General features: G+C 36.4%; 209 protein-coding genes, 2 tRNA genes, 1 pseudogene and 1 riboswitch (2 of these 213 only partly in view). Of the genes and pseudogenes, 106 read left to right on the top strand and 106 right to left on the bottom strand.

Annotated elements, in window-relative coordinates:
• Positions 1 to 1,606, top strand: the 3' portion of a protein-coding gene (locus tag CQ022_RS02390) for a BamA/TamA family outer membrane protein (RefSeq protein ID WP_105682528.1). Its footprint begins 1,004 nt before the window's first position; the window shows 1,606 of its 2,610 coding nt (coding positions 1,005-2,610); its start codon lies beyond the left edge, outside the window; the stop codon is at positions 1,604 to 1,606.
• Here the strand turns inward: CQ022_RS02390 and CQ022_RS02385 are convergent.
• Together CQ022_RS02385 and CQ022_RS02380 are read right to left on the bottom strand one after the other, a co-directional pair.
• Positions 1,603 to 2,160, bottom strand: coding sequence for a vancomycin high temperature exclusion protein (locus tag CQ022_RS02385; RefSeq protein WP_408915355.1), 558 nt, complete (start codon positions 2,158 to 2,160; stop codon positions 1,603 to 1,605). The genes CQ022_RS02390 and CQ022_RS02385 overlap by 4 nt on opposite strands.
• Positions 2,161 to 2,216: 56 nt before the next feature.
• Positions 2,217 to 3,341: a ferredoxin--NADP reductase gene (locus CQ022_RS02380; protein WP_105682530.1), complete on the bottom strand. Its 1,125-nt coding sequence runs from the start codon at positions 3,339 to 3,341 to the stop codon at positions 2,217 to 2,219.
• Between the two features lie 33 nt (positions 3,342 to 3,374).
• On the opposite strand from CQ022_RS02380, the gene CQ022_RS02375 reads away from it, so the two are divergent.
• The 14 genes from CQ022_RS02375 to CQ022_RS02315 all read left to right on the top strand — a co-directional run bounded on the left by CQ022_RS02375 (position 3,375) and on the right by CQ022_RS02315 (position 14,920).
• Positions 3,375 to 3,935 carry a TlpA family protein disulfide reductase gene (locus tag CQ022_RS02375; protein ID WP_105682531.1) on the top strand — a complete coding sequence of 187 codons (561 nt, stop codon included), beginning with the start codon at positions 3,375 to 3,377 and terminating at the stop codon, positions 3,933 to 3,935.
• A 24-nt stretch (positions 3,936 to 3,959) separates the two neighbouring features.
• Positions 3,960 to 4,931, top strand: coding sequence for an iron ABC transporter permease (locus tag CQ022_RS02370; RefSeq protein ID WP_185126810.1), 972 nt, complete (start codon positions 3,960 to 3,962; stop codon positions 4,929 to 4,931).
• Positions 4,932 to 5,228: 297 nt separating this feature from the next.
• On the top strand, positions 5,229 to 5,606 hold the full coding sequence (locus tag CQ022_RS02365; protein WP_105682533.1) for a GxxExxY protein: 378 nt from the start codon (positions 5,229 to 5,231) through the stop codon (positions 5,604 to 5,606).
• 98 nt (positions 5,607 to 5,704) lie between these two features.
• Entirely contained in the window at positions 5,705 to 6,628 is a 924-nt protein-coding gene (locus tag CQ022_RS02360) for an ABC transporter ATP-binding protein (protein ID WP_105682534.1), read from the top strand.
• 165 nt (positions 6,629 to 6,793) lie between these two features.
• Positions 6,794 to 7,246, top strand: a complete 453-nt coding sequence (locus tag CQ022_RS02355; protein ID WP_105682793.1) for a MarR family winged helix-turn-helix transcriptional regulator — start codon at positions 6,794 to 6,796, stop codon at positions 7,244 to 7,246.
• A gap of 53 nt (positions 7,247 to 7,299) precedes the next feature.
• A complete protein-coding gene (locus CQ022_RS02350) occupies positions 7,300 to 9,693 on the top strand; it encodes a 3-hydroxyacyl-CoA dehydrogenase/enoyl-CoA hydratase family protein (RefSeq protein ID WP_105682535.1) in 2,394 nt (797 codons plus the stop codon).
• Between the two features lie 39 nt (positions 9,694 to 9,732).
• Positions 9,733 to 9,933: a four helix bundle protein gene (locus CQ022_RS23245; protein ID WP_262497575.1), complete on the top strand. Its 201-nt coding sequence runs from the start codon at positions 9,733 to 9,735 to the stop codon at positions 9,931 to 9,933.
• Positions 9,930 to 10,088 carry a four helix bundle protein gene (locus CQ022_RS23240; RefSeq protein WP_262497576.1) on the top strand — a complete coding sequence of 53 codons (159 nt, stop codon included), beginning with the start codon at positions 9,930 to 9,932 and terminating at the stop codon, positions 10,086 to 10,088. Before CQ022_RS23245 ends, CQ022_RS23240 begins: the two co-directional genes overlap by 4 nt.
• Positions 10,089 to 10,171: 83 nt before the next feature.
• Positions 10,172 to 11,350, top strand: a complete 1,179-nt coding sequence (locus tag CQ022_RS02340; protein WP_105682536.1) for a thiolase family protein — start codon at positions 10,172 to 10,174, stop codon at positions 11,348 to 11,350.
• Positions 11,351 to 11,382: 32 nt separating this feature from the next.
• A complete protein-coding gene (locus CQ022_RS02335; protein ID WP_105682537.1) occupies positions 11,383 to 11,739 on the top strand; it encodes a four helix bundle protein in 357 nt (118 codons plus the stop codon).
• Positions 11,740 to 11,789: 50 nt separating this feature from the next.
• Positions 11,790 to 13,568 carry an acyl-CoA dehydrogenase family protein gene (locus CQ022_RS02330; RefSeq protein WP_105682538.1) on the top strand — a complete coding sequence of 593 codons (1,779 nt, stop codon included), beginning with the start codon at positions 11,790 to 11,792 and terminating at the stop codon, positions 13,566 to 13,568.
• Positions 13,569 to 13,714: 146 nt separating this feature from the next.
• Positions 13,715 to 14,029, top strand: coding sequence for a hypothetical protein (locus CQ022_RS02325; RefSeq protein WP_105682539.1), 315 nt, complete (start codon positions 13,715 to 13,717; stop codon positions 14,027 to 14,029).
• Between the two features lie 28 nt (positions 14,030 to 14,057).
• The gene (locus CQ022_RS02320) at positions 14,058 to 14,393 is read left to right on the top strand and encodes a YegP family protein (protein ID WP_105682540.1); all 336 of its coding nucleotides are present in this window, start codon (positions 14,058 to 14,060) and stop codon (positions 14,391 to 14,393) included.
• Between the two features lie 80 nt (positions 14,394 to 14,473).
• Positions 14,474 to 14,920 carry a phosphohydrolase gene (locus CQ022_RS02315; protein ID WP_034694511.1) on the top strand — a complete coding sequence of 149 codons (447 nt, stop codon included), beginning with the start codon at positions 14,474 to 14,476 and terminating at the stop codon, positions 14,918 to 14,920.
• Here the strand turns inward: CQ022_RS02315 and CQ022_RS02310 are convergent.
• Positions 14,917 to 15,633 (bottom strand): DUF2490 domain-containing protein, encoded by a 717-nt coding sequence (locus tag CQ022_RS02310; RefSeq protein WP_034694295.1) that lies wholly within the window; start codon positions 15,631 to 15,633, stop codon positions 14,917 to 14,919. The genes CQ022_RS02315 and CQ022_RS02310 overlap by 4 nt on opposite strands.
• 71 nt (positions 15,634 to 15,704) lie before the next feature.
• The gene (locus CQ022_RS02305; protein WP_105682794.1) at positions 15,705 to 17,516 is read right to left on the bottom strand and encodes a TonB-dependent receptor plug domain-containing protein; all 1,812 of its coding nucleotides are present in this window, start codon (positions 17,514 to 17,516) and stop codon (positions 15,705 to 15,707) included.
• A gap of 453 nt (positions 17,517 to 17,969) precedes the next feature.
• On the opposite strand from CQ022_RS02305, the gene CQ022_RS02300 reads away from it, so the two are divergent.
• The 3 genes from CQ022_RS02300 to CQ022_RS02290 all read left to right on the top strand — a co-directional run bounded on the left by CQ022_RS02300 (position 17,970) and on the right by CQ022_RS02290 (position 22,669).
• Positions 17,970 to 19,013 carry a hypothetical protein gene (locus CQ022_RS02300; RefSeq protein WP_105682541.1) on the top strand — a complete coding sequence of 348 codons (1,044 nt, stop codon included), beginning with the start codon at positions 17,970 to 17,972 and terminating at the stop codon, positions 19,011 to 19,013.
• A 7-nt stretch (positions 19,014 to 19,020) separates the two neighbouring features.
• Positions 19,021 to 21,813 carry an excinuclease ABC subunit UvrA gene (gene uvrA, locus CQ022_RS02295; RefSeq protein WP_105682542.1) on the top strand — a complete coding sequence of 931 codons (2,793 nt, stop codon included), beginning with the start codon at positions 19,021 to 19,023 and terminating at the stop codon, positions 21,811 to 21,813.
• 88 nt (positions 21,814 to 21,901) lie between these two features.
• Positions 21,902 to 22,669, top strand: a complete 768-nt coding sequence (locus CQ022_RS02290) for a methyltransferase domain-containing protein (protein WP_105682543.1) — start codon at positions 21,902 to 21,904, stop codon at positions 22,667 to 22,669.
• 160 nt (positions 22,670 to 22,829) lie between these two features.
• Here CQ022_RS02290 and CQ022_RS02285 read toward each other — a convergent pair whose 3' ends face one another.
• Positions 22,830 to 23,468, bottom strand: a complete 639-nt coding sequence (locus CQ022_RS02285) for an NAD(P)-dependent oxidoreductase (RefSeq protein WP_105682544.1) — start codon at positions 23,466 to 23,468, stop codon at positions 22,830 to 22,832.
• 345 nt (positions 23,469 to 23,813) lie between these two features.
• On the opposite strand from CQ022_RS02285, the gene CQ022_RS02280 reads away from it, so the two are divergent.
• The 8 genes from CQ022_RS02280 (at position 23,814) to CQ022_RS02245 (ending at position 30,364) form a co-directional block, all read left to right on the top strand.
• A complete protein-coding gene (locus CQ022_RS02280) occupies positions 23,814 to 24,923 on the top strand; it encodes an epoxide hydrolase family protein (protein ID WP_105682545.1) in 1,110 nt (369 codons plus the stop codon).
• A 9-nt stretch (positions 24,924 to 24,932) separates the two neighbouring features.
• The gene (locus CQ022_RS02275; protein ID WP_105682546.1) at positions 24,933 to 25,703 is read left to right on the top strand and encodes an alpha/beta hydrolase; all 771 of its coding nucleotides are present in this window, start codon (positions 24,933 to 24,935) and stop codon (positions 25,701 to 25,703) included.
• Between the two features lie 582 nt (positions 25,704 to 26,285).
• Positions 26,286 to 26,357: transfer RNA gene (locus CQ022_RS02270), tRNA-Arg, on the top strand.
• Between the two features lie 117 nt (positions 26,358 to 26,474).
• Positions 26,475 to 27,314: a helix-turn-helix transcriptional regulator gene (locus CQ022_RS02265; protein WP_105682547.1), complete on the top strand. Its 840-nt coding sequence runs from the start codon at positions 26,475 to 26,477 to the stop codon at positions 27,312 to 27,314.
• A gap of 91 nt (positions 27,315 to 27,405) precedes the next feature.
• Complete coding sequence (locus CQ022_RS02260) at positions 27,406 to 28,356, top strand: alpha/beta fold hydrolase (protein ID WP_105682548.1); 951 nt, start codon at positions 27,406 to 27,408, stop codon at positions 28,354 to 28,356.
• A 287-nt stretch (positions 28,357 to 28,643) separates the two neighbouring features.
• The gene (locus tag CQ022_RS02255; protein WP_105682549.1) at positions 28,644 to 29,585 is read left to right on the top strand and encodes a toll/interleukin-1 receptor domain-containing protein; all 942 of its coding nucleotides are present in this window, start codon (positions 28,644 to 28,646) and stop codon (positions 29,583 to 29,585) included.
• 42 nt (positions 29,586 to 29,627) lie between these two features.
• A complete protein-coding gene (locus CQ022_RS02250) occupies positions 29,628 to 29,864 on the top strand; it encodes a hypothetical protein (RefSeq protein ID WP_105682550.1) in 237 nt (78 codons plus the stop codon).
• Positions 29,865 to 29,911: 47 nt separating this feature from the next.
• The gene (locus tag CQ022_RS02245) at positions 29,912 to 30,364 is read left to right on the top strand and encodes a hypothetical protein (protein WP_105682551.1); all 453 of its coding nucleotides are present in this window, start codon (positions 29,912 to 29,914) and stop codon (positions 30,362 to 30,364) included.
• 27 nt (positions 30,365 to 30,391) lie between these two features.
• On the opposite strand, the gene CQ022_RS02240 is transcribed toward CQ022_RS02245, so the two are convergent.
• Positions 30,392 to 30,832: a lysozyme gene (locus tag CQ022_RS02240; RefSeq protein ID WP_105682552.1), complete on the bottom strand. Its 441-nt coding sequence runs from the start codon at positions 30,830 to 30,832 to the stop codon at positions 30,392 to 30,394.
• Between the two features lie 430 nt (positions 30,833 to 31,262).
• Here CQ022_RS02240 and CQ022_RS02230 point away from each other — a divergent pair, with 430 nt between their 5' ends.
• From CQ022_RS02230 to CQ022_RS02210, 5 genes are all read left to right on the top strand, one after another.
• Entirely contained in the window at positions 31,263 to 31,616 is a 354-nt protein-coding gene (locus tag CQ022_RS02230; RefSeq protein ID WP_105682554.1) for a hypothetical protein, read from the top strand.
• A 99-nt stretch (positions 31,617 to 31,715) separates the two neighbouring features.
• Positions 31,716 to 34,058, top strand: a complete 2,343-nt coding sequence (locus CQ022_RS02225) for a TonB-dependent siderophore receptor (RefSeq protein WP_105682555.1) — start codon at positions 31,716 to 31,718, stop codon at positions 34,056 to 34,058.
• A 3-nt stretch (positions 34,059 to 34,061) separates the two neighbouring features.
• Positions 34,062 to 35,507, top strand: a complete 1,446-nt coding sequence (locus CQ022_RS02220; protein ID WP_105682556.1) for an ABC transporter permease — start codon at positions 34,062 to 34,064, stop codon at positions 35,505 to 35,507.
• A complete protein-coding gene (locus CQ022_RS02215) occupies positions 35,508 to 36,854 on the top strand; it encodes a DUF3526 domain-containing protein (protein ID WP_105682557.1) in 1,347 nt (448 codons plus the stop codon).
• Positions 36,848 to 37,543 (top strand): ABC transporter ATP-binding protein, encoded by a 696-nt coding sequence (locus CQ022_RS02210; RefSeq protein WP_105682558.1) that lies wholly within the window; start codon positions 36,848 to 36,850, stop codon positions 37,541 to 37,543. The genes CQ022_RS02215 and CQ022_RS02210 overlap by 7 nt, the downstream gene beginning before the upstream one ends.
• Positions 37,544 to 37,617: 74 nt before the next feature.
• Here CQ022_RS02210 and CQ022_RS02205 read toward each other — a convergent pair whose 3' ends face one another.
• Entirely contained in the window at positions 37,618 to 38,913 is a 1,296-nt protein-coding gene (locus CQ022_RS02205) for a cryptochrome/photolyase family protein (protein ID WP_105682795.1), read from the bottom strand.
• A gap of 195 nt (positions 38,914 to 39,108) precedes the next feature.
• Here CQ022_RS02205 and CQ022_RS02200 point away from each other — a divergent pair, with 195 nt between their 5' ends.
• Positions 39,109 to 39,351: a hypothetical protein gene (locus CQ022_RS02200; protein ID WP_105682559.1), complete on the top strand. Its 243-nt coding sequence runs from the start codon at positions 39,109 to 39,111 to the stop codon at positions 39,349 to 39,351.
• A gap of 66 nt (positions 39,352 to 39,417) precedes the next feature.
• On the opposite strand, the gene CQ022_RS02195 is transcribed toward CQ022_RS02200, so the two are convergent.
• From CQ022_RS02195 to CQ022_RS02185, 3 genes are all read right to left on the bottom strand, one after another.
• Complete coding sequence (locus CQ022_RS02195; RefSeq protein WP_105682560.1) at positions 39,418 to 40,182, bottom strand: hypothetical protein; 765 nt, start codon at positions 40,180 to 40,182, stop codon at positions 39,418 to 39,420.
• Entirely contained in the window at positions 40,179 to 40,673 is a 495-nt protein-coding gene (locus CQ022_RS02190; RefSeq protein ID WP_105682561.1) for a MarR family winged helix-turn-helix transcriptional regulator, read from the bottom strand. The genes CQ022_RS02195 and CQ022_RS02190 overlap by 4 nt, the downstream gene beginning before the upstream one ends.
• 100 nt (positions 40,674 to 40,773) lie before the next feature.
• The gene (locus CQ022_RS02185; RefSeq protein ID WP_105682562.1) at positions 40,774 to 41,622 is read right to left on the bottom strand and encodes an AraC family transcriptional regulator; all 849 of its coding nucleotides are present in this window, start codon (positions 41,620 to 41,622) and stop codon (positions 40,774 to 40,776) included.
• A gap of 71 nt (positions 41,623 to 41,693) precedes the next feature.
• On the opposite strand from CQ022_RS02185, the gene CQ022_RS02180 reads away from it, so the two are divergent.
• Positions 41,694 to 43,070, top strand: a complete 1,377-nt coding sequence (locus CQ022_RS02180) for an MFS transporter (RefSeq protein ID WP_105682563.1) — start codon at positions 41,694 to 41,696, stop codon at positions 43,068 to 43,070.
• A gap of 38 nt (positions 43,071 to 43,108) precedes the next feature.
• Positions 43,109 to 43,498, top strand: coding sequence for a hypothetical protein (locus CQ022_RS02175; RefSeq protein WP_105682564.1), 390 nt, complete (start codon positions 43,109 to 43,111; stop codon positions 43,496 to 43,498).
• A 64-nt stretch (positions 43,499 to 43,562) separates the two neighbouring features.
• Here the strand turns inward: CQ022_RS02175 and CQ022_RS02170 are convergent, their stop codons facing one another.
• From CQ022_RS02170 to CQ022_RS02160, 3 genes are all read right to left on the bottom strand, one after another.
• Positions 43,563 to 44,213 carry an HD domain-containing protein gene (locus tag CQ022_RS02170; protein WP_105682565.1) on the bottom strand — a complete coding sequence of 217 codons (651 nt, stop codon included), beginning with the start codon at positions 44,211 to 44,213 and terminating at the stop codon, positions 43,563 to 43,565.
• 91 nt (positions 44,214 to 44,304) lie between these two features.
• On the bottom strand, positions 44,305 to 45,162 hold the full coding sequence (locus CQ022_RS02165) for a helix-turn-helix domain-containing protein (protein WP_105682566.1): 858 nt from the start codon (positions 45,160 to 45,162) through the stop codon (positions 44,305 to 44,307).
• A 123-nt stretch (positions 45,163 to 45,285) separates the two neighbouring features.
• Complete coding sequence (locus CQ022_RS02160) at positions 45,286 to 46,440, bottom strand: MFS transporter (protein ID WP_105682567.1); 1,155 nt, start codon at positions 46,438 to 46,440, stop codon at positions 45,286 to 45,288.
• 190 nt (positions 46,441 to 46,630) lie between these two features.
• Here CQ022_RS02160 and CQ022_RS02155 point away from each other — a divergent pair, with 190 nt between their 5' ends.
• On the top strand, positions 46,631 to 47,242 hold the full coding sequence (locus CQ022_RS02155; protein ID WP_105682568.1) for a GNAT family N-acetyltransferase: 612 nt from the start codon (positions 46,631 to 46,633) through the stop codon (positions 47,240 to 47,242).
• Between the two features lie 175 nt (positions 47,243 to 47,417).
• On the opposite strand, the gene CQ022_RS02150 is transcribed toward CQ022_RS02155, so the two are convergent.
• Both CQ022_RS02150 and CQ022_RS02145 read right to left on the bottom strand, forming a co-directional pair.
• Positions 47,418 to 48,332 carry a helix-turn-helix domain-containing protein gene (locus CQ022_RS02150; protein WP_105682569.1) on the bottom strand — a complete coding sequence of 305 codons (915 nt, stop codon included), beginning with the start codon at positions 48,330 to 48,332 and terminating at the stop codon, positions 47,418 to 47,420.
• 77 nt (positions 48,333 to 48,409) lie between these two features.
• On the bottom strand, positions 48,410 to 49,207 hold the full coding sequence (locus CQ022_RS02145) for an SDR family oxidoreductase (protein ID WP_105682570.1): 798 nt from the start codon (positions 49,205 to 49,207) through the stop codon (positions 48,410 to 48,412).
• A 134-nt stretch (positions 49,208 to 49,341) separates the two neighbouring features.
• On the opposite strand from CQ022_RS02145, the gene CQ022_RS02140 reads away from it, so the two are divergent.
• Complete coding sequence (locus CQ022_RS02140; RefSeq protein WP_105682571.1) at positions 49,342 to 52,683, top strand: DEAD/DEAH box helicase; 3,342 nt, start codon at positions 49,342 to 49,344, stop codon at positions 52,681 to 52,683.
• 122 nt (positions 52,684 to 52,805) lie between these two features.
• Here the strand turns inward: CQ022_RS02140 and CQ022_RS02135 are convergent, their stop codons facing one another.
• The 6 genes from CQ022_RS02135 to CQ022_RS02110 all read right to left on the bottom strand — a co-directional run bounded on the left by CQ022_RS02135 (position 52,806) and on the right by CQ022_RS02110 (position 58,096).
• Positions 52,806 to 54,116, bottom strand: a complete 1,311-nt coding sequence (locus CQ022_RS02135; RefSeq protein ID WP_105682572.1) for a T9SS type A sorting domain-containing protein — start codon at positions 54,114 to 54,116, stop codon at positions 52,806 to 52,808.
• 240 nt (positions 54,117 to 54,356) lie between these two features.
• The gene (locus CQ022_RS02130) at positions 54,357 to 55,532 is read right to left on the bottom strand and encodes an acetyl-CoA C-acyltransferase (RefSeq protein WP_105682573.1); all 1,176 of its coding nucleotides are present in this window, start codon (positions 55,530 to 55,532) and stop codon (positions 54,357 to 54,359) included.
• 150 nt (positions 55,533 to 55,682) lie between these two features.
• The gene (locus CQ022_RS02125; RefSeq protein WP_105682574.1) at positions 55,683 to 56,183 is read right to left on the bottom strand and encodes an endonuclease V; all 501 of its coding nucleotides are present in this window, start codon (positions 56,181 to 56,183) and stop codon (positions 55,683 to 55,685) included.
• A gap of 11 nt (positions 56,184 to 56,194) precedes the next feature.
• A complete protein-coding gene (locus CQ022_RS02120; RefSeq protein WP_105682575.1) occupies positions 56,195 to 56,557 on the bottom strand; it encodes a glyoxalase in 363 nt (120 codons plus the stop codon).
• On the bottom strand, positions 56,554 to 57,003 hold the full coding sequence (locus tag CQ022_RS02115) for a GNAT family N-acetyltransferase (RefSeq protein ID WP_228421668.1): 450 nt from the start codon (positions 57,001 to 57,003) through the stop codon (positions 56,554 to 56,556). The genes CQ022_RS02120 and CQ022_RS02115 overlap by 4 nt, the downstream gene beginning before the upstream one ends.
• Positions 57,004 to 57,055: 52 nt before the next feature.
• Positions 57,056 to 58,096: a M28 family metallopeptidase gene (locus CQ022_RS02110; protein WP_105682576.1), complete on the bottom strand. Its 1,041-nt coding sequence runs from the start codon at positions 58,094 to 58,096 to the stop codon at positions 57,056 to 57,058.
• A 160-nt stretch (positions 58,097 to 58,256) separates the two neighbouring features.
• Between CQ022_RS02110 and CQ022_RS02105 the strand changes: the two genes are divergently transcribed.
• The gene (locus tag CQ022_RS02105; protein WP_105682577.1) at positions 58,257 to 59,396 is read left to right on the top strand and encodes an aminotransferase class I/II-fold pyridoxal phosphate-dependent enzyme; all 1,140 of its coding nucleotides are present in this window, start codon (positions 58,257 to 58,259) and stop codon (positions 59,394 to 59,396) included.
• Between the two features lie 145 nt (positions 59,397 to 59,541).
• Here CQ022_RS02105 and CQ022_RS02100 read toward each other — a convergent pair whose 3' ends face one another.
• Positions 59,542 to 62,274: a sodium-translocating pyrophosphatase gene (locus tag CQ022_RS02100; protein WP_105682578.1), complete on the bottom strand. Its 2,733-nt coding sequence runs from the start codon at positions 62,272 to 62,274 to the stop codon at positions 59,542 to 59,544.
• A gap of 135 nt (positions 62,275 to 62,409) precedes the next feature.
• On the opposite strand from CQ022_RS02100, the gene CQ022_RS02095 reads away from it, so the two are divergent.
• On the top strand, positions 62,410 to 64,131 hold the full coding sequence (locus CQ022_RS02095) for an amidohydrolase (protein ID WP_105682579.1): 1,722 nt from the start codon (positions 62,410 to 62,412) through the stop codon (positions 64,129 to 64,131).
• A 98-nt stretch (positions 64,132 to 64,229) separates the two neighbouring features.
• Here CQ022_RS02095 and CQ022_RS02090 read toward each other — a convergent pair whose 3' ends face one another.
• The 11 genes from CQ022_RS02090 to CQ022_RS02040 all read right to left on the bottom strand — a co-directional run bounded on the left by CQ022_RS02090 (position 64,230) and on the right by CQ022_RS02040 (position 74,124).
• Positions 64,230 to 64,841 (bottom strand): inorganic pyrophosphatase, encoded by a 612-nt coding sequence (locus CQ022_RS02090; RefSeq protein WP_047495607.1) that lies wholly within the window; start codon positions 64,839 to 64,841, stop codon positions 64,230 to 64,232.
• A 17-nt stretch (positions 64,842 to 64,858) separates the two neighbouring features.
• The gene (locus tag CQ022_RS02085) at positions 64,859 to 65,371 is read right to left on the bottom strand and encodes a hypothetical protein (RefSeq protein ID WP_105682580.1); all 513 of its coding nucleotides are present in this window, start codon (positions 65,369 to 65,371) and stop codon (positions 64,859 to 64,861) included.
• A gap of 24 nt (positions 65,372 to 65,395) precedes the next feature.
• Positions 65,396 to 66,571 (bottom strand): hypothetical protein, encoded by a 1,176-nt coding sequence (locus CQ022_RS02080; RefSeq protein ID WP_105682581.1) that lies wholly within the window; start codon positions 66,569 to 66,571, stop codon positions 65,396 to 65,398.
• A 90-nt stretch (positions 66,572 to 66,661) separates the two neighbouring features.
• On the bottom strand, positions 66,662 to 67,594 hold the full coding sequence (locus tag CQ022_RS02075; protein ID WP_105682582.1) for a phytanoyl-CoA dioxygenase family protein: 933 nt from the start codon (positions 67,592 to 67,594) through the stop codon (positions 66,662 to 66,664).
• A 73-nt stretch (positions 67,595 to 67,667) separates the two neighbouring features.
• Entirely contained in the window at positions 67,668 to 68,582 is a 915-nt protein-coding gene (locus CQ022_RS02070; RefSeq protein WP_105682583.1) for a hypothetical protein, read from the bottom strand.
• The gene (gene radC / locus CQ022_RS02065; protein WP_105682584.1) at positions 68,579 to 69,256 is read right to left on the bottom strand and encodes a RadC family protein; all 678 of its coding nucleotides are present in this window, start codon (positions 69,254 to 69,256) and stop codon (positions 68,579 to 68,581) included. Before radC ends, CQ022_RS02070 begins: the two co-directional genes overlap by 4 nt.
• 22 nt (positions 69,257 to 69,278) lie before the next feature.
• Positions 69,279 to 69,857 carry a murein L,D-transpeptidase catalytic domain-containing protein gene (locus CQ022_RS02060; RefSeq protein WP_105682585.1) on the bottom strand — a complete coding sequence of 193 codons (579 nt, stop codon included), beginning with the start codon at positions 69,855 to 69,857 and terminating at the stop codon, positions 69,279 to 69,281.
• A 16-nt stretch (positions 69,858 to 69,873) separates the two neighbouring features.
• The gene (locus CQ022_RS02055; protein ID WP_105682586.1) at positions 69,874 to 70,542 is read right to left on the bottom strand and encodes an ABC transporter ATP-binding protein; all 669 of its coding nucleotides are present in this window, start codon (positions 70,540 to 70,542) and stop codon (positions 69,874 to 69,876) included.
• A 127-nt stretch (positions 70,543 to 70,669) separates the two neighbouring features.
• Positions 70,670 to 72,268, bottom strand: a complete 1,599-nt coding sequence (locus CQ022_RS02050; RefSeq protein ID WP_105682587.1) for a dihydrolipoamide acetyltransferase family protein — start codon at positions 72,266 to 72,268, stop codon at positions 70,670 to 70,672.
• 108 nt (positions 72,269 to 72,376) lie between these two features.
• Positions 72,377 to 73,378: a pyruvate dehydrogenase (acetyl-transferring) E1 component subunit alpha gene (gene pdhA / locus CQ022_RS02045; RefSeq protein WP_105682588.1), complete on the bottom strand. Its 1,002-nt coding sequence runs from the start codon at positions 73,376 to 73,378 to the stop codon at positions 72,377 to 72,379.
• A 317-nt stretch (positions 73,379 to 73,695) separates the two neighbouring features.
• Entirely contained in the window at positions 73,696 to 74,124 is a 429-nt protein-coding gene (locus CQ022_RS02040) for an NIPSNAP family protein (RefSeq protein WP_105682797.1), read from the bottom strand.
• Positions 74,125 to 74,324: 200 nt separating this feature from the next.
• Between CQ022_RS02040 and CQ022_RS02035 the strand changes: the two genes are divergently transcribed.
• From CQ022_RS02035 to CQ022_RS02025, 3 genes are read left to right on the top strand one after another with little or no spacing between them, the layout of a single operon-like run.
• On the top strand, positions 74,325 to 74,927 hold the full coding sequence (locus CQ022_RS02035) for a phosphatase PAP2 family protein (RefSeq protein WP_105682589.1): 603 nt from the start codon (positions 74,325 to 74,327) through the stop codon (positions 74,925 to 74,927).
• Between the two features lie 8 nt (positions 74,928 to 74,935).
• Entirely contained in the window at positions 74,936 to 75,427 is a 492-nt protein-coding gene (locus CQ022_RS02030) for a BlaI/MecI/CopY family transcriptional regulator (protein WP_105682590.1), read from the top strand.
• A 26-nt stretch (positions 75,428 to 75,453) separates the two neighbouring features.
• Positions 75,454 to 77,238 carry a DUF4153 domain-containing protein gene (locus CQ022_RS02025; RefSeq protein ID WP_105682591.1) on the top strand — a complete coding sequence of 595 codons (1,785 nt, stop codon included), beginning with the start codon at positions 75,454 to 75,456 and terminating at the stop codon, positions 77,236 to 77,238.
• 64 nt (positions 77,239 to 77,302) lie between these two features.
• On the opposite strand, the gene CQ022_RS02020 is transcribed toward CQ022_RS02025, so the two are convergent.
• Entirely contained in the window at positions 77,303 to 78,061 is a 759-nt protein-coding gene (locus CQ022_RS02020) for a PQQ-binding-like beta-propeller repeat protein (RefSeq protein ID WP_105682592.1), read from the bottom strand.
• A 139-nt stretch (positions 78,062 to 78,200) separates the two neighbouring features.
• Complete coding sequence (locus CQ022_RS02015) at positions 78,201 to 78,560, bottom strand: RNA recognition motif domain-containing protein (RefSeq protein ID WP_105682593.1); 360 nt, start codon at positions 78,558 to 78,560, stop codon at positions 78,201 to 78,203.
• 344 nt (positions 78,561 to 78,904) lie between these two features.
• Here CQ022_RS02015 and CQ022_RS02010 point away from each other — a divergent pair, with 344 nt between their 5' ends.
• The 9 genes and pseudogenes from CQ022_RS02010 (at position 78,905) to CQ022_RS01970 (ending at position 88,750) form a co-directional block, all read left to right on the top strand.
• Complete coding sequence (locus tag CQ022_RS02010; protein ID WP_105682594.1) at positions 78,905 to 79,318, top strand: DUF6157 family protein; 414 nt, start codon at positions 78,905 to 78,907, stop codon at positions 79,316 to 79,318.
• A 104-nt stretch (positions 79,319 to 79,422) separates the two neighbouring features.
• Positions 79,423 to 79,818: an acyl-CoA thioesterase gene (locus tag CQ022_RS02005; RefSeq protein WP_105682595.1), complete on the top strand. Its 396-nt coding sequence runs from the start codon at positions 79,423 to 79,425 to the stop codon at positions 79,816 to 79,818.
• On the top strand, positions 79,815 to 80,375 hold the full coding sequence (locus tag CQ022_RS02000) for a helix-turn-helix domain-containing protein (RefSeq protein WP_105682596.1): 561 nt from the start codon (positions 79,815 to 79,817) through the stop codon (positions 80,373 to 80,375). Before CQ022_RS02005 ends, CQ022_RS02000 begins: the two co-directional genes overlap by 4 nt.
• Before the next feature lie 181 nt (positions 80,376 to 80,556).
• Positions 80,557 to 83,421, top strand: coding sequence for a heavy metal translocating P-type ATPase (locus CQ022_RS01995; protein WP_105682597.1), 2,865 nt, complete (start codon positions 80,557 to 80,559; stop codon positions 83,419 to 83,421).
• 4 nt (positions 83,422 to 83,425) lie between these two features.
• Positions 83,426 to 84,154: pseudogene (locus CQ022_RS01990) on the top strand (DUF72 domain-containing protein).
• A 292-nt stretch (positions 84,155 to 84,446) separates the two neighbouring features.
• Positions 84,447 to 85,313 (top strand): polysaccharide deacetylase family protein, encoded by an 867-nt coding sequence (locus tag CQ022_RS01985; RefSeq protein ID WP_105682598.1) that lies wholly within the window; start codon positions 84,447 to 84,449, stop codon positions 85,311 to 85,313.
• 74 nt (positions 85,314 to 85,387) lie between these two features.
• Positions 85,388 to 86,047 (top strand): YggS family pyridoxal phosphate-dependent enzyme, encoded by a 660-nt coding sequence (locus tag CQ022_RS01980; protein WP_105682599.1) that lies wholly within the window; start codon positions 85,388 to 85,390, stop codon positions 86,045 to 86,047.
• Between the two features lie 56 nt (positions 86,048 to 86,103).
• Positions 86,104 to 87,288, top strand: a complete 1,185-nt coding sequence (locus tag CQ022_RS01975; RefSeq protein ID WP_105682600.1) for a sigma-54-dependent transcriptional regulator — start codon at positions 86,104 to 86,106, stop codon at positions 87,286 to 87,288.
• 100 nt (positions 87,289 to 87,388) lie between these two features.
• The gene (locus CQ022_RS01970; RefSeq protein WP_105682601.1) at positions 87,389 to 88,750 is read left to right on the top strand and encodes an MATE family efflux transporter; all 1,362 of its coding nucleotides are present in this window, start codon (positions 87,389 to 87,391) and stop codon (positions 88,748 to 88,750) included.
• Positions 88,751 to 88,834: 84 nt separating this feature from the next.
• Here CQ022_RS01970 and CQ022_RS01965 read toward each other — a convergent pair whose 3' ends face one another.
• Both CQ022_RS01965 and CQ022_RS01960 read right to left on the bottom strand, forming a co-directional pair.
• On the bottom strand, positions 88,835 to 89,338 hold the full coding sequence (locus tag CQ022_RS01965; RefSeq protein ID WP_105682602.1) for a GNAT family N-acetyltransferase: 504 nt from the start codon (positions 89,336 to 89,338) through the stop codon (positions 88,835 to 88,837).
• 491 nt (positions 89,339 to 89,829) lie between these two features.
• Positions 89,830 to 90,393 (bottom strand): Crp/Fnr family transcriptional regulator, encoded by a 564-nt coding sequence (locus CQ022_RS01960; RefSeq protein ID WP_105682603.1) that lies wholly within the window; start codon positions 90,391 to 90,393, stop codon positions 89,830 to 89,832.
• 76 nt (positions 90,394 to 90,469) lie between these two features.
• Here CQ022_RS01960 and CQ022_RS01955 point away from each other — a divergent pair, with 76 nt between their 5' ends.
• The gene (locus CQ022_RS01955) at positions 90,470 to 91,159 is read left to right on the top strand and encodes an HAD family hydrolase (RefSeq protein ID WP_105682604.1); all 690 of its coding nucleotides are present in this window, start codon (positions 90,470 to 90,472) and stop codon (positions 91,157 to 91,159) included.
• Between the two features lie 170 nt (positions 91,160 to 91,329).
• Here the strand turns inward: CQ022_RS01955 and CQ022_RS01950 are convergent, their stop codons facing one another.
• On the bottom strand, positions 91,330 to 93,732 hold the full coding sequence (locus CQ022_RS01950) for an alpha/beta hydrolase family protein (protein ID WP_105682605.1): 2,403 nt from the start codon (positions 93,730 to 93,732) through the stop codon (positions 91,330 to 91,332).
• A 117-nt stretch (positions 93,733 to 93,849) separates the two neighbouring features.
• On the opposite strand from CQ022_RS01950, the gene CQ022_RS22860 reads away from it, so the two are divergent.
• A complete protein-coding gene (locus CQ022_RS22860) occupies positions 93,850 to 93,999 on the top strand; it encodes a hypothetical protein (protein ID WP_165791652.1) in 150 nt (49 codons plus the stop codon).
• 65 nt (positions 94,000 to 94,064) lie between these two features.
• Here CQ022_RS22860 and CQ022_RS01945 read toward each other — a convergent pair whose 3' ends face one another.
• Together CQ022_RS01945 and era are read right to left on the bottom strand one after the other, a co-directional pair.
• A complete protein-coding gene (locus tag CQ022_RS01945; protein WP_105682606.1) occupies positions 94,065 to 94,493 on the bottom strand; it encodes a DoxX family protein in 429 nt (142 codons plus the stop codon).
• A gap of 66 nt (positions 94,494 to 94,559) precedes the next feature.
• Positions 94,560 to 95,435 carry a GTPase Era gene (gene era / locus CQ022_RS01940; RefSeq protein WP_047384549.1) on the bottom strand — a complete coding sequence of 292 codons (876 nt, stop codon included), beginning with the start codon at positions 95,433 to 95,435 and terminating at the stop codon, positions 94,560 to 94,562.
• 226 nt (positions 95,436 to 95,661) lie between these two features.
• Between era and CQ022_RS01935 the strand changes: the two genes are divergently transcribed.
• The 3 genes from CQ022_RS01935 (at position 95,662) to CQ022_RS01925 (ending at position 97,647) form a co-directional block, all read left to right on the top strand.
• On the top strand, positions 95,662 to 96,225 hold the full coding sequence (locus CQ022_RS01935; RefSeq protein WP_105682607.1) for a Crp/Fnr family transcriptional regulator: 564 nt from the start codon (positions 95,662 to 95,664) through the stop codon (positions 96,223 to 96,225).
• Between the two features lie 240 nt (positions 96,226 to 96,465).
• Positions 96,466 to 96,798 (top strand): DMT family transporter, encoded by a 333-nt coding sequence (locus tag CQ022_RS01930; RefSeq protein ID WP_045496196.1) that lies wholly within the window; start codon positions 96,466 to 96,468, stop codon positions 96,796 to 96,798.
• A gap of 138 nt (positions 96,799 to 96,936) precedes the next feature.
• On the top strand, positions 96,937 to 97,647 hold the full coding sequence (locus CQ022_RS01925) for a T9SS type A sorting domain-containing protein (protein WP_105682608.1): 711 nt from the start codon (positions 96,937 to 96,939) through the stop codon (positions 97,645 to 97,647).
• 54 nt (positions 97,648 to 97,701) lie between these two features.
• Here the strand turns inward: CQ022_RS01925 and CQ022_RS01920 are convergent, their stop codons facing one another.
• From CQ022_RS01920 to gpmI, 5 genes are all read right to left on the bottom strand, one after another.
• Positions 97,702 to 98,469, bottom strand: a complete 768-nt coding sequence (locus CQ022_RS01920) for a class I SAM-dependent methyltransferase (protein ID WP_105682609.1) — start codon at positions 98,467 to 98,469, stop codon at positions 97,702 to 97,704.
• Entirely contained in the window at positions 98,469 to 99,278 is an 810-nt protein-coding gene (gene map, locus CQ022_RS01915; RefSeq protein WP_105682610.1) for a type I methionyl aminopeptidase, read from the bottom strand. The genes CQ022_RS01920 and map overlap by 1 nt, the downstream gene beginning before the upstream one ends.
• Positions 99,279 to 99,363: 85 nt before the next feature.
• Entirely contained in the window at positions 99,364 to 99,795 is a 432-nt protein-coding gene (locus tag CQ022_RS01910; protein ID WP_105682611.1) for a BT0820 family HAD-type phosphatase, read from the bottom strand.
• A gap of 99 nt (positions 99,796 to 99,894) precedes the next feature.
• Positions 99,895 to 100,872, bottom strand: coding sequence for an acyl-ACP desaturase (locus tag CQ022_RS01905; protein ID WP_034696739.1), 978 nt, complete (start codon positions 100,870 to 100,872; stop codon positions 99,895 to 99,897).
• A gap of 150 nt (positions 100,873 to 101,022) precedes the next feature.
• Positions 101,023 to 102,564 (bottom strand): 2,3-bisphosphoglycerate-independent phosphoglycerate mutase, encoded by a 1,542-nt coding sequence (gpmI, locus tag CQ022_RS01900; RefSeq protein ID WP_105682612.1) that lies wholly within the window; start codon positions 102,562 to 102,564, stop codon positions 101,023 to 101,025.
• 192 nt (positions 102,565 to 102,756) lie between these two features.
• On the opposite strand from gpmI, the gene CQ022_RS01895 reads away from it, so the two are divergent.
• Positions 102,757 to 103,080, top strand: a complete 324-nt coding sequence (locus CQ022_RS01895) for a translation initiation factor (protein ID WP_103293686.1) — start codon at positions 102,757 to 102,759, stop codon at positions 103,078 to 103,080.
• A gap of 2 nt (positions 103,081 to 103,082) precedes the next feature.
• On the opposite strand, the gene CQ022_RS01890 is transcribed toward CQ022_RS01895, so the two are convergent.
• The 3 genes from CQ022_RS01890 to CQ022_RS01880 form a co-directional block, all read right to left on the bottom strand.
• Positions 103,083 to 103,982 carry a leucine-rich repeat domain-containing protein gene (locus CQ022_RS01890; RefSeq protein ID WP_105682798.1) on the bottom strand — a complete coding sequence of 300 codons (900 nt, stop codon included), beginning with the start codon at positions 103,980 to 103,982 and terminating at the stop codon, positions 103,083 to 103,085.
• A 57-nt stretch (positions 103,983 to 104,039) separates the two neighbouring features.
• Positions 104,040 to 106,193, bottom strand: a complete 2,154-nt coding sequence (locus tag CQ022_RS01885) for an alkaline phosphatase PhoX (protein WP_105682613.1) — start codon at positions 106,191 to 106,193, stop codon at positions 104,040 to 104,042.
• A gap of 394 nt (positions 106,194 to 106,587) precedes the next feature.
• The gene (locus tag CQ022_RS01880) at positions 106,588 to 108,417 is read right to left on the bottom strand and encodes a cytochrome-c peroxidase (protein ID WP_105682614.1); all 1,830 of its coding nucleotides are present in this window, start codon (positions 108,415 to 108,417) and stop codon (positions 106,588 to 106,590) included.
• A gap of 231 nt (positions 108,418 to 108,648) precedes the next feature.
• Here CQ022_RS01880 and CQ022_RS01875 point away from each other — a divergent pair, with 231 nt between their 5' ends.
• The gene (locus tag CQ022_RS01875) at positions 108,649 to 109,134 is read left to right on the top strand and encodes a hypothetical protein (RefSeq protein WP_105682615.1); all 486 of its coding nucleotides are present in this window, start codon (positions 108,649 to 108,651) and stop codon (positions 109,132 to 109,134) included.
• A 27-nt stretch (positions 109,135 to 109,161) separates the two neighbouring features.
• Entirely contained in the window at positions 109,162 to 110,016 is an 855-nt protein-coding gene (locus tag CQ022_RS01870; RefSeq protein WP_105682616.1) for a nucleoside phosphorylase, read from the top strand.
• A 321-nt stretch (positions 110,017 to 110,337) separates the two neighbouring features.
• On the opposite strand, the gene CQ022_RS01865 is transcribed toward CQ022_RS01870, so the two are convergent.
• On the bottom strand, positions 110,338 to 111,099 hold the full coding sequence (locus tag CQ022_RS01865) for an NAD-binding protein (protein ID WP_105682617.1): 762 nt from the start codon (positions 111,097 to 111,099) through the stop codon (positions 110,338 to 110,340).
• Complete coding sequence (locus CQ022_RS01860; protein ID WP_105682618.1) at positions 111,096 to 111,524, bottom strand: MarR family winged helix-turn-helix transcriptional regulator; 429 nt, start codon at positions 111,522 to 111,524, stop codon at positions 111,096 to 111,098. The genes CQ022_RS01865 and CQ022_RS01860 overlap by 4 nt, the downstream gene beginning before the upstream one ends.
• Positions 111,525 to 111,687: 163 nt before the next feature.
• Between CQ022_RS01860 and CQ022_RS01855 the strand changes: the two genes are divergently transcribed.
• Positions 111,688 to 111,954 carry a hypothetical protein gene (locus CQ022_RS01855; RefSeq protein ID WP_123864373.1) on the top strand — a complete coding sequence of 89 codons (267 nt, stop codon included), beginning with the start codon at positions 111,688 to 111,690 and terminating at the stop codon, positions 111,952 to 111,954.
• Positions 111,955 to 112,031: 77 nt separating this feature from the next.
• Here CQ022_RS01855 and CQ022_RS01850 read toward each other — a convergent pair whose 3' ends face one another.
• Together CQ022_RS01850 and CQ022_RS01845 are read right to left on the bottom strand one after the other, a co-directional pair.
• A complete protein-coding gene (locus CQ022_RS01850) occupies positions 112,032 to 113,309 on the bottom strand; it encodes a hypothetical protein (protein WP_165791653.1) in 1,278 nt (425 codons plus the stop codon).
• A gap of 252 nt (positions 113,310 to 113,561) precedes the next feature.
• Positions 113,562 to 114,122: a DNA-3-methyladenine glycosylase I gene (locus CQ022_RS01845; RefSeq protein WP_105682799.1), complete on the bottom strand. Its 561-nt coding sequence runs from the start codon at positions 114,120 to 114,122 to the stop codon at positions 113,562 to 113,564.
• Positions 114,123 to 114,261: 139 nt separating this feature from the next.
• Between CQ022_RS01845 and CQ022_RS01840 the strand changes: the two genes are divergently transcribed.
• Together CQ022_RS01840 and CQ022_RS01835 are read left to right on the top strand one after the other, a co-directional pair.
• Positions 114,262 to 114,561, top strand: a complete 300-nt coding sequence (locus CQ022_RS01840) for a hypothetical protein (RefSeq protein WP_047384507.1) — start codon at positions 114,262 to 114,264, stop codon at positions 114,559 to 114,561.
• Between the two features lie 120 nt (positions 114,562 to 114,681).
• Positions 114,682 to 115,491 (top strand): enoyl-ACP reductase, encoded by an 810-nt coding sequence (locus CQ022_RS01835; protein WP_034697597.1) that lies wholly within the window; start codon positions 114,682 to 114,684, stop codon positions 115,489 to 115,491.
• Positions 115,492 to 115,644: 153 nt separating this feature from the next.
• On the opposite strand, the gene CQ022_RS01830 is transcribed toward CQ022_RS01835, so the two are convergent.
• From CQ022_RS01830 to CQ022_RS01805, 6 genes are all read right to left on the bottom strand, one after another.
• Positions 115,645 to 117,084, bottom strand: coding sequence for a glycoside hydrolase family 30 protein (locus CQ022_RS01830; protein WP_105682621.1), 1,440 nt, complete (start codon positions 117,082 to 117,084; stop codon positions 115,645 to 115,647).
• 40 nt (positions 117,085 to 117,124) lie between these two features.
• Entirely contained in the window at positions 117,125 to 117,934 is an 810-nt protein-coding gene (locus tag CQ022_RS01825) for a family 16 glycosylhydrolase (protein ID WP_105682622.1), read from the bottom strand.
• Positions 117,935 to 118,016: 82 nt separating this feature from the next.
• On the bottom strand, positions 118,017 to 120,239 hold the full coding sequence (locus CQ022_RS01820; RefSeq protein ID WP_105682623.1) for a glycoside hydrolase family 3 N-terminal domain-containing protein: 2,223 nt from the start codon (positions 120,237 to 120,239) through the stop codon (positions 118,017 to 118,019).
• Positions 120,240 to 120,248: 9 nt separating this feature from the next.
• Complete coding sequence (locus tag CQ022_RS01815; RefSeq protein ID WP_105682624.1) at positions 120,249 to 121,673, bottom strand: glycoside hydrolase family 30 protein; 1,425 nt, start codon at positions 121,671 to 121,673, stop codon at positions 120,249 to 120,251.
• Between the two features lie 3 nt (positions 121,674 to 121,676).
• Positions 121,677 to 123,227: a RagB/SusD family nutrient uptake outer membrane protein gene (locus tag CQ022_RS01810; RefSeq protein WP_105682800.1), complete on the bottom strand. Its 1,551-nt coding sequence runs from the start codon at positions 123,225 to 123,227 to the stop codon at positions 121,677 to 121,679.
• Between the two features lie 11 nt (positions 123,228 to 123,238).
• Positions 123,239 to 126,160 (bottom strand): SusC/RagA family TonB-linked outer membrane protein, encoded by a 2,922-nt coding sequence (locus CQ022_RS01805; protein WP_105682625.1) that lies wholly within the window; start codon positions 126,158 to 126,160, stop codon positions 123,239 to 123,241.
• A gap of 176 nt (positions 126,161 to 126,336) precedes the next feature.
• Between CQ022_RS01805 and CQ022_RS01800 the strand changes: the two genes are divergently transcribed.
• From CQ022_RS01800 to CQ022_RS01765, 8 genes are all read left to right on the top strand, one after another.
• Positions 126,337 to 127,521, top strand: a complete 1,185-nt coding sequence (locus CQ022_RS01800; protein ID WP_105682626.1) for an MFS transporter — start codon at positions 126,337 to 126,339, stop codon at positions 127,519 to 127,521.
• A gap of 16 nt (positions 127,522 to 127,537) precedes the next feature.
• Positions 127,538 to 128,326, top strand: coding sequence for an NUDIX hydrolase (locus CQ022_RS01795; protein WP_105682627.1), 789 nt, complete (start codon positions 127,538 to 127,540; stop codon positions 128,324 to 128,326).
• Positions 128,327 to 128,454: 128 nt separating this feature from the next.
• The gene (locus tag CQ022_RS01790) at positions 128,455 to 129,633 is read left to right on the top strand and encodes an acyl-CoA dehydrogenase family protein (RefSeq protein ID WP_105682628.1); all 1,179 of its coding nucleotides are present in this window, start codon (positions 128,455 to 128,457) and stop codon (positions 129,631 to 129,633) included.
• Positions 129,634 to 129,792: 159 nt separating this feature from the next.
• Positions 129,793 to 131,754: a T9SS type A sorting domain-containing protein gene (locus CQ022_RS01785; RefSeq protein ID WP_105682629.1), complete on the top strand. Its 1,962-nt coding sequence runs from the start codon at positions 129,793 to 129,795 to the stop codon at positions 131,752 to 131,754.
• A 303-nt stretch (positions 131,755 to 132,057) separates the two neighbouring features.
• A complete protein-coding gene (locus CQ022_RS01780; protein WP_105682630.1) occupies positions 132,058 to 134,853 on the top strand; it encodes a TonB-dependent receptor plug domain-containing protein in 2,796 nt (931 codons plus the stop codon).
• Positions 134,854 to 134,874: 21 nt separating this feature from the next.
• The gene (locus tag CQ022_RS01775) at positions 134,875 to 136,095 is read left to right on the top strand and encodes a DUF4876 domain-containing protein (RefSeq protein ID WP_105682631.1); all 1,221 of its coding nucleotides are present in this window, start codon (positions 134,875 to 134,877) and stop codon (positions 136,093 to 136,095) included.
• A gap of 1 nt (position 136,096) precedes the next feature.
• The gene (locus CQ022_RS01770; protein WP_105682632.1) at positions 136,097 to 137,611 is read left to right on the top strand and encodes a DUF6850 family outer membrane beta-barrel protein; all 1,515 of its coding nucleotides are present in this window, start codon (positions 136,097 to 136,099) and stop codon (positions 137,609 to 137,611) included.
• Positions 137,612 to 137,618: 7 nt separating this feature from the next.
• Positions 137,619 to 138,758 carry a cytochrome-c peroxidase gene (locus CQ022_RS01765; RefSeq protein WP_105682633.1) on the top strand — a complete coding sequence of 380 codons (1,140 nt, stop codon included), beginning with the start codon at positions 137,619 to 137,621 and terminating at the stop codon, positions 138,756 to 138,758.
• A gap of 109 nt (positions 138,759 to 138,867) precedes the next feature.
• Here the strand turns inward: CQ022_RS01765 and CQ022_RS01760 are convergent, their stop codons facing one another.
• The 6 genes from CQ022_RS01760 to CQ022_RS01735 form a co-directional block, all read right to left on the bottom strand.
• Entirely contained in the window at positions 138,868 to 141,231 is a 2,364-nt protein-coding gene (locus CQ022_RS01760; protein WP_105682634.1) for a patatin-like phospholipase family protein, read from the bottom strand.
• 165 nt (positions 141,232 to 141,396) lie between these two features.
• Complete coding sequence (locus tag CQ022_RS01755; protein WP_105682635.1) at positions 141,397 to 144,084, bottom strand: PD-(D/E)XK nuclease family protein; 2,688 nt, start codon at positions 144,082 to 144,084, stop codon at positions 141,397 to 141,399.
• Positions 144,068 to 144,616, bottom strand: a complete 549-nt coding sequence (locus CQ022_RS01750; protein ID WP_105682636.1) for a DUF922 domain-containing protein — start codon at positions 144,614 to 144,616, stop codon at positions 144,068 to 144,070. The genes CQ022_RS01755 and CQ022_RS01750 overlap by 17 nt, the downstream gene beginning before the upstream one ends.
• Positions 144,616 to 145,020 (bottom strand): hypothetical protein, encoded by a 405-nt coding sequence (locus tag CQ022_RS01745; RefSeq protein WP_105682637.1) that lies wholly within the window; start codon positions 145,018 to 145,020, stop codon positions 144,616 to 144,618. The genes CQ022_RS01750 and CQ022_RS01745 overlap by 1 nt, the downstream gene beginning before the upstream one ends.
• Before the next feature lie 63 nt (positions 145,021 to 145,083).
• Positions 145,084 to 145,719, bottom strand: a complete 636-nt coding sequence (gene rsmG / locus CQ022_RS01740; protein ID WP_105682638.1) for a 16S rRNA (guanine(527)-N(7))-methyltransferase RsmG — start codon at positions 145,717 to 145,719, stop codon at positions 145,084 to 145,086.
• A 98-nt stretch (positions 145,720 to 145,817) separates the two neighbouring features.
• Entirely contained in the window at positions 145,818 to 147,155 is a 1,338-nt protein-coding gene (locus tag CQ022_RS01735; protein ID WP_105682639.1) for a M20/M25/M40 family metallo-hydrolase, read from the bottom strand.
• A 232-nt stretch (positions 147,156 to 147,387) separates the two neighbouring features.
• Here CQ022_RS01735 and CQ022_RS01730 point away from each other — a divergent pair, with 232 nt between their 5' ends.
• From CQ022_RS01730 to CQ022_RS01710, 5 genes are all read left to right on the top strand, one after another.
• Positions 147,388 to 148,581, top strand: a complete 1,194-nt coding sequence (locus CQ022_RS01730; protein WP_105682640.1) for a pyridoxal phosphate-dependent aminotransferase — start codon at positions 147,388 to 147,390, stop codon at positions 148,579 to 148,581.
• 33 nt (positions 148,582 to 148,614) lie between these two features.
• On the top strand, positions 148,615 to 151,554 hold the full coding sequence (locus CQ022_RS01725) for a M16 family metallopeptidase (RefSeq protein ID WP_105682641.1): 2,940 nt from the start codon (positions 148,615 to 148,617) through the stop codon (positions 151,552 to 151,554).
• A gap of 147 nt (positions 151,555 to 151,701) precedes the next feature.
• Positions 151,702 to 152,334 (top strand): peroxiredoxin, encoded by a 633-nt coding sequence (locus tag CQ022_RS01720; RefSeq protein ID WP_034698496.1) that lies wholly within the window; start codon positions 151,702 to 151,704, stop codon positions 152,332 to 152,334.
• 123 nt (positions 152,335 to 152,457) lie between these two features.
• The gene (locus CQ022_RS01715) at positions 152,458 to 152,766 is read left to right on the top strand and encodes a thioredoxin family protein (RefSeq protein ID WP_105682642.1); all 309 of its coding nucleotides are present in this window, start codon (positions 152,458 to 152,460) and stop codon (positions 152,764 to 152,766) included.
• A complete protein-coding gene (locus CQ022_RS01710) occupies positions 152,766 to 153,014 on the top strand; it encodes a DUF6952 family protein (RefSeq protein WP_002980002.1) in 249 nt (82 codons plus the stop codon). Before CQ022_RS01715 ends, CQ022_RS01710 begins: the two co-directional genes overlap by 1 nt.
• A 952-nt stretch (positions 153,015 to 153,966) precedes the next feature.
• Here the strand turns inward: CQ022_RS01710 and CQ022_RS01700 are convergent.
• Genes CQ022_RS01700 through CQ022_RS01690 form a run of 3 tightly spaced genes read right to left on the bottom strand, consistent with a single transcriptional unit; the run spans position 153,967 to position 156,208 of the window.
• A complete protein-coding gene (locus CQ022_RS01700; RefSeq protein ID WP_105682644.1) occupies positions 153,967 to 154,656 on the bottom strand; it encodes a Bax inhibitor-1 family protein in 690 nt (229 codons plus the stop codon).
• Between the two features lie 32 nt (positions 154,657 to 154,688).
• Positions 154,689 to 155,126 (bottom strand): peptidylprolyl isomerase, encoded by a 438-nt coding sequence (locus CQ022_RS01695; RefSeq protein ID WP_228421672.1) that lies wholly within the window; start codon positions 155,124 to 155,126, stop codon positions 154,689 to 154,691.
• 47 nt (positions 155,127 to 155,173) lie between these two features.
• Complete coding sequence (locus CQ022_RS01690; RefSeq protein ID WP_105682646.1) at positions 155,174 to 156,208, bottom strand: acyl-CoA reductase; 1,035 nt, start codon at positions 156,206 to 156,208, stop codon at positions 155,174 to 155,176.
• Between the two features lie 59 nt (positions 156,209 to 156,267).
• Here CQ022_RS01690 and CQ022_RS01685 point away from each other — a divergent pair, with 59 nt between their 5' ends.
• The 8 genes from CQ022_RS01685 to CQ022_RS01645 all read left to right on the top strand — a co-directional run bounded on the left by CQ022_RS01685 (position 156,268) and on the right by CQ022_RS01645 (position 165,630).
• Positions 156,268 to 156,618: a 4Fe-4S binding protein gene (locus CQ022_RS01685; protein ID WP_105682647.1), complete on the top strand. Its 351-nt coding sequence runs from the start codon at positions 156,268 to 156,270 to the stop codon at positions 156,616 to 156,618.
• A gap of 111 nt (positions 156,619 to 156,729) precedes the next feature.
• A complete protein-coding gene (serC, locus tag CQ022_RS01680; RefSeq protein WP_105682648.1) occupies positions 156,730 to 157,794 on the top strand; it encodes a 3-phosphoserine/phosphohydroxythreonine transaminase in 1,065 nt (354 codons plus the stop codon).
• Positions 157,795 to 157,918: 124 nt separating this feature from the next.
• Positions 157,919 to 158,884, top strand: a complete 966-nt coding sequence (locus CQ022_RS01675; protein WP_105682649.1) for a D-2-hydroxyacid dehydrogenase — start codon at positions 157,919 to 157,921, stop codon at positions 158,882 to 158,884.
• A gap of 2 nt (positions 158,885 to 158,886) precedes the next feature.
• Entirely contained in the window at positions 158,887 to 160,131 is a 1,245-nt protein-coding gene (locus CQ022_RS01670; RefSeq protein WP_105682650.1) for a DUF1015 domain-containing protein, read from the top strand.
• A gap of 54 nt (positions 160,132 to 160,185) precedes the next feature.
• Positions 160,186 to 161,589, top strand: coding sequence for a M28 family peptidase (locus tag CQ022_RS01665; RefSeq protein ID WP_105682651.1), 1,404 nt, complete (start codon positions 160,186 to 160,188; stop codon positions 161,587 to 161,589).
• A 2-nt stretch (positions 161,590 to 161,591) separates the two neighbouring features.
• Positions 161,592 to 162,950 (top strand): M28 family peptidase, encoded by a 1,359-nt coding sequence (locus CQ022_RS01660; protein WP_105682652.1) that lies wholly within the window; start codon positions 161,592 to 161,594, stop codon positions 162,948 to 162,950.
• A 2-nt stretch (positions 162,951 to 162,952) separates the two neighbouring features.
• Positions 162,953 to 164,311 (top strand): M20/M25/M40 family metallo-hydrolase, encoded by a 1,359-nt coding sequence (locus CQ022_RS01655; protein WP_105682653.1) that lies wholly within the window; start codon positions 162,953 to 162,955, stop codon positions 164,309 to 164,311.
• Positions 164,312 to 165,399: 1,088 nt separating this feature from the next.
• A complete protein-coding gene (locus CQ022_RS01645) occupies positions 165,400 to 165,630 on the top strand; it encodes a hypothetical protein (RefSeq protein WP_123864372.1) in 231 nt (76 codons plus the stop codon).
• A 180-nt stretch (positions 165,631 to 165,810) separates the two neighbouring features.
• Here the strand turns inward: CQ022_RS01645 and CQ022_RS01640 are convergent, their stop codons facing one another.
• From CQ022_RS01640 to CQ022_RS01620, 5 genes are all read right to left on the bottom strand, one after another.
• Entirely contained in the window at positions 165,811 to 166,032 is a 222-nt protein-coding gene (locus tag CQ022_RS01640) for a hypothetical protein (RefSeq protein WP_105682656.1), read from the bottom strand.
• A 149-nt stretch (positions 166,033 to 166,181) separates the two neighbouring features.
• The gene (locus CQ022_RS01635; RefSeq protein ID WP_105682657.1) at positions 166,182 to 166,757 is read right to left on the bottom strand and encodes a hypothetical protein; all 576 of its coding nucleotides are present in this window, start codon (positions 166,755 to 166,757) and stop codon (positions 166,182 to 166,184) included.
• A 166-nt stretch (positions 166,758 to 166,923) separates the two neighbouring features.
• Complete coding sequence (locus tag CQ022_RS01630) at positions 166,924 to 167,961, bottom strand: peptidylprolyl isomerase (protein ID WP_228421703.1); 1,038 nt, start codon at positions 167,959 to 167,961, stop codon at positions 166,924 to 166,926.
• Between the two features lie 81 nt (positions 167,962 to 168,042).
• Positions 168,043 to 168,555, bottom strand: a complete 513-nt coding sequence (locus CQ022_RS01625) for an FKBP-type peptidyl-prolyl cis-trans isomerase (protein ID WP_105682658.1) — start codon at positions 168,553 to 168,555, stop codon at positions 168,043 to 168,045.
• A 170-nt stretch (positions 168,556 to 168,725) separates the two neighbouring features.
• Positions 168,726 to 169,796, bottom strand: a complete 1,071-nt coding sequence (locus tag CQ022_RS01620; RefSeq protein WP_105682659.1) for a branched-chain amino acid aminotransferase — start codon at positions 169,794 to 169,796, stop codon at positions 168,726 to 168,728.
• A gap of 85 nt (positions 169,797 to 169,881) precedes the next feature.
• Between CQ022_RS01620 and mnmD the strand changes: the two genes are divergently transcribed.
• Together mnmD and CQ022_RS01610 are read left to right on the top strand one after the other, a co-directional pair.
• Entirely contained in the window at positions 169,882 to 170,556 is a 675-nt protein-coding gene (gene mnmD, locus CQ022_RS01615; RefSeq protein ID WP_105682660.1) for a tRNA (5-methylaminomethyl-2-thiouridine)(34)-methyltransferase MnmD, read from the top strand.
• A 209-nt stretch (positions 170,557 to 170,765) separates the two neighbouring features.
• Entirely contained in the window at positions 170,766 to 171,182 is a 417-nt protein-coding gene (locus CQ022_RS01610; protein ID WP_105682661.1) for an NUDIX domain-containing protein, read from the top strand.
• Positions 171,183 to 171,203: 21 nt separating this feature from the next.
• On the opposite strand, the gene CQ022_RS01605 is transcribed toward CQ022_RS01610, so the two are convergent.
• On the bottom strand, positions 171,204 to 171,908 hold the full coding sequence (locus CQ022_RS01605) for a DUF4294 domain-containing protein (protein ID WP_105682662.1): 705 nt from the start codon (positions 171,906 to 171,908) through the stop codon (positions 171,204 to 171,206).
• 51 nt (positions 171,909 to 171,959) lie between these two features.
• On the opposite strand from CQ022_RS01605, the gene CQ022_RS01600 reads away from it, so the two are divergent.
• Positions 171,960 to 173,033: a M42 family peptidase gene (locus CQ022_RS01600; RefSeq protein WP_105682663.1), complete on the top strand. Its 1,074-nt coding sequence runs from the start codon at positions 171,960 to 171,962 to the stop codon at positions 173,031 to 173,033.
• 118 nt (positions 173,034 to 173,151) lie between these two features.
• Positions 173,152 to 173,802: a ribulose-phosphate 3-epimerase gene (gene rpe / locus CQ022_RS01595; RefSeq protein WP_105682664.1), complete on the top strand. Its 651-nt coding sequence runs from the start codon at positions 173,152 to 173,154 to the stop codon at positions 173,800 to 173,802.
• Positions 173,803 to 174,019: 217 nt separating this feature from the next.
• On the opposite strand, the gene CQ022_RS01590 is transcribed toward rpe, so the two are convergent.
• From CQ022_RS01590 to CQ022_RS01580, 3 genes are read right to left on the bottom strand one after another with little or no spacing between them, the layout of a single operon-like run.
• Positions 174,020 to 174,505: a DUF1772 domain-containing protein gene (locus CQ022_RS01590; RefSeq protein ID WP_228421674.1), complete on the bottom strand. Its 486-nt coding sequence runs from the start codon at positions 174,503 to 174,505 to the stop codon at positions 174,020 to 174,022.
• Between the two features lie 35 nt (positions 174,506 to 174,540).
• Positions 174,541 to 175,638: a DUF692 family multinuclear iron-containing protein gene (locus tag CQ022_RS01585; protein ID WP_105682666.1), complete on the bottom strand. Its 1,098-nt coding sequence runs from the start codon at positions 175,636 to 175,638 to the stop codon at positions 174,541 to 174,543.
• 3 nt (positions 175,639 to 175,641) lie between these two features.
• Positions 175,642 to 175,863 carry a hypothetical protein gene (locus CQ022_RS01580; protein ID WP_105682667.1) on the bottom strand — a complete coding sequence of 74 codons (222 nt, stop codon included), beginning with the start codon at positions 175,861 to 175,863 and terminating at the stop codon, positions 175,642 to 175,644.
• Between the two features lie 191 nt (positions 175,864 to 176,054).
• Here CQ022_RS01580 and CQ022_RS01575 point away from each other — a divergent pair, with 191 nt between their 5' ends.
• A complete protein-coding gene (locus tag CQ022_RS01575; RefSeq protein ID WP_105682668.1) occupies positions 176,055 to 177,902 on the top strand; it encodes an alpha-L-fucosidase in 1,848 nt (615 codons plus the stop codon).
• A gap of 80 nt (positions 177,903 to 177,982) precedes the next feature.
• Here the strand turns inward: CQ022_RS01575 and CQ022_RS01570 are convergent, their stop codons facing one another.
• The 9 genes from CQ022_RS01570 to CQ022_RS01530 all read right to left on the bottom strand — a co-directional run bounded on the left by CQ022_RS01570 (position 177,983) and on the right by CQ022_RS01530 (position 186,869).
• Entirely contained in the window at positions 177,983 to 178,399 is a 417-nt protein-coding gene (locus tag CQ022_RS01570; protein ID WP_076355787.1) for a nucleoside-diphosphate kinase, read from the bottom strand.
• A gap of 587 nt (positions 178,400 to 178,986) precedes the next feature.
• Positions 178,987 to 179,913 (bottom strand): ribosome small subunit-dependent GTPase A, encoded by a 927-nt coding sequence (rsgA, locus tag CQ022_RS01565; protein WP_105682669.1) that lies wholly within the window; start codon positions 179,911 to 179,913, stop codon positions 178,987 to 178,989.
• A 165-nt stretch (positions 179,914 to 180,078) separates the two neighbouring features.
• Positions 180,079 to 181,158, bottom strand: coding sequence for a chorismate mutase (locus tag CQ022_RS01560; RefSeq protein WP_105682670.1), 1,080 nt, complete (start codon positions 181,156 to 181,158; stop codon positions 180,079 to 180,081).
• Positions 181,159 to 181,560: 402 nt separating this feature from the next.
• A complete protein-coding gene (locus CQ022_RS23120; RefSeq protein WP_228421678.1) occupies positions 181,561 to 182,136 on the bottom strand; it encodes a hypothetical protein in 576 nt (191 codons plus the stop codon).
• Positions 182,137 to 182,174: 38 nt separating this feature from the next.
• Positions 182,175 to 183,260, bottom strand: a complete 1,086-nt coding sequence (gene dnaX / locus CQ022_RS01550) for a DNA polymerase III subunit gamma/tau (protein ID WP_105682671.1) — start codon at positions 183,258 to 183,260, stop codon at positions 182,175 to 182,177.
• Positions 183,261 to 183,359: 99 nt separating this feature from the next.
• Positions 183,360 to 183,992: a TetR/AcrR family transcriptional regulator gene (locus tag CQ022_RS01545; RefSeq protein ID WP_047375406.1), complete on the bottom strand. Its 633-nt coding sequence runs from the start codon at positions 183,990 to 183,992 to the stop codon at positions 183,360 to 183,362.
• Between the two features lie 5 nt (positions 183,993 to 183,997).
• Positions 183,998 to 185,254, bottom strand: coding sequence for an aminotransferase class I/II-fold pyridoxal phosphate-dependent enzyme (locus CQ022_RS01540; RefSeq protein WP_105682672.1), 1,257 nt, complete (start codon positions 185,252 to 185,254; stop codon positions 183,998 to 184,000).
• Positions 185,255 to 185,682: 428 nt separating this feature from the next.
• Positions 185,683 to 186,036 (bottom strand): helix-turn-helix domain-containing protein, encoded by a 354-nt coding sequence (locus CQ022_RS01535; RefSeq protein WP_105682673.1) that lies wholly within the window; start codon positions 186,034 to 186,036, stop codon positions 185,683 to 185,685.
• Between the two features lie 95 nt (positions 186,037 to 186,131).
• Positions 186,132 to 186,869, bottom strand: a complete 738-nt coding sequence (locus CQ022_RS01530) for a LuxR C-terminal-related transcriptional regulator (RefSeq protein WP_105682674.1) — start codon at positions 186,867 to 186,869, stop codon at positions 186,132 to 186,134.
• 89 nt (positions 186,870 to 186,958) lie between these two features.
• Here CQ022_RS01530 and CQ022_RS01525 point away from each other — a divergent pair, with 89 nt between their 5' ends.
• The 3 genes from CQ022_RS01525 (at position 186,959) to CQ022_RS01510 (ending at position 191,953) form a co-directional block, all read left to right on the top strand.
• Entirely contained in the window at positions 186,959 to 187,606 is a 648-nt protein-coding gene (locus CQ022_RS01525; protein ID WP_105682675.1) for a DUF1349 domain-containing protein, read from the top strand.
• A 739-nt stretch (positions 187,607 to 188,345) separates the two neighbouring features.
• Positions 188,346 to 191,336: a sensor histidine kinase gene (locus CQ022_RS01515; RefSeq protein WP_105682676.1), complete on the top strand. Its 2,991-nt coding sequence runs from the start codon at positions 188,346 to 188,348 to the stop codon at positions 191,334 to 191,336.
• Positions 191,337 to 191,341: 5 nt separating this feature from the next.
• Positions 191,342 to 191,953 (top strand): response regulator, encoded by a 612-nt coding sequence (locus CQ022_RS01510; RefSeq protein WP_105682677.1) that lies wholly within the window; start codon positions 191,342 to 191,344, stop codon positions 191,951 to 191,953.
• A gap of 138 nt (positions 191,954 to 192,091) precedes the next feature.
• On the opposite strand, the gene CQ022_RS01505 is transcribed toward CQ022_RS01510, so the two are convergent.
• The gene (locus CQ022_RS01505; protein ID WP_105682678.1) at positions 192,092 to 192,937 is read right to left on the bottom strand and encodes a hypothetical protein; all 846 of its coding nucleotides are present in this window, start codon (positions 192,935 to 192,937) and stop codon (positions 192,092 to 192,094) included.
• Between the two features lie 267 nt (positions 192,938 to 193,204).
• Between CQ022_RS01505 and CQ022_RS01500 the strand changes: the two genes are divergently transcribed.
• The 3 genes from CQ022_RS01500 (at position 193,205) to CQ022_RS01490 (ending at position 196,089) form a co-directional block, all read left to right on the top strand.
• Positions 193,205 to 194,161, top strand: a complete 957-nt coding sequence (locus CQ022_RS01500) for a helix-turn-helix domain-containing protein (protein WP_105682679.1) — start codon at positions 193,205 to 193,207, stop codon at positions 194,159 to 194,161.
• A gap of 114 nt (positions 194,162 to 194,275) precedes the next feature.
• Entirely contained in the window at positions 194,276 to 195,478 is a 1,203-nt protein-coding gene (locus tag CQ022_RS01495) for an MFS transporter (RefSeq protein ID WP_105682680.1), read from the top strand.
• Positions 195,479 to 195,675: 197 nt separating this feature from the next.
• Positions 195,676 to 196,089, top strand: coding sequence for a hypothetical protein (locus CQ022_RS01490; protein ID WP_105682681.1), 414 nt, complete (start codon positions 195,676 to 195,678; stop codon positions 196,087 to 196,089).
• Positions 196,090 to 196,321: 232 nt separating this feature from the next.
• Here CQ022_RS01490 and CQ022_RS01485 read toward each other — a convergent pair whose 3' ends face one another.
• Complete coding sequence (locus CQ022_RS01485; protein ID WP_105682682.1) at positions 196,322 to 197,962, bottom strand: serine hydrolase domain-containing protein; 1,641 nt, start codon at positions 197,960 to 197,962, stop codon at positions 196,322 to 196,324.
• Between the two features lie 119 nt (positions 197,963 to 198,081).
• Positions 198,082 to 199,137 carry a helix-turn-helix domain-containing protein gene (locus CQ022_RS01480; protein ID WP_105682683.1) on the bottom strand — a complete coding sequence of 352 codons (1,056 nt, stop codon included), beginning with the start codon at positions 199,135 to 199,137 and terminating at the stop codon, positions 198,082 to 198,084.
• 192 nt (positions 199,138 to 199,329) lie between these two features.
• On the opposite strand from CQ022_RS01480, the gene CQ022_RS01475 reads away from it, so the two are divergent.
• The 5 genes from CQ022_RS01475 to CQ022_RS01455 all read left to right on the top strand — a co-directional run bounded on the left by CQ022_RS01475 (position 199,330) and on the right by CQ022_RS01455 (position 203,417).
• Positions 199,330 to 199,929 carry a Crp/Fnr family transcriptional regulator gene (locus tag CQ022_RS01475; RefSeq protein WP_105682684.1) on the top strand — a complete coding sequence of 200 codons (600 nt, stop codon included), beginning with the start codon at positions 199,330 to 199,332 and terminating at the stop codon, positions 199,927 to 199,929.
• A 65-nt stretch (positions 199,930 to 199,994) separates the two neighbouring features.
• On the top strand, positions 199,995 to 200,615 hold the full coding sequence (locus tag CQ022_RS01470; protein ID WP_105682685.1) for a hypothetical protein: 621 nt from the start codon (positions 199,995 to 199,997) through the stop codon (positions 200,613 to 200,615).
• Positions 200,616 to 200,627: 12 nt separating this feature from the next.
• Complete coding sequence (locus tag CQ022_RS01465; protein WP_105682686.1) at positions 200,628 to 201,029, top strand: DoxX family protein; 402 nt, start codon at positions 200,628 to 200,630, stop codon at positions 201,027 to 201,029.
• A 143-nt stretch (positions 201,030 to 201,172) separates the two neighbouring features.
• Positions 201,173 to 202,084, top strand: a complete 912-nt coding sequence (locus CQ022_RS01460) for a PhzF family isomerase (RefSeq protein ID WP_105682687.1) — start codon at positions 201,173 to 201,175, stop codon at positions 202,082 to 202,084.
• Between the two features lie 103 nt (positions 202,085 to 202,187).
• Positions 202,188 to 203,417 (top strand): RNA polymerase sigma factor, encoded by a 1,230-nt coding sequence (locus CQ022_RS01455; protein ID WP_105682688.1) that lies wholly within the window; start codon positions 202,188 to 202,190, stop codon positions 203,415 to 203,417.
• A 51-nt stretch (positions 203,418 to 203,468) separates the two neighbouring features.
• Here the strand turns inward: CQ022_RS01455 and CQ022_RS01450 are convergent, their stop codons facing one another.
• Positions 203,469 to 204,116, bottom strand: coding sequence for a DUF1062 domain-containing protein (locus CQ022_RS01450; protein ID WP_105682689.1), 648 nt, complete (start codon positions 204,114 to 204,116; stop codon positions 203,469 to 203,471).
• A 503-nt stretch (positions 204,117 to 204,619) separates the two neighbouring features.
• Between CQ022_RS01450 and CQ022_RS01445 the strand changes: the two genes are divergently transcribed.
• Both CQ022_RS01445 and CQ022_RS01440 read left to right on the top strand, forming a co-directional pair.
• Positions 204,620 to 206,035, top strand: a complete 1,416-nt coding sequence (locus CQ022_RS01445; protein WP_105682690.1) for an aldehyde dehydrogenase family protein — start codon at positions 204,620 to 204,622, stop codon at positions 206,033 to 206,035.
• 116 nt (positions 206,036 to 206,151) lie between these two features.
• Entirely contained in the window at positions 206,152 to 206,949 is a 798-nt protein-coding gene (locus CQ022_RS01440; protein WP_105682691.1) for a helix-turn-helix domain-containing protein, read from the top strand.
• A gap of 159 nt (positions 206,950 to 207,108) precedes the next feature.
• Here CQ022_RS01440 and metE read toward each other — a convergent pair whose 3' ends face one another.
• Entirely contained in the window at positions 207,109 to 209,412 is a 2,304-nt protein-coding gene (metE, locus tag CQ022_RS01435; protein ID WP_105682692.1) for a 5-methyltetrahydropteroyltriglutamate--homocysteine S-methyltransferase, read from the bottom strand.
• Positions 209,413 to 209,589: 177 nt separating this feature from the next.
• Positions 209,590 to 209,776, bottom strand: a riboswitch (cobalamin riboswitch).
• Positions 209,777 to 209,971: 195 nt separating this feature from the next.
• Between metE and CQ022_RS01430 the strand changes: the two genes are divergently transcribed.
• Positions 209,972 to 210,433 carry an Lrp/AsnC family transcriptional regulator gene (locus CQ022_RS01430; RefSeq protein ID WP_047422640.1) on the top strand — a complete coding sequence of 154 codons (462 nt, stop codon included), beginning with the start codon at positions 209,972 to 209,974 and terminating at the stop codon, positions 210,431 to 210,433.
• A gap of 18 nt (positions 210,434 to 210,451) precedes the next feature.
• Here CQ022_RS01430 and CQ022_RS01425 read toward each other — a convergent pair whose 3' ends face one another.
• The 6 genes from CQ022_RS01425 to CQ022_RS01400 all read right to left on the bottom strand — a co-directional run bounded on the left by CQ022_RS01425 (position 210,452) and on the right by CQ022_RS01400 (position 215,469).
• Positions 210,452 to 211,219 (bottom strand): LytR/AlgR family response regulator transcription factor, encoded by a 768-nt coding sequence (locus CQ022_RS01425; RefSeq protein WP_105682693.1) that lies wholly within the window; start codon positions 211,217 to 211,219, stop codon positions 210,452 to 210,454.
• A 3-nt stretch (positions 211,220 to 211,222) separates the two neighbouring features.
• Complete coding sequence (locus CQ022_RS01420; protein WP_105682694.1) at positions 211,223 to 212,245, bottom strand: sensor histidine kinase; 1,023 nt, start codon at positions 212,243 to 212,245, stop codon at positions 211,223 to 211,225.
• A gap of 66 nt (positions 212,246 to 212,311) precedes the next feature.
• Positions 212,312 to 213,052: a hypothetical protein gene (locus CQ022_RS01415; protein ID WP_105682695.1), complete on the bottom strand. Its 741-nt coding sequence runs from the start codon at positions 213,050 to 213,052 to the stop codon at positions 212,312 to 212,314.
• A gap of 209 nt (positions 213,053 to 213,261) precedes the next feature.
• Positions 213,262 to 213,804: a hypothetical protein gene (locus tag CQ022_RS01410; RefSeq protein WP_105682696.1), complete on the bottom strand. Its 543-nt coding sequence runs from the start codon at positions 213,802 to 213,804 to the stop codon at positions 213,262 to 213,264.
• Positions 213,805 to 214,232: 428 nt separating this feature from the next.
• Positions 214,233 to 214,604, bottom strand: a complete 372-nt coding sequence (locus tag CQ022_RS01405) for a VOC family protein (protein WP_228421680.1) — start codon at positions 214,602 to 214,604, stop codon at positions 214,233 to 214,235.
• A 4-nt stretch (positions 214,605 to 214,608) separates the two neighbouring features.
• Complete coding sequence (locus CQ022_RS01400; RefSeq protein WP_228421682.1) at positions 214,609 to 215,469, bottom strand: alpha/beta fold hydrolase; 861 nt, start codon at positions 215,467 to 215,469, stop codon at positions 214,609 to 214,611.
• 275 nt (positions 215,470 to 215,744) lie between these two features.
• On the opposite strand from CQ022_RS01400, the gene CQ022_RS22855 reads away from it, so the two are divergent.
• Both CQ022_RS22855 and CQ022_RS22850 read left to right on the top strand, forming a co-directional pair.
• Positions 215,745 to 215,888, top strand: a complete 144-nt coding sequence (locus CQ022_RS22855) for a bacteriocin-like protein (protein WP_002980068.1) — start codon at positions 215,745 to 215,747, stop codon at positions 215,886 to 215,888.
• A gap of 27 nt (positions 215,889 to 215,915) precedes the next feature.
• Positions 215,916 to 216,062, top strand: coding sequence for a bacteriocin-like protein (locus CQ022_RS22850; protein ID WP_165791654.1), 147 nt, complete (start codon positions 215,916 to 215,918; stop codon positions 216,060 to 216,062).
• A gap of 118 nt (positions 216,063 to 216,180) precedes the next feature.
• Here CQ022_RS22850 and CQ022_RS01395 read toward each other — a convergent pair.
• From CQ022_RS01395 to CQ022_RS01365, 7 genes are all read right to left on the bottom strand, one after another.
• Positions 216,181 to 216,265, bottom strand: a tRNA-Ser gene (locus tag CQ022_RS01395).
• Between the two features lie 216 nt (positions 216,266 to 216,481).
• A complete protein-coding gene (locus CQ022_RS01390) occupies positions 216,482 to 216,976 on the bottom strand; it encodes a hypothetical protein (protein ID WP_105682698.1) in 495 nt (164 codons plus the stop codon).
• 81 nt (positions 216,977 to 217,057) lie between these two features.
• Positions 217,058 to 217,726: a hypothetical protein gene (locus CQ022_RS01385; protein ID WP_105682699.1), complete on the bottom strand. Its 669-nt coding sequence runs from the start codon at positions 217,724 to 217,726 to the stop codon at positions 217,058 to 217,060.
• A 2-nt stretch (positions 217,727 to 217,728) separates the two neighbouring features.
• Positions 217,729 to 222,531, bottom strand: a complete 4,803-nt coding sequence (locus tag CQ022_RS01380) for an RHS repeat-associated core domain-containing protein (protein ID WP_228421684.1) — start codon at positions 222,529 to 222,531, stop codon at positions 217,729 to 217,731.
• Positions 222,532 to 222,549: 18 nt separating this feature from the next.
• Positions 222,550 to 223,806 carry a tetratricopeptide repeat protein gene (locus CQ022_RS01375; protein WP_105682700.1) on the bottom strand — a complete coding sequence of 419 codons (1,257 nt, stop codon included), beginning with the start codon at positions 223,804 to 223,806 and terminating at the stop codon, positions 222,550 to 222,552.
• Between the two features lie 6 nt (positions 223,807 to 223,812).
• A complete protein-coding gene (locus CQ022_RS01370) occupies positions 223,813 to 225,975 on the bottom strand; it encodes a type VI secretion system Vgr family protein (RefSeq protein ID WP_105682701.1) in 2,163 nt (720 codons plus the stop codon).
• A 542-nt stretch (positions 225,976 to 226,517) separates the two neighbouring features.
• A complete protein-coding gene (locus CQ022_RS01365) occupies positions 226,518 to 227,027 on the bottom strand; it encodes a DinB family protein (RefSeq protein ID WP_105682702.1) in 510 nt (169 codons plus the stop codon).
• 167 nt (positions 227,028 to 227,194) lie between these two features.
• Here CQ022_RS01365 and CQ022_RS01360 point away from each other — a divergent pair, with 167 nt between their 5' ends.
• The 3 genes from CQ022_RS01360 (at position 227,195) to CQ022_RS01350 (ending at position 229,163) form a co-directional block, all read left to right on the top strand.
• The gene (locus CQ022_RS01360) at positions 227,195 to 228,334 is read left to right on the top strand and encodes a tetratricopeptide repeat protein (RefSeq protein WP_123864371.1); all 1,140 of its coding nucleotides are present in this window, start codon (positions 227,195 to 227,197) and stop codon (positions 228,332 to 228,334) included.
• Positions 228,335 to 228,418: 84 nt separating this feature from the next.
• Positions 228,419 to 228,754 (top strand): nuclear transport factor 2 family protein, encoded by a 336-nt coding sequence (locus CQ022_RS01355; protein ID WP_105682704.1) that lies wholly within the window; start codon positions 228,419 to 228,421, stop codon positions 228,752 to 228,754.
• A gap of 64 nt (positions 228,755 to 228,818) precedes the next feature.
• Positions 228,819 to 229,163 carry a YciI family protein gene (locus tag CQ022_RS01350; RefSeq protein ID WP_079243897.1) on the top strand — a complete coding sequence of 115 codons (345 nt, stop codon included), beginning with the start codon at positions 228,819 to 228,821 and terminating at the stop codon, positions 229,161 to 229,163.
• A gap of 61 nt (positions 229,164 to 229,224) precedes the next feature.
• Here CQ022_RS01350 and CQ022_RS01345 read toward each other — a convergent pair whose 3' ends face one another.
• The 3 genes from CQ022_RS01345 to CQ022_RS01335 all read right to left on the bottom strand — a co-directional run.
• Entirely contained in the window at positions 229,225 to 229,788 is a 564-nt protein-coding gene (locus tag CQ022_RS01345; protein WP_105682705.1) for a DUF6624 domain-containing protein, read from the bottom strand.
• A 45-nt stretch (positions 229,789 to 229,833) separates the two neighbouring features.
• Entirely contained in the window at positions 229,834 to 230,394 is a 561-nt protein-coding gene (locus CQ022_RS01340; protein ID WP_105682706.1) for an AAA family ATPase, read from the bottom strand.
• Positions 230,395 to 230,458: 64 nt separating this feature from the next.
• On the bottom strand, positions 230,459 to 230,686 hold the end of the coding sequence (locus CQ022_RS01335) for an MsnO8 family LLM class oxidoreductase (protein ID WP_105682707.1). It continues 768 nt past the right edge of the window; only the last 228 of its 996 coding nucleotides appear in the window; its start codon lies off the right edge, out of view — the gene reads right to left on this strand; it ends in the stop codon at positions 230,459 to 230,461.

The raw sequence follows: 230,686 nt of genomic DNA, 5'->3' as shown, positions 1-230,686 counted from the left end.
TATTCCGGACAGTAAAAAGGTTTTCGACCAGACAAAACTGGATGTCACCAAGAGAAATCTTTTAGCGATGAACAACTTTAGCATCGTTAAAGCAAGAGACTCTCTGAGACAAGGAGGAATGACCTCTCCTAACGACAGTATTGTTGATGTTCTGTATGTATTGAAACCTCTTCCGAAATATGAGCTTAAAGTGGGAACTGATATTAATTATTCTCAGATTTTAAATCTGGGGATCTCTCCTTCTGTTGACCTTACCACCAGAAATGTCTTCAGAGGAGCAGAAAACCTTTCTACCAGCCTTTCAGGAACATTTGGTTCTATCAGAAGTACAAAAGATATCAGTAAAAGAGTTGCGGCATACGAAATATCAGCTCAGGCATCCCTGAACTTCCCTAGATTGTTGCTTCCTTTTAATTATTATAAATTTATTCCAAAACGATATACACCTACATCATCTATTCTGCTTGGAGCATCCATACAGAACAATATCGGTTTGGGAAGATTGATTTTTAACACGGGATTAAACTACCAGGCAAGTGTTAATGATCAGGTATATCATAAGCTTACCTTATTCAATACTCAGGTCAGTCTGACGAAAAATAAAGATGCTTACTACGATTATTTTGTAAATGACGGAAGGGTAAAAGATGAAGTCTTCGGAAATTATTTTATGTTTAGCCCTGAAACTGCACAAACCGGGCAAGATTATAAAGATGGAAAACTCAGCGTAGATGAGGTTTCCAAGAAAATTATCGAGAACGATGCTTACCGCGCGAGTCTTAACCAGCAAGGTACTGATCTTCTGACAGCATTCAGAGGGACATTGGTCAACAAAGACAGACAAACTCAGGATGTCCTTATTTCTTCCATGATCTACAACTTTGTATATAGTGAAATTGGAAAAAAAGAATATCCCAATGCATTTTATTTTAACGGAAAAGTAGAACTTGCAGGTAACATCTTAAGCTTATTCAATAAAAAAGATAATGACGGAGGTATTGTTACCGGTCCACAGAGAACTATTTTCGGGTTGCCTTATGCACAATTTGTAAAATTTGATATTGACACTAGAAAGTATTTCAAGTTTAACGGAAATCAGACGTTAGTACTTCGTCAGTTTATCGGAGTTGGAATTCCTTTTGGAAACTCTCAGGATATGCCCATCATCAAGTCTTATTTCAATGGAGGTTCCAATGATATCAGAGCCTGGGTAGCCTTTGGGGGATTAGGTCCTGCCGATTCTCAGGTGGATGAAAGAGTTCGTACCTATATGACGGACAATGTAAAACTTACCACCAATATTGAATATAGAATTCCTTTCAATAAAACTTACGAAGGAGCTTTATTTACCGATATCGGGAATACATGGAGTCTTCGTAACTATAATGACGGCTATGGAGATGAATTTAAATTCGGTAAGTTCTGGAAGCAGGTGGGTATCGGAAGTGGGTTCGGACTAAGGTTAAATATTGCCTATGTAACAGCAAGAATTGACCTTGCATACAAGATCTATGACCCGAATAAACCTGAAGGCGACCGATGGAGGTTCAAAAATATTCAACCTTTTAAACCTACGGTTAATATTGCCTTCGGATATCCTTTCTAATCCGGAGAAACACCTAAAATAAAATAGACTACAGCAATCACACGGGCGAGGATTTCCCTCGTCTGATTTCTGTAAAAACTCTCCGGTTTTGTGACATCCTGCGCATCAAATCCCAACGCATTCATATCATTATTTCTGGCAAAAAACAATGCCCTTAGATTGTGGTATCCCTGAGAAACAATAATGACATTTTTCTTTTTATAAACATCCTTACAACGGAGAATACTTTTATAGGTATTAAAACCTTTCGGATCTTCTACAATAATATCTTCCGGAACACCTTCCTGGTTAACCAGATAATTTTTCATGGCACCCGGCTCATTATACCCCTTACTTTTCTCTCCACTCACAATAATCTTTTTGATTTTCCCGTGATGATAAAGAAGTGCAGCGGCATCCATTCTTTTCGTGAAATAAGGATTCGATTTTCCGGATCTCATTTTTGGAGATGTGCCCAGAACGAGTGCTATTTCTCTTGGGGGAATTTTTGAGATTTTAGTATAGGTTCGCCCGTTGGTAAGCCCGAAAACCCACACATTACAGAAACATATCATTAGAATTCCCAATTCCAATGATATAAAACCCAAGTTAAATATGTTCCTAATAACTCTCAACTAAGATCAAAGTTAAGCTTTATTTTTTTACTTTTCACTATAGACATGCAAGCCAATATACGTCCCTGTTTTTCTTCTTTTTCGGTAAGATACTCATTTTCCAACAGTTCCACCTCTCCTTCCTCTAAAGAACATTCACAACTTCCACAGATTCCTGACTTACATGAATAAGGAACCGGAAATTTCTGAATAAGAAGCTGTTGAAGGATTTTATCCTTATTATCAGCAAGATGTGTCGTATATTTTTTTCCCAGCATGGTAAATTCCACTTCTATATTTTCAATCAGAGGAAATTCTTTTTCTACAGGATAAATATCATCATTAAATTCTTCAAAAAGTTCAAAATGGATATTCTTTTTCGGAATTCCGTGGTGATAGCATGCATTGGCCAATGTCTTGATCATTTCTCCTTTTCCACAGATCAATACTTCATCTACAGCATCCCAAATGGTAGATTCTTCATCTGTATCATCCAAATGAAGGATCTGATTGATGATAAGATGTAATTTTTTCTCGTCCAGCCTACCGTAGAAAAACTGATCTGCAGTTTTTTCCTGTGAGAAAAAATAAAATATCTGAAGTCTGTCACCACATGTTCTGGCAAGATTATCCAACTGCTCACGATAAACCAGATCTTCTGAACTTTTATTTCCAAAAAACAAAAACAATCTTGTTCTGGGTTCGTTGTGAAGAATATTTTTAAAGTGACTCAAAATAGGAGTAATTCCTATCCCCGCAGAAAAAGCTACAATAGTCCTGAATTCACTGGGTTTAGATACAATGGTAAATCTCCCTGCAGGTTCACTCACCCACAGTTCATCACCTGTATTATAGTTTTGAAATAACTGAGAGGTTGCTCCTTCAGCAGAATTTATTTTGATCCCCAGACAGATTTTACCTTCATAAGGGGCTGAAGTCATTGAATAATCATTAATAACCTCTTCCCCATGGGATTGAAATCGTATGCTGACGAACTGTCCTGCTTCAAACCTGAAATTTTCCTTTAAATTCTCAGGAATATCAAACTCCAGAGAAAAAGTATTTTTGGTCAGCTCTTCCTTTTTCGCTATTTTTAACGGATGAAACTGTATCAGTTTCCCTTTATAGATTTGTTGTTCCATAACTTCAATTCAAAAATAGATAAAAAATAATTTATGAAGAAGATAATTTTATCCACGTTACTTCTTACTGCATTGTACAGCTGTAAAAAAGAAGGTCAGAAAACTGAAAACACTGCAGCTGCAGACTCTGTTTCCGTATCTCAAAATACAGAAAATGAAGGAAGTACAGCCATTCCCAAAGAATTTTCTCCTGAAAATGTAAGCCAGCATTTAGCAAAAAACAATGATACTTTATATGTAACCAATTTTTTTGCCACCTGGTGCGGTCCATGTATGAGAGAGATTCCAAGTTTTAAAAGTAAAATGGAAGAATTAAAAGGAAAGCCTGTAAAGTTCACTTTTGTAAATCTTGATGAAAAGGCAGATTGGGAAGGTGCTGTTAAAAACTTTGCTACTGAACAAAAATTGGGAGGAAACATTATCTTACTGGATGGACAAAAATTGGATCAAAACTTTTTCCATAATAACTTCAAGCAATGGGACGGAGGTTCTATTCCTTTTACTTTCATGAGAAAAGGAGATAAAACCGATGAATATCTGGGAATGATGACAGAAGATGTATTGAATTCAAAAATCGATTCTTTCCTAAAATAAAATAGACTGAACTCTTTCTGAATCATGTCAAAAAGATTTAAAATCCTGTGTTTATTATTCGTGATTGCCATTATTGCAAGCGCTGTCATTAATCTGAACACAGGATTTTTACATTTAAGCTTCCAGGATTTCTTTCAAGACTCTGCTCATAATCAAATTGCAGAAATCCGTATCAACCGTGTTCTGGTTATGATGCTGGCCGGAATTTCAATTCCTACCTCAGGTTTTCTGATGCAGGAATATTTTCAAAATCCGCTGGCAGGACCTGATATATTAGGAATCACTTCGGTTGCCAGTTTATCGGTTGCCTTTTACATTTTCTTTTCCCATAACATTTTCCTTCCTGAATTTTTACAGAATAGTTTTCTCAGCTTATCAGCTATTGGAGGAAGCTTACTATTAATGTTGATACTGCTCTCAATGTCAAATAGGTTTCAGGACAAATCGTATCTTATTATTTTCGGATTTCTGGTTTCAGCTTTTGCCGGAGCAATTGTTTCTCTCCTTCAGTTTTATGCAGAAAACCAAAGTCTGAAAAACTATATTTTATGGTCTTTCGGAGCGAATAATATGGTAACGAGAAATCAGATTTATATACTGCTTATATTGGTTTCAATGGGAATGTTTATTTGTTTCAGGGCTATAAAACCACTTATTGGAAATTCTCTAGGCAATTCCTATGCACAAAGTTTAGGAGTAAATCTGAAACAGCTGAAACTCTTAATAATAGTAGCCTCTTCCCTACTTTCAGCTTCTGTTACGGCATTTTTAGGCCCTATTTTATTTATCGGAATTATTGTTCCTCACTTCTGCAGACTCGTTTATAATCCTTCAAAATTATGGCAGCAATGGATTCTTAATATGTTTTTGGGAATGCTAATTATGTTATTCTTCTCGGTCATTGCGGAGAAAACACAGATCCCTTTGAATGTGATAAGCTCTGTATTCGGTATTCCTGTGATTCTGATGATGCTTTTAAAGCAGAATAAGGTTTAGATTTTTTTGTTGGAAAACGCAAAGACGCAAAAAAAACTATTAAAATCTACATATTTTTAAGACGCAAGAAAATCAAAGATTTTCAGCAAGCGTCGAGTATATGATTCTATGGCTTTAAATATTCAGTATTCAATTTTATCTACGATAAAATCTTTGCGCCTTAATAAAATATAACGCTTTTAATAGTTTTTTTTGCGCCTTTGCGTTTACCCAATAGCATGTCTAAAAAAATTATTGCTCCTACATTCCTCTACTTACCTAACAATTCATATATTTAAGTTCAATAAGACATCACAAATGACAGAAAATGAACTATCAAAAACTGTTTTTGAAACAGGATTAAAAATTCATAAAAAGCTTGGAGCAGGTTTATTTGAACATGTATATGAAGAATGTATGTTCTATGAATTAACAAAAGCTGGATTTTCAGTAGAAAAACAAAAGTTCCTCCCAATTGTTTATGAAGATTTGAAAATAGACAATGCTTTTAAACTCGACCTGATGATTGAAAACAAAGTGATTTTAGAAATAAAAACCGTTGATTACATTAGCCCTACTCATAAAGCTCAGCTATTAACCTATTTAAAAATGTCAAACTGCAAATTAGGAATGCTTCTCAATTTTCAATCTGATGTTTTCAAAAACGGTGTCACAAGAATTGTAAACAACTTATAAAATAAACGGGATAAAAATTTGACAAAGTCAAATTCCTTGCGCCTTAAAACATTATTTTTGTAAAACAATTTGCGCCTTCGCGTATAACCAACAAAAGCATGCACCTACAGATCAAACAGGCTCATATCGGCCACAACACCACATTAATCTCCAATGCCAATGCAAATTTAAAGCTCGGTGATGTAGGTCTGCTGATTGGTAATAATGGTGTGGGAAAAACAACATTAATCAAATCTATTCTGCATCAGCTCCCGTTACTCAATGGAGAGATTTCTATTGGCGGAAAAAATATAAAGCATCTTTCTGTAAAAGAAGTAGCGGAAAATATTGCCATTGTTTTTTCAAAATCGGTTATTCCACAGCATTATACAGTTGAGGATCTTATTTCTCTGGGAAAATACATCTACTACCCTTTTTATTTTGAATTAAAAAAAGAAGACCGCGAAGAAGTTGCTCATATTATTGAGGAACTGGATTTAAATCAATACAGATATACCCTTCTGAAAAACCTGTCAGACGGAAATCTTCAAAAAGCATTTATCGGGCGGGCGATTACCCAGAATTCTCCTATCATTATTCTGGATGAACCGACTACCCATCTGGATGAGAAAAATAAAATCATTATCCTAAAAACCTTAAGAAAACTGGCTAAAGAACAGAACAAACTTATCCTGTTTTCTTCCCATGACTGGCGGCTGGCCAAAGAGTTTGCCGATAAAATATGGTATGTAAAGGAAAACCATTTGTATTCAGGGATTGTGGAGGATATTTTGCTTCAGCATGATGAACTCACCAACGCCTCATTATTTCAATTCAACGAGACTTTTATTCCGCCTTTTATCTCGGCACCGCAGTTTCACAAGGAAATACTGTATTCTCTGCTTCAAAAAAACTTCCAAAAAGACCTCTCTGACCTTAATTTCGAGTTTCAGAACACTTTTTGGGTAATTACTAAAGATTCCGCCATCTATCAATGTGAATCTTTTGAAGAAATCATCAATTTAATCCAAAACATTCATTAATACTACGTTTTAATTGATTATTTCATATACTATGCATGCATAGTATTATGCTAATCATACAATTTAATCCGTTTATTTCCAGGTTATTAACAAAATTTAACGTTAATAAATATTATGCATGCATAATATTTATTAAATTTGGGTAAAACCATTGGCGCAAAAATGATGGATAATAATAAGGAAAAAATAGAAAACGTAGATTTAATTTTAAAGCAGACCTGGTTGGCTGTTTCTAAAATGTACACAGAATTAGCCCAGGAACATGATTCCACAGCGGTGCAAGCCCTTACTCTTCTTAAAATTGATCCCAAAGAAGGAACCCGAAGTACCAACTTGGGTCCAAAGATGGCTATTGAGCCTACTTCATTAACCAGAATTATCAAACTTCTGGAAGATAACGGATATATCTATAAGGAAAAAACAACCACTGATAAAAGAGAGGTTATCATCAAACTTACGGATAAAGGACTCAACTCAAGAAACATGTCTAAGGAAGTTGTTGTGAATTTCAACAAAAAGGTAATGGAAAAAATTGCCCCTGAAAAGCTTGAAGCTTTCAAAGATGTAATGGGTGAAATCATGAAAATAGCAAACGAATTATTAAATAACAGAAAATAAATTATGATGAAACCTTCGGGTTCATATAATCTTATACAAATAAAAATTTACATATGAAAAGAAGAATCAAACATGTAACGGTTCTTGGTTCAGGGATTATGGGAAGCGGTATCGCTGCTCACTTCGCCAATATCGGCGTTGAAGTATCACTCTTGGATATTGTTCCTTTTGAACTTACTGAAGCTGAACAGAAAAAAGGTTTGACCAAAGATGACAAGGTAGTAAGAAACAGAATTGCTTCCGAAAACTTTGAAAAACTTAAAAAAGCAAGTCCTGCACTTCTTTATTCACCAAAGTTTGCAGACAGAATTACCATCGGAAACTTCGATGATGATTTGCCGAAAATAAAAAATACTGACTGGATCATTGAAGTAGTAGTAGAAAGACTTGATATCAAAAAGTCTGTATATGAAAAAATTGAACAGTTCAGAAAACCGGGAACATTAATTTCTTCTAATACATCCGGTATTCCTATTCATTTCCTTACAGAAGGAAGAAGCGAGGATTTCAAAAAATATTTTGCAGGAACTCACTTCTTTAATCCGGTAAGATATCTTCCTCTTCTTGAGATTATTCCAACAAATGATACTGCTCCGGAAATCATTGATTTCTATATGAATTACGGAGCTAAATTCTTAGGTAAAACAACAGTTTTAGCTAAAGATACTCCAGCTTTCATCGCCAACAGAATCGGGGTATTCTCTATGATGGATCTTCTTCACAATGTACAGAAACTAGGACTTACCGTTTCTGATGTTGATAAATTAACAGGTCCTGTGATCGGCCGTCCAAAATCAGCAACATTCAGAACAGCTGATGTTGTAGGTCTTGATACTCTGGTAATGGTAGCCAACGGCGTTCGTCAAAGCGGTGCTGAAGCAAATGATTTCAATGATGTATTTGCCCTTCCTCCTTATATCCAGAAAATGATGGATAATAAATGGCTGGGTTCAAAAACAGAACAAGGGTTCTATAAAAAAGTGAAAAATGCAGAAGGAAAATCTGAAATTCACGGATTAAACCTTGATACTTTGGAATATGAACTTCAAGGAAAATCATCATTCCCTACTCTGGAATTAACAAAAGCTATCGATAAACCAATTGACAGATTCAAAGTTCTGATCGGAGGTAAAGATAAAGCCGGCGAATTATACAGAAAATCTTTAGGAGCATTATTCGCTTATGTGTCTCATAAAGTTCCTGAAATTTCTGATGAAGTTTATAAAATTGACGATGCCATGAGAGCTGGTTTCGGATGGGAAAACGGACCATTTGAGATCTGGGATGCTGTAGGCGTTCAAAAAGGTATTGAACTGGCTAAAGACGCTGGATATGAAGTTTCAGACTGGGTGAAAAATGTAGAGACTTTCTATAAAGTTAATGACGAAGGACAAAGTATTTACGTGGATAAAAATTCAGGAGAATACAACAAAATCCCAGGTCAGGATGCATTCATCATCTTAGATAACATCAGAAAAAATAAAACACTTTGGAGTAATTCAGGGGCTGCTATTGAAGATTTAGGAGACGGTATCATCAACTTCGAGATCCGTTCAAAAATGAACTCTCTTGGAGGCGAAGTTCTTGATGGATTAAACAGAGCAATTGATTTAGCAGAAAAAGAATACGATGGATTGGTTGTAGGAAACCAGGGAGCTAATTTCTCTGTAGGTGCTAACCTTGCTATGATCCTTATGATGGCTATCGAGCAGGATTGGGATGATTTGAATATGGCCATCGCTTACTTCCAGAAATCAATGATGAGAGTACGTTACTCTTCTATTCCTGTTGTGGTAGCACCTCACGGAATGACTCTAGGTGGAGGATGCGAAATGACAATGCATGCAGACCGAGTGGTTGCTGCAGCAGAAACCTATATCGGACTTGTTGAAACAGGAGTTGGAGTAATTCCTGGTGGTGGTGGTACTAAAGAATTGACTTTAAGAACTTCCAGAGAATTCCACAACGATGATGTTAAAAATAACAGACTTCGTGATGCTTTCATGAATATCGCAATGGGTAAAGTAGCAACTTCAGCTTATGAAGCTTACGATATGGGAATCCTTGAAAAAGGAAAAGACATTGTTTCCGTAAGCAAAAACAGACAGATAGCAGAAGCTAAAAAAGTAGCAAAATTATTAGCAGAACAAGGATATACCCAACCTATCGAGCAGAAAGTAAAAGTTCTTGGTAAAGATGCATTAGGAATGTTCTACGTAGGAACAGACCAGATGCTAACCGGAAACTTCATCTCTGCACACGATAAGAAAATTGCTGATAAGCTAGCCAACGTAATGGTAGGTGGAAACTTATCTGAACCAACAGTGGTAACAGAACAATATCTGTTGAACCTTGAAAGAGAAACCTTCCTTCAACTTTGTGGTGAGAGAAAAACTCTTGAGAGAATCCAGTACATGCTACAGAACGGAAAACCATTAAGAAATTAATTTGTACAATGTCGGATGTAAAATGTAAAAAGTATTGGCATGCATAACTTTAGGGATTTAGAAGTCTGGAAGAAATCAATTCTGCTTTGTAAGCATTATTATGTAATTTCAAAAGATTTTCCTAAAGATGAGTTATTTGGGTTGACCTCACAAACTAGGAGGAGTTTATATTCTATCCCATCTAATATTGCTGAAGGAGCAGGAAGAGAGATACCAATCCTCAATTTTGTCAATTCTTGAACATTGCATTAGGTTCTTCATTTGAATTTGAAACTCAAATCATAATTGCTAATGATTTGGAATTTATACAGAAAAATGATTTTGATTTACTAATGACAGAAATCAGACATATTCAAAATATGATAATTAAATTAAAACAAAATTATTCAAAATAGAATCGTACAAGGTATTATGCAGTACTACTGAATAAAGTACAACTGACATTTTACATTATACATTTTACAAAAATTTACAAAAAATGAAAACAGCATACATAGTAAAAGGTTTCAGAACTGCCGTTGGAAAAGCTCCAAAAGGAAGTTTAAGATTTACAAGACCTGATGTCATGGCAGCTACCGTTATTGAAAAATTAATGGCTGAGCTTCCACAATTAGATAAAAACAGAATTGATGACCTTATCGTAGGAAATGCAATGCCGGAAGCTGAACAAGGGCTGAACGTTGCACGTCTGATCTCTTTGATGGGGTTGAATACAGATAAAGTTCCGGGAGTAACCGTAAACAGATACTGTGCTTCAGGAAGTGAGGCGATCGCGATTGCTTCTGCAAAAATTCAGGCTGGTATGGCAGATTGTATCATCGCTGGTGGTACTGAATCTATGTCATACATTCCAATGGGAGGTTACAAACCGGTTCCTGAAACAGATATCGCAAAAACCAACCCTGATTACTATTGGGGAATGGGTTACACTGCTGAAGAAGTAGCAAAACAATACAATATCACAAGAGAAGAACAGGATCAGTTTGCTTTTGAATCTCACATGAAGGCTTTAAAAGCTAATCAGGAAGGAAAATTTGCCAACCAGATTGTTCCGATTCCTGTAGAATATAACTTTCTGGATGAAAATCAGAAAATGCAGACTAAAAAGTTTGATTTTTCAATAGATGAAGGACCTAGAGCAGACACTTCTTTAGCTGGTTTAGCAAAATTAAGACCCGTATTTGCCAACGGAGGAAGCGTAACTGCCGGAAACTCTTCTCAAATGAGTGACGGAGCCGCCTTTGTAATGGTAATGAGTGAGGAAATGGTAAAAGAATTAGGATTGGAGCCTGAAGCAAGATTAGTGGCTTATGCTGCAGCCGGATTAGAACCAAGAATCATGGGTATGGGACCAATCTATGCTATTCCAAAAGCATTAAAACAAGCAGGATTAGAACTAAAAGATATCGACTTGATCGAGCTTAACGAAGCTTTCGCATCTCAATCAGTTGCTATTAAGAAAGAATTAGGATTAAATCCTGATATCTTAAACGTAAACGGAGGAGCTATTGCTCTTGGACATCCACTTGGATGTACCGGAACAAAACTTACGGTTCAGCTTCTTGACGAAATGAGAAAGCGCGGAAACAAATACGGGATGGTTTCCATGTGTGTTGGAACGGGGCAAGGCGCGGCTTCAATCTTTGAACTTCTTTAATTATAGATTTTAAATTATAAATTTTAGATGCAATGGGTTTCAAAGAAGACAATTTGATCCAAATAAAAACTTTTGATTTTGCCTTAAGAATAATAAAATTTTATACTGAGTGCAAGTCTCAAAACGAGTTTATTTTATCAAAACAAATTCTTCGTTCTGGGACTTCCATTGGAGCAAATGTAGAAGAAGCTATAGCAGCTCAATCAAAAAAAAATTTCATATCAAAGCTCTCTATTGCAAATAAAGAAGCGAGAGAAACAAGATATTGGCTGAAACTTTATGATTCTTCAAATCTCGTTCAAATTGAGATCAATTCATATTTAAAAGATATTGAAATGATCATTAATATTTTAACTAAAATCATTAAAACGTCATCTGAAAATTTATAACAACAAAATCTAATTTAAAATTTATAATCTAAAATTTAAAATAATAACAAATGAGCAATATACTTAAAGGTGGGGAATTCCTAATTAAACAAATTCCAGCTAATGAAATTTTCTCTTTGGAAGAACTTTCTGAAGAACAAAAAATGCTTCGTGATTCTGCTAAAGAATTTATTGACAGAGAAGTTATTCCACAACATGATCGTTTTGAGAAAAAGGATTATGCATTGACGGAAGAAACAATGCGTAAATTAGGAGAAATGGGACTGTTAGGAATTACAGTTCCTGAAGAATATGGAGGTTTGGGAATGGGATTTGTGAGCACGATGTTGGCTTGCGATTATGTTTCCGGAGGAAATGGATCATTAGCAACAGCTTATGGAGCACACACGGGAATCGGAACTCTTCCTACTTTGCTTTACGGAAGTGAAGAATTGAAAAAGAAATACCTTCCGGATTTGGCTACAGGAACAAAATTCGGAGCCTATTGTTTAACTGAGCCGGATGCAGGATCTGATGCCAATTCAGGGAAAACAAGAGCAAAATTGTCTGAAGACGGTAAACATTATATTATCAATGGACAAAAAATGTGGATTTCCAATGCAGGTTTTGCAGATACTTTCACATTATTTGCAAAAATTGATGATGATAAAAATATTACAGGTTTTGTAGTCAACCGTTCGGAATTAGAAAATCCGGAAAGTTTAACATTTGGTGAAGAAGAACATAAATTAGGGATTCGTTCCTCTTCTACTCGTCAGGTTTTCTTCAATGATATGAAAGTTCCTGTTGAAAATATGTTGGGTGAAAGAAACAACGGTTTTAAAATCGCTTTGAATGCATTAAATGTTGGTAGAATTAAATTAGCTGCTGCAAACCTTGACGGACAAAGAAGAATTTTAAACCATGCTATTCAATATTCAAATGAAAGAAAGCAATTTGGTGTTTCTATTTCTACTTTCGGAGCAATCAGAAAGAAAATTGCAGAAATGTCAACCGGAGTTTTTGTGAGTGAAGCTGGTTCTTACCGTTTAGCAAAAAATGTTGAAGATAAAATTGCAGAATTAGTTGCTGGCGGAATGGATCATCAACAAGCGGAATTAAAAGGGGTTGAAGAATTTGCAGTAGAAGCTTCTATCCTTAAAGTTTTCGTTTCTGACCTTACTCAAAATACAGCGGATGAAGGAATCCAGATTTATGGAGGAATGGGATTCTCAGAAGATACACCAATGGAATCTGCATGGAGAGATGCCAGAATTGGTAGAATCTATGAAGGTACCAATGAAATCAACAGATTATTAGCGGTAGGAATGCTTATTAAGAGAGCAATGAAAGGTGAATTAGATCTTTTATCTCCTGCAATGGCAATCAGCAAAGAATTGATGGGTATCCCTTCATTTGAAGTTCCTGACTATTCAGAATTCATGAGTGAAGAAAAAGCAATTATTGCTAATCTTAAGAAAGTATTCTTAATGGTTTCCGGAGCAGCACTACAGAAATTCATGATGGATATTGAGAAACAACAACATTTATTATTGAATGCTTCTGAAATCCTTAACCAGATCTATATGGCAGAATCTGCAATATTAAGAGCAGAGAAACATTTCACTCCTGAATCTGTGGAAGCAGCTATGGCTCAACTGAACCTTTACAAAGCTGTTGAGAAAATCATCACTGCGGCTAAAGAAGGAATCGTTTCTTTTGCTGAAGGAGATGAGCAGAGAATGATGCTTTCTGGATTAAGAAGATTCACAAAGTATACCAATCATCCGAATGTAGTAGCTCTTACTGAAAAAGTAGCAGCACACTATATCGAAAAAGGAGCTTATTAGTCTTTAATAACATAAATTTGATTTAGCGTCTCATTTTTGAGGCGCTTTTTTTTCACCTGTATTCCCAATATCCATCATTGAATTTCAAGGCATTATATAAAGTTATTCAAAAAAAATTATTATTTTTATTATAAATTAATAAACACATGAGAATTCTATTATTTCCCCTTCTTCTTATTTCAGTAGCTTTTTCAGCCCAAAAAAAAGATAACGTAATCCCTGTTCCCAAGATTGATACCACAAAAATCGTTTCTAAAGGGAAGTTTCCAGGATCTTTTGCTCTTAAATCAGATCATTCTCAGAAAGAACTTTACAAGATATTGACCGTTAAACCCAATGATACAATTCTTTACCTGGCTTTAAAAGAGTCCTCAAAGGATTATTCACAATATAAAATTTTAAACGCGATTACCCCCGATAAACTTCAGGTAGATCGGAAAAAGATAACGCCATCCAAATAAACACAACACAAACTAAAAAACTATTACCATGGGAAAATTTATTATCTCTAAAAGAACAAACGGAGACTTTCAGTTTAACCTCAAGGCGGGAAACGGACAGGTAATTTTAACCAGTCAGGGATACAGTACCAAGCCATCCTGCGAAAACGGAATCGGGACTGTAAAAACCAACTCACAGGAAGATGCCAAATTTGAAAGAAATACAGCCAATGATGGCCGATGTTATTTCAACCTTAAAGCCGGAAACGGACAGATCATAGGAACCAGCCAAATGTATGAATCTGACAACGGCATGGAAAATGGAATCGAATCTGTAAAAAACAATGCGCCACATGCTCATATAGAGGATGAAACCATCATCTAAAAATCATCTGAAATATTCTTGATAAAAATGCTTTATTTTTTAAGGCATTTTTTATTTTTGTAGTCTATTTTTCATTAGAAATGACAAAAGAAGAATTACTGAATAAAGCAATCAAAATTGCCGATAAGGCTCATAAAGGACAAACTGATAAATACCATGCTCCATACATCGCCCACGTGATGCGTGTGATGAACTATGGTAAAACATTGGATGAAAAAATCGTTGGGGTACTGCATGATGTAGTAGAAGATCATCCACTGGAGTTCAGCCTGGATTATTTAAGATCGGAAGGATTTCCAGAATATATTATTTTTGCCATCAGCTGTCTTACGAAGCTTGATCCGGAAGAAGATTACGATGAATTTATCAAAAGAACAGAAAGATCTCTCCTTTCTGTTGCCGTAAAACTGAATGACCTTCGTGATAATATGGATCTTAGAAGAGTAAACAGAGAGCTTACTCCCAAAGACATCAAAAGGTTCAATAAATATCTGAAAGCCTACCGTTATCTGATAGAGAAATATTAATCCGCACCCGGGAAATCGTAAGTTTTCGTGTGATGGTCTGTTCCGTCGATATTAATGTTTAACGCAAGGTAAACGAAATGTAAATTTTTATTTCCTTTTGCTTCGAATTCACGCTGCCACAGATATCCGCTCACAATTCCAAAATAATCATCGATCTGATAGCCGAAACCGCCGTAAACTCTGTTTCTGGCAAAAGTAGGCTTCATCGGAGAGACAAAGAAAACTTCGTCATAGGCATTGGCGAAAACAGTTCCTTTCTTGATGGTTTTCGCATTTAAAGGAACACTTACATTCAAACGGTATCTGTAACGCATTCTCTGGGAAGTCTGATCTGTTTTAGGCTCATAGAACCAACTCTTTTCAGCACGAAAACGGTTTTCGAACTTCACGATACCTTTTTTAATATCGATAACATCCTGAAGCCATACCCTGAATTCCTCTCTGCTTAAGCTATGCTCTTTATAGTTCACATATCTTCCCAATCCTACGAAAGGTTTGTGATTCTTGGTAAGATTATACCCTAATCCCCCTTTTATTTCATAATAATCAGGGTAGGTATAATCTTCGTTACCACGCATCTGCCCTTCTGCATAAAGGAAAAATTTAGGATGAAACTTATACGTCAGAGTCACTGCATTGAAGCTGGAAATATGTTCCTGTGCTTTAAAAAAAGAAATTCCAAGTAGTAAACCTAAGCCTATAAGACGTTTCATAAAAAATTTTTGCAAATGTATATTTTTTAACAATTTGTTAATATTAACTTTTATTCATTTCGAATTAACATTTACTTAATATTAATTGTATAAGAAAACCCAATGTGGAACCATCTTTGCGGCATTGCCACTCCAAATGCTTCCGTATATTTTGTATTGGTAATATTGTTAATCAACACATACACTGAGTAGTCTTTCTTAGCAAAGCTTAGCTTCTCATCTACAAGATTATAGGTTCCCAGATTTACCCTTTCATTGTAACGGTAAACAAGCTCATTGGTGAAATTTTTCAGGAATTTTACTTCTAATTTGGAAACAAACTGGTGTCTCAGATTATCCAGAATATATCTTGAAACAAGGCCATCTTTTTCTTCATATTTGCTGTCGAGATAAGTATATCCAACCGTGTATTTTAACCAATCTACAGGTCTATGGCTCCACTCTGCTTCAATCCCTCTGGTTTTAATATCTCCTACATTCTGGGCATACCATACTTTATCATTCAGGTCTTTTTTCACCCAGTCAATAGAATTGCTGGAATTTCTTAAAAACCCGCTGATTTTCGCTAAGATTTTACGATCCTGATACTGATATCCTACCTCCGATGAAACAGCATTTTCAGGTCGTAAATCAGGATTTCCCTGTTCCGTTTTACTGATGTAATAAAGATCGGTAAAAGTAGGAATACGGTGTACTTTTGCGATATTTCCGTAGATTTTATTATTGGTATTAAAGTTATACCCTACATCAAGCCCCGGATAGAAAAAATTACCTTCCTTAGAATAGTTAGCCCACGAAATTCCCGGACTGATGTTCAGTTTTTTATCCAGTAATGAAAAATGATGTTCAAAGAAAACCTGAGAGACAAAACGGTTTCTGTTTCCTAAATTACTGCTCGCAAGAAATTCCTTTCTCAATTCCACACCAATTCCGGTTGTTCCCAATCCCCATTGATAGCTGGAATTAACTTCTCCTCCTACATTATTTCCGATGTGCATATTTCTGTAAAAATCCGGATTCCATCTGTCATAAAGGTACATATCCTGTCCTCTTCTCCAATATACATTTGAATTAAGCTTTAGCTTTCCAAAAGTCTGCTGATGGGCTACACTTACTATAGAAGCCTGTGTTTCCTCATACTGTTTTGTGGCAGCACTGGAAGCATAAAAACCATTAGCTCCGAATTTCTTTTCTGAAAAACCAGCCTGTACTTTTACATCTCCGTTTTTGATATTCAGTTTTCCCTGATAAAATACATTTCTGATCTCATAATCAGTATTGAACATATACCCTTCTGAAGAAGCAGAATTGGCCTGAAGAGAGTTCGTAAACTTCTCATTTCCAATCTGTGCATTGAATCCAAGACCATAAGTACTGTAGTCTCCTCCATCCGCACTTATCTTCACTCTTTTTCCAGGAGTGGCTTTGGTAATGATATTGATAACACCGGCATAAGCATTCTGACCAAAACGTCTGGCTGCCGGCCCTTTTATAATTTCTATCCTTTCTACGTCATCCAGATCTACCGGAATATTCATATTATTATGCCCGGTCTGGGAATCATTCATCCTGATTCCATTCAGCATCAGTAAAACCTGTTCAAAAGAGCTTCCACGAAAACCGATATCACTTTGCACCCCATTGGCTCCTCTCCTTCTGATATCCATGCCCGGTACCAGCTGAAGAATTTCGTCTATACTTTTAGCAGGCGAATTTACAATGTCTTCTCTGGTGATAACACTGATGTTCTGATTAGCACTTTTATAAGGCGTAGAGATAAATTTCCCCTGAAATTCAATGCTTTCAATATCTGTTGACTTTTCCTGTGCATTTACCCAAAGTAAAGATCCCAGAAAAAAAGCACTTCCTATCTTTTTGATCATAATCGTTTCCGTAGTTTTTTTAACAGAGTCCAAAAGTAAGGGAGTTCACCAAGACAGGCAAATGATAGTTGTCATAAAAAAAGATGCAACATAATGCTGCATCTGTGTGAGGGAGTAATTCTATCTTTTTCTCATTAAATGTGTAACTAGATCTCTGAATAATTTTCTCATTTCTATATTACATATTTACGGGTACAATTTTAAATAATTTTACAACATAAAACAATACTTAAATAAAAAAACACAACATATTTTTAAAATTTATAAAAACCACTGTAAAATAAACAGTAAAATAAAAATAAGTCCACAAAATATATTCATTTCTATCATTTTTTGAATGGAATATTTTGATTTCATCTTTCTCATTTAACGTTTACAATAATAATTTTTAACAATAAGATAAGCGTAAAATTTTCACCAAAATTTCGTAATTTTGTGGGTCTTAATTTTACAATGAAAGTATTCTTTTTTTCAATATTTTTTATAGGCATTTTTGTAAATGCTCAGTTCACCTATCCGGATCCTAAAATATCTAGTCCTGAAGAAGATATAGAAGAAAAGGATGAGCTTATCAATTTGATTATTGGCAAACAAAAGATTAAAGAATTCCATAAAAAATCACTGGGAGCAGAAAATGAGACTAATATCGAAGTGAAGAAGTTCGATATTCAGGGAAATGTACTTTTTGCCAGCGATATAACAGAAATGCCACCTGGCAAACCAACAAGAAAAGATGAATTTCAAACAGTCTCAGAAGGGGGCAAAATTATTTCTTTTGAACAGTCATCTCTTGACTTTCCTACAAATAAAACTGAAATATTCTATGATGTAAAAAATAATATTTCAAAAATAACAGAGAAAAGAAAAGAAGGTGAATATATATATGAAAAAGGAAGATTAATAAGAGTAATTGAAAAAAATACAGGAGAAAAAACAATAAGCACTTATGAATATACCCCTACAGGAAAAGTGACTAGAATATCCAGTGAATATATTTCTTCCAAGGAAAAGCCATCAACAAGCTTTCATACTTTTGCATATGATATGAAGGGCAATATACTATCAAATTTGCTGAAAGATGAAGAATCCATTATAGAAAAAAAGTATTCTTATACGGATAATCTTCTTACAAAATATACCCTTACTTTTAATGGTAATAAAGCAAAAGATCAGCAATATGATTATGATGAAAATCGTAGGATAAAAAAAATGATAAAAGCATTATATAATCCAGATAAGAATACTTCTACAAGTACCAGCTCACTTGTTTTTAACTACAATTATAAAAATGGTTTATTGGCTGAGAGGAGCACATTATTTGATGGTAAAGAGCCCGCCTATGTTGAAACATTTTCCTATGATGACCAGAAAAGAATAGTTAGAGTCAACACTCAATCAGAAAATAAAGTTGTGGCCAATGTAAATATTAGCTACGGAAATAAAACAATCACGCTGACTGGTGATACCTACCAGGCAGAATATACTTTATATGAATAAACAAAATATGGCTAACATAACAGAAATAGATATAAAAAAACAGATTTTCGTTAAGAATGCACATCTTAACAATCTGAAACATATAGACGTCCTGATTCCGAAAAACAAACTGATTGTTATTACAGGAGTTTCAGGAAGCGGTAAATCCTCTTTGGCTTTTGATACTATTTATGCTGAAGGACAGAGAAGATATGTTGAAAGTTTAAGTTCTTATGCCCGTCAGTTTTTGGGGAAATTAGAAAAACCAAAGGTTGATGATATCAAAGGACTTGCCCCTTCCATTGCCATCCAGCAGAAAGTAATTTCTTCCAATCCGCGTTCTACTGTGGGAACTTCTACAGAGATCTACGATTATATGAAGCTTTTATTTGCCAGAATCGGGAAAACCTTTTCACCGGTTTCCGGAGAAGAAGTGAAAAAGGATTCGGTTTCTGATGTAGTAGACTTCATTAAAGCTTCTAAAAAAGATACTTCTTTTCTACTGACGGCTCCTTTGGAATATGATGCAGACAATTTTAAAGAAACGCTGAACGTTTTAAAACTGGCAGGTTTCACAAGACTGGAGATCAATGGAAATGTAGCGGGTATTGAAGATCTGGAAAGCTTTGGATTTGCTCCTGAAAAAGGAATGGCAATCAATCTTGTTATTGACCGTTTCTCATATGAAGAAGATGAAAGTTTTTTACAGAGGCTTGCCGATTCTATTCAAATGGCATTCTATGAAGGACGTGGCTATTGTTCATTAAAGAATACAGATACTGAAAAAGTAAAAGAATTCTCCAATAAATTTGAGCTGGACGGAATGGAGTTCCTTGAACCGAATGTTCATTTTTTCAGCTTTAATAATCCATACGGAGCATGTCCTGCATGTGAAGGATATGGAAAAGTAATCGGAATTGATGAAGACCTTGTGGTTCCCAACAAAACGCTGTCCATCTACGAAGATGCAGTCGTATGCTGGAGAGGAGAAACAATGAGCGAATGGAAAAAGGACTTCATCAAAAAAGCAGGTGACTTCCCTATCCACAAACCTTACCATCAGTTAACAAAAGAACAGAAAAACTTCCTTTGGAAAGGTGACGGAAAAAGTAATTTCCCATGCATTAATAATTTCTTCAAAATGCTTGAAGAAAACCTTTATAAAATCCAGTACAGAGTGATGCTTTCCCGTTACAGAGGGAAAACCCTTTGTCCTACCTGTGAAGGATTGAGACTTCGCGAAGAAACCAACTGGGTAAAAGTAGACGGACACAATATCCAGTCGATGATTGAACTTCCTTTGGATGAACTTTCTCCATTAATCAACGGATTAAAGCTTTCAGATCACGACAAGGAAGTGGCTAAAAGACTGATGTACGAAATCACCACCCGTCTGGAATTCTTATTAAAAGTAGGATTAGGATATTTAACATTAAACAGAACTTCCAATACCCTTTCGGGAGGAGAAAGTCAGAGAATCAATCTTGCTACAAGCTTAGGAAGTTCTCTGGTGGGTTCTATTTATATTCTGGATGAACCTTCTATCGGGCTTCACTCCAAAGATACGGAAAACCTGATTGAAGTACTGAAAAATCTTCGTGACCTTGGAAACACCGTAATTGTGGTAGAACATGATGAAGATGTAATGAGAGCCGCTGATTATATTATTGATATTGGTCCGGAAGCAGGCTATCTTGGTGGTGAACTGGTATTTGCCGGAGATTATAAAGATCTGAAAAAAGCTAACACACTTACCTCAGAATACCTTACCGGAAGACTGGAAATTGAGGTTCCGAAGAAGCGAAGAAAAGGCAAAGAATGGATTCACATTAAAGGTGCCCGCCAGAACAATCTTAAAAACATAGATATAGATGTTCCGCTTGAAAGTCTGGTGGTGATTTCCGGAGTTTCAGGAAGTGGAAAATCTACTTTAATGAAAGAAATTCTTACCAATGACATTCAGATTCAGTTAGGAATGGGTGGTAAAAAAGGAGATTACGATTCCGTAGAATTTCCCAAAAAGCTGATCAAAAATATTGAACTGATTGATCAGAACCCGATTGGAAAATCATCCCGCTCAAACCCGGTAACTTATCTGAAAGCCTATGATGACATCCGTGATCTTTTCGCAAAACAGAAAGTAGCAAAAATGATGGGATACAAGCCTAAACACTTCTCTTTCAACGTAGACGGAGGAAGATGTGATGAATGTAAAGGGGAAGGTGTCATCAATGTTTCCATGCAGTTTATGGCAGATATCGAGCTTGAATGTGAGGTTTGTAAAGGAACACGTTTCAAGAATGAAATCCTTGAAGTAAGATTCGATGAGAAAAACATCTCTGATATTCTTCATATGACCGTAGATGAAGCATTGGCATTCTTTAAAGACAATAATGAAGAGAAGATCGTAACAAAGCTGAGACCGCTGCAGGAAGTAGGTTTAGGTTATCTTCAGCTGGGACAAAGCTCTTCTACCCTTTCCGGCGGTGAGGCACAGCGTGTGAAGCTGGCTTCATTCCTAGTAAAAGGGGTAACAACAGATAAAACTTTATTTATCTTTGATGAACCTTCTACAGGACTTCACTTCCATGATATTCAGAAATTATTGAAATCATTGCAGGCATTGATTGACCTTGGACATTCAGTGATTGTTATTGAGCACCAGCCTGATATTATCAAATGTGCCGACTATATTATTGATATCGGTCCGGAAGCAGGAAAACATGGCGGAGAAGTTGTATTTGCAGGAACTCCTGAAGATCTGACAAAAAATAAAAAGTCACACACCGCAAAATATATCAAGGAAAAATTGGAACAATAAAATACAATCGGCTGTTTTTAAAAACAGCCGATTTTTTATTTAGATTCTCTATCTTTATTAAAGTTAACCCATTACAAAATTATTTTTTATGCCTTGGAATCCCGAATTATATGATCAATACAAAGATGTTCGTTACAAACCCTTTTATGATTTAGCAGCATTAATCAAGCCTGAAAACAATATAAAAGCGATTGACCTAGGCTGTGGTACCGGAGAGCAAACCTCTATTCTGACAGAAAAACTGGCAGGCTCTACATTTTTAGGAATTGATTCATCTGCAGAAATGCTTGAGAAATCGAAAAAATTTGAAAATGACAACCTGCACTTTAAGCTGCAGACCATTGAAGAAACAGCGCAGTCTGACCAAAAATGGGATCTTGTCTTCAGTAATGCCGCTTTACAGTGGGCAGATGATCACGAAACGTTATTTCCTAAAATCATTGGATTACTTTCACAGAATGGGCAGTTAGCTATTCAGATGCCTGTTCAGAAAGAAAATGTCCTGAATCAGATTCTTACGGAAATGGCAGACGAAGAACCTTATGCCTCACAACTCAATCATTTCAACCGTGATTCACCTGTACTTTCAATGGATGATTATGCCCAAATTTTGTTTGACAACGGAATTCAGGATATTGAAATATTCCAGAAAGTTTATCCGATTATTGCAGATGACCATGAAGCACTCTATGAATTTATTTCAGGAACCGCTCTGCTCCCTTATCTTGAGCGTTTGGAAAAAGAGCAAAAAGAAAATTTCATTTCCGAATTTAAATCACGCATCGCTCAAAGATTTACAAAATATCCGGCAATCTATGCATTTAAGCGTATTTTGATGTATGGCCGAAAAAAATAAAAACTCTTATAAGAATTAAAAGAAGCTGTCTCAAAAGTGTCATTCTGAATGAAATGAAGTATCCCATATCGTTGATTATTAACGGGATTCTTCCTTCGTCAGCATGACAAAAATCCACTAGCCGGATTATTGAGACAGCTTCTTCTTTAAATATTCTTTATCATTTCAGATTATACAAAAACGGACTCTTTTGTATGTATTCAGCATCATCAATCTGAGAAACCAGAAATTCCGCAAGATCCGCAGCACTGATACTTTCACCTTTGCAATCTGTAAAACTTGTTTCAGTGGTAAACCTTTCTTCGGTAAGATGAATCAGTGGCAGTCTTATCAAAGTCCAGTTCAGTGTACTTTCCACAAGAGATTCATACTCTTTTTGTTTGTCTTCCGTTGTTTCAGGATAATTCTGATACATCCATTCAGTAGCTATTTTAATGCTTTCATTTTTATGATCAAAAGGTGTATTTACACTTAATCCGGTAGTTACCATATAGCGCTTCATTCCAAAATGGTTCATCGCTCTGATGATATTTTTTGCAGCATCACTGAATATAGACTTCTCTCCTTTTGGCTGTCCTAAAGTGCTTATTACAAGATCGGTTCCTTCAAGCAATCTATGAACCGATGCTTCATCTCTCGCATCTCCTTTTACAACTTCAATGAATGGATTTTGAAAGGTAACGTTTTCAGGGTTTCTTACTAAAAGTTTAAGAGAATACCCTTTCTCAAGGAGGTTTTGCACCAGATATTTTCCGGATTTTCCTGTTCCGCCGATTACGGCAATTTTATAGGTTTTCATATTGATTTTCTTTAAATATTAAATATCAATAATCACTAGCCAATGCTGCGCTAATAACCATTGATAGGGCAAATAACATGTTGTCTTTGCTTTAGTTATGATATAATGAAGGTATTGGGTTCAGAAAATTGAACCTAAGATGTTCAGGTCAAAAAGTAGCCTGACTGATAGTAATATGTATTACGAGATTTTAATGAATTAAAGTTACACTTTTTTCACCATGTAAAAAATCAAAAAATTTATGATTTCGACAACACTTTTGAAAAGAGAAAGTTTTTAACTTTGATAACCTTCTTACTATCAGTATATTCCAAAAAAGCATTTACACCAATAAAATATATACATATGGAACCATTTACTGTTAACATTCCTGAATCGGTGATCACCGATCTTAAAAACCGTCTGCAAAATGCCCGCTGGCCCGGAGAACCCGAAGGTTCTGATTGGAATTATGGTACCAACGAAAAATACCTGAAAGAACTTACCCATTATTGGATCCATGATTACAACTGGAGAATGCACGAGCAGCAGTTGAATCAACATCCTCAGTACACCGCTGAAATAGATGGAATTCTGATTCATTTTCAATACATAAGAGGAAAAGGAGCTCATCCAAAACCCCTTATTCTTACCCATGGCTGGCCGGACAGCTATTATCGTTTTCATAAAATTATTCCATTGCTTACACAAGGTGAACAGAGTTTTGATCTTGTTATTCCTTCTATTCCCGGATTTGGTTTTTCTGATAAAACAGCTGTCAGCAGTGCCAGAGTAGCTGATCTTTGGAAAAAACTGATGACAGAAGTCCTTGGATATGAAAAATTTTGTGCTGCCGGAGGAGATATAGGTATGGGAGTTGTAAAAGCACTGACTTCAAAATATCCCGATGCACTGGAAGCTGTTCACCTTACCGATGTAGGATATCCTATGGGACAGGAAGATCCGGCAACGATGAGTGAAGATGAAAAAGCATTCGCACAGTTTGTACAACAATGGTGGTATAGTGAAGGAGCCTATGCCATGGTTCAGTCTACCAAACCCCAGTCTCTTGCGTATGGCCTGAATGACTCTCCTGTTGGACTTGCAGGCTGGATTATAAGTTTTACCAATGCAGGAGCGCCCCCGGAATTAATAGAAACAGCCTTTGGAGGAAAAGATGAAATGCTTACCAATATTATGATTTACTGGGTAACGCAAACCATAGGATCTTCTGCCAGAATGTACAAAGAAGATGCAGCAGCTTTATGGAGCGGAGCACACATTCATCAAAAAAGCAATGTTCCGGCCGGAGTACTCGTATTTCCCCGTGAAGCTCAGTTTCCCAAAGAATGGGCAGAACGTTTCGTAAATGTGACCAGTTTTAAAAAGATGAACGAAGGTGGTCATTTTGCCGCACTGGAATTACCTCATATATTTGCAGATGAATTAAGATCATTCTTTTATTCTGTTAAATAAAAACAATCCATGAAGTATTCCTTTTCTATTCTTTTTGCCGTTCCTCTTTTTATAACCAGCTGTACTGTACAAAAGAAAAATAATCAAAGTCATGATTACAAAGTGAAACTGGATACTTTGACCTTTTTGGATCAGAGCAGAAACCGCAAGATCCCTGTTGCTTTTTATTATCCAAAAACAGATAAGAAAATTCTCAACCCACAGGTTATTATTTTCAATCATGGATATGGTCTCAATAAAGGCGGAGATTACCTTGTGTACTCTTATTTAATGGAAAAACTGGCTTCAAAAGGCTATTTCACAGTAAGCATTCAACATGAACTGGCTACAGACAGCCTGCTCCCTACAGAAGGAAATTTACAAATGGTGAGAAGACCTTTCTGGCAAAATGGTTCGGATAACATTCTGTTTGTACTCAATGAACTTAAAAAGACAAAACCGGAACTTGATTATAAACATCTGACCTTAATAGGACATTCCAATGGCGGTGATATGGTAGCGCTATTCGGTAATCAGCATCCTAATCTGGTGTATAAACTGATCACAATGGATAACCGGAGAATGTTTCTTCCGAGAACTTCAGTTCCTAAAATTTATTCTTTACGCTCCAACGATTATCCGGCTGATGAAGGTGTGCTTCCCAATGAAACAGAACAAAAAAAATATTCTATAACAGTACAGCCCACTTCGATCAATCATGGTCATATGGACAATAAAGGCAGTGATGAAGAGAAAAAAATCTTAAATGATTTTGTTTTAAAATATCTTTCTGAACAATAGTTTCAAAGAATCCCACAAGTTATCCACAACAAATTGTGGATAACTTGTGAATTTTAACATTAAATTCATATTTCGTATTAAAATTATTACTACATTTACTATGTAATAAAAATCGAAGTGGAAACTTTATTTGCTTTTCTTACTACTATTGAAATTGCAATTAAATTTGAAATAAAAATTTAAGCACAGCATTGTCGGCTGTGCTTTTTATTGTTGTCTAATTAAAAAAATGAGATGTATTTATCTACTGGATCTGCCTCTAAAGGGCAGATTCTTTTATCCATATACCCTTTTTAAATAAAGCTTTCTGAAGATTATTCGACTCGGTTAATATCTGAAAAAAGTATGTATTCAGCTTAAACTTTTACGCAAAGGTTAATTATATAAAATTTATATTCTAAAAGGAGCAAAGATGTAATCAACTTCGTTGATTCTCAATAAGCAAACGTATAGCTTCATCAGCGATATTGTCGTTTTCTCGGCCTTCTTATTAATAAAGGAATTGAATCTTGTTTTTGCGTTTGAGGAAAATTTAAGAGAATGAAGTTTAGAGAAGTAAAGGCAGTGCTTCTTTTAAAAACAGGCCTTATAGTTCAATGGATAGAATAAAAGTTTCCTAAACTTTAGATTCAGGTTCGATCCCTGATGAGGCCACTTTACCTTAATCATTGAATGTTTGTTTTCAGATGATTGATGGAAGTTATCAAAATGGCTGTATTTGTTAATGACAATTAAATTCTAGTTTCTATTTTTGCTTACTAATTAAATACTATGGCTTTTAAGCATTTTTCAGACAAGATTGGGTTTATGCAGATCAACATGGGAGCTCATATTGATGAGACTCTTTCATTGCTTGAAGGATATATGAAAATCCTTTTTCTGAAAAGGGGAAATGTACTGATTGATTTCAGCAACTATCACATTACTTCTGATACGCTGTTTTTTGTTAATCACTCTCAGATTTTTGAATTGAAAGATGATGGAGAACTGGAAGGGATTTTACTCTATTACAGCCGGGATTTTTACTGTGTTGAGATCAATGATTCTGAGGTAGCCTGCCATGGTATTTTATATAACAATGTTTATGAAATTCCTTCTATTGAATTAAACGAAGAGGAATCGTTGTCTATACAGAGTATTTTCAATAATATTCAGTTTGAAAGTGAAAATGTGGATGCAGCCAATGAGGAAATGCTTCAGCTTCTGCTCAAGCAACTGATTATAAAAGGAACCCGAATCTGGAAAATAAAGCATAACCTTAATGATAACGGTAATAATCAGGAACTGGATTTTGTACGCAAATTCAGTCAGCTGGTTGAGCAAAATTTCAAAACTTCGCACCATATTTCTGACTACGCAGATTTTCTTTTTGTGACTCCTAAAAATCTGAATAAAAAAATCACTCAGTTCGGATACCTGTCACCCAAACAGATCGTCATGGAACGTATTATTCTTGAAGCTAAAAGGCTTTTAGCTCATTCTGTTCTAACGGTAAAAGAAATTGGCTATGAACTGGGCTACGAAGATGATGCTTACTTTGTCCGTATATTTACGAAACACTGCGGACAATCTCCTTTGCAATTCCGTAAACAATATATAGCATTACGATAAGGGGAAAAAGTGCAATTATAAGGGTTAAAATGTCTATAAAGATGCATTACTGGTAATGTAATTTTGCATTAGAAATAAAAACAGATTTCAAATGCAGCAAAAACCGGAGAAACATTTATCTACAAGAAAACGTAGTAAATCATTAGTATCCAAAACATTATTAGTATTTACATTTTTAATTTTATCCATCAAAATGAATGCACAAAGTACAATCACAACTTCAATAATGAGAGAAGAATACATAGAAGTTGAAAAGAACGTAAAATTACACATTACAGATTTAGGGAATGGTCCTGCAGTAATTTTAATCCATGGCCTTCCACTGAATGATGCCATGTTTGAATATCAGTATCAGGAATTGGCTGAAAAGGGATACAGAGTTATAGGAATTACCCTTCGAGGATTCGGAAAATCAAGCAAACCTTTCGGAAATTACAATTATGATGTATTTGCCGATGATATTGAGGAGGTTATTAAAAAGCTGAATCTGCAACAAGTTACCTTAGGTGGTTTTTCAATGGGAGGAGCAGTTGCCATCCATTATGTTGCAAAGTATGGAAACAAACATGTCAGCAAGCTTGCTTTGTTTGGAGCTGCTGCCCCAATATGGACGCAGAGAGAAGATTATCCTTACGGACTTCGTATAGAAGATCTTAATGGACTTATTGCTTTAAGCAAAACCAACAGACCTTTGCTTTTACAAAACATCGGTAAAATTTTTGGAGCCACTGAAACTTCAATTTCACCGGAATTAACCAATTGGCTGTTTGCTATCAATATGGAAGCTTCTCCTTATGCAACAACTCAGGGATTAATTGCTCTTCGGGATACAGATTTGAGAAACGAATTGAGTAAAATCCAAATTCCTACAGTTATTTTTCATGGAGTACAGGATAAAATTGCAGAGTTTGCTCTTGCAGAACAGATGCATAAGGGAATAAAAAATTCCAGATTAGTACGATTTGAAAATAGTGGCCACGGGCTCTTTATAGAAGAACTTCAGAAATTCAATACTGAATTGATCGCGTTTTTACAACAGTAATCAAATCCGGAATTGAATGAGAAAAGAACAGCCCTGCAAAATCAAGATTTTGCAGGGTTGTTTTATGATAACAAGACTCCTTTTACACAAAAGAAGAATTGGTAAGTCAATTTTCATATAAATAAAAAATCCTCCATATAGGAGGACATAAAAAAACTTGACTTGTATTTTTCGTTTATACAAACCCCGTAAATATACGGAGAGTATGTAGGCATAACCCTACGGGAAACCGTAATGGTTGATTTTGAATTGTTTGTATATTGGATGGCTAAAAAACTATATAATTTATGGAGGTTAGAAAAGACTTTATATCTGTAGAGCCAGAGGTGCATAAGGCATTTTTACTTTCAGATAGACTAAGAGAGATAGATAGTGATTGGGTTCATGATAAAGTAAATGAGGATATGAGTAGTATATACCAATATGACGCTGAATATTATTCCAAAATAGATTTGCTGTATTCTTATGGAAGATCTATGGCTAGGGGTTTATCTTATGATTTATTATCTATAAATAACGCTGCTGAATATGGAACATTGTATTCATGGATTCATACTATGGAAGAAAAATACAATGGTGATAAAGAATTTTATGAGAAGATTATAGATGACGCTTTATTTGCTGAATCAAAAACGAGACATTTCAACTGCGTTTCACAGATGATTCAAAGCTTGAAAGAACAAATTAAAATTTTAGATAGTGTATTAATTCTTATTGCAATACTTAAAACTAAAGATCTTTATCTTTTAGAAGAAAAAGTAATTAACAAAACGAATTCTCAGGTAACCGAAACAACAAATACAATTGAAACAATGGAATACGATGTTTTCATAAGCCATGCGTCAGAAGATAAAGAAAAATTTGTAGATGAATTCTGTAAAGATTTAGATAAAGAAAAAATACCTTATTGGTATGATAGCAAAGAAATAGATTGGGGTGATAGTCTTATTAGGAAAATAAATCAGGGACTTGCAACTTCAAAATTTGCCATAATAGTTTTATCAAAAAATTTCATTAAGAAGAAATGGACAAATGCAGAATTAGAAGCAGTGTTAAATATTGAGACAAATACAGGACAGGTAAGAGTGTTACCACTTATGCTAGGTGATTCAAATGAAATAACTGAAGTACTAAAGGAATATCCATTACTTGGAAGTAAAAAATATTTAAAGGCCATCGAAGGGAATGATTCCATAATTGAAAATCTTAAAAAATTGCTTAACAAATAATTAACTTTCCTTAAGAAATACTCAGACAAAAAAATAATTAGCATGGAAAAAAAAATAATTGCCTATTCTATAGAGTGTCGTAATGGACTCGATAACGATTATACATTATATGAAGACGGAAGTGTGCTTCGCGAATATGATAAACATACTTATGAAGGCGGATATAATTTAACTGCTAAATACAAAGCAGATGAACTAAGTCAAGATGTGAAAGAAAGACTCATTAAAGAAGTAAAAGAAGAGGACAAAGAAGTTGCAAAAAAATTACTCGGACTATAGTAATGTTATGGAAAACCATATTCGCTAAATGACTTGAAAATAAAAATATGTACGAAGAAATTTTAAAAAATAAAATCCAAATTGGAAATATATTAATTTATAAATATTGGCGACCTATTGGTGATGAAGAGAATAGATATGAAGAAAGACAGGTCACAATTTCGTCTGTTGAAGAAGACGGAGTCTGTATTGAGGAGTTTGAATTATATAATGATATTAACTCTGACACAATTATACCACTTTCTATGTTTAAACCAATTGTAGTCTCTATAGAACTATTAGGCGAAATTGGTATTGAGGAAGATAAAGAAACGCATAATGAACTTTTTAATGAGCAATGGCAGTTGTTTAAATACAAAAATTTAAAATTTGCCATTCAATTTGCCGCAGTTTACAAGTATAAAGAAGTATTTGATCCTAGCTTAGAGAGAAATAAGATTGTGGTATATGGAAACTTCTTAAGATATATTCATGAAATTCAGAATATACTAAACGATTAAGAAAATGCTCCAAATTTGGAGCATTTTCTATTTCGCAAAAAACAAATCAGCCTCCCCCTTTCTTCTCCTGATCAGCCCGTTTAAAACTTTCCCTCCAGCAGTAATATATCGTTTTGTAAACCAATCTTCAATTTCAGAATCCGCTGCTTTTTTATTAATCAAAAAAAACAAAGTGTCAGATCCTCCGGTATTGTAAGTGTGCGATACGAGAGCATCGAACTGATTCTGTGTTAAAGGTACTTTTACTTTTGAATTCACAATTTTTTCATAAGTTGGTAAGACTGCAGCAAATAATTCAGCGCCTTTTTCTTTTGTGATTTCAGGATCTTTCATGGTTACTTTATTTCCTCCCGGATAGTAAGTGTTACCATATCCTATTGTGGGAATTCCGGCAGAATCCAGATAAGGCTTAGCGCTGAAGCCTTCAAATGATACAATCAGATTGATTCCTTTTTGTGATGTTTTCATTTATTTCGTTTTTTTGTTCAGCAAAATTAAAATTGTAAATCCCAAAACAGTGAGGAAAAACACCTATTTTAATTCTGGTATTATAAATCTCTTTTTAAGTAAATTATAGCGAACATTTTGTTGAATTTGCTCATTATCGGAACTTATTGAGGCTGCAACTTATAAACTGAATATAAAAAACAAAAAAACCTCCCGAATCACCGGAAGGTATACTGTAATTTGTCAGAAATATGAAATTTTCAATGCCCAAATATAATAAGTGTTTATATGCTGAAGTATGATCTGAATCATATCGCTGACAAAAACCATCATTGAGATTGTCATGGATCTGCGTATCCTTAAAATCAATATTCATGTTAGGAAAATAGTTGCTGCTTTTCATTCATCATTCCATTTATATCAAATTAAATTGTACATTTGCTTTTCTATTATGCAAAAATTTCTCAGAGTCTTTTTTGTTTTCTCTTTACTTCTGATATTTGTTTCGAATGTCAGCGGGGTGAATACATGTCTTGATCATGCTCAACACGCCAAGAGTAAAGTGACTTATAAAAAAGGTTCAAAAGAAGAGAAAATTCCTACTTTTTCCCAGGACGACGAATGTCAGTGTGCCTTACATATGCACATGAATAATATTCTTCTCCCTGAACCTTTAGATATGGATTTTGCTATTGATACGACCAATGATAACGAAATGCCACAACCTAAAGCCATTTCGTATCGTTGTCTTCTTGACTTCTTCAGCTCCAGAGCTCCCCCATCCGCATTTTTCGCGGTAGCTTAATATACGCTGCCTTCATTTCCCGTATACAGATTCTATAAGTCTGTACTGTTATTCCGTGGATACCTGTGTCTTCACACAATTAAGGATATCCTTTTATTAATGGGCATTTTCATCGCCCGTACATCCCTTTTCATGACTACCAATAATTTTAATTATTCGGGAATAATTCATTGTATTTCCCAGAATTCTGTGAAACTTTTCAGCGTAAGTTTCCTCACCTCATCATCATTTTTGTATGCCCAGTCGCATTCTGAAGATTCTTTATCTACAGTGGTACAAACCGTTGAGATCATCGGAAGAAAGTCTAAAGATTATACTTCCGACTATTCTTTTGCCGCCACTAAGATTGCTATGAAAAATAAAGATCTGCCTTTAACGCTTAATACCGTTACCAAAGAACTGATCACCGACCGCCAGGCCTTCCAGCTTGGAGATGTTATGAGAAACGTGAACGGAGTTTCTCCTTCCAGCTATTATAACCAATATAACATTCGGGGAATCAGCCAAAATGAAGAAGGACAGATCATCAATGGAATGCGGACAAGGCAATATTACTTTTTGCAGCCGATGACTTCCAATATAGAACGTGTAGAAATTTTCAAAGGTCCGGCAAGTATTACCATGTCCAGTGTAGATCCTGGAGGAACCATCAATATGGTCACGAAAAAACCCCTGTCTAATCCTCGTCATGAGATCAGTTTATCAGGAGGCAGCTTTGATACTTACCGCGTTACAACAGATCTTACAGGCCCTTTGAATAAGAGTAAGACCTTATTATATCGTTTTAACGGAGCTTACCAGAATGCCCATTCATTCAGGGATCATGTCAAGAACAGCGGTATTCTACTCTCTCCTTCCATCACCTTTGTTCCCAATGAAAAAACATCTGTGAATGTAGAAATGATTTTCAATGATCTTTATGGAAATCTGGACAGAGGTCAGCCTATTTTCGGGGCAGTTGCTGGAAAAACAGATTTGTACAGTACTCCAAGAACATTAAACCTTGGAGCACCCGATGATTTCTTTAAAACCAGAGAACTTATTATAATGGGAAGTGTTGCCCATCATTTTAACCCATCCATCAGCTTCAACGCTTCTTATATGAAGCAATACTGGAGAGAAAACCTTCAGGAACACAGAACCACCAATTCTTTTGTTCCCGATATGAATAACAACCCAGTTTCCAGCCTTGCCATGATGCAGTTTGTACAAAGAAAACAAAATTGGGCAACAGACAATATTAATGCTTATTTTAATTTTAAATTCAAAACAGGTTCTGTTCAGCATCAGGCTTTAATTGGCTATGACAGTCAGATTTGGGAAAAGCGTAAAGGCGGGCAGCAGAATGCAGCAAGAGGTTTTCTTTTAAAGAATGGCTCTGTGGTTTCATCCTACAATCCTGCAAAAGCTTCAGAGTATCAAACTACTAATTACAACGGAACACTCATTCCTAAACCGAATGTCACTCCGTTTGATCTGAACCCGGGAGCTGAAAATTATCAGGGTACGGATTTCAATACCCTTAATGTAATTACGCCTCTGCCTTCTGCTCTTACCACTACTCATGCTGCTTATATCCAGCATCTTTTTACCTGGAAAAAGTTTAAAATATTATCAGGGATACGCCATGAATGGTTTCAGGACATCACTAATTTCAAAGAATCCAATGAGTCTTCATTTCAAAACAACAAACTTCTGTACAGGTTCGGTATTACCTACAGCATAACGGATAACATCAATCTGTATGGGACTTTCCTTACCGGATATCAACCTCAGTCCAATACGGTAACATTGATGCCTAATACCTCCAGTCTTACAGGGTCTGCAGCGAGATTCAAACCTTTAACCTCAGATCTTAAAGAACTGGGAATCAAAGCACAGCTTTTTGGCAGAATCTCTCTGAATCTTGCAGTGTATGAGATCAACCAAAGAAATCTTATCATCAATGCCAATAATCCTTCAGAACCTGATGAGCTTATACAGCGTGGTGCCGACCGAAGCCGCGGATTTGAAGCCGAGTTTTCCGGACATATTCTCCCTCAATGGCATATTTACGGAGGCTACAGCTATATTGATGCAAAAATATTGGATGATACCCATCTGGACCTTGTGGGAAAAAGAAAAGAAAATACTTCTAAAAATTCCGTCAATATCTGGACACGCTACAATTTTTCAAATATTGAACTGATAAAAGACTTTGGAATTGGTGCAGGAATGCTTTACCAGAGTTCTAAAGTTCCGTGGTTCACAAGAAGTTTTGAACTTCCCGAATATACTACGATAGATGCTGCATTGTATTACACTCCGGCAAAGTCTGTTCAGCTCGCTTTTAACCTGAATAATATCACCAACAAAGTTTACTGGATCGGAGCTCAGAACTACCTAAGGTTATTTCCGGGAACTCCAAGAAATTATTTACTAACCGCTACTTACAAATTTTAATATATGGCAATTTCAAACTTACAACTGGTGGTGAGAAAAACCTGGCAGGATTTGTTTAAAGGAAAACAAAGCCTCCTCACCATGATTACTGTTCTCCTATTCTGCCTGTTGAGCATCAGCATAGGATATGCAAAATACACTGATTCCTTTTCAAAAATAAAAGAATACCGGAAAGAAGTACGGGAAAGCTGGGAACACAGACCTGACAAGCATCCGCACCGTATGGCTCATTATGGCTATCTGGTTTTCAGAATTGGACATCCTTTGAATATTTTTGATAATGGATTGGACGATTATCTTGGGAATGTCATATTCCTGGAAGCCCATAAACAGAATACAGCGAACCTTTCAGAAGCCGGAAGTTCAGGAACTTTGGTCAGATTTGGAGCTTTCAGCAGTGCTTTTATTCTGCAGAGCATTGTTCCTTTGATTATCCTTTTCTTAGGATTTGGGTTGATTGTACAGGAACGTGAGAATGCCACATTAAAAATCATCAGCGTACAGGGAGCTTCAGGAAGAGATATTGTCTGGGGGAAAGTCATAGGACTGTGGCTTTTTTCTTTATGCTTCCTGATTCCGGTGATTCCTGTTGTTCTGGCAGCTACACTTCTCTCAGAAACTACTGATTCTGCTGATATTTTAATAAGGCTTGCATTGATATTGCCTGCTTATATGATCTATTATTTTTTTATCAGCGCTTTGACCATTATTGTTTCGGCGAACCATAAAAGTACTTCTTCAGCATTGATCAGCCTTATAGGTTTCTGGCTTCTTTTCATTATTGTTTTGCCTAAGGGAATTCAGTTTGCCGCCCAGAACCTTTATCCCGCACCTTCCCGTATTGCTTTTGAAACTACGCTGGAAAAGGATATTTTAAAATCAGGAGACAGCCACAATCCTGATGATCCGCATTTTAAGAAGATTAAAGATTCTTTATTGGAAAAGTATAAGGTAAAAACAACCAATGAGCTTCCTTTCAACTATGGTGGATTTGTGATGAAGGAAGGGGAAAAAATAAGTTCACAGATTTATATCAGACATCAAAAAGAATTGCAGACCATTTACAACAAACAACAAAACCTTACTGATATTTCAGGACTGATTAATCCGGCCATTGCTATTAAAAACTTTTCTATGATTGCTACAGGTACAGATTTCTTCTCCTATACCCAATTTCAAAAACAGGCAGAAGAATACCGCTATCAGATGGCTCAGCATTTAAATGACCTGCAAATTGAACATATCAGCAATGTAAAGCCTGAAAATGGAGGGCCACCCGCTGTAATCGACAAAGATAACTGGGAAAAATTCCCGGATTTTGAATATCAATATACTCCTGTTTTGTACAGTCTGAAAGAACAGCCAATTCCTGTTGCTGCATTGGTTCTATGGCTGGCTGTATGTGTTATTGCAATTGAAATAAGTGGAAGAAAATTAAAACTCATCTAAATGAATCGTTATTTATATACCCAATTTTACCGTAACAAGGCTTATATCATTGCATTGTTGTTTTTATTCATGGCTGGGATCATGGCTATTTATACCGGAAAGAAATTTCTGGATCGGAACGAAGATATCATTTCCAAAAGTGAAGCATTTCAAAAAGAAAGCATTCAACGGAATATAAAATTCCATAAAGATGATCTGGGACTGGTTCTTTACTACATCAAATTTAATCTAGTGAATGAAACTCCCAGACTTGCCGCTTTAAATATCGGAATGCGGGATTTAAACCCATCTATCCAAGGGGTAACCATCCGAAATCTGGAGGAACAACGCTACAATTCTGATTTTTATAATCCTGCCAATGCAGCCGTTGGAAATTTTGACTTTAGTTTTGTTGTTGTTTTCCTTTTTCCTCTGGTGATTGTGGCGTTTTGTTATAATCTGATTTCTGAGGAAGAAGAAAGAGGAACCTGGAAATTGCTTTCGGTACAAAGCGGAAATTTACAAAAGCTTCTGGATCATAAGATGCTTATCCGCCTTTTGGCCGTTACTGCGGTATATCTGGCATTAATGATCATCGCCTCAGTTTGGATAAAAATACCTTTGGATCTGTATTATATTGCTTTTCTTATCAGCGGATGGCTTTATCTTCTGTTCTGGTTTGCCTTATGCAGATGGGTTATTTCTTTCCGAAAATCATCAGCTCAGAATGCTTTAATCCTTCTGATTGTATGGGTGGGGATTAACTTTATTATTCCGATGAGCAGTAATATTCTGATACAAAAGATATACCCTGTTAACGAATCTCTTAAAGCGGTAATGGAACAGAGAGAAGGTTATCACAATAAATGGGATGAAGCTAAGCTCCCTACCATGGAAAAATTTTACAAAGCATATCCTCAATACAGAAATTTCACCGTAGAAGAAAATGACACGTTCACCTGGACATGGTATTACGCCATGCAGCATATGGGAGATCTTGAATCTGCAGCATCTTCTGAACAGTATACAGAAAAAATGCAAAAACGAAATCAGGCTGCAGTTTATTTAGGTTATTTCCTTCCCAATCTTCATACCCAGCTTGTAGAAAGCCATCTGGCAAAAACGGATATCGATAATAATCTGCAATATGCCTCTTCACTCAAAAAATTCCATGAGAAAAAACGATTGTACTTCTACCCTCTTATTTTTTCAGGACAGACGGCAGAACCTATCAACTGGGGACAGCAAACCATACAGGTATTCAAATTATCTGCACCTATCCAATGGATACAGATTCTTCTGCCATACCTCATCTTCATCACTCTATTCATTATCCTTTCACAATACAAATACAGAAAACTATGTTAAAAACGATCAACCTACATAAAAAATACAATGATTTTACAGCACTTCATTCTCTTAATCTGGAAGTAAAGAAAGGGGAAATCTTTGCGCTACTCGGGCAAAACGGAGCAGGTAAAAGTACAACCATCAATATTCTTCTTGGGCTTATTAAAGCCACTTCCGGAGATGCCTTCATTCATGATATTTCCGTAAAAGATCAGCCTCAGAAAATAAAAAAACATCTGGCATATATTCCTGAAACAGTGCTTTTATATCCTCATCTTACCGGATTGGAGAATCTCGATTTTTTCTCCAAAATTGCCGGATTTAATTATGAAAAAGAAGAGCTTTCCGCATTACTTATGCGTACAGGATTACAAGAGACAGCGCACCACAAAGCCCTGGGAGGATATTCAAAAGGGATGCGACAAAAAGTAGGTATTGCTATTGCCCTTGCCAAAGATGCAAAAGTACTTCTTCTGGATGAGCCTACCAGCGGACTGGATCCCATAGCAACAGCAGAGTTTACCGAAATTGTTCGTCAGCTGGGGAAAGAAGGCAGAACTATTTTAATGGCTACTCATGATATTTTCAATGCAGTAAGTGTAGCCACCAATATCGGAATTATGAAACAGGGAGAACTGGTGCAAAACCTGCCTTCCAAAGCTTTTACTGCTCAGGAATTACAGGAGCTGTATCTGAAAACGATTTAATTTTCATATTAAATATCAATTGGTTGATGCCCGGTGACGTTTTTGTTACCGGGCATTTTTTGATATTGTGCTATTTATGTCAATGCCTTTTTGTATTCAGATAAGGCTCTTTCACGAGCAAAGGGGTGTTCGACGATTGGGGAAGGATATGCTGAGGTATTCCATTCCGGAAGCCACTTTTTGATATACAATAAGTCTTTATCAAACTTTTCAACCTGAGCCGTCGGATTAAAAACTCTGAAATAAGGAGCAGCATCACAGCCGGAACCTGCTGCCCACTGCCAGTTTCCATTGTTTGCAGACAAATCATAATCATTAAGTTTTAAAGCAAAATAGGCTTCTCCCCAACGCCAGTCTATCAGCAAATGTTTACATAAGAAACTCGCCACAATCATTCGTACACGATTATGCATATAACCAGTCTGATTCAATTCTCTCATTCCGGCATCTACAATTGGGTAGCCTGTAGTTCCTTCACACCAATGTTTAAATTCTTCTTCGTTATTCCGCCAGTTAATATTATCATACTGCTTTTTAAAAGACTGATGAACCACCTGCGGAAAATGATATAAAATCTGCATAAAAAACTCACGCCAGACCAATTCTGAAAGCCATACAGCATTATGTTTCAGGGCAAAGGCCACACATTTCCTGATGCTGATGGTTCCAAAACGTAAAGCAATTCCCAATTGGGTTGTATGCTGTAAGGCCGGATAATCACGAAATTGATCATAATGATCTATAATTGAAGCATTCAGAACAGGATGGGTAAAGTTAATTTCCGTTTTTCTGAAACCAATCTCCTTTAGGGTAAGAATGTCTGTATATTCCTGTGGGAAAAGGTTTGTAAAGCTGGACTCTACAGGTTTATAATGTTCAGGAGTTAAGGTTTCCCTCCATTTCTTTGCAAAAGGAGTGTAAACAGTATAGGGTGAGCCATCTTTTTTAATAATCTGATCCTTATCAAAAATTACCTGATCTTTATAGGCTTTGAAGGGAATATTCTTTTCTTTGAAAAAATAATAGACTTCCTTATCTCGTTCAATGGCCTGAGGTTCATAATCTCTGTTGCAAAAAACACCTTCAATAGTATATTCTTCGCACAGTTTTCTGAATATTTCTATAGGTTTGCCATAGTAAGTATTCACTTTTGAATGGTATTTTTCCAATGAAATATTGATATCCGTCAAAGCCTGGTGAATATAATCCACCCTGCGGTCTTCCTTATCTTCCAGTTTTTCGAGAATATCAGTATCAAAGATAAATACAGGCATTACAGGAGTATCAGATTGGAGTGCATGGTGAAGTCCGATATTGTCTTCCAATCTCAAATCACGTCTGAACCAAAAGAGAGTGATTGTATTTTTCATAAAGTTCTTTTCAATTTCATTGATCATTTCTGTTTTAGAATTGCTTTCGTAAATACGGATAAATATACAGATTTTAACCTATAAATAATTTTAGTAATTGGTATTATTTGGCTTTATCATTATAATTTGTTTGATAATATGAATTAAAATTTTCCGACATTTGTCCGGATTTTAAATGAATAGAAACTTACAGTAATGGAAGAATTTGAAGTACCGGTAACTTATAAAGGTAAAGAACTGCTTTTCAACGGAAAGCTTGCAACATTTTCTTACGGATACAAATTATATGTGGATGTGGATGGCACTGAAGTCGTTATTGAACGTGATGATCACGGCGATTTGCGGGCTATTTTGCCGGATGCTACTGCGGAAAAGTCTATAGATAAAGGACTTATTGAAGCCATTATTGAAGTATTTAAAGAACTTCAGGTTTTATAATTCGTATTATGAATAAAAAAGAGACCTTTCAAAAGTCTCTTTTCATTCCAATATATTTTATTTTGTTTATTCAAACACAACATAATTCACCTTATCTACACCCGTATTTCCGGTTTTCTCATGATATGCATACAGGACGAGTTCATAATTTCCCGGAGAATTAATTAAATGACTTCCTTCAAACAGATTGGTTGATACCCAAGACATCTCTATATTCTTCACAAACTTTCCTTCTTTCTTAAGGATTCCTTTTACTTCAATTTCATTGGAATTCCATACTCCATCTTTATCAATGACACATCCGCACATCATGACAATATTAGCCTGAAACTGGAAAGGCTTATCTTTAATACTGTTCAATGCGATATACTGATGGGTTCTGGGTTTCAGAATATCAATAATATAGCCGGGAATTTCAAGGATTATTCCTTCTCCCAAAATATGTTTCCCAGGAATAAGCCATAGTTCTGTGTTTACAACAGCCTGAGCCTGTTTACTGTTCAGAGGGGAAATAACTTCTATATTCACAAATGTAGGTTCGTCAATATCCACAGCAGCCATAAAACCTCCCGTTTGTGCATCGACAATTGAGCTCTCTCTGGTCTTAGGGGTTTTCATAATCAGATCAGTATTCCCGGTGCTTCCGCTTGTATTTCCTTCTGCCAGAATTCTCTGATTAAGTTTATTTCTAATGATAACATGAGCTCCACCTAATGAAGTTCCGATAAATTTTGCATCTCTTGCCTTAGCTCTTATCATGATTTTTGTTTCTGTTGCAGAAATCATAAGATTGGAAAAAAGAAATGCTGTAATGAGAATGAATGCTTTCATGATTGAGTTGATTTTAAATATTCTTGTTTAAAACGATGATGAAAAGATTCGTTTTTCAGTTCCTGATCAATACGATCCAGATAAGTAAAAATGGCCAGATCTTCAGATAAAACCTTCAGGATTGCTTTTTCACAGCTGTCCCAGATCTGCTCCAGCTGAGGGAGCTTTTCAATGGCTTTGGGAGACAATGAAATGATCTGCTTCCGTTTATCCACACTGTCTTTTCTGATCATGAGATAACCATTTTCATTCATTTTTTTGACGATCACCACAACGGAAGGATGAGAATACCCTAGTGGTTCGGCAATATCAGTAATTGAAATTTCACCCTTCCTTTTCAGCAGCATAAACACCAGATACCAATTCGGTTCTACATCGATCCCAAATTCTTTATAAAATTTACGAACATCATGAGACATTCTGTCGCTGATTCTTTTCAACCGACTATCTAAAGCCTTATACCCTAGTTCTCTAATAAAGTCAAAATCCATCTGAATTTTTTTTTGATGTAAATATATAAAAATAAAGTCAACTATATAGTTAACTTTATTTTTTATCAATTTAATCTAAACTTATTAATCCTAAATTATTTTATTTGAATTTTTTCCTATACTCACCAGGCGTTACTCCTCTGTGTTTTTTAAAAAGTTTGGAAAGATGGCTTTCATCACTGAACTGAAGTTCATAAGCAATTTCACTTAGACGGACACTGCTGTATTTCAAATAGGTTTCCACCAGCTTTAGTCTGTAATCCAACAGATAATCCTGATAGGAGGTCCCTGTTTGTTGTTTGAAATATTCTCCGAAATAATTCCCGGAAATTCCAAAATGTTCAGCAATCTTCTGAATTCCTGTTTTCTCACGATCCTTTATATTCTGCTGAATATAAGCGATGATCTTCATGATGGAAAAAGCTTTCCGGTTTTCCTGGAGATCAGAAGTTTCACTCTGAATAATATTTCTTGCAATCAGATTGAGAAGGATGGACATACAGTTGCGGATAATAAGATAATCATCTGCTTTATTGTTAAATTCATTGACGATCTGCAGAATAAGAGTTTCTGCAAAATGTTCATCGTTTTTATTTCTGAAGACACATCCTGCCCTTGCGTGATAATTATTACTGATATACTGCAACTTATACAAATTCTCACAGCTTTCAATACGATCAGCTTCCAACCGGATTTTATCAATAAACTCAACCGGACACTGAATACTGATAAGCCGGGCAGCTTTGCTTTCAAAACGATACACTTCCTGCTCCGGAATAATGAAAAGCTTACCCTGAGAGAAATTAATATTCCGCTCATCATACATAAGCGTTCCTTCTCCTTTGACAATATAAACGAATGAAAGAAAAGTCTTTGTTCTGAACATCATCTCTTCTTCTTTCAGTTGTATCTCTCTTACTTCAATCCCTTCAAGATGCATTCCTTTCATTACACACTCAATTTTCCTCCAAAAGTACAATTTTAACAGGATACAAAGCGGGTAATTTTGCATAAAAAAATATGAACACATATCCGAAACGGTGGCAGGCACTCAATTTTCTGATCGCGGGTGCGTTTCTTTCACCCCTGGATTATTTTATTGTTAATATGGCATTACCTTCTATTAAAAAAGCTTTCAATGCCAGTGATCATGAGCTTCAAATGGTCATTGCCATTTATGGACTCACCTATGCTGCGCTTGTTGTTTGCGGCGGACGGCTGGGTGATATTTACGGACGTAAGAAGGTATTTATTTCGGGATTATATACTTTCCTTTTTTCATCCCTAGCCTGTGCTTTTTCTCCGGATGTTACATGGCTCATTATCTTCAGAATGTTCCAGGGCGTTGGGGCATCACTTTTGGCTCCTCAGGTATTAGCTTCCATAAAAGATCTTTTCAGCAGTCAGGAACAGCCTAAAGCTGTAAGTCTTTTCAGTTCTGTATTTGGTCTTGCATCAGTAGTTGGGCAATTGTTCGGTGGAGTTCTCTTAAGCATGCAATGGGGACATTTTTCGTGGGAAATGGTATTTCTTGTGAATGTACCCATTACTGTTATCTGTATTCTGGGAATTCATTTTACGATGGAAGACCGTAATAAAAAGGAACAGACAGGTATTGATTTTATAGGAGCTTTATTGTTGATTCTGGCATTGCTTATGCTCATCTGCCCTCTTATTTTCGGACAGAAATTCGAATGGGCATGGTGGATTTTCGGGGTTCTTCTTGCAGGAATTTTATTATTAATTTCATTTCTACGCTATGAGAAGAAACAATTGCAAAAAAACCGTCCGATACTTATAGATCCGGCATTGCTGCAACAGAAACCCTTTGCATTAAGCCTTCTGATTATTTTCTTTTATAATTTCACAGCAGGTTTATTTATCTGCTACCCTTATTATCTTCAGCAGTTTCTCCATCAAAACTCCATGCAGACAGGTCTGGCTATAGTTCCTTATGGACTTGCCTTTTTCCTGGGACCTTTGGTGACTTCAAAAATAAAACTGACAACCTACAAAATGATGTATACAGGATTAGGATTGTTGATGACAGGGTTTCTGATAAGTGCAGCAGCATTTTATGTTCAGCAAAAACCATCTTTTATTACCCATATTACCTTATTTATTGCAGGGTTTGGGCATGGTACTATTATGCCGGTCATGATGCGGACAGCCATTTCATTGGTTTCTAAAGAAAAAGCCGGACAGGCTTCGGGATTGATAAGCATAGGCATTCAGATTGGAAGTGTCACCGGAGGAGCTGTCATTGGAACATTATTTTTTAATCTGATAAAAATTCTGGGATTCAATGAAGCATTTGTAATCGCTGTAGGAATGATTGGTGTTTTTCAACTCACTGGAATATGGGCAGGAAGCAGATTAAGGAAAATCATTGATTAAAAAGACCATTTAAAATAAAAAATACTATACATTTAAATATGAACAATACAGAAAAAATCATTTGGGAAATAGAAGAATTCCATAAGAATATTGAAAAGTGGTTTCAGGGAAAATCAGAACATCAGGAAAGTCTTTACAAAGCGTTATTATCCGGATTTTCAACGGATTTCAAAATGATCAATGGAAACGGAGACCCTGTTACTTTATCCATATTTGGAGACTGGCTTTCCACCGTATTTGGAAAATTTCCGGAACGTACCATTCAGATTGAAAATATTGAAGTAAATCATTCCGGGCATCATGGCCTTGCCACTTATACTGAAACCCAGGTTACGGGCGAAATCACGACCAAAAGAGCGTCATCAGCCGTTTTTCTTTTGAATGAGGAAAAAGCACTTTGGCTCCACCTTATAGAGCATTGGGTATAAACAACATTGATATATTGAAAGTCAACAGCCCGGATATATATGATATTCGGGCTGGCTGACAAGTTTATTCAGACCAAGGAGAATGCAAAATACAGTCACAGAAATTTTTCCTTTCAAAATTCGGGATCATAAAGGCACAGACATCTGCTTTTATGTTTCCAAAAGTGGTTTCTGTTTTATGTTCAAAGCCTCCGAAAAAAGTGGGAATAATTTTCTTTTTAAAATCATTTCTCGGAAAAGCTTTTATAATCTCTTCACGATGTTCTGTACTCAGGTTTTCATAACCTTCTCCCATCACGTCCAGTCCTACTCCTGAATACATTAAGGCGACTTCATTCTCTTTATGTTCTGCAATACCGATAGTGGTGTGAAGAGCAATGGTATCCCAAACGAGCTGAAGTTTATCCTGAGCAATCCCATGTCCTTTCAAAAAGTCTCTTGCTGCATTGGCTCCATCTACCTCAAATCTCAGATCAGGACTGCTGTAATGAGAGACAAGCCCCAGATCATGAAATACTGAGGCTACATACAACAGCTCAGAATCATGAACTTTGTTTTCACGTTTTGCATTTAATGAGGAAAATAGAAAAACACGAAGAGAATGATTGTAGATAAATTCTGTTCCGTGTTCTAACAGAAGTTCTGTGGCTTCTGTTGCAATTTTACTGTCCGGGATCATGATTCCGGCTACTTCTTTCATACGATTTACTGACATATCTTTACATAATTTTATCCAAAGGTATCATGATTACCGATGCCTGAGAATATCAATAAATACCGATGACATGTCAAAATTTCGATCCCGTTTACATTCCAATATGAATGAAATGACTGCGATAGTTTGCCGGAGATATTTCTGTATTTTTTTTAAAGAAATGACTGAACTGTTCCGATGTACTGAAATTAAGCTGATAGGCAATGTCTTTTACAGAATGAGCGCTGAACTGAAGGAGTCTTTTGGCTTCCGCAATAATCTGTCCGTTGATGATTTCTTTTGCGCTTTTATGGCAACACCGCTTACACAGTTCACTAAGTCTTCTCGGTGTAATATTCAACAGTTCTGAATATTCACTGACTGCATGAAGACTGTGATACTGACTGCTCAGCAGATCCATAAACTTGCGGTAAATAATATAATCCTGGCTGTCAAAAGTTTCTTCCGATACGATTTTTACATTCGCCAGTTTTATCATAATGATTTTTAAATAGGCCGCCAGTACATCCATTTGATTGGTATAAGACTCCGTTTGGTATTCTGTCAGTAAATTTTTAAACAAGCTTACAAATTCATCTGTTTCAGCCTGATCCGGTATCAGTTTTTGATTTGCAGCGGCATTATTAAACAACACAGCCTTGCAATTGCTGGCACTGGAAGGTACTTTTTCCCAAAAACAGTCCCCAAAGGAAATATAATAACCACGGATATCCGTATTATTTTCAAACCTGCAGATCTGGCCTTTAGACAGTAAAAAAATTTCCTGATCTTCTATATCAAAAGAATGTTCGTCTACGGTCAGTATTCCTCTACCCTTTTCGATCATCAAAATATGGTGATAATTAAGTCTCACAAAACCTCTTGAGTACGGTATATCATTCTCCAGCCGTTTTACAGAAAAAGAATGATCAATAACAGATTCGGTTAAAATTTCTGAGACCATTTTCATGAAAGTAAATTTTAAATAAAGATAAACAGTATTTGAAATGCAACATTAGTCAATGACAACAAGCCGGAACATGTCAAAAAATGCTTAACAGATGTCAAAATTCCCTTGAAAAGAGAGTACGTATTACTTTCTGAAAACTTTCATCTGCCCGGCCATAATTGCCAGTAAAATCCCAAAACAGGCAAAAAGTCCGTAGGAATATCTGAGATCAAAGCTTTCTGCAATATATCCGATAAGAGGCGGGCCCATCAAAAATCCTAAAAATGAGATGCTGGATACAAAAGACAAAGCAATACTGGGAGCTACTGTACTCACTTTTCCCACCGTACTATAAACGGATGGCACACTCAGAGAACTTCCAAGGCCAATAATCATAAAAGCGATGATGCAGATCCATAATTCCGGGAAGAAAACACTTAGAAAAAGTCCTCCGCTCATCAGGATTCCACAACACTGCAAAACGATCTTTTTCCCATACTTTTCAATAATTCTGTTCCCGATGAAACGACCTAAAGTCATCATTAAAATAAAACTCGTATATCCCAGTATAACAAGATTCTCCGGTGCTTTAACTATCGTTTGAAAATACACTCCGCTCCAGTCGAACATTGCCCCTTCAATCGCCATACTCAGGAATCCTATAACTCCCAGTCCCAACAGTGTTGGATTCACAAATTTGAATATTGACCGGGTTTGCGGCTCTGCTTTATGGATAATATTAGTCAGATTTCCTTTGCTATAGAACCAAAGTATCCCAACAAGGATAAAAGTAAAAACAAAATGGTAAAAAGTTCCTACATGGAGATTGATCATTAATAAACCCACAACCGCTCCCGTAAGGCCTGCAAAACACCAAGCTCCGTGATACGAAGAAAGAAGTGTTCTTTTTGTTATAGATTCTATTTCAATAGCCTGTGTATTGATCGCTATATTGCACATATTTCCGGAAACGCCAAAGAAGAACAGAACAACGGCCAGTGTCCAGTAAGAAGGAGCTAACCCGATTAACAAAAGAAAAAAAGGATATAATAAAAAGCATCTTTTAATAATCCAGCTGCTTCCGTAGACACTGATCAGTTTTCCGGCTAAAACCATTGTAGAAAGCTGTCCTATTGGCATGAGAAGCAAAAGGGTTCCCAATTCCGCTTCATTGATCGAAAGAGCATTTTTTATGATGGGAATCCGGCTCGCCCAGGAAGAAAAAACAAGCCCGTGGGCAAAAAAAAGTAAGAAGCAGGCGGTCGGCATTTTTGCATTAAAAGATTCTCTCTCGTTCATTATAACAGGGTAATAAAATTCCTTTTGCAAAGTTAGACCCGGACATGCATTAAAATCTAGTTCATTTTTGTCATTTTTATGTTCCATTTTAACCAATAAGTAGAAAGCAGACTTCAATATGGTAGAAAATCACTGTGTTTTTGAACACTGATCTTCATTTTTCATTAATTTCGTTCTATAAAAATGAACCATGAAAGAAAAATGGATTTCCTATCCAACAATTTTAGAAGGAGAAACCGTTGAATTAATTCCTCTTGAAAAAGAACATCTTGAAGAATTATTTTCTGCTGCTTCAGATAAAGAACTCTGGGCACTGATTCCTACAGACTGTTCAGATAAAGATCTGTTTTATAAAAGCTATGAATTTGCCTTGTCAGAAAGGGAAACCGGAAATCAATATCCGTTTGTAATCCGTCATAAAGAAACCGGAAAACTGATCGGTTCCACCCGTTTTTTTGAAATATACCCTGCAGACAGAAAGCTGGAAATCGGATGGACATGGATTACCAAGGAATTCTGGGGAACAGCCATCAATCTTGAATGCAAATTACTGCTCCTCACCTTCTGCTTTGATATTTTGAAAACAAACAGAGTACAATTAAAAACGAAAGACAATAACTTCAGATCGAGAAAAGCCATCGAAAAAATCGGCGGTGTATTTGAAGGTATTTTACGCAAAGACAAGGTTCTCATTGACGGCAGTACAAGAAATGCTGCTTATTACAGTATTTTAGATGATGAATGGAATGTAGCAAAGCTTAAGATTGAAACCCTGATAAAAGAAAAACAGTCCACTTTATAAACAACAAAAGACAGTATACAATCAATTCCGGATGGGAAAAGATATTATACTGTCAACTTTGTTAAGGCTTAAACCTGAATTCAGTTTATTTTTTATAATTTTCTTTGAAACAAATTCTTCTTTCTTCCATGCTCACTGTAGTATATCTATTCCTTTAGAAAATCCCGATCTGTCTCTAATTAAAAGACTGTCTGTAACTCAGCGGTGTTTTATCGGTTTTCTTTTTAAACAGTTTATTGAATGACTGTGGGTGCTCAAATCCCAGAGCATAGGCAACTTCAGATACAGAGAACCCTGTAGTGGTAAGATATTCTTTCGCTTTTTCAATCAGTTTTTCATGAATATGCTGCTGGGCATTCAGTCCGGTAAGATTACGAAGCATATCACTCAGATAATGAGGAGACAGATGGAGTGTGGAAGCCAGAAATTCTACGGTAGGAAGGCCTTTATTTAAGGTCTCCTGTTGGTTAAAATAATTTTCAAGCACATGATCCAGTTTGGTCAGCAAATCATTATTGACTGTCTTTCTGGTAATAAACTGTCTCTTATAAAAACGGTTGCTGTAATTGAGAAGAACGTCAATATAAGAAACGATAACATCCTGACTGACTTCATCAATGGCTGTATTCAGCTCATTTTCAATATTATTTAGCAATCCTGTTACCGTAGTTTTTTCCTGATCAGACAAATGCAGTGCCTCATTGGTATCGTAAGAAAAGAAACCGAAATTCTTAATATTCTTTGCTAAAGGATAACTTCTGATGAAATCCGGATGCACCAGTAATGTATACCCGGAATATTCAGCATTTTCATCGGTAGAAAGAACCTGTCCTGGCGCTGTGAACATCATTCCTCCTTCATTGAAATCATAATATCCCTGTCCATAGCCCATTTTACCTGTTGTAGAATATTTATAAGAAATTTTATAAAAGTTCAGGATAAAACTTCTCTTCAGCATGCCCTTTTTGATACTCATTTTCGTATTATCCACAAGGCTTACCAATGGATGAAGCGGTTTAGGGAGCTGCAGCATACTGTGCAGTTCTGATATGGATGAAATTTTCAAAGGAACATTATCTTTCTTTTCCATGATATAAAATTATAAATTATTTGTTGGAAAAGACAGTATAAATGAGATTTACTTTATACTGCCTTTCAAAAACCTGATTAAATAAACTGTTTCCCAAACTGCTCTCTAAACACTTCATCACCTAACTCGAGGCGCTGTGCATAAATAGCCTTAGCATCTTCTCCAGCCACATATCGAAGCTGTTTTTTACCATCCGTAGCAGCCTCATACACTACTTCTGCAATCTGTTCCGGTGTAGAAGCAGCTTCCATCATTCCATCCATTTTAGAAAATAAAGACTGGGTCATCTCTTCATAAGCAGGACTGGATGCTGAATCCAATGAACGGCTTACAAAATCAGTCTTGATTCCTCCCGGAGACACCGTTTTAATATCAATTCCCAACATATTAAGCTCAAAAGCTAAGCTTTCACTCCACCCTTCAAGTGCCCATTTGGTAGCGTGATACGTAGAACCTAACGGGAAAGCAACCAGCCCTCCTATAGACGTTGTAGAAATGAACATTCCTTTTTTCTGTTCTCTGAAGTAAGGAATAAATGCCTGTGTAACGCGTATAACCCCTAATAAATTGGTGTCCAGCTGTTTTACGATCTGATCATCAGAAAGAGCCTCCAAAGGTCCTATAAGGCCATACCCTGCGTTATTGTAAACGACATCAATATCTCCAAGCTCAAGAGCCTGCTTCACGGTGGATTGTATCTGTGCCGGATTGGTAACATCCAGAGGAAGTACAGTTACATTCTCCAAAGCTTTAAGATCAGCCGCTGCTTCCGGGTTTCTCATCGTAGCGATTACTTTCCATCCTTTGTTTTGAAATAATTGGGCAGTTGCTTTTCCTAATCCTGTAGAAGCACCTGTTATAAAAATTGTTTTCATTTTTCTTGGTTTAAAATTACAGGACAAAGTTCAGCATTAGAAGAAACGCCGGAGTTGCCAAAATGCGGTAAGCTGTAGCCAAAACGGATGCTGAAATACATTTGTTTTTTGTAAGTTTGTCTTCATCAATTTTTATGGCAGAATATATTCTTGACAACATCAATATCAGTACACTTTCCGTATATGATCTGCTGAAACATACTTCAGACAGTTCGTTTATCGGAATCAGGGATTTCCGTGAGATCTACCCGGTTGCTATTGAAAACAATACAGGAATATTTACCAAGCAATCTTCGTTACAGGATTTTCCGGTGGTCAGTATCAGCAAAATAGGCAGTTCACTGCTTTGCACCTGTACGTGTGACCATCCAAAAGAACAGCTTTGTTCCCATCAGGCAGAGATTATCCACTGTATTATCGAGGATAAAAATTACCGCCTGTTTTTTGATGATATGCTCCGTAAAAAGATGTTTCTCCCTAAAGCCAAGGGATATGGTCTTGAAAATGAACCCGATCTGGATCATTATTTTCAGCTTGAATATACTGACGGGAAAATTGAAATACTCCCCAGAATCAAGGAAATGCTTCCCATAGATGATGTGATGCTTACCAGAGATCTTCTCCCACAGCTTCCTTCTAAACTGGATGAGCTGGCAGTACTTGAAACCGGAAAAAAACAGATATTGGTCATCGGGAAGCACCGTTATTACAATCATATGACCTTCTCACTGATGGAGGCAGAAATAACACAGGCGGGGAAAATCAAGAATCCCGTAACTCCTGTAGATGCCATGCAGCTGATATGGAAAGCAGAGAAACCTGTGGACATTAAATTTTTTACAGCCATTACCTCTTTCCAGAATAATTACAATGAAGATTATAATCCATCAGAACTGGAAGCTTTGAAGCTCATTGTACAAAACCCCCGGGAACTGGAAGTGTATTATCACGACCGGGAAATTGCAGAAACCATTTCGGCAAAGTCTCTTTCTCACACTGAATTAAATACTTTAGATGCGGAGATTCAATTATCTGTATTTAAGAAAGATCCATTTTTTGAAATAACCGGAGAATTGCTGTTCAACGACATTTCTGTTCCTTTCAAAAATATTGTTCTCCGAAATGAGTATTTTGTATATAACCGTAACACTTTCAGCTTTATAGATGATCCGGATATGCTCAGAATCATCCGGTTTTTCAAGGCTAATAATGAGGTTTTACTGGTTCATTCTTCGAAATATGATGCGTTTATGCAGAACATTCTCTCTACGATAGAAGAACGTATTCGTATTAATTACAGCTATATACAGCCTGCAACAAAAGTACAGCTTGAAGATAAAAATTATCAGACCGAAAGAGTCATTTATCTCCGGCAGCAGGAAAATTATATAGGAATTACTCCTGTCATGAAATACGGAAATGTAGAAGTTCCGGTGTATTCCAGGAAGCAGCTTTTTGATACAGATCAGAATGGAAATCCATTCAAAATAGAAAGAAATGAATCTACAGAAGCCCGCTTTACTTCTTTGGTTATGCAGCAGCATCCTGATTTTGAAGAACAGATGGACGGATATCAGTATTTTTATCTTCACAGAGATAAGTTTCTGGATAACAACTGGTTTCTCGATGCATTTGAGACCTGGAGAAATGAAGGAATAATCATACTAGGCTTTAACGAATTAAAAAACAATAAATTAAACGCCCACCGTGCTAAAATCAATATTCAGATTACCAGTGGGCTGGATTGGTTTAATGCCAAATTAAAAGTCGGATTTGGCCCGAAAGATGCTTCCCTGAAACAACTTCACCGTGCGATCCGAAACAAGAGTAAATTTGTTCAGCTGGATGATGGCAGCATGGGAATTCTTCCTGAAGAATGGATAGACAAAATATCCGCTTACTTTCATGCAGGAGAAATTGATGAAGAACTTTTAAAGATTCCGAAAATCAATTTTACGGAAGTTACCGCATTGTTTGAAAAAGAAGTCCTGAGTAAAGAGGTTCAGGAAGAACTTACTTCATATTCCACGAAATTTTCAAAAGTAAAAGACATTCCGGAAGTGGCTATTCCTGCTGAGCTGAATGCTGAACTGAGGGATTATCAGCATGACGGACTGAACTGGCTTAATTTTCTTGACGAGTTCAACTTCGGAGGATGTCTTGCAGACGATATGGGATTGGGAAAAACCATCCAGATCATTGCTTTCATCCTGTCGCAGAGGGAAAAACGAGGCCATACCACTCATCTGGTTGTAGTTCCTACTTCCCTGCTTTTCAACTGGCAGGAAGAAATGAGCAGATTTGCCCCTTCTATAAAAGTTCTGCTGCATTATGGAGCTGACAGACCAAAGACAACGGCTCATATGCCAGACTACGAAGTAGTTCTTACTACCTATGGAATGCTTCTTTCAGATATCCGGTTTCTGAAAAACTTCAATTTCAATTATATTTTTCTGGATGAATCACAGATTATTAAAAATCCGAATTCCGAAAGATACAAAGCAGCACGCCTGCTTCAGTCCAGAAATAGAATTGTACTGACCGGTACTCCTGTCGAAAACAGCACATTTGATCTTTATAGCCAGCTTTCTTTCGCCTGTCCGGGATTGTTGGGAAACAAACAATATTTTAAAGATATTTATGCAATTCCTATTGATAAATTCGAGTACAGCAAACGAGCGGTGGAACTTCAGCAAAAGATCAAACCTTTTATCCTCAGAAGAACGAAAAAGCAGGTTGCAAAAGAACTTCCTGAAAAGACAGAAACCGTAATTTACTGTGAAATGAATACAGAACAGCGCAAGATTTACGATGCCTATGAAAAGGAACTTCGTGAATTTATTGCAGCCAATGATGACGATGACCTGAACAAAAACAGCATGCACGTTCTTACAGGGCTTACAAGGCTCAGACAGATATGTAATTCTCCTGTTTTGATGAAGGAGGGATATTCCGGTGAAAATGCTGTTAAAATCGAAATTCTGATGGAGCAGATCCTTGGCAAATCCAAAGATCATAAAATCCTTGTTTTCTCTCAATTTGTCGGAATGCTGGATCTGATTAAGGCTGAACTGGAAAAGCACAACATTCAGTTTGAATATTTAACGGGACAAAGCAAGAACAGAGGGGAAAAAGTAGCGAATTTCCAGAACAATGAAAATATCCGTGTGTTTCTGATCAGCTTGAAGGCTGGTGGTGTAGGTCTCAACCTTACTCAGGCAGATTATATCTATCTTGTAGATCCCTGGTGGAATCCTGCTTCTGAAAACCAGGCTATTGATCGTAGTTATCGTATAGGACAAACTAAAAATGTAATTGCTGTAAGAATGATTTGTTCCAATACTGTAGAGGAAAAAATACTTACGCTTCAAAAAAAGAAAAAACAACTGGCTCAGAATCTCCTTGCGACTGACGGAAAGAAACTTCAGGGATTGTCTAAGCAGGACCTTATGGATTTACTGGAATCTGGTTCATAATACCGCTAAAAGCGACTCAAATACAGGAGTTCTATTGTTCCTAACATAAAAAAAACCGACAGGTCCTTGCCTGTCGATTAAAAAACAAAAATTGATATGGATATGATTTAGATATGATGTGTCTATTTCTTGATAATCTTTTCTGTGATGAGCTTTTGATTTTTTGTCTGAATTTTAATCAGATAAGTTCCCGGAACAAAACTGTCCATAGAAACCGTTAATGAATTCCCTTCCAGCAGTTTTTGTCCTGACAGATTGTAGATTTCGTATTTTTCCAGTCCTTCTTTCATCTTAATTGTCACTGAGTTTGTTGTAGGATTTGGATAAATTTTCACATTGGCTGAAGCCTCTTTAGAAACTTCTGATGTTGAAAGACTCTCAGGCTGAATATTTAAAGTATAATCCTCTGCCTGCCCAATAAACCAACCTGAAGGACACGGAAGATTCTTCAAAGCTCCCATCCATGAATTGGATTCATATGCTTTTACCAGTCTGAAACGGGTTTCTCCCAGTTGTGCTCCTACCGGAATGGTTATATTACCTGTTGTAACCCCAGATTGCTGACCAGAAACCGGATTGGAGTTATCCAAGTATCCAAGATTAAATTGTTCATCAGCATCAAACTGATTATTATGGTTAAAATCGATATAAGCATAAGCTGATACGGTATCTTGTCCATGCGTTCCTCCTGTAACTGTTATCGGATAGGTATTTCCACGATTAACATTGAAAACTGTTGCTGTGAAATTTTCAAGAACATCAGAATTCCCGTCGAACGCACTGTTTCTAACAACTCCGGCAAATTCTACTGTACTGATCTCACTTACGGTCAAACTTGTAATATTTTCAGTGCCACAATAGGGAGCCGGAAAATTGGCGGTCTGCCCTATAATATTAACAGAATAATCCTCTGTCTGTCCCGCTCTTAAACTGCTATCACATGCAGAACTGATAGAATTTGGAGCTGCAGGATTAGAATACGCCTGAACATTTGTATTTTTAAGAACCCTCATTCTTGTACTTCCGTTGGCTGCAGTGGCAGGAATCGTTATTGTATTGTTGATGGTAAACGCATTGGCTGGATTGGCTGCTTCAAGTCTTCCAATATAGAAACTTTCTCCGGCATCATCAAAATTACCATTCTGATTAAAGTCTATAAAAACAACTACATCACTTGGAAATGTGCTGGAAGGACCAGTCACAGAAATATTGTAATTACTTCCGGATTGTAAATCAGTAGACATTGAGGTAAAATTCTCATAAACCTGTGCGTTCCCGGACTGAACAGGAGATGAATTATTAATGTTCCCGAAAGTTACATGACTAATCATATTGCTGTCAGCTCCATACTGAAAGGTCGGCATACAATACTGTGCCTGTGCATTCATCAGTGAGGCAAGTACAATACCAGAAAGAGTAGTTATTTTTTTCATTTTCTTTGTTAAATTTCTTGGGACAAATTTATATTTATTTAGAATGAATAAAAATAACACAGCAATGATATTTATCAGTTTAATAAAAATAACCTACCAAGGCTCTGTCTGCATACATTTAATAATTTGATTTACTAATGGATAATCAATCTGTTACCCATACGAAAAGATCTTTCTCAATTTTACTTCAAGAAAGATCTTTTTTAATAATAAGGATAAAAATTTAGGATATTTACTGCTTTAGTCTATATTTTCAATAAGAATTGCGGAAGCACCTCCTCCACCATTACAGATGGCAGCAATCCCATATCTTCCTTTTTCCTGACGTAAAACATTCACCAAAGTGGTTACAATTCTTGCTCCTGAAGCCCCAATCGGATGCCCTAATGCAACTGCTCCTCCATATATGTTTACTTTGTTCAGATCATAGCCCAGGATTTTCTGATTGGATAAAATCACCGAGGAATAGGCTTCATTAATTTCGAAAAAGTCGATATCAGACAAACGAAGACCTGTTTGCTTTAGCAACTTTTCAATAGCTACAGAAGGCGAAGTGGTAAACCATTCCGGCGACTGAGCTGCGTCTGCATAGGCTACTATTCTTGCCAGTGGCTTCAGATTATGATGCGCTATAGCTTCGGAAGATCCTAATACTATGGCTGCAGCACCATCATTCAGATTACTGGAATTGGCAGCGGTAAGGGTTCCGTCTGCTTCAAATGCAGGCTTCAGAAGAGCTATTTTCTCAGGAATTAGTTTATCGATATCTTCGTCTTTATCAACGATTACGGCTCCTTTTTTACCTTCAATGGATATTGGGATCAATTCATTACTGAACTTGCCGTTTTTAGCCGCTTCCTGAGCTCTCTGATATGAAAACAGAGCATATTCATCCAGTTCCTGTCTGGTAAGACCATATTTTTTCACGCCTAATTCCGCTGCACTTCCCATGTGGAAATCATTGTATACATCCCACAGTCCATCTTTGATCAGCCCATCAATAAGGCTGGTATCTCCCAGTTTTGTTCCCTGACGGAGCTTTACATAATGCGGAACATTACTCATGCTTTCCATTCCTCCCGTCATTACAATATGGTCCAGACCAAGCTGGATCTGCTGAGCACCCATCATTACTGATTTCATTCCTGAAGCACAGACTTTATTAATTGTTGTCGCATCCTTATCTACAGGAATTCCGGCAAAAATAGCTGCCTGTCTCGCTGGGGACTGCCCCACTCCGGCACTGAGCACATTTCCCATATACACACTGTCTACATGTTCAGGAGCAAGTCCAATGTTTTCGTAGGCATCCCGAATAGCTATAGCTCCTAGCTGAGTTGCTGTAAATCCAGACAAACTTCCCATAAAACCACCTATAGAGGTACGTTTTGCTGATAATATAAATACTTCTTTCATTGATTTACTTTTTAATACCGATCGGTATATTTATGGTTAAAAAAATCCCTTTATTTTGAGCAAGGTAATTACAACAAAGATAATAAAATATACCGATTGGTATATTTAAAAATTAAAAAAAGTCTTACTTCTATGGTAAGACTTTTTTGTTTATGCTCTGCTCAGCTGATCCAGTTTTTTCAGCAGTGTAGGGATTCTGTAAGCACCATGCATCTGTTCTACTTTTATCTGAACATCATCAACGTCAATTCCTCTGGCAGTCACAAAAAGTGGTGTTTTACTTTCCCCACGGAATACACTTCTTCGCTGGGAATCCGGGGTTGTAAATTCATTTTTTGCAATTCCCACAACAGGGGTTTTATCGTCCAATACTTCATAAAGGTGTCCTCCTAAGCCAATTTTTCCCTCATTATCCAGTGTAACATATCCATCCACAATGATAATATCTTCTGGTTTTAATGTTATTTTCTTTAAAAGGCTTACAATGCAGGGTAATTCTCTTTTGTAAAAGGCTCCACTTTCATATTCTGAACTCACAGGGATCTGTTCTATAAAAATTTCCACTTCTTTTTCAGATGACCAGTCTTCAAATGCAATACACACCGTATTGGCATAATCTTCATAATAATAGGTATCGAATGCGTAAATCATATTTCTTTTCCTTAAAAAAACTCTCCGAAATGCCACAATATTCCTGAGGGATCGTGTACAAAACACTCTTTTCCCCAATCCATCGTTCTTACAGGAGTAAGTCTTACATTTTCATATTGATCCGGAAGTCCTAAAGACACCAATTCTTTCCAGAATTCATCAGTATCAGTTACTTCCATAAAGATCATTGTATTATCAACCCATTCTTTGGCATAATAATCCTGAAGATAAAAGCCAATTTCTTCACGTATAAACAGGGATAATTTCGGCTCCAAAACAACTTCTTCAAATCCCAGATCTCTGTAAAAGTTTCTGCTGACTTCAAAATTTTGTGCCCCGATAAAAGGTCTGATAGATTTCAGTTTTGGTGTCATATTTCTTTATTTTTCCAGTCTTTATGGGTCAATTCAAACTTAATCTCATCTTTGCCATGCTTTCCTGCTTCTTTCCAGCCAGATTTTCTATAGAAGTTTTCGGCTCTTGTTCCCGGTGAAGTACCCAGCCATACAAAATCTTTATTCTGTTCAAAATACCAGTCAAGCATGATATCATGAAGTTTTCTGCCAATTCCCTGATTTTCAAAATCCGGATGTACAAAGAGTGCCCATATATTATTCTCTTTAAGGTCTGCAATAGAAAAACCAACAACCTGATTTTTCATCTCACATACCCAGCCTTTTCCTCTTTGAAACAAAAATTCTTCACAGTCTTTATCAGTAACCAATCCCGGATCTGAGAGTATATTTTCTTTCACAGAATTTCTTACCTTCTGAATCTGTGGAATGTCTTCTGGTTTTGCTTCCCGGATCATTATCTTCATGGTAGTTTGTTAGTAAACGCAAAGGCGTTAGATATTTTTAATAATTTTCTGATTATTTTTTATCAACAACAATTCTTTCTTCTCTGTTCGCGATATCCCAGGCTGTTGTAAAAATAAGCTGAGTTCTTTTTTCCAATAGCTGATAATCAATCTTTTCAGGATCATCACCTGGTTTGTGATAATCTTCATGAATACCATCAAAGAAGAATGCTACAGGAATATTGTGTTTGGCGAAGTTATAGTGATCTGAACGGTAATACAATTGTTCAGGGTCATTCAAATCATCGTATTTATAATTCAGTTCCAGATTATTGGTTCTTTTGTTGGCTGCTTCATTAATGACTTTAAGCTGAGAACTTAGCATTTCAGAGCCAATCACATACACATATTGCTTTCCTCTGTTGGCAGGATCGTCACGTCCGATCATATCAATATTAAGATCAACAACCGTATTGGCTAATGGGAAAACAGGGTTTTCAGAATAATATTCTGAACCAAACAGTCCGTGTTCTTCACCTGTAACATGCAGAAACAGGATTGATCTTTTAGGTCCTTTTCCAGCTTTTTTTGCCTGCTGGAATGCTTTAGCGATTTCCATTACGGCTACCGTTCCGCTTCCGTCATCATCTGCCCCGTTGTAAACTACTCCATTTTTGGTTCCTACGTGATCATAATGTGCAGAAACCACCACAATCTCGTCTGGCTTTTCAGTTCCTTCAATAAAAGCTAAAATATTTTCAGAATCAGGAAGATTGCCTCCTCCTCTCTTTTTCATAAATTCAGACGGCACTTTCTGATAGTATGAGCCTAATGCTTTAGGCGCTGAAATACCCAGGGTTTTATAATAATTAATCATATACTCACCCGCTTTTTTCTGTCCTTTGCTTCCGGTATCACGTCCTTCCATATCATCTGCAGCAATGACATACAGGTTTTTCTTTAAATCCTCAGCATTGATCACTTTGTATGCATTATTAAATGCTTTGTTATGTTTTGTAGAAACAGGATGTGAAGCATTCCCGTCAGATATTTTTGCCGTTCCACAACTGGTTACTACAGCCATTGCAAATAACGGAATAAGTATTTTTTTCATAAAGAATAAATTTCTTAAAAATAACAAATTTTATTGAATCCTAACAGGATTAATCCATACGGCAAAATAATATGCAACTCATTACAATTTTAACAACACCTCAATTTTAAATAAAATCTGATATTAAAATTTTATTATATTTGATTAAAATACAAAATAGGTGGATAAAATTTACGGATTTACTCATTATTCCTTTTTCACAGAAATGTCCGAGCTGGCCATCAGGAACGGAAGTTTTGATCTTTCTCTGGGACTTCCCGATTTTGATATAGACGAGCGCCTTACAATATTTTTAAAAGAAGCTGCTGAAAAAGATACTCATCATTATGAGCCTCTTGCCGGCAATCCTCTGCTCATTGAAAGTATCATCCGTTTCAATATCAAACGGCCCCATAGTTTAAGCATTACGAATAAGGAAATCACGATTGTTCCTTGTGCAACTTTTGCTTTATATACCTCCCTTAAATCCATTCTGAATCAGAATGATGAAGTCATTATTATACAGCCTTCCTATTATACCTATGGACCTGCTGTTGTTATGAATGGTGGACTCCCTGTCTATTACGATCTTGATGGTGATTTTACGATCAACTGGGATCAGTTTAAAAGCTGTATTACTGAAAAAACCAGAGCAGTCATTGTGAACTCTCCTCAGAATCCAACCGGGAAGATTTGGAAAAAGGAAGACTGGAATCAACTGTATGAACTGATTAAAGACCGTAATATTTATTTAATTTCGGAAGAAATATATGACACTTATTGTTATGACGGGAATGAACATTACAGTTCTTTTATTCATCCTGAACTCAGGGAAAAGACGTTCTGTATTTTTTCTTTTGGGAAAATGTTTCATACTTCTGGGTGGAAAGTCAGTTATATGCTTGCTTCCGAAGCTTTAACGGCAAAATTTCAATGTCATCAGCAGTATATTTCTTACAGTGCCAATGCTCCGGCTCAATATGCAATAGCCAGATATCTTGATGTATTCGATTCAGCTGTTAATAAAAAACTCATGCAGAAAAAACGGGATACATTTAATGAACTGATCAAGGAAACTCCTCTTCAGGTTGAACAAATGGCGGAAGGAAGTGTTTTCCAGGTTGTTAATTTCAGGAATATTTCTAAAAGCATGACAGATGTAGAATTTTCAAAGTGGCTGACCATTGAGAAAAAGGTTTCCTGTCTTCCGCTTTCTGCTTTTTATAATTCAAGACAGGATTCGGATTATATAAGATTCAGCTTTGCTAAAAAAGACGAGTTGATTATTCAGGCGTTGGAGCATTTGAAGAGAAATCTTTAATATTTCCCACAGATTACACAGATTTTCGCTGATGATTGGGAATATTTTACTTACAAGATATTTATTTACTTTGTATACCAAGTTTATACAGCAAGCAAAAAAGCACCGCCAGAGCGATGCTTTTTATTATTTTAAAATTGATTTTTTAAAGAGCCAAAACCCTTACATCAATTCTTCTGTTTTTCGCTTTGCATTCATCAGTGTCATTAGCTTCACATACAGGATGCTGTGATCCATATCCTTCTGCTTCTATTCTGTCTGCCGAAATACCTAACTCAAGCAGTTTAAGCTTTGCTGTTTGTGCCCGTAAATTAGATAACTTGAGATTACTATCCTCATTACCACTGTTGTCTGTATACCCCCCTAATTTTATTTTCAGAGCCGGGTAAGCATTTAGAATTTCAGCTAAAGTATTCAGCTGGAGTACAGATTCTGCTTTCAGATCACTTGACCCTGTTTCAAAATAAAGGTTTTCAATGGTATACCATTTATTAGGGTCTAGTGCCGATTTATCTTTTTGTTTAACTACATGATACAACTGGTAAAGCTGGCTGCCGTCTCCAATGGCTATTGTCTTTCCTCCATCCAGTTTTATTTTCTGAATATTTCCTGTTTCGTAAACAAAGTCTCCGTTTTCATTAAGATGTCCTTTAATTTCTCCCGGAATAACCGTAATTATTTTAGCATCTCCATTTACAGCCGCTGCAGTGCCGGAAATTCCTGTAAGACTTTCAATTTTCGCTTTTCTGTTCGCCTCAATTTTATCTTTATGTAAAACGGCCAAAGTAGGTGCAATAACCAAAGAAACAATAGACATTAATTTGATCAGGATATTCATAGATGGTCCTGAAGTATCTTTAAATGGATCTCCTACAGTATCCCCTGTTACGGATGCCTTATGAGGTTCTGAACCTTTATAATAAGTCTGACCGTTGATATCTACCCCTTTTTCAAATGATTTTTTTGCATTATCCCACGCTCCACCTGCATTATTCTGGAACATCCCCATCAAAACACCGCAAACCGTAGCTCCAGCAAGGAATCCACCCAGCACTTCAGGCCCGAAAATAAATCCGATTAAAAGTGGAGAAATAATGGCAATAGCGCCCGGCAACATCATTTTTCTAATGGATGCATCCGTAGAAATAGCTACACATTTTTCATATTCAGGTTGTGCTTTTCCTTCCAGAATTCCCGGTATTTCACGGAACTGTCGTCTTACTTCTTCTACCATCGCCATTGCTGCCTGTCCTACCGCTGTAATTGCTAATGATGAAAAGATAAACGGAATCATTCCTCCTACAAATAATCCGGCAAGGACATCTGCTCTGTAAATATCAATCCCGTCAATTCCCGCTATCCCAACAAAAGCTGCAAATAAGGCCAATGCTGTCAATGCTGCTGAAGCAATGGCAAATCCTTTTCCTGTAGCCGCCGTTGTATTTCCTACCGCATCAAGAATATCTGTTTTTTCACGGACTTCTTTAGGAAGCTCACTCATTTCGGCAATCCCTCCGGCATTATCCGCAATAGGTCCGAAAGCATCGATAGCAAGCTGCATCGCTGTAGTAGCCATCATTCCTGCTGCTGCAATAGCCACTCCGTAAAGTCCGGCACACAGGTAAGAACCATAGATTCCTCCTGCCAGCACAATAATCGGAAGCAAAGTAGATTCCATACCCACGGAAAGCCCACCGATAATATTGGTTGCATGTCCTGTAGAAGATTGTCTCACAATACTGGAAACCGGTCTTTTCCCCATTGCTGTATAATATTCTGTAATAATACTCATTAAAGTTCCTACTACCAGACCTACCATAATGGCTCCGAATACTCCCATTTTAGTAAATTCATGACCTCTGAGAACCATTTTTTCAGGAAGAATATAGGTTACCAGGAAGTAAGATGCAATAGCGGTAATCACGATACTTCCCCAGTTTCCAAGGTTTAAAGCATTCTGAACGCTGGAAGTAGATGAACCTTCATTATCATTAATTTTCACGAATAAAGTTCCGATCATGGAAAAGATAATTCCTGTTCCTGCAATCAGCATGGGTAAAAGAATTGGTGCAAAACCTCCGAACGCATCATCAGACACAGTTTCTCTACCCAATACCATCGTTGCCAGAACTGTTGCAACATAAGACCCGAAAAGGTCAGCACCCATTCCTGCAACATCTCCTACATTATCTCCTACATTATCTGCAATGGTTGCAGGGTTTCGGGGATCATCTTCCGGAATTCCGGCTTCTACTTTACCTACAAGATCAGCGCCCACATCAGCTGCTTTTGTATAAATACCACCTCCTACTCTTGCAAAAAGGGCAATGGACTCAGCTCCAAGAGAAAATCCTGTGAGAATTTCAATGGTCTTTTCCATTTCATGAGAATCAACAGTTGCTTCAGGTGCAAAGATCTGTTTAATAATCAGGAATAAAGCTCCTAAGCCCAGCACAGCCAGTCCGGCAACTCCCATTCCCATTACGGTTCCTCCGGTAAAAGATACTTTAAGAGCTTTTGATAGTGAAGTTCTTGCAGCTTCAGCAGTTCTCACATTCGCTTTGGTGGCGATTTTCATACCGATAAAACCGGCTGATGCAGAGAATATCGCTCCCACCGCAAAGGCAACTCCGATACTCCAGTGTGAATTGGCATTGCTTGAGCCCATCACCGCCAATAGAATGGCAACTACAACAACAAAGTACGTTAAGATTTTATATTCAGCCTTTAGAAAAGCCATTGCACCGTCTGCAATATGGCCGCTGATTATTTTCATTTTTTCATTTCCGGCATTCTGTTTATTGACCCAGTTGCTCTGAAGAAATGTATAAAGCAAAGCTATGACACCAAAAATTGGCACTAACATAAATAGATCCATAGTTTATTATTTTATATTAAAAAATTGAGATTAGTCTTATAAATATAATGAAATTATAAACACGCAATAAAATTCACTAATAATAATCTATTATTTTGTAAATTTGTTTCTCACCATGATTTGAATTAATTATTTATGAAAAGGATATTATATACTCTTTTTTTGCCTGTAATCATAAGCAGTTGTCAAAATAAGATTCCCCAAGAAAAAGCAGAAATACTCTATTTCGGAGGTCCTATTATAACAATGGAAGATACTCCTGCTCAAGTGGAAGCAGTAGCAGTTAAAGATGGGAAAATACTTTTTGCCGGAACAAAATCGGATGCTGAACATTTTTCAGTGCCGGCTACTAAAATCATTGATCTAAATGGAAAAACACTTCTTCCCGGTTTTATAGATGTTCACGGACATCTTACTTCAAGAGCCGGGATGATGGATGTTGTAGATTTATCTCCTGAGCCTTATGGCACCGTAAATTCAATTAAAGATTTACAGGTTACAATTAAAAACTACATCAAAGACAAAAAAATTACAGATAATATACCTGTTATCGGAAATGGTTATGATGATGCAATTATTATAGAACATCGTCATCCTACAAAAACAGAACTGGATGCTATCAGCAAGACCAACCCTATTATAGTTATTCATGCTTCAGGTCATGCCAGCGTAGCTAACAGTGCCATGCTAAAGCTTCTGGAAATAACAGAATCATCGAAAGATCCCGAAGGCGGCCACATTGGCAGGGATAAAAAAACAGGGAAACTGAACGGAAAATTGGAAGAAAATGCAAGTTTCACCGCATTATTGACCTTAACGGAAAAAATGAATAAAGGCAAGGATACCCAAGCTCATGCCATGGAAAATCTGATGAAAGCTCAGGATGAATGGCTCAGCTATGGACAGACAACTATTTGTGACGGAAGGACTATGGGAGAAAGTGTTGCTCTATTAGAAAAAGCAGCGCATCAACACCTTCTTAAAGCTGATGTTGTTTACTTTCCGGATTATGAATATTTCAAAAAGGATTTCACCAGTTTCAAGCCGAAGTATATGAAGTATGAAAATCGTTTGAAGCTAGCCGGGTTCAAATTTTCTGATGATGGTTCTCCACAAGGTAAAACAGCGTGGCTTACTCAGCCTTATTTAGTTCCCCCTGAAGGTCAGTCTAAAGATTACAAAGGGTTTCCCATCTTTACGGATGAAACATTATATAACGATCTGAAAATACTATTTCAAAACCATATAACTGCGCAGCTTCACGTCAATGGAGACGCAGCAATAGATCAGGCTATACGCGTTATTAAAAGGTTAAAAGATGAAAATATTTACCAACCGGAATTACGGGCAACATTAATTCACGTCCAGAACAGCCGCCCTGATCATATTCAAAAGATAAAAGAATTAGGTGTAATTCCTTCTTACTTTTCTACTCATGCTTATTTGTGGGGAGATTGGCATTATTCAAGTGTTTTTGGTCCTGAAAGAGCTTCTTTTATAAGTCCGGCCCACTCAGCATTAAAAGCAGGAATTACGTTTACCATTCATCATGATGCTCCGGTTACCCCACCAGATCTGATTACCGCAGTATATGCAGCAGTGAACAGGAAGACACGGTCAGGAATGATTTTAGGTCCCAATGAAAGAATCTCTCCAATCGAAGCTTTAAAAGCCATTACCATTAACGGAGCCTATCAGTTGCAGGAAGAAAATACAAAAGGTTCTATTAAAGCAGGTAAAATAGCCGATTTTGTTATTCTGGATCAGAATCCTTTGACAATAGCCCCAGAAAATCTCAGAAGTATTAAGGTTCTGGAAACAATAAAAGATGGAATTTCCGTATATAAAAGAAACTAAATCTCTTTTACCAGCATTATAATATCCCTCAAGACTATACTGAAAATAAAAAAGCAGATGAAAATTCATCTGCTTTTTTTATGTTTGGAAAGAAAATCTTATCCCCCGAATTTTTCAGCGTAATCAGCCTGAGAAGCTTTGATTACTTTTCTAGCGTGCTCTGCTCCGTATACCTCCTGAATTCTGCATTTTGCAGGCTCATCCGGTAGGTTTTTATACGTAAGGAAATAGTGCATTAATCTTTTTACTTCAGCTTCTGGTAATTCAGAAATATCTCTGAAATGTCCGAAAGCGTGGTCATTAATCATTACTGCAACAATTTTATCATCTGCTTCACCTCCATCAATCATTTTGAAACCACCGATTGGAATAGCTTCCATCAATAAACCTCCTGCATGGATATTGTGAGAACTTAAAACACAGATATCAAGCGGGTCATGATCTCCCATTGTTACATCATCAGCTCCAGCTTCTATAGCAAGTTTCATAACTTCATTGTGGCAGTAAGTTCTTGGAACAAAACCATATAAAGCAGGGATAATGTTAGAGAATTTCTGCGGCCTGTCTACCTTTAAATATCCTGTTTCTTTATCTACTTCATATTTAATAGTATCTGAAGGAACAATTTCCACAAATACGTTTACAACATTTGGCGCATCTTCTCCTGCAGAAATTCCGTGCCATGGATGTGCTTTAAAATTTGGAATCATTATTTATCTGTTATTTTTTAAGTTATTATTAAAATTTCTTTTCTTAAGTCTTCTATTGTTTCAGCAATATAATCGTTGCCTTCCATATAATTCATGATGAAAATCGTTTTGAATTCATCCAGCTGAACATCCCCTTTCAACCCGTCATACGTTTTGTGAAGCAGTTCTATAATTGCATTTTTTGAGTCTACGATATTCTTCCATGAATTTTTTGTGATATATAACTGCTGTGACGAGTTATATTCAAATTCTTCATTGATTGTTTTTTCTGTCAGGAAAATAAATTCATGGGCAGCCAATCCACTATCAAACCTTTGAATAAGATTTGACGGCTTCATTCTATCCAGAAACAAAGTCATTCTTTCATAGGAATGTGCTTTATTCTCTGAATTTGATTTCACGCTGAGCAGTTTGATTTCCTGGTTCTTAAGAGTAATGTATGAGTGTACAAATTGTCTGAGCAAAACCAGAAAAGGAATTGCAATAATCAATGCAAATGCATAGGGTAAATATCCTGAAAGACTTGTCATAATTTTAGACTGCAAAATTACTAATTATTTTCCGTCTTCTAAAGAGTTTTTAAAGATATCCACTTTAGAAATTTGTATATAGATCAACGCGAGTATAATTATGAGATAAAAGCCAAGCATCATCCTGTTTACCAGCGACGGAAAAACCAAAAATCTCAGCATTACAGTTGTATAAATAATAGCAAAAAACAAGAGTTGAGCCTGATTCTTTTTATTACGGAATGTAAAACGGTTAGCCAATATGATCACAATAAAAATCAGCAACAGAGGAAAATAGGAAGAGTTAAACTCAAGCATGATATTACTTTTAATAAAGTGAAAATAATCGGCAAAGGAAAACGGGTCAGGTTGTGACACAGGATAAATCTGAACTTTAGTAAACTGATTCATAAAAAGTGTAGACCACGACACCTGATTAAAAGCCTGCACTGAAAAGAAAGAAAGAAACAGATACCCATATGATAACACCAAGGGAACTGTGTTAATCTGAAGCCTGTTTCTGTAAAGGGAGATGAATGCATACAGGAAAGTATAAAAAATAAAATATTCCGGTCTTGTTAATACACATAACATGGCCAATATCCCTGCAATAAATAAATTTCTTCTCACTAAAAATACATAGAAACTTAAAAGAAGTAACAGACATGATAAAGAATCTGCAGAAACATGTCTGGCTGATTCCGACAGAGGTTTAAACAGTGAAATTAAAACAGTAAGGATAAAGGCAAGAGGGTAATTTTTCAGAATTTTTATCAAAAAGCTGAATATCAAAATAAGAATCAGCGCATAAGAAATAATTGAAACCAAAGAGATTGAAGCAGAAGCACTGAAACCAAGCTTAAATAATGACCAGCTCATAAAATTATAAAAAGGTTTTACCACAAAAAGCTGTAATTCTTCTTCGTAGGCCTTAGGATTTTGTGAGATGATTTTATAATAAGTACTCTCTCCTTCTGCCACTTCTTTCACCGTAGGATTTACAGAAGCAAATCCTGCAAAATCGGGGGCTTTTTCCCGCAATTCATCATATACTTTCTGATGAATTTCCTCAATTTTCATTTCAGGATATTCCGTTTTATAAATCAGCCCCATATAAGCTTCCATATCAGTGTTGTAATAGTGGTTGGTATACAGGTAGTATGACATGAAGCATACATAGATTGAAAATATAAAAACAAGAATATTCTTCTTTTTTTCCATACACTGATATTATAAGAATACAAATGTAAAAAAACTATCTTTTTAAATCCGTATTCCTATCAAAAGGTTTATGAAGAGGATTATCCTGCATTAAAGCTCAAACAAAGCCGGCCTTTGTGTTACTTCATGGTAGCAAACACTATTTTCATCAAAAAAATGGTAGACTAAACTTTTTCTGGTTCTGTTTTTATCCGTGTGAGGTTCTCCGCCATGAAGAATATTGGCATGCCAGATTAATAAATCACCTTTTTTTGCTTTAAAGATTTCTTTCTTTAATCCTAATTCTTTTACTTTCTCTTCAAGGAAAGTTTCATAGGCTCTGTAGCTTTTCTTGCCGATTTTCAAGTCTGTACCTTCATTATCGTAATCAGAATTCAGGAAGTAAGGTAATTTATGGCTCTTAGGAATATAGTGCAGAGCTCCATTGGTTTCATCTACATCTTCCAGGGCAATCCATACTCCCAATAGTCCACCCAAAGGATAAGTAGTCATGTGAATACTGTCTGAGTGTGTTTTCTGCTGGCTTCCGTTAATGAAGTTGATACTTTGAAAAAGCTTGGATTTCCCGTCCAGTAAAACCGATAAAAAGTCTAATAAATCCTTATCGCTTCCAATATTTTTAATGATTTCTGAATGATGAATGGCAAACATCAGTTTTCCTCCGTAAATAAACTTCAACGTTCCGTCTTCCATCAGTTTATCAATTTCGGTATTGATCTGATCCGCTGTTTCCGGAGTGAGGAAATTTCTAAGAATCAGATACCCGTTATCATCATACTGAAGAACACTTTCTTTATTTTCTTCCGTAAGCTTCTTAAAAAAGGAAGTTTCCGTAAGCTTTGAATAATCTACGGCTCTTTCCCTCGAAGGAAGATGGGCAAAATCTTTACTCGAAATACTTGAAAAATAGTTCTTATTGATTCCGTATTTTTTATACAATGGAATATTATGCTTTAATTTACTCTTTTTAAATAAGTTATAAAGCATATATGATAATTTGTACTGACGAATCTGTTGTAACATAACTGTTTTACTAAGGATTTTATAAAGTTACGGAATATTACTTAATTAGAACCAATCTAAACAATGCTTTTCATCATAAAAAAGACTTTCCTCTTAACATAAGATACCCTAACTTTTTAAAAAGGTTCTTTTTTGAATTTTCAATAATTCCGTATGGTCTTAATTCCGGTCGGAATCCTCTGAAAAACTCTTCAATATTGGGAAGTTCACCTCCTTCAAAATCAAAAACACAGGTTTCAATATTTTCTTTAATGACATGATCAATCAAAACGGAAGCTCCTGATAATTTGACATAATCCTTATCATTGAAATTACCTAAAAGCGCTACCATATTACCGTCCGAATAAGTAGCAATCATATTAACGATCTTATGCTGATAGTAAAAAGCGGTAAACTTCAGATAGCCCAATTGGTAAAAACTCTCAAAAATCCTCATGAATTCAGATAAATCATGATCTTTGTTCAGCCCTATCGTATTGGCTTCAATAAAAGTTTTTGCTTTGTCATAAGGGATGGTTTTGATTTCCGATTCTTTTAATACAGCTTCATCTAACCGAAGTTTTCGCTTTCGTTTTGGGGAATATCCGGCGTATACTTTTTCATAAGTATTAGGATATAACAAAAAATTTTTCTTGATTCTCATCTTTGAGCGAAGCTGATTGAGATCATTGAACGGATAAGCTCTGATCATGTAATTCTTTTCCAGATACTCTAAAAAAGCTTCATTGAGATCCACATCGTCTTTACCAGAAAAAACACCAAGCTGCTGACAAAGTTTTGGATTATGTACAATTTTCATCCCATATTTTCTTACAAATGGCACTGGCATTACTGCTTCGTAGTCTTTATAAACCAGAATTTCCCAGGGCATTGTAGAAGTAGTGTCTAAAAAATCTTTTGTAGCAGAATATTTTCTCTGTTCGGAATTCTCTAAACATTGAGCATATTTTACAAAATCAATTTCATGGTATTTCAATCTTCTAATCATAATAATCCTGCGTCCGAGAAACTAAAATAAGAATCCTGCGTGACAATAATATGGTCTAAAAGCTGAATACTTAATGTATTTCCTGCTTCTTTTATTTTTTTTGTGATATTGATATCTTCCCTGCTTGGTTTTAAGCTTCCGGAAGGATGATTGTGGGCAATGATAATCCCTGTTGAAAAATGATCCAGGGCTGCTTTATAGAGTGTTCTTACGTCTACAATAGATTGGCTGATCCCTCCCTGTGTGAGTTGGGATACATGAATCACTTTATTACTGTTGTTAAGGAAAATTGCCCAGAACTCTTCTGTTCTCAGATCAGAAAGCTGGTTTCTAAGAACGGCATAAGCATCATGACTGTTGCCTATTATTACTTTTTCAGGAATCTCCTGCACAGCTCTTCTCCTCCCTATTTCCAACGCTGAAATAATTGAAATAGCTTTGGTAGCACCAATTCCTTTGAATTTCATCAGATCTTTAACAGAAAGCAAACTCAGCTGATGCCAGCTGTTATCGACAGAGTTTAAAATCTTTCTTGCCAGTTCCACAGCATTTTCATCCTTATTTCCGCTTCCCATAATAATGGCCAACAGTTCAGAATCAGAAAGTGAGCTTTTGCCTTTCTGCAAAAACTTTTCTCTGGGTCTGTCATCTTCTGCAAGAAATTTTATAGCCATGGAAAGAAGATTATATTATGAATTAATAGAATGCATATAATATGATCGGTTTCTTTGACTGATCAATGTATTTAGCCGTTTCATTAAAAGCATTTACCGAAAGCATGGGACATCCTAAGCTTAAACATGCCGGAACCTGAGATTCCGCATCAGGAATACATCCGTAAGAATGAAGAACAATGGCTCGTTGCATTGCATTGCTGTTTGTAGAATCAAGACCGCTTAAGCGATATGCTTTTCCAAACTTTCCCACATAGCTTTCTCCAATGGCATATTTTCCAAGAGATGACTGATAGGAACCTTCAACATTACTGAATTTTAAAGCTTCTGATCGTGGAATAACGGAACCAGAACCGTGAGACACTACAGCCTGCTGTACAATGGTGTTATTTTTAAGATTATAAATGAAGTAGCGGTATTTCCCGGAAGGAATCTTAAAATTGATAAAAACAGCCAGTTCCTGATTATACTCTTTCCCTTTAATATAGCTTTTAACTTCCGAAATCCTTATCTGAGGAATACTCAATGAATTCAACTGCTGAGATTCAGCTTTTGAACAGGAAATTAGGATTAAAAAAAGGAAAATAAAGTGTTTCATCATCTGGTGCGGTATACTTTTACTCTATGATCATTCCGTCTTTCATAACGAGCTTACGGTCTGTAATTTCTGCAAGATTCGGATTATGGGTTACAATCACAAAAGTCTGATCATACTTGTCTCTAAGATCAAAAAACAATCTGTGAAGATCATCTGCGTTCTTGGAATCCAGGTTTCCTGTAGGCTCATCCGCAAAAATAATTTTTGGTGAATTGATTAAAGCCCTCGCTACAGCTACCCTTTGTGCTTCTCCACCCGAAAGCTGGTTAGGTTTATGCTGCAGTCTTTGTTCTATTTTTAAATCTTCAAATAAAGCATAAGCCTTTTCAAGCGCTTCTTTTTCATTGGCCCCAGCTATTTTGGTGGGAAGCAATACATTCTCCAGCGCTGTAAACTCCGGAAGAAGCTGATGAAACTGAAATACGAAACCGATATTCTGATTTCTGAATTTTGACAACTGTTTATCATTCATATTAATAAATGATTCTCCTGCTATTTCAATTTCAGTATCATATTTGTTGAATTGAGTCGGATGATCCAGCGTTCCTAAAATCTGCAGCAATGTAGATTTACCAGCCCCTGATTCTCCCACAATAGAAACCACCTCTCCTGTTTTGATGTGAATATCAACTCCTTTCAGTACTTCTAAATTCCCATAAGACTTATGGATATTTCTTGCTTTAATCATGATTCAAAAATAGTAATTTGATTTTGAAATTACACCAAAAAATACAGTGATAATTTTCAATTTTCAAATGGGTATAACAAAAAAAACCTCCCGTTCTGGGAGGCTTTATTATTTTCAATTCAGAAAATTACAGTAACAATGTTAATGGACTTTCTAAATATGTTCTTAACGTTTGTAAGAATTGCGCACCTGTAGCACCGTCTACCACTCTGTGGTCACATGCCAATGAAAGTTTCATGGTGTTTCCAACTACGATCTGACCATCTTTAACGATTGGTTTCTCGATAATTGCTCCTACTGAAAGAATGGCAGAGTTTGGCTGGTTGATGATACTTGTGAATGTTTCAATTCCGAACATTCCTAAGTTAGAAATAGAGAAAGTAGATCCTTCCATTTCGTTCGCCTTAAGACCTTTACTCTTCGCTCTTGAAGCCATATCTTTTACCGATGCAGAGATCTGAGTGTACGTCATCTGATCCGTATTTTTCAATACAGGAACTACCAATCCGTCAGGAATAGCTACTGCTACACCAATATTGATATTTCCTCTGTGGATGATCTTATCACCTGCCCAGCTTGAATTTACCTGAGGGTGTTTTCTTAAAGCAATTGCAGTTGCCTTAATGATCATATCGTTGAAAGAGATTTTTGTATCAGGTAAAGAATTGATTTCTTTTCTAGCCTCAATCGCTTTATCCATATTGATCTCCACCATCAGATAGTAGTGAGGTGCAGAGAATTTACTTTCAGAAAGACGTTTTGCAATAATATTTCTTACCTGAGAGTTTGGAGTCTCTGTATCTTCACCTTGTACGAAGTTTACTGCAACAGGAGCAGCGCTTGCTGCAGGAGCTGAAGCAGCTGGTTTCGCAGCTGGCTGATAATTTTCAATATCTTTTTTAACGATTCTTCCGTTTTCACCAGATCCCTGAACACTATTGATGTCAACCCCTTTATCCTGAGCCATTTTCTTAGCCAGTGGAGAGATTGCTACTCTGTCAGAAGATGAAGAACTTACAGCCGGAGCAGCTTTTTCTTCTGTTTTAGCTTCTGCTTTTTGTTCAGCTGGTTTTTCAGTGGATACAGCAGCTGCTTTCGGAGCTCCTACAGCTGAAACATCAGTTCCTGCAGGGCCGATAATTGCTAATACTGAATCTACCGGTGCAGCACCACCTTCTTCTACACCCTGCTTCAATAATACTCCATTGAATTCAGATTCGAAGTCCTGTACTGCTTTATCTGTTTCGATCTCAGCAAGAAGATCACCTTCTTTTACTGTGTCGCCTACATTTTTGTGCCATTTAGCTACTTTACCTTCTGTCATTGTATCAGAAAGTCTTGGCATTGTAATAACTTCTACTCCTGCCGGAACTTCTGCAGCAGCAACAGGTTCAGCAGCTTCTGTTTTAGGTTGTTCTTCTGATTTTTTTTCTTCAGAACCTGCACTGGGAGCAGCAGCTCCTCCTGTCAACCCTGAAATATCTTCTCCTTCATTCCCGATAATAGCTAAAACAGAATCTACAGCAGCAGCAGCTCCTTCTTCTACACCTACGTATAAAAGAGTCCCTTCTATTTCAGATTCGAAATCCTGAACTGCTTTATCAGTTTCAATTTCAGCTAAAATATCTCCTTCTTTTATTTTATCTCCTACTTTTTTATGCCATTTTGCCACCTTACCTTCCGTCATAGTGTCGGATAGGCGGGGCATCGTAATTACTTCTGCCATAATTTATTTTAATTTGAAAATTTAGCCATCTGAAAATTTGAAAATTAAAAAAGGACCTATTTTATCACATTTTCAAATTCTCAAATTCTCAAATTAACTCATTATCTTTTAGTTTTCTAATTTGTCTAAGAATGGATAGTCTTCCTGAGCATATACATATTCATAAACCTTCTCAGCATCCGGATATGGAGAATTTTCCATAAATTCAATACACTCTTCAACAAAGTCTCTTGACTTGTTATCCATAACTTCCAATTCAGCTTCTGTAGCCCATCCGTTTTCTAAAATTCTGTGCTTTAAAAGTTCGATTGGGTCATCATTTTTATGAAGAGCTACTTCTTCTTTAGATCTGTATGGCTCAGCATCAGACATAGAGTGACCTCTGTAACGGTAAGTTCTTGCTTCAATGAATGTAGGTCCGTCTCCTCTTCTTGCTCTTTCAATAGCTTCATAAGCAGCTTCTGCTACTTTTTCAGGATCCATAGCATCTACAGCAAGGCAAGGCATTTCATATCCTAATCCTAATTTATAGATATCTTCGTGGTTGGCAGTTCTTTTTACGGAAGTTCCCATTGCATATTGGTTGTTTTCTACAACAAATACTACAGGAAGTTTCCAGTTCATTGCCATGTTGAAAGTTTCATGTAAAGAACCTTGTCTTGCAGCACCGTCTCCGAAGAAACAGATGTTCACTGCTTTTCTGTCGAAATATTTATCAGCAAAAGCAATCCCAGCACCTAATGGAATTTGTCCTCCAACGATACCGTGTCCTCCATAAAAACGGTGTTCTTTACTGAAAATGTGCATAGATCCACCCATACCTCCGGATGTCCCTGTAGCTTTACCACAAAGTTCCGCCATGATTCTTTTAGGATCTACTCCCATCGCCATTGGATGGATGTGACATCTGTAAGCAGTAATCATACTATCCTTTGTCAGATCCATTGCATGTGTAAACCCGGCAGGGATAGCTTCCTGACCGTTATACAAATGTAAAAATCCTCTGATCTTTTGTTTTAGGTAAAGAGAACGGCATTTGTCTTCAAACCTTCTCCACATTGTCATATCTTCATACCACTTCAGGTATACCTCTTTAGAAAATTCTTTCATGTGTTAGCTCTTGCTTTTTTATGATGAAATAGTTGAGCAAAATTATGAAAAAAACTTTGTTTTTATTCTATACATAGATAACTTTTCGATTTTTCTGTAAAATCTATTTGCGGGCTGAATGGATTATTCTTAATTTTCGAGCCCTTGATGTCTCAATAAAACCACGTTCACTCCACCACTTTTCAACGACAGAATGTATAGAATATCCCTATTTATCTGACTTTTATAAAATAATAAATAAGAATAAAACATCAGGATTTCTTTATCCCTGCTTGTTGGCAACTTTCATTTTTAATTATTGTTAACATACCTTTTGGTTATTTCAACAGCTCCTTTTCCGGAGAAAAATCGGTAAGTCTCAGAGTTCTGTCTTCAATTTCATTAACGAAGTTACCATATTGCTTTGCTGTTCTTGCTTTAATCTCCTTCCATTCCTTATCCGCCATAAATCCTTCCCAGGCTGTTTTCATCTTTGCTTCATCTTTCCATTCCAGCAGGTAAACAAATTCTGTTTTATCTGCGAACTCCGATTCCCAAATGGCTACAATGGTAAAGTCATATTTCTTCATTATTCTCAAGGCGTGATCTCTGAAACGGTCAAGAAAAACCTGTTTATTTTCTTTTGGAACTTCATAGATTCTTAATTGATGTACAGGTCGTAGTGCAGAAGTATTTCCTTCGGAAACCTTTTGACCAAAAGCGATGTGGCCTGATATGATAAATAATAATGTGATGAGATGTTTCATTGTAATAATGATTAAAACTGATGAATTAAAATTAAACATTTTCTGCAAAATTTAATATGAATGTAAAGAAGTAAAAAAACATTTTTACATCAAAACTCCCTGATATTAAATCACTTTGCTCATTGCTTTATTCTTCCTGTTCCACCGCCTGCCCTTGTTTTTTGAGGTGATAATGGTATATTTGATTTTTAAACTTGATTATGGAAGAAAAACAGTCTTCATTACTACACAAAATTTCAAAAGTCATTTCTGATTTTTTTAATCCATTGGTCTCTCTGATCATTTTCTTTGTATACATGAGCGTTAGGGAATACACCTTTAAAGATTCTATGCTGTATTTTCTTCCTATATTATTAATGATTATCATTCCGGTGATCATCTGGCTGGTATGGAATGTGAAAACAGGAAGATACACCAATATGGATGTCTCCAACAGGGTTCAAAGGAAGACACTCTACATATTTATTGCCGTGTGTGTGATTGCTTATCTTATCTTCCATTATGTCAAAACCGGGTATATTGATCTTGTCATGCTCTTTATTTTGGTGCTGCTTTTCGCCCTTCAGATCAGCAATCTTTTTATCAAAAGCTCGATGCATACAGCGTTTAATATATTCGTTGCAGCTCTATTTTTCTCGCTTAACTGGAAAATGGGTCTGGCATGGCTGGGAATCGCTATTTTGGTCGGAATTACCCGGATCATTTTAAAGAGGCACACCGTAAAAGAAGTATTTATGGGCGCTGGAATAGCTTTTCTGGTATCTTTTATCTATCTTTATTGCAATATTCAATTTCAACATTAGAATACTCTATGAAAATAAATCATCTTACTGCCGCAGAAGAAAACTTTATGAAGCTGTTTTGGAGAATGGAATCTTTCTATCTGAAGGACGTTATGGAGCAGCATCCGGAACCGAAACCACACCAGAACACGGTTTCCACTTATTTGAAAATATTAGTTGAAAAGGGTTATCTCTCCACTGTAAAAGAAGGAAGAATCTTCAAATACAGCGTACTTGTTCCTTTGGAAGAGTATAAAAAATTTCTATTGAAAGAGCTTTCACATAACTTTTTTAATAATTCAGGGAAGGAAATTCTGGAACTTTTATTAAGTGAAAAATTAATCTCCCAGGAAGATATGAAAGGATATTTTGATCTTAAAATCGAAATAAAACCTGCAAAAATTGAAGAACCAAAGTTTGAATTTGCTGAAGAAATTTTAAGTCCGAAAAAAGAGAAGAAAACCAAAGCAAAGGAAAAAGAAAAGGATAAAGACAAAAAGAAGAAAAAGAAGAAAGATTAATTTAAAAATTCAAAAAACACCAAATAATGAAAACAAAATTCCAGGAAACCATAAGCCGGGCCAATGAAGTCATTTTCCGATATCCCATGATTTTGGCAATGGCTTTATTAGCTTCTATTGGCGCCATATACCTTGTTGAAACAGAGCGCAGTGAAATTACTTCTTATATAAAATTTACTATTTGCGCCTGTCTGGGGATTTCCCTAATGTTTGCCTTAAAAATGCTATCCCAAAGGATAGGAAAAGAAATCATTCTGAATGCACTTGGCATCATTTTTCTGATAGGTTTTTATTTTATTCTGCCTGATAAAAAGAACCGTTTTACAGAAGTCTACGCTTACATCATTGCTGTTACCGCTCTCCTCTCCCATTTACTGGTATCTTTTGTTCCGTTTCTGGAAAAAGACAAGGAGCTCAGATTCTGGCAGTACAATAAAAATCTTTTTATCAATACCTTTCTAACCGCTGTATTTACAGGAGTTTTAACGGGCGGAGTTGAATTAGCCATTTTAGCGGTTGACAAACTTTTTGATTTTAACTTCCATGACAGAATTTATAGGGATACATTCTTTGTGCTTGCTATTTTTGGAAGCAGTTTTATTTTCCTTTTATTTAATGATAAAGGCTTAAATAACCTTGAAAAAGATGGCACCTATCCTGTTGTTTTAAAGTTTTTCACTCAGTTTATTTTAATTCCATTACTCCTTATATATGTAACTATTCTTTATTTCTATTCTATTAAAATATTAATCAACTGGCAGCTTCCCAGAGGTTGGGTTTCTTACCTTGTTCTAGCATATAGTACCGTTGGGATTCTGGCACTGCTCCTGGTTCATCCGTTGAAAGAAGAAAACGCAAAATCCTGGGTTAGGATATTTTCAAAAGCATTTTATTATACGATTGCCCCTTTGATTGTATTGCTTTTCACTGCTATTTTCACCAGAATTTTAGAATATGGTTACACAGAGCCCAGGTATTTCGTTCTCCTGCTTGCCCTATGGCTCTTAAGCATTGTCATTTACTTTATTTCCAGCAAAAAGGCTACGATAAAGTTTATTCCGGTCAGCTTATTTTTATTTGGAGCTTTTGCATTGATTTTCCCTTACCTGAATGCTTTTAGTGTCGCTAAAAGAAGTCAGAAAGCAGAATTAATGGATATCTTAAACAAGCATCAGCTGATTAGTGCGGGCAAGATTAATTTTCAGAAAAAAGTTACAGACACAGTCCGTAATGAAATTGCTGATAAATTTGAATTTCTGGCTGAAAGAAAGCAAGTTGAATTTTTATCCACTCTACTGAACGAAAAAGACCAGGCTGAATTATCGGATAACATTAACGATGGTACATTTTACAGTATAAATTATAGCATCCAGAACAAATTTTCAGATGTAAATATTACGGTAGATAAAAGGCCTTATGAAATGAACAGGCTGGTTCTTGTTCCTGAAAAACAGGTGGTAGAAATCGGAAATTATCAATATTTAATTTCCTTCCACCGTTATGGCAGCGATCCCCAAAAACTGAATGATGACCAGTTTGAACTGGTAGATCAACTGACCGAAAATTCCTCATTAAAATTGAAATTAAATTCAAAAGAAGAAATAGATTTTGGACCACAGATCATTCGACTGTTTGAGGAAAATAAAAACAAAAACGGAAATGTAAAAGTTCCTGAGATCGCTATGGAATCTGATTTAGACAAGTATCATGTCAAACTGATTTTCAGTGAAATAACAAGAGAAAAATACGCTGATGATGACAAAGCCAGCATGTATTACGAAAACGTTTATATACTGATAAAGTTGAAATAAAATACGTATTAAAATAAAAAAGGCTATCCTGAGGATAGCCTTTTTTATGGATATAAATCGTTTTTTATCTATTGGTACCTGAACTCCATACTGGGGAATTTCTTCCGTAAATCACCAGGTTTCCGTCATTTTGTACTGTTAGTTTTACAGCTCCTCTGTTGTTTGTGTTTGAGCTCCATACCGGTCTGTTATAAGAATCATATACTACCAGGTTTCCATCACCTTGGAATTCCGCTTTACTTCCTCTGTTATCAGTAGCTGTAGCCCAGATAACATTTCCATTTCTACTCGCTAAAACAAGATTACCATCATCCTGGAAAACCAAATAGTAACGTCCATCTGAAGAATATAATTTGGCATCTTTACGAAATCTATATCCGGTGGATACATAATCTCTGCTTCCATAACGGTCGCCATTGCCCCAGCCATTATTATTTTTAACACCTCCCTGTGAGGCCCATAAAGGAGTGGATCCATTATAAATAACAAGATTACCATCATCCTGAACGGATAACTTATTAGCTCCTTTACCATCAGTATTTGAACTGAAAGCAACTCCATTGCCTCTTGTATACACTACCAGATTACCATCTTCCTGAAAAATTGCTTTTGCCCCTCTATTAGTAGTTTTTGACTCCCATGCAGGAGCGCCGGATCTATTATAAAATACAAGATTTCCATCATTCTGAAAAATCAGATAGTACTCATTGTTATCCGCCCAGTACTTTCTGTCCTGTCTGATAGTCTGTCCTGCATAAATGCTTTGTGCATTGATTAATACTCCACCAAGCCCCATCATTAATGCTAATAAATGTTTTTTCATTATAATTATTTTTTGATTGATTGATAATTCTCTAAAATTGTGCCAAAAACATCACAATATCTCACTCCAAATTCTAATTAAATGATTTGCTGGAAATTAAACTCCATAAAAAAAGCGGCTAAAAAGCCGCTTCATATTTTTACCAACGATTTCCGCCGCCTCCGCCACGGTTGTTGTTACCACCATAGCCTCCGCCTCTGTTGTTGTTATTACCATAACCTCCACCTCTGTTGTTGTCGAAGCTTCTTCTTGGCTTCTCCTCTCTTGGCTTAGCTTCAGATACGTTTAAAGTTTTTCCGTTGAATTCTTTTTGGTTAAGAGCTTCAATAGCTTGCTGTCCTTCTTCATCACCCATCTCTACGAAACCGAAACCTCTGGAACGACCAGTTTCTCTGTCTGTAACGATTTTAGCTGATGATACATCTCCAAATTCTGCGAATAGATCGTGCAACTCATACTCTTTAGTTGCGTAATTGATGTTTGAAACAAAAATGTTCATTTTAAATAAATTAAAAAATTAATAAAAATTTGGTATATAAAAGAAAAACAACATAAATTAATGAACAAATATTGATTCCAAATATAAACGTATGCAAGATACAATTAAAAATTTCAAATCAAAGCTTTTTTTAAATATTTCTCACATTATGTTGAGTACAGGCTATCAAAACCTCTAACAATACAGTTTAAATACCTGAAAAACAGTAAGTTACATTAAAAACAATATTACGTTAAATTATTTAACATTTAACGTAAAAAAATGGCATTTATTCGGCTTAATCCTGTTTTTATATTTGCAAATCCACTCTATTATTCAAGTTTTTAAAATTTAACATTAAAAAGATGAAACAATATACAACCAATTACACCAATACTTTTATTGAAATTGCTGAAGACTGCCCGGTTTCCATGGCACAGATTCCTCCTGAAAAAAAAGTAAAAACGCTCGCCAACCTTCAATATGAAGCGCTCATACAACACCCTTATCAATATTCTTCAGACGATATTATTTTTGGATGTCATGCTATTAAAAATGATATTTCAGATAACGAGATGCAAGAAGAAAGAGAAAAATTCTTTTCCAAAGGACAGCCATGCCTCCGCTGTTCTCCTTTAGCCAAAAAATATGGATTTGGGTTCCATCATCACTCTGAGGGAAAAGTCGCTCTCATTCCTGTAGAAAACAAAGAATATCAGATATTACTGAATGATGCTTCTATAACTAAAGCCAAAGCGATGCGTTCCAAAAGAAAATGATTGAGAAAATGAATGATTCTTTTCAGATCAATAAATACTATTCTTTTGAAAAGATCAGCTTTTAACACTAAATTTGTACTGCAAATTATTAATTATTAAAAGACATGAACTACCATACCAGAAAATGGGTAAAACCCGAAGACTTAAATCCCAACCATTCGCTTTTCGGAGGAAGACTCCTTCAATGGATTGATGAAGAAGCTGCCCTTTACGCTATTATCCAATTGGAAAATACAAAAGTAGTAACGAAATTCATCTCTGAAATCAACTTTGTAAGTTCAGCCAAACAGGGAGACATCATAGAAATAGGAATTGAAGCTACCCATTTCGGATCTTCTTCTATTACTTTAAGATGTGATGTAAGAAACAAAATGACTCATCAAACGATTATTACTGTAGAAAGAATTGTCATGGTAAACCTTGACGCAGATGGCAATCCCGCTCCTCACGGCAAAACCCAGATTGAATTCGTAAAAGACAGATTAAACAGCGGTCTATGAAGATATTCATAAAAAATATGGTCTGCAACAGATGCATTGCGGCGGTGGAAAACATTTTCCGCAATGCAGAGGTAAAAACAACTGCCGTTTTATTAGGTGAAGCAGAAACAGAATCTGAAATTTCTCCTGAAAAAATGCAGATCATAGAAAAAGAACTGCTTGATACGGGGTTTGAAAGAATCATGGATTCCGCACATCAGATTGTTGAAAAAATCAAAAACCTGATTATTGCAAAAATCAGTGACCTTGATATTGCTGAAGACTTTCTGCTTTCGGAATTTTTAAGCTCAAAACTCCATAAAGACTACAGTTCTCTTTCAAAAACGTTTTCACAAAACGAAAATATCACCTTAGAGCAGTTCTTCATCCTTCAGAAAATTGAAAAGGTAAAAGAACTTCTTCTATATAATGAATTCAACCTTACCGAAATTGCGGGAAAACTTGGTTATAAAAGTGTTCAGCATCTTTCTACCCAATTCCGTAATGTAACAGGATTCACTCCCACAGAGTTTAAAAAACTTAAAGAACACCATCGCAAAGCGCTTGACAATCTTTAATATGTTTGAGTGTTTGAGCGTTTAGGGGTGAAGGAATTAAATATTCCTATCACACTTACAAACGCTCAAACGCTCACACCCTCAAACTCTTCCACTCCACCTAATTTTATAACTATTATCCTTAAATTTATAACAGCCTTAGTTTTCCATTTTGGAAATTTGTACTATAAATTTAAGAATCATGGACCAACAGTATAAAATACTCGGAATGACCTGTTCCGGCTGCCAGAAAAAAATTTCAAATCAACTGAACAGTGTTGATGGGGTTACCGCCGATGTAAATCTGGAAACCAATACCGCAACAATCACTTCTGAGCATGGAGTAAAACTTTCAGCTTTAAATGATGCTTTGGCAGAAATAGGAAAATACAGACTTGAAGATCCCAATCATCCTGAAACCACCTTTGTAAAACCTCAGGATCGCGTATCTCCGTCTTCAGTATACTATTGTCCAATGGAGTGCGAAGGAGATAAAGTATATTTCAAACAGGGCGAAAGATGTCCTGTCTGCAAAATGTATCTGGTTCCTATTGAAGAAAAACTGGCTAAAGACCCTAATCACAAACCGACCTATTCCTCAACCCTTCTTCCGGAAAACTTTAAAGACAGTATCGGAAAACACTATTGTCCGATGTTTTGTGAAGGAGATAAAGTGTACGATGAAAAAGGAGATTGCCCGGTTTGCCACATGCATTTAGAACCTATCACGGAAGAGCTTGTACAAAAAGCGGGTTCGCATCAACATCATTCTCATTCCCACTCTCATCATCATGATCATAGCCATAGTCACAATCATGAAGCTCCTAAAGTAACTGATGAAATGGCAGGCAGATATTACTGTCCGATGTATTGTGAAGGTGATAAAACCTACGATTCCAATGTAGGATGCCCTGTTTGCGGAATGGATCTTGTAAAGTATCCCGAAAAGAAAACCGCAAAATACACCTGCCCTATGCACCCGGAAATCATCCGTGATGAACCCGGAGACTGCCCGATCTGCGGGATGGATCTCGTAAGAATGCCAGACAGTAGTGAAGATGAAGAAGATGAAACTTATACTCTATTAAAAAGGAAATTCATTACTTCATTAGCATTTACCATTCCCGTTTTCATTCTTTCCATGGGTGGAATGTTTATCAATTTCCCTTTTTCCCATCAGGTTCAGGGATTTATTGAACTTGCTTTAACGCTTCCGGTGATGTTTTATTCAGGCTGGTTTCTGTTAAAAAGAGGTTGGGTTTCTTTTAAAACCTGGAATCTTAACATGTTCAGTCTTATCGCTCTGGGCGTAGCTGCAGCATTTATTTTCAGTATTGTAGCATTAATTTTCCCGGATATCATTCCGCATGAAATTCGTGGCCATAATCATGAAATTCCTTTATATTTTGAAGCGGTCTGTGTGATTTTAACCCTTGTTATTTTAGGGCAATTGATGGAGGCTGCAGCTCATAAAAAAACGGGAAATGCCATCAAAGAATTGATGAATCTTTCTCCCGATGAAGCCAATCTCATCGTAAATGGTGAAGAAAAGAAAGTTCTGCTTTCTCAGGTAAAAATAGGAGATTTATTAAAAGTAAAACCTGGTGAAAAAATTCCGGTAGACGGAAAAATCATTGAAGGTAATTCTATTGTTGACGAAAGCATGATTACGGGAGAACCTATTCCTGTTGAAAAAAATGTAGATGATAAAGTGTCTTCCGGAACCATAAACGGTAATCAGGTATTCATTATGAAGGCAGAAAAAGTAGGTGATGAAACCCTGCTTTCACAAATCATTAAAATGGTCAATGAAGCGAGCCGCAGCAAAGCTCCAATCCAGAAGCTTACCGACAAAGTTTCAAAAGTTTTTGTTCCTGTGGTCATCCTTATCGCTGCCCTTACTTTTATTCTGTGGCAGTTTTTCGGTCCGGAAGGAAAAAGAAGTTTATTTGCCTTTGTGAATGCTGTGGCAGTTTTAATTGTAGCATGTCCCTGTGCACTTGGGCTTGCAACTCCCATGTCTTTAATGGTAGGAATCGGAAAAGGAGCTAAAAACGGAATCCTGATCAAGAATGCAGAAGCTCTTGAACAAATGAATAAAGTGAATGTCCTGATCACTGATAAAACAGGAACCTTAACGGAAGGAAAACCATCAGTAGAACACATTGAAACAGTAAACGGTGATCAGCATCAGATTTTACAACTTGCTTTTTCTTTGAATCAGAATTCTGAACATCCACTTTCCAATGCCGTTATAAAAAGAGCAAAGGAAGAGAATCTTACTGCTGAAAAGGTAGATCAGTTTGAAAATATTTCCGGAAAAGGAGTAAAAGGAAAAATCAATAATAAGACTGCTTACTTAGGAAATGAAAGCCTGTTGACCTCCCATCAGATTACAATTCCCGAAAACGTAAAACGAAAAGCTGTCGAAGTACAGTCAAAGGCACATACAATTTCTTACATCGCACAGGATCAGCAGGTGCTTGGATTCATAAGCTTTACAGACAAAATCAAAGAAAGCTCTAAAAAAGCAGTGAAACAGCTGATGAGTGAAGGAATAGACGTCATCATGATGACAGGAGACAATGAGCATACTGCAAAAGCTGTTGCAGATGAATTAGGAATTAAGCATTTCAAAGCCAACTGCCTTCCTGAAGATAAACTCAACGAGGTAAAAAAACTACAACAACAAGGTAAAATTGTAGCCATGACCGGAGATGGCATCAATGACTCTCCTGCCCTTGCCCAATCCGATGTGGGAATTGCTATGGGAACAGGAACAGATGTTGCCATTGAAAGTGCTGAGATTACTTTACTAAAAGGAGACATCTTAGGGGTGGCAAAAGCGAAATTGTTAAGTGAAAAGCTTCTCAAAAACATTAAAGAAAACCTATTCTTTGCGTTCATTTATAATGTTTTGGGAGTTCCGGTTGCGGCAGGATTATTGTATCCATTCTTTGGAATTCTTTTATCACCAATGATTGCAGCTGCTGCAATGAGCTTCAGTTCCTTGTCTGTGATACTGAATTCATTAAGGCTCAACTCAGTGGATCTGGATATAAAATAACATTATGACAAAAGAAAATCTTTACATAGGATGTTCGGGATTTTATAATAATGACTGGAAAGGGTCTTTATATCCTGAAAATGCCCAAAGTAAAGATTTTCTTTCTTTATATTCAACAACCTTCAATGCCGTAGAAATCAATTCTACTTTTTATAGAAAACCAACTTCAAAAACATTATTGAAGTGATATGATGAAACGCCTGATAATTTCAGATTCTTCATTAAAATTCCCAAAGCCATCACCCATCAAAACAGGCTTGAAAATTCCAGAGATGAGATTACTCTATTCTGCGACCATATTCAAAACAGTCTAAAGGATAAACTTTCCGGATTCCTATATCAATTTCCTCCTTCCTTTAAAAACACAGCAGAAAATACAAAGCGGATCATTGACAATATTGATCATAGATTCCTGAACGTCATTGAATTCCGACACAACTCATGGTGGCAAAACGAAGTATTTGATCTTTTAAAAAAACATAATATTATTTTCTCGGGTGTAAGCTTTCCTGGCAATCTTCCCGAAGACCTTATTATTAATCATTCGGAGATACTTTATTATAGACTTCACGGGAAACCTGTTCTTTACAAATCAGAATATAGTAAAGATTTTATTGATGTATTAGCTGAAAAGGTTAAAAATGCTACGCAAACCTCATTTATTTTCTTCAATAATACCTGGGGAATAGCAGCTATTAAAAATTCCCTGTATTTAAAAAGCATCTTAAAATAAAGATTCTGTAAAAATTATCTTTTGTTAAAATAAAATAATTCTCCATTCAATGAAGAATATTAAAATATCAACATATATAGAGAAAAACTATTGGTTTCGCATTTATAAATGTTAAAAAGCAAGGAAAACAAAATCATATAATTACAATTCAATTCTTATTGGAAATTGCCTTTAAAATAAAGTTCTTAAAATAAACTTAAAAAGAAAAACAACTGCACAGCATGGCATATAATTTGTTAACTTTCAATTGTTATTTTTAACGATTTTTAACAATTTAAATTCCATTATCTTTATGAGAAAAATTTTTGCGGGAAAGTCAAAAAATGCGACTTTTCTAGGGATGTTTGCATTGATGAGTGCAACTTCGGCTTTACTGTATAGCTGTAATTTTAAAAATGAAGTGAATAACGACCCCGTCGTCAGTTCACAGGAACATCCTTCCGCAGAAATAGTCCCCAATATGGACGATGAAAGTGTAGACCCGGATAAAAGAGTGATCTACCTTACCTTTGATGACGGCCCCAATCAGGGAACCGAAAATCTTTTAAAAATCCTGGACAAAAGAAATGTTTGTGCAACCGCCTTTCTGGTAGGAAAACATGCCTATGGAAGCAAAAAGCAGAAAGATGATCTGCTGCTGCTGAAGCAAAATCCTCTTGTAGAACTTGCCAACCATAGCTTTAGTCATGCCCATAACAAATACACAGATTTTTATAAAAATGCTGAATCAGTAGTTCATGATTTTGACATCGCAAAAGACAGTCTGAAGCTTACTGATAAAATAGCAAGAACTCCCGGAAGAAATATCTGGAGACTCAACAATATTAACGTAACTGATATCAAAAGTTCTACTGCAGCTGCAGATGGCCTTAAGAAAGCAGGTTATAAAGTCATCGGATGGGATCTCGAATGGAGACCTTCCCAGAAAATGACTTTGAAAGGAAGCCATGAAGCCATGATCAAGAAAGTGGACAGTATTTTCTTAAACGACCTTGAGAAAACTTCCAGACACCTTGTTTTCCTTACCCATGACCAATACCTGAGAGATGCAGACTCCATCAACGAGCTGGATCTGTTTATTGAAAAACTACAGAGAAGCAACAAGTTTGTTTTCAGAAAAATTTCTCAGTATCCTAAGATTAATGAGGTTTTGAATTAATTTCACTGTAAAAGTATAAGGTAAAATGTATTCATGACTGGGAACTGTCAGGGAAATTTCGGAAATTTGCATCTATGAGTATTAAAGAAAATTACAACGCTATAAAAGATCAGCTGCCATCCGGTGTTCAACTGGTTGCTGTTTCGAAAACACATCCGGCTTCTGCAGTTCAGGAAGTGTATGATCTCGGACAAAAAGTTTTTGGAGAGAATAAAGTACAGGAACTGATGGAGAAAGCCCCGCTTCTTCCTCAGGATATCCAATGGCACCTGATTGGTCATTTACAGACCAATAAAGTAAAATATATAGCTCCTTTCATAGATACCATACAAAGTGTGGATTCTGAAAAACTATTGACAGAAATCAACAAAGAAGCAGAAAAGAACAGCAGAGTTATTAAAGTTCTTTTACAGGTAAAAATTGCCGCAGAAGAAAGTAAATTCGGACTTGAAATTTCTGAGGCTAAAAATGCTTACCAGCAATATATGGAAGGTAAGTTTCCCAATGTTGAAATTACTGGCTTAATGGGAATGGCAACATTCACAGATGATGAGCAGCAGGTAAGAAATGAATTTTTAACCTTAAAGAGTCTTTTTGACGAATTAAATCAATTAAAAACTGTAAACACCTTATCAATGGGAATGAGCGATGATTTCCCTATAGCGATCGAGTGTGGGGCTAACTCTGTGAGGGTTGGATCTGCGATTTTTGGGAAAAGAGACTACTCAAAATAGAATATTTAGGTACAGTTTTTGCTAATAATTGAAACAAAAAATTTAAATTTGCAACTATGCAAAAAATCCTTATAGTAGAAGACGAAAAAGCAATCTCGGGAGTACTTCACAGTATTCTTTCGGATGAACTAACCGATTATGAATTTGTTATCGCCGAAGACGGCCTTGAAGGTTACAAACAGGTAGAAAAAGAAGATTTCGCTTTGGTGATTTCTGATATCAAGATGCCTAAACTTTCAGGAACCGAACTGTTGAAGCAAAGTCTTGCATTAAAACCAGAAACTACTTTTATCATGATTTCAGGCCACGCAGATATTGATTCTGCTGTTTCCTGTTTGAAAGAGGGTGCATACGATTTTATTTCCAAACCAATTGATATCAACAGACTTATTACAAGTGTGAAAAATGCATTGGTTAAAGAAACTCTGAAGAAAGAAAACAAAAATCTTCAGACTGAAAATAAAACCTTAAAGAAAAAAGTAAGTAAAAAATACCAGATGATTGGTACGTCTGCTGCTCTCCAAAAGATTCAGGATATGATCGAAAAAGTAGCAGTTTCTGACGCCAGAGTTCTAATCACCGGGCCTAACGGTGCCGGAAAAGAATTGGTAGCCCATGCAATTCATAATCAAAGTGAGCGTGCAAGAGGTCCTATGGTAGAGGTAAACTGTGCGGCTATTCCATCTGAACTTATTGAGTCTGAGCTTTTCGGACACGTAAAAGGATCTTTTACAGGTGCTATTAAAGATAAGCAGGGAAAATTTGAACAGGCTAACAACGGTACGATCTTCCTTGACGAGATTGGTGACATGAGTCTTATCGCTCAGGCTAAGGTATTGAGAGCCCTTCAGGAAAGCAAAGTTTCTCCTGTGGGAAGTGATAAAGAAATCAAAGTTGACGTAAGAGTAATTGCGGCAACCAATAAGAATATGCAGAAAGAAATTGAGGAAGGAAAATTCAGAGAAGACCTTTACCACAGACTTTCTGTAATTGAAATTTATGTTCCACCTTTGGATGAAAGAAAAGAGGATATCAAATTGCTGGTTGAACATTTTTCAGGGATGATTGCTGATGAGCATGGTACTTCTGCGAAAAAATTTGACGATAAAGCTATTGATGCTTTAAAAGCTCTTTCATGGACTGGAAATATCAGGGAATTAAGGAATGTTGTGGAAAGATTGATTATTCTTGGTGGAAACACTGTTTCTGAAGGTGACGTTGCAAGTTTTGTAAGGAAATAATAAAGTTATTATTTACCATATATAAAAATTTGCAGTGTTACCACTGCAAATTTTTTTTTGCCCCTATTTTAATTATAAACTATATGAATCTTAAAATATTATGAACTTTTTAAACAAAAACTATACAAAAGAATGCCTGACTTTGGCTCTGCCTGTGATGCTTACCCAGGTAGGGCAGGTTTCAGTAAATTTATTCGATAATATTATTGTCGGAAAACTTTTGGGTGCCGATGCACTGGCATCCGTTTCATTGGGTAACGCTGTGTTTTTCTCCATATTTGTATTAGCCCTGGGCTTTTCATTTGCAATCCCGCCATTGGTTTCGGAAGCACACTCAAAAGAGGATCATGCTACGATCAATTCCGTATTCAGCCATGGTTTTATCATCAATATGTCTGTTGGGATTATCCTTATGGTGGTTTTACTGTTGGGAATGCCACTACTCTATCACTCGGGACAACCTGCCAAGATCATTCCTGATACCGTAGGATTTTTAAGTATAATGGTGGTCAGTATGATTCCGTTCATGGCATTCCAGACGCTTCGTGAAGTTTCTGAAGGACTGTCTTATACCATTGGTGTTACGAAAGCTACCATTATTGCCAACATCATCAATATTGCATTAAACTATGTCTTTATCAAAGGACTTTGGGGAATACCTGCAATGGGTGTACAAGGATCCGCTTTGGCAACCTTGATTTCCAGAGTTTTCATGGTGGTTTTCCTGTATTTTGTATTGCTTAAAGAAAAAAGAACAAGACGCTATATCAAGGATTTTTCTTTAAAAATTCAGGATTTCTCAAAGCAAATGTTTGATAAAATGGTAAGGCTTGGATTGCCTACAGCTTTACAGATGTTCTTTGAAGTAACAGCATTTGCCGGGGCTGCATTTATCTGCGGACTGATTTCTGCTCATGATATTGCTTCTCACCAGATTGCTTTAAGTATGGCTTCCTTCACCTTCAACCTATGCGTCGGGTTTAGTGTTGCTTCTACGGTAATGATCGGAAGAAAACTGGGCGAACAGAACTTTGTTGAACTGAGAAAAGTAGGAATCAACAACCTGAAGATTGCTTTTATTTTCATGTGTATCTGTGGACTGGTATTTATTTTAGGCAGAAATATACTCCCTACATTCTTTACGAAAAAAGAAGAAGTGGAAGTAATTACACTGGCAGCAAAACTTATGATCATTGCAGCTTTATTCCAACTTTCTGACGGAATTCAGGTGACTGCATTAGGAATGCTGAGAGGGCTTCAGGATGTGAAAATTCCATCTATCTATACCTTTATTGCTTATTGGGTAATTACCATTCCTTTGGGATATTTCTTCTGTGTAACATTGGAAATGGGAGCATTCGGAATGTGGATCGCACTTGGATTAGGACTGACAGTATCAGCCGTTTTCCTGGTGAAACGATTTCTGAATATGTCTGCGAAAAGAATTAAGCAGAATTCATAAAAATAAAATAGCTGTTTCAAATTTGAGACAGCTATTTTTTTATACTTTCTATTGTATTATTGAATACAATTAATTCCTTTAAATTTAATCTATTCTCTTCCCTAAAATCTTCAGACTTCTCTCCACACCATCCAAAATCGCTACATTAGGAAGGCTTCCCCAATCTTCAAAGCCGAAGTATCTGAACAACTTCAAACTGGGTTCATTGTGAAGAAAAATAAGAGCTACAAGGTTTTTTACCCCAAATTTTCCAGCGTTATCAATACAATACTGAAGAATAGTTTTTCCATATCCTTTTCCTCTGCAGGTTTCATCCAGATAAATGCTTACTTCTACCGTTCCATTGTATGCCGCTCTTTCATGGAATGAACTGAAGCTCACCCACCCTACGGTTTCATCCTGCTCATCTTCAACTACCCAAAGTGGTCTTGTCTGAGGATTGTGTTCCTCAAACCATTTTAGTTTGCTTTCTACAGAAACTTCTTCCATATCTGCAGTCACCATCCTGGAGGCTACTGTTAAATTATATATGGCTACAATTTTATGTAAATCTGCCAGCTCAGCATTTCTGAATTTTAATTTTTTCATGAATATTGGATTCACTTATTTTAATACAAAATTACTAAATTTTCAAAACACCCCATCAAAATCCACACTTAAATTATTAAATATTAATATCTAAAACAAAACACCCCTTAAAAACACACCAAAATATCATTAGTTAAAAAAAAATAAACTTTTTTGAAAGACGCAAAGACGCAATGGAATTGGAAGATCAAATATTTTAAGGCGCAAGGATTTTATCTTCGATAAAATTGAATACTGGTTATTTTTTAATCACTTGAAGATTCTTTTAATTAAACAAATTCTAATAAAAAAAGACGAGCACAGTTTCCGCAACTTGCAGAAAAATTCATAGTCATCGTTTGCTGAAAATCTTTGATTTTCTTGCGCCTTAAAATTACAAACAAGAATTAAAAAAACTTTGCGTCTTTGCGATTTTCCAACAAAAGAATGATGTTTAAAAATTATAAATGAGCATTGAGAAAATCTTTACATCTTTTTGCTTGTCAACGAAATCATTTCAAATCCTTTAAGATTCTATTTAAACTTCTCACTGTAATGCCTAGATAGGCGGCCATATCTTCTTTAGAAATCTGAATGCCTTGCTTTGACTGCATGTTCAGTAATTGTGTTACAGTATGTTCTACCGTATACAGCTGTTGATAAGATGCTCGGCTGGAAGTATTGATAATTCTTTCCGCAAATGAATCCAATAATAAATGGTTAAGAGCGAGATCATTTTTAATCAAAGATTTGAAATAAGAAACATTGACTTCATAAACGGTCACCTCAGATACGGCTTTTACTCCACATAAACAGCTGATATTCTTCATCAATTCTACTTCTCCAAGGATTTCCCCATTTCCCAGAAATTCGACAATATATTCTTTTCCGTTTTCTTCAGTAAGATAGCATTTGGCAACACCTTCTTTAATCAACATAACCTTTGACAGTGGCTGATGCTGTATCAATATATTTTCTTCCCGGGAGAAATCCTTTACTACAACCTCTTCTCTACCCTCCTGCTTCATGTAAAGTTCTTCAAAATACTTTAGAAATGCCTGATTTGTTCGTAACATATGTGTTCGGGACAAATGTCCTTTGTTTATTGAGTTTTTATACTGAATTTTGACACCAGAAAATTACAAAACAAAAATGAATAATCATATTACAACCATTGCCTTTGATGCTGATGACACCCTTTGGATCAATGAACCTTATTTTCAGGAGGCAGAAAAAGAATTCTGTATGCTGCTTGAAGATTATCTTCCGCAACATTCTGTGTCGCAGGAACTGTTTAAAACGGAAATGCAGAACCTTCATTTATATGGCTATGGAGTAAAAGGATTTATGCTTTGCATGATTGAAACTATTGGCAGAGTTTCCAATAATACCGCGTCATTAGAGTTAGTGAATAAAGCGATTCAGCTGGGTCAGGATCTTCTTCAGAAACCTATTGAATTGTTGGATGGCGTTACGGAAACCCTTGAAAGCTTAAAGGGAAAATACCAACTGGTTGTCGCGACGAAGGGAGATCTTCTGGATCAGGAGCGTAAATTGAAAAATTCAGGGTTACAGGACTATTTCCACCACATTGAAATCATGAGTGATAAAAAAGAAAATGATTACAAAAAACTTCTGAAGCATCTGGATTGTAAACCTGAAAATCTTTTAATGCTTGGAAATTCTATAAAATCAGATATTTTACCGGTGCTGGAAATTGGAGGTTCTGCCGCCCATATTCCTTATCATGTCACCTGGACTCATGAACAGCATGAAGTTAACCTGGAACATCCCAATTTTATGGAACTTAAGAGTGTTGATGAGATTTTGAAGTTGCTTTAATTTTTTAAACCATTAAGTTTTATGAAGAGGATAAGATGATTAAGATGAGCTTCGCTTTAAAAGAAATACTTGAGTGATTTATTTTATGTAGTTTTTATGCCTCTAACTTCCTTATTATATTTTTTAATCAAAAAAAGAGACTGCTTATTACAAGCAGTCTCTTTTGTTATTTATTTCTTCAAACATTTTTCAAGGAACTGATCCTGCTCCCATAAAAGATGTAAGATATTTTCTTTAGCCTGGTATCCGTGGGCTTCTTTTGGAAGAAGAACCATTTTTACCGGAGCTCCAAGGTTTTTCAATGCCTGGAAGTATCTTTCAGTCTGCAAAGTAAATGTTCCCGGATTGTTATCCGCATCACCATGAATCAGAAGAAGAGGTGTTTTCATTTTGTCTGCATGCATGAATGGAGACATTGTATTGTAAATCTCAGGAACATCCCAATAGTTTCTCTGCTCGCTCTGGAATCCGAATGGCGTCAACGTTCTGTTGTAAGCACCACTTCTAGCAATTCCGCATGCAAAAAGGTTAGAATGTGTCAAAAGGTTTGCAGTCATAAATGCACCATAAGAATGCCCGCCTACGGCTACTTTCTTTTTGTCGATATATCCCAGATGATCAACGGCATCAATGGCAGCAGCAGCATTGGCTACCAACTGTGGAATAAAAGTATCATTAGGCTCTGTTTTTCCTTCACCAATAATCGGGAAAGCAGCATCATCAAGAACAGCGTACCCTTTTGTTGTCCAGTATACAAAAGATCCGTAGTATGGGAATGTAAAATCGTTCGGGTTTTGAGTGTTCTGCCCTGCTGTATTTTTATCTTTATACTCTGTAGGATAAGCCCAAATTAGCAATGGAAGCTTTTCTTTCTTCGCTTTTCTGTCGTAATTAGCAGGAAGATAAAGGGTTCCGGTTAAGGTAACACCATCATTTCTCTTGTACGTAATCACTTCTTTGTAAACGTCTTTAATACTTTCAAAAGGGTTTGCAAAGGTGGTTACAGCTTCTGCTTTATTAGATTTAATATTCTTTTTGAAGTAATTAGGATAAATGCTCGGCGACTGTTGAATGGTAAGAATTTCACCTTTTGAAGCATTAAGAATATCAATAATTTCTTCTTTACCATTCTTTATATTCGAAGTGTAAAGTCTTTTCTTTTTCAGGGATTTCACATCCATTTCATCGATAAAAGGATGCTGTCCGTCTTTGGTGAATCCAGCTCCAATCAGGTAGGCTTTTCCTCCTTTCATATCGATAACATATCTTCCGTACTGATTTTTTGTTGTATTAAAATTTCCCGGATCACTGTAAACATCCTGATAATTTCTATCATCGAAAACTTTAGATTCTCCGTTATTAATATCTACCAGGTAAGATTTTGTATTTCTGGTATCATACCAGCCTTCAGAAACAATAGCATAATGATCATTAGTCCAAACTACATCATCATATCTTTGTTTTGTTTTGAAGAAAGATTTAGGAGCTGCTGTAAATGGAGCTTCCCATGTAAATACCTCGTCTCTGTACTCTGCGGTTTTAGACTGGTCTCCTCCATCTAAAGCTTCGGCATAAGTAAGAGTTGCAGGCGCATCACTTCTCCAGGCCATATCTCTTTTTCCGGTTCTTACCGATGAGAATCCTTTCGGCATGATTTCATTCAAAGGAACATCATTTACTGTTTTTACCGTATTTCCTTTCATGTCATACACTACTGTTGTGGATGGAAATCGGTTAAGTGGAACGATATAGGAAAATGGTTTTTTGATCAGTGTAGCCATCAGATAATTTCCGTCCGGAGAAAAACTTAATCCGGCATACATATTCTGGTCTTTCAATTTCTTAAGATTACCTGTAAGATCTACATTATAAATTTCAGAAGCCGTAAGGGTTTCAAAGTTTTTTTCATCCTGAGGATTTTTCAAAAGATCCTGATAGGTTCTGTTCTGGGAAACTTTACCATCTGCTGTTGAAACAATAGGTCCTGTAGGAAGATCTTTGCTTGCATCGATAAGCGCAGGTCTGTTTTGTGGAATTGCTCTGATCAATAAGCTTTGAGAATCATTATACCACACATAAGGCATTCCTAAATTGGCATTCAGATTATCTGCTGTAATTTTATTGGCAGAAGCCGTTTCCATATCTACGATCCAAAGCTCTACTCCTTTATTGGTAGTATTGGTAAAAGCCAGTTTCTTTTCATCCGGAGAAAATGAAACATAGCCAATTTTTGGATTGGAAGGCAGGTTTTTTACCTGAATTTCATTTTTATCGTTGATTTTTCTGATCTTCAAATCATTAGAATAAGTAATGCTGCTTGAAATATTAGTAACCGGATTGATTCTAAGTCCACCAAGCTTCATTTCATTCTGACTGAGATCTTCGAGTGTTTTATATGTTGGACGGTACGTAAAAACCACCCAGTCTTTTTTGCTGTTCATCAGAACACTTGGAGGTCTTTGATAATCTGCCAGTTTTAAAATCTCAGCAGAAGGTTTCTGATACGTAATATTTTCCTGTGCATCATAAAAATTGAGAAATGCCAAAAGGCAAATAGTCAGTTTTATCTTCATATAAATTCATTTTTTACGAATGTAGTGAATTTAAAAGAATTTTAACATTAAAAAATAAGACTCTTTTTGGTGTCATATTTATTTTTTTATTACATTTATCTTACAAATTAAAATAATATGAAAAATTTAAGAAAATTAACGAAGAAAAATCTAAAGACCGTTATGGGAGGAAGCGCTCCCTTATGTGATCCGGGATATATGGCTTGCAGAGTAAGAGACGAAAAGGGAAATCTGATCTGGGAATGCTTACCTAACTGTAATTATTAATAAAAGAAAGGCACTTCATTTTTTGAAGTGCCTTTCTTTTATATTGTATTGTTCTTATTGTAAAATTACCAGTCTGAAGCTCTTTTTCTTCTTTCAATCATATGGTCTACCGAAACTTTTCCAGCCCCGATCACGATAAGCAAAAGATAAACAGAAAGATAAATAAGGCTCATTTCTCTTTTTTCAAAAGGATCTGCTCCATGTACAACAAAGCCGGCAATGATCATTGTAAAGATCAGAAATCCTAAAGAAACTCTTGTGAAAAGTCCTAATATAAGGAGTATTGAACACACAAATTCAGCAAAAACAGTAAGAATCAGTGATATCTGAGGACCAAGACCCATAAAATCGAAAAACTCGATTTTACCTCCTGCCAACAGCATCTGAAGCTTTGGAAAACCATGAGAAAGCATTGCAAAACCTACAAACACTCTCACAACTAATAAAATAATATCTTTAAGTATTGAGCTTGAATTTGAATTATTATAGTTCATTTACTAAAAAATTTATACTAAGGTAATAAAAATCTTTTAATACAACGGGATTCCGGCTGTTTTAGTTTATCGGTAACCGAAATTTTTAAGGTCTCTGTCGTTCTTTCTCCAATCTTTTTTCACTTTTACAAATAAGTTTAAATGAATTTTTTTGGTAAAGAATTTCTCAAGATCCAATCGTGCTTCAGTTCCTACTTTTTTGATGGCTTCACCTTTGTGCCCGATAATAATTCCCTTTTGAGTATCTCTTTCTACATAAATAATAGAGTCTATAAAGATAATCCCTTCTTTTTCCTTGAACTGTTCAGTCACAACTTCCACAGAGTATGGAATTTCTTTATCATAATTCAGAAGGATTTTCTCACGAATTGCCTCGTTTACAAAAAATCTTTCAGGTTTATCCGTGTACTGATCTTTATCGTAGTAAGGTGGGTTTTCAGGAAGTAAAGATTTTATTTTTGGTAAAATAACTTCTGTATTGAAAGCATTTAACGCAGAGATAGGCAGAATTTCAGCCTTTGGAATTCTATTGTGCCAGTCTTCTACTAATTTTTCAAGACCTGCCTGATCAGTCTGGTCTACTTTATTTAATAAAAGAAGAACGGGTACAGGAATTTTATTCAATTTATCAATTAAAAATTCTGAAGGTTCTGCTTTATCGGTAACATCTACAATAAACAGGAATACATCAGCATCCTGCAGAGAGTCCTTTACAAAATCCATCATTTTTTCCTGCAGTCCGTATTTTGGATCCAATACTCCGGGAGTATCAGAAAATACGATCTGAAGATCATCTTCATTATAAATACCAAAAATTCTGTGACGGGTTGTCTGAGCTTTCTGCGTTACAATCGCCAATTTCTCACCCATTAATTGGTTGAGCAAGGTCGATTTTCCCGCATTGGGCTTTCCAACTATATTTACAAATCCAGCTTTGTGCATAAAAATAATATTACGAACTGCAAAGTTAGTAAAACAAAATTGGTCTTTACGGTTAATCTCAATATTTAAAAGAAAAAAGAGAGTTATACAGCCTTAAATGGCTGTAATAAAAGAAAATTAAAAGCCACTACCATGCTCATATCATCACAAGATTGTAAAAAAACATAGGATTATTTTGTATTGCATTACCTAAAACTGATATTTTTGAATATTAGAATTCATCTTTATGAATATAGACCAGATTCTTGACCAGGTTTACCTTCTTCCTGAAACCTCAAAAAACAGTTTAAAAGAACATATCACTGAAGTTTCGCATCCTAAAGGCTTTTGTCTGATGGAAGCCGATAAAGTGATTCCTTATCTTTATTTTATAAGAAAAGGGATTGCGCGGGCCTATTCTTCAACTTCTGATAATGATATTACCTTCTGGTTCGGAAGTGAAGGACAATGTATTCTTTCCATGAAAAGCTATGTAGAAGACAAACCCGGCTATGAAAGCATCGAATTACTGGAAGACTGTGATCTTTACAGAATGGAAACAGAAAGTCTCAGAAAACTCTTTAATGAAGATATTCATATTGCTAATTGGGGAAGAAAACTGGCAGAAGCTGAGATGATAAAATCTGAAGAGCTCATTATTTCCAGACAGTTCAAAACTTCTCTGGAACGTTACAAAGACATCATCACCTACCAGCCGGACTTGCTTAAAAGAGTTCAGCTCGGTTATATTGCGTCTTATCTTGGGATTACGCAGGTGAGTTTAAGCAGGATACGGGCGGAAATCAAGTAAATTTAAAAATTTAAGGATTGAAAAATTTAAAAATTCTGTGATCCCTAGTTTATGTTTTGGCTAAAGCCAAAGGAATGATTATTTTCTTTTGAAAGCGGACTAAAGTCCGCTCCTATTGATATAACCACTTTTTTCCTCAAGCTTCCATCTTTCTTTCTTAAAAACCATCTTCATTTTTTAACAATTGTAAAATTTTTTCTCCCGTTAAATGCTGAAATTTGCTGGAGAAAAATTTAAGAAATGAATTGGATCATATTAGTTATTGCAGGATTATTTGAAGTTGCCTTTGCATCATGCCTGGGAAAGGCAAAAGAAACATCAGGAACCGAAATGTACCTGTGGTATACCGGTTTCCTGATCACGATGACAATCAGCATGCTTTTGCTAATTAAAGCGACTCAAACCTTGCCTATCGGTACGGCTTATGCGGTATGGACAGGAATCGGAGCAGTAGGAACTGCCTTAATGGGAATTATTTTCTTTAAGGATCCTGTAAGCTTTTGGAGAGTTTTCTTTATTGTAACCCTTATTGGTTCTGTGGTAGGATTAAAGGCAGTCTCTTCATCCCATTAAAAAGCGCATAAACTTCTATCTATATTTAAAAATGGAACCGTCTTCGTATTGAAGGCGGTTTTTTCATTTCTATTTTTATTTAATCTAATGGAATTAAGAAGGACGAAAATCTTTTATATTTGTGGGAAACTTTAACCTATGAAAAAAATTTTACTCCTTTTAGCAAGCAGTCTATTAACTGCCCAGCAAACCTCCGAATTACTTTCCAACAACTGGTATATTTCTAAAATGGTGACCAGTGGCGGCCAAACAACCAATACTCCTGTGATTGACAATGGAGTTCCCGCAACTACCTTTAATTCTGCGGGAGGAACAAGCTATGTGATTAATTCCAGGTATTATAACACCTCTATGATGAGTTTCGGGGTCATACCCGGAGGTAATAATCTCATCAAAACAGCAAGTGCATGTACTCTTTTGTTTTATAACGGAGGAAATGCTGCACCTGTTCGTGCCTACGATCAGAAAAACTGTGACGCGTATGTTTTAGGAGCTTATGGATCTATATACAGCTATCAGATCACAAACAATGGCAATATTAAAACACTTACGATCACAGATCCTTCAGGAAACAAAGTATACTATAACAATACTCCACAACTGAGCACTAAAGAAGCTCAAGCAACCGCGAAAACCTTTAAAGCGTATCCAAACCCTGTAAAAGAGGTTTTACATCTTGAAAACATTGAGAGAAACCTTCCTCTTAAGATCTACGATTTATCAGGGAAACTGGTATTTGAAACTACAACCAATAGCAACAAAACCTCGATTGATACAAGCAGCCTGCAGAAAGGGCAGTACATAATAAAGATAGAAAATTACAAGTCCTATCCTTTTGTCAAAGAATAAAAGAGGACATTTCATCATATAAAAACCCGCTTCAATGTTGAAACGGGTTTTATTTTATTTTTTATAGACTACAGGTAAAATTTCATTATGCCTTAGTCCGTATTTTTTAATTTCTTCTTCAGAGAATTTCTGGGAATAAAAATTCGGTTCTATTTCAAAGCCTGCTTTTCTCAGGCGGTCAAAATAATCCATTCCGTACCAACGAACGTGATCATACTGACCGAAGTGTTTCTGACGTTCTTTTGGATCTTTAATGGTAAAATCTTCATAGGTTTTCTCCAATGAATTTTTCATCGGAACCTGAAGAATTCCCCATCCACCGGGTTTCATTACTCTGTAGAGCTCGCTCATTGCTTTTGCATCGTCTTCAATATGTTCCAGAACATGGTTACAGAAAACAATATCAAAGCTTTCATTTTCAAAAGGTAAATCCAGGATATCTGCTTTCACATCTACAATGGGAGAATATAAGTCTGCCGAAATATAATTCAGGTTACTCATTCTCTTGAATTTTCTTAAGAATTCCTGTTCGGGAGCGATATGCAGTACTTTATAATTTTTAATGAAAAAATCAGTTTCATTCTGAAGATACAGCCACATCTGACGGTGTCTCTCCAAGCTTAAAGTTCCTGGCGAAAGAGCATTTTCTCTTTGTTTTCCATATCCATAGGGAAGGAATTTCCTGTAAGATCTTCCATCAATAGGATCAAAAAACTGATCTCCTTTGAAAAACTGATAAATAAGCGGTCTTGCCCAGATGCTCATTTTAATAAGCATCGGACGTGGAATTTTATTCAGTAAAAGCTTAGTTACCTTTTTCATTAAAAATCCAGTTGGAACTGCTTCTCTTCATCACTTACAATCCCTAAAGCTTCGTATACATAATCAAATGTGGAAAGCAATACCGGCTTACCATTGATTACTGCTACATCATGTTCGAAGTGAGCAGATGGCAAATTATCTAAAGTAGTTACTGTCCAACCGTCATTATGGAACTTTACTTTTTCAGTACCCATATTCACCATTGGCTCGATAGCAATTGCCAAACCGTCTTTAATTACTTTTCCGCTTCCTTGTCTTCCGTAGTTAGGAACCTGTGGATCTTCGTGCATTTTTCTTCCCAATCCGTGTCCTACAAGCTCTCTTACCACTCCATATCCTTCTTTTTCACAATGTGCCTGGATTGCATGGGAGATATCTCCTATTCTCTTTCCTCTGACAACCTGCTCAATTCCTTTGTATAAAGATTCTTTGGTAACCTGTAGTAATTTTTTAACCTCAGGTTTCACTTCCCCGATTTCAAAAGTATAGGCATGATCTCCTACGAAACCATTAAGGATCACTCCACAGTCAACAGAAAGAACATCTCCTTCTTTCACTATGTCGTTGTTAGGAAAACCATGAACTACCTGCTCATTCGGAGAGATGCAAAGAGAATTTGGAAATCCTCCATACCCTAAGAATGCAGGTTCAGCACCGTGATCTTTAATAAAATCATGAGCCAGTTTATCTAAATATAAAGTAGTAATCCCTGGTTTAATTTCTTTTGCCAACATTCCCAATGTTTTAGAAACCAATCGGGCACTCTCCTTCATGAGACGTAATTCGTCTATCGTTTTTAATTGAATCATTGTATTAATTTACCAATGTATTAATGTATCAGTGTAACAATATTGATTGATAAATTGGTACACCGTTAAATTGTTATATTATATCTTACCAGAAAAGGCCTTTTTTCTTTTCTTTTTTAAGTTTTGAATAAGCAAGGACTTCTTTTCCTTCTACACGGAATTCTATTCTTTCCTGAATAATATTGTAGATCTCACCCCATCCTGGAAATCCTCCTAAATTTCTGTCATCAATAAACCAGTCTGCATCTAATTTTCTGGACTGATTTTCAGGATCAAAAACTTCTCCTTCGAAGCTTGAATTCACAGAATAAAATTCTATTCCGTTTTTTTTACAGAATTCTACAGCTTCATCTAAAGTTTTTCCGTGTCTGTATGTCCAAAGTATCAATCTGAATCCTTCAGCCTGAAGTCTCTTCAAAGTTTCGAATGCAAAAGTTTTCGGTTTTCCAATGGCCGGGTAAGCATCATCAACAATAGTCCCGTCAAAGTCAACAGCGATCTTTTTATTATTTAACATTTTGTCTTTTTTTAGCTTTGCAAAGATAAGAAATAAAAAGAGTGCCCAAAAGAAAGGCACTCAATTACTTTTATATTTTAAATAATAATATAGATCTTATTAGCTTTTCACCCAGCTAAACTGGAACTGAAGATCCGGAGTAGAAACTCGGTCTGTGATCTTCTGAAGTCTTGCAGGAAGTTTCATCAGATATTCCTGAGCTTTTTCCGCTTTTTCTGTAAGTCCTTTTACATGCTCGATTTTCCATTCATCTAAAAGGTCCTTCATAATATTGATATAATCCTGACCTGTGTACACCATACATCTTTGTGCTGCATCTGAGAAATGTCCCCAAAGTTCACCAGCTTTTTGTCCGGACTGTCTCATTAAGTGAGCAGGCATTACAATTTTCTTACGCATCATATCTTCGAATGCAAGGATCATTTCTGAAGGGTCTACTTCAAGGATTTTTGCTACGAAATGTTTGTATGCTTTAGCGTGTCTTGCTTCATCTGCTGCAATTACACCACACATTTTTGCCAATTTCCCGTTTCCGGATTGTTTAGCCAATGTACCTACTCTTCTGTGAGAGATATTGGTAGCTGTCTCCTGGAAACTTGTATAAATGAAGTTTCTGTATGGGTCCATACTTGTTCCCAAATCAAATCCGTCATTGATAAGATATTGAGTAGTGATCTCAACCTCTCTCATATTTACTCTTCCACACAGATAAAGATATTTGTTTAATAAATCTCCATGTCTGTTTTCCTCAGCAGTCCATGCTCTTACCCAGTTGGCCCAGCCTACTTTTTCTTCCTGATTGATTCCGTCAACGCCCATCAACCAAGACTCATACGAAGGAAGAGCTTCCTCTGTGATACAGTCTCCAATCAGTGTTACAAAAAGGTCATAAGGCATTTCACGGGCAAAAGTCTGAATTTCTTCTAAGTCGTGTTTAAATTCATCGCTTGAAGGATCTGGTAAATAATCGGAAGGCTGCCAGATTTTTTCAATTGGCGTTAAAAATTTATCAAGAAAAGAACCTACTTCCTTTTCCAATAATCCCATTACTTCTTTCCTAACAAGCTTTTGATACATTTTACTATTCAGTTTTAATTTACAAAGATATGATTTATTTATTATTTAGCGCATAATAAAGTATGCAAGTCATACCTTATCTGACATAAATCATAAAAAAAATGCCGCTATAAAGGTATAACGGCATTTTTTCTATGATATTATTGAATATTAATTAACCAAAACATCTCCTGTCATTGCATCTGGTATTTCAACCCCCATTACTTTAAGAATGGTAGGTGCCACATCTCCCAGTTTTCCAGGTTTTAAGTTCCAGGTTTGGTCTTTATCCATAACGATAAAAGGAACCAGGTTTGTAGAATGCTGGGTATTAGGAGTTCCGTCCGGATTCATCATTACATCAGAGTTTCCATGGTCTGCAAGAATAAAAACAGCATATCCGTTTTCATAAGCAGCGGTAGCTACTTTTTCGATACACTGATCTACCACCTCAGCGGCTTTTACAGCTGCTTCAAAAACACCTGTATGTCCTACCATGTCTGTATTGGCAAAATTTAAACAAACAAAATCAGCTGTTCCCTGTTCCAGTTCCGGCACGATGGCATTGGTAATATCATATGCTGACATTTCCGGTTTCAGATCGTAAGTAGGAACGTCTTTCGGGCTTGGGCACAATAATCTTCTTTCGCCTTTAAACTCTTCCTCTCTTCCTCCTGAGAAAAAGAAAGTAACGTGCGGATATTTCTCAGTTTCTGCGATTCTGATCTGGGTTTTTCCATTTTTCTCAAGAATTTCACCCATAGTTTCCGTTAATACGTTTTCATCAAAAACAACCTGTACATTCTGGAATGTTTTATCATAATTCGTTAATGTGATATAATAAAGGTTTAGCTTTTTCATATCATATTCCGGGAAATCCTTCTGGGAAAGCACCTCAGTAATTTCTCTCCCTCTGTCTGTACGGAAGTTGAAACAGATCACCACATCATTATCAATGATTTTTGCTACTGGCACTACATTTCCTGTAGCAGTAGTGTTCATTAGAATGATTGGCTTCAGGAATTCATCGGTAATATTATTATCATACGAAGCTTTAATAGCTGCCAATGCATCTGTTGTGGGCTCTCCTACTCCTTCTACAAGGGCATCATAAGCCAGTTTTACACGCTCCCATCTTTTATCTCTGTCCATGGCGTAATATCTTCCTACCACTGTTGCCAGCTTTCCTGTAGTGGCATCCATATGTTTTTGAAGCTCATCGATAAATCCAAATCCAGAGTGTGGATCACAGTCTCTACCATCGGTAAATGCATGAACAAAAACGTTTTCATTCAATCCAAATTCTTTTGCAGCCGTCAGTAATCCTTTTAAGTGATTGATATGTGAGTGTACTCCTCCATTGGAAACCAATCCGATAAAGTGTATTTTTTTATTTTCTCTTTTGGCATATTCAAAAGCATCCTGAATCACTTTTTCCTGACCCAGTGTTCCGTTTTCCACTGCCATGTTCAGTTTCACCAGATTTTGGTAAACTACTCTTCCGGCTCCCAGGTTCATGTGTCCTACTTCAGAATTTCCCATCTGTCCGGCAGGCAGACCAACAGCCAACCCACTTGCTTCAAGCGTAGTATGTGGAAATTTTTGGTAACAGCTGTCTATGAATGGAGTATTTGCTTTATCTATTGCAGAAACGTCAGGGTTTGTTCCCAATCCCCATCCGTCAAGAATGGCCAGTATTGCTTTTTTTGACATTTTGTAAAACTTTTGTGAGACAAATTTACCTAATTTCCTATGAATAGAAGAATTTGAAGACTCGAATTTTATGGACTGATGATGATAAGTCATCTAACCGTGTCAAGGTTTTGAACCTTGAAAAGGTTGAAAAGTTGAAATTTCGTTGATTATTTCCGTTCATTAATCGGTAAATCTTTTTAATTTTGCAGTATGGATTTACGAGATCAATTGAAGAATCTTTTTCCTGAGCATGAAGAGCAGGATTTTGAGATGCCTGAAGAACAATTCAAGCAGAAAGAGCCTTTGGTATGCAAATTTGAGAAAAAAGGAAGAAATGGTAAGCCTGTAACGATTGTTGAAGGCTGGGAAGGCAGCGAGGAAGACCTCAAAAAAATCTCAAAGAAAATAAAAACCACCTTGGGTATAGGCGGCTCTGAGAAGGATGGAACGATTATCATTCAAGGGGATAACCGTGATAAAATAATGAATATCCTTAAAGAAATGGGATATAAAACCAAACGTGTTGGCGGATAGTTCTAGAAATAGATCTGGGTTTCCGGCAGTAAGGTTTTTAAGTTTTCAATTTTAGATTTTTCTATAGGATTTCCTGTAAGAATCAACGTTTTCAGGTTTTTAAGCTGTTTGATTTCTTCAGGAATATCTTTCAGATTGTTGTTCGCCAGATTCATACTGACGATATCTTTCAATCCTTTTACTTTGGGTGATATTTCTGTGATATTATTTCCACTGACATTTAAAAATTCGAGATGTCTGGCTTTGAAAAGGTTCTCAGGAAGCCTGATAATTGCATTCTGCTGCAGTTCAAGATATTTTAAATTTTCCGGAAAAGACAAATTTCCAAGATCATTAATCTGATTATCTGAAAGGTTCAGGAATTTCAGGTTTTTGATCTGCTTAAGTCTGTCTGCAATGAAGCTTATCTGATTTCCCTGCAGATTAATTTCTTCCAGGGTCGGAATTTCCATTAGGGCTTCCGGAAAGGTATTCAGGTTGTTGGCATCAAAATGCACGACTTTTAGGTTCTGAAGCTGTGCAAGATTAGGATTAATGCTTGTCAGACTATTCAGATTCATTGAAAAAGAGGTCAGTTTCTTAAGCTTGCTTACCTCATCGGGAATATATTTAATACTGTTTTCATTCACATTTAAAATTTCCAGTCCTTTTAATTCAAAGAGTTCCTGATCCATTTTCTCGAGCTTATTAGCCATGATATTCAGAAAGAATAATGAATCCAACTTCACGATTTTAGGAGGGATATTAAAAAGTCCTTTTTCCCGAAAGCTCATACTGTACACTGCTTTTTTACTGTTTAAAGCTTCTTCGATGTTGGTAAAAGTGGGATATTTCACCGGATCAATCTGAGCTTTGATCTGAGAAAGTGAGAGTATGGCAATAAATAAGACTAGCTTTTTCATAAACATAAAAGGTCTGCCAGCAACAAAAGTCACTGACAGACAAGAATTATAAATAATTTATTTCTTTAAAAGTTTAACTGTTTTCTGGAAACCTCCTTCTGCTTCAATATTTAAAACTAAAACACGAGATCCTTCCAACTGTTGCGTAAAATCAAGATCCAATACTTTGTTGGTCCCGTTGAACTTCTTTGTATAAACGATTTTTCCGTCCATGCTGTAAGCTGTTACAGAAATATCTTTCAATCCTTTTGCAGAATTGATTTTCACGATTCCTGAAGTTGGGTTTGGAGCTACTGTTACTGTATTTTCTTCAATTTTACTATCAATAGTTCCTAAAGTTCCTTCAATTCCCAGGTTGTTTTTAAGGGCAATTACAATTGTTGCTGATTTTCCTTTATAATCAATTGTATTCCCTGTTGCATCTACATCTGTAGAAATGGTTGAATCCGGATGCTGAATAGAGAAGAAACCGAATTTGTGATCAGGAGTAAATGTAAGTCCTGTAGGCTCTGAACCTGCCGGCATGGAAGCAAATAGTCTTACTTTAGGGTTTGCCGGTGTATGATCCGGAGCAATTACCCAGATATAGTTTTTACCACCATCCTGAAGTACCCAAAGGTTTCCAAGCTCATCAAAAGTAAGGTTGTCATTTCCGTCTCCCCAGGCTTCAGATTTCATTCCCTGAGCAGTATTGAAAGAATATACAGAAGAACCTCCTCCTACAAATGTTTCCACCTGAGAAGCGGTAGTTCCGTTATCCTGTAAACGGTATACTCTGTCTAATCCTTTTGCAGTAAAATAGATTCTGCCATCCAGAGGGCTGATATCAACATCTTCAACTCCATTGAATTTTGTACCTCCCACAGTCAGAGCATTATTATTGGTATTATTCTGATCTGCTTGTGTTTTGTTCGGAACCTGAATCCATGTCGCTGTAGTTCCTACCGGATCTCCTGCAGTTGTTAATCCCTGATCTAATTTTAACACATAAAGGTTTCCTGAAGAAAGATCATTTGGAGTATCCATTACATATTTGTATACCATGTGAGTTCCTCCGTCTTCTCCATAATACGCTATAGTTCCTGCATTATTGATTACTACGTTTTCGTGGTTCATGATTCCCATCTGCCACAGTTTCCCTTTGGTACCATTAGCATTTTTAGAAATAACCTGTGCTGTTGCAGGATCAATCTCCACTAACCAACCATAATCTTTATAACCATCATTGTTCACATCATTGGACGTAACCGATTCTTCTGCCGTCACTACAGTTCCCCATGGAGTAATTCCTCCTGAACAGTTTCTGATGGTCTGTACTAAACTTGGATCTGAGAAACTTACCGCTCTTGATTTTGTCAGCTGCCAAAGTTTTGAAGTCGCGTTATAGTTAATCTCTGCCATGGTAACTCCTCCAGGATTGGTTTCATGGTTTACAGAAAGATATCCATTGGTACTGCTTCCTGTTTTGGGAACATAAGCTGTAAAGTCATTCTGACCTCCTACCAGTCCGCCTCCTTCGGTATAGCTGTCTCCTTCTTTTAGAATAAGCTGGTATTTGTGTTCAGCAGGAATGATCAGTTTATTGGTCTGTGCTGTAGGAACAATTGAAGTAAAACAGCTGATATGTGTTCCGTTACAAGTTACGGGAGTTGTTGTATTGGTTGTTGTTTTCAGGTAAGCATCAATTCTTAAATCTGAACTGGTTGTACTTCTGTTATGCAGCTCAATAGAAAATCTGTTGACCCCGTTTACAAATTTTGACTTTGGAATAGAGAAAATATTATAAACGCTCTCTGCTGCCCCATCAATAGTAGTACTAGAGAAAGTATTGAATGTTACAGCACCCGCAGGCATATTATCTCTTACCACTTCTTCTCCGTTAAGGTATACAATGATACCGTCATCTCTCATTACTCCAAGTTCCATAGTATCGGAAAGTGTTGAAAGATCTACCGTAAAATCCTTAGCAAAATAAGCGGTAGTAAGCCCTGAATTGATCGTCGTTGTTACAGGATCCCCATACCCTAACGGACCATTTCCAACGGACCATCCAGAAATATCATAGGTCTGTGCATTCCAACCAGCTGGCTGCGCCTGATTATTATCCTTATAACTCCAAGATGCATTCTTATTGAATATCAGAGTCTGCGCCTGAATACCAGAACTGGCCAGTATAGCCAAAGCTCCCACTGTTAGTAGTTTTTTCTTCATTTTTTATTTGATTTATTAGACCTTGCAAAACTATTTTTTTAGCGCTTTTTCTCTGTTAATAGGATTTTAAATCTAAATCGCTAAATATTAACTTATCAAAAACCTAATGTTAAGGGGATTAATTTTTTGTTAAATGATGCGGGGGCTCAAGGGTTGGAGAGTTTGAGTATGGAAGTGTTGAAGGGTTTTTAGAGTAAAAGGTAAGAGGTGCGAGGTTTGGGATTCGCACAGAAAGTATAGGATAAAAAAAATTTTACAATCATATGTATGAATAGAAATAATCCACCTCCAACTATCCATCATAAAGCTCGAATCACACTTGCCCTTAACTCGAAACCCGAATCTCTACCCTCTCACTCTAAAACCCTCCCACACTAAAACTCTCCAACTCCACCTACTTCGCTTTACTCACATCTGTAAGTGCATTCAGGAAGGCTATGATCTGTTTTATTTCTGTTTCGGTAAGGTTTAATTTATCTGGTGCAAGGGTTTGGTTTTTCATTTTTAATCCTAACCCTTCTCCACCACCTTCGTTATAAAAATCAAGGACTTCTTCTAATGTGTTGAAAGCTCCATTGTGAAAATAAGGTTTAGTAAGAGCAATATTTCTCACGGTTACTGTTTTGAAAGAGTAATCATAAATCCATGATTTTTCTTTTTTTACCGGACTGTTTCCTCTTCCTAAATCCTGGTCAAGCTCTACAGGAAGCTGTTTGATCGGTCGGGTTGGTATTCCCAATACTTCAGATTCATTTTCATTAAAAAACGGAGGTACCAATCCTGAAAAATGAGGGGCAAAATGACAGGTTGCACAATTGGCTTTTCCCATAAACAGATTGAATCCTTTTTTCACATCATCAGAAACATTCTTTTCATTCCTCATGAAACGGTCAAAATCACTGTCAAATGAATATAATGAAGCTACATAAGAACTTAATGCTTTTGAAAAATTCTCTTTACTGATCTTTCCATCTTTGAAAGCTGCACGAAAAGCCTTTTTATATTCAGGTTTTGTTTTTAGTTTCTGAATAATATTTTCATAGCTCGTATTGAATTCCTGTTCATTATAAATGACGTGTTCTGCCTGCTGTTCAAGGTAAAAAGCACGAAGATCGTAGAAAAACCTTTTGGCAAAAACAGCATTATATAAAGACGGAGAGTTTCTCAGAACCGTTTTTCCTTCCACATTGCTTTGCGATTTGGTGGTAAGGTCTGTAAAGGCATTTTCCTGAAGGTGGCAAGTCGCACAACTCATTTTTCCGTTTCCACTTAAGTTCTGATCATAGAAAATAGATTTTCCAAGATTGCGGAGTTCCGGATTATCTTCTGAGGATTTTAGTAAGGTATAAAAGTAAGGATCTAAAAAATCACTGCTGAAAAAGTTTTTGTTTCCCACATTCCAGCCTGAAAATTCTTTAAGATCATCAGGTCTTCCATCCCATTTCCCCAACTCTTCATACAAAGGCTGTACATATTTTTTATAAAACTCGATCCTGTCGAAAGTTTCAAAATCTGTATTTTTTGAAAGGTAATGAATTGCTTCTGTTAAAATCTGGTCAGCCTTCTGCGTATTATAATTTTTAAAATAAAGATCATCATTGATGTATTTCTGCATTCCGGAAAGAGCATGGCTTGTTTCTTCGGAAATATTCAGTGAACCCGGTGTATCAAAACCTGATACACCAAGTGAATAGATCCTGATCAGTTCTATACGTAACGGTAAGGTCTTATTATTCCCTTTACTCAGTCCATTTTTTAATGCACTTAAATAAAACCCGGCATAACTGTTATACAAAAAAGTAGTAATCGTTTTAATCTTTTCCTTTTCATTTCCTGCTTCGTCAGAAAATATAAGTTCATCCAACACCTGTAATCCTTCAGGCGGAAGAGTGTATGATGATGTCCCTGCAGCTTCAATATGAAATAAAGGAGCTGCATTCAAATGGGTTTTCGTAAATTCAGGATAATGGTAGGCAACATAGAATTCTATTTCCTTAAATGAGTTTCTTGTACTGCTTAGTGATTTCTGTAATTCGGCGAGGGAAATACGGTCTTCGGAGAACTTATCGGCGTCTGATTTCAGCTGCTCAAGTTTGGTTTTAAAGTCGGACAACCCTTTATTAACAAATGTATTTTCGCTTTCTTTTCCTTTATAAACAGGATTAAAAGACATTACTGCAAATCCTATCAGAAGGACGATTACAAGCAGTGGATAAGATCTCATGAATTTTTAGCGGCAAAACTATTAATCTGATGTTATCTCAGTTTTAATAGCAGATTAAATAATGTTTATATTTCTGCTATTATATTTTTCACTAATTTTAAACCCCGAAATCAATTCATTATTCTAAAATAAAGCGGTTCTTCGAAATACCGGAAAAAATAATGGCGGAAGATTATTGGGAGAGGATTTTTTAAACTAAATTCAACACATCAAAAAAACTAAAATAGGAGTATGAAAACAAAACTATGGTTTGCTGTTGCAGCAAGTTTCCTTTCGCTTACTGCATTTTCACAGAAAAAAAAGCAACCGGAAAAACAATCCGGAAAGCAGCAGGAGATGGCTGTATATGCCGAGAAAAGAGGTTCTGATTATTATTTGATCCGTCTGGAAAAGGATAAAAATATACCTAATGTTTATCTGTATTCCAACGGAGTTACCAAGCGTTATAAAGATTATACTGATCTGAAGGATATTGTGATGGAATTCCCGGGAATGATGACTTCCAACAATTCAACGAAGGAAGAACTGATTTCTATTCTTAAAAAAGATGATCACTTCTACGAAATCACTTCCCAGAGGAAAGATCCTAAAAACATTGAAAAAACTGTTGTTACCGTATACGAGGTAATGAACGGCCAGAAAAGGATTGTAGAAGAATACAATGATATCTACGAGGTTATGGCTTCTCCTTATAAAGAAGCTATTATGATTAATTAAAAAACTTAAAAAAAATATATACCTATTATGCTAAACAAACTTGCAGCCTCAGAACTTGTTCTGAATGAAGACGGAAGTGTATATCATCTGAATCTTTTACCCGAAGACATTGCTGACAAAATCATCCTTGTGGGTGATCCTGACAGAGTGGCAAAAGTTTCAAAATACTTTGATACCGTAGAGATCAAAAAAAATAAAAGAGAATTCTATACGCATACAGGAACGATTCGCGGGGAAAGAATCACAGTAATGTCTACCGGTATCGGAACAGAAAACATCGATATCGTAATGAACGAACTGGATGCCCTGGTAAACATCGATCTTAAAAATAAAGAATTTAAAACTGAGCATAAGGCTCTTGAACTATTCCGTATGGGAACTTGTGGAAGTGTAAACCCGGATGTTCAGGTTGACAATATGCTGGTTACCCAGAATGTAGTAGGTTTAGACGGTCTGATGCATTTCTATCAGGACTACAACTTCGAAAATGAGTTTTCTAAAAGCTTTTTAGAAAAATTCCCTTACGAAAAAATCAAGCCTATGCTTTATTTCTCAGACTGGGCAGCAGAAATGGGTGACTATTACAAAGATGCCAAATACCATGGAAATACTGCAACTTTCCCGGGATTCTATGCGCCACAGGGAAGACAGCTTCGTTTAAAAGCAGTAGATGATCAATTCCTGGAAACATTAAATGATCTTGGAATCACCAATTTTGAGATGGAAACATCAGCAATCTATGCTCTTTCAAAATTATTAGGACATAAAGCCATTACCGTAAATAACGTTATTGCCAACAGAAGACGTGGAGAATTCTCTGCAGACCACCATGCTTCTGAGAAAAACCTTATTGAATGGGTATTGGAAAGAATTATCAAATAATCAATTTTGTTTATGATAAAATAAAAAACTCCGGAAACTTTTTCCGGAGTTTTTTTATAGGTTTTGGCTAAAGCCTATGGAATTTGATTTATTTTGAAAACGAGCTTCCTTCGTCTACGCTCTGGATTATAAGTCGTTCCAATTGAATTTGTACTGTAGAATTTTGTTCTTTCCACCATGAATGCAGCTCATCACTCACCTTGTCATTCCATAGGAATCTAAATACAAAAGTTTAAAAATAACGTAGAGATTCCTACGGAATGACAAAGGTGTTGAAAGAAATTTCGTAAGCAAAAATGGGTTAAAACCGATGGTCAATAATTACAAATGAAACGTTCTCGGATCCGGATACTGAAATACATAATCCAGCTCTGAAACCAGTTTTGAAGACAAGACCTTCTTACCTTTTACTTCGAAAACTTCCTCATCAGGTATATTTTTCTGTGCATTAATCACCTGGCTTTTTGCAGGATGAATCGGGGCAGTAACATTATAAAGTTTAGCTCCAGTTTTCTTTTCAATCATTTGTGTGATGATGGCACTGATATCAGCATAATGAATATGATTCACTGCATGATCAAGATTTCCTACATTATAGTTTTTTAAAAGTCTGTTGTCTCCCATCAGGCCTCCAAGCCTCAGAATATTAAGCTGCGGATATCTATTTCTCAGCATTCTTTCCCCTGATACTTTTTCCAAAGGAATATCTTCTTCTGTAAATTCTTTGGGAAGATCGGGATAAACCCCTGTGGAACTCATCAGGAACATCTGTCCTTTAAAATCCCCTATAAATGTTGATAAATTCTGAATTCTATTATACAAAGAACTTACACAACAGCTTTTTTCATTGACAGGAATGGTAATAATTAAAACATCAGCATTCTTAATCTCAGACCATTCATTATAGGGTTCAGCCAGCTGATAATCCGGGAAAGAAGCAAGTACAGCATGAATTCCTTTACTGTTGAGATCCTTTACTTTATTTTCCGTTGTAGTCGTTGCTGCTATGTCGTATTTTCCGGATAAGGAAGAGGCTATTCTTTCTCCCAACCAGCCACAGCCTATAATTCTTATTTTCTTCATATGCCAGAAACAGATTGTATTGTTAATATATTGTCTAAAGAAGCCATTAGCTGGGTCTTTACATCCTCACTCAGATTCATGCACTGCTGAACAGCTTTGGGAATATGTTTCGCTTTTTCTTTAAGCTTTGTTCCATTTTCGGTAAGATTAATCAATACAACTCTTTCATCTTCTGTGCTGCGGGTTCGGATGATCAATCCGTTTTTTTCCATACGTTTCAATAACGGCGTTAATGTTCCGTTATCCAGATGAAGATGTTCACCGATCTTTCCGATCTTCATTCCGCCATGCTCCCATAAAACTGTCATCACAAGATACTGAGGATACGTTAATGAAATTTCATCCAGATAAGGCTTATATAAACCTGTAATATATCTGGAAACAGCATATGTTTTAAAGCATAAATGTTCTGATAAAGGGATCATCGTTTTTTTAGGAACAAATATAGCCCATTTATTTTGTGCACAATATTTTTGTTTAAAATATTTATTTTTTAATGAATGGGCAAAAATGAAATACCGATCAGATTCAGGTTGTGGTTATTTTATTATTTTAGCTCAACTAAAAAACAATAAACTAACCGTGAACATGAAAAACGATAATCAACCTGAAGACCATAAGCTTTCGGAACTCTCTATTGAAGAACTTACAAAAGAAGAAAAAAAACGTTCCGCTGCTCATATTGCATTTTGTATTATTATGGGGATGTTGGTACTAGCCTGCATCTATGTGACAATTAAGAAAGGTTTCAATGGTATAACCCCGCTTCCACTGGCTTTTTTCCCACTCTATCTTATTATCAGGAAAAGCTGGCAAAATGCACGTAAAGAACTTCAGTCCCGTAAGTCTAGTTAAAATGGATGCTATATAAAAAAGGACTTCCAGTCCGGAAGTCCTTTACACCATATCAACTATAATAAAAAACCTATTATTTAAAACTCATTGATCATCACATAAAAATGTCCGGAGTACAAGCTGTTGGCAGTTCCCGAAATATTAGTGAGATTAATTGTAATACTGGAAGCAGAAGTCATCCTAGGATTCGAGATGGAAAATGAGGAATTTCCCGGAAAGTCTCCTGCCGGAGAAACCACCACCACAGCTCTGGTAGAACCGGGTTGATATTCTGCCGGAACAGGAATATCGATTGTTGTCGATTTTCCCGGAGGCAAATTATTGATGGAGATTCCCGGCCATGCTTCAAAACTGATCTGATTTTTCTGCACACTGCCCTTCTCTCCCAATTTAAACTGTCCGCTTACATCCAGTTTCGCTGAGACATTCGGAGTACCAGTACCAATACCTACATTTGCATTATTATTTCCAAGAATAACAGCATTGGCCTGCGAAGTAACCGCTCCATATCCTACTGCTGTGGAATATTGTCCCAACGCATTGGCTTCCGAGCCTAGAGCCGTTGAGTTTTGGCTATTTGTTACCGCATTATATCCTAAAGCAGTTTCACTATTTGTATTTGTTTTTGCATTGTATCCTAATGCTATGGACTGAAATCCGTCCGCTGAGGAGTTATTTCCTATAGCTACAGATTCATTACTGCTGGTCTGGGCATGAAATCCTATGGCTGTAGATCTGAATCCTGCTGCTGTAGTTTTGTTTCCTACCGCTAAAGCTTCATTCCCGGAAACAACTGTTGCGCTTCCAATAGCTATTCCCATAAATGCAGAGCTTGCACTTCCCAAAGCAATCCCATTCTGCCCGGCATTTGATCCTATTCCAAAGCTTACAGAATTATCAACTCCCAGTTTTCCGGCTGTTAAGGCATTTACTTTAAAAATCAGATCATCATATGTTTTTGTTCCCAAAGCCAGGGTTGTATTTGCTCCTCCATAATTTCCCACATTGGTCCCTGTAAGATTCCAGCTTGTTCCATTCTCAATTTTAGTGGGATCACCTCCATTTGCCAAAATTTTGTTCCATTTTGATTCGAACCAGTAATAGAATCCAATTTCTTTCAGAGTGGAGTTTCCATTATTCCAAACAATAAGTCCGTCTGCCGGAGAAGGTACTGTAATATTGTCTGTTGTAGTGGTAAGCGCAATACTTGGAAGAAGTACTCCTTTATTATTTGCGTTAATATGAAGCATCGCAGAAGGGTCCGGATTCGGTAAACCAATCCCAACCTGAGCAAATGTGAAAATACTTATAAAGAATAAGAGAAGTGTATATTGAGGTTTATAGTCTTTTTGCATTACTTGCATTTTTTGCAGTTGCAAATATACAAATTTTCAACAAAATAACAATTATACTGAAAATATCATAATTAAAAACACAACATAGTGATTAAAATTAAATTTACTCACAAAGTAATGAAAAATGTTTAAATATCAATCAGTTATTAAACTAAGTACTCATTAGCATTTGCAAACATCTCCCCTTTTATGCTTAACTTTTTAAATTACATAATTAACAATAAACTTCACTAAATTTTGAATAAAACCAAATTAAATTTTTCTGGTAAAGCAGTTTTTTAAGTGATCATTGATCATTCCGGTGGCTTGCATATGGGCATAAATTACTGTAGAACCAACGAATTTAAAACCTCTTTTTTTAAGTTCTTTGGATATAAGATCAGAAATTTCTGTAGTGGCAGGAACAACAGATAATGTTTCGGGACTGTTGTCAATGGGTTTTCCATCTATAAAGCCCCAGATATATTTGGAGAAACTTCCGAACTCCTGCTGAACTTCCATGAATTTCTGAGCATTGGTGACTGCCGAAAGAATTTTGAGCCTGTTTCTGATAATTCCGGAATTATTCATCAATTCTTCAATCTTTTCATCCGAATACGCTGCTACTTTTTTATAATCAAAATGATCAAAAGCTTTTCTGAAGTTTTCTCTTTTGGATAAAATAGTATACCAGCTCAGCCCGGCCTGAAAACTCTCCAGAATCAGAAACTCAAATAGGGTCTTGTCATCGTAAACAGGTCTTCCCCACTCTTCATCATGATACTTTCGGTAGAGATCATCTTTTTCGCACCAGCCACAACGTATTTTTTCCATAGTTATCATTTTTTTCTAGTTAAAGTTACTACTGATTTTGAAAAATATAACAAAAGATTATGAAAAATTTAACAGAGAGGTTCATTTTTAGGAATGGTTATTGTTTAATTACTGATACCAAACTAAAATTTATACTATTATGAACAATTCAGAGTACAACAAAGCGGAAAATGCAGTAAACAATGTAGAAAATTCTTTACAAAATGCAACGGACAAAGCCAAATGGAAAATCAATGAATTGGCAGACAAGGCTAAAGATTATATTAATGAGAAAAGGGATAATGATCAGGAAGCCAGCCAGGAAGACTGGCTTGACAGGGTAAAAGCTAATGTATCCGATGCTTGGGAGGATATCAAAGATAAAGCAGATGAAGCATGGGAAAAAACCAAAGATGCGGCAGAGGATGTAAAGGCAGAATGGAATAAGAAAACCAATTAGTATTTCAGTCATATAAATATTTTCAATAAAATGGAGTCTTAAATTGATAAGGCTCCATTTTTTATTATGCCATAAGCACAATTATTGTTACATTTGTATTATAATAAACATTAAAAAATTATGTCATACGGTTTACTTAAAGGCAAAAAGGGAATTATTTTTGGAGCCCTTAATGAACAATCTATCGCATGGAAAGTTGCTGAAAGATGTCATGAAGAAGGTGCTGAATTTATCTTATCCAATGCTCCTATTGCTTTGAGAATGGGGGAACTTAATGGTTTAGCAGAAAAAACAGGTTCTGAAGTAATAGGTGCTGATGCAACTTCTATAGAGGATCTTGAAAAACTTTTTGATGCCGCTGTTGCAAAATTTGGAAAAATCGACTTTATCCTTCACTCTATCGGAATGTCTATCAACGTAAGAAAAGGAAAACATTATACAGAAATGAACTACGACTGGTTGGAAAAAGGCTGGGATATTTCCGCTGTTTCTTTCCATAAAGTAATGCGTGTGGCTTGGGAAAAAGACTGTATGAATGAATGGGGAAGTATTTTGGCACTTACTTATATTGCTGCTCAAAGAACATTCCCGGATTATAATGATATGTCTGATAATAAAGCTTATCTGGAAAGTATTGCAAGAACTTTCGGAAACTATTGGGGTGAAAGAAAAGTACGTGTTAATACCGTTTCTCAGTCTCCTACAATGACAACTGCCGGTAGCGGTGTGAAAGGTTTCGGAGGATTCCTTGGCTATGCAGAAGATATGTCTCCACTAGGAAATGCTACGGCTCTTGAATGTGCAGACTACTGTGTAACATTATTCTCTGATCTTACGAAGAAAGTAACGATGCAGAATCTTTTCCATGATGGAGGTTTCAGCAGCTCAGGGGTTACTCAGAAAGTAATCAGCAAGTATGATGCTGAATAATTCATCTAAAAAATAACGAGCTACAGTTTCGTTTACAATACATAAAACCCATGAAATGATTTCATGGGTTTTTCTGTTTTTACATCATTCACAAATAAATCCGGCGGCCTCGAAGAGGCCGCCGGATTCGTCAAAAATAATATTAATATGAAATTATAAAATAACAGTCTGGATAGAATGCGCAGGTGCATTCAATTTTGCTGCTTTTCCTTCTATCCATAGATTGGTTTCGATATCATTGTCTGAGTCGTTCATAATAACGGTTACCAGCTGTCCGTTTTCGTTCATAAATGCAGAAGAGGTCAGGGCTGCTCTGTTGGAAGAACTTCCGATTCTCTGGGCATTCGGTTTGATATATTTTGAGACATGTCCTATATAGTAGTATTCATAGGTATAGAAAACCTCACCGGTTTTGGTGTCTGCAATAATCGGGGCAAAGCAGAAATTTCCTTTGTGATTAGGTCCGCCGGTTTCATCCAACAGAATATTCCAGTCGGTCCATAATGCATTTCCTTTGTTGAAATCATTTAGCATATTTTTGCTGTAGAGTTCTCCCAGGCTTACATCGTAGATTTTATCCATATTGAATTGTTCTTTGCATCCTTCAGTAAAGGCAAGGAATTTATCCGGGAAAGCTCTGTGGGTTTCCGCTAAATTGTCAAAAAGCTGGGTTTTATTGTTCCATGTTTCATACCAGTGATACCCGATACCGTGGGCATATTTTGATGTTTCAGGATCACTTAATGTGGTGGTTGCTCTTTGATAGATAAGATCTCTGTTATGATCCCAGATCATTACTTTTTTATCTTTATATCCGTTTTTCCAAAGGGTTGGTCCGAGATTGTTTTTCAGAAATTCACCTTCTTCTTCAGCGGTATAGATGCAAGATTCCCAGCTTTGGGTAGCCATAGGCTCGTTCTGAACGGTTAAGCCCCAGATATTGATCCCTCTCTTTTCATATTCTTTAATGAATTTGATATAATAATCTGCCCACGTTTGATAGTACTGATTTTCCAATCTTCCCCCTTTATACAAACTTTTATTTGATTTCATCCAGGCTGGCGGGCTCCATGGGGAGAAATAAAACGTAAAATTATTTCCTATAGCCTTTTGAGCTTCTTTGATCATTGGAATTTTATATTTCTCATCGTGAGCAACATTAAAAGTCTTCAGAGAAGTATCATTATCCTCTACATAGGTATAAGAATCACTGGAAAAGTCACAGGAATTCATATTGGTACGAACAACGGTATATCCCAATCCGTTTTTTCCAAAATAGGCATCAAGAATTTCCTTTTGTTTATTTTTTGGCATCTTATAGAAAGTCTCTGCTGAAGCATCTGTAATAGCACCTCCAATTCCTATCAGTTTCTGATATTTAAAATTGGGTGCCACAAAAATACAGGCATCCGTTTCTTTAGGTTGCCCAAACTGCTCAAATTTGACGGGTCCTTTATCCGCCATCTTCTCATTCGCTTTCGAGTTGGTAAGGATTACTTTAGCTGTTTTTCCTGCATTTTTATTCCAATAATTCTGAGCATTAACATTGATAACAACGCCCACTACAAAACAACTTACAATTAGTTTTCTCATGATTTTTTCTGTTTCCGGATCTATCTGATCCTCATTTTCATTATTTATTTTGATAGACTCTTACATAATCTATATAATACTTCTGTGGAAAAACAGCATCATCAATGCCTTCTTTTCCACCCCAGAATCCTCCTACAGCAAGGTTTAAAATGATAAAGTATGGTCTGTCAAAAGGCCAAGCTTCATTATTTTTCTCTTTATTTTCATAGGTGAAAAATTTATGGTCATCGATATACACATCTATCTTTTCCGGTGTCCAGTCTGCTTTATAGACATGAAACTTTTCGCTGGCATCTTTTACAAACAGGGTATCGGTCTTTTGTGTTCCCTGGATATGATTATATTTTTTAGTATGCACAGAAGCATGGATATATCCCTGGTTATAACCCACATGTTCCATGATATCCAGCTCACCATCATCCGGCCATTTTTTCATGTTCTCACTCATCATCCAGATTGCCGGCCAGGTTCCCCGACCTTTAGGAAGTTTTGCCCTGACTTCAATTGTGCCATATTGGAAAGCAAATTTCCCTTTGGTTAAAAGCCTTGCAGAAGTGTATTTATTATTTTCCCAATTTTCTTTTTTAGCCTCAATGATGAGGTTTCCTTTTTCCATTCTGGCATTCTCAAGCCTGTTTTTGGTGTAAAACTGAGCTTCTTCATTTCCAAAACCGCTTCCTCCGGTATCATAATTCCATTGTAATGAATCTGGCAGTCCCTTACCATTAAATTCATCACTCCAAATCAGTGTCCTGCGGGAATCAGGTTTGTGTGAAGCACAGTTGAGAACAGAAAGGAAGAAAGCTCCAGCTGCACAAATTCTGATGAGATTTTTAGCATTGAGATTCATATATATTAGGTTTTAAGTTTTGGCTAAAGCCATTTTTCTGACGTTTTAATGAGCGGGTTAAAACCCGCTCCTATTGAAGAATTTATTTCGTCCAGTTAATTCTTTTGGTCTGCACATGTTGAGAATTGGTTCCCACCATAATATCAAACGCTCCACCTTCCCAGTCAAAATTCAAATCATCATCAAAGAACTTCAGATCTTCAGGAGTCAGTTTAAAATCTACTTTTTTGCTTTCTCCTTTTTTGATGAATACTTTCTGGAAGCCTTTCAGCTCTTTTACGGGTCTTACTACTTTTCCAAAAAGATCTCTGATATAAAGCTGTACAACCTCTTCCCCATCATATTTCCCCGTATTGGAAACAGTAACACTGATGTTCAAAGTCTGATTTCCTGTAAGGGTTGAAGAATTTAAAACGATATCAGAATAGGTAAAATCAGTATAGCTTAAGCCATATCCAAACGGATATTTCGGATCATTATCAAGGTCTATATAGGCTGAAACATAGTTTCTGTCCATATTATTTTTGGCTGGTCTTCCCGTATTGTAATGATTGTAATACACAGGAATCTGACCTTCTGTTCTCGGAAAACTCATTGGGAGTTTCCCACCAGGATTTACAGTACCAAACAGAACATCTGCAATAGAATTTCCGGCTTCTGTTCCCAGCCACCATGTATACATAATTGCAGGAATATTGTCTGATGCCCAGTTGAAAATCAAAGGTCTTCCGGCATTGATCATCAGAATGATTGGCTTACCTGTTTTGGCAATTTCTTTCAGTAAATCTTCCTGAACTCCTGTGAATCCGATACTGCTTCTACTTTTCGCCTCTCCACTCATTGCATGACCTTCTCCCAATGTCATAATCACAACATCTGATTTTTTTGCCGTTTCTATTGCTTCTACAAACTGACTTTTGTCTTGATCATCAACATTACAGCCTTTAGCATATAATAAAGTGGCGTTTTTATCCAGTTGATTTTTAATTCCATCGAATTGTGAAACGATTCTCTGGTTGTCGTCTTTGAAAGCAATAGACCAGAAACCGTGGTTCGCTACAGTCTCTTTACCGAAAGGACCAATCAGAGCCACTGTTTTTACCGTTTTGGAAAGCGGAAGAATATTTCCCTGATTTTTAAGAAGAACAATACTTTTTGATCCGAATTCTCTTCCGAATTTTCTGTTATCCTGATTATTTGTCTGTTCTTTTTGTCTTTTCTCATTACTGAATCTGTAAGGATCATCGAAAAGTCCCATTTCGAATTTCTTTGTTAAAATTCGTCCCGTTGCGTCATCTACCAGTTTGGGATCTACTTTTCCTTCTTTCACCAGTTTTGGCAGTTCTGCCATATAAACACGGCTTTCCATATCCATATCACTTCCACCCTGTATAGCTCTTTCTGCCGCTTCGCTGGCATCTTTGGCATAACCGTGTGGAACCATTTCCCCAATACTACCCCAGTCTGAAACCACAAAACCTTTATAATTCCATTTTCCTTTTAAAAGGTTTCTCTGGATATATTTATGAGCAGTAGCCGGAATTCCGTTAATATCATTGAAGGAATTCATAAAAGTAGCAACACCTGCTTCTGCTGCCGCTTTAAATGGTGGAAGATACGTTTCATTCAGCTGTCTGAGGCTCATATCTACAGAATTATAATCTCTTCCGCCCACAGCTGCTCCATAGGCTGCAAAGTGTTTTGCACAAGCCATCACTGCATCAAGACTTCCTAAACCTCTACCCTGAAATCCTTTGATTCTGGCCAGTCCGATTTTTGTTCCCAGGTAAGTATCTTCTCCGGAACCTTCCATTACTCTCCCCCATCTCGGATCTCTTGCGATATCCACCATTGGAGCAAACGTCCAGTGAATACCGTAAGCGGCGGCTTCTGTAGCAGCTATTCTTTCTGATTTTTCTATCATCCCAAGATCCCAGCTTGCCGCCTGTCCCAGATTCACAGGGAATGTGGTACGATAACCATGAATAACATCCTGCCCGAACAATAAAGGAATTTTCAGTCTCGACTGCATCGCCAGTTTCTGAAATGCTCTGGTTTCCTCTGATCCTGCAACGTTCAGCATGGAACCTACTTTTCCTTTTTTTATTTCTTCCAAAACAGCAGCTGAATTGGAGTGCTGAGGCCCTGTAGCGTATTCAAACCCGCTGTACTGAACCATTTGCCCTACTTTTTCTTCCAGGGTCATTTTAGACAGCAGCTCTGCTACTTTCTGATCAGTTGTCTTTTGTCCGTAGGCATTGAGTCCAAAAGCAGAAAATGCCAGTAAGAAATACACTCTTTTCATAGTATCAAATTAAAAAATATAAGTTGCTGTAGAACGTCCAGAAATTGTTACAGCAGCGGTTTTACCGGCAAATTTAATATTAAAATTTTCATCTGCTTCATTATCGTTCTGCACAATTAACACTATTTTCCCAAATTGAGTCTTAAAAGCAACAGTGGACAATTTATCAGTCTGTGTAGAAGTGATACGCTGAGATCCGGCAGGAACAAATTTTGAAGCGTGGGCTATAATATAATAGGCAACATTTCTTGTAAAATTTTCACTGTCAGAAACAGTAATTGCTCCTTTACATTCCGTGCATCCACCTTCTGTATGGGGAGCAAATTTCGGATCGTTGGCAAGGTTCCATTCCAGCGCTATTTTGCTCCAGTTTCTCATCGAGCCAATGATTACATTTTTCGAATGCCAGTTCAGGTCTTCAGTAAAGGTTCCTTTTGAGCCTGTCCATTGTTCGGTAAAGTATAGATTTTTGTCTGGAAAAGCATTATGTACGGTACTTAGAGCAGAAATATCTCCTTCGTACAAATGAAAAGCAGATCCATCTATATATTTATTTGCTTCGGCATCTTTTAAAATATCAATGGCATATTCAGGTTTGTTGCAGTTATGATCATACACCACAATTTTAGTGGTAATTCCATTGGTTTTAAAAGCCGGACCCAGATGATTTTTGATAAAATTCCCCTGCTGCTCAGATGGCATATACAGACTAGGATTATTTCCCGGATGAAGTGGTTCATTCTGAGGCGTTACAGCATCAATGGTGATACCTTCTTTTTTCATTCCCCGGATGTATTTTACAAAATATTGCGCATATGTTCCATAGAATTCAGGTTTCAGACTTCCTCCTTTTGATTTTCCGTTGTCTTTCATCCATACCGGAGCAGACCACGGGGCAGCAATGATTTTAATGGAAGGATTGATCGCCAGAATCTCTTTCAACATAGTAATTAATGCTTTATCTTTTGCCAGGCTGAAATTTGAAAGGGAAGGATCAGTCTGTCCTTCAGGCAGATCATCATAAGAAAAAACTTCACCATCAAGATCTGAAGCACCTATACTCAATCTTAAATAGCTAATGGAAATTGAATTTTTGTCCTTCCCGAAAAGTTCGTTAAGCAATGCTTTTCTTTTGGCAGATGACAGTCTGTTGATTACCTCAACACTTCCTCCTGTTAATGTATATCCAAAGCCATCAACATATTGAAACTTTTGAGAATCATCAATTTCAATATTCTGAAAACTGTTGTTATTATTTACAAATTTAACCGGAGTCTGCTGCTGTAATTTTACGCTTTCATCACCTTTTGTCAGCCAGTACTGTACTTCATTTCCTTTATGGGATGTAAGTGATGTACAGGATAAAGGAAAAAGGGCCACACCACTAAGTAGTGCGGCACCTCTAAAGAAACTATATAAGTTGTGAAACTTCATGTGTTAGTAACCAGGATTTTGTTTTAAAGCTGTATTCGGCAATTCATTGAACGGAATGGGAAGAATTTCATTTTTATTTGCTACAAACCCTTTGAAAGCAAGCTTAGAAGGAGCATCTCCCCATCTTACAAGGTCAAACCATCTGTGTCCTTCTCCTGCAAGTTCTCTTCTTCTTTCGTCTTTAATGGCTTGTAAAGAAACAGGAACTGATGCTAAACCAACTCTTGCTCTTACCGCATCTAACAAAGCTTGAGCTCTTCCTCCTGCACCTCCTAAAGCTTCAGCTTCCATCAGATAGGTATCTGCTAATCTTATCGCAATATAATTTTGGCGGAAATTTAGCTCTGCCGGACCTGGAAGTGAACTTTTTAAAGCGTTTGTAGGTAGATATTTATTTAAAAAATATCCTGTATCAGCAAAAGCCGGACTGTAAGAAATTTTACCACTTGCCACTAATTCTTTCGCGTTGAAAACAGTTACATTTAATCGTGGGTCGCCTTGCATAAAGGCAACAAAGTTCTCCGTTACGGTATTAAATGCCCAGCCTGAATAGATATCAGGAGCATTATTATTTGGAATATTTTTTAATGAATAAGAACGCGGTCCTACCATTACATTAATAGAGTTTCCTTCATCTTTTCCCTGACCCCAGAATCCCCAATCGGAGTTTCCTTTGTTTGTATGCATTACTTCAAGGATCGATTCTGTTGAGAACTTGTAAGGATCTGATAATTCCGGACCAACTTTAAATAAGTCAGCATAATTTGCTACAAGCTTATACCCATACTGGCTGGTGCCTCCCGGATTACCGTTTACTTCTGCAAACTGAGCCGCTGCTTCAGTCATTTTTTTATCATAAAGATAAATTTTGCCTAATATAGCTCTGGCTGTCCCCTGGGTAATCCTTCCTTTATCATTACCACTTGATGTCATCATCAGATCAGGAATTGCCGCATTTATATCGCCTTCAATCTGTGTATATACATCGCTAGGCTTAGCCTGTGGAATATCCCAATAATTATCATCAAATTTCACTGATTTAAGGATCAAAGGAATATTTCCAAACATTCTTAATAGTTCAAAATAATATAAAGAACGAAGAACTTTAGCTTCTCCGATATATCTTTTCTTAAGATCTTCACTCATGGAAGCTCCCGGAACTCTTTCTATTAGAAGATTAGCTCGGGCAATTCCCTGATAATAATCTCTCCAGTAGCTGGCAGGCATGGTATTCGGGTTAATCATATAGTTGTTTAATCCCTGGATACCTGCTCCATCATTGGAATTTCCTCCACCTGAATAAAAATCATCAGATCCAGCATTAAAGAAAGTAACTGTATTCTCAAATCCTCCTGAATATTTTCTTAAAATATCATATACGGAAACCAATGCACTGAAAGACTGCTGCTCATTTTGAAAATATAAATCAGTATTAAAAGATCCTGAATTCTGTACATTATCCAGATAGGAATCACTACAACTCATATTGGTAAAACTTAGACCTGTCAGAAACGCAACGGCAAGTCCTTTATATATAAAATTCTTATTTTTCATTTTGTTGATCATTAAAATTGAATATTAGCTCCTATAAGGAATGTTCTCGCTTGTGGATAGTAAGCCCTGTCGACACCAATAATGTCCTGTTCAGAATTATTTCTTCCTGCAATTTCCGGATCATATCCGGTATATTTTGTGAAAGTAAGCAAGTTTTCTCCTGTGATATACAGCCTTACTTTGTTCATTCCGAAACGTTTTGTAACATCCTGAGGAATGGTATACCCTAACTGAACAATTTTCAAACGTACATAATCTCCTTTCTGAAGGTAATAATTTGACATCCAAGAATAGTTATGGTTAGGATCATTACGGGTAACTCTTGGATTATCATTGGTAGATCCCTCTCCTGTCCATCTATCTAAAATTCTTGTTTGATAATTGGCATCAAGCATATCCAGTCTTCTTAAACCCTGGAAAATCTTGTTCCCTGCTTGTCCTTGTGCAAACATCATCAAATCAAAATTCTTATAGTTAAGATTCACAGTAAGTCCAAAAGTATATTTCGGGATAGAACTTCCCAGGTTTACTTTATCATTATCATCAATTAACCCATCTCCGTTATTGTCCTGCCAGATAAAGTCTCCTGGTTTTGCATTCGGCAATAGCTTTACTCCGCTTCCATTCACATAATTGTCAATTTGTGCCTGATTTTGGAATACTCCGCTGTAAGTCTGACCGTAAAAAGATCCGTAAGGCTGCCCTACTTCTACTCTGGAAACAGCTCCCATAGTCTGGAAAGAAGCCAGGTTGAAATATTGAATATCATCTTCTAATCGTAAAACTCTATTCTTTATAGTCGCGAAGTTACCATTAACTGAGATTCCGAAGTCCCCCCAATTCTTTTTGTATCCCAGTTCAATCTCTATCCCTGTATTCTCCATATCTCCCACGTTTGACCAAGGTAAATTAGGAACTCCAACATAACCTGGGATATTGATTTGTCTAAGAATATCGGTTGTTTTCTTTTTGTACCAATCTGCAGTTAAAGTAAAATTGTTGAATAATTTTAAGTCTGCAGCAATATTCAGCTGGCTGGTCTGTTCCCATTTAAGATTAGGGTTTTCTAATGTACTTGGCGCATAGCCAATGATAATATTATTTCCGGAGTTGGTATAGTTACTTCCTGAAACCATGAAGCTTGCAAATCTGAAATTATCCATCTCATCATTTCCTAACACTCCGTAACCCCCTCTCAGCTTCAGATTATTAACTACTTTATTCTCCGGCCAGAAATTTTCTTTATGAACATTCCATCCTAATGACATAGATGGGAAAGTTCCCCAATGCTGATTGGTTGCAAACTTTGATGAACCGTCTCTACGAATGGTTCCTGTAAATAAGTATTTGTCTGCATAATCATAGATAATTCTACCAAAATAAGAGGCTTTACGGGTTTGAATTCCGTCCCATCCTGTCGCAGTGATATTATCTTGTGGAATATTGAAGTTGAAGGAAGCATCCTGCCAATTGTCAACAGGCAGATTACTATAAGTAAGACTCGTTCCACCAGCAATATTATATCGGTAAACTCCCTGACCTATCATAATGTTAATATTATGATCTCCAAACTTATTCTGATAGGTCAACGTATTTTCCATACTCCATTCAAATTTATTTTCATCCACCTTATTCAGACTATTGAAACTGGTATTGTTATAATTCGGACTTAAATAATATTTCGGAGTATAAGTACGGCTTCCCCAATAGGATTTCTTACCGTTCAGGCTGGTTTTAAATGTAAAATGATCAAGAAATTTAAGCTCGGCAAAAACATTTCCTACGAAATCATCTGACCAGTTGTAATTTCCTTGCTGCAGGTAGCGGAAAGCCTGTGGATTGGTCATTTCCTGATTTACGTATCTGGAAATTCCATAAGGATGTCCCTCAGAATCACGGATAATATAAGGATTGGTATAACCACTTGGATCTACCATTGACCAATCTGTTACAACAACCGGAGTGGTAGGATCAAGGTTAACCGCTGAAGCCAATGGTCCTCCAAATTCTTCATTCGCGCTGATCCCCTGAGACTTCACATGGGTATAAGCAAAGGTTTGACCTATCGTCAGGTAGTCTGTAACTTTATGGGTTGAATTAAATCTGGCATTGATTCTCTTGTAATTGGAAATATCACTCATTACGACACCAGATTGATCAAAATATCCGAAGGATGTATAGTAGGTTGATTTTTCATTACCACCGGTAATGCTTACCTCATGAGAAGATTTCTCCCCTGTTCCGAAAATAGCATCCTGCCAGTTGGTTCCCTTTCCAAGTGATTCCGGATTGGTAAACCTAGGGGTTCCTCCATCATTAACGAAACCTTCATTGATAATTTTGGCATATTGCGTAGCATCTAAGAGATCCAGCTTTTTAGAAGCATTTGAGAAACCATAAAACCCATTATACGAAAGGGTAAGTTTTCCTTTTTTCCCTTTTTTGGTGGTAACCAGAATTACTCCTTTTGCAGCAGAGACCCCGTAAATGGCAGAAGAAGCACCATCTTTTAAGACTTCAATACTTTCTATATCCGACTGGTTAAGCCATCCGATATTATCTACAACAATACCGTCTACTACCCATAGCGGACTGTTACTTCCCGCTCCAAAACTGGTAATCCCCCTTACACGTACAGTAGCAGCAGCACCAGGCTGTCCCGAGTTTGTAACAACAGAAACACCGGCCGCCCTTCCCTGTAATACCTGTTCCGGCTTACCAGAGGGAATGTTTTCTATGTCACTGGCTTTAATACTCGCTATAGCACCTGTTACATTACTCTTTTTCTGAGTACCATATCCAATGACTACCACTTCTTCTATTTTGTTTTCTTTCGCAAGTGTGTCCTTCGCCTTGCTGGTCTGGGCACTGAAGTTGGCCGTAAAATAGAGGACGGCAACCACTCCTACGCTTCTTGATATTCTTACATTCATATACAGTTATTGTTTAATTCTCAAATTGAGACAATAAAAATATATTTTTTTTTAATTAATTAACATTCTATTCATAAATATTTTAATTTTTCTTTTATTTTTCAGGGTTAGAAGCCCTATCTTCGCATCAATATTTCATAAAATTTCATAAAAAATTAATAAATTCATCTCCCAAAATGATCATCAAGCCTTCCAAAATTTCTCTCCCATTAAAACTTACCTTTCTCATTTTTTCAATGGTTTTAAACTGTATGGGATTGGTGATTCTGCAGTTGGCAGAAGAGAAAATCACCTATGGAGAACTAGGGCTTTTAGAATCTTTTAAAGATTTACCCATTGCTTTTATTTCGCTTTTTGCCGTGAGCTTTATCAATAAAACCGGTCCTAAAAAAGCATTGATCTTAGCCCTGACTATTGTTGGATTCTGCTCCTGCCTTCTTCCTTTTGTAAAAGTTTTCTGGTTTTATAAACTATGGTTTGCAATTATTGGAGCCTGTTTCGCTATTGGTAAAATCTGTGTTTTTGGGATTATAAGGAATAATATTTCGGATGAAAAATCTCTGGCAAAGACCATGAATAATGTAGAAGCCTCTTTTATGATCGGAATTTTCGTAGTGAATACCGGTTTTGGATGGGTGATTTCCAGCCAGTATTCGGAATTCTGGAAGTTTGGTTTTCTGCTGATTGCTTTATTATCTGTATTGACTATTTTTTTGCTTTCGAAGATAGAAATAGTAGAGTCTAAGCCTGTGGAAAGCAAAAGTATTCTCTCAGAATTATCAGGGTTTACCACCCCTACAGTAGCTTTATTTTTAGCTGTAGTCTTTTTTATCGTCTTTGTAGAACAGGGATTCAATTCATGGCTTCCTTCTTTTTATAAAAACCATCTGAAAGTCAATTCTTTTTTTGCACTTCAGGCTACTTCATTTCTATCCATTTTTTCTTATGCCGGGCGAACGGTTACAGCCAATATTATCAAAAGATTCTCATTACCCAGGTATTATACTACTTGTATGGCTCTTATTATCACCTTGCTGATCATTATACTGGGTGTACAGTATTTTGATTCTGAAGATTCCAGATTCTTGCTTTTTTTATTTCCGGTAATTGGCTTGTTCCTTTCACCCCTCTACCCTGTGATTAATTCAAGAATGATTGCACAAGTAGATAAAGATAAGATCAATCTTTTCACCTCTCTTATTGTTATTTTTTCTTCTCTGGGTAGCTCTGTAAGTTCTATTATTATGGCTGTTTTGTTTGAAAAGCAACTGTTGAATTATTACCCATTATACATCTTATCTTCTGTAATTCTGCTTTTTGTGATTAGTTTTATATATTTTACTGTCACAAATAGAAAATAGTTTTATTTTTACTGCCATGAAAATCAAAGACACAAAAAGTAAAGAAACGCTACGGGAACTCATTGACACAAAAGATTTCGTAGCGCATATTTCTGTTGACTGCACCATATTCGGCTTTCATAATAACATTCTGAAAGTTCTTCTTTTAAAGTATCATGATCTTGATCTATGGTCGCTTCCTGGTGGTTTTGTTTTCAATGATGAAGACCTTAGAGAAGCTGCTGAAAGGGTTTTGTTTGAAAGAACGCATCTGAAAGGATTATTTTTGAAACAGTTTCACACCTTTGGAAGGATAGACCGTACAGAGAACAACGTTCATCAGATTCTCCTTAAAAACAAAGGAATAACTGTTCCTGAAGACCATTGGATTTTCCAGCGCTTCGTTACAGTAGGATACTGCAGCCTTATTGATTTTTCACTGGCTGACACTTTCCCTGATGCCTTCAATGAAAGCTGCGAATGGTTTGAGGTAAATAACCTGCCTAAAATGGCATTTGACCATGACAGAATTATAGAGACAGGATTGGAATATCTGAGAATGAATATCAATACAGAGGTTGCAGCAAGTAACCTGCTTCCTGAAAAATTTACAATGAAGGACCTTCAGGCGCTTTATGAAACTATTTTAGGACAGAAATTCAGAAGAAATAATTTTCAGCGAAAAATTCTAAGTTTAAATATTCTGGACAGAATGGAAAAACTGTATGACGGCTCAGCCAATAAAGCCCCCTATCTCTATAAATTTAAAAGTAAGGTTCACAACTCTACCAATCAGTATCCTATCTCCAATGATGAGGAGTCATAAAATAAAGAATTTATCTTATAAACAAAGAAAAAGGGCATTATCTGTCTGAAAACCAACTGAAATATAAGTTTTCAAAAAAATTTTCATGACACCACGAAAAATGTTACTTTTAACCAAATCAAAAAATCATGTCATATTATCCTCTTACAAGCATCCCTGATTATTATGGAATTGATGCTTTACTTACCGAAGAACACAAACTAATCCGCCAATCTGTAAGAGACTGGGTTGAAAGTTTTGTAATGCCGCAGATAGATCAGGCCGCTCAAAATCATACAGATATACCTAATCTTATGAGAGAATTGGGGAAAATCGGAGCGCTGGGACCTTATATCCCGGTTCAGTATGGCGGTTCAGGATTAGACCAGATTTCTTATGGTCTGATTATGCAGGAATTGGAAAGAGGAGATTCTGCAGTACGTTCTGCTGCTTCGGTACAGAGCTCATTAGTGATGTTTCCTATCAATGAATTCGGTTCTGAGGAACAGAAAATGAAATATCTTCCTAAGCTTGCTGCCGGAGAAATGATCGGATCTTTTGGATTAACAGAGCCGAACCACGGTTCTGATCCAGGTTCTATGGAAACGTATTTTAAAGATATGGGCGACCATTATCTTTTAAATGGGGCTAAAATGTGGATCACCAACTCTCCTCTATGCGATATCGCTGTGGTATGGGCAAAAAATGAGGAAGGAAAAGTACAGGGATTAATCGTTGAAAGAGGAATGGAAGGTTTCACTACTCCTGAAACTCACAATAAATGGAGCTTAAGAGCTTCCAAAACCGGAGAACTGGTATTCAATAATGTAAAAGTACCGAAAGAAAACCTTCTTCCGGGAGTAACCGGACTGAAAGGACCTTTATCTTGTCTGAATTCTGCGAGATACGGAATTTCATGGGGTGTAATTGGTGCTGCTATCGACTGTCACTGTACTGCAGTTCAGTATTCTAAGGAAAGAAAACAGTTTGGAAAACCAATCGGTTCTTACCAGCTTCAGCAGAAAAAACTGGCTGAATTCTTAACAGAGATTACAAAAGCTCAGTTATTATGCCTTCAGTTAGGAAATCTTAAGAATGCTCACAAGGCAACTCCGGCTCAGATTTCTATGGCTAAGCGTAACAACGTACACATGGCTATTGAAATTGCCAGAGAATCAAGACAGATTCTTGGCGGTATGGGAATCATGGGTGAATTCCCGATGATGAGACACGCTGCTAACCTGGAGTCTGTGATCACTTATGAAGGAACGCATGATGTTCACTTATTGATCACTGGATTAGACATTACAGGAATCAACGCTTTCTAAAAAAGATAAAAATAGAAATAAAGAGTCTGGCCAATGGTCAGACTCTTTTATTTTACTCACTTTGCAGAGAATTGATATTCACTGAATAATTATTGATACTCTAAAGTTTTTGTTGTTTTATTGAAATTATTACCTTAATACCAAACAAAAACAAACAATATGAGAAAAATTACAACTTTTTTACTAAGTCTTACAGCACCATTTTACTTTGCCCAGCAGGCTGGTGATGTTGTAAGTGCCGAACAGAAACTGGATTTAACCCCACAGGGAGTCATCAATTTTATAGCCAATAATCTTGGAGACCAGAATAGCCCGGAATTTTCCAACTATCTCAATAGTTTTAATATTGGCCTCAAAGGTTACAAGATTACCTATTACACCAAAAACGAAAATAATATTCTTGTAAAAGCCACCGGATTGCTTATGTACCCTAATGTACCCTTCAAGCTCTCAACAGTTGTGTCGGATCATGGAACCACAGACAGCAGAAATAATGTACCTTCTAATTTTAAAGGGGCTTTAACAGCAGGATTTGTTGTTGAACTATCTTATGTACTCAACGGTTATATTTTGATGGCACCCGACTACGTAGGGATGGGAACTGGAGAAGGTACTCACCCTTATGTAGATTATGCCACAGAAGCTGGAGCTACCATTGATTTTATTACTGCTGCCAACAAAGTTCTGGGACAATTAGGCATTAAACGTTATGATGAATATTTCTTAGCCGGATACTCCCAAGGCGCTCATGCTGCAATGTCAACATTAAAAAGATTAAGTATTTCGAATCCCAACAATATCAAATTCAAATATGCCTATATGGGAGACGGGCCTTATGATTTCTCCGGAGTTACTTTAAATAAAGGAGTTTTGGAGAAGGATATTTACCCTTTTACCTCATTCCTTGCCAATGTTCTTCATACCTGCAACAATACAGGATATAAAACCTACAATAACGACATTTCAGAAGTTATTTCTGCAGAATATCTCGATAAGTACAACTACCATGTTATTCAAGATAACGGAGGTTTGTTATGGGGTCCTGTTTTATGGAGAAAACTCTTTACCACAAGCTTTGTTAATGATGTTACCAATAATCCCAATAATAAGCTCAGACTCTGTATGAAACCAAAGGATGTGTATGATTGGTACAATAAAACTCCCATGACATTAGGACATTCTACGATAGATCTTGCTATTCCGCCTGAAAATACTTCTAAAACCATTGAAGTTCAACGTGGATATTATCCATGGTGGGATCTGAATAAATATAAACTGGATTCTTTTTACTGGGGACCACTCGGTCATGTAGGGGGAATTCTGCCATTTACATTAGCCTCCAATGCCAAGTTCAATACGCTGAGAAGCGGCGGTCTTCTTAATGAGTGGGCTATTGCAGGATCAATTTTCGGCAAACAGTCGGTAGAAACAACTACTGAAAAACCTTCCTTCCTGTCTTCACAAATCAAACCGGAGCTGGGAACCATGCAGTTGGTAGAAATTACAGATTTCAATAAAGAAAAAGCACAGAGCAGAATGGCTGGGGACTACAGCAGTTTATCAAGTCTAAAAGACGGAGTCTATCTGCTTAAAGTATCGGAAAACAATGAAAATACCATAATTCCATATATCAAAAATACTCCTAAGGAAGTTGCAGAAAACGAGATCGTACAATCTATGAATGCATCGGTTTTACAATTAAAAGTAAATCAGGATGAACTTACTGCTGTGAATATTTTTGATGAAAATAAAACTCTTGTTAAAAGTATTTCTCAAAAACAATATCATGAAGCCGGAGGAATCAACATTCAGGATATGGAAAACAAAAATTATCTATTTGAAGTTGTTACACCCTACTATAATCTTCAGTTCAGTAAAGCAGTCGGAGGTACATTATCATCGGAAAACAGTACTGATATTTATACTCAAAGGCAACAAATTGTAGCTAAATCCAGCAATGATATTAAAAACATCCGCATCTATAGTATTTCCGGCGCCCTGGTCGTTCAGCAGGAAGTTAATAAACCGGTATTTGAATCCAGAAATCTTGATCCTGGTGTATATCTGGTACAAATCACGCTTTCCAATGGAAAAGTCATTAATAAAAAAGTAAAACTGTAAAATCAATCACTCTTCTATATCTCATTTCAAGTTAATTTTTGGCACTTCAGCAATGAAGTGCTTTTTTATATCACAACAATCCCGATAACTCCACAAAAAATAATTGGAGATAAATCAGTTTCAAAATAACATAAAATTATGTAATTCACTATTAATAATCATATTACATCATCCAATTTTAATTTTTCGCAAAAAACTTCTTACAATAACATAAATGATTCTTGTCATTTATTTTAAATTATTCTAAATAAAATTAGTAATCTTATTCTGAGCCTGTTACTTTTGCCGAAAGAATAATGCCAGATGGTACATAATGACTCCCGACTTCCTTTGAGGCTCCGATTTTTCAGTTTTCTTATTTTTATCATTACGATTACAGCAGTCAAGTCCCAAAATCTACAGTTCCCAATCAATTTTGAAATAAAAATCAAGGATCAGCCTTTAGAAAAAGGTTCTGAAATCAAGATTTTTGCTCATGAAAACACCTATTCAATAGCTACTGACGAAAAAGGAACAGCCTCAATTCTTCTTTCTCCTGGAAAATATCAAGTTGAAATATGGAAAAATGGGGCTCTAGGACATTCGGGTAAAATATCTGTGACAAAGGCTGAAACTTTCACCCTCCAATTTCTGGAGAAAGTCAATACCATTGAAGAAGTTGTGATTACCGCTAAAGAAGGGAAAGGACTTACCTCCTCCTCTATCATCAACCAGCGGGCAATGCAGCATTTGCAGCCGTCAAGCTTTTCTGATCTTCTGGAGCTTCTTCCCGGTGGAAGATCAAATGATCCGCTTCTTAATCAGGTTAACAGCATCAGTCTCCGTGAAACGGGAAGACCTGGTACAGATTACAATACGTCCTCAATGGGAACTACTTTTTTGGTTAATGGAGCTCCTTTAAATTCCAATGCCAATCTGCAGTATTCTTATGATTTTTTAGATAAAACCAATAATGGGCTCAAGCGAAGACTTAACATAACCAGCGGTGTAGATATGCGAACGATTTCTACAGATCAGATTGAAAGTGTGGAAGTACTTCGTGGAATACCATCTGTAATCTATGGAAATCTGACTTCAGGAATTGTAAAAATCACAAATAAATCCGGATATACAAAATGGAAAGCCAGATTTAAAGCAGACGGCTACAGTAAACTTTTTGCAATGAGTAAAGGTTTTGAAAATAAAGAAAGTGACCTAAAAATCAATGCAGGCCTGGACTATCTGAATGCAAAAACTGACCCAAGAGACCGCCTTGAAAGCTATAAAAGGATAACCGCTCATCTCGCTGTCATAAAAGAGAAAAAATGGGATCACGGAATGGCTAAGTGGCAAAGCAACCTTAGTTATACAGGTTCACTGGATGGTTCAAAGTCGGATCCTGATATAGATTTGTCTGAACTCAATTCTTATGAGGTGAATAACCACTTTTTGAGTCTTTCCAACTTATTCACTTACACTAAAAATGAACCGTCATTTTACCGTTCAACGGAAATTCAGGCAACCGCCAACCAAAGATTCGACAAAATAAAGCAGACCAAATTTATTCAACTGGAAAACGCAATGGCCTTTCCTTTATCCACACACGAAGGAGAATACGATGGTTACTACCCAGAACCCCGTTACATCTCAAATTATACAGTAGACGGAAAACCTCTCGATCTGTTTGTCAAAATGGTTAATAACTTCCAGATCAACTATAAATCGGTAACGCATGAGTTCAATGTAGGATTTGACTGGCAAATGAGTAAAAACTGGGGGAAAGGACAGTTATTTGACGTCTACAGACCGATTGATCCCAAAGCCACATTCAGGCCGCGGGCTTACCGGGATATTCCGGTCTATATGACTTCTGCATTGTTTCTGGAATCTGTAAACTCATTACATGCGGGCCGACATACCCTTATTCTGGCACTGGGATTAAGAGGAAACACTATGATGAATCTTCCTTCTCATTTCAAAATGAATGGAAAATTATATGCAGACCCAAGAGCAAACTTCCAGTGGGAACTTCCTTCTTTTGATTGGATGGATAAAAAAGCAACCTTAGCGTTAACATTAGGATATGGTAAGCAGAGTCTCTTCCCTGATCTCAATCTTCTGTATCCGGAACTCATTTATAAAGATATCCAGCAGCTGAATTATTTTCATAATAACCCAAACTACAGAAGAATTAATTATAAAACCCTGATTTACGACCCTCAGAATCCGAACATAGAACCTGCTGTAAATGAAAAATTTGAAGCAAGGGTTGATTTCAGTCTAGGAGCACATCAGCTGTCTGTTACGGTGTTTAAGGAAAATATGCGCAATGCATTCCGTTCCATGAATGAATATGCTTTGTATCAGTATAAAAAATATGACACTTCAGGACTGAATCATGATGCTATCACTTCTCCGCCGGATGTGAATACCCTTCCTTACCAGACAGTGAATGAAAATTTTCTTTATGCCACCCAACGAAATGGAAGCAAAGTAGACAAAGAAGGTGTTGAATTTCAATATTCCTCCAACCGAATCCCCGTGATCAACACAAGGTTTACTTTAAACGGAGCCTGGTTCCGCACAAAATATGGAAACAGTCAGCCCGTATACAGAGGAAGAGATTTATTGATCAACGGAAGACCTTATCCTTATCTGGGATTATATGAAGGAATGGAGCCTAATTCGGTGAATGAAGTTTTGAATACCAATCTGATGATGGATACCTATATTCCACGTCTGGATCTTGTTTTTTCTTCATCATTCCAGTTTTCATGGTATTCTATGAGGAAAGTACTTCCTATGAACGGAATTCCCAGTCATTATGTGGATCAGAATGGTACTGTTCTCCCTTATAACACGGATTCTGTAAAAGGAACAATTCTGGAAAGCCTGATTATCGCTCAGAATGAGGATCTATACAATACTTCCAGAAGACCTATGGAAATGAACCTCAATATGAAAGTAACCAAAAGCTTCAGAAATAAAACGGTTGTGGTCTCCATGTTTGCGAACAGGTTATTCAGTTATTATACCCCTTACAATATCAATGGATTCACCATTAACAGAAAAGGAGCATACGATCCTTACTTCGGAATGGAAATCAATTTCAATTTATAAACAATTTCAATTCAATAAATTATGTTAAAACATGTATTAAGAACACTGTTCATATTGTGTACAGTGATGGCTATTACAGCCTGTTCTTCAGATTCGAATGAAGCTCTTGAAGCAAAAACTTCATTAAAACTGGAACTTAAAATAATCCCCGAAAATATTCAGGTTAAAGAATACAAAAATCTTACGATAAGTTTCAAAGAGTTAAATTCAGGATTTACCATCACTCAGGAACTTAAAAACACAAACGTTTTGCAGGTTGTACTTCCTTCAGGAACTTACAACATTACTGCAGAAGGAAGTATAGTGTATGCTGACAATTCCAGCTCGATAGAAGCTAAAGTTTCCGGTGTACAGAATGGAATGGTCATCAATGGTAGTGAAACCAGTAAAACTTTGGAACTTGCCTTGAAATCTGGCAACAGCAGTGATCTTATTCTTGAAGAAATCTTCTTTACCGGAACCAAAACCCCACAGGGAGCAATGTACTTTGGTGACCAGTATTTTAAAATCACCAATAATACAGATAAAACGTTGTATGCAGATGGTATGCTTCTGATACAATCCAGTTTCATGACCAATGAAAAACAGGATTACAGCCCGAATATCATGGCAACTACTCTATCTGCAGGTGCTATCATCAGAATTCCGGGAAACGGAACGATGTATCCTGTAAAAGCTGGAGAATCAATTATTATCGCTGAAGATGCCATTAATCATAAAGATTTTAATCCTTCATCCATTAATCTTTCCAATGCCAATTTCCAGATTTTCAAGGAAGACTCTGATGACATTGACAATCCTGCCGTTCCGAAAATGGTGAATGTTTTTGAAAAAATGGTAATTCATACGCAAGGATATTATGCTTATGCTTTGGCACGTATGCCACAGGGAATGACTCATGAAGCATTAGTTGCCCAAAACACCTATACATATACCTACAACCTTACCATCAACGGTGATGTATATCCTATGGACGGAACTGCAGTTAAAATCCCTAATGAATGGATCACAGATGCTGTTAATTTAAGCGTACAGGATTCATTCCAATGGCAGGTAACTTCCCCTTCTTTAGATATGGGATGGACTTCCGTAACCACTTTTGACGGTGATAAAAATCGTTTCGGAAAAGCTGTACGCAGAAAAGTAACAGGGAAAACAATGGAGGGTAAAAATATTCTTAAAGATACCAACAACTCCACAACAGACTTTGAACATGGTGTAAAGCCATCTTTATTTAATTAAAATGAAATATTTTCTTTCCATATCCATCGTGCTGATTTCCTTTTCAGGTGTAAAACTGCATGCTCAGATCAATGATACCATCATAGAGAAAGTACGCGAAGAATATAGCTTTGAAAGGCTTATTAAAAACAGTATTACTCTCAATCCAGCCAGCTATAACGCAGCAAGAAAACACAGCATCACAACGTTTAATGTATTTACTGAAAAAAGCAATACTCCCAGTCAGCTGCAACAAAAAGGGAGAGGTAAAAACCTGTGGGGCGCAGAAGTTTACAGCTTACAGAAGCTCGATGATAAAACAGCTGTATGGAGCAATGCTTCCTATACACAGGGGAAAAATAAGCAGGTGGTATGGAACGAAAATTCAGATTATGACCTTATCTATCCTTATGTAGCAGCGGACAGTGTAGGCGGAGATATGAAATTTGAAAACTACAGTTTTTCAGGAGGCTATTCCAAAAAAATCAATACCTATACTTTGGGGATTACAGGAAGCTATCAGGCAACTTTGAGTTATCGGGATATTGACCCGCGACCGAAAAATACAGCAGCTCATTTTTCTTTGGTAATGGGAGCTGATAAACTGGTACTCGGGAAATTCAGAGTTGGAGCATACGCAAATGCTGAAAAATATACTCAAAAACATTATCTGAGCTTTGTCAGCAATCAGGGATATCCTATGATCTATAATATGAGCGGACTCGGAAATTACAATGAACTGCTTTCCGGAAAACTGCGCCAGGCTTATTACGAAGGCTGGTCTTATGGAGGAGGTTTACAAATTTTTGAAGCTGACAGCAGAAACTGGTATTTGAATATGGGTATTAAAAAGTTCAACCTTGATAAACTCTTGACTGAATATGCAGATCTCAATGCCTCAAAAATTAATGAACAGCAGTTTACCTTTTCAGCCGGAAAATTCTTTAACTCCGGAAAAACAGTCTGGGGAATTTCCGCTGAAGGAAACAGCACAGAAAGAAAAGGAACTGAAAACCTGTTCCTGAATGAGAACTCAAGAAATTATATTCAGATTGGAAGTGTCGAAAAATACAATCACAAGATCAACAGTATAATTTTTAAAGGCCTTATCCAAATGGGCAATGAAAAAACAAAATCATCTTTAATTCCCTTTTTTGAATGGATTCAGGAAAAAGAAAAATACAGCAGTCCGGCATCAAGAATAGAATTAAGTAAACTTATGTATGGAGCAGATTATCAATGGCTGAAAACCTTCAATCATCAACAGGCACTCTCTGTAGTAGCAGGGCTTTCAGCAACCAATGTTTATCAAAAGAATGCTCTGTTCAATAATTCAGGAAAACCAGCCATCAATAGTATGCTTCAGGAAAACTATGCTTTTCAGTCTTCAGATTTCTGGCAGGCAAAACTTGATATTCATTTTCATTTCAGCTTTCCTGTTGTTAAAAATGCTTTTGTAGGAGGCAAGATCATGTACAGTAATTTTAAAACTGGCAGCAATACTTTATTGGCAGTCAGTATAGGAAGTATTTTTTAAACATATTATGATAAAATTTTCAGATCTTAAATTAGTCGCAGTTCTCGGGGGAATTTCCCTTTTCTTTATGCAGCATACTTTTCAAAAGTACAGGGTGGATTATGGAGAAACTGTAGAACAATATAAAAAACCTGTAAAATTCTGGCCAAAACCCACAGTGGATGCAGAAGTGAGCTGGAAAGAATTTGAGGCTATAGACTGGGATTCCAACTATTATGACACTCAGGAACTTCCTGAAGTAATGCTGGGGGAAAAGCTATTTTTTGATCCTAAACTGTCATCATCCAGCCAGGTATCCTGCAGCAGCTGCCACAATCCTGAACTGGGTTGGGGAGACGGCCAGGAAGTAGCATTGGGAACAGACCATTTGCAGGGAAAAAGAAATACACAGTCTCTTTATAATATTGCAGACCGTCATTCTTATTTCTGGGACGGACGAGCTAAAACATTGGAAGAACAGCTTGTAGGACCTATTTCTGCTCATAACGAGATGAATATGAAACCTGAGAAACTTGCCGGAAAACTATCGAAACTTAAAGAGTACAGACAACTGTTTAAAGAAGTATATCAATCTGATAAAATTACATTTGACAAAATAGCAAAAGCTCTGGCAACTTTCCAGAGAACAATCAGAAGCCAGCCCAGCAAACTGGATAAATTCCTGAAAGGTGATTATAAAGCGATGAGTGACAAGGAAATTTACGGAATGCATCTATTCCGGACTAAAGCAAGATGTATGAACTGTCACTACGGAAAAAATCTTACAGATGAATCCTTCCACAATATAGGACTTACCTACTACAAACGGGAATATGAGGATCTTGGGCTGTATCATATCACCAAAAACTCAGATGATACAGGGAAATTTAAAACTCCTTCTCTGAGAGATCTTAACTATACCGCGCCATGGATGCATAACGGACTGATGGACGATCTGCATGGGGTTGTCAGCTTATACAACAGCGGCATGCAGATGATTAATCCTACCCCCGAAGAAAAGAAAGCTGATCCTAATTTTCCGGTAACCGATCATCTGATAAAACCTTTAGATTTGAATGAACAGGAAATGGATGCTATTGTTTCCTTTTTAAAAAGTATGTCCGGAAGCTACTATAAAATGCCAAGACCGGAGATCCCCAGAAAATAGATTAAAAACAGAATAAATAATTGATCTTAATAAACAAAATCCTTTTATCTAAAGTGACGGTTTAGATAAAAGGATTTTTAATACTTTCTAAATTACTCTCAATTATTCTTTAAAACTTGAACCCAATACTGAAATAAATCCTTGAAAAATCAAGCTGGCTGTTTCTGGAAACATTCAGACTGATAGGTCCAATAAGAGATTCATATCCAAGGTTCAGTCCATACCCAAACATATCAAAACTATCATTAAAAGGAGAAAGTTCTTGACTCACTTTTCCATAACTGAACGAAGGGGTAAGGTAAAGTTTTTTCATAATTCTGTACTGAAATGATAGGCCCGCCTTCGCTACCGAAGTCATAGGAAGCTCTTTCTGACGAAGACCATTGAATTCAGGACTTAGCAGATCATAATTATATTCACTTCCTCCCAGATTATACTTTTGGTTCAGGAATAGATACGGAACCTGCCCCTCTTTCTTAGCACTGAAACTTGCTCCCAAAAACACATTGGCCTTTACCGTCAGCCTTCTTGTGATAGGATAGAAAAAATTCTCATTTAAAGTAAATGAAACAAGGTTTTTAGGCTCATAATAATAAGGGTCTTTCGGGTTAAGAATCAGATAAAGAAGAGGCTGTACTGTATTCAGATCATAAAGTTGATATCTGTCACCATAATAAAACCTTGTACTCACCTGAAGATGGTTCCCTTTTGTGGTAAAATATCTTTTATTGAGATTATTCTGTTCAAATTTCAGAAAAGTATTGAAATTACTATGATTGTATAGTTTCTTACTGTAGTTATCTACTTTTGACTGGTCTACTTTATCCAGTAAACTGTACATTCTTTCTGTACTGAATTCTGTTCCCAACGATACATAAGCGTTTGGACTGACATTATAATTCAGTGCAATCTTTCCGGTTATATTACGGTACATATGGTTAGGAAAGCTGTCACTCCCGTCTCCATTTACATCATAAAGTCTGAAATTCAAATCATTACTTTTAAGATGAACCATCTTCGCCTCCAGATCCAGCCATAAACGTTCTCCGCTGTCTAAGAATTGCTGGTAAGCAAGTTTAGCTTTGAAACGTTCTGAAATATCCACTGTTGCCAAAAATCGGGATCTGTTCAGAAGAATGTTTCTGTAAGTATAATTGACAATAATTCCTACGGATTGTTCTGTATCATAGTGCAAGGCAAGTTTAAATGCTCCTTTTTTCGCTCTTTTCACAAAAACATTCATTACAAGACCATCATTTACGTTCGTGTAAGTATAATACACCTTTACATACTGGCGCATTCCGAAAACACGGTCTATGGCTTCGTTAACTGTTTTTGCATCGTAATACTTCCCTTCTGTAAGTCCCATCTGCCTTTTCAGTACTTCAATCTCTGCAGCATCGGCAATAGGAGTTCCATCTTCTTCGTTAAAAGTAAATTGTGTCGTAGGCAGTTTTACCTCTTCAATCATGGTATGCTCATACTTAATACCCAGTTTCCTTTGAGCTTCAGCCAAAGCTACAAACTCAGGAAGGTGCTTTCTCGCTTCAATCTCTCCTATTCTGATGATCTTTCTGAATTTGGCGAAATCCTTCGTTGTAATCTCTCCCAATGGATCCACAAAGTCTACGAGGATGTTAGAGAGCTCCTTTTGATGTTTAAAATCTTCCACAGAACGGATGGCATGCGTCTGATAAATCATCTTCATTGGATTTTCAATCTCTTTTTTCGTAAATAGCCTGAAACCGGTATACCCTCCGATCACAAAATCCGCACCCATCTCACGAACCTCATTCGCAGGATAATTACGATCCAATCCGCCATCTACCAAAAGTTTCCCATCAATATAAACGGGAGCAAAAGCTGCAGGAATAGCCAATGTGGAACGAATAGCTAAAGGTAAAGAACCCTCTTTCTGCATCACCAGACCTCCGTTTTCAATATCGGATGAAGTAAGCTGAACGGGAATTCTTAGTTTACTGAAATCATTGATGTGTTTGGCATTAAAGGTAAGTGTATTCAGTACTTCACCCATGTATTGCCCCTCAATATAAGAGCTTGGAAGTGTAGGAATTCCCTTCACTACGGGAAATTCCAGAATATATTTATCGTATTCGTCTTTTTCGCTGATATTAACTTTACTGTAAGGAATTTTATTACTCAAAATCCTGTTCCAGTCCATTTTGTAGACTGTATGCTTCAACTGGTCAGCATTATATCCCATTGCATATAAACCTCCAAGGATTCCTCCCATACTGGTTCCCGTAATGTAATCTACTTTGATTCCCAATGAGTCTATCATTTTCAGAATTCCAATGTGGGCAAATCCTTTCGCTCCGCCACCACTGAGAGCCAGACCAAATTTAGTGTCTTTGGTTACCTTCTGAAGAGCGATATTCAGAGAATCATTTTTTTTCTGAGATTTGACAATAAAAGGAAATGCAATAGCTAAAAATATCAGTTTTTTTTTCATTATAATTCTTTGTGTATCCTGTTGAAACTTTAAAGGGTTATTAAGAAGTAAAGGTACAGAAAAAAAGACTCGTATTATCGGCACTATCAACAAAGTAAATAATTCTATTTCAGCCTATCCATGAAGAATAAACACAGATATACGCTCCATTAAAATTAAATTATTTTAATATGTTTTTATTGTTTCTACGAAATTAATATCCGGATTCAGGATTTCAAGAATAAGACTTTTGACAGATTTCATGGCATCATCAATATCCCCTTTGTCAAACTGCAGGGAAACCATTCCCTTTTTAGCATCGGCAAAACTCCATATCCCAGTCTCAATGGGGAATCCCCAAAACTCGGGAAGATGCTGTACAACGTAATGGTAAATACAAAGCTGAAGCGCCTGCTTTCTGTCGCTGTTATGGAAATATTCGTCTACATTATCCTGATCAATTTTCACATTAAGGTTTTTAATCTTTGCTGTTTTATAATCAATAATTCTTAATGTACCGTTAAGTTTATCAATTCTGTCAATGAATCCGAAGAAAGAAATTTTATCATTCCCATCGAGAGCAAAATCTATGCTTTCAAACCTTCTTTCAATATCAATTATTTCCAGTTTGTTCCCCTGTTTTATCAGCTCAAGATCATGATTAAGAACATTTTCAATTACCTTTTTAGCAATGGCTTTATGAATATAGTTCATCCCTTTTTCATAGAATTCCGGCTGATGCTTAAGCTTCTCAATAGCAATATTTATATATTGATCTATCGCTTTAACTGAATTACTTAAATCACTTTCTTTTAAAACCTTACCCTTTAACACCTCATACACTTCTTGAAGTGAATAATGCACTAAATTCCCATAATTCTTTATTGACAATTCTTCTTCTATTTCATCTGTTTCCGAAGTATTTAAAATCTTGGAAAGGTAGAAATCAATAGGATTATAGAGATAGCTTGTAAGGTGGGAAGCAGATACTTTTTCCTTCCATTTCTGAAGACGTTCCTGTACAGTCTGGGTCTTGATGATTTCGATGGGTTTGGTAGCAATAGGCTCGGAAGAATTTTCAATAATCAGGTGTTCAATATCATGAGAACTCTCCATTTCAATCTGAGTAATAAAGCGGCTTTTCTCACCGGTATTTACTCCTGAGCTTAAAGCATTGTACAGCAAATGTACATTCTGCGCATCCTGAATCAATCTGTAAAAGTGATAGGCATAAATGCTGTCATTCTCAAGGAAGGTGTGAAGATCAAAGAACCTTCGGATATCAAAAGGAATATAAGTATTCTGGGAGTTTCCAAGGGGAAGTTTTCCTTCGTTTACGGAAAGCAGGATAACGTTTTCAAAATTCAGAAGACGGGTTTCCAGCAATCCCATGATCTGAAGTCCTCTCAAAGGCTCTCCCTGGAAGTCAATACTTTCAGAATTGATATGCTGGTTGATCAGAATTTCCAGCGTTTCCATTTTGATTTCAATATTGTATGGAGTAAGCTGATTTTTGATAATTCTGAACGCATTTTCAAAGTGAGAGACATTCTCATACTGAATATCATCTATTTCAAGCCATTTCACCTGTTGGCAGAACGCAATAAGCATATCCAGATAGATATTGGTACTGGCAGCTTTCTGAAGAAGTCCATAATAAGACAGTCCGCTCAGCAGTTCATGCAAAAGCTTATGAGAGATATACACAATATTCCTCTCTTCTACTTTGGCTTTAAACTCATTGATGATAAGCTCGTCTTCCACAGATTTTGGCAGTTCTTCCAGAATCGGAAAAACATCTCTGTAATAGTAGGAGGATTTATTTTTTTCCAGCTGTTTCTGCAGATAGAAAAGACGTTTTACCGCATTGGAGAATGATAAGTTTTTTAATGGAAATCCCATTGTAATATTCAAATTATCAACACCATGCATCACATCAAGACTTGCCGGAAGCAGATTTTCATCCAGCAGTACTACCGCAGTATTGGAATAAGTTTTATTATTGATTTCTTTAAAGATCTCAGGCAATACTTTAGTCTGGGTTACATTCCCGGACACTTCGTATACCTTAATTTTTTTAGGTTGATTAAAATCATCTTCTATCCACTGGAAAGCTCTGTTATCATCAAACTCTTTCCATGTTTTATGATTTCTAAGAAATTTTCCGGCTTCCTGCCTTTCATCATCGAAATAATAGCGGTCTGCCTGAAAGAAACATTGGGCTTTATTCCACTGCAAAAGACTCCTTACCAACTTTTCCTCTACCGGAGTAAAGGCATTGAACCCGCAAAAAATAAACTCTTCTTTGGTATTTTTGGCAAAATCAACAATCTTGGCTTTAGCAGCTTCATGGATCATTCCGGAAGTAGCCCAGTTTTTTTCCTGCAGTCTCTCCTTGAGGACAGGGAGAAAAACATTCATATTCTGCCAGAAATTAAGGAATTTCTTTCTTGGGACATCATCATCCTCACCAAGATCCTGAGCCCATTCTTTGATCCTTTCCTCATCAAACATATACTGTAATACCGCCTGATCACTGTCTGAGAATTTGAGAATATCATCCCAGTCCTTCTGCAATGTAGGAAACCATTTCAGAAAATCTGAAAAATCATCTCTCGGAATAAGATTCAGGCTTCTATAGACATCAAAAGAGAAAAGCCACAGCGGAATACCCTGAATCGGCTGGTGATCGGCAATTGTATTGATGAGTTCCTCAATCGTAAAAAAGTTGGGAAGAAACCCTGAATAATTATTTTCTTCCAGAATCTGTCTGATAAACACAATGGGACGTTTTCCGGGCAGAATGATGTTAAACGCAGAAAGATCCGTGTTTTGCGCCAGCAGTTCGTGGATGATTTTATTGAGGAATTTCAAAGGCTTGATAGCTTTTTAAGTTGTCTAATTGTTCAGCAATCGAATCGTTATATTCGGACTGTTTTTCTTTATCAATTCCATGACGGGTTTCCCTGTCATAGGCCATCTGGAAGTTTTTATACTCATCCGATATCCCGTCATAAATTGCTTTGAAATATTTGTTGTAGTCTCCTGAGTTTTTAATTTTTTCAGCAACTGCTTTTCTAAACTTTCTCACAAATAATTCTGCAATATCAAAATGTTTTTGTTCATGCAGCAGGATATAATCATCCATTCTTTTGGCATCCTTCCAGGATTTCTCTTCATGAAAAACGGTTTTAATCGTCATCGTAACCGGAGCCTTTGGATCAGAAGATTTTACAGAATAAAATTCCCATCCACAATGGGTATACGCTGCTACATCCGGATTTTTTTTCTTACTGACCGGACTTTTGAAATTATCCCAAGTCAGTCTTTTACCTTCCTGCCATGTAATTTTCTGTCCGAATACAGCCTGAGCTGCCAATAAACACAATACAAAAGTCAACCTCATTATTCTACTACAATTGTTTTGGTAATCCAATTATTTCCTCCATTCCAGAATTTAAAAGTATAAGTACCTTTTTTCTGCGGGCTGAAATTGATTTGATTCACTCCTACGTAATTTCCCTGTTTACAAGGTCCGTTAGTGATATATTTATAGGAAGTAACTGTTCTTTCCAGGTTATTATTGTAAATATAATCATATCCGTAAAAACCCTCACAGTGGGACGGATAGGTGGAATAAGTCTTTATGCTCTGTATCGCAAAAACGCTCATGGTATCATTAACCATTTTTACGCTGTCTATTTTGATTTTATCAATAGACTCGATGGTATGGTAATCATCATCATTACACGAAACCAGAAGCACGCCAAACACGAATACTGAAAATCCAATATTTAAAAGTTTTTTCATAACCTTTAATTTTCTGATTATTAACCAATATTTAGCAAAAATTATTCCTTATTTACATAAAAATCAGGAATTAAAATTACCTTTTGATACATAAACTACTTTTTTAGTATCAAAAAATTCTTCATCAAAATAGTGTTTAAGATTGAAAATTTCACATTTAATTCCGGCCAGTTCTTCTGCAAGATCACCACCTTTTAAATATAAAATCCCGTTATGTTTAGGGTTAAACTGTTCTTTTTCAAACTTACCTTTCAGCCATCTTAGGAATTCCGGCATCTGGGTCACCGCTCTGCTGACTACAAAGTGGAATTTTTCTTTCAGTTTCTCAGCTCTTCCATGGATAGCCGTTACATTGGTTAACCCTACTCCATCCGCTACAGCCTGTACCACGCTGATCTTCTTTCCAATAGAATCAATCAAAGTGAATGTGGTTTCAGGAAACAGAATCGCTAAAGGAATTCCGGGAAAACCTCCTCCGGTTCCGATATCCAAAACTTTAGTTCCGGGAGCAAACTCCATCACTTTTGCAATTCCCAAAGAGTGCAAAATATGTTTTTCATACAGCGACTCCATATCTTTTCTGGAAATTACGTTGATCTTTTCATTCCATTCATGATACAGATTTTCCAATTGAGAAAACTGTTCTTTCTGTTTTTCAGTAAGATCCGGGAAATATTTTAATAGTAACGATGCAGACATGTGAATTATTATAAACCGCAAAAATAAGTTTTATTTCTCTTGTATTCAAATCTACTTTTCCTGATCCGGTCGTCTATTCCACTTTTCTGCAAAATCCATCATTTCGCAATTCCCGGAATTACAGGCACACCGAGGTTTCCAGAATCGCTGATGGTCTGTACAGCAAAAATATAATTATCCTTCGATAAAGGAACTTTAATGGAAAGTGCTGTTGTAAATATTTTTTTCTGCCATACCGCACTATCCGTCTCCCGAGCCAGCACATAATATCCCATTGGCGTTCCGGATAATGGCTTTTCCCAATGAAGCGTTGTGGAATTGGTCAGTTCTTTAACATCCATTTCTACCTTTTCAGGTTTTGAAGTGGATTTTGCAAGGTTCGCCAAAACCGCAATATTGGCCGCAATATTTTTCTTCAGATATTTAAAATCTATAAATTCCGGAAGATCACCATATTGTTTGTTATTTTCCACTCTGATATCCTGATGCTGATGATCATAATTTTCATAATATTCGGTAAGTCTTACAGAAGGAAATCCATTATTAACAAAGCTGGTATGATCGCCTCCACGCAAAAATCTGTCATTACGGTAGATCAGTTTTATTTCAAGTCCTTTAACATATTGTTCTGTGATTTCTTTGATATATCTTGCCAGCTGTCTGGATTCGCTATCATTTTCAAAACCCAGATTCCTGATTGTCATTGCTTTTTTATCCAGATCTTTGTAAGGCATACCTTCACTGAATACACGAAGTGTCCGGGTATTGATCTCTCCTGTTTCACCCGCTTTGGGATTACCAATCATATCATTATTCAGAACAGCTTCCAGCTGCAGATTTTCTCTTTTTATTTTTTCTGCCAGCTGTCTGGAACCCAATAATGATTGCTCTTCACCGGAAAATGCCACAAAAATAATGGATGCCGGAAAAGAAGATCTGCTCAATATTCTGGCAGATTCTATAACAGCACTTACTCCACTGCCGTCATCATTAGCTCCTGGCGCTGCTGAAGTCCTGTTCATGACATCCGTTACCCTTGAATCCAGATGTCCTCCGATCAGGAAAACTCTTTTATCGTTTGGATCTGTTCCTTTCAGAAAAGCAACTGCATTCCCAAGATTAACTGTTTGATCGATTCTCTTTCCGTCCGGCTGAATATCTTCCTGCTGAAGGTATACTTCCATTCTGCCTCCGGAATTTTTGGCGTAATCCTTGAATTTTTTAATCACCCAGTTTCTTGCAGCTCCTATCCCTTGTTTGGGATCATCTGTCGCACTTAAAGTATGTCTGGTTCCAAAACTCACCAGTTTACCGATATAAGATTTTAGGGAGTCTTCATTCACCTGCGTTACATATTTTTTCACTTCAACATCCTTTGAAGGCCGCTGAGAAAAAACAGAACATGAGATCAGTAATAAAAAAACAGAATATTTCATGGGATAGGTCTTAGATCGTTTAAAGATACAAAACCCAAAGCTTAAGAAGTATTTTTTATTTTGATTATACTCTTTACCAACTAATATTTACCCAACTGCTCAAAAAGGATATAATGATTTCGAAACAGGGTAAATTTGGTTAAAACCTGACAAAAATCTTCAAAGCAACCCCACTTTTATTACCCTCACAAGACGTTTTTATTATATATTTGTTAAAATTCAAAAAAATACAATGGACAAACTTTCAGATAGAGTAAAAAGATTAGGATACTCCCAGACATTTGTAATGTCAAACAAAGCCAGAGAAATGAAAGCCAGCGGAATAGATGTGATCAGTTTAACTCTTGGCGAACCGGATTTTGACGTTCCGGACAATATCAAACAGGCCGCTTTCGATGCTATCAATCAAAATTACAGCCACTACTCTCCTGTTCCCGGATTTCTGGAATTGCGTGAGGCTATTGCTTATAAATTAAAAAGAGATAATAACCTGGAATACAAACCTACCCAGATCTGTGTTTCAAATGGGGCAAAACAGGCTATTATAAATGTTCTGGCAGCCATTATCAATGATGGTGATGAAGTTCTTCTTCCCGCTCCTTATTGGGTAAGCTATGATGAAATGGTAAAAATGATGGGTGGAACTTCCGTGATGCTTCCTACCTCTTATCTTACTGATTTTAAAGTGACCGCAGAACAGCTGGAAGAAGCTATTACAGAAAAGACAAAAGCTGTACTTTTCAGCTCACCGTGTAATCCTTCAGGAGGATATTATACGTATGATGAATTAAAATCCATTGCAAAAGTGATTGCCAAATATCCTCAGATAACGGTAATTTCCGATGAGATTTATGAATATATCAATTACGAAACTAAAACCACTTCTATCGCTCAGTTTCCTGAAGTTTATGAACAGACAGCCGTAATCAACGGAATGTCAAAAGCATTTGCTATGACCGGATGGAGAATCGGATACTCTGCATGCCCGGAATGGCTGGCAAAAGCTTGTGAAAAAGTACAGGGACAGATGACCAGCGGAGCTAATACAGTGGCACAGAGAGCTTCTATTGTTGCCCTTAAAACAGATCCTTCCGAATACAGATATATGATTGATGCCTTCAAAAAAAGAAGGGATATTGTCTATGACTTAATCAAAGAAATTCCAGGATTCAAGGTGGTGCTTCCAAAGGCTGCCTTCTATTTCTTCCCGGATATTTCACATTATATCGGAAAAACCCTGGATGGAACAGAAATTAAAAACTCTGATGATTTTGCGATGTTCCTTCTGGAAAACGCTCATGTGGGCTGTGTGGGTGGATTCTCTTTCGGAAGCCCTGAATGTATCAGGTTCTCTTACGCTGCTTCTGAGGAAGACCTAAGAGAGGCTATGAAACGAATTAAAAACTTATTGGAGAAATTCAATTAACAAACTAATAATCAAAAATAAAACACGACAGCAATGAATCTGTTAAAAAAACTAACCATCGCTACAAGCATTGCCGCTGCAAGTTTTGCAGGATATGCTTTTGGCCAGGATTTTCAGTGGAAAGAAGCTACTTCTAACGGCTACAAGTACAAATTCGTAACCAATGACCCTACTTCCGCAAGGTATTACACCTTAAAAAACGGATTAACGGTTATTTTGAGCCCTACCAATAAGGACCCGAGAATTCAAACGTATATTGCAACGAAAGCAGGAAGTAAAACCGATCCAGCAGACCACACCGGTCTTGCCCATTATCTGGAACATATGCTTTTCAAAGGAACAAATCAGTTTGGATCTAAAGACTGGGCCAAAGAAAAACCTCTTTTGGACCAGATTGATGCTCTTTACGAAAAGTACAACCAGACTAAGGACGAAGCCAAAAGAAAAGAAATCTACAAAGAAATCGACAGGGTTTCAGGAGAAGCTGCCAAATTTGCAATTGCAAATGAATACGATAAAATGATGGCTGGTATGGGAGCTGACGGAACCAACGCCTTCACCTCTTTTGAACAAACGGTGTATACAGAAGACGTACCATCCAACGTTCTTGACAAATTCCTTGCTGTACAGGCTGAAAGATTCAGAGAACCTGTTCTGAGACTCTTCCACACAGAGCTTGAAGCTGTATATGAAGAAAAAAACAGATCTCTTGATGACGACGGAGATAAAGTTTTTGATACCATGTTTGCCAACCTTTTCCCTAACAACAATTACGGAAAACAAACAACTATCGGAACGATAGAACACTTAAAAAATCCTTCTCTACACGCTATCAGAGAATACTATAACAATTATTATGTTCCCAACAACATGGGAATCATTATGTCCGGAGATTTTAATCCGGATGAAGTAATTGCAAAGATTGACAAGGCTTTCTCGTACATGAAACCTAAGACAATCCCTGAGTATAAAGTAGGACAGGAAAAACCAATTACATCTCCCGTTACAAAAGAAGTGGTAGGTCCTAATCCTGAAAACGTAATGCTTGGTTTCAGATTTCCGGGAGCGTCTACCAAAGATGCAAGAATGCTGAATCTTGTTGGAAATATGTTGACCAACGGACAGGCCGGATTGATCGATCTTGATCTCGTAAAAAAACAAAAATTACTTGGTGCTTACGCAGGGTCTTATGCTTTAAAGGATTATTCAGTTTTACTTTTACAAGGAAAGCCAACGGAAGGACAGTCTTTGGACGAAGTAAAGAATCTTCTTCTTCAGGAAATTGATAAATTAAGAAAAGGAGAATTTTCCGATGATCTGATTCAGTCCATTGTGAACAATGAAAAGAAAGGGATTATTCAGAAGGATGAAAAATATTCGTCAAGAGCAAGTATTCTGATGGATGAATTCACTTCAGATGTTGACCACAAAGCATCGTTGGAATATGTTGATGAAATTTCAAAACTTACGAAAAAGGATATCATGGATTTCGTATCCAAATATCTGCAGAACAACAACTACGTTGCAGTTTACAAAAGAAAAGGAGAAGACAAAAGCATTGTAAAAGTTGATAAACCAACGATCACACCGGTTTCCGTTAACAGAGAAGATCAGTCTCCTTTCTTGAAAAAAATTGACGAAATGCCTGAAAACCCTATCGCTCCGGTATGGTTAAATTACGATAAAGACATCGCTAAAAACAAATTGGCTGATGTGGACGTACTTTCTGTAAAAAATACAGACAATGCCCTGTTCAGAATGTATTATCATTTTGATTCAGGAAAATGGAACAACAAAATCCTTCCATTGGCAGCAGAATATCTTCAGTATTTAGGAACCAAAGACAAATCTTCCGAAATCATCAGTAAGGAATTCTACAAACTTGCCTCAAGCTTCAATGTAAGTGCAGGAAATGAAGAAACTTATGTATCACTGGAAGGTTTAAATGAAAACTTCGGTAAAACGATTGCTTTATTTGAAGATTTGATTAAAAACTGTCAGGCAGACCAGGCTGCTCTTGATGCTTACAAAGTGAGATTGAAGAAAGCCAGAGCAAACGCAAAACAGAATAAAGGAGTAATTATGTCCGGATTGAGAAGCTACGCACAGTATGGCGCTCAAAACCCGTTCAATAATGTGTTGAGCGATGCAGAGCTTGATGCATTAAAAGCAGACGATCTGATCAATGTTCTTCATGACCTGTTTAATTTCAAACATAAAGTATTATACTATGGTCCAAAATCAGGAAACGAAGTGGTGGCAGCTCTGAAACCTGTCCACAAACTTCCTGCAACCCTGAAAGATCTTCCTAAGTCTAAAACTTTTGCTCAGATCCCGACTGATAAGAATAAAGTATTATTTGCTCATTATGACATGGTACAGGCTGAAGTGTTCTGGGTAAGAAACTCTGACTCATACAACCCTTCTACTACTCCTACCGTAAGTTTATTCAATAACTATTTCGGAGGCGGAATGGGATCGATTGTTTTCCAGACGATCAGAGAATCAAAAGCACTGGCTTATTCTACGTATTCTTATTTTGCCCTTCCAAGCAAAAAAACAGACAAGGATATGGTAATGGCTTATGTAGGAACACAGGCAGACAAATTCAATGAGTCTACAACAGCAATGAACGAGCTTTTGACTACCCTTCCAAAATCTGAGCAGTTATTCGAAACTGCGAAAAGCGGATTGAAAAAATCAATTGCTTCTGAAAGAATTACTCAGGACGGAATCATCTTCTCTTATCTGAAATCCCAAAGACTTGGAAACAATTTTGATATGAGAAAGAATGTCTATGAACAGGCACCGAAATTGTCTTTTACAGATATCAATTCGTTCCATGATAAGGAAATGAAAAACAAGAATTACACCTACTGCCTTGTTGCTTCTCAAGATAAAGTGAATGAAGCAGATATGCATAAATTAGGCGAAGTAAAAAAACTTAATTTAACTGAAATATTTGGTTATTAAAATAAACAAAAAGCCCTGATATCAGGGCTTTTTTATTTCACCACGCACTAAAAACAATTATAGATTTTATTTATCAATATTTGTTTGTTCGATAGATGAATCTTTTATATATTTGCATAAGAAATTTAAATATAAAAACAGAAAATTATGTCTTTAGTAGGAAAAAAATTCCCAAATTTAACAATCGACGCAATGTCTGAAATGGGTGACGATCTAAGAATCAACATCCTTGATGAAGCAGTAAACAACCAGCAAAAAGTTCTTTTATTCTGGTACCCTAAAGATTTCACTTTCGTATGCCCTACTGAGCTTCACGCTTTCCAGGAGGCTTTAGGTGAATTCGAAAAAAGAAACACTAAAGTAATCGGTGCATCTTGTGATACTAACGAAGTACACTTCGCATGGTTGAACACACCAAAAGATAACGGAGGAATTGAAGGAGTAACTTACCCACTTTTAGCAGATACTCACAGACAATTGGCTAACACGTTAGGAATTGTTGATCAGGATTTCGAATATGATGAAGATGGAAATGAAGTTTTCACAGGTTCTAACGTAACTTACAGAGCTACTTACCTTATCGACGAAACTGGAAAAATCTTCCACGAAGCGGTAAACGATATGCCTCTAGGAAGAAACGTAAAAGAATTCTTAAGATTGATCGATGCTTACACGCACGTTCAAAAACATGGTGAAGTATGTCCTGCAAACTGGGAAGAAGGAAAAGATGCTATGAAAGCAGACAGAACTTCTACAGCAGAATACTTAGCAAAAAATTAATATCTTAATTTAAATATAACAATGTAACAATCTAACAGTATAACAATTTTAAAAGTTTTTTTGAATTGTTAGATTGGTCAATTTTTAGATTGTTACATTGTTTATTTTTTTAAAAATAAACTTATGTACACAGAATTAACCGAAGATACATTACAAAATATAGTTAACGACAACGAAAAAGTAGTTGTTCAATATGGCGCAACATGGTGCGGAAACTGCAGAATCATGAAGCCAAAATTCAAAAAATTAGCATCTGAAAATGATACTATCCCATTTTTATATGTAGATGCTGAGAAGCTTCCTGAAAGCAGAAAATTAGCAAAAGTAGACAACTTACCTACTTTCGCCATCTTTAAAAACGGAGAATTGGTCAACCAGGTTCAATCTAACCAGGCAGAAAGTTTAATTAACCTTTTTAACGAATTAGCATAATGAAATTACCCGTAATCAGACAGTTTTATCAGAATCAGACTCCTGAAAATCTTGAAAAAACATTAGAAGTACTGGAAAGTTTCTGTGAATTCAGAGGAACAAGCGAAGAAGACTTAAATGTTGCAGGAGAATTAATTACTAACATTTGCGGAGCTTTAGAAGTTCATGCTAATGTACAGAACGGAATGAGTGAAAAAGATGCTTTAAACTCTTTTGCACAAAAGGTTCTAGGGTCAATCGACAAATAATATCTTGCGGTTATTTTTAATCAAAAGATGGTAAAAACACAATATACAATACCTGAGGTTTTCCTCATTACTATACTTTTTTCTATTCTTTAAGAATCTTTTATTTCAACTTAAAATGTACTTCAAAGGACTTTAATCCGTCACATGAAGCTGGAAGTTGTATAAAAAATCTCAGAGAATATCCAATTAAAATCCCGGTGAAAATATCATCAGGATTTTTTGGGTTTACTTCTGAAACCACAAATAACACCAATATTTTTGCACTAATTTCACAAATAGAAGACGTGAAATTCATCCATCAAAATCGCATGCAATCATTTGTGTTAATCTTTGAAATCAGCAGGATACTTATAAGTTTTGGCTAAAGCCGTTGGAAGGTATCTATACAATATAAAACAGGCTAAAGCCCGCTCCTATTGATCTTATTGAATTCATGTTATTCGTGAAAACATTTGCGAACTTTGTATTTGATTTTTCAAAACCACAAGTAACACAAATATTCCTTCACAAATAAATATACGCAAGCATCCGTGTCAATCTGTGGAATCTGTGGGATACTTATAAGTTTCGGATAAAACCTATAGATAATGTTTTTTTAAGTAAACAGACTAAAGCCCTCTCCTATTGAATTCATGTTATTCGTGAAAACATTTGCGAACTTTATATTTAATTTTTCAAAACCACAAGTAACACAAATATTCCTTCACAAATAACACAAATAAATATACGCAAGCATCCGTGTCAATCTGTAGAATCTGTGGGAAACTTATAAGTTTCGGCAAAACCAATAGATAATGGTTTTTTTAAGTAAATGAGCTAAAGCCCGTTCCTATTGAATTCGTGTTATTCGTGAAAACATTTGTGCAATTCGTGTTTAAAAAATCATGTATATAAAAAAATCCCGATGAAGAATCACCGGGACTATTATTTAAAAGCTAAAATAATTTATCAATTAGTTTCTTCTGCTCATCAGAATATTTAGGATATACCAGAACAAAAGCATAATGGAGGCAAAAAGCTGTAATGCTGCTCCAACATACTGGTTGGTACCATATGAATCTTTCAATTTACTAGTCTGATATAAAATGGTAGCCGAAGCAAGGATTACCATCCCTACTGAAAACCACAGCCCAAGGTTAAAACCAAAGATCATTCCTCCAACAATCAGTCCGATTGAAATAAATCCACCGATTACAATGATATTTCTTAAGAAAGAAAAGTCTCTTTTAGAGGTAAATGCTACTGCTGAAATACCCGCAAACATAGCAATTGTTAAGGTCGCAGCCTGGAAAATCACATTAGCTCCCCCTTCAATATTTGTTGCAATAAAAAGCAGCGGCATGAAGATAATCGCTTCCAGCAAGATATAAAATCCTAATCCCAGATACTGAGTGGATTTACTTTGTGAAAGAGACCATTTTGAAGCCAAAACAGAAGCTAACCAGAAAACTCCAATGATCAATAACCAGATATATCTCTGACCAAACATCATTGCAATCAGTTCTGCCGGAACAGTTTTTAATAATATCGTTTCAACTCCAATAAAAGCAAGAATCGATAAAGCAACATGCAAATACGTCTTCTTGTAAAAATTCGCTTTCTCCACATCCGAAGAATGAGCGACTAAAACATCTGTCATCATAGTTAATATTTTTTATTTAATCGAAAATAAGTTTATTTCGCAGGCAATACCCCTAAAATCTTTCCATCATCTTCAAATACAGCTGTAATAGCCTCTTTGGAAGATGATTCTCCTGCATATTTATATTTAATACTCGGATGATTCAAACCATCCATTGTCTTGTAATATCCTGCTTTTAAGATTTCAAGCTTTTTATTGGGATCAATGCCATCTTTAACTTTTTTAAGAACATTGTCCGTTACAATTTCCTTCACTTTCTCAGAAAGCAATCCATCAATAGTCTTACGGTCAGAAGCTTGTAAAGCATCAATAAACTTAAGGAAGTTATCATTATACAAACTGATCTTTTCCTTACTTATACTGGCCTGTTGCTCTTTTTTGGGACTGTTTTCAACCTTTGCACCCGTTACTTTCTGTGCAAAAATCAACTGTCCGCCTACAAGAGCAAGTCCGAGCAATAATTTTCTCATAGTATTCATTTTTGTTCTGGTGAAATAAGTGATGGAAGATACGAAAATCAGACCAGTTCTAAAAATTTCATTGTATCTACATTATCAGCGTAGGTGTCCAGGCCTGGATTTTGTGCTTCACCAAAAGCTATTGCATTCAATCCTACGTCTTCTTTTGCCACTACACATTGAATATTTTCTTCATTTTCTGCAATAAAAGCTTTTACATCATCCAAAGATTCATATCTGCTGAAATTAATTACAGAAAGCGGGCTAAACAGTTTATCATCTTCTTTCAGCATCACAAAATTATTATCCCAGAATTTATCCTGATTTAAAAGATAAACAGCTCGGTTATAGTCATAATTGTTGGCATATTTATTATGATTGATAATATCCTGGAAACCTAGAAAGTTTTCAAACAGTCTGTCAATCACAAAATCTTTCGGAATAAAAATTCTCGTTACATTTCTGCATCCTAATCCAAAATACTGGAAAATATCTTTTGCTAATAACTGCAGTTCCTCATTCGTTTCATCACCCTTCAGCACAGCAACAGAAGTTCTGTTTTTGCGGATAATACTTAAATGATTTTTAAAATAATATTCAAGATATCTCGCAGTATTGTTACTTCCTGTAGCAATAACGGCATCAAAATTTTCTAATTTTTCTACAAATTCAAAAGTTACATTTTCATTAGAAAACGCACTCCATTTCTTTAATAAAAACGGAATTATATACTTGTCCTTTGAAGACAGCTTAATCACAGGAATATGATTGCTCAAAACAACAGAAATCACATCGTGAAACCCTACCAAAGGGATATTTCCGGCTAAAATAAGTCCAACTCTTTTTGAAATTTTAGAGATGGAATAATTTTCAAGCCAGTTTTTGATGTTCTCTTCAGTCAAAAGATCTGTCCATTGCTGTAAAGCAAATTTCTGATTATCAATGGTAAACCACGGATTTTCTATTTCAGATCTTTTTAACAATAATTCAATATCAACATCATCTTCATTGTGATCTTCCGGTTTCTTCGCTAAAAACGCTTTTATATAATCACTTAATTTAATAAGTCCTAAAACTTGATTTTCGGTATTCATAATTACTTTAAAATTGGGGAATATTTTGTAATTTTGTGCAAATTTAAAAAAAATTAGCGATGGCTATTAAAATAACTGATGAATGCATTAACTGCGGGGCTTGCGAACCGGAATGTCCAAATAATGCAATATATGAAGGAGCTGTAGATTGGAAAGCTTCTGACGGAACGGCTCTTCAAGGTACTATTACGATGCCGTCGGGACTTACTGTAGATGCCAACGCTCCACAGGAACCTGTAAGTGATGACGTATACTTCATTGTAACTGATAAATGTACAGAATGTAAAGGATTCCATGAAGAACCTCAGTGTGCTGCTGTATGTCCTGTAGACTGCTGCGTACCTGACGAGGATCACGTAGAATCAGAAGATGCTCTTCTTAATAAAAAAGCATTCTTACACGGCGAATAAAAAAATTCCGTCTCATGATCTGTGAGGCGGCTTTTTTTGACCCAAACTCTCATTTAACCAAAAATAAAGCAGAAGGAATGTAAAATCCGGAAGCATCAAAAAAAATAAAATATGAACAAAAAGCACAACTTCAGCGCAGGACCATGTATTTTACCTCAAGAGGTATTTGAAAAATCAGCACAGGCTATCCTGGACTTTAACGGTATCGGATTGTCTCTTCTTGAAATCTCCCACAGAAGCAAGGATTTCGTTGCTGTAATGGATGAAGCGCGTGCCATTGTAAAAAGATTGATGAATCTTGGGGATGATTATGAAGTACTTTATTTAGGAGGAGGTGCCAGCCTGCAGTTTGCAATGGTTCCTTACAACCTGATGAAAGTAGGTGGAAAAGCAGCTTACCTGGATACAGGAACATGGGCAGCCGGAGCCATCAAAGAAGCAAAAAAAGTAGGAACGGTAGATGTAGTAGGCTCTTCAAAAGAAGAAAACTATTCTTTTATTCCTAAAGACTATACGGTAGGTGCAGAATATGATTATTTCCACTGTACTTCCAACAACACAATCTACGGAACTCAAATGAAATCTTTCCCTGAAGTGGATACCCTGATGGTATGTGATATGAGTTCTGATATTTTCTCAAGACAACTGGATTTCTCCAAGTTTGATCTGATCTATGCCGGTGCTCAAAAGAATATGGGACCTGCAGGAGTTACTTTGGTAGTGATAAAAAAAGAAATCCTTGGTAAAACAGGAAGAGAAAATATGTTTTCTATCCTGGATTATTCTCAGCACATCGCTAAAGAATCCATGTACAATACTCCACCGGTATTCCCTGTATATGCTTCTTTACTTACCCTTCAGTATCTTGAAAAAAACGGAGGAATTGCTGCTGCAGAACAGAGAAATGAAGCCAAAGCCAAGCTTTTATATGATGAAATCGACAGCAATCCGCTATTCGAAACTTTCTGCGTAAAAGAAGACCGTTCATTGATGAATGTTTCTTTCAAAATTACAAATGAAAGCAAGAAAGAAGAATTTGACAATGCATGGAAAGCTGCAGGTATCAGTGGATTAAACGGACACAGAAGCTTAGGCGGATACAGAGCTAGCTTATACAATGCCTTACCTATTGAAAGTGTACAGGTTTTGGTGGATGTAATGAAGTCTATCAAATAAATTAAACATTAAAAAATTCAAAGATTGAAAGAATTAAAGGCAGTTCATTAAAATTTATTAATTTGCGCCCCAGTTTTAAAATGTTGAAATATTTAATTTTTTCAATCTTTAAATCAAATAACTCATGAAAGTTTTAGCAAACGACGGAATTTCAAAAGCAGGAGAAAATGCTCTAAAAGAAGCCGGAATTGAAATTCTGGACAATAGAGTGGCTCAGGATCACGTTATTAATTTTATCAACGATAATAATGTGGATGTTCTTCTGGTAAGAAGTGCAACGAAAGTGAGACAGGATCTGATTGATGCATGCCCGAACCTTAAAATTATCGGAAGAGGCGGTATCGGAATGGACAATATTGATGTGGAATATGCCAAAAGCAAAGGCATTAAAATAATCAATACACCTACCGCATCATCAAAATCAGTGGCAGAATTGGTTTTCGGACATTTCATTTCACTGGCAAGATTCCTTCACGAATCGAACAGACTGATGCCTTTGGAAGGAGAAACTCATTTCAACGCCATGAAAAAGTCATTCAGCAATGCGTATGAACTTTCAGGAAAAACATTAGGAGTAATCGGCTTTGGAAGTATTGGCCAGGAAGTAATCAAAATAGGAATTGCTTTAGGAATGAAAGTTACCGTTCTGACAAGAAGCCCTAAGACAGAAGTTCTTACTCTGAATTTCTTCGATGGACAGTCGGTAAATTTTGAAATCACTTCCACCAATGATATGGATGCATTCCTTAAAGATGCAGATTTCATCAGTATCAATACGCCGAAAACGAATGAGTATATTATAGATACCCCTCAGTTTGAAAAAATGAAAGATGGAGTCTATATTGTAAATACTGCAAGAGGAGGTGTCATTAATGAAGTGACACTGATTGATTTTATCGAGTCAGGAAAAATAGCCGGAGCTGCTTTGGATGTTTTTGAAAACGAACCAAGCCCGGAACTCCCTTTACTGATGAACCCCGCATTATCACTATCCCCTCACGTAGGTGGTAACACAGTGGATGCGCAAGAAAAAATCGGTATCGAACTTGCAGAACAAATTATTAAGCTACAAAAAGAAACTATAAGATAAATATGCCTGTTTTTAAACCTTTCCGTGGAATAAGACCTCATAGAGACTTTGAGAGTACTTTCCCTACCCATCCACTGGATAATTTCACCCAGGAAGAGATTGCAGAGAAAGCTCAAGTTGAAAATACTTACATCAATATGATTAAACCCTATGTTGTAAGTAAATCTAAAGATATTGACCGGAACCTGCGAAAGATCCGTTCTACATTTGAAGAACTTCTGGACGAAAAGAAATTGGTCCAGGACAATTCTGCCTACTATCTTTATGAGCAGATCTATCCTAACAAACAGGTGTTCAGAGGACTTCTGGGATTGGCGAGCATCGAAGATTTCTGGAGTGGAAAAATCAAAAGACATGAAAGTACCATTCCTCAGAAAAAGGAGAAACTGGCGCATTACCTTGAAAAAGTAAATCTTCAGGCAGAACCTGTACTTCTTACCTACCCTGCCAATTCAAAAATTGAATTGCTGATGAACCACGAGGAAAAAAATGTTCCCATTTTCAATCATGTGGATTCTATCGGGATCAGACACAAGATCTGGAGAATAGACAACCGTCTGAAACTACAGCAGTTTAAAGAAGTAATAGATCAGATTGATTCATTCTATATTGCAGACGGACACCACAGAATTGGTTCCACAGCTATAAACGCCAAATACCACAAGGAGAAAAACAAAAAGCATAATGGTACAGAGCTTTACAACTTTGTATACAGCTTTATTGTCTCCAACCAGTCGATTAAGATTCATGACTATAACAGAATCTTACATGACCTGAACGGTATCGCTCCCGAAGATTTCCTGAAGGAACTTGATAAATATTTCCTTATTCATGAAAAAGGAGAAACATCATACTACCCTTCTCAGAAATTCCATATTTCAATGTATATGGATGGGAAGTTCTACTCTCTTCACGTGAAGCACGATCTTCGTTCCAAAGAAATGTCTCTTGACAATCTGGATCACCACCTTCTGGACAAATATATTTTCAAAAACATCCTGAAAATTGAAGATCCGGATAGCTCTGAACTTATTTCTTACGTAAAAGGAACTTCCAATATCAATGGAATCAATATCTTAAAAGAAAAAGTAGACAGCGGTGAAGGTAAAGTTGGTTTCGGAATTTACCCTGTAAGTTTTAATGATATGATTAAAATTTCAGACTTAAAATTAAGTATGCCTCCAAAATGTACATTTATTGAGCCCAAATTAATTACAGCCCTGTTAATGTACGATATGAAACCTTAATAAATTACTATTTTTTCCCTACTTTTATCAACGGAAAAGATAAGTAAATAAAAAATGAAAAAAATATTCATTATACTTCCACTCTTTTTGAGTGGATTTTTATTTTCTCAAAAAAAGCCACAAAAAAATCCGGCAAAAAAAGGTACTGTTGCCAAATTCAATTATCATGATGAGTTCAGAAAAATTTCAGATGAAATTATGACCAATGGTAAGGCTTATAATAATCTCGGAGAACTTACCAAAGGAATAGGATCACGTTTCAGTGCAACTCCAGGCTATGCAAAGGCTGCAGAATGGGCAGAAAAAAAATTCAAGGAAATTGGTATTAATATGATCTGGAGGCAAGAAGCCAAAGCTCCTGTCTGGATCAGAGGAAAAGAATCTTTACAGATAAAATCAGGAAACGGAGACTGGAAAAATATCAGAATGCTGTCCTTTGGAAATTCTGAAGGAACAGGCGGAAAAGATCTGGTGGGCGAAATTGTTTTAATCAATTCCACTTCAGAACTGAACGCAATGTCCATAGGCCAGTTAAAAGACAAAATAGTTTTCGTAAATGTACCTATGGATCCGAAAATCATCAATACCAGTGATTCCTATTTACTAACGGCAAAATCAAAATTAATTTCGGCTTCCGTTATTGCTAAAACAGGCGCAAAAGCATTAATTATACGATCATTAACAACCGCTAATGACGATACTCCTCATGCAAAAATGATTTACTACGAACCAGATGATAAAGTAAAAATACCGGCTTTATCAATTGGGGTAAAATCTGCAGATGAGCTGGAGAAAATAATAAAAAAACAAAAAGTCACGGCTAAGATCAACATGACCGCCGAATCAAAAGGGGATACAACCAATCCCAATATTATTGCTGAAATTCAGGGCAAAAAAGATTCTAAGGTGATTGTTTTAGGTGCCCAGCTTGATTCGTGGGATTTTGGCGAAGGCGCCATTGATGACGGAACAGGAGTTGTGCAGTGTATCGAAGTGTTAAGAACGTTAAAAGCGCTTGGATATGAAAATAACCATACCATCCGCGTGGTCTTGTATGCCAACAGTGAAAACGGAGGACAAGGCCGTGAAATGTATGCTGCTTATGTAAAAAAGAAAGACGAAAAACACGTATTTGCCTTAGGAACAGATGCCGGAGGTTATTCTCCACGAGGGTTTTCGTTAGATATGTCACCTCAAAGAAGAAGATTGGTTTTTCCATGGAAAGAATATTTTCTTCCTTACGGGGTTTATGATTTTGACCAAACAGAGGCTATTCAGGACATCTCACCTTTAAAAAAACTGGACATTCCTTTAGCTGAGCTTGTTGTAGACACCCAAAGATATTTCGACTACCATCATTCCGAACAGGATACTTTCGACAAAGTGAACAAAAGAGAGCTTCTTCTCGGAGCAGTGGCAATGACACAGATGATTTTTATGGTTGATAAAAACTGGTAACAATGAAAAAGATATTAGGAACCTCATTATTGCTTTTTGGAATGGCTGCTTTTGGTCAGTCTAAAGAAGACTCCATCCAATTCAAAAAGATTTCCACTGAAATTCTGAATAATGGTAAAGGATACAATGAATTGAAAGAACTCACCAAAAATATAGGGCATCGTCTAAGTGGTTCTGAAGCCTATGAAAAATCAGTACAATGGGCAGCTCAGAAACTTCGTGATGCCGGAGCTGATAAAGTATGGCTTCAGGAAGTGATGATTCCGGTTTGGGTAAGAGGAAAAGAATCACTCCACATTCAAACTTCTAATGGAAAATGGAAAAGTATGAAAATGCTTTCCCTTGGAAATTCTGAGGGAACGGGAGGAAAAGATCTCTCCGGTGATATTATTATGGTAAAATCATTGGAAGAATATGATCAACTTCCCGCAGAAAAAGTAAAGGGTAAAATTGTATTTTTCAACTACCCTTTTCATCAGGAAAATGTACAGACATTTATTTCTTACCGTGACGCAAGTCCTTACAGAAGAACAGCCGCTTCATTGACCGCTCAAAAAGGAGGTAAATTTGCTATCATCCGGTCGCTTTCTTCTGCTTTCGATGATGTTCCTCATACAGGAAACATGCGTTATGACGAGAACACTTCAAAAATACCGGCCGTCACTATAGGAAATACCTCTGCTGATGAGCTGGAAGTTCTTTTGAAAAGTCAGAAAGTCACTGCTAAACTCAATTCCAACTGTGGAATGAAAGGGGAAAAACGTTCCCACTCCGTGATCGGAGAAATCACAGGCAAAAAAGACCAAAGCGTAATTGTTGTCGGCGGACACCTGGATTCCTGGGATGTAGGTGAAGGCGCTCATGATGACGGAGCCGGAATTGTACAGAGTATTGAAGTATTAAGAACTTTTAAAAAATTAGGAATTCAGAATAATCACACCATCCGTGCTGTTTGTTTTGCCAATGAAGAAAATGGAACAAAAGGAGGCAAACAATATGGTAAAGTTGTCAAAGAAAACAATGAGAAACATCTTTTTGCCATAGAATCGGATGCAGGAGGTTTTTCACCACGGGGAATTTCTCTGGAAATGAATGAACCTCAAAGAAACCAGATCAAAAGCTGGATAAATCTTTTTTTACCTTATGGCGTTTATAATTTTGAAGGTAAATATTCAGGATCAGATATTGCTCCGCTCCACGAAATGGGAGTGCCCACAGCTGAGCTGGTACCCGATCCACAGCGTTATTTCGATATTCACCATACGGAAGAAGACACTTTTGAAAAAGTCAACCGAAGAGAACTGTTACTTGGCTCTGCGGTGATGACACAACTTATTTATATGATTGATAAAAATTGGTAACAATGAAAAAGATATTAGGAACTTCATTATTGCTTTTTGGAATGGCTGCTTTTGGCCAGTCTAAAGAAGACTCCATCCAGTTCAGAAAGATCTCCACAGAAATCCTGAACAACGGAAAAGGATATACAGAGCTCAGAGAGCTTACAAAAAATATAGGCCACCGTTTAAGCGGTTCTGAAGCCTATGAAAAGTCCGTAAAATGGGCAGAACAGAAACTTCGTGATGCCGGAGCTGATAAAGTATGGCTTCAGGAAGTAATGGTTCCGGTATGGGTAAGAGGAAAAGAATCCCTGCACATCCAGGCTTCTAACGGAAAATGGAAAAGCCTTAAAATGCTTTCTCTTGGAAATTCTGAAGGAACCGGAGGAAAAGATATTTCGGGAGAAATCATCATGGTAAAATCTATGGAAGAATATGATAAACTTCCCGCTGAAAAAGTAAAAGATAAAATTGTATTCTTCAACTACCCTTTCAGCCAGTCATTCATAGAGACTTTCAAAGGATACGGTGACGCTGCAAAATACAGAACAACAGCAGCTTCATTAACAGCAAAAAAAGGTGGAAAATTTGCCATCATCAGATCACTCTCTTCTGCCTTTGACGATGTTCCACACACCGGAGCAATGCGCTATGAAGATAAAGTATCTAAAATACCCGCCGTAGCCATCGGAAGCACTACTGCAGATGAACTGGAAGTTTTATTGAAAGGCCAGAAAATCATGGCTAAACTTAATTCCAACTGTGGAATGAAAGGGGAAAAACTTTCCCACTCTGTAATCGGAGAAATCACAGGTAAAAAAGACCAAAGCGTTATTGTGGTAGGCGGACATCTTGATTCCTGGGATGTAGGTGAAGGTGCTCATGATGATGGTGCCGGAATTGTTCAGAGCATTGAAGTATTACGAACTTTTAAAAAGTTAGGATTACAAAATAATCACACCATCAGAGTAGTCTGCTTCGCCAATGAAGAAAACGGTGTAAAAGGCGGAATCCAATACGGTAAAACGGTAAAAGAGAAGAATGAAAAACATCTTTTTGCCATCGAAACAGATGCCGGAGGCTTTGCACCACGAGGAATTGCTCTGGATATGGATGATGCCAAAAGAAATCAGATTAAAAGCTGGTCAAGCCTATTCCTTCCCTATGGAGTTTACAATTTTGAAGAGCGTTTTTCAGGAACGGATCTCTATCCGCTTCACGACATGGGCATTCCTGCAGCTGAACTGATGCCGGATTCTCAACGCTACTTCGATATTCACCACACAGAAGAAGATACTTTTGAAAAAGTGAACCGAAGAGAGCTTTTATTGGGTGCCACCGCTTTGACACAGATTATTTATATGATTGATAAAAACTGGTAAAACACAAAACCGTCTGTAAAGGCGGTTTTTCTTTTTTTAATAGAACACAACTCTTACATTCAATAGGAACGAACCTTAGTCTGTATACCTATATTTTTTATCAATGAATTTCACTTTTCCTATTTGTGAAATTAGTGTAAAGATATTAGTGTTATTAGTGGTTTTAAGATTAAACACAAATATCACAAATGATTTCACAGATAACACAAATTTAATAGGAATAGGCTTTAGTCTGTTTACTTTAAATAAACCCTCATCAATGGCTTTTGCCGAAACTTTATAACCACGGATTTCACAGATTGATATTGATGATTGAGTCTGTGTTTGATGAATGAGTTTCACATCTTTTATTTGTGAAATTAGTGCAAAGATATTTGTGTTATTAGTGGTTTTAAGATTAAACACAAATACCACAAATGATTTCACAGATAACACAAATTTAATAGGAACGTGCTTAGTCTGTTTTACTTTAAATAAACCTCCATCTTCATTTCTAAACTTTTCTGATCGTATTAGAAATATATAAAAAATTTTCACCGTAATATTTTCTACGTTTCAAATTACCAAGCAGGAAAAACAGAAAATTTTTCTTCGTTTAAGGAAATAATAGATAAAAACACGTTTCAACACAGGCTTTATCAATCCCGTGAAACAGAGTGTTGATCGCGAATATATAACTTTGGCATGATATTAGCATGTAAAATATTGAGAAAAAATTAAAAAAACACTAAGGATGAGAAAAGAGGTTTTCTGTGGATTTTCAGTTTTTCCACTGATTCAAGTTCATATCTAGTATATGAATCCTTTTTTTTCTACGATGCCGTACAAGATACGGGTTCGTGATTAATTAACCCCCGTTAGTTTTTCACAGCAATTTTGCACCCCGTATCTAACTGGTATCACAATAACAAAGAATCTTTATTGATTCAAAAAAAACAAAAATTTCCCGGACTTTCAGCCCGGTGTAACGATATAAATAAATGGCAAAGTCATCGTGAACCTTAGCCCAGTAAAGGAATTTATTCTTTTTACCGTGATGATTACGCCTTTATTTTTTAATTAATTGTATAACCCTTAAAATGTTAGTAATGATGAGAGCGTTTTTTGAAATGATTTTTAAGAGAAATGAAGATGCTGCAAAATTGCATATATGGAGCCTACTGTTGGTGTTGAGTTTTGCTGCATTTTCTGTGTTGGTATACGCCACAAAACCAAGCTTTAACAGCTTAATTATATACCTGACGGCATTTGCTGCCTATATCGGGTTTGGCCTTGTATTCATCAGTTCCCTAGCCGGAACAAGTATGAAGAAAAAATAACAAAACATATAACTTTCAATTTATTTTTACTGAAAAAACCGCCCCAAACAGGGCGGTTTTTTGTTTACAATCCTTCCCAATTATTATATCTCCAACAATAACATTCAGTACTTCCAACAAAAAAGCTACCCCCTCCGGAGCAGCTCTGTGATAACAAAGTTATCTTAACATCGTAAAAACTTATTCTTTAAACAGATCCTTCATCATTTCATCAAGGATCTTTTTGGTTTCTTCTTCAATCATATTTCCGGATTTTGCAACCAGTTCTTCTCTGAAAGGTTCACAGCAGGCTTTTATTCCGAAGCCTTCATCTGTTTTTACAAACTCCGGATGCATATTGTGTTCTTTACATACTTCAGATTCTATTTCCTTCTTTATTTGGTCGTAATTCAGATCAAACATATTTTCTATTTTGTTTTTTATAAGTGCAGGATAAAGATAGAGGTAATAAAGCCTTACCGAAATCCGTATTTTTACGGTATTTATGAGCAACAAAAAACCGTCTTTTCCAGGACGGTTTTATTTTAAAGCTAAGGTTACTGCTTACCATTTTAAAATTTATCAAGAACTTTCTTTGGTAAGATTTTCACCAGTTCTTTTTTATATTCCTTTTCAAGAACGACAAACTTCCAAGTCTTTTTATCTTTTGAAACCGCACAGGCTTTCATAGTGGCGTTGATGAGATATGAACTTTCGTTAGCCAGATATTTCACATTATTTGCACCATATTTAGCGGTTAAGGCGCTGCTCATTTTCTTTTTCATATCCTCATTTAATGAACTGACACTACATTTCAGTTTCAAAAAATACTGGGCAATAGAAAAATACTCACCCGTAATGAGTTCAGGTTTTTCAATATTTCCGAACTTGAAATCCTGTACTTCAATTTTCATGAATGGATTATTGTAAGTCATATTCAAAATTTGTGTCATCTGCTCTTTTGAAATGATGGTAAAGAATTTTGGATATATACAGCTTACCGCCTGATCTATCTGTTTAGATTGAATACTTTTCACAAAATAAGTAAGTGATTTTTTTATCGCGGCATCGTCAGGATTTGTCCTGGTCTGCGAAAAAGTCATCATCGACAGCAGAACAAAAAGAAACAGAAGTGATTGGGTTTTCATTTTTTAATAGTTATTACAGATTTTAAGATTATTTTTTACGGGAAAAATTATTACACTTTCCAGATATTAAAATGGGTCGCAACATATACGCAGATCGTTACAGAATATATTTAAACTAAAAAAGCCGTCCTTATCGGAACGGCTTTATATTTTAAAAAGGATTCAATTATTTTACTTTTACAAGCTCAACATCGAAAACTAACCAAGAGTTTGGCGGGATCACTCCTCCTGCCCCTCTTTCTCCGTAAGCCATTGCCGGCGGGATCAATAAAGTAGCAGTTTCACCTTCTTTCAACAATAGGATACCTTCATCCCATCCTTTGATTACTCTTCCCATTCCGATTGGAATTTCGATAGGCTCGTTTCTCTTGAATGAAGAATCAAATTCTGTTCCGTCTACCAATTTACCTGCATAGTGTACAGATACATTGTCACCCGCTTTTGGAGCTTTACCGTCAGCAGTTTTTGTGATTTTATAGTAAAGACCTGATTCCGTTTTCTGCATACCAGCTTTTAGGTTTTCAACCAATTTCTCCTGGTTAGCTTTGAATTCTTCTTCTTTTTTCTTCTTTTCAGCTTCTTCTTTAGCAATAAAAGCTTTATTATTTTCTGCAATTTTAGCTTTTCCTTCGTTGAAAGTCTTAGCTGCATCGTAGTGCTTGTACTCGTCACCTTTGCTGAAAACAGAAACTTTTTCTAAAACGATATCTGTTTTAGGTTTATCCTGAGCTCCTTTTTCAACGTTAGCGATAGCATCAATCACATCATTTCCTTTTACCACTTTTCCGAAGATGGTGTGTCTTCCGTCTAACCAAGGTGTAGCCACCTCCGTGATGAAAAACTGAGAACCATTGGTATTCGGTCCTGAGTTTGCCATAGAAAGAATACCTTTTCCTGTGTGTTTAAGGTCATTTCTTTCATCCTCGAATTTATATCCAGGATCACCTGCTCCAGTTCCTTTAGGGTCTCCCCCTTGGATCATGAAATCTTTGATCACTCTGTGGAAAATAGTTCCGTCATAGTAAGGAACTCCCTTAGCCTTAGCTTTGTTGTCGATTTTCCCTTCTGCAAGACCGATAAAGTTGGCTACAGTTACTGGTGCTTTCTTGTCCTCAAACTTTACAATCAGGTTACCTTTTGTAGTTTGAAGATTGGCATAAAGTCCGTCATTAAGACCTTCGTAAGTTTCTTTGTCTACGTTCATTTTTTTATAAATTGGGGTACAACTCATCAGCGAAATACTTGCCGCTGCCAGAATTATATTCTTGTTAAACAATTTCATGTATTATAGAGCTTTTAATTTTATGATTAATGGAATATCGTTATCTATTTTCTTTTCGTCTCCGTAGGTTCCGTAAGCCAAAGAAGACGGTACCAAAAGCGTTACTTCCTCTCCATCACGTATAAAACGCAAAGCATTCTCCACCGCTCTCAGTTCATCAAAATGCCCGAATCTGGCATCTCTTCTTTCAAAAGGCTGATCGTATATTTTAGTCTGGTCAAAATCGTACAGATCATAAGAATAAGAAATTGTTGTTTCATCCTTTCTTCTTTCCCTTTGATCATAGCCCTCCACTGTCACCCAATAATTCAGCTGCGTAGGATAATACTTTACAGACTGACCGCTGATCCAATCCTGAATCTGGCCCCGTTCTATAGCATTAAGATTTTTCATCCTGTTTCTAGAAACATCCAGATCTTTTTGGCTTAAAACACCCCCTACAGGAGGATGAGCCGTCTGTGCATTTCTGTTGCAGCTCAACAGGCTTATGGCTGATATGAAGAGTATTTTTTTCATAAACTTTTGCGAAAATACACATTTCGCGAATCAATTACAAAACTTGACAAAGAAATGTGTGCATGTAACAATATATTATCTTCCATAAAACCATTCCTACATAACACTTGAATACATAGATACAAAAAAGCCGGGAAAAACCCGGCTTTTATATAGTTATTTATATCCTATTATACTGTTTCTAAAGCGTGATCTACTGTAACTCTCCATCCGAAAGGATCTTCAGATAAGTTGTTTTGTAAATCTACCAAGTCTTTCTTAAGAAGTGCAGCATAGCTTTCTTCGTCAGATAATCTTGGAAGCTCCAATTTTTCACCTTGGTATCCTAAAGCCTGGAATTGAGTGGTTACTACTGCAGTACCTACTCCCCATACTTCTTTAAGCTCTCCATTCTTTAAAGCTTCAATTACTGTTTTCACAGGAATTGGTTCTATTTTTACTTCAATTCCTCTTTTCTTAGCTAACTGAATGAAGCTGTCTCTTGTTACTCCGTCAAGGATTTTCTCAGATGTTGGAGGTGTATAGATTGTATCGTTAATTCTAACAAATACGTTCATTGTACCACTCTCTTCGAAATATTCGTGAGTAGCATCATCTGTCCAGATAATTTGCTCGTAACCTTCTTCAATTGCCAACTGTGTCGGATAGAAAGAAGCAGCGTAATTACCTGCAGCTTTAGCAGAACCTACCCCTCCGTTTGCAGCTCTTGAATAGTGATCAGAGATTTTTACAGATACCGGCTCAGAATAGTAGCTTTTCGCAGGTGTTGCAACGATGGCAAACATATATTTATTAGATACTCTTGCTTTCAAAGCTTCCTCTGTAGCAAAAATCAAAGGTCTGATATAAAGAGACATTCCTTCCCCCTGTGGAATCCACTCTCTGTCAATATCTACTAACGCCTTTAATCCGTCTAAAAACATTTCTTCAGTCACTTCAGGCATAGCAAGACGCTTTGCGGACTTATTGATACGTTCAAAATTCTTTTCAGGCCTGAAAAGGAAAACCTGTCCGTCTTTGTCTTTATAGGCTTTCATACCTTCAAAACAAGCTTGTCCATAGTTTACTCCCATCATGGCAGGTGTAAATGGAATCGGACCGTAAGGAACTAATTTTACATCTCCCCATTTTCCGTCTTCATACTCACAAATAATCATATGATCAATGAAAGTACCACCAAATGAAAAATTGTTAGGGTCAAATGTAGAAATTCTGGAGTTTTCAGTTTTTTGAATTATCATTTTTTAAAATTTTTACGATGTTCTACAAATTTAACATAATTTTCTAAATATAAAAATTTTAGAGTAAATTTGACAAAAAAATAGCTTGAAAAGAGAGATTAAGACCACAAACGACGGAAGTAAAACATTGTTTATCAATGATTTAAATGAAAACTACCATTCTCATCACGGAGCACTACAGGAAGCTGAACATGTGTTTATCAAAAATGGACTAAATCTGATAAATGATTACGAAATTAATATTTTAGAACTCGGTTTTGGAACAGGTTTGAATGTTTTGGTAACAATTAATGAATATTTAAAAACTGACAAAAATCATGTCATCAATTATTTTTCGCTTGAAAAATATCCCATAAATGAATCCGAAGTTAAGGATTTAGCTTACTTTGAACTTTTTGATAACCCAGAGTTTAAAAATATTTATCAGAAAATTCATCTGGCAGATTGGGAAAAGCCAGTAGAAATCATTAGCGGATTCAACTTAAAAAAGATAGAATGTGATTTTTTCGATCTGAAGCATATTGATCTGCCCAAAATTAATCTTGTTTACTTTGATTGTTTTGGGGCAAGAGTACAGCCTGATCTTTGGGAAAAACCATTATTTGAGCTGGTTTCTGACAAAATGTCCATTAACGGATTATTAACAACCTACTCTTCAAAAGGCAGCGTAAGAAGAATTCTTCAGGAACTCAATTTCCAGGTAGAGAAAAAACAGGGACCTCCGGGAAAAAGAGAAATGATTAATGCAATTAAGATGTAGAAGGAAGCTTGAGGACGGAAGCTGGATGTTTACAGCCGACTGCTTAATTAAATTTTATTTTTTTTAAATAATAATCAATATATAAGATAAGTTACTTCAACATTATTAAGAATAAATAGTGTTAAAACTTCCGGCTTCATGCTTCCAACTTCCGGCTTTTTCCAACAAAATTCCTTACATTAGCTATACAAATATTATACATTATATATATGATAGATAAGATCAACATTAGAGTGTATGCCTGTGCGGTAAAAGATAAACAAGTTCTGACTTTATTTGAGGAATATGCCGGCGAACCTTTAATGAAATTTCCGGGTGGCGGATTGGAATATGGCGAAGGTGTACTGGAATGTCTGCACCGTGAGTTTGACGAAGAACTTAATGTAAAAATCAATATTCTGGAACATTTCTATACTCAGGAGAACTTTCTGGTATCCCGTTTCAAAGAGAATGAGCAGCTTCTTACCATCTATTATATAGTAGATATCGTTAATGAGGGAGATTTTATTATTCTGGATCCCTGCATTGAAAAAACAGAATGGATTGACATTGACAGACCAGACAATCCTTTTCCTCTTCCGATAGATAAAATTGTATTCGATAAATTAAAAGAAAAATTCCTGTAAGTATTCTTACAGGAATTTATATTATTTCTTTACTTTAAAATCATTTGCTCCGGGATAAGGCTGCAGATACCCTGAATTCCAATTGGACTGCAGTAATGATTCTATAAATTCATCACTTCTGTTGGTATGGGGATCATAGCGTTCTTTCAGGTCAATATCAGCCATTTTTCCTTTTACATTCCACCAGAAAGCACTCCATCCACCTCTCAATTCTTTGATAATCTCAAATACATTTTTTCCGGTAGCTCTGTTCATCAGTTTGGCAAAAACCTGTCCTTCTGTCGTAGTAAGATCTCTCAGTTGTTTTTCATATTGGTCAGCAAGCATATTCTGTCTTTCTCTTACAAACTTTCTTTTGGCTTTACTATCCAAGTCATTCATATCTTTCTGAATATCTCTGTACTGTTGCAGTGCGGTGACAAACAAAGGATATACCCTGTACAGCTTTTTATTCAGGAAGTAATAGTAATTCTTATCCAACTGATTATTGAATCGTGGTTTATTCACCAAAACCAACTCGTCTAAGACTACAACAGGCTCACCATTGATTTCATACACCTTAATCTTCTGCTGTTCGTCATAATAATACTTATTACCAAATTCATCCACTTTCAGGGATTCAGGCGGATACTGATTGAGTGGTTTTGCCACTATACCATCCTTCTGACCGAAAACACTGACTCCAAAAAAGAAAACAAAAAGGCAGATAATCTTACTAAAATTCATTATTTTTACACTTATAAGAAGAAAAATTAAACGCAAAAATCATTCCTTTTTATGAAATTTGAAAAGAAATCTTTGAAATTTTTAGAGAAATATTTAAACACTTCATCTCCAACAGGTTATGAACACAAAGGACAGGAGGTCTGGATGGACTATATCCGACCTTATGTGGACAAAATAGAAGTAGATCACTATGGAACCTGCTATGGGATCATCAATCCGGAAGCTGAATTTAAGGTAGTGATTGAAGCACATGCTGATGAAATCTCATGGTATGTAAATTATATTACAGATGACGGCTTAATCTATGTCATCAGAAACGGAGGCTCCGACCAGACTATTGCACCTTCAAAAGTTGTCCATATCCATAGCGAAAACGGAATTGTAAAAGGAGTATTCGGATGGCCGGCTATTCATACAAGAACCAACCAGAACGAGCCTACTCCAAAAATCGAGAATATCTTTATCGACTGTGGCGCTACTTCTAAAAAAGAAGTGGAGGAAATGGGAATTTTTGTAGGATGCATGATCACTTATCCTGATGAATTCTTTGAAATGAACGACAGATATTTTGTCTGCAGAGCTCTGGACAACAGAATTGGCGGTTTCATGATTGCTGAAGTGGCCAGACTTTTAAAAGAAAATAAGAAATCTATTCCTTTTGGGCTTTATATTACCAATTCTGTTCAGGAAGAAGTAGGTTTATACGGAGCAGATATGATTGCTGATACCATCAAACCGAATATTGCTATTGTAACAGATGTTACCCACGACACAACAACTCCAATGATTGAAAAGAAAAAAGAAGGAGATCAGAAATGTGGTGCCGGACCAGTAGTATTCTTCGCTCCAAGCGTTCACCATACTATCAGAGAACTGATTATTGATACTGCAAAAACAAAGAAAATTCCTTTCCAAAGGGCTGCTGCAAGCAGAGCTACAGGAACAGACACAGATGCTTTTGCCCATTCTAACGGCGGGGTACCAAGTGCTTTAATTTCCTTACCTTTGCGTTATATGCATACTACGGTGGAAATGGTATCTAAGGAAGATGTAGGTAATGTTATCAAACTTATCTATGAAACAGTTCTTAAGATCACGCCGGAAATGAAACTGAAGTATCATTAATAGAATCAAGATGCAAGACACAAGATTCAAGATAACCGAAATACACACATAAAAACACCTGTTTTGACCATGTTTTGGTTCTTGATTCCTGACTCTAAATATCTAATATAAAGTAAAAATGAAAACGAAGCTTATTGCTCCATCCCTTTTATCTGCAGACTTTGGGAATCTGCAAAGAGATATTGAAATGCTGAACAATTCTCAGGCCGACTGGTTTCACATTGATGTAATGGACGGCAGATTTGTACCTAACATTTCATTTGGTTTTCCGGTAATGAAAACCGTTCAGCAGCATGCTAAAAAATTTGTAGATGTTCACCTGATGATTGTGGAGCCTGAGAAATATGTTGATGAATTTATCAACCATGGTGCAGATCTTATTTCTGTACATTATGAGGCATGTACCCACCTTCACAGAACCATCCATCACATTCAGAGTAAAGGAGCAAAAGCGGGTGTGGTTTTAAATCCTTCTACTCCGGTATTAATGCTTGAAGACATTATTGCTGATGTGGATCTTGTATTATTAATGAGTGTGAATCCAGGATTTGGAGGTCAGAAATTCATTGAAAACACATACAAAAAGATTGCTGAAACCAAAGATCTGATCTTAAGCAACAACTCCACTGCGCTTATCGAGATAGACGGAGGAGTAAATCTTGACAACGCATCTAAATTATTTGAAGCGGGGGCAGATGTTCTGGTTGCAGGAAATGCTGTTTTCTCAACTGAGAGCCCTGAAAGAACAATTGAACTTTTAAAGATCTGATAGATTATTCTTATCATACACAAAAGGCAGCCATTGGCTGCCTTTTCTCTTGTTTGGAAATTTAAGTCGTCTTGGTTATAATCTTTTTTTCAAGGTATTGAAAATGTTAAAACTGTCATACTAATAACACAAAGATCCGAATAAAACCAAAGCTGCACATCCGTAGAAATACCGAATCTGCTAGCTAAGTATTTTCACTTAATTCCATTATATTTTTTCACACATCTCTGTTCCAGATGCAGGCACAGATCACAAAAATGATAGAAATAACAGAAAAGACTGTTCTTATATTATTCAGAAAATTCCATCTGTTTTCAAAGTTTTCCCGCATCTGCCTGATGGCTTCTGCTGTGGAATTGGAGATATCAAACTTATCTAAAGCATCATTCATGGGAACATTTCCCGCCACCGTTACTCCAAAAACCCCGATCAGATAAGCCAATGTAGCCAGCAGAAGAAAAATAAAAACAGGCTGCTGACCGCGGAGTAAAAAAGTAGATACGGGAAGGAGAATTGCAGTCCCCATAAAGCTCATAAAGAAAACAGGATTCAGGATTTCCCGGTTGATACTCTGCATTGCCTTCAGGTATTCTGTATCAGAAAGTTTTCCCAGACCGAGCACAACGGAGCATGAATAAGCATAGAAAAGTCCTCCTATCAAAGCAGTGAGGACAGCGGTAATGATCAATACTAGTGTTGTCATTTTCATATAATTTGATTTTGGTTACCAGAATAGAATTAATAAGGATTCCATTTTTTAATGATGTTCTGGGCAGTAAGAATCATTTCAGCATCCCAGTTTTCTGTTTTAAAATAATAAAAATCCTGATCTTTAATGGCTTTCACTTCTACATTATCAAAAAGAAGCTTGGTCAGTCTGGATTGCTCCTCATATAAAACCAGGTTTTCTAAAGGCTTCTCCGAAAGTTTCATTTCCTTTTTACTCCAGCCGCTTTTTCCTTTCACTTTCCAGTCTGAAGTTTCAATAATCGTGCTTACGGTATTAAAATCATTCAGGAAATTATCTCTTTCTTCTTCTGTTTTTACCGTATCTCCAAGTCTTTCAATGATAATATATTCCAGATTTTGACATTGTGTAAGTACAGATGGCAAAACAGAAAGAATATCCTGAGGAATAACATCATCATGCGTATCTCTCCTCACCTGCTTGTCCCCATACACACTATCCTGCCAGCTCCCACCCGAAAGATGGATTTCTTTTACTTTATCTAAAGGATATAAATTAATGATTTCCTGAATCGGTACTTCAAAGTTACTTGACTGGCAGTAAATATTATGGAGATCAAGAATCAGAAAACCATTTGTACCTTCCGTAAGTTTATCAAGGAAAACGCCTTGTTCTTTCACATCATCGATGGAAAATGAAAACGCCAGATTTTCTATACCTACAGGAATATTCACCGCTTCCTGAAGCCTGTATAATCTGTCCTGCCCTATTTCTAAAGTTTGAGGATGTAAAGATACGGGCAACGGCACTCCCTGATGAAAATTCTCAGTATTCATGAAACCAAAATGTTCCGTAATATGATTGTATTTCCGCAGACTGACTTCTTCTGTTAGTTTTTTCAGCCATTCTTCCTGCCTTTCTGTCCATCTCGCATCAAACAAAGAATAATACACTCCATGTCCTATCAGACGGTCATTTTCTGCATAGAAATTCAGTAAATCGTGAAGCCAATCCGGTTCATGAGCATGATAAAGGGTGTCAAAAGACCACTCCATCACTTCTATAGAATTATTCTGCAACAACGGCAAAATAGCAGAAACAAAATCTGCTTCCGCCATCATTGACACTCCTAACATTGGCTTTCTCATCTCCTATCCCATTCCGCAGGCCGGACAACCATGTCCACGAAGCACAAGCGTATCTTTTTTTACATCTGGTTTAGGAGCTCCCGGTTTTTTCTTTTCAACCGTATCCTGAGAAGTTGCTTTCTTTACTTTTTTAACAGGCTTTTTCGTTTTAGTTTCGGGTTTAGTGGTCTGTGCAGATACACCTACCGCTAATAAACTTGCCATTAATATTGCCGGAATTTTCATAATTGCTTTTTTTCAGATAAATTTTACAAGAAACGTTCCATTTCCATTTTATTGTGAGAACAAAATTCCTATTGCTCAGTTTTTAAAAATACAATAAAAAAACAAACACTTTAACAGGAATGATTAAATAGCAAGAAACTATTGCGGTAATGTTTTCTTTATTTATATTTAATGTTCAAATAAATCTATATATGAAAAGCAGTCTGATTAAAGCTGTTTTCCTTGGATTGGTATTTTCTGCATATCATACCGATGCCCAGGTTCAAACAGTTGACAACAGCAAAAAAATGGAATGGTTTAAAAATGCCAAACTGGGTATTTTTATTCATTGGGGAATTTACTCCGTTAATGGAATTTCCGAATCCTGGTCATTCTTCAATAATTATATTAATCACGAAAATTATATGAAACAGCTGAATGGTTTTTCAGCTTCAAAATACCAGCCGGAACAATGGGTCAACCTGATTAAAGAATCCGGAGCAAAATATGCTGTCATTACCACAAAACATCATGACGGTGTTTCCCTGTGGAATTCAAACGCAGAAAAGGCAATAAGCATTCCTCAAAATTCCCTGGCAAAAAAAGATATTCTAAGTCCTTTTATTTCCGCGCTTAAAAAATCCGGATTAAAAACTGGTCTTTATTTCTCTTTACCGGATTGGAGCCATCCTTATTACGATATCAATACCCGGACAAAACTACGGTATGAAGTAAAAAATAATCCGACACTGTGGCAGAATTTTATCCGTTATTATCAGGATCAGCTTAACGAATTGTCTACGCAATATTCTCCGGATCTTATTTGGTTTGATGGAAACTGGGAGCACACTTCTGAAGAATGGAAAACGACTCAAACCATAGATTTGCTCAGGAAACACAATACTGATATTATTATCAATTCCAGACTTAACAATCATGGAGATTATGATACTCCCGAACAGGGCATTCCTGTCATTCCCCCACAAAACCCTTACTGGGAGCTTTGTTACACCATGAATGATTCCTGGGGATATCAACCTTATGATAAAAATTACAAGACTCCCAATATGATTGTCAGAACCCTTGCAGACGTGATAAGCATGGGCGGAAATCTTCTGCTTGATATCGGTCCAAAATCAGACGGCACCATTCCTGAAGAACAAGTTGAAATCCTTAAAAACCTTGGACGCTGGACTTCAAAAAACCAGCAGGCCATCTATGAAACAACCCGCGGAATTCCTTTTGATAATTACAAAGGGAAATCATCTTTATCAAACTCTAAAAAGTCGTTATTCCTTTATCTTGAAGAAGCCAAAAATTTTACAAAAATCTATGGGTTGGCAACAAAACCTCTTTCCGTAAAAATCATCGGAGATCCATCAGCTTCCGTTAAAGTGGATTATAACCCTGAAAAAACATTGACCCTGAATTTTTCTAAGGTGAAATTTGACAAAGATGTCACTGTGGCAGAACTTATTTTTGATACTCCTCCCGTATTTATAAAAGATTTTAAGAAAGAAGAACACGCTCTAGCCGAAATACTGAATAAAAAGAATGCCCAGGAAGCAGCCTATGACATAGCCAATACGTTGAATTATGGTAATAATTTACTGACCCGTGAAGGTTTAACCAATGACGGCCTTGGCATGCAAATAAAAAAAACGCCTACTACAAATCCAGAAACTCTGGAATGGATAAGCAAGCATGCAGAAGCATTATTTGAGACAGGGAAAGGTCTTCCGGCGGGCCATTATCCGGGAATGAGTGCTTTATCAAAAGACAAACAGACTCTTTATCTCTTTGTGGAAGGAACTCCCTCCGGTCCTATTGCTCTGAAAGGAATAAAAAATGACATTTCCCGAATAAGAATCGTAGGCGATGGCAGTATGCTCAGCCATACTATTTACAATAAACTTTACTGGAGTGACCGGCCAGGAATTATTTATATTGATATTCCTAAAGAAAGATTAGATAAACAGATGACTGTTATTGCAGTTCTGCTTAATAAACCTGTAGAACTGTACAGAGAAAATGTAGGAGCCATTGAAAACAACCTTTAATAAGGTTTGAAACAAGAATTCATATAAAAACAAAATCCGGAGAAAATTCTCCGGATTTTTTATTTTGTAAGATGATTTTCTTAGAAAATCTCTCTTCCTGAAAAATGGAACTGAGCTTCGATTAATGCATTCTCGTTAGAATCTGAACCGTGAACCGCATTTTCTCCGATGCTTCTTGCAAACATTTTTCTGATAGTACCTTCCGCAGCTTCTGCAGGGTTAGTAGCACCGATTAATGTTCTGAAGTCTTCAACTGCATTATCTTTTTCTAAAACTGCTGCAACGATAGGACCAGAGCTCATGAATTCTACTAATTCTCCATAAAATGGTCTTTCAGCGTGTACTTCATAGAATTTTTTTGCATCAGCAACTGTAAGCTGAGTTAATTTTAAAGCTTTGATTTTAAAACCTCCTTCAGCAATCTTACCCAATATAGCACCGATATGTCCGTCAGCAACTGCATCAGGCTTAATCATAGTGAATGTAATGTTAGACATAAATGTATATTTTTTTAATGGCGCAAAATTACAAAAAATATCTTTGATTTTTATTTTAATTTTTTTTAACATAAAAATAACTTTTATTAAGAAATTGTAAAGCAATCTTTGGCACAGTAATTGTTTATTCTATTGCGATTCTCATGTTTAATTTGAGTTTTCATGGTTATTAGTTTTTACCCAGCTTCGGCTGGGTTTTTTATTTTCAAAAAACAGGGCTATTTTTTATTAATTATGTAATTTACAAAGCGATATAGATTTATATTTAATGATATTTTCGATTTTATTTCAATTAATACAATTGAACGGTTTTCTAAAATATCATTTTTCTTTCCACCCAAAATATGACAAAAGTGGAGTTATCTGCCAAAAAAGCAATATTGAAAAGTAGAGTTATCTAAAAACAGATTTTTTTTCATTAAAAACTAAAAAAAATAATCAAAAAAAATATATAGTTTAAGAAAGTAGTAAATCTAATCTTTAAAGAAGCGAATTGTTAGAATATTATTCTTACATAATGAAAAACAGGAAAGTACAGATTGTCCGAATCAATCTGTAATTATTAAAAAGTAAATATCTGTTATTATTTATTTTTGAGAAGCCTCTTCTGCCTCGTCCATCAATTTAATGTAAGTGGCATAGCGTGAATGTTGAATCTCCCCCGTTTCAAGGGCATCAATAACAGCACATTTAGGTTCATTGACGTGAAGGCAGTTATGAAACTTGCACTCCTCTCTTTTTTTGAAAATCTCAGGAAAGTAATGCTGCACCTCTTCTTTTTCAATATCAATCATGGCAAATTCACGAACACCAGGAGTATCAATAACATTTCCGCCAAAATCCCAGAAATGCATCTGTGCAAAAGTTGTGGTATGTTTTCCTTTCAGGTGAGTATCTGAAATTTCAGATGTTTTTAAATTCAGTCCTGGCTGTAAGGCATTCACCAAAGTAGATTTTCCACAACCTGAGTGACCGAAAAATACCGAAGTTTTATCTTTAAGAACCTCCTGAAGCTGATCCAGATTTAATTTTGAATAGGAAGAAATTTCCAGGGTTTCATATCCTATTTCCTGATATAAGAATTCAACGTCTTTTACAATTTCAATTTCCTCCTCGTGGAGAACGTCCATTTTATTAAAAAGAATAACCGGTGTAATATTATAGGCTTCACAGCATGCCAAAAATCTGTCAAGGAAACCTAAAGATGTTTCAGGATGTTTCAACGTAAAGATAAAACAAGCCAAATCAATGTTGGAAGCAATAATATGGGCTTCTTTTGAAAGGTTTACTGATTTCCTGATCAGGTAGTTGGTTCGTGGTTCAATTTTCGTGATCCATGCGATATCATCCTGTTCCAGCTGAAACTCAACAAAATCTCCTACAGCAAGTGGATTGGTAAGTCTTGTTTTTATTAATTTGAATTTCCCCCTGATTCTGGCCTCGAAAATTTTATTTGTTTCCAATTCCAAAACCTGGTACCAACTGCCTGTAGATTTAATGATTTTTCCTTTCATAGATAATGCTGGTGCAAATATACGCAATTAGGGCTTAGCATTCAGGAAATAGGTTTAAAAACACATGTTTCAATTGCCCTACATCCTGATGGCTAAGCCCTAAATAATTTTTTCAGGCGAAAAATTTAGTAAAAGTTTGATAACCTCTTACCTATTATCCGCAATCTATCTCTCGATCATAATATTGTTCTGAACTTCGATAGATTCTTCGTGAATCGCTTTGAACACTTTTTCAATAAACTCCTGAGACATTCCTGTTTCTTTCGCTTTTTGAGTAGCGTATTCTGTAATTACTTTCCAACGTTCAGGCTGGAAGATTGCAATATCGTTTTCCTTTTTAAGTTTACCGATTTTTTCAGAAATTTTCATTCTTTGAGAAAGAAGTTCAATTAACTGGAAGTCAAGATCTGAGATTAAAGTTCTGTGTCTACCCATTTCTCCTTCAAAACCTGCAAGATTAGAGTTTCTTACTTTCAGGTTACCAATAAGTTCTGCAAGAACCTCAGGAGTAATCTGCTGAGAAGCATCACTCCATGCTTCATCAGGATTGCAGTGAGATTCAATGATAGCTCCCTGGTATCCTACGTTAAGCGCTTCCTGTGTAATATCAGCAAGACCTGTTCTGTTTCCACAAATGTGAGAAGGGTCGATTAGCATTGGAATATTCGGAAACTGGCTCTTGAAATCAAGGGCAATCTGCCAGTTCGGATTGTTTCTGTATTTTGTTTTCTGGTATGTTGAAAATCCTCTGTGAATTACCCCAAGATTTTTAATATCCTGACCTAAAAGTCTTTCCAAAGCTCCGATCCATAATGCAAGATCCGGATTAACAGGGTTTTTTACGAATACAGGTTTATCTGTTCCTCTTAAAGCCATTGCAATTTCCTGTACTGTAAACGGATTCACTGTAGAACGAGCTCCGATCCAAAGGACATCCACGTCTGCTTCTAAAGCGGCAAACACGTGATGTGCATTGGCAACTTCAGTAGCTGTTTTAAAACCATACTCTTCTTTTACTTTTTTTAGCCAGTTCAAACCGATCACTCCTACCCCTTCGAAACCATTAGGTTTGGTACGCGGTTTCCAGATTCCTGCACGGAAAACTGACACATTGGCATTAGATTCTTTAATTCTCCTAGCCGTTTCAAGCATTTGAGCTTCACTTTCAGCACTACATGGTCCTGCAATCATTAGAGGCTGTGTAAGCCCATCGATCCACTCATTTTTCAAATCATTTAAATTCATATTCTAAATTTTATTGTTTTTGTATCTATAATTTTTTCGTTGACAGCAATAGCCCTTTGGATTATAAAATTTAATTTATAATTCTTTTCAAAAAATGCCGTTCAAAATTATTTAAAGGAATCAGGAAAATAATAGGGCTCTACTTCTCCTGTATTTTTTGGAAAGAAATTCAGTTAACAGTACCAATAAAATCGGTAATACGTTCTGAAATTTCTATAATAAGAAGCAGAAAAACTAAAATAACCGCTAAAAAAGTAATTAGCGGGTGCAAAAAAAGACAGATATGTGTTAGTCAATTTTTCCATTTTATTCTAGAAATGCCTTTGTTTTAGCTTTTCTGGTTGTAAATTGTTTTTGTCAAAAACTCATTTTCGACAGAAATATTTGACAAATATATAAAAATTATGTCAAATCAAACTTCATTAAATCATCAAGATCTTTCAAAAGTGGATTTTTTTCGATGAATTTTTCAAACATCTTCCTCTTTGTTACCACCTCAATCTTCAGATTTTCAACGTCTCTGACGTATTCTATCTCAATAATATGATTTTGAATTTTTCTTTTAAAATGATTAAAAAATTCTCCACTTATTTTATCAAATTCTACTTTAGCCGAATCTGAAGGGAATAAAACTTTAATTTTATTTTCCTCAGCTTTTTCCAGTTTGAAAGTTTTTACTGCATTAAATACAAAGCTATCTTTTTTCTGGAGTTGTTTAAGCATAATTCTCCATTCCATCTGCAGATCAGTATCTGTAAAATGGTTTTGCGGAAGATTTTCAGTTCTCACCACAACATTTTCTGTTGTTTCTACTTTATCTTCTTTATTAAGGAAAGAATTGATGCTGAAACCGGAAGAGATCCCCGGTCTTGACAGTGGCTTGGTTGTTTTTGTTACTGAAGTTTCCTGAGCTGTCTGAGAAACTACAGCTGGCTGTTCTACTTGAACGCTTTTCTTTTCCTGAGTTTTTTCAGGCATTTTCACTTCCAGTTTCTCACTGAGAAACGGAGCTAGAATCAGGAACTTTTTTTTTTAGTATCGCCTAAATTAGCTGTCAGTGAAGCCAGCTGCATTAATGCAATTTCAACCGTAAGTCTTGGGTTTTTCGAATTCTTATAATTAATATCGGCATGGTTGCAGATCTCAATACCATCAATAAGCTGTTGGGCGACCCATTTTTGCCCCTGTTCTACGAATTTGGCTTTAGTCTTCTCTCCTACTTCAATGAGTTCCATAGTGGAAGCATTCTGTGCCATCATCAGGTCTCTGAAATGATTTCCTAATCCCGCTATAAAAATATGAGGATCAAAACCTTTTTTTACAATCTCATTGAATGCGAAAAGCACTTCAGGAATTTTGTTTTCCTTGGCGAGATCCACAATATTCAGATATTGATCATAATCTAAAATATTCAGTACTTCGGCAGCTTTGGCAAGCGTAATATTTTTCTGGGAGAAAGTAGAAAGCCTGTCGAAGATAGAAAGCGCATCTCGCAGAGCACCATCAGCTTTTTGAGCAATCAGATACAAGGCATCATCTTCGTACTGGATATTTTCTTTTTGGGCAATGTTTCTCAGATGACTCTGGATGTCTTCAATGGTAATTCGTTTGAAGTCATAGATCTGACAACGGGATAAAATCGTGGGAATAATTTTATGTTTCTCCGTGGTTGCCAAAATAAAAATAGCATGAGCAGGCGGTTCTTCCAGCGTTTTAAGGAAAGCATTGAAAGCGGCAGAAGACAGCATATGAACCTCATCGATGATATATACTTTGTATTTACCCACCTGAGGTGCAAAACGTACCTGATCTATCAGTTCCCTGATATCATCTACAGAGTTATTGGATGCAGCATCCAGCTCATAGATATTATACGCAAAGCCATCTTCTGAAACCGAGCCATCTTTCTCATTGATCTTTCTTGCCAGAATTCTGGCGCAAGTAGTTTTACCTACACCACGAGGACCACAAAAAAGCAATGCCTGAGCTAATTGGCTTTCTTCAATTGCATGTTCTAAAGTATCCGTAATATGAGATTGCCCTACAACAGTATCAAACTCCTGAGGACGATATTTTCTTGCAGATACTATAAAATTTTCCATTGGCCAAAAGTAAGAAATATAGTTTTAATTTGAAAATTAAAAGTTTTCAAATTATCAACAAAAAATGTATTTCTGCTCAAATCGGAAAACTTTTAAGTTCTACTTTTTCTTGCTGTATGCAAAGTCGATCAACTCAACAATAGCGCCTTCTATCTCTTTTCTTCCTTCTTCAGTTTTCAGGTCAATACCACAAAATTTGTTTGCATTGTATCCTGTATAAAGGTTAAGATAGTAAGCCCCGGAAACAATTAAAGCCATAATTGCCCTGTGTCTTGTTGCCACTCCTTCTCCAAAGTAAGGATCTGAGATGTTTCCAAATAAAACTTCTCCTACTTCTTCACGTTGTTCAACTAATTTTTTAAGGATAGGCTTGCTTTCCGAAAGCTCCCAAAGGATAATTTTCTGAAGTTCTTTATTTTTCTTCAGGTTTTCGAACTGGTTCAATACCACCATTTTGGTAAGTTCATGTCCACCGTCAGAAAAATCCATATCAACATCCTGGTTGACCTGGCTCCAGTAATCCTGAGATTTGATATATTCATCGATCAGCTTATCAGTACTTCCAAAGTACTCATAGATCAATTTTTTATCAAATCCGGCAACGGCAGCTATTTTGCTTACTTTTAATCCGGAATATCCTTTTACTCTTAAAATTTTACCAACTGCAGCAAGCAGTTTCTGTTTTGTTTTTTCTTTGTCCCTAATGGGGCCCTGCACTACTTTTCTAGGCATAATTATTATTTTTTCGCAATATGCAATTTTTTATTAATATCATCAAACGCGTTAAGCGTTTTGTCGAGATGTTCTTTTTCATGTCTTGCAGTCACACTCATCCTGATACGCGCATCTTTTCTTGGTACAGCCGGGTAAAGAATCGGGTTGGTATAGATTCCTTTTTCTATTAGTAGTTTTCCGGCTTCTCCTGTTACATAAGGATCTCCAATTTTAACGGGAATAATTGCGGAACAGGTAACGCCTGTATCTAATCCTAAATCGTCAAGTCCTTTTTTAAAATAATTGATGTTATTCCAGAGTTTTTCTCTCCAGATAGGTTCTTCATCAATTAAATCAATGGCTTTAACGATTCCTGCGGATGATGGTGGAGCTGTAGCTGAGAAGATCTGCTGACGTGAATGGAATCTGATGAATGCTGCTATTTTTTTATCTGCAATAACATATCCTCCCAGATTTCCAAATGTTTTGCTGAATGTACCTGTGATGATATCCACTTTATTCAATAATCCAGCCTGTTCCAAAGTACCTCTTCCTGTTTCTCCAAGGATACCGACACCATGTACGTCGTCTACCATTAGAAAGGCATTGTACTTTTTCACAAGGTCATAGATCTCATTAATACGGGAGGTATCACCATCTTGGGAATACACTCCGTCCACAATAACGAGTTTCGTACGGTACAGATTTTCAGATACCTTCAAAATGTGTTCCAAAGATTCCAAATTATTGTGCGGAAATGTTTTTTTATTGGTAAAAGCACATCCTTCGTGCACACTGGCATGTACAGCCATATCTAAAATAGCAAGATCTTCTTTCTGCATTAAGCATTGTAAACTCGCGCTATTAGCAGTATAACCTGTAGTAAATACTACGGCTTCATCTTCTGTTCTTTTAAAAAAACTTGAAATTTTCTTTTCTAAAGCATTGTGGTAATCAAAATATCCGCCGATAAGAGGAGTGGCTCCTGTGCCGGTACCATATTTTTCTATTCCTTCAATTGCAGCTTGTTTTACTTTGGGGTGTTGTGTAAACCCCAAATAATCACTGGATACAAAACTAACAAATTCTCTGTTGTGGTTTGCAATGTTTACATTCAGTATTGCATTGGTTCCTGAAGTATTCTTCAGTCTGTAATTCATGTGTCCATTAGACTTTACATAGTCTAAATATTCATAAAAAATTTCAGCCCTTTGAGCCATATCATTATCTGGTATATTCTCAAAGTCTTTAATAGTTGCTGTTGTGAAATTGATGCTCATCCTTAATCTTGTTTGTTGTGGTTAAAAAAAACAAATATATAACTATTTAAAGGGCTTAAGCTCCCTTATTCAGATTAAATATTATTAAAGACACAATAATTTATTCTTACTCTCTGGAAACCAAACTCAATTATATAGACTTGTCTCTTTTTAACATTTCTCCTTATTGAATTAATTAGTTTTTTCTTACCTAAATTTAATAAAAAAAGTAAATAATAAAGAAATATTAATAGATAAATAATAAAAAAAGATGATTATTTTTTACAACCATCTCATTTATAAAAGATTATTTTGCGCTAATTTTAACATTATAATTCACTAAATCACCTTTTATAGTGGGTATTTCAGTATGATTAAATCCCTACCCAGAGACGGAAAAGGACTCTAATCTCCTGTCACAGCAATTTTAAAGAAAAAAAATAGTCAGTTTAAATATTGTTGGAATTTCTGAATTTTCCAGGGGTACAACCTGTCATTTTTTTGAAAAATTTTGAAAAGTTGGAGGGATCATAAGTAAAAATCCGGGCGATTTCTGCTATCGACTTGTCGGTAAGAATAAGCATCTCTTTAGCCTGCTGAATGATCTTTTCATCATAAAAAAAACAAGGATGCTGGCCGGTTTCTTTTTTTACCGTATCCGTAAGGTGCTTATGTGACAGCGCAAGCTCTCTGGCAATTTCATTCAGTTCCATAAATTCCGGAATTGTTCCGGAGATCACACCCTGGATATGATTATCCAGAAAAGTAAAATACTGAGAGGTAATTTCTTCACTTCTTTTCATCACGCTGGTTCTTGCTAATGTGTACTCAAGGTATAAAATTACTCATAAGATACAAAATAACATGGTGAACTTTTCGGATATTGAGATCTGAATATTTAAGAAAAACTATCTTTAAAAGCTTGGGTAGAATTTTTCACTTTTAGCTTTTCCAGAATATTCTGACGGTGTCTGCTTACTGTATTAATGCTTATGGAAAGAAGATCTGCAATTTGTTTACTTGCATATCCCTCTCCTACAAATTTTAAAACTTCCAGTTCTCTGGGACTTAAAATATTTTTGTAATCAAGCTTATCTTTCACAACAACGTCTCCCTTTATTGTATTAATAATCAAAAAATCAGAAACTGAAGAGGAAGAAATAGCAATATTATAAAGGCAAAGCGCAAATCTCAACCTTCTATTATAGGGGGAATACATGTAAAACATGCGATGTTTCACCCAGCGGTACTCATCCCTTTTATCTTTCATTCTTATTTTTGACACCACACTGTATGCTGTACGCTCCTCCATTTTAACAGCATCCAGTAATTTGAAAAAACGGAGTTCATGAATATACTTTTTCAACTGGTCGTCGGGATGTATCTTTTTCAGCATTTCTTCCTCCCAGATACTCTCTATCTCTGTAGGATTCTCACCCATCGTAAGTCCTAACTCAGCAGCAGCATGGGATTTATAAATATAACTTTTATTCTCCTGCATATCACTCAGCACACATATCGCTCCTTCCATCTGGGAATATACAAGTGCTCTCTGTTTATAGGTTTCTATATCAAGCAGGCATTTTTTGGAGGCATTATCCAGTAATTTATCACTAAGCTGTTCACGGATTTCCATAATGGTTATTTATCAGTATTGACGCAAATGAAGTTTAATAATACTTTTGCTAAAATAATAATTTACGTTAAGAACTTATCCTAAAGAGAATGAAGAAACTGATTTTCGGCTTTTGCACCTTATTCCTGATTCAAAAGTTTTCTGCCCAGACTCTGGAGAAAATGACCTGGTTTAATGAACCTGAAAAATGGGAAATCAAAAACAACCGCCTTTCCATGTTTGTAACACCGCAGAGTGATTATTGGAGGGTTTCGCACTACGGATTTACTGTAGATGATGCTCCCTTTTATTACACTACTTATGGTGGCGAATTTGAAGCAAAAGTAAAAATAACAGGTAGTTATAAAGCCAGATTTGACCAAATGGGTCTGATGCTGAGAACAGATAAAGAACATTATATCAAAGCCGGAGTAGAATTTGTAGATGGAAAATACAATCTCAGTACCGTGGTAACCCACAATAAAAGTGACTGGAGTGTGATTACCTTAGAAAAAACACCTTCTGCCCTATGGATAAAAGCAGTGAGAAGGCTGGATGCAGTAGAGATATTTTATTCTTTTGATGACAAAAATTATATCATGATGAGAAATGCGCCTTTACAGGACAACACTCCTGTAATGGTTGGCTTAATGGCCGCCTGCCCTGACGGAGAAGGATTCAATGCTGTTTTTGAAAACTTCCAAGTAAAGCATCTGCCGGACGAACGCAGGCTGAAGTGGCTTGAAACTCATAAATAACGATTGAATTACATTTCAATATACAGTTAATTTTATTCACCTCCCATCATTTACGGGAGGTTTTTTGATAAAAATACGATTAGAATGTAGAGTATAAAAAAGAGACTGTTTACTTTTAGTACAGTCTCTTTTGTTTTTGAGATAAAACCGTTTGTGTTCTTAGAATCATTATTTTGACAATAAAGTTTCTTTACTTGTGATGAGAATATTTTTGCAAAAATATGAATATTCATAAGCCCTGGCAAGGTTGTCATGTAGAATAAACCCCTGTTTTTTGTCAAATTTTTACTACAAAAATCAATTAAACAAAACATCAACCGTTAGTCAATAAATTAATAAAAACATTCCAATACAACACTATTTATCATTTATAAAATTTTAAAAGAAGCCACAAATACAGCATAATACTGAGATCTGTAAAAGAAAATTCAAAACGAATTCAATATAAATTTATCACTTATTATTGAAATATGATAATGCTTGAAAAATTTTGAAATGAATTATTGCCTACACTGCATGATAAAACTTACAGAAAACAGATCATGCAATACTAATTTATCTCCATAATTTCACTATTTTTACACGATCAAAAAATATAAAACACAAAAGACCAGAAAACTTCAATGATAAAAATTTATTTTCAATCGTTCCTGCCCATTAAAAAAACTTTGACTTGTACAAATACTATTATTAACCGTCTATTGCATTAGCAGCAGATATAGATCAGTTTTGCACATATATGAGAGTTTGGGCATTTATTTTTGCTTGCATCTATCTAAACATTTCCGGGCAGCACTATACATCTACGTGGCACAACATAGATAATGGGCTTCCACAAAGCAGTGCAAAGGCCATTGTCAAAGACAAATATGGCTTCATCTGGATTTCTACAGAAAACGGACTGGTACGGTATGACGGGAGTTCTTTTATTACTTTTGAGAATTTTAGGGTAAATAATCTGCATTTTGGTGAATTTATCGGTGATCCGCTTCTTGACAGTATAACAGTTCTTAACAATTTTCAGGAAAATAAAATCATTATTAAAAACAGGTTTCCAAGACTGGCAAGCCTTACCTCCGGAGATAAAATGACCTTTTCTAATGGTACTGATATCCTGTACCGTATCGCCAATAATATCATCACATCAGACTTCCATAGTGACATTCAGTATTTTATTCAGCTTAAAAATTCTGTTTATCATTTTACAGAAAAGAATGCCATCATCTATAAGGAAGGGAAAAAAGAAATAAAGATTGCCCTCCCTTTTACCAATAAAGATCTTAATTATATTTTTGTACTGAATGAACATCTTTTCATCAATGATCTGAAAAAAAGAAAAACCTATTCTATTTACAAAGGACATCTTTCCGTTTCTGATAAACCTACCCTTTTTAATCATCCTGACACTAAAATCTACTGGCAGCAGATTACCAATCAGACTTTTATTATCAATCATGATAACATTTATTTATTAGAAGGAAATGAAAAAGATCTTCGTCTGAAATTTCTTGTAAATTTTGAGGAAATCGGAAATCACTCCTACTGTTCCATGTTCTATGATAAAAATTTTAACAAATTATATCTGGGAACCCTCAATAACGGCTTGAATGTGCTTCAGCTTTCCAATTTCTATGTTTCAAAAAAAGAGGCTGATTTTTCTAATAATGTATATTTTGCCTCTCTTCCTTTCAGCCAAAGTACAATCATTGCTGAGGACGGGACAGAATTTGGAAGAAACGGGATTGTTAATAAACACCTTTTCGGAAGCAATGACAATTATCTGATGATGTATGACAATTCCGGGAACATTCTGATCAGAAAGAGAAACAGCATTATCAGGTTTTATAAAAATTCAGGGTATAAAAAGAAGGATTCCATTTTTGTCAAAAAAGGGCTTGAAACGTTTATGAAAAGTGGAAATCTTTATGGTACCACCTTTACAGATCTTTCGGGTACCCAACTTTATCTTCATAAAAAAGATATGTTTGCCCAACCGGATTTCACCTATACTTTTAAAAGTTTTGTGAATGTTTTTTTTCAGTACAGCGATAATGAAATTCTGACCGGAAACAGCGACGGCCTTTATTCCGTAATGCTGGGAAGTAATACCATAACTCCTTTAATCAAAAACATCCATGTTAAAAGCATTATCAAAACAAAGGATAATCTGATATGGATTACTACAAATAAAAACGGATTCTATCTTTTCAGGAACCATAAGCTTATCAAAATGCCGAACGACTGTAATAATTACCTCCAGTCGGCCCATTATATTCTTGAAGACCAAAAGGGATATTATTGGATATCCTCGAATAACGGAATGTTTAAGGTTCCTAAGAAGCAGTTGCTGCACTATGCAGAAGACAAAAAAACTCCGGTTTTCTATTACCGTTTCACCAAAAAAGACGGCTTTCTGACCAATGAATTCAATGGAAGTTCTGAGCCCAACGCTTATGCATTGGAGAATGGAGACTTTGTATTTCCTTCTATGGATGGTTTTGTATTTTTCAATCCGGAAAGTGTTCATTCTTATTATCCGGAAAGAAGTAAAATTTACATTGAAAGGGTGAAAGTCGGGAATGCTGAACCTCAGTATTTCCATCAGCTTCTTGAGTTAAAGAATGATTATAAAACAGCAGATGTTTTTATTGATATTCCTTATTTTTCTAATCTTGAAAACCTTTATATTGAGGCCAAAATATCAGGAAAAGAAAATACTGAATGGGAAAAGATCGCTGCAGGAAAAGAATTAAAATATACCATCAGTAATCTTTCTCCCGGTGAATATACACTCAGTGTAAGAATCCTTATTTCTCCGGATGGGAAATATGAAGAAAAAACAATACGTTTCAAAATTCATCCTCTTTTTTATCAGACATTACTTTTCAGAGTGTCTGCTTCCATTATTATCCTTATCATAATCATCATTATCGTTCAGTTAACCACCAATTTTTTAAGGATAAAAAATAAAGCTTTAAAACAGATTGTTCACAATAAAAACTCTGAACTAAAGGAAACTTCTCTTCACCTGGAGGTTGTGAAAAATAATTTGCAGAAAGAAACGGAATATCAGAAAAAACTGGTGGAGACCATCAGCCACGATATTACCACTCCTATCAGGTTTATTGCCATGCTCTCTCAAAAACTTCATGAATCCGATGATGTGGAGCTTCAGAAAAAGTATTTTGACAGTATTTATAAATCCTCAGAACAGCTTTATCAGTTTACGCTGAATTTAAAAGAATATACTGAGCTTTATAAGGCTGAAAATATTTTTGAAGAAAAGGAATATCCCATCAACAGAATTCTGGAAATCAAAAACAGGCTATTCTGTGAAATCGCCAAAGAAAAAGGGACAACGATTACCAACCTTACTGAACACATCGTTTATTCTCAGGTAAATGAAAGTATTTTAACTGCTATTATTCATAACATCCTTGATAACGCCGTAAAAAATACCTTTGAAGGAAATATAACCCTCAATATTACCGAAAATCCACAAAAATCCACCATAATAATTACTGATACAGGAACAGGAATGTCTGCAGAACAGATTGACATTTACATGAACCTGTTCAGAAATCCTAAACAGGAAACCCCCAGCTTCAAAGGAAAAGGTCTAGGGCTGCATATGGTCATCCATCTGGTAAAAAAGATCAATGCCGAAATGAGTTTCAGACAAAACCAGCCTAAAGGAACTGTTGTGGAAATAACACTCAATAAAAACTAATCTCTATGAATGAAAGAATTTTAATCGCTGATGATCATTATGTAGTAAGGGCAGGCACCTCTTTGGTTCTTGAAACTGCTTATCCGGCCATCCGTATAGATTTTGCAGAAAATTATGACCAGGTGAAAAAGAAACTGGAAGGTCAACGGTATGATCTTCTTATTTTAGATATTGATATGCCAGGAACTCAGTATAAAAAAATGGTTCCGGAGCTTAAAAATATACAAAATGACCTTAAGATTCTCATATTCTCAGGATATGACAAGGATGTTGCCATCCAGTATATCAGAGAAGGTGCTGAGGGCTATCTGAATAAACAAAGCAGTGAGGAAGAAATTAAGAATGCTGTAAAAACGGTCATCGAAAAAGGATATTTCTACCCTGCAGAACTGATTGGCCTTATTATTCAAAACAAGAGAAATAATCCGGTAGAAAAGCTATCCTCCAGAGAATATGAAATTTTTAAACTTCTGGCAGACGGCAACGGTAATCTTGAAATTGCCAACAGACTCAATATCCAGATGTCTACGGTAAGCACTTATAAAAAGAGAATTTTTCAAAAGCTTGATGTAACCAATATTGCAGAACTGATCAAGGCTTACGAAATGATGCATTAAGAAAATCGGGGCTGAAATTTCATACTATTCCAGCCCCAGAAAAAACACAAATCTCATTAGATTTTTTTAAACAGCTAACCCATAGATTTTGTATATTTTTATATCATTATTGTATTTTTAGAATCATCAGGCGGCTAATTAATACAGTCTCTGTACAGAAAGAAACAGTTCCCTTGTGTTATCAGAAGTATTGGAATCTGTAGTGGTAGCATCACTACTTCCTGTATTAGATTTGTTATCTACGCGGAATGCATAATATACTCTGTACCATCTTGGTTCCGGTTCCTGTATTGTAATATCAAATGTTACGGTCTCATTATGGGTCTGAGTAAGATAAACACCATCATCAAACTGTCGGTAAGCTCCCGGTGATAATTTAATATTTCCGTTGTCAGAATCTCCGGTATGGGTAGACATTTCTGAGACCCAGATTTTCACATCTGAAGTCCCTGCATTATAAAGTCTCGGATTAAAAGTGGTAGCCGCTCCAGTTCCTGCTGAACTGCTGTTAAATTGTGCATCAAGTCTTAGGAAACCTCCCAAAACGGGTAAATCTGAAAGATAGGTACTGGCCAAAGTATTCGCTCCGGAAACTCCTGCTGGAATACTTCCGTGGTAGTAAATTAAATCTCCTATGGTGATATCATCATCTTTCCCACCAAATGCAAATTTCCATGTCGTACCGTTAAACATATAATAGCCGGCTTTATCTACTTTCGCCGTTTTTGCAGAAGGCATTGTGACGGCCTGAGTCACATAGACCAATGCTCCGGTTTGTACCGTTGTGTAAACATCATCCTTCGCTTTCAGCTGATCCCCTGTTATTCTGGGAGCCATTACTCCATCGGGAACTGTTGCAACGTCCGGTTTCCCTTCTACATGCAATGTTACTTTAGGAGAATCTGTATTGATACCAACCTGGGAATAGGCAGTGATTGAAAGACCCATCATTATGCCGGAAAGAGTTAATTTTATTTTCTTCATTTTAGTATATTTGTTTAAAAATTATTGATTTATTAAAAAGGAAATAAATCATGTGGGTCAATTGACATATCATCAATCAGCCTTTATTGAGCTAGCTGTTGCAAAGTTATTCGCATTGAACAATCAACTTTATCAAGAATCAATGAAAAACCGGAAACGGCTCAATAAAACACAAACAACTAATAATCAAATATTTAAATAAGTCATTTTCTGAAAACTGACTGAATAAAATGTATTGAATGCTTAAAAAATTATCTCTTACCACAAATGACCACCGCAAAAGACATAAAAATTGAACAGTACAAACGGCAGCTGATCTACTACTACAACATTATGATGGCTGTTATTCTTGCTGTATTTGCTTTGATATTTACTTTTATCATTCCTGATAAAATGATGGCATGGTATCTTTATGGAGGGCTTTTTTTACTGGTATATACTTACCTTATTATACGTAAATCCTACTCGGTAAATATAATGGTGCATTCCTATATTATTATTGCCACTCTTTACAATTTTTACATCATGCTGGCTTTCTGGAACAACTCTATAGCCAGTTTTGTCTGGCTTATTCCCATTCCACTGGCCGCCTATGTTTTCTTTCAAAGGAAGTATGTTTTTATGTACAGCATGTTTGTTTTGCTGAATATTATTGCAGGATACCTTATTTCAAGAACATTCAGCTTTAAATTCCCCATACACAGACCTGAAGATGTGAGAATTACCGATACGATCCTTATGATTTCCAATGTGGCTGTAATATCACTTCTGCTCTATTTTAAGGATAAAATAAAAAGAGTTGAAATTTACCATGAAATCGAAGAAAAGAACCAGAATGCCATCATACAGCCGGCACCTATGGTAGAGAAAACACCTTTTGCAGATGAATTATTTGAGAAAATTGAGCAGGTAATGAGAGAAAAACAGCTGTATAAGGATGTCAATTTTAATATTTCAAAGCTTTCAACGGAAATTGATATTAACAGCAGCTATATCTCCAAATCCATCCGTACAAAAGGATATCCCAACTTCAATAACTATCTGAATAGGCACAGAATTGAGTGTGTAAAAAGACTGCTTAATGAAAATGATCTTGAGAAGGTAACCCTTATGTATATTTATACAGAGGCAGGATTCTCCAACCAGTCTACCTTCAACAGGGTATTCAAACAGATGGAAAGTATTACCCCTTCTGAATACATCAGCAGTTTGCAGCTTCACTGATTTGTTTCACCAATCAATATCATTGAAATAATGATTTTTAAATTCGGAAAATAATCAGGAAATTTACAGAACTTAATTTTCTGTCAAACCACTGCATTTTAATTGCAAACCATAATGAATCCATCTGAAAAAGCTCTTCAGGGAAGCCGACGTCTCCGATACATCAAACTTTGTATATTCTTTTCCGGACTTTCGGTTTTTGCACAGCTTTATCTCTTCCAGCCTATGCTGCCCATGGCGGCAGAACAATTTGGGGTATCTGTAGGTGATACATCCCTGCTGGTATCATCATCTACGATAGGTATGGCATTGGGATTGTTGTTTTTTGCATTTAAAGCCGACAGCTATTCAAGAAAAAGTCTGATGGTTTTTTCGTTGATCTCATCTGCTCTACTTACCATTATTTCAACCTGGATTCCAAGTTTAAGTCTCCTGATTGCTATCGGAGTCTTTAAAGGTTTTGTTGTTTCCGGCGTTTCTGCTGTTGCGCTAGCCTATCTTACAGAGGAAGTAAGTGCTCTGGCAGTACCTGCAACCATCAGCATGTATCTCAGTGGAAACACTATTGGAGGGATGAGCGGAAGGATAATGGCCACTTTATTTGCCGGGGAATTCGGATGGCGTAATGCAGTGTTGCTTATCGGAATCGAAAGTTTCATTCTGGCTGTTGTATTCTGGAAGCTGTTTCCGGAATCAAGGTTTTTCAATCCACAGAAAACAGATTATCATCTTAAGGTAAAACAGATGAAGTTTTTTCTTACCAATCCGTATATGCTTCGCCTATATTGTACTGCAGCATTGCTAATGGGAGTTTTTGTAAGTGTTTATAACTACCTAACGTTCAGATTAGAAGCAAAACCATTTTCATTAAGCCATTTTATTATCGCTTTTATCTTTCTGATGTATATTTTTGGAGTCTTTGGAACGATGATCGTAAGCCGCCTTTCTCAAAAGTTTCCGATGAATAATATTCTTAAAGTTTCTATCCTGTCTATGCTCACCGGAGCAGCATTATTATTATCAGAAAATATTTATATTCTTATTTTCGGACTTGGACTTTTTACCCTCTCTTTTTTCGCAGCCCATACAATGGCCAGCCAGATGACCGCTTTGTATGCCAAACGTGGAAAATCTTCAGCCACTTCTATTTACTGGTTATTTTATTATTTTGGTTCAAGTATTCTGGGAAGTGGTACCGGCTATCTTCTTCATGCTTATTCCTGGAATGTTTTCATTGGAGTTCTTATCATATCCGTTATTATTGCTCTTCTTTTGGTTACTTTTAATACGTCACCCAAAGCAAGAATAAAAAACTAGTACCACATACATACCACACTCTATTTTTCATGAACCCATGATAATTCGCTTACTGGTGTACTATTTTAACATATCATTAATTTTTCATTGCAAAAATTTAACCTAATCTTCCCTAAAATAAGGGTTAACAATGAGATGCTGGGCATACTATTTGCTTTTTATCTGAGACCATATCATCAACTAAAAACCAAAATATTATGAACGTAGCAGATCTAAAAATCAAGAACTTAGTCGAGTACAAAAATCAGATTTATACGATCACTGAGATCTTTCACAATGTTGAGCAGGCTTATTTTGTTAAAATTGAAAATGATATTCAAAGTATTTCAGTTCCGGCAGCCTCCATCAAACCTATTAAGATAACAGAAGAATGGCTTGAAAAATTAGGATTTTCAAGAACTTACAGTTCGGAGCAGAGCATCCGATATGAAAGACCGGAATCCTTTATAAAATATGACATTGATCTGAGCTCCAGAAAAATACTGGAAGGACTAAAGATATACGGGAACGCCATAAAGTGCAGGTACATCCATGAGTTTCAGAATATTTTCTCAAGCTTATTCGGAAAAGAAACTGCTTTACATTATGGTTATTTGAAAACAGAATCGTAGTTAAAAATAGTTCTTAATTGAGAAGACCACAATTTAACCCGTAAATTGTGGTCTTCTTTTTAGCATAAAACAATGGCCATTCTAAAGATTTCAAATCATTCTTCTCCAATGCCCTGGGGAATGAGATGTTTCTCAGCATAGACCGCGTGGAAAATAATGGAAAAGATATCTATGGTAATTTTAAAGCTGAAAAATGGGGAACATTTCAGACCTTCTTCAAATTCCACAAAAACTATTTTATTCTTTTAAATTCGATATCAGAGAGGCTTCCTCCCGATAAAAGGAATCCCTTAATATCATTATTCTTATCATATTTAAAATCAAGCTTTCCGAAGAATGATTTGTAAGAATAAAGTTGTGAAGAACTTGAAAAGTACAATAGGATATCTGAATTCAAAGGATGTCTGGCAACCAGTTTATTATTTTCTACCACCAATTGATATATGGTGTTGAATTCTTCATTTCTGTAGAATCCGGCATATTTACGAAGACCTATTGTATTCTCATTCAGAGGCTTTAATACTACTTTTTTGCATGCAAATGTAAAATCTCCAATATTGAAAATTAGCTTCTCCGGATGAAATGTAAAACTTCCTGTCGGAATAAAAGGGATATTAAACTTATCATCTCCTGCTGTTTGTAGGGGAGTTTTATTATTATCCCAATAAAGGTTTTTACCGTCTGTTTTTATCTCCAGATAATTTCCCGGATTTATTTCATAAGTTCCTTCCCATGATTTCAGTTCAGCCGCTGTATACGATGTTTTCTTTGGAGGAGCCGGAAGGGTCTGCTGGTCTTTAAGAAATACATCTACCAGTGCATAGGCAATCACCAGCCCATCAAAAACACTTTTATTTCCTGTCAGTACAACAGATAGATGATAGGCAGGAATATGCAGGATATAAGACCTGTAACTGGCAGTTCCTCCTCCATGAAAGACAATATCCAGCCCTTTATACTTTCCGGTTTGCAATCCCAGCCCGTATTGTATTTTCTCACCGGTATTCAATATTGTACTCTGCTGCATCTTATTGTAGATCTCACGGCTTCCCACCAAAGGTTTCTGAAAATTAACAGCCCATATACACAGATCATTCAAAGTAGTAAAAATATTGGACGAGCCATTTTCCATCTGCCCGAGAGGAGTTTTGACAAAACCGGAATGGGTTACCTGATAAGATTCTGCTCTGTTGGGAGTGATTTTTACCGGATCATTCACCGCCATTGAGTGATTCATTTGCAATGGTTTGAAAATATATTCCTGAAGTATTTGTGCAAAATCTTTCTTATAAACCCTGTGGAGGATTTCTGCCATCAACATAAAACCGGTATTGTTGTACCTGTATTGATCGCCTGGTTTAAAATTGATGCTTTTAATCGCTAAAACTGTTTTCACAGCATCTTCGTTAGTTACCCGGAATTCATTTCCGAATCCCTGCAAGTCTTTAATACTTGTAAAATCCGGCAATCCATGGGTATGATTGGCAAGCTGTCTAAGGGTAATTTTATAGGGAAGATTCTTCAGTTCCGGAAGATAAGTCCGGATATCATCTTCCAATGATAACCGACCTTCTTTTTCAGCTAAAAGTGTAACAAAAGCGGTAAACTGTTTTGAAACAGAAGCAATATCAAAAGCCGTAGAGTCTGACACTGGAACCCTATCTTCGAGATTTGCCAGTCCATATGTTTTTTTATAGAGTACTTTTCCGTCTTTGATAATGCCTATAGCCATTCCGGGTTCATTGGATTTGGCATAAGTACTTATTACGGAATCTGCTTTTCGGATTTTGTTCTGCTGAGTCAATTGTCCGAAATACAATCCGGTGCTCAGGATGGTAAAAATAAATAACGTCAATCTGATTTGTGGTTTCATCTGTTTTACATTTTAATGATGAAGCAAATCTGAAACTTTACGCTGATGTAAATATCCGACTACCGGAAATCGGACTCTTTTTATCTGAAAAATCAGTCCGACTTTAATTCGGACTCTATTTAAACAACTGATTTTCTGTAATCTGTAGGAGTAACTCCTGTTTCTTTTTTGAAGGCCGTATAAAATGAAGATTTGGAATTGAACCCCACCTCATACAAAACTTCAAGCACAGTAAGCTGAGGCTGATCCTTAAGAAGATCTTTAGCTTTATTAATTCTGAACTCATTAATAAAATCAAAAAAATGTCTGCCCGTATGCTGATTAATTAATATTGACAACTGCTTTTCCGGCATCCCCATCTGTACTGCTAATTTCTGCAAGGTAAGCTTATCATCCAGATAAGGATGTTCTACTTCCATAAAGGTCAGGAGATTTTTCAGCTGCTCAGGTTCTTCTTTTTGAGATTCTTCAACCTCCTGCACAGGAATCAGATCCTTATTAATCCCAGCCAGAAGATTGGGACGGTATAAAGCATTCAATACAAACCAGCTGATCACAAATAATACAAATAACGAATTCAGCGTATATAAATATAAAAATGCAGTTTCATTATCTTTCAGAAACTCTCTTATCAATACAAAAGTGTTTCCGATCAAAAAGAGAATTGTGGTCTGCAGCAGCCATTTATAAGTAAGCTGATGATTACTGGAATAGTTTTCCTGATATAACCTTTTAAAGGTTCTCAACACCAGAAATACGGCAATGATATAGAAATAATACTGAACAGTAGAAACAAGATCAAAGGCCTGATCATTCTGCCCGGAAATACCTGCTATGCTAAACCATCCCATGAAAAACAAAAATGGCAAGGCATGCAGAAGATGCTTTTTGCGAAGCGTAAAATTATAATAACAGGCGGCATTTACATACAGATAATATAACGGCATCTGCAAAAGAACACTCGCCAATTTGAAGCCTTTAATTATTTTATGATCAGATGGAGGCAGGAAAAAACCGGAAAGATCAATGACAGAAATCAATAGAAAGGCAGCGAATAAATAATGGGGTAATTTCCTTTCAGATTTTGCGGTCAGCAGAAAAGCGCTTAACAGCAGAAACAGGAAAAAAATAATCTTGCCCAAATCGTTGATCAATGACATATTCTCTATTTTCATGATATTCACAAATCTACAAATAATAGTTTCTTGTTGAGTATTTTAGCTTTCAATGAGATTACTTTTTTCAATACTCATCATTCTTTTCAACTGAGGTTCAGCCTTTGTTATTCCTGAAATTTTTAATATTTGCGTAAATTTGTACGGTAGGCAATACCTTAGATTCATTACGGTAAGCTACAATATTTTACAATGGATACCGATACAATACTTTTACAGCTGATAGAACACTTTAAGGAAATAGTCTCTTTAGAAGATAAAGATATTGACTGTATCACTTCCAAATTAGAGATTATATCGCTCAAAAAGAAAGACTTTCTGCTTCGTGAAGGGCAAGTTTCAAGACATATGAGGTTTATTGCCCAGGGAAGCCTGTACGCTTATCATATTGATGAAAAGGGAAAAGAAAACACCACTCAGCTGGGTATTGAAAACTGGTGGGTGAATGATCTTTACAGCTATTTGAGTGAACTGGCGTCAAGAATGTTTATTCAGGCTAATGAAGATACTATCATTGTACAGATCAGTAAAAGCAATTTGGAGCTGTTATACAAAGAAGTTCCGGCCATTTCCGAATTCTGGCGACTGAAAATGCAGTCTGCCTATGTCACATTGCAGGAGAGAACTTTTGAACACTCACGGGTAGATGCCTATACCAAATACCGAACATTTGTTACTGCTTACCGCAATATCGAACAACGTTTCCCTCAATACATGATTGCTTCCTACCTTGGAATCACTGTAGAATATCTGAGCTATCTGAGAAAAAAGCACCTCTCTGACGTTTCTTAAGATTTCTTAAGTTTATTCCGTTCCAGCCCGAATAATTTTGCTCACAGAATTTTAATGAGTGAAATATGAAGGCAAAAATTATCGCAGTAACAGCTCTTGCATCAGTCTCCCTGAGTCTGAATGCCCAGAAATTATCCTATACTCCCGATCTTGTTTTAGGGCATCGCTCCTATACCTATATGCACAATATCAACTATCAACTCAATGATCGGTTGAAACTGAATAATCTTACTTTATTTGATACAGAATATACCAAAGACAAAGAAAATATATTCTTCATCAGAAATACGCTGGCTTACAGCTTTACCAAAAGACTGAGTGCCAACGCTGCATTCGGAATGAAAAACCCGGGAGCATTTTTCAGTGCCTACCTGCAGTACAAGATTATCCAGTCTGATTATTCTCTCTCCTACTCTATAGGAACTACTTATCAGAAAGGATTTTCATTGGAACAGTCCATCTCATTTGAATATACTCCGTATCTGTCAGAAAATCTCAAGGGATATTTCAGTGTACTGGCTATTGGAAACCTGGATGACAGTGGGTATCCCAGAGGGCTGCAGTTTATCAGGCTCGGAGTAAAACAAGACAAGATGATGTATGGGCTGGCCTCCAATTTTGACCAGTTTAACAACGGAAAAAAGACCCTGGAAAATATCGGGGCATTTGTAAAATATAACTTTTAAAAATTATAAGAAATGAAAAAGAACATTGATTTAGGAATGCTTATCACAAGAATAGCTATTGGATTTCCCATGTCGGTTTATGGAATCAGTAAGCTGGTGCATGGCGTTGGGTTTATTGAAGATATGATGACAATGCACGGCCTACCATCATTCTTTGCTTATGGGGTTTTTGCAGGAGAGATTATAGCTCCTATCCTATTGATTATTGGATTCCGGGCGCGTCTGGCAGGATTGATCTTTGCCGCCAATTGTTTCACTGCTACGATTCTTGCACAGACGTCTAATATTTTCAAACTTAATGAATTTGGAGGCTGGGCTTTGGAACTGCTGGTAATCTATATGCTGGTAAGTCTCAGCTTTTTCTTTAGCGGTGCCGGAAAATATGCTGTTTCTACCCAAAATAAATGGGATTAAAATTTCCCCACAAAAACTTTCTATTCATTGATTGATAAATCAGAATCTCAGGATTCTGGTTTATTTTTTACCAAATGACAATAAAAACAGGCATTAGACACCGGTTTCATTCCGTATTTTTACAGTAACCTTAATCGTTAGTCATGAAAGAAGTAATCGTCTATCAAATTGATTCCTTTACAAAAGAAAAATTCAAAGGAAACCCTGCCGGAGTTGTATTAAATGCAGAAAATATGACCTCTGAAGAAATGCAGCTTGTTGCCAGAGAGCTGAACAACTCTGAAACCGCATTTGTTTTTAAATCTGATTCTCAAGAGGAAAACTTCGATTATAACGTCCGTTATTTCACTCCTACCACAGAAGTTCCCTCTTGTGGACATGCTACTATTGCCGCGCTCTACGCAAAAGCTCAGGAAGACCAATTGGATTCCTGTACCCTTACAATCAAAACACAAATCGGAATATTGCCGATTCATATTGAAAGAAAAAACAACGATTACCTCATCACAATGACACAAGGAAACTTTGAGCTGAGTCCTGCTTTCGATGTTTCAACCACACAAAAAATTGTTCAGGCTTTGGGATTGATTATCGATGATCTTGATGAAAAATGCCCTGTACAGATTGCTTCAACAGGTCATTCAAAAGTAATGATTGGTATTAAAAGTAATAGGGTTTTAAACCAACTCACTCCTGATCTTGCGGCTTTGGCAAAGCTTAGCAAAGAAATCAGCTGTAACGGATATTTTGTATTTACTTTCGATACAGACGAAAAAAATATTTTAACCAATGGTAGAATGTTTGCCCCAGCCATTGGTATTGCCGAAGATCCGGTTACCGGAAATGCTAACGGTCCTTTGGGAGGCTATCTTATTCAAAATAAAATCAAAGAAGCTGCTGACGGTATTTTTGAATTCACAGGAAAGCAGGGTGAAGCGATCAACAGGATGGGTAAAGTAGAAGTAAAAGTTCAGGTAAAAAACAATCAACCAGAGAGGATCAGTATCACCGGAAATGCAGTCGGTGTTTTCAGAACCACGATGAATCTGCAATAATGCTGATATTTAGATAAAAAATGTCCCTATTGAAGATCATTGATCGTCATTAAAATAAATCTACAAACTGATATTGAAATTGGATACCGATTTTTCATCCATCATGGCAAATCCGAATGAAATAACTCCGCATTTATTCAGAACCGAGTACAGTAAAATTGTTGCTGTGCTTTGCAGAAGCTTTGATATTAAACACATCGAAATTGCCGAAGATATTGCCAGCGAAACCTTCCTGAAAGCGTCAGAATACTGGGCGATACACGGAATCCCTGATCATCCCGCAGCCTGGCTTTATACAGTAGCCAAGAATAAAACAAAAGATTATTTCAAACACCTTTCTGTTATTGAAAAGAATAAACAGGAAGAAATAAGAACGGCTGAAAAAGAATTTCAAACCATAGACTTTAATACCCAGAACATCTCTGACAGTCAGCTGGAAATGATTTTCACCATCTGCAATCCTCTCAATTCTCAGGAAACTCAAGTAAGTCTTGCTCTTCAGATTCTCTGTGGTTTCAGTATAGAAGAGATTGCCAATGCTTTTCTCTCCAAAACAGAGACCATAAAAAAACGTTTACAGCGAGGCCGGGAATCTCTCAGAACCCATCATTTTACCATAGATTCTTTAAATGAGCAGGATATTCACCAGCGCTTAGAAACAGTCCTGACGACTTTATATTTATTGTTCAATGAAGGGTATTTTTCCAGAACGAATAACTTTTTAATCCGTAAAGATCTTTGTCTGGAAGCCATGAGACTTACCTTAATTCTCACAGAGAATCAATTAACCAATACTCCCAAAACCAATGCCTTGCTTGCTTTGATGTGCTTTCAAAGTTCAAGACTGGATGCCAGGATCAATGATGAAGGGGAAGCCATTCTTTTTGATGAACAGGACGAAATGCTATGGGATAAAGCCTTGATTGAAAAGGGCAATTATTATCTGGTAGAAGCCTGCCAGAACAATGACATTTCTATTTCAAAATATCATCTGGAAGCCGGAATTGCTTATTGGCATACTTCAGGCAGCAAAGAAAAATGGCAACCTATTTTAACCCTGTACAACCAGCTTGTTATTATTGAATATTCTCCTGTTACAGGGCTAAACAGAGCTTTTGCTTTTTCCAAAGTGTATGGAAATAAGAAGGCAATTAGGGAAGCAGAAAAACTTAACCTTATCACCAACGAATACTATCATGGATTGCTGGGACATTTATATTCCAAAATTAATACGGACAAAGCCATTCATCATTTTGGAGAAGCGATCCGACTGACGAAATCAAGATCAGAAAAACAAACTTTGCAGAAACAACTTAATCTTTTAATACCATAAAATTTCAATATAAAAGCGTCCCGATCAATGACCGGGACGCTTTTCTTTTTATTATTTATCTTCTACAGCATTGAGAAATAATTCCTCCTTTCCGATAAGATAAATGTTGATTAATTCTTGCCTATTGATCTTAATAGTATCCCCGTTTTTACATTTATATTTCTTTTGCAGAGGCTTTCCATTAAAATAAACCTTATCAGAATCAAGTAATAGGTTAAGTTTAGAAGATGAAATGCCTAAACACGTCCGGATCACCGTTGAGATTCTCAGATTAAAATCAAAAGGATACTGCATTTGAAACGAAATCATCTCATCGTCCATACTCATCAGGTTCTCTACCAAAAGCTTATCGTAAACCATTTCATATTCTACACTTTCCCAGTCGGCTTCCACACTATTTTTTCGCTTGAGTTCCTGTGAAAAAGCATATTCCCAGGCAATTTCTGTATTATTTTCTGAAAATTTATTGAATATTTCTTTACTGATCGATTCTGTTCTGATTCTTGAAAACACAGTCATGTTATAGGTGTTGTTGCATTTTACACATCGGTAAATTAACCATATATCAATATTCTTTTTCTGAGCATTCAGCCTGAATTTATCACTGCAATGAAATCTCTCGCTGTTACAATGGTTGCATTTCTTTTTTAGTAAGGGAGTATTTTTCGCTTTTACCTCCCATATATATTGTGTACTCATTACTTATAATTGCGCTTATTATTCTTTGTTGGATTTTTTCCTATTATTCACGCATTACAAGGATGTTACATGCATCGGCTTTTAACTTAAAGATTATTTCTCAAGGTATAGTTTGCCATATATTTTGGTTCCTGATCAATAGTAATTGTCAAAACCAAAATAGCAGATACAGCTACCCGTTGCGGGCAATGCAGTGAATAATATGATGAAATGAAAACCAGTTCGGATAGAGAATTACCCAAACGAAAGAACGATCAGCCTGTGGTTACGAAGACTGATACTAAGCGATAATAAGTTTAAGAGTTGTTCTCAAAACGAGTTATTTACTTGGTTATGATAAAAGTAGTCAATTTTATCGAAGAACAGGGCATTTTGACATTTAAATTCAAAAAAATAAAAATCCACAGGTTATAAAGTGAACCATACAACAAACAAAATTTGAACTATACAACAAACTCATCCTTTTCATTTCTGCCGAACTTTGTGGTATTAAAATCATCAAAATGGTACAGATAAATAAAATTTACATCAACGGCGAATTTGTTACGCCAAAAGGAACAGAAACTTTTGATCTTATAAATCCTTCTACCAATCAAAAAACCGGAGAGGTAGTTTTGGGAAATGAAGAAGACACCAGAATGGCCATCGCAGCAGCAAAAAAAGCCTTTGCTACATTTTCAAAAACAACGAAAGAAGAACGTATCCGTTTTCTTAAAAAGCTGCATGAAGCAGTAAGCAAACGTGAAGATGAACTTGTATCCGTCATGGTGAATGAATACGGAGGAACATTACAATTCTGCAGAATGAGTGTTCAGAATGCCATATCAGCTTTTACCAGCACGATTACCACTCTGGAATCTTATGACTTTGAAAAAACAGTCGGAAATTCTAAAGTACGTTTTGAATCTTTGGGCGTTGTAGGAATCATTACTCCATGGAATGCCAGCAACAGTTTCATCTGTAATAAACTGGCTACCGCCATTGCTGCAGGATGTACAGCCGTTATCAAACCTAGTGAAATGAGTGCTATGCAAACCCAGATTCTTACTGAATGTTTTCATGAAGCAGGGCTACCAGAGGGCGTATTCAATATTGTAAACGGATTAGGAAATGTAGTGGGCAATGAAATCACCCAACATCCGGATATTGCTAAAATATCTTTCACCGGATCCACCCTTACAGGAAAAGCAATTGCCAAAGGAGCGGTTGATACCATGAAAAGAGTCACCTTAGAACTCGGTGGAAAATCTCCTAATATTATCCTTGAAGATGCTGATCTTGATAAAGCAATTCCTATGGCAGTTTTCGGGGCGTATATGAACAATGGGCAGGCATGTATTGCTCCTACCCGATTGCTTGTTCCAAAAAATAAGCTGAATGAAGTGAATGAACTTGCTAAAAAAGCTGTAAAACAGGTAAAAGTAGGAAACCCAAATGATGAAGATACTCTTGTAGGGCCAATGGTAAGCGCTAAACAATTTGACAGAGTACAAAGTTATATCCGCCTTGGACAGGAAGAAGGTGCTACTCTTCTCGCTGGTGGTGAAGGGAAACCGGAAGGTCTTGAAAAAGGTAATTTTGTAAAGGCAACCATCTTTACCAATGTTCGCAATGATATGCGTATTGCACAGGAGGAAATTTTCGGACCTGTCCTGTCTATTATTCCTTACACTAATGAAGAAGAAGCCATTGCCATTGCCAATGATACCACTTATGGCCTGGCAGCTTACATCAGTTCTGCCGATAAAGAACATGCAGAGCGTGTGGCAACACAGATTGATGCCGGAAGAATCTGTATTAACGGGTTTGCCCATGATCCTTATGCCCCTTTCGGAGGCTTTAAACAGAGCGGTATCGGACGTGAGTATGGTGTATTTGGGCTGGAAGCCTATTTAGAACCTAAAGCAATCCTTTCCTAATAGTATTTTCTTCACAGCAGAATGTTCTCAGGATCGTTTTGCTGTGAAGATTCTATGATCCTAAAAAAGTTTTGTAAGTTTGAAGAAGAATCCACCCAGAAATATCCGCCTGAACTATGAGCGAAAATAATATTCCTTTACCCATCAATTATTCCTGTCATTTTTCAGAATTCAGGGAAGGTGAACAGTTTGCACGGATTCACAGTCTGGGGCTTGTTCTTTCCGGGGAAATGGAACTGAATGACGGGATTACAAAGACGATATTTAAAGAAGGAGAACTCTACTCTGCAAGGAAAAACCGTTTATTAAAATTTGCAAAATATCCACCTAAAGACGGTGAAATAAGAACCGTAACCATTTATTTTGACGAAGCCATCTTACGTGATTTCAGCCGTGAATACGGATATCAGGCAGAGAAAAAAGATAATATCCCGGCCTTTATAAAACCGGATCAAAAGGCATTAACAGCTTTTATGTATTCACTCCTCGCTTATGAGAATCTTCCTTCTTCCACAGAGCTTCTGCGCCTCAAACAAAAGGAAGCCTTACTTCTCATGCTCAATCATAATCCCGGCCTTAAGAATATTTTATTCGATTTTTCTGAACCTTATAAAATAGATATTGAAGCTTTTATGAATAAGAATTTCCATTTCAATGTCAATGTAGAGCGTTTTGCTTATTTAACGGGAAGAAGCCTGTCTGCATTTAAAAGAGATTTTCAAAAGATTTTTGGAATTCCTCCAAGACAATGGCTGCAGCTTCGAAGACTGAAGGAAGCTCATTTTTTACTTACCCAAAAAGGCAGATCAGTTTCTGATATTTATCTGGATCTGGGATTTGAAAATCTGTCCCATTTCTCTTTTGCATTTAAAAAACAGTTTGGCTATCCACCCAGTGCATTACAGGCCAAATAACTTAGATCTCTTTTAAAACATAACCGGATGCAAAAATAGAATATAAAAATGAATGGACTCGTATCTCTCACCTCTATTTTAACTCTTTAAAAAGAAACAGATCGTGCCATAAAATCATGACACGATCTGAATTATTGAATCTAATTATTTTAAAGTTTTTTAAAGTGCGTATTCTACTGAGGCTTCTTTAGCAGCAGCTACCATTGCTATTAAAGCTTTTTCTGTTTCTTCCCAGTGTCTTGTTTTCAGTCCGCAGTCCGGGTTTACCCAAAGCTGGTTGGCAGGAATTACGTTCTGTGCTTTTCTCAACAGTTCAATCATTTCTTCTTTTGACGGAACCCTTGGTGAGTGGATATCATATACTCCGGGACCAATTTCATTCGGATATTTAAAATCTGCAAAGGCATTCAGCAGTTCCATCTGAGAACGGGAGCATTCTATGGTAATCACGTCTGCATCCATATCCGCAATATTTTCAATAATATCATTGAATTCTGAATAACACATATGGGTATGAATTTGCGTAGCATCTCCCACTCCACTTGCTGAAATTCTGAAAGCTTCCACAGCCCATTTCAGGTAGTTTTGCCAGTCTGCTTTTCTTAGAGGAAGCCCTTCTCTTATAGCAGGTTCATCAATCTGAATAATTCTGATTCCTGCTTTTTCCAGATCCACTACTTCATCACGGATTGCCAGTGCAATCTGCTTACATGTTTCTGAACGAGGCTGATCATCACGTACAAAAGACCACTGTAAAATCGTCACAGGACCAGTCAACATTCCTTTTACCCATTTTTCCGTTTGAGATTGGGCATACTGAGACCAATACACCGTCATAGGAGTCGGGCGGGAAACATCACCAAAGATCACAGGAGGTTTTACACAACGGCTTCCGTAGCTCTGTACCCATCCGTTTTTGGTAAACACAAATCCTTCCAGCTGTTCTCCAAAATATTCCACCATATCATTACGCTCAAATTCTCCGTGCACCAATACATCAATTCCGATGTCTTCCTGCCAGCGAATGGTTCTCTGAGTTTCTTCTTTTAATAAAATATCGTATTGCTCCGCAGTAAGTTCTCCCTTTTTGAATTTAGCTCTCCAGCTTCTTACCTCTGTTGTCTGCGGGAATGACCCGATTGTTGTAGTGGGAAACAAAGGAAGCTGCAGGACTTGCTGCTGTTCTTCTTTACGGGTTTTGAAGGTATTTATTCTTTGTGCATCCTTTTCAGTGACCGCATTTGATCTTTGTTTTACCTGATCATTGTGGATAAGGGAAGAGGTTCTTCTGCTTTCAATGGCTTTTTTATTTTCTTCAAATACTTCAAGAATATGTTCTTTTTCTGTTCCTGATACCAGCTCTTTAAGCGTTACCACTTCTTCTACTTTCTGTTTAGCAAAAGCAAGCCAGTTTTTAATCTCAGGATTAAGGTTCGTTTCAAAATCAAGATCGCAAGGAGAATGAATCAATGAACATGACGGTGCAATCAAAATCCTTTCAGAGCCTAATTTGTCAACAGCTTTTCTGATGAAAGACAATGACTTTTCAAAATCGTTTTTCCAGATATTTCTGCCATCAATTACTCCTAACGAAAGGCTTAGGTTTTCCGGAATACTATTCAAAATACCATCCAACTGTTCCGGATTTCTAACCAAATCGATATGCAAAGTGTTCACCGGAAGTGAAACAGCAAGCGATGCATTATCTTTTAATCCGTCAAAATAAGTGGCAACAATGAATTTCAGTTTCGGGAAACGTTTTCTTATTTCTGAATACACAGAAAGATAGGTTTCTTTTGCTTTCTCAGTTAAATCCAGTGCCAGAAAAGGTTCATCAAACTGAATCCATTCAGCACCCTGCTCCTGAAGTTTGGTTAAAATTTCCGTATATACAGAAAGAAGATTTCCAGCCAGATCCAGTTTATCAAATCCTTCTTCTTTTTCTTTTCCTAATAACAGATAAGTAACAAGTCCGATAATTACAGGTTTTGCATTGATACCCGCCTGTTTTGCTCCGGCAAATTCATTGAAAATTTTATCTGAGCTTAATTTAAATTGCTGGTTTTTATAAAATTCCGGGACAATGTAGTGATAGTTGGTATCGAACCACTTGGTCATTTCCATTGCTGTAATATCCAGCCCTTCTTTCTGATATCCTCTTGCCATCGCGAAATAAAGATCCAGCTCAGAATTGTTCTTTTTAAGCACCACCTCATGGTAACGCGAAGGAATTGCTCCTACTACAAGGCTCATATCCAATACCTGATCATAATAGGAAAAATCGTTGCACGGGATAAGATCTATACCGGCTTCTTTCTGAATATTCCAGTTTTGATTACAGAGAGTTCTCCCTGTATTCAGAAGTTCTTCCAAAAGAATTTTACCTGACCAATATTGTTCGCAGGCTTTTTTGAGTTCTCTTTTGCTACCAATACGCGGATAGCCCAGAATGTGAGTTTGCATTTTTTTAAACTTTTTAATTAAACTTAATAGGAAAGTGCTTTAAAATGCTTCGTTATGTTTTAGCGGAAGAAGTTTCAGGAAAGTAATGACATAGCAGACTGTGCATTTCCTTCATAAAGAAAAATACATGAATCTGATCTATCATCTGTATGACCCAAAAGCTTCAGCCCGCGAAAGCATTGTCAATTCAGTAAAGGCAGGTCTCCTGACTTGTAACAGTTTCCGTCATCCTTCCCGCTTTTGGCAGTGGATATACAAAGACAAAAACTTTTGGTGTGTTACTTACAGTTGCGCGACAGCTCGTGATTTGCACACGATTCCCTATTAATCTACCTTAAGTAAAACCTTTCCTGTTTGATGAAGTATCTATAAAGAACTGTACTTTTACCTTTAACAATTGTCATCAGTAAAAGTTTTTAATTTTGTGTAAAATTAGCAATACAGAATAAAAGCACAATAAATAAGGAAAAATTAAGCAAAATAAACTTTTAAAAATAAAAATAAAAGCATATAATTCTATATATTTGATTGTTTTAATCATTTAAAAGAATAATATTCTGTGGAACAACTCGATGATAAGGATGTACAGCTGCTCAGGCTGCTCCAGAAGAATGCCAAACTAACCGTTAAAGAACTTGCTAAAGAAGTGAACCTCTCTACTTCACCGGTTTTTGAAAGAGTAAAAAGGCTGGAACAGGAAGGGTTTGTTAAAAGATATGCAGCCGTTCTGGATGCTGAAAAACTCAACCGTGGATTTACCGTTTTCTGCCAAATCAAGCTGAAAATTCACGACAGATCTGTAGGCTATGACTTTGTAAAAGAAATTCTGGAGATTGAAGAAGTTGCCGAATGCTACAATATTTCCGGAGATTTTGATTTCCTTCTGAAAGTTCAGGTAAGAGATATGAAACATTACCAGGATTTCGTATTTAATAAACTGGGATCTGTAGATTCCATCGGGAGTACCCACAGTACATTTGTCATGGCTGAAGTGAAAAACAACCACGGACTCACCATTTAATTGAACAGGAAATCGGTTTTATTCTTCAATCCATTTTCTGAAAGCAGATGTATTGCTCTGGCTTGTAATAAGATGATCTTTCTGACCTTTTATCTGGGCGGAAAGTGTATTCTTATTGTAACGTTCTATTCTTTCAATATACTTTTTCTGAACGAGTGCACTCCGGTTGATCCTGAAAAAATCTGAAGCATTGAGCTGGGTTTCAATTTCTTTCAAAGTAGATTCATTCAACACGTGTTTTTTTCCTGCTGTGTCAAAAGCAAAGACAATCCCTTCTTCCGCTTCAAAGAACGTAATGTCTTCCGTATTGATAAAATAGATTCCCTGATGTGAGCTGACCGAAAATCGTTTCTTATAGTTTTTCTCCACAGGGCTGTTATTCAGCATTTGCTGAAGTTTTACCAAAACATCCTCCGGTTCTGATGCTGTATTTCCCAATAGAATAAATTTATCCCAAGCCTTTTGAAAACGGCTCTGCGAAAACGGTTTTAAAAGATATTCAATCCCGTTGCTTTCAAAGGCATTCATCCAGAAACTGTCATACGCGGTAGTGAAGATAACCGGACATGAAATATTCACCTGGTCATAGATTTCAAAGGCGTTTCCATCTAATAATTCAATATCAGAAAAAATCAGGTCAACCGCTGAGTTTTTAAGAAAAGCAATAGCTTCTTCTACAGTACTTATTTCCGAAACAATTTCCACGGGTTTTTCCAGTTCGCTGATGAAACGTTTTAATTTATTTCTTGCCGGAATTTCGTCTTCGATGATTACAACTTTTATCATATTTTATGCTGGAATTATGGGAATGACCACTGAAAATTCAGTTTCTGATTTTATAATTTCTACCTGCCGATCCGTTAACAGCGTATACTGCTCCTTAAGATTACTGAGCGCTCTTCCTGAAGTCTTTTTACTGTTTCGCTTGGGTATTCTGGTATTGGAAACCCTGATTTCTTTATCTATTTCTACGGTGATCAAAACAGGATTTACAGCTGTTCCCAGATTATGCTGAACTGCATTTTCAAGCAGCAATTGCAGGGAAAGCGGAATGATCTTCCCCGATGATCTGATATGATTTATTTTTAATGAATAAGCATTTCCATATTTATACTGTATCAGATTAAAATATTTCTCTGCAAATGCCAGTTCTTCTTCTACAAACACGGTCTTTTTATCAGAAACCTCTAAAACATACCGGTATATCTCTGCAAATTCATTGAGAAAATCTGATGCTTTGTGTTTATCTTCTTCTATTAACTGATCCAGAATGTTGAGATTATTGAATAAAAAATGAGGATTAAGCTGTGTTTTCAGTTGATTAATTTTACTTTCAGACAGGGCATGATCATAAAGAGCCAATTGTTTCTGATATTCCGTATTCTTTTTGTAGTAGCGGTATGCGAGAAAAAAACTTCCATAAATAAACCCTCCTATCAAATCTGAAAAGGTAGAAAGAATAACAACTTCCTGATTGAAATTTTTCTCCACTTTTCCAAAAATAACAGCAATCAAAAACCCTATTATTTTCATCACCAAAAGGTAGGTTAATAGGGAAAAGCTGAATATTTTAAGGATTTCAGCTGCACTAAACGTTGATGACTTTTGCCAGTTTTTAATGAAAAAATCAATCACAAAAAACAGGATACAGGCACTGATAAGAGTAACAACGGCCGCTTCAGGAGTAAAAATATACCAGTCCAGTGTTCGTCTTATTCCTATGCGGGTGTGAATAGACTGTACATAAGCAAACAAAAGAATAAACAGAAGGAAGTACCTGTTTTGATGCATCTGTTTCAAAATGGTTTTCATCAGTTTTATAAGGGGATTTTTTTACAAAAATAGCCCTATATTTTTACAGGGCTGTTTTTTGTATTATTATTTTTTCTTTTCCGGAAATGATGAGGTAACATTTCCGTTGTCATCTAAAAAGTCCAGTTTTGCTTCATTATTTTTATCGACACAGAATCTGGCTCTTGGTTTACCCTTACTGTCAAATAAGAACAGTCCGTTATGTTCATCTTTGGTTTTTCCAAGCATCATTCTTGGTGCACCTCCAATCAGTCCCTGTTGTTCATATTCTTTGTATTTTTTCTGAGCGGCTTCCGGATCTTTTATCTGATTCAGTTCTGCCATGATTTCTCCTGTTTTGAGTTGTGATTCTTTTGACGGACGATCATTAAAATAAAGTCCGCTGGAGACCACTCTCTTATCTCCTTTCTTATAATCCTGAGTTAAAATCTGCATGACCTGATCACCATCATATTGATCATAGGTAAGAGACAATCCCGAACTGTGGCCATTCTGATTTTTCTGTCCGTCATAAATAAAGCCTCCACATTCAATTCCGTCTTCATTGAAGAAAAGCATACCTGAACGTTTTTTTCTCGTTTTATTGGTAGGACTGCCGTTTATTTTATCTTCCCCTGTGGGAAATTTATCCACATTGGTAATGATCATTTTTACCGTACCGTCTTTTTCTACAATATTGATTCTTTCTACATCTATTTCAGTAAACTTCTGATTTCCGTCTTTTTTAAAGGCGGAAGCAGTTAAAAATACAATTCCAATGACCGCTGTAAAGGCAAATGCTCTTAAAAAAATTAATTCCCTGTTCATAATGTTATGTGTTACTTGTTTTGTTTTTGATAGGTCAAAGCTATGGTAACCCTGTTTACCATTCAATCAGAAAACAATGAACTAAGGAAATAAAGAAATAAATGAAGGATTTTTCCCGTTGAGTATATTTCATCAACCACTCTCCTTCCGGTAAATAAAAAAATCCGTCAAAGAATAACGGATTTACTATGATTATGGTTTTCTATTCATTAATTCGCTGCCGGATCAATAAGCGCAGTTGTAAGGCTTAATGATTTGAGAAGATTTTTACTGTCAAACAGCAATGTTGTATAGTGTTTTCCTTTTTTAAAAACCAATTTTGATCCTCCCGGAAATTCACTGTCTGCTCCCAGTTTTTGCGCCTTGGCATTGTATTTACTGAACTTTGTTTTACTATCCTGCAATGTACTTTTATTCAGGATAAGACCGAAAGGCAGTCCTTCAATAACTAGAGGTTTGTTATCTGAAGTGGTAAAAAACATTTCATTAACAATATTATCTTTCCCCAGACTGCAATAGAGTTCTAATCCTGTCTTCATTGGCCATTTCGCATATTTTTCTTCATTGGCATCTTCATAAAAAACAGTTTTTACGTTCAGTGCTTTTGATATTTTATCGGGAGTCTGCGGAAATATAAATTCTGAATTCTTGTCCAGTAAAGAATTTAAGGTAGCCGTTTTCTGAGAAAATACGCTTACACTTACTACCAGAAAAAAGAGTGTTGCAATAAAAGTGAATGGTTTCGTCTGCATGAGAATATTTTAATATTTTAATAATTTGATGGCTAAAGGTATTAAAATTACACTGTTTCCTTTCATAAACCTTTCATATTTTCATTATGTATTTTAAATAATTTGGTCTCCGAATGATTAAAATAACAGATTGTAACGGTCTCTGATATAAAAATCAGGGTTGTAAGACCTTAAATCTGGGATTAAAAGATCATCTTTTGTGGTCTTTTAAACATTTTTTCAGGTCTCTCAGATCAAATTTCCGGTTATATAACCCCATACGATATCGTAAAGACACAGGTGGAGAGGTTCAGAACCTTAATGATGTATTTGCAGACCACAAAAGATAGGTTATATCATGCAGAATGAGATTCTTCCTACGTCAGAATGACATTTGACTTTTGAGACAACCTCTTCTTATGCATTAAAGTATGATTAAATACCTTAGTTTATTTCTTTTGCTGCAAATTAAATACTGTACCCGCCGGATCCGTAATCCAGTGCATATCCTCAGGAAGTTCTTCAATTTCATCACAGGTTTCCACTCCATTTGATTGCAAATATTGAGTTGCTGCTTCCACATCAGGAACTGTAAGCTGTAACCAGGTTTCAGAATGGGTATAGTTGTCGACACAGTCTAACCAGATGATATTACTCCCGAATTTCACTTCATGGGTTCTGGAAACGGTTGGATTATTAATGGCCTTTTCCTCCACATCAAGTTTTAAAATATCCCTGTAAAAAGAAACGGTCTTTTCGTATTTATTTTTTGGAATTTTTATGGCGATATTAATTCCTGCTTCAAATTGGGTCTTCATCATCAAGCTATTTTAAAAAACTGTTCAGATAATTCAGAATCAATGTCGTCTGCATCATCAGACTCACATGGGTTTGCCCCGGAGCAACAGCCAATTGAGATTTTGGCATGGGTCCCATATCTGCAAAAACATCACCTCCCAATAATTTATAGGTTTTTGAAAGTTCTGTTTTATCCAATCCGTCATTATCACCGGCTATGATTAAAACAGGTACCGGAATTTTAGAAATATTCCCGTCACCAAGGTCGAAAGGCTGTCTGGCAGAAGCCATCATCTGTTCCAGAAATTTTGTCCATTTTGTTTTATCAGGAGCTACGGCATTATAAGCTGTATGCAGAGGACTGTTCGTAAAAAGATCAGGTTTCATTCCTTCAAATGCTTTATTTACTTCAGGCAGCCAGCCGCTGGTTTTATAGGTTGATGAAATGATAACCAGCTTGTTCAGTCTTTCCGGACTCTGTATCGCTAACTGATAAGCCACTTCTCCTCCAAAACTATATCCGGCCACATCGGCTTTATCAATTTTCAGATAGTCCATTACCTTGGTAACATCACTGGCCAAAGTAGCATGGGATAATTTCCTCTCTGAAAACGGAGTATGTCCGTGTCCCTGTAATTCAAGAGCGATGACTTTTCTGTTTTTTGAGAGCTCGGGGATCAATTCTCCCCAGTTCAAATCAATTGTCATGAAGGCACCATGCAGCAGCACAATAGGTTTTCCTTTCCCATAGACTTCATAATAAACTTTGATACCATTTACAGGGGCATAGCCACTTTCAGAGGGTTTTACTTTTTGTCCGTATAACTGTGATATTGTAAGAGCAATAGCCAGGACTAATAATGCAGAGCATTTGAATAAACTTTTCATAATATTATCAGATTTAGTGGATTAACATTTTAATCAAAATTAGCGAGTCATTATGAAACCAGACTTGCCACAAGACAAGATTTTATATCAATGAAATCAATTCCTTATAAAATCCGGGAATGAATCCTCTCCTTACCCATTACATTTTACATCATTTCAAAAAATAAGAGGTAAAATATCAAACAATCTATTGAATAAAATAAATATTTTCAAAATAATTCTACAACAGTTGATAAAAATTTATTAATTTCGGATAGAACTAAACCTAAATTATTATGAAAAATTTAAAGAAAATCGAAAGACAGGAATTGAAAACAATTAAGGGTGGAATTGACTGCAGAGGCGGCCAACTGTGCTTAATCGGTGGTAAGTGGCAATGTATGCCTTACGATGGATGTGGTGGTGGAAACCAGCCTTAGTTTTATGTTTAATACAATGACTTGACTATGAAAAATTTAAAAAAAATTTCAAGAGAGCAGTTGAAGACTACTAACGGAGGAGCATTAAGCTGTTCCGAAGCATGCTGCCCACCTCCGGGAATCAAAAGATGTCCTTGGGTGATTTGTGTAGCACCATGTGAGATATTAAGTTAAAAAGAACTGTATTCTCTCCAATAAAAGCCTGTAGTTCGTATGAATTGCAGGTCTTTTTGTTTTTAAATTCTATACAAAATAAAAAAGCTACAAATCAAAAGATCTGTAGCTTTTTCTGCGGAGAGTGAGGGATTCGAACCCCCGGACCTGTTACAGTCAACAGTTTTCAAGACTGCCGCAATCGACCACTCTGCCAACTCTCCTTAAACTCCGGTAGTACCGTTGTTTTCAGTGGTGCAAATATAGAAAGTTTTTTATTACCGACAAAATATTTTTTCAATAAATTTTGCATTTTTCCGGTTTTAAAGAAAACACAGCTTTCAAAAACAAGGAAAATGCGGGTATCAGGGACTCAACATCAGGTATTTAACTTCATGTATGAAATATTTAGCCCTTCAACCCTATTTTTCAATATTTATTTATCCGTAGTAATATTCGGTAGTAACATCTCCGCTAAAAGCCGGATGCATATCCTGTTTCTCCATATGCAGCTCAAATACTCTTTCGCCATTTTTATTTCCGCCCCGTATTTTTAAAGCATACCATCCATTATCTAAGGATAAAGTAATGCTGTTTTCATCATTAATAGAGGTAATATCTTTCAAATAACCGATGCCAACAATTTTCACTTCATTATTAACCGTCTGAAAAACCCAGCCTCTGGACTCTACTTCTACCTCATCATCATTCAAAATCTTTTCATCATTTACAGAGACCCGGAATGCATAATGGTCTTCTTCTACCCCTATTATCGGAATCGCAATTCCTGATTTTGTTATTTCATCCCCATGTTCATTTTCTACAAAATATTTTAAAATATTATTACCCGGGAGATTATGTTCCTGCAGGTATTTTGCTAAAAGTTGTGGACTAAATATCACGAAACCTTTACTTTCGGAGAATATTTTTTTCATATATAGATTGGATTTGGATTATATATTTCAACAGTATTACTGTGTTTTTGAGCCCTTATTAATTGTACCTCAAAGTAATGCTCAGCTCTTTCTTGGAATTCCAGATAAATAATGGTCTAGTTCTATGAGAAAATCATTAATGATGACCACTACTTCTTCTACATTTTCCAAAAATATTTCCTGATATTCTCTTGGAGGCTTATTTAAATTATAAACGATTTCGGAATAATCATACTTTGACAATCCCATATAGATATAGTAGGGTTTTTCCCAATTCCGGTTGTAGGTTATATCTATAAAAAGCTTTCCTCTTGTTGCTGAAAAAATCAGTTCTCTATCATCATATCCGTCGTTGTTTCTTTTCAGGTTATTATAAATGATTGTCCAACTGGAAATTTTTAATGGAATAAGATCTTTTTGTAACGGATTGAGGTATTCTGATAATAAATCGTAGAATTCATCAATATGATGACCTGTTTTTATCGTTTTATAAATGTTTGTAGCATCATCATTTCGCCATTCTCCTAAAGATCTGGATAACACACATGTATCAAAAGAATATCCCACGTTGCTATTTTCATATGAAATAGAAATTGTTTTTCCTGTAATGTGATTTACGGCACTCAATAATAAGGTATTATCAAAAGGTATATCCAGTATATTGTAATTCTTATCTATAAAGACATTTGCATCAATACTCCACCCTCCTTCAACCTGAATTCCGTTGTTTAATATTCCTTTATCTGTCATTGTTATCGGTAATTTGCTTTTTTTATATAATTAGCGGCATCTGCTGCTGAAATCGGATGACTGTGTATGGTACCGGAAGCTACTTCCACTCTCATGAATCTTGTTTTTTCGCCCATATTATATCCTATATCGGTAGGATGTTCATAAATATAGTAAGTAACCCCTCCATTCGGTACTACATTCCCTTTCCTCATTGCATCAAATGCAGCCTTTTTCTCAAAATTTTTGAAGTTATCTTTCACTACATCCGGGAAATATGATCCTTCAGGTTTACCTCCTACTCCTTTAATACTTCTGGCTTTGGCATCTTCCATAGAAGTCGCCTGAATATGTTTGGTAGCATGTACAGAAGGTGGTGTAGGTCTTTTTGCATTGATAATTGAGCCTCGTTCTGCTTTTCTTCGTGACCATCCTCCATCAACCTCCATCAATCCCAGCGGATCAATTTCGGAATTGCTATCATGCGTATAGGCATACAGATTAGGATTATCTCCAAGCGGGCCTATTGGATCCTGAGAAAGATAAGTCCCATTTTTCATATCATAATACCGGAATCTGTTGTAGTAAAGTCCAGTCTCTTCATCCTCATACTGCCCTTGCTGCCTGAAAGGAATAAAGGATTCTTCTCCCTTTACATTTTCAACTCTTCCAAAAATATCATATTCTGCGCTCCATACCAGATTTCCCTCTTCGTCATAAGCCTGAACAGGTCTCCCTATATAATCTGAAATAATGGATGCCTTTCTGTTTCCTTCTATCTTTGCAGATGGTACATGGCTTCCTGTCTCATAAATCCAGGTTACTAAATTCTCTACAGGTTCTTGTTTAACGATGATATTACCTTCATCATCAATTTCAGTTGCAGGAATTTCCTCAATATCATAATTCCATTCATGTAAAAGAACGTTGCCATCCCAAATATAACGAGTTATTTTCTGCCCACCAATTTTCGAAGTTCTTCTGCCCAGTGCATCATATTCAAATTGTACTTCCTTCCCATCCGGACGTTTTACTTTAGCCAGCATTCCATTGGCACTCCAGGAGTAACTCCAGTCTCCAGACTCCCATTCGGGGGTTTGTACTTCTGTGGATAAATCATCATTCACATTGGGTAAAAGAGTTCCGGATGGCATTTTCGAGGGGCTAAGCCAATCTGAAGCAATGGCTTTGTAATAAGGATGAGTATTGTTGGGTTCTTCCAAATGTTCCGGCCTTGCATTATTGATTACCCGTTTACTCTTTAATAATAAATTACCTTCTTCATCGTAGTGATAAAACCAGTTTTTATCCCGCATCAGCTTTCCGCCTTTGTCATAGATACGGTCAGTACGTTTTGTACTTTCATATAAGCAGCCGGTTGCATCAGGATTTTTATGCTGAACTTTTCCGTTGGAATATTCTGCAGCGGTAAGACTTCCGAATGCATCATAATCAAATTTTGTTCTGCTGCCTTTCACTTTGTCAAGGATATTCAGCAAACGGCTTCCTTCTCCCCATATATAATCTTTATGGAAAGTAGTATTTGTTTTATTAATGGTTACTTTCTGACTTACAGGCATTCCTGTATGATCGAATTCAAAAGTACTGTCTATACCGCCTGTCATTTCACGAGAAAGGACTTGTTCATTCTTACTGATTTCAATATTCATCTTCCAGGGCAAGATAACTTCTGTGGTAGCTGCAGAAATATTTTTGAGCTGTCCCAGATCCGTATAAGAATAATCAATTTCCGCTCCCAGGCTGCTTTTGAGACCAGTGAGATTTCCCTGGTGATCATATTCATACAGAACAGAATGTTCACCCTGTTTTTCTTGAATAATTTGTCCTAATGGGTTTCTCTGAAAACTTACGCTGCTATCTTCGTTATCCGCTTTAATAAGCAATCCTGAAGTATCATACTGATAGGCTTCCCAGGTTCCATCCGGATAATCAACCTGCGTTATTCTTCCCGCCAGATCATATTCATAGAAAATGGTATTTCCACGAGGTGTTCTTCTTTGAATAATTAAACCGTCCTTATCACGGACAAAGAATTTTTTCTGTCCTTCAAAACCTGTTTCTCCTATGATCTTGTTATTATAATCTCTTTCAAAGGCATAGATTTCTCCTTTTTCATTGGTAATGCTCATTAAGTTTTCATAAGCATCATATCCAAAGGCTAGTGTTTCTTCTTTTTTATTGGTAAGGGCATTCCGGCGAACCTGTTTCTTGAGACTTCCCATTGGAGTATAGCTCATGAGCCATTCTGCGCGGCCATCTGTGGCGTACACCGGAAGATCATAGGCATCGTAACGAAGTTTTATCGGTAACTGCCCCTGTTCATTCATTTCAATTACCCGTCCCATTTTATCTCTGTTCCACAGGGTTCTGTTGAAGGGTTTCGGACTGAAAACCAGCAATCTTCCATATTCATCATATTTCCAAAACTGTTCAGTCCCGACCGTATTCATCAGCTGAATAAGCTGGCCTCTCTTATTATATCCGTAAGATGTTGTAACATGTTCTCTGATACTTTTTTCGGGAAGCCTTTTCCCATCAGCATATTCATAACATACATTTTCTTCTGCCGCATCTGTATGGCTGATTAGTCTTCCATATTCATCATAATTCCATGTTTCAGAAACGCCTGAAGGGGAAAAACGGGCAACAACCTGTCCAAATTCATTGTACTGGTAATGATATTCTTCACCATCAGGGCTGTGAAAAGTCTTGATATTTCCCATTTCATCATAGGTATATCCCTGAACACGTCCTTCGGGGCTTCCTATCATTTTCAGTTCATTGTGCGCTGTAAAGTCATACCATGTTTCCCCGCCTTCTCCATCTACTTTTTTATAGACAAGAAAATTATCATCGTAGTAATACCGTTCTGTTTTATTATGCTGTTTGGGATAGATCACTTCTGTAAAGCCTTCTTCATCATCATAATGAAAACTTCCTTCCATATATCCGTCCAGACCTTTAGTATATATAACTCTTCCTTCTTTATCATATTTCCAGATATAGCTCATCCCATTTCGGTTGGTTCTTCTTACAATCTGATTGTTTCCATCATATTCAAAGACCATTGCTTTTTTGTGAATATCCCAGACATGAGTAAGATTTCCCCGATCATCATAATCATAACGAACCTGCAGATCTCTTTGTTTTTTATAACAGTAATAAACTTCTGATATCTTTTTATGTTCAGGATGAATAACTGTTTCTATACTAGATTCAGTACCAACATCTTTTATTCTTTTCAAAATAATATTTCGATCTTCATATTCGTATTCACGAATCGTTCCGTCACCATATTCAATCCGGGTTACTTTATATACCACTCCTTCTGTGGCATGATGAAAACGTGAATAGGTATAAATATCCGTTCCCTTACGAACAATCCAGATACTGCTGCTTGGTCTGTACTGCCAGATTTTATGATCTCTGAAATACGTCATTTCATCCCCTATTTCAGGTACAGGAATAAGCATCGCCATATTTTCTTCAGGATGCATCCAGCCGGCAAATTTATTATGCTCTTCAGGAAGGATAAACAGATCATGATTATTAAAGACACCATTTCCTAAAGGACCAGAATCATAAGGTCTGTCGCTATGCCATATATTTTTCCAGAGTAAAGGGGTATTTCCCTGGATTTCAAAATCATCCCACTCAAAAAACATAGCGCCCGTTGCAAAATTAACAGGTTCAAGCCCCCAATGGCATAGTTTTTTGGATAAGGCATTCGAAAATTTGAACTTATTGAATGGAGCTTTTTTAAGAACACTGTTATTCAGCTTCTTTAAACTATTAGCTCCCATTTTGCCTATTTTTTTGGTAAGGCTTCTCATTAAAAACATCCCTGCAAGACGCATCAGCATTTCTCCCGGGGTATACACATGAGGAACAAAAGCACCGCCCACCAATACAGGCCCACCCGTATTGATCTGAATATACATGCTTGAGAAGTTATTATAGAAAGCAAAATAAGCCAGTGGATTTTTCTTTGGTTTATCCGGCATTGCGGGCAGCATCGTCATTCCGAAAGGGAATCCCATACAGGTTAATACCTGCTGAGGCTGGTTTCCGCTCATTTTACTTCCTTGTGCCAGAACGGTCTGTGAACCGTAATATACTTCTCCTTCGTGCGGAGCTTCCTGGGGAAAAGGAATGAGATATACCGGAATAAGTGAGGTGATATGTCTGAATGGGATCACCACTCCCATAACACTGGTTGTGGTGGTTGCTTTATGTCTTCCGTGAACATATATTGAACCGCCCATGGGAATACTTTCCGGAAGTGACGGCATCAGGTTTCTTGCAAATTGGGGAATGGGAATTGTGATGGTAATATAATCCATAATGTCGAAAACAATTCCTATAAACGGATGTGGCAACGGTAACGGGATCAGCATAAATGAAGGCGGCGGCGGAATGAGAGTCCAATGGATGTCAATCGCCAGTACGATATCGAAATGCTTACTTGTATGCTGAATGGCCGTGGAAGGCATTGCTGGAGTATTCACTTTGATCAGTTTCACTTTGCTTTCCGGAGCTGCTTTTTCAGCAGTCACAGCGCTATCTCCATCACCTCCGCTACTGCTGTTTTCCTGTTTACTGCTATCTCCTCCCGCAATAGACTGAACCATGGAAACAGGATTCAGGGAATCAAAATTATTTTTCATTCCGTTCTTCCATCCTTGTTTGGTTTTATCCCAGCTTACCGAAGTAACGTCTGCATTTACCTTCAGAGAGCGATCCGGATTCATATCCGGTTTTGCCACTTTGATGGGTTTTACTGTTTTTTTATTCAGATCTGCCATGATTCTTTTAATTTGAGATTACCCTGCTTTTGGTTTTTCCACACTTACCTTCCATTCATCACCAAAATAAGTCTTCATTTCGCTGTCTAATATTCTTTTTTTATCTGTATCCCCTTCATATTTGAGAATAAGCATTGAGGCTACAAACCTCAGGCTGCTCTGCTCTCTTGCCGAAGGGTTCATCAATTTTGCTATGCCGATACATTTTTCAAAATATCTGATCATTTTATCTTTTGTCAAAACGGTATCATTCAGTGTACCAATGATTCTGTAACACTCAATAGCCATTGCATATTCTTCTATTTTCTGAGCAGTTTCTGCAGCTTTTTCAAATATTTTCTCTGCCCTGGACTTTTTGGAATTCCCTAATAAATGACTTCCATAATTCATATACATCTGAACTTCCAATGGTGAATCCCGCTCTACTTCTTCCAATATAATCCGGTAGGTATCTTCAGCCTTATCCTTTTTTCTATCTGCTATATAAGCCTGAGTAAGCATAAAATAAGCTGAAATCTCTCCCTGTTTGTTCTTTTGTTCTTTGGCAAGCTTCACCGCTGTTTTCAATGCATGCTCCGCTTCTTTGAATCTTTCTTTACTTAAATGATTACTCGCTATAAGGATCTGCTGTTGAAAATCCGTATCCGGGCTATTCTTCTTACGATTGGTATGAGCAGCCGTATTCTGCATTAACTGGTGAATGTCTACTTCCACTCTGAAACGGTGTGCTGAAGAGATATTGGGTAAGGTTCTGTAAGTATGATGTTCTGCCCAAACCAGTTTAATATCTTTATTTTCCGATGCTTCACAGATTCTGCACCATTCTTTCACCCACAAAGACAGCTCTTCGGTATCAGTGATCCTAAGCGGAGCAATGTAGATGTATATTTTAGAATTCTGAATCGTAGGAAAGTTTTTCTTTAGCTCCAGAAGAGGATAAAATGCCTTATAAGCATCTGTTTTAAAATTTTCTTCCGGAATTTTCAGATCCCATTGCGGAATATTTTCTTCACTTTTCTTCAGCATTTCATAAAACTCAGTCCATTCATCCAACAAGGTTTGTCCGAAAGCGTTCATTCCATTAAATTCCTGATAGTGAAGTAAAAATATATCATCTTCTTCATCTTCAGAAAGTTTTGATTTGATAAATCCATCAAAAAGATCGGTTTCATGTTTTTCTCCTATACAGATCAGCATAGGCTTTTCTTCATTCTTTGAAACAACTTTCTGCCATTGTCTTTTTAATTTTACCAACTCCAGGTCTACAGGATTCATCTGTTTTTAGTTCAGTTTTACAGTTCCACTTACAATATTTGTCTCACTTCCTCCACCAACATTGATTTTTCCTCCGCTGCTAAGATTTGCTTCCGTATCACCTCTCATAGAAAGCGTTTTGGTGCCGATATCCAATGTATCAGATTTGATTCCGATGCCTGAAGTGGGATCACCGTCTTCAGGGCCTACCCCAACACCAATACTTGATGTTCCGCCTACTCCAATATTGACTCCCTGTACAAATACTTCTTTTCCTTTAATCTGAATATTTCCGTCTTTATCCATGTAAATGGAACTGCTTCCACAATTCAGGGTGATAGAAATTTTACTGTCTATCGTTATATTTCCTGCACCATCCAGAAAAACAGAATTTTGGTCTTTATCCTTCACTGTAATTCCTCCGGCATCGTCCAGACTCATGGTATGTCCGCTTTTACTGCTTAAGCTTTTGATATTATTTCCGGAACCGCCACCACCGCCAACTCCACCATGGAACATTCCTCCCATCACAAACGGACGGTCAGGATGCTGATGGGCAAAGTTGACCACTACCTGATCACCCTCTTCCGGAATGGCCATAAATCCACGGTTTTTACTTACTTTTTCGCTGCCTCCACCATCGGGAGTCATTACTCTGATATATTCTGTCGTAGTAGAACCATTCTGCCAGTCGAACTGAACTTTCACTCTTCCCTGGTTTAAAGGATCTGTATTGGAAATTACCTTGGCAAACTGAGCATCTGCTTTCGGCGTGTGAAACTCCGGACGGGGAATAAATCCTGTATCAGAAGCAATGGCTTCAAATGTTCCTGTATAATATCCTCTTGCGTCTACCTCGTGATACATATCGGTAATCATCAGCTTGGTAAAGTAAGTGGTTTCACTGCTTTCGGCTTTTCTCATTTCAATATCAGCAATACAGCCCGGATAAAGAAAAGGAACTGTTGTAATGCCTGAAATAACAAATACTTCTGAGGCTTTACTTCCAGCAGTTCCTTTTTGAGAATTTTCCACATCCATGAAAGACACCGCTTTTATCGGAGCTACTCTTAAAGATGGAGTGGTAAACGTTTTTTCTGAAATTTCATACGCTCTTTTTGCAATATCTGAAGTGTGACTAATCTTTGAATTTCCGGCTGTTAGCTTTTCATTTTTGCTGCTGTTGTAGCCATAAAATGACGGATTTACATGCTGAGCCTTCATTTTTATCTTGACATCACTCACACTGCTTCCATAGGTAAGGTTTACAGGTTTTTCCTGAGGAGGAAGTTTCCCGAAATGAAGCACCTCACCATCATAATAAAATTGTTCTCCATAGGCTTCTGCAATTCTGGCCAGATAGTTATAGTGGGTTTCTTCATATTGTGAACTATAAGAAACGTTTCCATGGGCTGCATCTACTCTGAAATCAAAGGAATTTTGTCCCAGTCCTTCTTTTATCACCTGATCTGCAATGCTGTTCAGACTGATTTCTTGTGCTCCGCCAAAGCTTTGAATATGAGGGGCAGCATCTAAAAGAACAGTCGGACTGAAACCTGTAAGAACAATATTTCCCAGACTTCCTTTTTCCTGGCTGAAACCTACTTCTGTGATTACGCCTACAAAGTTTCTTTCGGGACCGTCTTCAACATCTTTATACCTGAAAATCACGGTAATTCTTTTTCCAAGAAAGTTTTGAGCTTCTTCCAGATTATGGTTTTCTGAACCTCCTAAACTATCATGAGCCAGCATCAAATCAAATTCATGATGCTTTACAGCACTTTGTTTTAACTGAAAATGCTTGAAATGCTTAATTACTTTTCCGTCAATTACGATTTCAAGTTTTACCACACGATTGATTCCGGCTACCTGATTTCCCGGGATGGTATTGGCATTATAAATTCCTGAGGTTGGCTGTTTCGCCCATACTTTGTCTTCTACGAGTGTAGGAGGATTGGGTTGTTTAACCTGATTCATAAACATTTGAGAACCGTTTTGAACGATTCCTGTATAAGCCTGGGCCTGAGCCATTTTTTCTGTAGCTTTCTTAATGGTTCCGCTCGATTTTTCCTGCACTTCCTGAGCAGCTTTGGTGACTGCCTGATCTGTCAGTGTTTCTTTAATATTCTTTACAGCTGAAATTTTATCTTTAGAAACAGGCATTTTGGGTGAATGATCGTCCTGAAACATAATTGTAATATTTTGATTGATTGGGTGTCAAATTTTTTTAAGCCTAAAATATATCTGTACACTACGTTCAGATATATTTTCATTATCCATATTCTATTTGTAAAAGAAAGTATGGATATTGAGGTCAAAACAGGGCATATAGTAATGGTGAAAAAGAACTTCACCTCCCTGTTGAATTCAAGATTTCTCTTGATATTATAATTGTAATATGCGGATTTTAATCATGATTAATTTTTTGTAATTGGATTGATGGTATTACAAAGATAAAACGGTAATCGCTATTCAAAAAATTTTCGATACTCAATCTGAAATTTTGTCGTAGTTCTACGACTTTTAAGCAATAATTCTAAAGCAAATGATTAAAAAAAAGAAATAAATAACTCTATATCAAATAAATATTTAACAATTTTTAATAAATGAAACAAAATAATTTATCACTTGAAATAGAAATAAATCAAAAATGAAAGAACTTTTAACAACAGAAAACCAGCTGTACGATGACAGTTGGTTTGTATTTTAAATATCGATTATCTTAAGTTTTTTTACTCCTGCAATTTCACACTAATCTCCTGCACATTCTCTGCAGAAAGCCCGTAAAGTTGTGGTGTTTTTACCTCCAGAAGATTCAGGTAGATATATAATTCTGCCCTGTGGTGGATTTCATGCTCTATCATTGCCCGAAGCCATTTCCATATAGAAATTTCACTATTGGCCGGAGTCAGGCATTTCCTCGTAAGATCTTCATCAGAAAGCCCTTTGATAATATCCAGAGTCTGTCTGTGCATTTCGTTGAAAAACTTAACTGTATTTTCATATCCGTCGGCAAGCTCTTTTCCACATCCCGGATAAGCACTTTTTCTTCCGCTAATGGTCTCTCCATACATATACCTTTCAATAGTGGCAATATGTCTGATCTGATCACCAATGGTAAATTTTCCTGGTTTATAGGAAAAATCAATATGTTCGGGAGGAATAACTTCAATAATACGATGTGTTCTTTCCCTTATTTTTCCATAATAATCAAGGAATGATTGTACAGTTTTTATTTCCATATCTTTTGCTTTATCTGGTCTTTTTCTATAGAGTGAATATAAGAATTCTCATGATATAAGGTTTTGGTTTTTATCATAAATCATTCATAATATTAAAAAATCCCACATAAGTGAGTATAAAATTTGGAAGCTTATTAAATAACCAATATTTTAGTTAAAAAATAACCATGATGAAACTAGGAATTTGTTTGTGTATTATTCTGTTAGGCTTTAAAAATGCAAATGCTCAATCCGCAAAAATTGATACTGAAAAGCTTCTTGAATATTATGAAACACAACGTTATGCTGAGGCCGCAACATATCTTCAGGGCATCTATCCCGGAGATACACAGGATATAAAAGCACTTTCACAAATTGCTTACTGCAATATGATGGCGGGAAAACTGACGGAAGCAGAAAAAAATTATCAAAAAATCAATACCATACAACCGAACAGTCTGCCTACTCTATTCAGTTTGGCCAATATCAATTCCAGAAGGGGAAATGCTTCTCAGGCCAAAACTTATCTTCAACAGATCATTCAACTTGACAGCCTGAATTTCAGTGCTTACAAACAGCTTGCCACCTATGCAGAAACGCCAGAAGCCAAACTCAGTTATCTGAAGAAAGCCAATACTCTTAATACCACCGACCCTGATGTGGCTTATGATCTTTCTCTAACCTACAGTGGTCTTAAACAATATCAGTCTGCTTATGATGTATTGAAAACAGCTATTGCTGCGGATACAGAAAATTTCACTTTACAACAGGCTCTGCTACCGGTAGCCAACCAGTTAACCCAATACCAGGAAGTGATTGAAACCGGTGAAAAACTCCTTAAAAACCATGCTGATGTAAATGTAATGAACGATATAGGGCAAGCGTATTTTTATGTAAAAGAATATCAGAAATGTATCAATATTTATAAAATGCTGGAAAATATGGGTGTACAAAATGAAGGAACACTCTATTTTATGGCTCTAAGCTATCGTGAACTGAAAGATTACAACAATGCAGTAGTTTATGCACAGAAGACTATTGATGAAGCCATTTCAGATCATACTCCATTTTACTATGCAGCACTTGCCGGGATTTATGAAGCCAAAAATCAGTATAACGATGCCTTGACAGCCTATAAAAGAGGATTAACTTTTGGTACCAGCACTATGATTTATTACCGCTTAGGACTTCTTTATGATCTCCATCTGAAACAGCCTAAAAGTGCGGCAACATACTATCAGATGTACCTTAAAAATAATCCGGATCAGGAAAAGGAAAAAGAACAGATTGTGTATGCAAAAGGGAGAATTTCCGACTTAAAACAGTAAAAATTCAAATCATTTTGTGATAATAGTCACAGGAGAAATATATTCTTCCCTCCTAATTTTGTACTCAACAATAAAAATTACATTATGAGCAACAGAAATCAAAATACAGCGGAACAGTTTATCCAATATTTAAATGACGAAAATTTTGAAATGGCGGAAAGTTGTCTTCATCCTGATTTTACATTTATCGGGGTATTGGGGAAAAGAGAAAATGCTTCAATATATATCAAAGACATGATGCAGATGAAGTTTAAGTATGAAATTCTAAAGGCTTTTACTGCTGGGGAAGATGTGTGTTTCTGGTACATGATTGATATGGGAGAAAAAACGATAGAAGCTTCCGGATGGTACCAGATCAAGGAGGGAAAGATTCAGTCATTGAAAGTTCTGTTTGATCCCAGACCTTTATTGGATAAATAAAAACACATTAAAAACGCTGTCCCTGTTCATCTATCTTAATCGTCATAAAAAAAAGAATATGATTATGAAAGAATTTGCATTGATCTTCAGACTGAAAGACATTTCTGATTTTAAACCTTCTCCTGAACAGATCCGGGAGCGCATGATCTGGCTTGGAAACATTGCTGCACAAAACAAACTGGTGGATGAAGGAAATACTTTATTACCCGCTCCGGGAGCTGCCAAAACTGTAAAACCAGATAATATGGTAACGGATGGCCCTTATACCGAGATCAAAGAATTCATTAGTGGATATATTATTGTACGGGCAGAATCTATTGATGAAGCCGTTGAAATAGCGAAAGGAAACCCAATTTTTAAAATTGGAGGAAATATTGAAGTTCGTGAAGTCTTGAAGACCGGCAAGTAAGGTGGAATTTGGGAGGAATTACAGTTTAAGTTGAAAATTTCTTCATGCATTCAGCATTGCTTTAAATCCATCCTGTTTTTTTTCTCCAAACCGTATATTCCCCATCTTTGCTATCAATTTCCGGAATATCTTCAGGTTCCGGAATTTTATGAATTTCTGCATTGGAGAATATGGGCAGATTTACCTTTTCACGCTCTACATTTAAGTTCTCTTTGTTTTCTACCGGATAAATTGTTCCTTCAGCGGTCAACTGTGTCCCATATTTTTGAGGTTTACTCTGAAAAACCTGAATCCGGTCGTATAAATAGGCTTTATGGATAGGATTAATATCATTATAATGCTCTTCCATCATAACATAGCATGTCTTCATAAATTCTGGTTCACCAATCGCATGCTGAATAATAAGCCACACTGCATCATTTGCTTTCTCACCTACTTTTGAGATGGTAGGATAACCAATTTGTGCTATAATTTCCCTCAGCCGTTTTGCATTGGCTCTATGAATCTCTTCCATTTCGGGATGATAGCCTCCGGAAAGCTGCCCTGCTTCCAACAGTTTTTCTCTGACCGACAGATCTTTGCCAGCCAGCTCGATCAGTTCTTTTTCAAAAGTAGGATTGTTCATATGATAAATAATAATTGATGATGATTGATGATGATTGACCGATATTCAACTTGACATAAAAATTGTATCAAGAATAAAGCGTGCCCTGTTTTCCACTGAAACTTTCGGAACTTCTATGATATTATATTCATATTCCCGATATATTTCTTTCATACACTCAAAAGTTTCCACCGCCTTTTCAAAGGTCTGTTTTCTTTCCGGATCATTTTCATAAATCTCTTTCCATGGGGGAAGAATAAAAACAGGGTTATGATAAACCATAGCTCTTGCTTTTGCTTCCATAGATGCCGGAATGATAATATTTTCAAGCCTCATATAACCGAGAGTATCCAATATTCCACGATCAAAGAAAACAGGCGCTGTAGAATTCATATGACGTATTTTCTGGTAAGTTTTTACAGATTCTTCAAACATGAGTGCTGCAAAAAGTTCTTTATTAAGCCATGGAAGGCCTTTCCCACCGGAATCAATCTGTTCTTTAATGATTTTCCTTCCTTCTTCAGGTACTGTTGTCAATTCATGACGGTCTAATTCTTCCAGCAACCTTGTTTTTCCTGCTCCGGGACCTCCGGTAATGATATACAATGTTGAAATATTCTGCTTCATGGGTGTACATTCTAGTGTATTTATAACCCCATAGCACAACAGAATTTTCATAGAGGCTGTAGGGTTATTTATTGTTTTTAATGATACTTTTATAAGTGTTGATACGATCTTCTTCCCGGTACATATTACACAATATCAGGAGATCATCTGTATTGTACCTTTCCGCAACCTGATGTAATTTCTGATCTACAGATTGGGGTGTTTCAATCATAATTCTGTTTAAAACAGTAAAGAATTCTTCTTCATCTTGTGTTCCTAAAACCCTCTGCTCTACCACTTCAGGGGAAAGAAC

The sequence above is a fragment of the Chryseobacterium culicis genome (assembly GCF_002979755.1).
GTDB lineage: Bacteria > Bacteroidota > Bacteroidia > Flavobacteriales > Weeksellaceae > Chryseobacterium > Chryseobacterium culicis_A.
The sequence above is the reverse complement of the archived record's forward strand: the minus strand, read 5'-3'. Positions and strand labels throughout refer to the sequence as shown.

Coding starts and splice junctions, on each gene's coding strand:
- CQ022_RS01785 (WP_105682629.1), top strand. CDS start 129,793: ATGAGAAAAATTACAACTTTTTTACTAAGTCTTACAGCACCATTTTAC.
- CQ022_RS01735 (WP_105682639.1), bottom strand. CDS start 147,155: ATGAAATATTCTGTTTTTTTATTACTGATCTCATGTTCTGTTTTTTCT.
- CQ022_RS01355 (WP_105682704.1), top strand. CDS start 228,419: ATGAGCAACAGAAATCAAAATACAGCGGAACAGTTTATCCAATATTTA.
- CQ022_RS02380 (WP_105682530.1), bottom strand. CDS start 3,341: ATGGAACAACAAATCTATAAAGGGAAACTGATACAGTTTCATCCGTTA.
- CQ022_RS01635 (WP_105682657.1), bottom strand. CDS start 166,757: ATGAAAACCCAATCACTTCTGTTTCTTTTTGTTCTGCTGTCGATGATG.
- CQ022_RS02010 (WP_105682594.1), top strand. CDS start 78,905: ATGAAACAATATACAACCAATTACACCAATACTTTTATTGAAATTGCT.
- CQ022_RS01620 (WP_105682659.1), bottom strand. CDS start 169,796: ATGATAATTCAAAAAACTGAAAACTCCAGAATTTCTACATTTGACCCT.
- CQ022_RS02185 (WP_105682562.1), bottom strand. CDS start 41,622: ATGAAAGGAATGCATCTTGAAGGGATTGAAGTAAGAGAGATACAACTG.
- CQ022_RS01475 (WP_105682684.1), top strand. CDS start 199,330: ATGGATACCGATACAATACTTTTACAGCTGATAGAACACTTTAAGGAA.
- CQ022_RS01375 (WP_105682700.1), bottom strand. CDS start 223,806: ATGAATCCTGTAGACCTGGAGTTGGTAAAATTAAAAAGACAATGGCAG.
- CQ022_RS02195 (WP_105682560.1), bottom strand. CDS start 40,182: ATGAAAGCATTCATTCTCATTACAGCATTTCTTTTTTCCAATCTTATG.
- CQ022_RS01925 (WP_105682608.1), top strand. CDS start 96,937: ATGAAAAAAATTTTACTCCTTTTAGCAAGCAGTCTATTAACTGCCCAG.
- CQ022_RS01460 (WP_105682687.1), top strand. CDS start 201,173: ATGAAAGAAGTAATCGTCTATCAAATTGATTCCTTTACAAAAGAAAAA.
- uvrA (WP_105682542.1), top strand. CDS start 19,021: ATGGCTAACATAACAGAAATAGATATAAAAAAACAGATTTTCGTTAAG.
- CQ022_RS01865 (WP_105682617.1), bottom strand. CDS start 111,099: ATGAAGAAAATAAGAATTATAGGCTGTGGCTGGTTGGGAGAAAGAATA.
- CQ022_RS02150 (WP_105682569.1), bottom strand. CDS start 48,332: ATGGAAAAGAAAGATAATGTTCCTTTGAAAATTTCATCCATATCAGAA.
- CQ022_RS01890 (WP_105682798.1), bottom strand. CDS start 103,982: ATGAAAAAGCTAGTCTTATTTATTGCCATACTCTCACTTTCTCAGATC.
- CQ022_RS01840 (WP_047384507.1), top strand. CDS start 114,262: ATGAACAATTCAGAGTACAACAAAGCGGAAAATGCAGTAAACAATGTA.
- CQ022_RS01410 (WP_105682696.1), bottom strand. CDS start 213,804: ATGCAGACGAAACCATTCACTTTTATTGCAACACTCTTTTTTCTGGTA.
- CQ022_RS01515 (WP_105682676.1), top strand. CDS start 188,346: ATGAGAGTTTGGGCATTTATTTTTGCTTGCATCTATCTAAACATTTCC.
- CQ022_RS02115 (WP_228421668.1), bottom strand. CDS start 57,003: ATGAAGATAATGATCCGGGAAGCAAAACCAGAAGACATTCCACAGATT.
- dnaX (WP_105682671.1), bottom strand. CDS start 183,260: ATGGAAAATTTTATAGTATCTGCAAGAAAATATCGTCCTCAGGAGTTT.
- CQ022_RS01645 (WP_123864372.1), top strand. CDS start 165,400: ATGATGAGAGCGTTTTTTGAAATGATTTTTAAGAGAAATGAAGATGCT.
- CQ022_RS01700 (WP_105682644.1), bottom strand. CDS start 154,656: ATGATGACAGATGTTTTAGTCGCTCATTCTTCGGATGTGGAGAAAGCG.
- CQ022_RS22860 (WP_165791652.1), top strand. CDS start 93,850: ATGAAAAATTTAAGAAAATTAACGAAGAAAAATCTAAAGACCGTTATG.
- CQ022_RS02375 (WP_105682531.1), top strand. CDS start 3,375: ATGAAGAAGATAATTTTATCCACGTTACTTCTTACTGCATTGTACAGC.
- CQ022_RS02165 (WP_105682566.1), bottom strand. CDS start 45,162: ATGAAAATGGTCTCAGAAATTTTAACCGAATCTGTTATTGATCATTCT.
- CQ022_RS01670 (WP_105682650.1), top strand. CDS start 158,887: ATGCCTGTTTTTAAACCTTTCCGTGGAATAAGACCTCATAGAGACTTT.
- CQ022_RS01745 (WP_105682637.1), bottom strand. CDS start 145,020: ATGAAAAAACTTTTAAATATTGGATTTTCAGTATTCGTGTTTGGCGTG.
- CQ022_RS02055 (WP_105682586.1), bottom strand. CDS start 70,542: ATGATTAAAGCAAGAAATATCCATAAGTCTTATGGGAATTTAGAAGTA.
- CQ022_RS22850 (WP_165791654.1), top strand. CDS start 215,916: ATGAAAAATTTAAAAAAAATTTCAAGAGAGCAGTTGAAGACTACTAAC.
- CQ022_RS02110 (WP_105682576.1), bottom strand. CDS start 58,096: ATGAAAAAAATACTTATTCCGTTATTTGCAATGGCTGTAGTAACCAGT.
- CQ022_RS02385 (WP_408915355.1), bottom strand. CDS start 2,160: ATGATATGTTTCTGTAATGTGTGGGTTTTCGGGCTTACCAACGGGCGA.
- CQ022_RS02370 (WP_185126810.1), top strand. CDS start 3,960: ATGTCAAAAAGATTTAAAATCCTGTGTTTATTATTCGTGATTGCCATT.
- CQ022_RS02355 (WP_105682793.1), top strand. CDS start 6,794: ATGGATAATAATAAGGAAAAAATAGAAAACGTAGATTTAATTTTAAAG.
- CQ022_RS02175 (WP_105682564.1), top strand. CDS start 43,109: ATGAACAATACAGAAAAAATCATTTGGGAAATAGAAGAATTCCATAAG.
- CQ022_RS01975 (WP_105682600.1), top strand. CDS start 86,104: ATGCAAAAAATCCTTATAGTAGAAGACGAAAAAGCAATCTCGGGAGTA.
- CQ022_RS01420 (WP_105682694.1), bottom strand. CDS start 212,245: ATGAAAACCATTTTGAAACAGATGCATCAAAACAGGTACTTCCTTCTG.
- CQ022_RS01855 (WP_123864373.1), top strand. CDS start 111,688: ATGAAAAACGATAATCAACCTGAAGACCATAAGCTTTCGGAACTCTCT.
- CQ022_RS02225 (WP_105682555.1), top strand. CDS start 31,716: ATGGGCATTTTCATCGCCCGTACATCCCTTTTCATGACTACCAATAAT.
- CQ022_RS02015 (WP_105682593.1), bottom strand. CDS start 78,560: ATGAACATTTTTGTTTCAAACATCAATTACGCAACTAAAGAGTATGAG.
- CQ022_RS02340 (WP_105682536.1), top strand. CDS start 10,172: ATGAAAACAGCATACATAGTAAAAGGTTTCAGAACTGCCGTTGGAAAA.
- CQ022_RS02070 (WP_105682583.1), bottom strand. CDS start 68,582: ATGATTAGAAGATTGAAATACCATGAAATTGATTTTGTAAAATATGCT.
- CQ022_RS02350 (WP_105682535.1), top strand. CDS start 7,300: ATGAAAAGAAGAATCAAACATGTAACGGTTCTTGGTTCAGGGATTATG.
- CQ022_RS01545 (WP_047375406.1), bottom strand. CDS start 183,992: ATGCCTAGAAAAGTAGTGCAGGGCCCCATTAGGGACAAAGAAAAAACA.
- CQ022_RS01870 (WP_105682616.1), top strand. CDS start 109,162: ATGCTAAACAAACTTGCAGCCTCAGAACTTGTTCTGAATGAAGACGGA.
- CQ022_RS01365 (WP_105682702.1), bottom strand. CDS start 227,027: ATGGAAATAAAAACTGTACAATCATTCCTTGATTATTATGGAAAAATA.
- CQ022_RS02060 (WP_105682585.1), bottom strand. CDS start 69,857: ATGATGAAACACTTTATTTTCCTTTTTTTAATCCTAATTTCCTGTTCA.
- CQ022_RS01910 (WP_105682611.1), bottom strand. CDS start 99,795: ATGTTAAATAATAAAAAGATCGCTGTTGACTTTGACGGGACTATTGTT.
- CQ022_RS01385 (WP_105682699.1), bottom strand. CDS start 217,726: ATGACAGATAAAGGAATATTAAACAACGGAATTCAGGTTGAAGGAGGG.
- CQ022_RS23120 (WP_228421678.1), bottom strand. CDS start 182,136: ATGCCTGAAAAAACTCAGGAAAAGAAAAGCGTTCAAGTAGAACAGCCA.
- CQ022_RS01505 (WP_105682678.1), bottom strand. CDS start 192,937: ATGAAGAAAATAAAATTAACTCTTTCCGGCATAATGATGGGTCTTTCA.
- CQ022_RS02260 (WP_105682548.1), top strand. CDS start 27,406: ATGCAGCAAAAACCGGAGAAACATTTATCTACAAGAAAACGTAGTAAA.
- CQ022_RS01445 (WP_105682690.1), top strand. CDS start 204,620: ATGGTACAGATAAATAAAATTTACATCAACGGCGAATTTGTTACGCCA.
- CQ022_RS01805 (WP_105682625.1), bottom strand. CDS start 126,160: ATGAATGTAAGAATATCAAGAAGCGTAGGAGTGGTTGCCGTCCTCTAT.
- CQ022_RS01425 (WP_105682693.1), bottom strand. CDS start 211,219: ATGATAAAAGTTGTAATCATCGAAGACGAAATTCCGGCAAGAAATAAA.
- CQ022_RS02100 (WP_105682578.1), bottom strand. CDS start 62,274: ATGGATCTATTTATGTTAGTGCCAATTTTTGGTGTCATAGCTTTGCTT.
- rpe (WP_105682664.1), top strand. CDS start 173,152: ATGAAAACGAAGCTTATTGCTCCATCCCTTTTATCTGCAGACTTTGGG.
- CQ022_RS01480 (WP_105682683.1), bottom strand. CDS start 199,137: ATGAAAATAGAGAATATGTCATTGATCAACGATTTGGGCAAGATTATT.
- CQ022_RS01450 (WP_105682689.1), bottom strand. CDS start 204,116: ATGAGTACACAATATATATGGGAGGTAAAAGCGAAAAATACTCCCTTA.
- CQ022_RS02020 (WP_105682592.1), bottom strand. CDS start 78,061: ATGAAAAAACATTTATTAGCATTAATGATGGGGCTTGGTGGAGTATTA.
- CQ022_RS01605 (WP_105682662.1), bottom strand. CDS start 171,908: ATGAATTTTAGTAAGATTATCTGCCTTTTTGTTTTCTTTTTTGGAGTC.
- CQ022_RS01625 (WP_105682658.1), bottom strand. CDS start 168,555: ATGAAAAAAATACTCTTCATATCAGCCATAAGCCTGTTGAGCTGCAAC.
- CQ022_RS01405 (WP_228421680.1), bottom strand. CDS start 214,604: ATGATGAAGACCCAATTTGAAGCAGGAATTAATATCGCCATAAAAATT.
- CQ022_RS01815 (WP_105682624.1), bottom strand. CDS start 121,673: ATGAAGTTTCACAACTTATATAGTTTCTTTAGAGGTGCCGCACTACTT.
- CQ022_RS01660 (WP_105682652.1), top strand. CDS start 161,592: ATGAAAAAGATATTAGGAACCTCATTATTGCTTTTTGGAATGGCTGCT.
- CQ022_RS01800 (WP_105682626.1), top strand. CDS start 126,337: ATGATCATCAAGCCTTCCAAAATTTCTCTCCCATTAAAACTTACCTTT.
- CQ022_RS01930 (WP_045496196.1), top strand. CDS start 96,466: ATGAATTGGATCATATTAGTTATTGCAGGATTATTTGAAGTTGCCTTT.
- CQ022_RS01820 (WP_105682623.1), bottom strand. CDS start 120,239: ATGAAAAGAGTGTATTTCTTACTGGCATTTTCTGCTTTTGGACTCAAT.
- CQ022_RS01380 (WP_228421684.1), bottom strand. CDS start 222,531: ATGGCAGATCTGAATAAAAAAACAGTAAAACCCATCAAAGTGGCAAAA.
- CQ022_RS01690 (WP_105682646.1), bottom strand. CDS start 156,208: ATGAATACCGAAAATCAAGTTTTAGGACTTATTAAATTAAGTGATTAT.
- CQ022_RS02290 (WP_105682543.1), top strand. CDS start 21,902: ATGCCTTGGAATCCCGAATTATATGATCAATACAAAGATGTTCGTTAC.
- CQ022_RS01935 (WP_105682607.1), top strand. CDS start 95,662: ATGAATATAGACCAGATTCTTGACCAGGTTTACCTTCTTCCTGAAACC.
- map (WP_105682610.1), bottom strand. CDS start 99,278: ATGATTCAATTAAAAACGATAGACGAATTACGTCTCATGAAGGAGAGT.
- CQ022_RS01585 (WP_105682666.1), bottom strand. CDS start 175,638: ATGAGAAAGCCAATGTTAGGAGTGTCAATGATGGCGGAAGCAGATTTT.
- CQ022_RS02005 (WP_105682595.1), top strand. CDS start 79,423: ATGAACTACCATACCAGAAAATGGGTAAAACCCGAAGACTTAAATCCC.
- CQ022_RS01875 (WP_105682615.1), top strand. CDS start 108,649: ATGAAAACAAAACTATGGTTTGCTGTTGCAGCAAGTTTCCTTTCGCTT.
- CQ022_RS02265 (WP_105682547.1), top strand. CDS start 26,475: ATGGCTTTTAAGCATTTTTCAGACAAGATTGGGTTTATGCAGATCAAC.
- CQ022_RS01985 (WP_105682598.1), top strand. CDS start 84,447: ATGAGAAAAATTTTTGCGGGAAAGTCAAAAAATGCGACTTTTCTAGGG.
- CQ022_RS02315 (WP_034694511.1), top strand. CDS start 14,474: ATGACAAAAGAAGAATTACTGAATAAAGCAATCAAAATTGCCGATAAG.
- CQ022_RS02085 (WP_105682580.1), bottom strand. CDS start 65,371: ATGACAAGTCTTTCAGGATATTTACCCTATGCATTTGCATTGATTATT.
- CQ022_RS01825 (WP_105682622.1), bottom strand. CDS start 117,934: ATGAATCTCAATGCTAAAAATCTCATCAGAATTTGTGCAGCTGGAGCT.
- CQ022_RS01490 (WP_105682681.1), top strand. CDS start 195,676: ATGAACGTAGCAGATCTAAAAATCAAGAACTTAGTCGAGTACAAAAAT.
- CQ022_RS02075 (WP_105682582.1), bottom strand. CDS start 67,594: ATGTTACAACAGATTCGTCAGTACAAATTATCATATATGCTTTATAAC.
- CQ022_RS01810 (WP_105682800.1), bottom strand. CDS start 123,227: ATGAAAAATAAGAATTTTATATATAAAGGACTTGCCGTTGCGTTTCTG.
- CQ022_RS02170 (WP_105682565.1), bottom strand. CDS start 44,213: ATGTCAGTAAATCGTATGAAAGAAGTAGCCGGAATCATGATCCCGGAC.
- CQ022_RS01440 (WP_105682691.1), top strand. CDS start 206,152: ATGAGCGAAAATAATATTCCTTTACCCATCAATTATTCCTGTCATTTT.
- CQ022_RS01575 (WP_105682668.1), top strand. CDS start 176,055: ATGAAAAGCAGTCTGATTAAAGCTGTTTTCCTTGGATTGGTATTTTCT.
- CQ022_RS02205 (WP_105682795.1), bottom strand. CDS start 38,913: ATGAAAAATACAATCACTCTCTTTTGGTTCAGACGTGATTTGAGATTG.
- CQ022_RS01655 (WP_105682653.1), top strand. CDS start 162,953: ATGAAAAAGATATTAGGAACTTCATTATTGCTTTTTGGAATGGCTGCT.
- CQ022_RS02300 (WP_105682541.1), top strand. CDS start 17,970: ATGAAAGTATTCTTTTTTTCAATATTTTTTATAGGCATTTTTGTAAAT.
- CQ022_RS01485 (WP_105682682.1), bottom strand. CDS start 197,962: ATGAAACCACAAATCAGATTGACGTTATTTATTTTTACCATCCTGAGC.
- CQ022_RS02030 (WP_105682590.1), top strand. CDS start 74,936: ATGAAAATAAATCATCTTACTGCCGCAGAAGAAAACTTTATGAAGCTG.
- rsmG (WP_105682638.1), bottom strand. CDS start 145,719: ATGTCTGCATCGTTACTATTAAAATATTTCCCGGATCTTACTGAAAAA.
- rsgA (WP_105682669.1), bottom strand. CDS start 179,913: ATGAAAGGAAAAATCATTAAATCTACAGGCAGTTGGTACCAGGTTTTG.
- CQ022_RS01525 (WP_105682675.1), top strand. CDS start 186,959: ATGAAGAAACTGATTTTCGGCTTTTGCACCTTATTCCTGATTCAAAAG.
- CQ022_RS01415 (WP_105682695.1), bottom strand. CDS start 213,052: ATGAACAGGGAATTAATTTTTTTAAGAGCATTTGCCTTTACAGCGGTC.
- metE (WP_105682692.1), bottom strand. CDS start 209,412: ATGCAAACTCACATTCTGGGCTATCCGCGTATTGGTAGCAAAAGAGAA.
- CQ022_RS01725 (WP_105682641.1), top strand. CDS start 148,615: ATGAATCTGTTAAAAAAACTAACCATCGCTACAAGCATTGCCGCTGCA.
- era (WP_047384549.1), bottom strand. CDS start 95,435: ATGCACAAAGCTGGATTTGTAAATATAGTTGGAAAGCCCAATGCGGGA.
- CQ022_RS01360 (WP_123864371.1), top strand. CDS start 227,195: ATGATGAAACTAGGAATTTGTTTGTGTATTATTCTGTTAGGCTTTAAA.
- CQ022_RS02360 (WP_105682534.1), top strand. CDS start 5,705: ATGCACCTACAGATCAAACAGGCTCATATCGGCCACAACACCACATTA.
- CQ022_RS02190 (WP_105682561.1), bottom strand. CDS start 40,673: ATGGATTTTGACTTTATTAGAGAACTAGGGTATAAGGCTTTAGATAGT.
- CQ022_RS02305 (WP_105682794.1), bottom strand. CDS start 17,516: ATGATCAAAAAGATAGGAAGTGCTTTTTTTCTGGGATCTTTACTTTGG.
- CQ022_RS01345 (WP_105682705.1), bottom strand. CDS start 229,788: ATGAACAATCCTACTTTTGAAAAAGAACTGATCGAGCTGGCTGGCAAA.
- CQ022_RS01710 (WP_002980002.1), top strand. CDS start 152,766: ATGAAATTACCCGTAATCAGACAGTTTTATCAGAATCAGACTCCTGAA.
- CQ022_RS01600 (WP_105682663.1), top strand. CDS start 171,960: ATGAAATTTGAAAAGAAATCTTTGAAATTTTTAGAGAAATATTTAAAC.
- CQ022_RS02000 (WP_105682596.1), top strand. CDS start 79,815: ATGAAGATATTCATAAAAAATATGGTCTGCAACAGATGCATTGCGGCG.
- CQ022_RS02365 (WP_105682533.1), top strand. CDS start 5,229: ATGACAGAAAATGAACTATCAAAAACTGTTTTTGAAACAGGATTAAAA.
- CQ022_RS02180 (WP_105682563.1), top strand. CDS start 41,694: ATGAACACATATCCGAAACGGTGGCAGGCACTCAATTTTCTGATCGCG.
- pdhA (WP_105682588.1), bottom strand. CDS start 73,378: ATGAAAGAATTTTCTAAAGAGGTATACCTGAAGTGGTATGAAGATATG.
- CQ022_RS02335 (WP_105682537.1), top strand. CDS start 11,383: ATGGGTTTCAAAGAAGACAATTTGATCCAAATAAAAACTTTTGATTTT.
- CQ022_RS01885 (WP_105682613.1), bottom strand. CDS start 106,193: ATGAAGAAAAAACTACTAACAGTGGGAGCTTTGGCTATACTGGCCAGT.
- CQ022_RS01860 (WP_105682618.1), bottom strand. CDS start 111,524: ATGATCCCTTTATCAGAACATTTATGCTTTAAAACATATGCTGTTTCC.
- serC (WP_105682648.1), top strand. CDS start 156,730: ATGAACAAAAAGCACAACTTCAGCGCAGGACCATGTATTTTACCTCAA.
- CQ022_RS02025 (WP_105682591.1), top strand. CDS start 75,454: ATGAAAACAAAATTCCAGGAAACCATAAGCCGGGCCAATGAAGTCATT.
- CQ022_RS02240 (WP_105682552.1), bottom strand. CDS start 30,832: ATGAAAACATCACAAAAAGGAATCAATCTGATTGTATCATTTGAAGGC.
- CQ022_RS01895 (WP_103293686.1), top strand. CDS start 102,757: ATGGATTTACGAGATCAATTGAAGAATCTTTTTCCTGAGCATGAAGAG.
- CQ022_RS01465 (WP_105682686.1), top strand. CDS start 200,628: ATGAAAAAGAACATTGATTTAGGAATGCTTATCACAAGAATAGCTATT.
- CQ022_RS02210 (WP_105682558.1), top strand. CDS start 36,848: ATGTTAAAAACGATCAACCTACATAAAAAATACAATGATTTTACAGCA.
- CQ022_RS01835 (WP_034697597.1), top strand. CDS start 114,682: ATGTCATACGGTTTACTTAAAGGCAAAAAGGGAATTATTTTTGGAGCC.
- CQ022_RS01685 (WP_105682647.1), top strand. CDS start 156,268: ATGGCTATTAAAATAACTGATGAATGCATTAACTGCGGGGCTTGCGAA.
- CQ022_RS01955 (WP_105682604.1), top strand. CDS start 90,470: ATGAATAATCATATTACAACCATTGCCTTTGATGCTGATGACACCCTT.
- CQ022_RS02275 (WP_105682546.1), top strand. CDS start 24,933: ATGAAGTATTCCTTTTCTATTCTTTTTGCCGTTCCTCTTTTTATAACC.
- CQ022_RS02325 (WP_105682539.1), top strand. CDS start 13,715: ATGAGAATTCTATTATTTCCCCTTCTTCTTATTTCAGTAGCTTTTTCA.
- CQ022_RS02155 (WP_105682568.1), top strand. CDS start 46,631: ATGAAAGAAAAATGGATTTCCTATCCAACAATTTTAGAAGGAGAAACC.
- CQ022_RS01880 (WP_105682614.1), bottom strand. CDS start 108,417: ATGAGATCTTATCCACTGCTTGTAATCGTCCTTCTGATAGGATTTGCA.
- CQ022_RS01730 (WP_105682640.1), top strand. CDS start 147,388: ATGGACAAACTTTCAGATAGAGTAAAAAGATTAGGATACTCCCAGACA.
- CQ022_RS02140 (WP_105682571.1), top strand. CDS start 49,342: ATGGCAGAATATATTCTTGACAACATCAATATCAGTACACTTTCCGTA.
- CQ022_RS01760 (WP_105682634.1), bottom strand. CDS start 141,231: ATGAAAAAAAAACTGATATTTTTAGCTATTGCATTTCCTTTTATTGTC.
- CQ022_RS01470 (WP_105682685.1), top strand. CDS start 199,995: ATGAAGGCAAAAATTATCGCAGTAACAGCTCTTGCATCAGTCTCCCTG.
- CQ022_RS22855 (WP_002980068.1), top strand. CDS start 215,745: ATGAAAAATTTAAAGAAAATCGAAAGACAGGAATTGAAAACAATTAAG.
- CQ022_RS01905 (WP_034696739.1), bottom strand. CDS start 100,872: ATGTATCAAAAGCTTGTTAGGAAAGAAGTAATGGGATTATTGGAAAAG.
- CQ022_RS01350 (WP_079243897.1), top strand. CDS start 228,819: ATGAAAGAATTTGCATTGATCTTCAGACTGAAAGACATTTCTGATTTT.
- CQ022_RS01780 (WP_105682630.1), top strand. CDS start 132,058: ATGGTACATAATGACTCCCGACTTCCTTTGAGGCTCCGATTTTTCAGT.
- CQ022_RS01540 (WP_105682672.1), bottom strand. CDS start 185,254: ATGAGCATCAATTTCACAACAGCAACTATTAAAGACTTTGAGAATATA.
- CQ022_RS02215 (WP_105682557.1), top strand. CDS start 35,508: ATGAATCGTTATTTATATACCCAATTTTACCGTAACAAGGCTTATATC.
- CQ022_RS01945 (WP_105682606.1), bottom strand. CDS start 94,493: ATGAACTATAATAATTCAAATTCAAGCTCAATACTTAAAGATATTATT.
- CQ022_RS01665 (WP_105682651.1), top strand. CDS start 160,186: ATGAAAAAAATATTCATTATACTTCCACTCTTTTTGAGTGGATTTTTA.
- CQ022_RS01980 (WP_105682599.1), top strand. CDS start 85,388: ATGAGTATTAAAGAAAATTACAACGCTATAAAAGATCAGCTGCCATCC.
- CQ022_RS01850 (WP_165791653.1), bottom strand. CDS start 113,309: ATGCAAAAAGACTATAAACCTCAATATACACTTCTCTTATTCTTTATA.
- CQ022_RS01640 (WP_105682656.1), bottom strand. CDS start 166,032: ATGTTTGATCTGAATTACGACCAAATAAAGAAGGAAATAGAATCTGAA.
- CQ022_RS02090 (WP_047495607.1), bottom strand. CDS start 64,841: ATGATTCCAAATTTTAAAGCACATCCATGGCACGGAATTTCTGCAGGA.
- CQ022_RS01960 (WP_105682603.1), bottom strand. CDS start 90,393: ATGTTACGAACAAATCAGGCATTTCTAAAGTATTTTGAAGAACTTTAC.
- CQ022_RS02145 (WP_105682570.1), bottom strand. CDS start 49,207: ATGAAAACAATTTTTATAACAGGTGCTTCTACAGGATTAGGAAAAGCA.
- CQ022_RS01340 (WP_105682706.1), bottom strand. CDS start 230,394: ATGAAGCAGAATATTTCAACATTGTATATCATTACCGGAGGTCCCGGA.
- CQ022_RS02245 (WP_105682551.1), top strand. CDS start 29,912: ATGTACGAAGAAATTTTAAAAAATAAAATCCAAATTGGAAATATATTA.
- CQ022_RS01845 (WP_105682799.1), bottom strand. CDS start 114,122: ATGGAAAAAATACGTTGTGGCTGGTGCGAAAAAGATGATCTCTACCGA.
- CQ022_RS01675 (WP_105682649.1), top strand. CDS start 157,919: ATGAAAGTTTTAGCAAACGACGGAATTTCAAAAGCAGGAGAAAATGCT.
- CQ022_RS02220 (WP_105682556.1), top strand. CDS start 34,062: ATGGCAATTTCAAACTTACAACTGGTGGTGAGAAAAACCTGGCAGGAT.
- CQ022_RS01950 (WP_105682605.1), bottom strand. CDS start 93,732: ATGAAGATAAAACTGACTATTTGCCTTTTGGCATTTCTCAATTTTTAT.
- CQ022_RS02330 (WP_105682538.1), top strand. CDS start 11,790: ATGAGCAATATACTTAAAGGTGGGGAATTCCTAATTAAACAAATTCCA.
- CQ022_RS01495 (WP_105682680.1), top strand. CDS start 194,276: ATGAATCCATCTGAAAAAGCTCTTCAGGGAAGCCGACGTCTCCGATAC.
- radC (WP_105682584.1), bottom strand. CDS start 69,256: ATGGCTATAAAATTTCTTGCAGAAGATGACAGACCCAGAGAAAAGTTT.
- CQ022_RS01500 (WP_105682679.1), top strand. CDS start 193,205: ATGACCACCGCAAAAGACATAAAAATTGAACAGTACAAACGGCAGCTG.
- CQ022_RS01965 (WP_105682602.1), bottom strand. CDS start 89,338: ATGAAAAAATTAAAATTCAGAAATGCTGAGCTGGCAGATTTACATAAA.
- CQ022_RS02310 (WP_034694295.1), bottom strand. CDS start 15,633: ATGAAACGTCTTATAGGCTTAGGTTTACTACTTGGAATTTCTTTTTTT.
- CQ022_RS01775 (WP_105682631.1), top strand. CDS start 134,875: ATGTTAAAACATGTATTAAGAACACTGTTCATATTGTGTACAGTGATG.
- CQ022_RS01970 (WP_105682601.1), top strand. CDS start 87,389: ATGAACTTTTTAAACAAAAACTATACAAAAGAATGCCTGACTTTGGCT.
- CQ022_RS01560 (WP_105682670.1), bottom strand. CDS start 181,158: ATGAATTTAAATGATTTGAAAAATGAGTGGATCGATGGGCTTACACAG.
- CQ022_RS02280 (WP_105682545.1), top strand. CDS start 23,814: ATGGAACCATTTACTGTTAACATTCCTGAATCGGTGATCACCGATCTT.
- CQ022_RS02135 (WP_105682572.1), bottom strand. CDS start 54,116: ATGAAAAAAATAACTACTCTTTCTGGTATTGTACTTGCCTCACTGATG.
- CQ022_RS01765 (WP_105682633.1), top strand. CDS start 137,619: ATGATAAAATTTTCAGATCTTAAATTAGTCGCAGTTCTCGGGGGAATT.
- CQ022_RS01770 (WP_105682632.1), top strand. CDS start 136,097: ATGAAATATTTTCTTTCCATATCCATCGTGCTGATTTCCTTTTCAGGT.
- CQ022_RS02200 (WP_105682559.1), top strand. CDS start 39,109: ATGGAAGAATTTGAAGTACCGGTAACTTATAAAGGTAAAGAACTGCTT.
- CQ022_RS02230 (WP_105682554.1), top strand. CDS start 31,263: ATGCAAAAATTTCTCAGAGTCTTTTTTGTTTTCTCTTTACTTCTGATA.
- CQ022_RS01795 (WP_105682627.1), top strand. CDS start 127,538: ATGAAAATCAAAGACACAAAAAGTAAAGAAACGCTACGGGAACTCATT.
- CQ022_RS01630 (WP_228421703.1), bottom strand. CDS start 167,961: ATGAACGTAGACAAAGAAACTTACGAAGGTCTTAATGACGGACTTTAT.
- CQ022_RS01535 (WP_105682673.1), bottom strand. CDS start 186,036: ATGAAAAGAAGTGAAGAAATTACCTCTCAGTATTTTACTTTTCTGGAT.
- CQ022_RS02035 (WP_105682589.1), top strand. CDS start 74,325: ATGGAAGAAAAACAGTCTTCATTACTACACAAAATTTCAAAAGTCATT.
- CQ022_RS02285 (WP_105682544.1), bottom strand. CDS start 23,468: ATGAAAACCTATAAAATTGCCGTAATCGGCGGAACAGGAAAATCCGGA.
- CQ022_RS01695 (WP_228421672.1), bottom strand. CDS start 155,126: ATGAGAAAATTATTGCTCGGACTTGCTCTTGTAGGCGGACAGTTGATT.
- CQ022_RS01510 (WP_105682677.1), top strand. CDS start 191,342: ATGAATGAAAGAATTTTAATCGCTGATGATCATTATGTAGTAAGGGCA.
- CQ022_RS02120 (WP_105682575.1), bottom strand. CDS start 56,557: ATGACACCAAAACTGAAATCTATCAGACCTTTTATCGGGGCACAAAAT.
- CQ022_RS01830 (WP_105682621.1), bottom strand. CDS start 117,084: ATGAGAAAACTAATTGTAAGTTGTTTTGTAGTGGGCGTTGTTATCAAT.
- CQ022_RS02080 (WP_105682581.1), bottom strand. CDS start 66,571: ATGGAAAAAAAGAAGAATATTCTTGTTTTTATATTTTCAATCTATGTA.
- CQ022_RS01715 (WP_105682642.1), top strand. CDS start 152,458: ATGTACACAGAATTAACCGAAGATACATTACAAAATATAGTTAACGAC.
- CQ022_RS01920 (WP_105682609.1), bottom strand. CDS start 98,469: ATGAAAAAGGTAACTAAGCTTTTACTGAATAAAATTCCACGTCCGATG.
- CQ022_RS02160 (WP_105682567.1), bottom strand. CDS start 46,440: ATGAACGAGAGAGAATCTTTTAATGCAAAAATGCCGACCGCCTGCTTC.
- CQ022_RS01610 (WP_105682661.1), top strand. CDS start 170,766: ATGATAGATAAGATCAACATTAGAGTGTATGCCTGTGCGGTAAAAGAT.
- CQ022_RS02320 (WP_105682540.1), top strand. CDS start 14,058: ATGGGAAAATTTATTATCTCTAAAAGAACAAACGGAGACTTTCAGTTT.
- CQ022_RS02255 (WP_105682549.1), top strand. CDS start 28,644: ATGGAGGTTAGAAAAGACTTTATATCTGTAGAGCCAGAGGTGCATAAG.
- CQ022_RS02130 (WP_105682573.1), bottom strand. CDS start 55,532: ATGAAAGAAGTATTTATATTATCAGCAAAACGTACCTCTATAGGTGGT.
- CQ022_RS01590 (WP_228421674.1), bottom strand. CDS start 174,505: ATGACAACACTAGTATTGATCATTACCGCTGTCCTCACTGCTTTGATA.
- CQ022_RS01400 (WP_228421682.1), bottom strand. CDS start 215,469: ATGAAAAGTTTATTCAAATGCTCTGCATTATTAGTCCTGGCTATTGCT.
- CQ022_RS02050 (WP_105682587.1), bottom strand. CDS start 72,268: ATGGCAGAAGTAATTACGATGCCCCGCCTATCCGACACTATGACGGAA.
- CQ022_RS01570 (WP_076355787.1), bottom strand. CDS start 178,399: ATGTCTAACATTACATTCACTATGATTAAGCCTGATGCAGTTGCTGAC.
- CQ022_RS01995 (WP_105682597.1), top strand. CDS start 80,557: ATGGACCAACAGTATAAAATACTCGGAATGACCTGTTCCGGCTGCCAG.
- CQ022_RS01720 (WP_034698496.1), top strand. CDS start 151,702: ATGTCTTTAGTAGGAAAAAAATTCCCAAATTTAACAATCGACGCAATG.
- CQ022_RS01790 (WP_105682628.1), top strand. CDS start 128,455: ATGTCATATTATCCTCTTACAAGCATCCCTGATTATTATGGAATTGAT.
- CQ022_RS01370 (WP_105682701.1), bottom strand. CDS start 225,975: ATGTTTCAGGACGATCATTCACCCAAAATGCCTGTTTCTAAAGATAAA.
- CQ022_RS02095 (WP_105682579.1), top strand. CDS start 62,410: ATGAAAAGGATATTATATACTCTTTTTTTGCCTGTAATCATAAGCAGT.
- CQ022_RS02250 (WP_105682550.1), top strand. CDS start 29,628: ATGGAAAAAAAAATAATTGCCTATTCTATAGAGTGTCGTAATGGACTC.
- CQ022_RS02040 (WP_105682797.1), bottom strand. CDS start 74,124: ATGAAACATCTCATCACATTATTATTTATCATATCAGGCCACATCGCT.
- CQ022_RS02125 (WP_105682574.1), bottom strand. CDS start 56,183: ATGATTTACGCATTCGATACCTATTATTATGAAGATTATGCCAATACG.
- CQ022_RS01455 (WP_105682688.1), top strand. CDS start 202,188: ATGGCAAATCCGAATGAAATAACTCCGCATTTATTCAGAACCGAGTAC.
- gpmI (WP_105682612.1), bottom strand. CDS start 102,564: ATGTCAAAAAAAGCAATACTGGCCATTCTTGACGGATGGGGATTGGGA.
- CQ022_RS23245 (WP_262497575.1), top strand. CDS start 9,733: ATGCATAACTTTAGGGATTTAGAAGTCTGGAAGAAATCAATTCTGCTT.
- CQ022_RS01580 (WP_105682667.1), bottom strand. CDS start 175,863: ATGAAAATTCCGGCAATATTAATGGCAAGTTTATTAGCGGTAGGTGTA.
- CQ022_RS01390 (WP_105682698.1), bottom strand. CDS start 216,976: ATGAAAAAAATATTCTCCGAAAGTAAAGGTTTCGTGATATTTAGTCCA.
- CQ022_RS01750 (WP_105682636.1), bottom strand. CDS start 144,616: ATGAGGTTGACTTTTGTATTGTGTTTATTGGCAGCTCAGGCTGTATTC.
- CQ022_RS01530 (WP_105682674.1), bottom strand. CDS start 186,869: ATGGAAATCCGTGAACAGCTTAGTGATAAATTACTGGATAATGCCTCC.